General features: G+C 53.1%; 195 protein-coding genes, 4 tRNA genes, 2 rRNA genes, 1 other RNA gene, 1 pseudogene and 1 riboswitch. Of the genes and pseudogenes, 97 read left to right on the top strand and 106 right to left on the bottom strand.

Going from position 1 to position 207588, the window contains the following annotated elements; translation table 11 throughout:
* Positions 1-169 precede the first annotated feature (169 nt).
* Positions 170-823: a 3,4-dihydroxy-2-butanone-4-phosphate synthase gene (gene ribB / locus HV477_RS16150; protein WP_001076978.1), complete on the bottom strand. Its 654-nt coding sequence runs from the start codon at positions 821-823 to the stop codon at positions 170-172.
* Between the two features lie 105 nt (positions 824-928).
* Positions 929-1127, bottom strand: a riboswitch (FMN riboswitch).
* 132 nt (positions 1128-1259) lie between these two features.
* Here ribB and ubiK point away from each other — a divergent pair.
* Positions 1260-1559 (top strand): ubiquinone biosynthesis accessory factor UbiK, encoded by a 300-nt coding sequence (gene ubiK / locus HV477_RS16145; protein ID WP_000566825.1) that lies wholly within the window; start codon positions 1260-1262, stop codon positions 1557-1559.
* Between the two features lie 73 nt (positions 1560-1632).
* On the opposite strand, the gene glgS is transcribed toward ubiK, so the two are convergent.
* A complete protein-coding gene (gene glgS / locus HV477_RS16140; RefSeq protein ID WP_000928927.1) occupies positions 1633-1842 on the bottom strand; it encodes a cell surface composition regulator GlgS in 210 nt (69 codons plus the stop codon).
* A 257-nt stretch (positions 1843-2099) separates the two neighbouring features.
* Between glgS and HV477_RS16135 the strand changes: the two genes are divergently transcribed.
* The 3 genes from HV477_RS16135 (at position 2100) to HV477_RS28230 (ending at position 4717) form a co-directional block, all read left to right on the top strand.
* On the top strand, positions 2100-2720 hold the full coding sequence (locus tag HV477_RS16135; RefSeq protein WP_000171739.1) for an OB-fold-containig protein: 621 nt from the start codon (positions 2100-2102) through the stop codon (positions 2718-2720).
* A gap of 18 nt (positions 2721-2738) precedes the next feature.
* Positions 2739-4418 (top strand): flotillin family protein, encoded by a 1680-nt coding sequence (locus HV477_RS16130; protein ID WP_000342878.1) that lies wholly within the window; start codon positions 2739-2741, stop codon positions 4416-4418.
* Between the two features lie 239 nt (positions 4419-4657).
* Positions 4658-4717, top strand: coding sequence for a type I toxin-antitoxin system Ibs family toxin (locus tag HV477_RS28230; RefSeq protein ID WP_001804776.1), 60 nt, complete (start codon positions 4658-4660; stop codon positions 4715-4717).
* Between the two features lie 159 nt (positions 4718-4876).
* Here HV477_RS28230 and hldE read toward each other — a convergent pair whose 3' ends face one another.
* The 3 genes from hldE to HV477_RS16110 all read right to left on the bottom strand — a co-directional run bounded on the left by hldE (position 4877) and on the right by HV477_RS16110 (position 10620).
* Complete coding sequence (gene hldE, locus HV477_RS16120) at positions 4877-6310, bottom strand: bifunctional D-glycero-beta-D-manno-heptose-7-phosphate kinase/D-glycero-beta-D-manno-heptose 1-phosphate adenylyltransferase HldE (RefSeq protein ID WP_000867682.1); 1434 nt, start codon at positions 6308-6310, stop codon at positions 4877-4879.
* 47 nt (positions 6311-6357) lie between these two features.
* On the bottom strand, positions 6358-9201 hold the full coding sequence (gene glnE / locus HV477_RS16115; RefSeq protein ID WP_023228390.1) for a bifunctional [glutamate--ammonia ligase]-adenylyl-L-tyrosine phosphorylase/[glutamate--ammonia-ligase] adenylyltransferase: 2844 nt from the start codon (positions 9199-9201) through the stop codon (positions 6358-6360).
* A gap of 117 nt (positions 9202-9318) precedes the next feature.
* Positions 9319-10620: an inorganic triphosphatase gene (locus tag HV477_RS16110; RefSeq protein WP_000046204.1), complete on the bottom strand. Its 1302-nt coding sequence runs from the start codon at positions 10618-10620 to the stop codon at positions 9319-9321.
* A 241-nt stretch (positions 10621-10861) separates the two neighbouring features.
* Between HV477_RS16110 and HV477_RS16105 the strand changes: the two genes are divergently transcribed.
* Both HV477_RS16105 and HV477_RS16100 read left to right on the top strand, forming a co-directional pair.
* Positions 10862-11476, top strand: a complete 615-nt coding sequence (locus tag HV477_RS16105) for a TIGR04211 family SH3 domain-containing protein (RefSeq protein WP_001125344.1) — start codon at positions 10862-10864, stop codon at positions 11474-11476.
* Positions 11477-11538: 62 nt separating this feature from the next.
* Positions 11539-12780 (top strand): multifunctional CCA addition/repair protein, encoded by a 1242-nt coding sequence (locus HV477_RS16100; protein WP_079899128.1) that lies wholly within the window; start codon positions 11539-11541, stop codon positions 12778-12780.
* Between the two features lie 104 nt (positions 12781-12884).
* Here the strand turns inward: HV477_RS16100 and bacA are convergent, their stop codons facing one another.
* Positions 12885-13706, bottom strand: coding sequence for an undecaprenyl-diphosphate phosphatase (bacA, locus tag HV477_RS16095; RefSeq protein ID WP_001281933.1), 822 nt, complete (start codon positions 13704-13706; stop codon positions 12885-12887).
* Positions 13707-13803: 97 nt separating this feature from the next.
* Positions 13804-14163 carry a bifunctional dihydroneopterin aldolase/7,8-dihydroneopterin epimerase gene (gene folB, locus HV477_RS16090; RefSeq protein ID WP_000355776.1) on the bottom strand — a complete coding sequence of 120 codons (360 nt, stop codon included), beginning with the start codon at positions 14161-14163 and terminating at the stop codon, positions 13804-13806.
* 106 nt (positions 14164-14269) lie between these two features.
* Here folB and plsY point away from each other — a divergent pair, with 106 nt between their 5' ends.
* Positions 14270-14881 (top strand): glycerol-3-phosphate 1-O-acyltransferase PlsY, encoded by a 612-nt coding sequence (gene plsY, locus HV477_RS16085; RefSeq protein ID WP_001272784.1) that lies wholly within the window; start codon positions 14270-14272, stop codon positions 14879-14881.
* A pseudogene (locus tag HV477_RS16080) lies at positions 14865-15008 on the top strand (fumarate hydratase); the annotation flags it as partial. The gene plsY and the pseudogene HV477_RS16080, both read left to right, overlap by 17 nt.
* Positions 15009-15130: 122 nt before the next feature.
* Here HV477_RS16080 and tsaD read toward each other — a convergent pair.
* The gene (gene tsaD, locus HV477_RS16070; protein WP_001264390.1) at positions 15131-16144 is read right to left on the bottom strand and encodes a tRNA (adenosine(37)-N6)-threonylcarbamoyltransferase complex transferase subunit TsaD; all 1014 of its coding nucleotides are present in this window, start codon (positions 16142-16144) and stop codon (positions 15131-15133) included.
* A 227-nt stretch (positions 16145-16371) separates the two neighbouring features.
* Between tsaD and rpsU the strand changes: the two genes are divergently transcribed.
* The 3 genes from rpsU to rpoD all read left to right on the top strand — a co-directional run bounded on the left by rpsU (position 16372) and on the right by rpoD (position 20565).
* Complete coding sequence (gene rpsU / locus HV477_RS16065; RefSeq protein WP_001144069.1) at positions 16372-16587, top strand: 30S ribosomal protein S21; 216 nt, start codon at positions 16372-16374, stop codon at positions 16585-16587.
* Between the two features lie 235 nt (positions 16588-16822).
* The gene (dnaG, locus tag HV477_RS16060) at positions 16823-18568 is read left to right on the top strand and encodes a DNA primase (RefSeq protein WP_000918865.1); all 1746 of its coding nucleotides are present in this window, start codon (positions 16823-16825) and stop codon (positions 18566-18568) included.
* 14 nt (positions 18569-18582) lie between these two features.
* Positions 18583-20565 (top strand): RNA polymerase sigma factor RpoD, encoded by a 1983-nt coding sequence (gene rpoD, locus HV477_RS16055; protein ID WP_001120159.1) that lies wholly within the window; start codon positions 18583-18585, stop codon positions 20563-20565.
* Positions 20566-20688: 123 nt separating this feature from the next.
* On the opposite strand, the gene mug is transcribed toward rpoD, so the two are convergent.
* Complete coding sequence (gene mug / locus HV477_RS16050) at positions 20689-21195, bottom strand: G/U mismatch-specific DNA glycosylase (protein ID WP_000237776.1); 507 nt, start codon at positions 21193-21195, stop codon at positions 20689-20691.
* Between the two features lie 125 nt (positions 21196-21320).
* Between mug and HV477_RS16045 the strand changes: the two genes are divergently transcribed.
* Positions 21321-21396: transfer RNA gene (locus tag HV477_RS16045), tRNA-Ile, on the top strand.
* 79 nt (positions 21397-21475) lie between these two features.
* Here HV477_RS16045 and HV477_RS16040 read toward each other — a convergent pair.
* Positions 21476-22243, bottom strand: a complete 768-nt coding sequence (locus HV477_RS16040; RefSeq protein WP_001620121.1) for a siderophore-interacting protein — start codon at positions 22241-22243, stop codon at positions 21476-21478.
* A 231-nt stretch (positions 22244-22474) separates the two neighbouring features.
* Here HV477_RS16040 and HV477_RS16035 point away from each other — a divergent pair, with 231 nt between their 5' ends.
* The gene (locus HV477_RS16035; RefSeq protein WP_000983434.1) at positions 22475-23122 is read left to right on the top strand and encodes a PadR family transcriptional regulator; all 648 of its coding nucleotides are present in this window, start codon (positions 22475-22477) and stop codon (positions 23120-23122) included.
* Here the strand turns inward: HV477_RS16035 and HV477_RS16030 are convergent.
* Together HV477_RS16030 and HV477_RS16025 are read right to left on the bottom strand one after the other, a co-directional pair.
* On the bottom strand, positions 23119-24684 hold the full coding sequence (locus HV477_RS16030; RefSeq protein ID WP_079899126.1) for a methyl-accepting chemotaxis protein: 1566 nt from the start codon (positions 24682-24684) through the stop codon (positions 23119-23121). The two genes, HV477_RS16035 and HV477_RS16030, sit on opposite strands and share 4 nt — an antisense overlap.
* Positions 24685-25071: 387 nt before the next feature.
* The gene (locus HV477_RS16025) at positions 25072-26592 is read right to left on the bottom strand and encodes a PAS domain-containing methyl-accepting chemotaxis protein (RefSeq protein ID WP_079899125.1); all 1521 of its coding nucleotides are present in this window, start codon (positions 26590-26592) and stop codon (positions 25072-25074) included.
* 429 nt (positions 26593-27021) lie between these two features.
* Between HV477_RS16025 and ygjG the strand changes: the two genes are divergently transcribed.
* Both ygjG and HV477_RS16015 read left to right on the top strand, forming a co-directional pair.
* Positions 27022-28401 (top strand): putrescine aminotransferase, encoded by a 1380-nt coding sequence (ygjG, locus tag HV477_RS16020; RefSeq protein WP_001520281.1) that lies wholly within the window; start codon positions 27022-27024, stop codon positions 28399-28401.
* A gap of 170 nt (positions 28402-28571) precedes the next feature.
* Positions 28572-30590 (top strand): NADPH-dependent 2,4-dienoyl-CoA reductase, encoded by a 2019-nt coding sequence (locus HV477_RS16015; RefSeq protein ID WP_000121533.1) that lies wholly within the window; start codon positions 28572-28574, stop codon positions 30588-30590.
* A gap of 80 nt (positions 30591-30670) precedes the next feature.
* Here the strand turns inward: HV477_RS16015 and rlmG are convergent, their stop codons facing one another.
* Positions 30671-31807 carry a 23S rRNA (guanine(1835)-N(2))-methyltransferase RlmG gene (rlmG, locus tag HV477_RS16010; protein ID WP_000019989.1) on the bottom strand — a complete coding sequence of 379 codons (1137 nt, stop codon included), beginning with the start codon at positions 31805-31807 and terminating at the stop codon, positions 30671-30673.
* A gap of 85 nt (positions 31808-31892) precedes the next feature.
* Here rlmG and HV477_RS16005 point away from each other — a divergent pair, with 85 nt between their 5' ends.
* The 14 genes from HV477_RS16005 (at position 31893) to HV477_RS15940 (ending at position 42298) form a co-directional block, all read left to right on the top strand.
* A complete protein-coding gene (locus HV477_RS16005; protein WP_000202966.1) occupies positions 31893-32390 on the top strand; it encodes a M48 family metallopeptidase in 498 nt (165 codons plus the stop codon).
* A gap of 151 nt (positions 32391-32541) precedes the next feature.
* On the top strand, positions 32542-33234 hold the full coding sequence (locus HV477_RS16000) for a vancomycin high temperature exclusion protein (RefSeq protein ID WP_000951045.1): 693 nt from the start codon (positions 32542-32544) through the stop codon (positions 33232-33234).
* Between the two features lie 88 nt (positions 33235-33322).
* Positions 33323-34321: a Gfo/Idh/MocA family protein gene (locus HV477_RS15995; RefSeq protein WP_023233465.1), complete on the top strand. Its 999-nt coding sequence runs from the start codon at positions 33323-33325 to the stop codon at positions 34319-34321.
* Between the two features lie 270 nt (positions 34322-34591).
* A complete protein-coding gene (locus HV477_RS15990; RefSeq protein ID WP_001098833.1) occupies positions 34592-35560 on the top strand; it encodes a TerC family protein in 969 nt (322 codons plus the stop codon).
* A gap of 254 nt (positions 35561-35814) precedes the next feature.
* Complete coding sequence (gene sstT / locus HV477_RS15985; protein WP_000235363.1) at positions 35815-37059, top strand: serine/threonine transporter SstT; 1245 nt, start codon at positions 35815-35817, stop codon at positions 37057-37059.
* Between the two features lie 449 nt (positions 37060-37508).
* A complete protein-coding gene (yqjA, locus tag HV477_RS15980; RefSeq protein WP_000422143.1) occupies positions 37509-38171 on the top strand; it encodes a DedA family general envelope maintenance protein YqjA in 663 nt (220 codons plus the stop codon).
* Between the two features lie 3 nt (positions 38172-38174).
* On the top strand, positions 38175-38558 hold the full coding sequence (gene mzrA, locus HV477_RS15975; protein WP_000917516.1) for an EnvZ/OmpR regulon moderator MzrA: 384 nt from the start codon (positions 38175-38177) through the stop codon (positions 38556-38558).
* 144 nt (positions 38559-38702) lie between these two features.
* Complete coding sequence (locus HV477_RS15970; RefSeq protein WP_000877297.1) at positions 38703-39071, top strand: DUF1090 domain-containing protein; 369 nt, start codon at positions 38703-38705, stop codon at positions 39069-39071.
* 41 nt (positions 39072-39112) lie between these two features.
* Positions 39113-39418, top strand: coding sequence for a YqjD family protein (locus HV477_RS15965; protein WP_000031219.1), 306 nt, complete (start codon positions 39113-39115; stop codon positions 39416-39418).
* A gap of 2 nt (positions 39419-39420) precedes the next feature.
* Entirely contained in the window at positions 39421-39819 is a 399-nt protein-coding gene (locus HV477_RS15960) for a phage holin family protein (protein ID WP_000785626.1), read from the top strand.
* Positions 39816-40115, top strand: coding sequence for a YqjK-like family protein (locus tag HV477_RS15955; protein WP_000095496.1), 300 nt, complete (start codon positions 39816-39818; stop codon positions 40113-40115). Before HV477_RS15960 ends, HV477_RS15955 begins: the two co-directional genes overlap by 4 nt.
* A gap of 247 nt (positions 40116-40362) precedes the next feature.
* Entirely contained in the window at positions 40363-40755 is a 393-nt protein-coding gene (locus HV477_RS15950) for a DoxX family protein (RefSeq protein ID WP_001592732.1), read from the top strand.
* Positions 40756-40822: 67 nt separating this feature from the next.
* Positions 40823-41809: a glutathione S-transferase family protein gene (locus HV477_RS15945; protein ID WP_021000797.1), complete on the top strand. Its 987-nt coding sequence runs from the start codon at positions 40823-40825 to the stop codon at positions 41807-41809.
* Positions 41810-41932: 123 nt separating this feature from the next.
* Entirely contained in the window at positions 41933-42298 is a 366-nt protein-coding gene (locus HV477_RS15940; protein WP_000384139.1) for a DUF805 domain-containing protein, read from the top strand.
* Positions 42299-42336: 38 nt separating this feature from the next.
* Here HV477_RS15940 and yhaJ read toward each other — a convergent pair whose 3' ends face one another.
* Positions 42337-43233, bottom strand: a complete 897-nt coding sequence (gene yhaJ, locus HV477_RS15935) for a DNA-binding transcriptional regulator YhaJ (RefSeq protein ID WP_001041026.1) — start codon at positions 43231-43233, stop codon at positions 42337-42339.
* 104 nt (positions 43234-43337) lie between these two features.
* On the opposite strand from yhaJ, the gene HV477_RS15930 reads away from it, so the two are divergent.
* Complete coding sequence (locus HV477_RS15930) at positions 43338-44039, top strand: pirin family protein (protein WP_001620145.1); 702 nt, start codon at positions 43338-43340, stop codon at positions 44037-44039.
* 23 nt (positions 44040-44062) lie between these two features.
* Entirely contained in the window at positions 44063-44227 is a 165-nt protein-coding gene (locus HV477_RS15925; RefSeq protein WP_000039326.1) for a hypothetical protein, read from the top strand.
* A gap of 112 nt (positions 44228-44339) precedes the next feature.
* Here the strand turns inward: HV477_RS15925 and HV477_RS15920 are convergent, their stop codons facing one another.
* The 12 genes from HV477_RS15920 to garL all read right to left on the bottom strand — a co-directional run bounded on the left by HV477_RS15920 (position 44340) and on the right by garL (position 60124).
* On the bottom strand, positions 44340-45650 hold the full coding sequence (locus tag HV477_RS15920) for a serine dehydratase subunit alpha family protein (RefSeq protein WP_000463070.1): 1311 nt from the start codon (positions 45648-45650) through the stop codon (positions 44340-44342).
* Between the two features lie 25 nt (positions 45651-45675).
* Complete coding sequence (locus HV477_RS15915) at positions 45676-47007, bottom strand: amino acid permease (RefSeq protein WP_000443189.1); 1332 nt, start codon at positions 47005-47007, stop codon at positions 45676-45678.
* Between the two features lie 314 nt (positions 47008-47321).
* Positions 47322-48686: an L-serine ammonia-lyase gene (gene tdcG / locus HV477_RS15910; RefSeq protein ID WP_000622075.1), complete on the bottom strand. Its 1365-nt coding sequence runs from the start codon at positions 48684-48686 to the stop codon at positions 47322-47324.
* 69 nt (positions 48687-48755) lie between these two features.
* Positions 48756-51050 carry a formate C-acetyltransferase gene (pflB, locus tag HV477_RS15905; protein ID WP_001528020.1) on the bottom strand — a complete coding sequence of 765 codons (2295 nt, stop codon included), beginning with the start codon at positions 51048-51050 and terminating at the stop codon, positions 48756-48758.
* Positions 51051-51083: 33 nt separating this feature from the next.
* On the bottom strand, positions 51084-52292 hold the full coding sequence (gene tdcD, locus HV477_RS15900; protein ID WP_079899124.1) for a propionate kinase: 1209 nt from the start codon (positions 52290-52292) through the stop codon (positions 51084-51086).
* Between the two features lie 66 nt (positions 52293-52358).
* Positions 52359-53690, bottom strand: a complete 1332-nt coding sequence (gene tdcC, locus HV477_RS15895; RefSeq protein WP_000108129.1) for a threonine/serine transporter TdcC — start codon at positions 53688-53690, stop codon at positions 52359-52361.
* A 20-nt stretch (positions 53691-53710) separates the two neighbouring features.
* Entirely contained in the window at positions 53711-54700 is a 990-nt protein-coding gene (gene tdcB, locus HV477_RS15890) for a bifunctional threonine ammonia-lyase/L-serine ammonia-lyase TdcB (protein WP_175065156.1), read from the bottom strand.
* 97 nt (positions 54701-54797) lie between these two features.
* Positions 54798-55736: a transcriptional regulator TdcA gene (gene tdcA / locus HV477_RS15885; RefSeq protein WP_001094907.1), complete on the bottom strand. Its 939-nt coding sequence runs from the start codon at positions 55734-55736 to the stop codon at positions 54798-54800.
* Positions 55737-56787: 1051 nt separating this feature from the next.
* Positions 56788-57162, bottom strand: an RNA gene (rnpB, locus tag HV477_RS15880) — RNase P RNA component class A.
* Between the two features lie 32 nt (positions 57163-57194).
* Positions 57195-58340 (bottom strand): glycerate 2-kinase, encoded by a 1146-nt coding sequence (garK, locus tag HV477_RS15875; RefSeq protein WP_000706458.1) that lies wholly within the window; start codon positions 58338-58340, stop codon positions 57195-57197.
* Positions 58341-58437: 97 nt separating this feature from the next.
* Complete coding sequence (gene garR / locus HV477_RS15870) at positions 58438-59328, bottom strand: 2-hydroxy-3-oxopropionate reductase (protein WP_000178106.1); 891 nt, start codon at positions 59326-59328, stop codon at positions 58438-58440.
* A 25-nt stretch (positions 59329-59353) separates the two neighbouring features.
* A complete protein-coding gene (gene garL, locus HV477_RS15865; protein ID WP_001057715.1) occupies positions 59354-60124 on the bottom strand; it encodes a 2-dehydro-3-deoxyglucarate aldolase in 771 nt (256 codons plus the stop codon).
* Positions 60125-60653: 529 nt separating this feature from the next.
* Between garL and garD the strand changes: the two genes are divergently transcribed.
* Entirely contained in the window at positions 60654-62225 is a 1572-nt protein-coding gene (gene garD, locus HV477_RS15860) for a galactarate dehydratase (protein ID WP_079899123.1), read from the top strand.
* Positions 62226-62464: 239 nt separating this feature from the next.
* Here garD and HV477_RS15855 read toward each other — a convergent pair whose 3' ends face one another.
* Both HV477_RS15855 and HV477_RS15850 read right to left on the bottom strand, forming a co-directional pair.
* Complete coding sequence (locus HV477_RS15855) at positions 62465-63412, bottom strand: sugar kinase (protein ID WP_001027807.1); 948 nt, start codon at positions 63410-63412, stop codon at positions 62465-62467.
* A 10-nt stretch (positions 63413-63422) separates the two neighbouring features.
* Positions 63423-64256, bottom strand: a complete 834-nt coding sequence (locus HV477_RS15850) for a DeoR/GlpR family DNA-binding transcription regulator (RefSeq protein ID WP_001118363.1) — start codon at positions 64254-64256, stop codon at positions 63423-63425.
* A gap of 333 nt (positions 64257-64589) precedes the next feature.
* Between HV477_RS15850 and HV477_RS15845 the strand changes: the two genes are divergently transcribed.
* The 10 genes from HV477_RS15845 (at position 64590) to HV477_RS15800 (ending at position 74227) form a co-directional block, all read left to right on the top strand.
* A complete protein-coding gene (locus tag HV477_RS15845; protein ID WP_000469985.1) occupies positions 64590-65444 on the top strand; it encodes a tagatose bisphosphate family class II aldolase in 855 nt (284 codons plus the stop codon).
* A 10-nt stretch (positions 65445-65454) separates the two neighbouring features.
* The gene (gene pfkB, locus HV477_RS15840) at positions 65455-66369 is read left to right on the top strand and encodes a 1-phosphofructokinase (RefSeq protein WP_079899130.1); all 915 of its coding nucleotides are present in this window, start codon (positions 65455-65457) and stop codon (positions 66367-66369) included.
* Between the two features lie 26 nt (positions 66370-66395).
* Positions 66396-67823, top strand: a complete 1428-nt coding sequence (locus tag HV477_RS15835; protein WP_000719916.1) for a PTS fructose transporter subunit IIC — start codon at positions 66396-66398, stop codon at positions 67821-67823.
* The gene (locus HV477_RS15830; protein ID WP_001175243.1) at positions 67810-68616 is read left to right on the top strand and encodes an HPr family phosphocarrier protein; all 807 of its coding nucleotides are present in this window, start codon (positions 67810-67812) and stop codon (positions 68614-68616) included. The genes HV477_RS15835 and HV477_RS15830 overlap by 14 nt, the downstream gene beginning before the upstream one ends.
* A gap of 197 nt (positions 68617-68813) precedes the next feature.
* A complete protein-coding gene (gene gatZ, locus HV477_RS15825) occupies positions 68814-70085 on the top strand; it encodes a tagatose-bisphosphate aldolase subunit GatZ (protein ID WP_052932765.1) in 1272 nt (423 codons plus the stop codon).
* A 14-nt stretch (positions 70086-70099) separates the two neighbouring features.
* Positions 70100-70564 (top strand): PTS galactitol transporter subunit IIA, encoded by a 465-nt coding sequence (gene gatA, locus HV477_RS15820; protein ID WP_000080445.1) that lies wholly within the window; start codon positions 70100-70102, stop codon positions 70562-70564.
* A 30-nt stretch (positions 70565-70594) separates the two neighbouring features.
* On the top strand, positions 70595-70879 hold the full coding sequence (gatB, locus tag HV477_RS15815) for a PTS galactitol transporter subunit IIB (protein WP_000824293.1): 285 nt from the start codon (positions 70595-70597) through the stop codon (positions 70877-70879).
* 3 nt (positions 70880-70882) lie between these two features.
* Positions 70883-72256, top strand: a complete 1374-nt coding sequence (locus HV477_RS15810) for a galactitol-specific PTS transporter subunit IIC (protein WP_079899122.1) — start codon at positions 70883-70885, stop codon at positions 72254-72256.
* 43 nt (positions 72257-72299) lie between these two features.
* Complete coding sequence (gene gatD, locus HV477_RS15805; protein WP_000844173.1) at positions 72300-73343, top strand: galactitol-1-phosphate 5-dehydrogenase; 1044 nt, start codon at positions 72300-72302, stop codon at positions 73341-73343.
* 110 nt (positions 73344-73453) lie between these two features.
* Entirely contained in the window at positions 73454-74227 is a 774-nt protein-coding gene (locus HV477_RS15800) for a DeoR/GlpR family DNA-binding transcription regulator (RefSeq protein WP_001083899.1), read from the top strand.
* 157 nt (positions 74228-74384) lie between these two features.
* On the opposite strand, the gene rsmI is transcribed toward HV477_RS15800, so the two are convergent.
* Positions 74385-75248 (bottom strand): 16S rRNA (cytidine(1402)-2'-O)-methyltransferase, encoded by an 864-nt coding sequence (gene rsmI, locus HV477_RS15795; protein ID WP_000812295.1) that lies wholly within the window; start codon positions 75246-75248, stop codon positions 74385-74387.
* Between the two features lie 63 nt (positions 75249-75311).
* Between rsmI and HV477_RS15790 the strand changes: the two genes are divergently transcribed.
* Genes HV477_RS15790 through dolP form a run of 4 tightly spaced genes read left to right on the top strand, consistent with a single transcriptional unit; the run spans position 75312 to position 78904 of the window.
* Complete coding sequence (locus tag HV477_RS15790; RefSeq protein ID WP_079899121.1) at positions 75312-77354, top strand: penicillin-binding protein activator; 2043 nt, start codon at positions 75312-75314, stop codon at positions 77352-77354.
* Positions 77312-77707 (top strand): YraN family protein, encoded by a 396-nt coding sequence (locus HV477_RS15785; protein ID WP_000057285.1) that lies wholly within the window; start codon positions 77312-77314, stop codon positions 77705-77707. The genes HV477_RS15790 and HV477_RS15785 overlap by 43 nt, the downstream gene beginning before the upstream one ends.
* Before the next feature lie 21 nt (positions 77708-77728).
* A complete protein-coding gene (gene diaA, locus HV477_RS15780; protein WP_000893481.1) occupies positions 77729-78319 on the top strand; it encodes a DnaA initiator-associating protein DiaA in 591 nt (196 codons plus the stop codon).
* Positions 78320-78328: 9 nt separating this feature from the next.
* Positions 78329-78904, top strand: a complete 576-nt coding sequence (gene dolP, locus HV477_RS15775) for a division/outer membrane stress-associated lipid-binding lipoprotein (protein WP_000643280.1) — start codon at positions 78329-78331, stop codon at positions 78902-78904.
* Between the two features lie 66 nt (positions 78905-78970).
* On the opposite strand, the gene HV477_RS15770 is transcribed toward dolP, so the two are convergent.
* Positions 78971-79606, bottom strand: a complete 636-nt coding sequence (locus tag HV477_RS15770) for an NAD(P)H-binding protein (RefSeq protein WP_001521094.1) — start codon at positions 79604-79606, stop codon at positions 78971-78973.
* A 130-nt stretch (positions 79607-79736) separates the two neighbouring features.
* Here HV477_RS15770 and yhbO point away from each other — a divergent pair, with 130 nt between their 5' ends.
* Positions 79737-80255 (top strand): protein/nucleic acid deglycase, encoded by a 519-nt coding sequence (gene yhbO / locus HV477_RS15765; protein ID WP_000037599.1) that lies wholly within the window; start codon positions 79737-79739, stop codon positions 80253-80255.
* Here the strand turns inward: yhbO and HV477_RS15760 are convergent.
* Entirely contained in the window at positions 80235-80678 is a 444-nt protein-coding gene (locus tag HV477_RS15760; RefSeq protein WP_000380404.1) for a YhbP family protein, read from the bottom strand. The genes yhbO and HV477_RS15760 overlap by 21 nt on opposite strands.
* A 37-nt stretch (positions 80679-80715) precedes the next feature.
* Here HV477_RS15760 and HV477_RS15755 point away from each other — a divergent pair, with 37 nt between their 5' ends.
* On the top strand, positions 80716-81033 hold the full coding sequence (locus HV477_RS15755; protein ID WP_000928379.1) for a GIY-YIG nuclease family protein: 318 nt from the start codon (positions 80716-80718) through the stop codon (positions 81031-81033).
* Here HV477_RS15755 and HV477_RS15750 read toward each other — a convergent pair.
* Both HV477_RS15750 and HV477_RS15745 read right to left on the bottom strand, forming a co-directional pair.
* Positions 81020-81523 (bottom strand): GNAT family N-acetyltransferase, encoded by a 504-nt coding sequence (locus HV477_RS15750; protein ID WP_000908562.1) that lies wholly within the window; start codon positions 81521-81523, stop codon positions 81020-81022. The genes HV477_RS15755 and HV477_RS15750 overlap by 14 nt on opposite strands.
* The gene (locus HV477_RS15745; RefSeq protein WP_000884721.1) at positions 81517-82041 is read right to left on the bottom strand and encodes an SCP2 domain-containing protein; all 525 of its coding nucleotides are present in this window, start codon (positions 82039-82041) and stop codon (positions 81517-81519) included. The genes HV477_RS15750 and HV477_RS15745 overlap by 7 nt, the downstream gene beginning before the upstream one ends.
* A 216-nt stretch (positions 82042-82257) precedes the next feature.
* Between HV477_RS15745 and HV477_RS15740 the strand changes: the two genes are divergently transcribed.
* From HV477_RS15740 to HV477_RS15730, 3 genes are all read left to right on the top strand, one after another.
* Complete coding sequence (locus tag HV477_RS15740) at positions 82258-83253, top strand: peptidase U32 family protein (protein WP_000421309.1); 996 nt, start codon at positions 82258-82260, stop codon at positions 83251-83253.
* Positions 83244-84140 (top strand): U32 family peptidase, encoded by an 897-nt coding sequence (locus HV477_RS15735; protein WP_077248493.1) that lies wholly within the window; start codon positions 83244-83246, stop codon positions 84138-84140. Before HV477_RS15740 ends, HV477_RS15735 begins: the two co-directional genes overlap by 10 nt.
* A 177-nt stretch (positions 84141-84317) precedes the next feature.
* Positions 84318-85325 (top strand): LLM class flavin-dependent oxidoreductase, encoded by a 1008-nt coding sequence (locus HV477_RS15730; protein ID WP_023243847.1) that lies wholly within the window; start codon positions 84318-84320, stop codon positions 85323-85325.
* Positions 85326-85415: 90 nt separating this feature from the next.
* On the opposite strand, the gene mtr is transcribed toward HV477_RS15730, so the two are convergent.
* The 12 genes from mtr to HV477_RS15670 form a co-directional block, all read right to left on the bottom strand.
* Positions 85416-86660, bottom strand: a complete 1245-nt coding sequence (mtr, locus tag HV477_RS15725; RefSeq protein WP_000224387.1) for a tryptophan permease — start codon at positions 86658-86660, stop codon at positions 85416-85418.
* Positions 86661-86811: 151 nt separating this feature from the next.
* The gene (gene deaD, locus HV477_RS15720; RefSeq protein ID WP_061375832.1) at positions 86812-88701 is read right to left on the bottom strand and encodes an ATP-dependent RNA helicase DeaD; all 1890 of its coding nucleotides are present in this window, start codon (positions 88699-88701) and stop codon (positions 86812-86814) included.
* Positions 88694-88774: a protein YrbN gene (gene yrbN / locus HV477_RS15715; RefSeq protein WP_010723222.1), complete on the bottom strand. Its 81-nt coding sequence runs from the start codon at positions 88772-88774 to the stop codon at positions 88694-88696. Before yrbN ends, deaD begins: the two co-directional genes overlap by 8 nt.
* Before the next feature lie 105 nt (positions 88775-88879).
* Positions 88880-89764, bottom strand: a complete 885-nt coding sequence (nlpI, locus tag HV477_RS15710) for a lipoprotein NlpI (protein ID WP_000802069.1) — start codon at positions 89762-89764, stop codon at positions 88880-88882.
* Positions 89765-89873: 109 nt separating this feature from the next.
* Positions 89874-92009, bottom strand: coding sequence for a polyribonucleotide nucleotidyltransferase (pnp, locus tag HV477_RS15705; protein WP_001670767.1), 2136 nt, complete (start codon positions 92007-92009; stop codon positions 89874-89876).
* A 241-nt stretch (positions 92010-92250) separates the two neighbouring features.
* Positions 92251-92520 carry a 30S ribosomal protein S15 gene (gene rpsO, locus HV477_RS15700; RefSeq protein ID WP_000059465.1) on the bottom strand — a complete coding sequence of 90 codons (270 nt, stop codon included), beginning with the start codon at positions 92518-92520 and terminating at the stop codon, positions 92251-92253.
* Between the two features lie 150 nt (positions 92521-92670).
* The gene (gene truB / locus HV477_RS15695; RefSeq protein ID WP_000089672.1) at positions 92671-93615 is read right to left on the bottom strand and encodes a tRNA pseudouridine(55) synthase TruB; all 945 of its coding nucleotides are present in this window, start codon (positions 93613-93615) and stop codon (positions 92671-92673) included.
* On the bottom strand, positions 93615-94016 hold the full coding sequence (rbfA, locus tag HV477_RS15690; RefSeq protein WP_001040200.1) for a 30S ribosome-binding factor RbfA: 402 nt from the start codon (positions 94014-94016) through the stop codon (positions 93615-93617). Before rbfA ends, truB begins: the two co-directional genes overlap by 1 nt.
* 220 nt (positions 94017-94236) lie before the next feature.
* Positions 94237-96915 (bottom strand): translation initiation factor IF-2, encoded by a 2679-nt coding sequence (infB, locus tag HV477_RS15685; RefSeq protein WP_000133064.1) that lies wholly within the window; start codon positions 96913-96915, stop codon positions 94237-94239.
* Between the two features lie 24 nt (positions 96916-96939).
* A complete protein-coding gene (gene nusA, locus HV477_RS15680; protein ID WP_001031038.1) occupies positions 96940-98442 on the bottom strand; it encodes a transcription termination factor NusA in 1503 nt (500 codons plus the stop codon).
* Positions 98443-98469: 27 nt separating this feature from the next.
* A complete protein-coding gene (gene rimP, locus HV477_RS15675) occupies positions 98470-98922 on the bottom strand; it encodes a ribosome maturation factor RimP (protein WP_000105461.1) in 453 nt (150 codons plus the stop codon).
* Positions 98923-99129: 207 nt separating this feature from the next.
* Positions 99130-99206 (bottom strand) — tRNA-Met (locus HV477_RS15670).
* Positions 99207-99549: 343 nt separating this feature from the next.
* On the opposite strand from HV477_RS15670, the gene argG reads away from it, so the two are divergent.
* Positions 99550-100893, top strand: a complete 1344-nt coding sequence (gene argG, locus HV477_RS15665; protein WP_114063930.1) for an argininosuccinate synthase — start codon at positions 99550-99552, stop codon at positions 100891-100893.
* An 85-nt stretch (positions 100894-100978) separates the two neighbouring features.
* On the opposite strand, the gene HV477_RS15660 is transcribed toward argG, so the two are convergent.
* The 7 genes from HV477_RS15660 to rlmE form a co-directional block, all read right to left on the bottom strand.
* On the bottom strand, positions 100979-102043 hold the full coding sequence (locus HV477_RS15660; RefSeq protein ID WP_052932760.1) for a DUF1963 domain-containing protein: 1065 nt from the start codon (positions 102041-102043) through the stop codon (positions 100979-100981).
* Positions 102044-102378: 335 nt separating this feature from the next.
* Positions 102379-102465 (bottom strand) — tRNA-Leu (locus HV477_RS15655).
* A 13-nt stretch (positions 102466-102478) separates the two neighbouring features.
* Positions 102479-102811, bottom strand: coding sequence for a preprotein translocase subunit SecG (gene secG, locus HV477_RS15650; protein ID WP_000272680.1), 333 nt, complete (start codon positions 102809-102811; stop codon positions 102479-102481).
* A 222-nt stretch (positions 102812-103033) separates the two neighbouring features.
* Positions 103034-104371 carry a phosphoglucosamine mutase gene (gene glmM / locus HV477_RS15645; RefSeq protein ID WP_000071169.1) on the bottom strand — a complete coding sequence of 446 codons (1338 nt, stop codon included), beginning with the start codon at positions 104369-104371 and terminating at the stop codon, positions 103034-103036.
* Positions 104364-105212 (bottom strand): dihydropteroate synthase, encoded by an 849-nt coding sequence (gene folP / locus HV477_RS15640; RefSeq protein ID WP_000764711.1) that lies wholly within the window; start codon positions 105210-105212, stop codon positions 104364-104366. The genes glmM and folP overlap by 8 nt, the downstream gene beginning before the upstream one ends.
* A gap of 104 nt (positions 105213-105316) precedes the next feature.
* A complete protein-coding gene (gene ftsH, locus HV477_RS15635) occupies positions 105317-107251 on the bottom strand; it encodes an ATP-dependent zinc metalloprotease FtsH (RefSeq protein ID WP_001107481.1) in 1935 nt (644 codons plus the stop codon).
* Between the two features lie 103 nt (positions 107252-107354).
* On the bottom strand, positions 107355-107981 hold the full coding sequence (gene rlmE / locus HV477_RS15630) for a 23S rRNA (uridine(2552)-2'-O)-methyltransferase RlmE (protein WP_000145974.1): 627 nt from the start codon (positions 107979-107981) through the stop codon (positions 107355-107357).
* A 126-nt stretch (positions 107982-108107) separates the two neighbouring features.
* Between rlmE and yhbY the strand changes: the two genes are divergently transcribed.
* On the top strand, positions 108108-108401 hold the full coding sequence (gene yhbY / locus HV477_RS15625; protein WP_001592995.1) for a ribosome assembly RNA-binding protein YhbY: 294 nt from the start codon (positions 108108-108110) through the stop codon (positions 108399-108401).
* A 155-nt stretch (positions 108402-108556) separates the two neighbouring features.
* Here the strand turns inward: yhbY and greA are convergent, their stop codons facing one another.
* The gene (gene greA / locus HV477_RS15620; RefSeq protein ID WP_001148008.1) at positions 108557-109033 is read right to left on the bottom strand and encodes a transcription elongation factor GreA; all 477 of its coding nucleotides are present in this window, start codon (positions 109031-109033) and stop codon (positions 108557-108559) included.
* Positions 109034-109279: 246 nt separating this feature from the next.
* Here greA and dacB point away from each other — a divergent pair, with 246 nt between their 5' ends.
* Positions 109280-110713: a serine-type D-Ala-D-Ala carboxypeptidase gene (gene dacB / locus HV477_RS15615; RefSeq protein WP_079899119.1), complete on the top strand. Its 1434-nt coding sequence runs from the start codon at positions 109280-109282 to the stop codon at positions 110711-110713.
* 130 nt (positions 110714-110843) lie between these two features.
* Here dacB and cgtA read toward each other — a convergent pair whose 3' ends face one another.
* The 4 genes from cgtA to rplU all read right to left on the bottom strand — a co-directional run bounded on the left by cgtA (position 110844) and on the right by rplU (position 113715).
* Positions 110844-112016, bottom strand: coding sequence for an Obg family GTPase CgtA (gene cgtA / locus HV477_RS15610; protein ID WP_000673556.1), 1173 nt, complete (start codon positions 112014-112016; stop codon positions 110844-110846).
* Between the two features lie 15 nt (positions 112017-112031).
* On the bottom strand, positions 112032-112997 hold the full coding sequence (locus HV477_RS15605; RefSeq protein WP_000813052.1) for a DMT family transporter: 966 nt from the start codon (positions 112995-112997) through the stop codon (positions 112032-112034).
* 129 nt (positions 112998-113126) lie between these two features.
* Entirely contained in the window at positions 113127-113384 is a 258-nt protein-coding gene (gene rpmA / locus HV477_RS15600) for a 50S ribosomal protein L27 (RefSeq protein ID WP_000940593.1), read from the bottom strand.
* Between the two features lie 19 nt (positions 113385-113403).
* Positions 113404-113715, bottom strand: coding sequence for a 50S ribosomal protein L21 (gene rplU, locus HV477_RS15595; RefSeq protein ID WP_000271396.1), 312 nt, complete (start codon positions 113713-113715; stop codon positions 113404-113406).
* Between the two features lie 257 nt (positions 113716-113972).
* Between rplU and ispB the strand changes: the two genes are divergently transcribed.
* Positions 113973-114944 (top strand): octaprenyl diphosphate synthase, encoded by a 972-nt coding sequence (ispB, locus tag HV477_RS15590; RefSeq protein ID WP_001047354.1) that lies wholly within the window; start codon positions 113973-113975, stop codon positions 114942-114944.
* Between the two features lie 231 nt (positions 114945-115175).
* Entirely contained in the window at positions 115176-115463 is a 288-nt protein-coding gene (sfsB, locus tag HV477_RS15585; protein ID WP_000444167.1) for a DNA-binding transcriptional regulator SfsB, read from the top strand.
* Between the two features lie 58 nt (positions 115464-115521).
* On the opposite strand, the gene murA is transcribed toward sfsB, so the two are convergent.
* The 7 genes from murA to mlaF all read right to left on the bottom strand — a co-directional run bounded on the left by murA (position 115522) and on the right by mlaF (position 120385).
* The gene (gene murA, locus HV477_RS15580; protein WP_000357288.1) at positions 115522-116781 is read right to left on the bottom strand and encodes a UDP-N-acetylglucosamine 1-carboxyvinyltransferase; all 1260 of its coding nucleotides are present in this window, start codon (positions 116779-116781) and stop codon (positions 115522-115524) included.
* A gap of 53 nt (positions 116782-116834) precedes the next feature.
* On the bottom strand, positions 116835-117089 hold the full coding sequence (gene ibaG / locus HV477_RS15575) for a BolA family iron metabolism protein IbaG (RefSeq protein WP_001518349.1): 255 nt from the start codon (positions 117087-117089) through the stop codon (positions 116835-116837).
* 187 nt (positions 117090-117276) lie between these two features.
* Positions 117277-117573, bottom strand: coding sequence for a lipid asymmetry maintenance protein MlaB (mlaB, locus tag HV477_RS15570; protein WP_061375827.1), 297 nt, complete (start codon positions 117571-117573; stop codon positions 117277-117279).
* A complete protein-coding gene (gene mlaC / locus HV477_RS15565; protein WP_000476475.1) occupies positions 117573-118208 on the bottom strand; it encodes a phospholipid-binding protein MlaC in 636 nt (211 codons plus the stop codon). Before mlaC ends, mlaB begins: the two co-directional genes overlap by 1 nt.
* 18 nt (positions 118209-118226) lie before the next feature.
* A complete protein-coding gene (gene mlaD, locus HV477_RS15560; protein ID WP_079899117.1) occupies positions 118227-118778 on the bottom strand; it encodes an outer membrane lipid asymmetry maintenance protein MlaD in 552 nt (183 codons plus the stop codon).
* A gap of 4 nt (positions 118779-118782) precedes the next feature.
* Complete coding sequence (mlaE, locus tag HV477_RS15555) at positions 118783-119565, bottom strand: lipid asymmetry maintenance ABC transporter permease subunit MlaE (protein ID WP_000925786.1); 783 nt, start codon at positions 119563-119565, stop codon at positions 118783-118785.
* A 7-nt stretch (positions 119566-119572) separates the two neighbouring features.
* Positions 119573-120385, bottom strand: a complete 813-nt coding sequence (gene mlaF / locus HV477_RS15550; protein WP_000531566.1) for a phospholipid ABC transporter ATP-binding protein MlaF — start codon at positions 120383-120385, stop codon at positions 119573-119575.
* 212 nt (positions 120386-120597) lie between these two features.
* On the opposite strand from mlaF, the gene HV477_RS15545 reads away from it, so the two are divergent.
* The 12 genes from HV477_RS15545 to yrbL all read left to right on the top strand — a co-directional run bounded on the left by HV477_RS15545 (position 120598) and on the right by yrbL (position 129439).
* Entirely contained in the window at positions 120598-121575 is a 978-nt protein-coding gene (locus HV477_RS15545) for a calcium/sodium antiporter (RefSeq protein WP_000922736.1), read from the top strand.
* A gap of 13 nt (positions 121576-121588) precedes the next feature.
* Positions 121589-122575: an arabinose-5-phosphate isomerase KdsD gene (gene kdsD, locus HV477_RS15540; RefSeq protein WP_079899116.1), complete on the top strand. Its 987-nt coding sequence runs from the start codon at positions 121589-121591 to the stop codon at positions 122573-122575.
* 20 nt (positions 122576-122595) lie between these two features.
* Positions 122596-123162 carry a 3-deoxy-manno-octulosonate-8-phosphatase KdsC gene (gene kdsC, locus HV477_RS15535; protein ID WP_000030029.1) on the top strand — a complete coding sequence of 189 codons (567 nt, stop codon included), beginning with the start codon at positions 122596-122598 and terminating at the stop codon, positions 123160-123162.
* Positions 123159-123734 (top strand): LPS export ABC transporter periplasmic protein LptC, encoded by a 576-nt coding sequence (gene lptC, locus HV477_RS15530; protein ID WP_000047845.1) that lies wholly within the window; start codon positions 123159-123161, stop codon positions 123732-123734. The genes kdsC and lptC overlap by 4 nt, the downstream gene beginning before the upstream one ends.
* Positions 123703-124257 carry a lipopolysaccharide ABC transporter substrate-binding protein LptA gene (gene lptA, locus HV477_RS15525; protein ID WP_000669770.1) on the top strand — a complete coding sequence of 185 codons (555 nt, stop codon included), beginning with the start codon at positions 123703-123705 and terminating at the stop codon, positions 124255-124257. Before lptC ends, lptA begins: the two co-directional genes overlap by 32 nt.
* 6 nt (positions 124258-124263) lie before the next feature.
* Positions 124264-124989: an LPS export ABC transporter ATP-binding protein gene (gene lptB / locus HV477_RS15520; protein ID WP_000224104.1), complete on the top strand. Its 726-nt coding sequence runs from the start codon at positions 124264-124266 to the stop codon at positions 124987-124989.
* A gap of 47 nt (positions 124990-125036) precedes the next feature.
* The gene (gene rpoN / locus HV477_RS15515; protein WP_000809020.1) at positions 125037-126470 is read left to right on the top strand and encodes an RNA polymerase factor sigma-54; all 1434 of its coding nucleotides are present in this window, start codon (positions 125037-125039) and stop codon (positions 126468-126470) included.
* A 22-nt stretch (positions 126471-126492) separates the two neighbouring features.
* The gene (gene hpf / locus HV477_RS15510) at positions 126493-126780 is read left to right on the top strand and encodes a ribosome hibernation promoting factor (RefSeq protein WP_001176589.1); all 288 of its coding nucleotides are present in this window, start codon (positions 126493-126495) and stop codon (positions 126778-126780) included.
* Positions 126781-126897: 117 nt separating this feature from the next.
* On the top strand, positions 126898-127389 hold the full coding sequence (gene ptsN / locus HV477_RS15505; protein WP_000609332.1) for a PTS IIA-like nitrogen regulatory protein PtsN: 492 nt from the start codon (positions 126898-126900) through the stop codon (positions 127387-127389).
* Between the two features lie 45 nt (positions 127390-127434).
* On the top strand, positions 127435-128289 hold the full coding sequence (gene rapZ / locus HV477_RS15500) for an RNase adapter RapZ (RefSeq protein WP_000243749.1): 855 nt from the start codon (positions 127435-127437) through the stop codon (positions 128287-128289).
* On the top strand, positions 128286-128558 hold the full coding sequence (gene npr, locus HV477_RS15495; protein ID WP_000216797.1) for a PTS phosphocarrier protein NPr: 273 nt from the start codon (positions 128286-128288) through the stop codon (positions 128556-128558). The genes rapZ and npr overlap by 4 nt, the downstream gene beginning before the upstream one ends.
* Before the next feature lie 248 nt (positions 128559-128806).
* Positions 128807-129439: a PhoP regulatory network protein YrbL gene (yrbL, locus tag HV477_RS15490; RefSeq protein WP_079899115.1), complete on the top strand. Its 633-nt coding sequence runs from the start codon at positions 128807-128809 to the stop codon at positions 129437-129439.
* Between the two features lie 74 nt (positions 129440-129513).
* On the opposite strand, the gene mtgA is transcribed toward yrbL, so the two are convergent.
* From mtgA to HV477_RS15470, 4 genes are all read right to left on the bottom strand, one after another.
* Positions 129514-130242, bottom strand: a complete 729-nt coding sequence (mtgA, locus tag HV477_RS15485) for a monofunctional biosynthetic peptidoglycan transglycosylase (RefSeq protein ID WP_079899114.1) — start codon at positions 130240-130242, stop codon at positions 129514-129516.
* Positions 130239-130892, bottom strand: coding sequence for an isoprenoid biosynthesis glyoxalase ElbB (elbB, locus tag HV477_RS15480; protein ID WP_000719811.1), 654 nt, complete (start codon positions 130890-130892; stop codon positions 130239-130241). Before elbB ends, mtgA begins: the two co-directional genes overlap by 4 nt.
* Positions 130893-131118: 226 nt before the next feature.
* Complete coding sequence (gene arcB / locus HV477_RS15475; RefSeq protein ID WP_000809820.1) at positions 131119-133455, bottom strand: aerobic respiration two-component sensor histidine kinase ArcB; 2337 nt, start codon at positions 133453-133455, stop codon at positions 131119-131121.
* 93 nt (positions 133456-133548) lie between these two features.
* Positions 133549-134478 (bottom strand): TIGR01212 family radical SAM protein, encoded by a 930-nt coding sequence (locus HV477_RS15470; protein ID WP_001176876.1) that lies wholly within the window; start codon positions 134476-134478, stop codon positions 133549-133551.
* A 671-nt stretch (positions 134479-135149) separates the two neighbouring features.
* On the opposite strand from HV477_RS15470, the gene gltB reads away from it, so the two are divergent.
* The 5 genes from gltB (at position 135150) to HV477_RS15445 (ending at position 144984) form a co-directional block, all read left to right on the top strand.
* Complete coding sequence (gltB, locus tag HV477_RS15465) at positions 135150-139610, top strand: glutamate synthase large subunit (RefSeq protein ID WP_023165834.1); 4461 nt, start codon at positions 135150-135152, stop codon at positions 139608-139610.
* A 9-nt stretch (positions 139611-139619) separates the two neighbouring features.
* Positions 139620-141038 (top strand): glutamate synthase subunit GltD, encoded by a 1419-nt coding sequence (gene gltD, locus HV477_RS15460; protein WP_079899113.1) that lies wholly within the window; start codon positions 139620-139622, stop codon positions 141036-141038.
* 206 nt (positions 141039-141244) lie between these two features.
* Positions 141245-142348, top strand: coding sequence for a YhcG family protein (locus HV477_RS15455; protein ID WP_079899112.1), 1104 nt, complete (start codon positions 141245-141247; stop codon positions 142346-142348).
* 115 nt (positions 142349-142463) lie between these two features.
* Positions 142464-143717 carry a cytosine permease gene (codB, locus tag HV477_RS15450; RefSeq protein ID WP_024156719.1) on the top strand — a complete coding sequence of 418 codons (1254 nt, stop codon included), beginning with the start codon at positions 142464-142466 and terminating at the stop codon, positions 143715-143717.
* Positions 143704-144984 carry a cytosine deaminase gene (locus tag HV477_RS15445; protein ID WP_001180687.1) on the top strand — a complete coding sequence of 427 codons (1281 nt, stop codon included), beginning with the start codon at positions 143704-143706 and terminating at the stop codon, positions 144982-144984. The genes codB and HV477_RS15445 overlap by 14 nt, the downstream gene beginning before the upstream one ends.
* Positions 144985-145066: 82 nt before the next feature.
* Here HV477_RS15445 and nanQ read toward each other — a convergent pair whose 3' ends face one another.
* From nanQ to zapE, 12 genes are all read right to left on the bottom strand, one after another.
* Positions 145067-145534, bottom strand: coding sequence for an N-acetylneuraminate anomerase (gene nanQ / locus HV477_RS15440; protein ID WP_079899111.1), 468 nt, complete (start codon positions 145532-145534; stop codon positions 145067-145069).
* The gene (nanK, locus tag HV477_RS15435) at positions 145531-146406 is read right to left on the bottom strand and encodes an N-acetylmannosamine kinase (RefSeq protein ID WP_175065155.1); all 876 of its coding nucleotides are present in this window, start codon (positions 146404-146406) and stop codon (positions 145531-145533) included. The genes nanQ and nanK overlap by 4 nt, the downstream gene beginning before the upstream one ends.
* Positions 146403-147092, bottom strand: a complete 690-nt coding sequence (locus HV477_RS15430; RefSeq protein WP_079899109.1) for an N-acetylmannosamine-6-phosphate 2-epimerase — start codon at positions 147090-147092, stop codon at positions 146403-146405. Before HV477_RS15430 ends, nanK begins: the two co-directional genes overlap by 4 nt.
* A 46-nt stretch (positions 147093-147138) precedes the next feature.
* Complete coding sequence (nanT, locus tag HV477_RS15425; protein WP_000108071.1) at positions 147139-148629, bottom strand: sialic acid transporter NanT; 1491 nt, start codon at positions 148627-148629, stop codon at positions 147139-147141.
* A gap of 115 nt (positions 148630-148744) precedes the next feature.
* Entirely contained in the window at positions 148745-149638 is an 894-nt protein-coding gene (gene nanA / locus HV477_RS15420) for an N-acetylneuraminate lyase (RefSeq protein WP_001029667.1), read from the bottom strand.
* A 134-nt stretch (positions 149639-149772) separates the two neighbouring features.
* Positions 149773-150564: a transcriptional regulator NanR gene (nanR, locus tag HV477_RS15415; RefSeq protein ID WP_000382926.1), complete on the bottom strand. Its 792-nt coding sequence runs from the start codon at positions 150562-150564 to the stop codon at positions 149773-149775.
* Between the two features lie 108 nt (positions 150565-150672).
* Complete coding sequence (gene sspB / locus HV477_RS15410; protein ID WP_000366112.1) at positions 150673-151173, bottom strand: ClpXP protease specificity-enhancing factor; 501 nt, start codon at positions 151171-151173, stop codon at positions 150673-150675.
* 5 nt (positions 151174-151178) lie between these two features.
* Positions 151179-151817 carry a stringent starvation protein SspA gene (gene sspA, locus HV477_RS15405; RefSeq protein WP_000257298.1) on the bottom strand — a complete coding sequence of 213 codons (639 nt, stop codon included), beginning with the start codon at positions 151815-151817 and terminating at the stop codon, positions 151179-151181.
* Positions 151818-152079: 262 nt separating this feature from the next.
* Entirely contained in the window at positions 152080-152832 is a 753-nt protein-coding gene (locus tag HV477_RS15400) for a DUF695 domain-containing protein (protein WP_000950539.1), read from the bottom strand.
* Between the two features lie 199 nt (positions 152833-153031).
* Positions 153032-153424: a 30S ribosomal protein S9 gene (rpsI, locus tag HV477_RS15395; RefSeq protein ID WP_000829815.1), complete on the bottom strand. Its 393-nt coding sequence runs from the start codon at positions 153422-153424 to the stop codon at positions 153032-153034.
* Between the two features lie 15 nt (positions 153425-153439).
* A complete protein-coding gene (rplM, locus tag HV477_RS15390) occupies positions 153440-153868 on the bottom strand; it encodes a 50S ribosomal protein L13 (protein WP_000847559.1) in 429 nt (142 codons plus the stop codon).
* A 301-nt stretch (positions 153869-154169) separates the two neighbouring features.
* A complete protein-coding gene (zapE, locus tag HV477_RS15385) occupies positions 154170-155294 on the bottom strand; it encodes a cell division protein ZapE (RefSeq protein ID WP_079899108.1) in 1125 nt (374 codons plus the stop codon).
* A 192-nt stretch (positions 155295-155486) separates the two neighbouring features.
* On the opposite strand from zapE, the gene zapG reads away from it, so the two are divergent.
* From zapG to degS, 3 genes are all read left to right on the top strand, one after another.
* Positions 155487-155885, top strand: coding sequence for a Z-ring associated protein ZapG (zapG, locus tag HV477_RS15380; protein ID WP_001519074.1), 399 nt, complete (start codon positions 155487-155489; stop codon positions 155883-155885).
* Positions 155886-156041: 156 nt separating this feature from the next.
* Positions 156042-157409, top strand: coding sequence for a serine endoprotease DegQ (gene degQ / locus HV477_RS15375; protein WP_000716690.1), 1368 nt, complete (start codon positions 156042-156044; stop codon positions 157407-157409).
* Between the two features lie 92 nt (positions 157410-157501).
* Positions 157502-158572: an outer membrane-stress sensor serine endopeptidase DegS gene (gene degS, locus HV477_RS15370; protein WP_000497705.1), complete on the top strand. Its 1071-nt coding sequence runs from the start codon at positions 157502-157504 to the stop codon at positions 158570-158572.
* 33 nt (positions 158573-158605) lie between these two features.
* Here degS and HV477_RS15365 read toward each other — a convergent pair whose 3' ends face one another.
* The 10 genes from HV477_RS15365 to mdh form a co-directional block, all read right to left on the bottom strand.
* Positions 158606-159337 carry a triphosphoribosyl-dephospho-CoA synthase gene (locus HV477_RS15365; RefSeq protein ID WP_162785466.1) on the bottom strand — a complete coding sequence of 244 codons (732 nt, stop codon included), beginning with the start codon at positions 159335-159337 and terminating at the stop codon, positions 158606-158608.
* 19 nt (positions 159338-159356) lie between these two features.
* Complete coding sequence (locus HV477_RS15360) at positions 159357-160658, bottom strand: oxalacetate decarboxylase subunit beta (RefSeq protein ID WP_114063931.1); 1302 nt, start codon at positions 160656-160658, stop codon at positions 159357-159359.
* Positions 160659-160673: 15 nt separating this feature from the next.
* On the bottom strand, positions 160674-162443 hold the full coding sequence (gene oadA, locus HV477_RS15355) for a sodium-extruding oxaloacetate decarboxylase subunit alpha (protein ID WP_114063932.1): 1770 nt from the start codon (positions 162441-162443) through the stop codon (positions 160674-160676).
* Positions 162444-162458: 15 nt separating this feature from the next.
* Positions 162459-162704, bottom strand: coding sequence for an oxaloacetate decarboxylase subunit gamma (locus HV477_RS15350; protein WP_079899348.1), 246 nt, complete (start codon positions 162702-162704; stop codon positions 162459-162461).
* A gap of 155 nt (positions 162705-162859) precedes the next feature.
* Positions 162860-163477, bottom strand: coding sequence for a L(+)-tartrate dehydratase subunit beta (ttdB, locus tag HV477_RS15345; protein ID WP_000162405.1), 618 nt, complete (start codon positions 163475-163477; stop codon positions 162860-162862).
* A complete protein-coding gene (gene ttdA / locus HV477_RS15340) occupies positions 163477-164376 on the bottom strand; it encodes a L(+)-tartrate dehydratase subunit alpha (protein WP_079899347.1) in 900 nt (299 codons plus the stop codon). The genes ttdB and ttdA overlap by 1 nt, the downstream gene beginning before the upstream one ends.
* Positions 164377-164408: 32 nt before the next feature.
* On the bottom strand, positions 164409-165677 hold the full coding sequence (locus HV477_RS15335) for an SLC13 family permease (protein ID WP_000433390.1): 1269 nt from the start codon (positions 165675-165677) through the stop codon (positions 164409-164411).
* A gap of 210 nt (positions 165678-165887) precedes the next feature.
* A complete protein-coding gene (locus tag HV477_RS15330) occupies positions 165888-166553 on the bottom strand; it encodes a GntR family transcriptional regulator (RefSeq protein WP_001171585.1) in 666 nt (221 codons plus the stop codon).
* Entirely contained in the window at positions 166540-167169 is a 630-nt protein-coding gene (locus HV477_RS15325; protein ID WP_000723776.1) for a GntR family transcriptional regulator, read from the bottom strand. Before HV477_RS15325 ends, HV477_RS15330 begins: the two co-directional genes overlap by 14 nt.
* 119 nt (positions 167170-167288) lie before the next feature.
* Positions 167289-168227 carry a malate dehydrogenase gene (gene mdh, locus HV477_RS15320; protein ID WP_000861586.1) on the bottom strand — a complete coding sequence of 313 codons (939 nt, stop codon included), beginning with the start codon at positions 168225-168227 and terminating at the stop codon, positions 167289-167291.
* A 414-nt stretch (positions 168228-168641) separates the two neighbouring features.
* Here mdh and argR point away from each other — a divergent pair, with 414 nt between their 5' ends.
* From argR to yhcN-B, 3 genes are all read left to right on the top strand, one after another.
* Positions 168642-169112 carry a transcriptional regulator ArgR gene (gene argR, locus HV477_RS15315; protein ID WP_001257852.1) on the top strand — a complete coding sequence of 157 codons (471 nt, stop codon included), beginning with the start codon at positions 168642-168644 and terminating at the stop codon, positions 169110-169112.
* A 364-nt stretch (positions 169113-169476) separates the two neighbouring features.
* Complete coding sequence (gene yhcN / locus HV477_RS15310) at positions 169477-169740, top strand: peroxide/acid stress response protein YhcN (protein WP_000695693.1); 264 nt, start codon at positions 169477-169479, stop codon at positions 169738-169740.
* 103 nt (positions 169741-169843) lie between these two features.
* Positions 169844-170110: a DUF1471 family stress response protein YhcN-B gene (gene yhcN-B, locus HV477_RS15305; RefSeq protein WP_000853277.1), complete on the top strand. Its 267-nt coding sequence runs from the start codon at positions 169844-169846 to the stop codon at positions 170108-170110.
* Between the two features lie 59 nt (positions 170111-170169).
* Here yhcN-B and HV477_RS15300 read toward each other — a convergent pair whose 3' ends face one another.
* From HV477_RS15300 to aaeX, 4 genes are all read right to left on the bottom strand, one after another.
* The gene (locus HV477_RS15300; protein ID WP_001103887.1) at positions 170170-170442 is read right to left on the bottom strand and encodes a hypothetical protein; all 273 of its coding nucleotides are present in this window, start codon (positions 170440-170442) and stop codon (positions 170170-170172) included.
* Positions 170443-170613: 171 nt separating this feature from the next.
* Entirely contained in the window at positions 170614-172581 is a 1968-nt protein-coding gene (aaeB, locus tag HV477_RS15295) for a p-hydroxybenzoic acid efflux pump subunit AaeB (protein ID WP_000510913.1), read from the bottom strand.
* Between the two features lie 5 nt (positions 172582-172586).
* Positions 172587-173519, bottom strand: a complete 933-nt coding sequence (gene aaeA / locus HV477_RS15290) for a p-hydroxybenzoic acid efflux pump subunit AaeA (protein ID WP_000855134.1) — start codon at positions 173517-173519, stop codon at positions 172587-172589.
* Positions 173520-173526: 7 nt separating this feature from the next.
* Positions 173527-173730: a p-hydroxybenzoic acid efflux pump operon protein AaeX gene (gene aaeX / locus HV477_RS15285; RefSeq protein ID WP_000051840.1), complete on the bottom strand. Its 204-nt coding sequence runs from the start codon at positions 173728-173730 to the stop codon at positions 173527-173529.
* A gap of 181 nt (positions 173731-173911) precedes the next feature.
* Here aaeX and aaeR point away from each other — a divergent pair, with 181 nt between their 5' ends.
* Positions 173912-174841: an HTH-type transcriptional activator AaeR gene (aaeR, locus tag HV477_RS15280; protein WP_000440300.1), complete on the top strand. Its 930-nt coding sequence runs from the start codon at positions 173912-173914 to the stop codon at positions 174839-174841.
* Positions 174842-174962: 121 nt separating this feature from the next.
* Here aaeR and tldD read toward each other — a convergent pair whose 3' ends face one another.
* The 8 genes from tldD to csrD all read right to left on the bottom strand — a co-directional run bounded on the left by tldD (position 174963) and on the right by csrD (position 187424).
* A complete protein-coding gene (tldD, locus tag HV477_RS15275; protein ID WP_079899346.1) occupies positions 174963-176408 on the bottom strand; it encodes a metalloprotease TldD in 1446 nt (481 codons plus the stop codon).
* Positions 176409-176552: 144 nt separating this feature from the next.
* Positions 176553-180353 (bottom strand): AsmA2 domain-containing protein YhdP, encoded by a 3801-nt coding sequence (yhdP, locus tag HV477_RS15270; protein WP_079899345.1) that lies wholly within the window; start codon positions 180351-180353, stop codon positions 176553-176555.
* 110 nt (positions 180354-180463) lie between these two features.
* On the bottom strand, positions 180464-181933 hold the full coding sequence (gene rng, locus HV477_RS15265) for a ribonuclease G (protein ID WP_000123188.1): 1470 nt from the start codon (positions 181931-181933) through the stop codon (positions 180464-180466).
* Complete coding sequence (locus HV477_RS15260; RefSeq protein ID WP_000210308.1) at positions 181923-182516, bottom strand: nucleoside triphosphate pyrophosphatase; 594 nt, start codon at positions 182514-182516, stop codon at positions 181923-181925. Before HV477_RS15260 ends, rng begins: the two co-directional genes overlap by 11 nt.
* Before the next feature lie 8 nt (positions 182517-182524).
* On the bottom strand, positions 182525-183013 hold the full coding sequence (gene mreD / locus HV477_RS15255; RefSeq protein WP_000179403.1) for a rod shape-determining protein MreD: 489 nt from the start codon (positions 183011-183013) through the stop codon (positions 182525-182527).
* Between the two features lie 2 nt (positions 183014-183015).
* A complete protein-coding gene (gene mreC, locus HV477_RS15250; protein WP_000802538.1) occupies positions 183016-184068 on the bottom strand; it encodes a rod shape-determining protein MreC in 1053 nt (350 codons plus the stop codon).
* Positions 184069-184132: 64 nt separating this feature from the next.
* Positions 184133-185176, bottom strand: coding sequence for a rod shape-determining protein MreB (gene mreB, locus HV477_RS15245; protein WP_000913396.1), 1044 nt, complete (start codon positions 185174-185176; stop codon positions 184133-184135).
* Positions 185177-185483: 307 nt separating this feature from the next.
* Positions 185484-187424, bottom strand: a complete 1941-nt coding sequence (csrD, locus tag HV477_RS15240) for an RNase E specificity factor CsrD (protein WP_001241377.1) — start codon at positions 187422-187424, stop codon at positions 185484-185486.
* 203 nt (positions 187425-187627) lie between these two features.
* Here csrD and HV477_RS15235 point away from each other — a divergent pair, with 203 nt between their 5' ends.
* From HV477_RS15235 to HV477_RS15170, 14 genes are all read left to right on the top strand, one after another.
* Positions 187628-188602 carry an MDR family oxidoreductase gene (locus HV477_RS15235; protein WP_001148246.1) on the top strand — a complete coding sequence of 325 codons (975 nt, stop codon included), beginning with the start codon at positions 187628-187630 and terminating at the stop codon, positions 188600-188602.
* 117 nt (positions 188603-188719) lie between these two features.
* Positions 188720-189724: a protein-methionine-sulfoxide reductase catalytic subunit MsrP gene (gene msrP / locus HV477_RS15230; protein WP_000723876.1), complete on the top strand. Its 1005-nt coding sequence runs from the start codon at positions 188720-188722 to the stop codon at positions 189722-189724.
* Entirely contained in the window at positions 189725-190324 is a 600-nt protein-coding gene (msrQ, locus tag HV477_RS15225) for a protein-methionine-sulfoxide reductase heme-binding subunit MsrQ (protein ID WP_023204194.1), read from the top strand. It abuts the gene before it with no gap.
* A gap of 392 nt (positions 190325-190716) precedes the next feature.
* The gene (gene accB / locus HV477_RS15220) at positions 190717-191187 is read left to right on the top strand and encodes an acetyl-CoA carboxylase biotin carboxyl carrier protein (RefSeq protein ID WP_000354626.1); all 471 of its coding nucleotides are present in this window, start codon (positions 190717-190719) and stop codon (positions 191185-191187) included.
* 10 nt (positions 191188-191197) lie between these two features.
* Positions 191198-192547, top strand: a complete 1350-nt coding sequence (accC, locus tag HV477_RS15215) for an acetyl-CoA carboxylase biotin carboxylase subunit (RefSeq protein WP_000884627.1) — start codon at positions 191198-191200, stop codon at positions 192545-192547.
* Between the two features lie 108 nt (positions 192548-192655).
* On the top strand, positions 192656-192898 hold the full coding sequence (locus tag HV477_RS15210) for a YhdT family protein (RefSeq protein WP_000340016.1): 243 nt from the start codon (positions 192656-192658) through the stop codon (positions 192896-192898).
* Positions 192888-194339 carry a sodium/pantothenate symporter gene (gene panF / locus HV477_RS15205; RefSeq protein WP_001175739.1) on the top strand — a complete coding sequence of 484 codons (1452 nt, stop codon included), beginning with the start codon at positions 192888-192890 and terminating at the stop codon, positions 194337-194339. The genes HV477_RS15210 and panF overlap by 11 nt, the downstream gene beginning before the upstream one ends.
* 11 nt (positions 194340-194350) lie before the next feature.
* On the top strand, positions 194351-195232 hold the full coding sequence (gene prmA, locus HV477_RS15200) for a 50S ribosomal protein L11 methyltransferase (protein ID WP_001145849.1): 882 nt from the start codon (positions 194351-194353) through the stop codon (positions 195230-195232).
* Positions 195233-195351: 119 nt separating this feature from the next.
* A complete protein-coding gene (locus HV477_RS15195; protein WP_306292755.1) occupies positions 195352-195627 on the top strand; it encodes a carbonic anhydrase family protein in 276 nt (91 codons plus the stop codon).
* Between the two features lie 266 nt (positions 195628-195893).
* Positions 195894-196859, top strand: coding sequence for a tRNA dihydrouridine synthase DusB (gene dusB, locus HV477_RS15190; protein WP_079798596.1), 966 nt, complete (start codon positions 195894-195896; stop codon positions 196857-196859).
* Between the two features lie 25 nt (positions 196860-196884).
* Positions 196885-197181 (top strand): DNA-binding transcriptional regulator Fis, encoded by a 297-nt coding sequence (gene fis / locus HV477_RS15185; protein ID WP_000462905.1) that lies wholly within the window; start codon positions 196885-196887, stop codon positions 197179-197181.
* Between the two features lie 85 nt (positions 197182-197266).
* Positions 197267-198151 (top strand): adenine-specific DNA-methyltransferase, encoded by an 885-nt coding sequence (gene yhdJ / locus HV477_RS15180; RefSeq protein ID WP_000642611.1) that lies wholly within the window; start codon positions 197267-197269, stop codon positions 198149-198151.
* A gap of 82 nt (positions 198152-198233) precedes the next feature.
* Positions 198234-198398 (top strand): DUF2556 family protein, encoded by a 165-nt coding sequence (locus HV477_RS15175; RefSeq protein ID WP_000620015.1) that lies wholly within the window; start codon positions 198234-198236, stop codon positions 198396-198398.
* A 150-nt stretch (positions 198399-198548) separates the two neighbouring features.
* Entirely contained in the window at positions 198549-200648 is a 2100-nt protein-coding gene (locus HV477_RS15170; RefSeq protein ID WP_079899344.1) for a bifunctional diguanylate cyclase/phosphodiesterase, read from the top strand.
* A 2-nt stretch (positions 200649-200650) separates the two neighbouring features.
* On the opposite strand, the gene envR is transcribed toward HV477_RS15170, so the two are convergent.
* Positions 200651-201313, bottom strand: coding sequence for an acrEF/envCD operon transcriptional regulator (gene envR / locus HV477_RS15165; RefSeq protein ID WP_001085725.1), 663 nt, complete (start codon positions 201311-201313; stop codon positions 200651-200653).
* A 403-nt stretch (positions 201314-201716) separates the two neighbouring features.
* On the opposite strand from envR, the gene HV477_RS15160 reads away from it, so the two are divergent.
* The 3 genes from HV477_RS15160 to HV477_RS15150 all read left to right on the top strand — a co-directional run bounded on the left by HV477_RS15160 (position 201717) and on the right by HV477_RS15150 (position 206457).
* Positions 201717-202874 carry an efflux RND transporter periplasmic adaptor subunit gene (locus tag HV477_RS15160; RefSeq protein WP_000160383.1) on the top strand — a complete coding sequence of 386 codons (1158 nt, stop codon included), beginning with the start codon at positions 201717-201719 and terminating at the stop codon, positions 202872-202874.
* A gap of 11 nt (positions 202875-202885) precedes the next feature.
* Entirely contained in the window at positions 202886-205999 is a 3114-nt protein-coding gene (locus tag HV477_RS15155) for an efflux RND transporter permease subunit (protein ID WP_001273283.1), read from the top strand.
* A 236-nt stretch (positions 206000-206235) separates the two neighbouring features.
* Positions 206236-206457: a membrane protein gene (locus HV477_RS15150; protein WP_000825645.1), complete on the top strand. Its 222-nt coding sequence runs from the start codon at positions 206236-206238 to the stop codon at positions 206455-206457.
* A gap of 783 nt (positions 206458-207240) precedes the next feature.
* Here HV477_RS15150 and rrf (HV477_RS15145) read toward each other — a convergent pair.
* The 3 genes from rrf (HV477_RS15145) to rrf (HV477_RS15135) form a co-directional block, all read right to left on the bottom strand.
* A 5S ribosomal RNA gene (gene rrf, locus HV477_RS15145) occupies positions 207241-207356 on the bottom strand.
* A 39-nt stretch (positions 207357-207395) separates the two neighbouring features.
* Positions 207396-207471 (bottom strand) — tRNA-Thr (locus HV477_RS15140).
* Between the two features lie 14 nt (positions 207472-207485).
* Positions 207486-207588, bottom strand: a 5S ribosomal RNA gene (gene rrf, locus HV477_RS15135); the annotation flags it as partial.

Below are 207588 nucleotides of genomic sequence, written 5' to 3'. Positions count from 1 at the left end.
CGGCTATTTTAAAGGATAGAGGATAATCGCGTTGGGTGCGTTTGAACTCAGTCATCATCACGTTCTCCGGATTTAAGTCTGGAACGTGTCAACGCTATTCAGGACGGGTCAAGGAATACAAAAAAGCCGATGACATCTCATCGGCTTTTTTCAACCATGATCCGTTCGATCAGCTGGCTTTGCGCTCATGCGCCTGGCGGTAAGCCACCAGATCTTCAATCGTGACCACCGCCATATTATGCTGGCCTGCAAACGCGATACACTCCGGCGCGCGCGCCATCGTCCCATCGTCGTTAGTCAACTCGCACAGTACACCTGCAGGTTTAAAACCGGCCAGCGTCATCAGATCGATGGTCGCCTCCGTATGACCGCCGCGCGTCAGCACGCCGCCCGCCTGAGCGCGCAGTGGGAAAACGTGCCCCGGACGGTTAAGATCGGACGGTTTTGCGCCATCCTTAATTGCCGCACGCACCGTAGTGACACGGTCAGCGGCGGAAACGCCGGTGGTCACGCCTTCTGCGGCTTCAATGGTCACGGTAAAACCGGTGCCGTAGGCGCTGGTGTTGTTTTCCACCATCATTGGCAAGTCGAGCTGCTTACGACGGTCTTCAGTAATACACAGGCAAACAATACCGCTACCGTGACGAATGGTTAACGCCATCTGTTCTACGGTCATCGTCTCTGCGGGGAAAATCATATCGCCTTCGTTTTCACGATCTTCATCATCAAGCACCATCACGCCGCGTCCTTCACGCAGCGCATCCAGTGCAAGTTCAACACGTTCAAAAGGCGTACCAAAAGAGGAAAGTAGCGTCTGATTCATGGTAAAAAAACCTCATTAACATTATGGTTACCAGAATCAGGGCAGTCTTAGGAGTGCCGACAAGCGGCAAAAAAATAACGTGAGCGGGTCCATGCCCGACTGGATCGTTACCCTCTCCCATCCGGACTTTAACCGTCGGCCCCGGAATTACACCGGATCTGCTGACCTTTTCGCTATGGCAAAAAGCGCTCGCGGGCTTTCAACCTGCTCTCCGCGTTCCGTCACGGCGCGCCGTGATGAGAAATGCGTTAAACATCGCTGATTTACCGCCGGTGGGGAATTTCGCCCCGCCCTGAGAATAAGCGGGTTAACTATAACGCTATTGATTACCTTCATCAACGCCTTTACTCCGTATGACGTCACACAATTCTGGTTTATGGCGTCCACATATCGCACTACAATAAGAGCTAACACTTACCAGTTCAGGGAAACCACAATGATTGACCCGAAAAAAATTGAGCAAATCGCACGCCAGGTTCATGAGTCAATGCCGAAAGGTATTCGCGAGTTCGGGGAAGATATCGAGAAAAAAATCCGTCAAACGCTGCAATCTCAGCTGACGCGTCTCGATCTGGTGAGCCGCGAAGAGTTTGATGTCCAGACTCAGGTCTTGCTGCGCACCCGGGAAAAACTGGCGCTGCTGGAGCAACGCCTCAGCGAACTGGAAGCTCGCGACAAGCCTGAAGAAGTAAAACCTGCGCCCGCCATCCCGCCAGTCGATCCACAACAAGAGTAAAAACGTGAACGGGCCTGACGGCCCGCTCATATAAGATCTGAATAATGCCCTGCGCCTGTAAAGGGAGCCTGCATTAGTGTTCTAATTCTAACCTTTTCGCCTGAGTCGCCTGCTGGCAGTAAAGCGCGTAACGCTTGCAAAACCAGTCGCGGTGCTCCTCGTCCATATTGCCGGTTACCGCCTGGATATCAACAGGACGCCCCTCCGCCTGCATTCTGGCAAAACTGCGCGCCAGAAAATCGAAATTATTTAGTGAATAGACGTTATTGTTGTTCATCAGCATACCCTCCAGTTATTGAATTCTGTTAAGGCTATATGCTTTTTCTGATTTCAGTATTTCCCTATATGTACGGCGGTTTTATACATAACGTGCGCAAATTTAATGCGCAAAATCACAATATTCACCAAAGATAACGACGGATAAATCGCTTTTCGGACTTAAGGAGATATGGGTCACATGATATTGTAACGCAGTGAAATAACAAGCATGAAAATTATCACGCGAACACCCTTCTGAAGGCGGCGACAAGGATAGAAAATATGACCTTATTTGCGGAGTATAACAGCCCCTATCTGTTTGCCATCGCGTTCGTTTTCTTTATCGGCGTGCTGGAGATGATTTCTCTGATTTTTGGCCACTTTCTTTCAGGCGCGCTCGACGCCCATCTCGATCATTATGACGCCCTGTCATCCGGCCCTGCGGGCCAGGCGCTTCATTATCTGAATATTGGACGCGTTCCCGCCCTGGTCGTCCTCTGTCTATTGGCCGGTTATTTCGGCCTCTTCGGTATCCTCATCCAGCATGGCGGGATCATGCTCTGGCAAGCGCCGCTCAGCAATCTGCTGCTGGTCCCGTTGAGCATTGTCCTGTCGGTCTTTGCCGTGCATTACAGCGGAAAAATCCTCGCGCCCTGGCTACCCAGAGATGAAAGCTCCGCCCTCCGGGAAGAGGAATTTATCGGCGGCATGGCGATTATTACCGGCCACGCCGCCGTCGCCGGAACACCTTGCGAAGGAAAATTTACCGATAAGTTCGGCCAGATTCACTATTTACTGCTGGAACCCGAAAAGGGAAAAGAATTTAAAAAAGGAGACAAGGTGCTGATTGTCTGCCGACTTTCCGCAACGCGTTATTTGGCTGAGCGTACCTTCTATGTTTAATTGAGAGGAACTTACATAATGGATGATGTTTTTGGCATATTGCCATCATGGATGTTTACCGCCATCGTGGCGGTTATCGTCTTACTAATTATCGGGATCATTTTTGCTCGCCTTTATCGCCGCGCATCTGCGGAACAGGCGTTTGTCCGTACCGGGCTTGGCGGGCAAAAAGTGGTGATGAGCGGCGGCGCTATTGTGATGCCAATCTTTCACGAAATTATTCCGATCAATATGAATACCCTAAAACTTGAAGTCAGCCGTGCTACCGTCGACAGCCTGATCACCAAAGATCGTATGCGCGTTGACGTGGTCGTCGCTTTCTTCGTACGTGTAAAACCCTCTGTTGAAGGTATTGCCACCGCCGCACAAACGCTTGGCCAGCGAACGCTGTCGCCGGAAGATCTGCGTATGCTGGTTGAGGATAAATTCGTTGACGCCTTACGCGCTACCGCGGCCCAGATGACGATGCATGAGCTACAGGATACGCGTGAAAACTTCGTTCAGGGCGTACAAAACACCGTTGCGGAAGATTTGTCGAAAAACGGCCTGGAACTGGAAAGCGTCTCATTAACCAACTTTAACCAAACGTCCAAAGAGCATTTCAACCCAAACAACGCCTTTGATGCCGAAGGTCTGACGAAACTGACGCAGGAAACCGAACGCCGCCGTCGTGAACGTAATGAAGTGGAACAGGATGTGGAAGTGGCGGTGCGCGAAAAGAACCGCGACGCGCTTGAACGCAAGCTGGAAATCGAGCAGCAAGAAGCCTTTATGACTCTGGAGCAGGAGCAACAGGTTAAAACCCGCACCGCCGAACAAAACGCCAAAATTGCCGCTTTTGAGGCCGAGCGCCATCGTGAAGCAGAACAGACGCGCATTCTTGCTGAGCGGCAGATCCAGGAGACGGAGATCGAACGTGAGCAAGCAGTACGGTCCAGGAAAGTTGAGGCCGAGCGTGAAGTACGTATTAAAGAGATAGAACAGCAACAGGTGACAGAAATCGCCAACCAGACGAAATCTATCGCCATTGCCGCCAAATCCGAGCAGCAATCGCAAGCGGAAGCGCGCGCCAACGACGCGCTGGCCGATGCGGTTCGCGCCCAGCAAAACGTAGAAACCACCCGCCAGACCGCCGAAGCGGATCGCGCCAAGCAGGTCGCTCTGATCGCCGCGGCGCAGGATGCGGAAACCAAAGCGGTCGAACTGACCGTTCGGGCAAAAGCAGAGAAAGAAGCGGCAGAATTGCAAGCCGCCGCCATCATCGAACTGGCGGAAGCAACGCGTAAAAAAGGTCTGGCGGAAGCCGAAGCGCAACGGGCGCTGAATGACGCTATCAACGTACTATCTGACGAACAAACCAGCCTCAAATTTAAACTAGCGCTCTTACAATCGTTGCCTGCTGTTATTGAGAAGTCTGTTGAACCGATGAAATCCATCGACGGCATTAAGATTATTCAGGTCGATGGCCTCAATCGCGGCGCGACGGCGGGCGACGTCGCCGCTGGCGGCGCTAACGGGGGAAACCTGGCGGAACAAGCGTTATCTGCCGCGCTCACCTATCGTACCCAGGCACCGCTGATCGATTCGCTGTTAAACGAGATTGGCATCGCTGGCGGCTCGCTAAAGGCGCTGACCACGCCGTTGGTTTCATCGGCAACGGATGAGATTAATCGCGAAGCAACGATAAAAGAGCAATAACCCCCCGCCATATCTCCTGTCCCTGGTCATAAGACCGGGGATTTTTTTATCTTTTTTCCACCTTGTCTGTACAAAGCGTTATGACCAGCAGGCCATTTTGCGTGGGCGATCCAGTAACGCAAAATCGGCGGGAGAAAGCCCTTGCGCCAGACAGGCCACTCACCAACAATCGCGATGTCAGCAAGGGGCTGAAACGGGAAAGCCCCTCCCGAGGAAGGGGCTTTAATAAGGAAAGGGTTATGATGCACCAGGTCATCATACTGATTGTTCTGTTACTGATAAGTTTCGCAGCTTACTAACAGACAATCAGAGGGGGGAGAGATCCCCTCTCACCCTTATTCCTTTACTTTAGGTCGAAAAAAAAGCAGCGTCAACCGCGAGATACGCGTCGAAACAAAATGTCCGACGCGCCTTCAAAATCAGCGCCCGCCGCGTCTGTAACGCCTGATGACGCGGTTTTACTTCTCGCTCTCGGTCTGGATCTTTTTGATGATATTGGTCGTGGAACAACCATCTTCGAAGTTCAGCACCATGACTTCACCGCCGTTGGCCCAGACCTCTTCGCTGCCCGCGATCTCTTCCGGCTTATAGTCGCCGCCTTTTACCAGCAGATCCGGCAGAATACCGGCAATCAGTCGTTGCGGCGTATCCTCTTCAAAAGAGACAACCCAGTCGACCGACTCCAGCGCGCCTAGCACGATCATACGCTGTTCGAGCGGATTAACCGGACGGCTTTCGCCCTTCAGGCGTTTAGTCGAGGCGTCACTATTGACCGCAACAATCAGGCGGTCGCCCAGTTTGCGCGCGTTCGCCAGATAAGAGACATGGCCCGCGTGCAGAATATCGAAAACGCCGTTGGTCATGACCACTTTCTCGCCACGCTTACGCGCGCTGGCGACGGCCTGTCTCAACTCCTCTTCGGTCATAACGCCGAAGCCGGTATCCGCGCGTCCGCGCACTGCGTTTTCCAGCTCAATAGGGGAAACCGTTGACGTCCCGAGTTTACCTACCACTACGCCCGCCGCCGCATTGGCGAAATAACACGCCTCTTCCAGGGTATTTCCCGCCGCCAGCGTCGCCGCCAGCACGCCGATCACCGTATCGCCCGCACCGGTAACATCATAAACTTCCTGCGCCTGCGTCGGCATATGTAGCGGCGCTTTATTCGGTTGCAGCAGCGTCATTCCCTGTTCGGAACGCGTGACCAACAGCGCGGAAAGGTCGTAATCAGCAATGAGTTTCATGCCGCGTTCAACCAGTTCGTCTTCGCTTTTACATTTCCCCGCGACCGCCTCAAATTCAGAAAGGTTTGGCGTCAGCAGCGTGGCGCCGCGGTAACGTTCAAAATCCGTTCCTTTCGGATCGATGAGCACCGGCACGCCCGCCTGGCGCGCCAGGGAAATCATAGTCTGCACGCTAGTCAGAGCGCCTTTGGCATAATCGGACAATACCAGCGCGCCGATCGATCCCAGCGCCTGGTTGATACGCTCATGCAACGGCTGCGGGTCCACCCCCTCAAAGCCCTCTTCAAAATCAAGACGAATGAGCTGCTGATTACGTGATAGTACGCGCAGTTTGGTAATCGTCGGATGCGTCGGCACCGAGACGAAGTCGCACTTCACATTGACCTCCGCCAGCGTTTTGCTCAGCGCGCGCGCGGCGTCATCAATACCCGTCAGGCCGACCAGACGGGCGTTCGCTCCCAGAGACGCAATGTTCATCGCCACGTTCGCCGCGCCGCCCGGGCGTTCCTCAACGGTATTTACCTTAACCACGGGCACCGGCGCTTCCGGTGAAATACGGCAAGTGGGGCCATACCAATAGCGATCCAGCATTACATCACCCACAACCATGACGCCTGCACGTTCAAACGCTGGCAGATTTACTTTCATTCCTGTCTCCTGAGAGATTCAAAATTTGCGCGCGATAATAGCATAATTCAAACGGCTACCAGCCACTTCCGCCAGCTTGCCTGCACCAGCGCGCGCTCTTTGCTAAAACACGTCTGCGCCACATGACCGGGAAGCTCCTGCAACGCCAGGTGGTGCAGTTCATCACGCAGTGTGGTGTAGGCTACCGTCAGCGCCTGCGCCTCGTGTTCATCCATAATGCCGTTTTGCGCCAGAAGCTCCAGGATGCGCACGTTATCAGACCAGCGCGTTAATTTAGGTTTTTCATGAGCGTAGCGCAGTACCAGATATTGCGCGATAAACTCAATATCCGTAATACCGCCTTCATCAGCTTTAATATCAAAACGATCACGATGCTTATTGCCGAGATGCGCCCGCATTTTCTCGCGCATTTCACGCACTTCAGTCTGCAATGTCTTGCCGTCGCGCGCCGTCGTCATGATAGTGCGGCGTACCGCATCAAACTGTGAGGTAAGCTGCGGGTCGCCATATACCACGCGAGCGCGTACCAACGCCTGATGTTCCCAGGTCCAGGCTTCATGCTGCTGATAATCGGCAAACGCGTCCGCTGAAGTCACCAGCATTCCCGCCGCGCCAGAGGGGCGTAGACGCGCATCCACCTCATACAAAATGCCGGAGGAGGTGCGCGTACTGAACAGATGCATAATGCGCTGCGCCAGGCGCAGATAAAACTGCCGCCCGTCGATTTCGCGTTCGCCGTTGGTCATGACGTCCATCGGACAGTCATGCAGGAAGATGAGATCCAGATCGGAACTGTAGCCCAGCTCCCATCCGCCCAACTTGCCATAACCGACAACCGCAAACCCCCGCCCCTGGCGCTCGTCCAGATGCGCTGGCTGACCATAACGCGCAACCATTTGCGTCCACGCCTGCTGCACCACAGCATCAATCATCGCCTCCGCCAGCCATGTGAGGTGATCGCTCACTTTCATCACCGGCAGCGTACCGGCAATATCCGCCGCCGCAATCCGCAAAAGCTGTGCCTGTTTAAACTGGCGTAATGCCTCCAGTTGTTGCTCTTCGTCTTCTTCCGGCACGCGCAGTAAATATTGGCGTAATTCGTCGCGGTAAGCGTCGGTAGCCGTCGGCTGATAAAGCGTGCCGGGGTCGAGCAGTTCATCAAGCAACAACGGATAACGCGCCAGTTGGCTCGCAATCATTGGCGAAGCGGCGCAGAGCATAATCAGGTGTTTCAGCGCGCCAGGAAATTCGCTCAGCAGCTCCAGATAGGTGGTGCGAGTGACAATCCCCGCCAGCAACGGCGTTATCCGCGATAGCGTAACAGCGGCGTCTTCGCGAGAGCAGACATCAGCAAGCAGGTGCGGCATCAGTTGGTCCAGCACTTGCCGCCCGCGCGGGCCGATAGGGCGTTTATCCAGTTCCTTACGGAAGTCAGCGATGAGGGTCAGAACTTGTCGCCGATCCTCATCGGCTAAATGCGCCAGCACTGGCGTCGAATCATCCTCCTGTAGCGCATCCTGCCATACTTCACGCCACGGCTCTGAACGTTCTTCCTCCTGCGGGGTATCGGCTTCATCATCGCCAATTAATTCGTTGAATACGCGGCGTACATTAGCCATATGATCCGTCAGTTCGCCAACAAGCTGCGGCCAGTTCTCCGCCTTCATTCCCCAGGCCAGCCGCGCCCGATTCAGATCGTCGGCAGGCAACGTTTGCGTCTGTTCGTCATTGATGCTTTGCAGCAAATTCTCCAGACGACGTAGAAAAAGATAGGCCACGCGCAGTTGCGCCACGTCATTCTCAGGCAGCAAATGCAGCGCAGCGATAGCATCCAGCGTTGGCAGTAACGAACGCGACTGTAGCGACGGCTCGCGCCCGCCGCGGATGAGCTGGAATACCTGCACGATAAACTCAATTTCCCGAATACCGCCCGCGCCAAGTTTAATGTTGTCTTTCAAACCGCGGCGTCGCACTTCGCGGGCGATCATCCCTTTCATATTACGTAGCGACTGGATGACACTGAAATCGATATAGCGGCGGAAAACGAAAGGCCGCAGCATGGCGCGTAATTCACGAGACCAGGCGTCGTCGTTATCGCCCATTAGCCGCGCTTTCACCATAGCGTAGCGTTCCCAGTCGCGTCCTTGCTCCTGATAGTAATCCTCCAGCGCGGCAAAACTCAGTACCAGCGGGCCGCTGTCGCCAAACGGTCGCAGGCGCATGTCCACCCGATAGACAAAACCATCCATTGTGGGCTGATCCAGCGCTTTGATCAGCCGCTGCCCGAGACGCGTAAAAAACTGGGCGTTATCGAGTTCACGACGCCCGCCCCGGGTCTCGCCATGTTCCGGCCAGGCGAAAATCAGATCGATATCAGACGAAAAATTCAGTTCGCCGCCGCCCAGCTTGCCCATGCCTAAAATCAACAGCGGCTGCGGAACGCCCTGCGGGTTACAGGGGGTTCCCCATTCGCGGCAACAGGCGGCATACAGCCAGTCGCGCGCCCCCACAATGAGCGTCTCCGCCAGATGGCTCAACTGTTGTAAAATAGTCTCATCGTCCACCAGCGACAGCGTCTGCGCCCAGGCGATGCGTACCATGATGCGACGACGAAAAAACCTCAGTTCACGCATCAGCGAGGCGTCGTCACAGACACCTGCCAACGCCTCCTGTAACCAGCCAGCATAATGTCGCCATTCATCAGCCTGCGGCGATGCGGATTCCAGTTCGGCAAGCCACTCCGGATGCGCTATCACGCTATCCAGCGCAAAATCGCTAAATGTAAGTACTGACTTCGCCTGCGCGCTAAGCGATGTCTCAGTAAATCCTTCTGGTAGGCGCTCAACAACGGTCTGCCAGTACTGCGATAAGGGTGAAGAGAGCGGCGTCATTTAGGGGATATCCTTTAAATAATGCCGGATGGCGGCGTTTCGCCTGATCCGGCCTACAAGTCCGCATACCGTAAGCCTGATAAGCGCAGCGTCATCAGGCGCTTTCTACGGTTCTGATTATCGTTTTCCGCTGTGCAACCAGAACGGCTGCTGGTTAATGGCCTCATTACGGAAATGTTCAATTTCAATACGTTGTCCGGTAAGAATGGCGTGACGCAATCCCTGCCAGTTTTCCAGCCATGCCTGCGCGACCATCGCATCATAATACCCGGCCAGCAGTAAAACGCTGTCGATATCGCGAGTCAAACGCGGCAACTGGTCGCGATACTTATCACCCAGCGGTTGTCCAAAAACTTTTTTTAATTCAGCAGCATGACGAGAAAGATGAATGTCGGCGAAACGCTTAAAAGAATCGGCCATTTTGGCCTGCGCCTTCGCGTCCAGAAATGGCTGCCAGGCTTTCGTCACCAGCCATTCCGTCAATGCCAGTTTCGCCATCGCCGTTTGCGTACTATAAACGGCTGTGACGGCGGACACCGCGGATGTCATCGTCGCTTCCGCCTGGGTAAGTAGATCACGTAAGTGAGCGCTCGCTTTACGTGGAACAATGCCACCAAAAAGCATTAAGGCATGGCGCACTAATCCCATAGCATCCAGCACGTGTTCTTTCGCCGACTCGTCGCCGCGCAGCCAGAGCTCTTCATGGTACTGCCACTGTGACAACGCCAGATCCAGCGAGGCCTCCAGCCCTTGCTCTACCGTGGCTTTCGCGGCAGTCCGCAGAATTGCCGTTGGTGTATTCTCTCGCGGCGCATTCCCCTGCGCCAGGTGATAACCTCGCGCCGCCTTACTCAGACTGCCCTGACGCAAACCGGTTTGCGACAGCAGTTGCTTCGCCAGTTTTAACACGGCGCGCGTATCGCCGCGAAGCAACTCAAGCTCCAGCTCACAAATCGGTTCGGCAAACTCGCCCGCTTTTACGTCGCCAAGATCGAGCGCAATTTCAATCCTGCTGCCGTCAACGTCCAGACACCATTTTTCCCGGTAAAAATCGGTACTGAACAGCGGCTGTACGTTTGATGCCAGGCCAGCGGGCAGGTTGCCATCAGGCCAGACCTCCGCCGGAAGTTGCGTCAGATCCAGCACGGGTTCGCTTAGCGCGACATTGTATTCGGGTCGCTGGTGCAGCCCGCCCGTTACCCGGCCGGCAATTTTCATGGTCATTTCATAGCACCCATTTTCACCACGAATACGCAGCCCCATATCATGGCGGCGTAGCCAGTTATCAGGCGTTTCGAAGTAGATATTCAGCAACTGGCTGGGCGCATGATGCTCGCCGCCGAGCGTATGAAGATGATTTCGCAGCGCATCTACGGCGTCGTGATTGACGATAAACTTTAATTCGATTTCCTGAGCCATGGCCTTGTACTTATGGGTTATGTCACATCTGGGAAGATTCTTGGCGAACTTACCCGCATTATTTTTGTCAGTAGATAGTATTTTGCGCCAAATTGCCATGCAACGAGCAATTTGACGGGCGTAAAAGTTTGACGTAGCGGCAAAGGCGACACAGATGATTCCGATTGATGTCGACTACTTTGCGTAGCGACACTGATGCCGTTACTATCGTTCCACTTTCTCTGACAATAACGACAGCCTGATGCCAAAATTACGCCTGATTGGACTAACTTTACTTGCGCTTAGCGCCACCGCCGTCTCTCATGCTGAAGAGACGCGTTACGTTTCTGATGAACTGAATACCTGGGTCCGCAGCGGTCCGGGAGATAATTATCGCCTTGTGGGTACCGTCAACGCCGGCGAGGAAGTCACGCTCTTACAGAGCGATGCCAACTATGGTCAAATTAAAGACAGTTCTGGTCGTACTGCCTGGATACCGTTAAAAGAACTGAATACCACGCCAAGCCTGCGTACCCGCGTGCCGGATCTGGAAAATCAGGTCAAAACGTTGACCGATAAACTCAACAATATTGATACCACGTGGAATCAGCGCACCGCCGATATGCAGCAGAAAGTGGCGCAAAGCGACAGCGTCATCAACGGGCTAAAAGAAGAGAACCAGAAGCTGAAAAACGAGCTGATTGTCGCGCAGAAAAAAGTTAGCGCCGCGAATCTGCAACTGGATGACAAACAGCGCACCATTATTATGCAGTGGTTTATGTATGGCGGCGGCGTATTGGGTATTGGCTTGCTGTTAGGGCTGGTGCTGCCGCATATGATCCCAAGCCGTAAACGCAAAGACCGCTGGATGAACTAAATCGCCTTCTCTGCGGCACTGTCTTATCATTAGAGGATGATCGTTTTTAAAAGGAAAGTGGCGTGAAGATTTATCTGGTCGGTGGTGCGGTTCGGGATGCGTTGTTAGGGCTACCGGTTAAAGATAAAGATTGGGTCGTTGTCGGCGCCACGCCGCAGGAGATGCTTGATGCGGGCTACCAGCAGGTAGGCCGTGATTTTCCTGTGTTTCTCCACCCGCAAACTCACGAAGAATACGCGCTGGCGCGTACTGAGCGTAAATCCGGTTCCGGCTACACGGGCTTCACCTGTTATGCCGCGCCGGACGTTACCCTGGAAGCCGATCTCCAGCGTCGCGATCTGACCATTAATGCTCTGGCGCGCGACGATGACGACCAGATTATCGACCCTTACCACGGGCGCCGGGATCTGGAGGCGCGTCTACTGCGACATGTCTCTCCCGCGTTTGGCGAAGATCCCTTGCGCGTATTGCGCGTGGCGCGTTTTGCCGCCCGTTACGCTCATCTTAGTTTCCGTATCGCCGATGAAACACTGGCGCTAATGCGCGAAATGACCGCGGCAGGCGAGCTGGAACATCTGACGCCGGAACGGGTATGGAAAGAGACGGAAAATGCGCTTACCACCCGCAATCCGCAGGTTTACTTCCAGGTATTGCGCGACTGCGGCGCCCTGCGCGTCCTGTTTCCGGAAATCGACGCCCTGTTTGGCGTACCCGCGCCGGCAAAGTGGCATCCGGAAATTGATACCGGAGTTCATACGTTGATGACGCTGTCGATGGCCGCCATGCTCAGTCCGCAGCTTGATGTTCGTTTCGCCACGCTTTGTCATGATGTGGGCAAAGGCTTAACGCCGAAAAACCTCTGGCCGCGCCATCATGGCCACGGCCCGGCGGGCGTGAAACTGGTCGAACAGCTATGCCAGCGTTTGCGCGTCCCCAATGACCTGCGTGATTTAGCTAAACTGGTCGCCGAGTACCATGATCTGATCCACACCTTTCCGATACTCCAGCCGAAAACGATCGTTAAGCTGTTTGACGCCATTGATGCATGGCGTAAACCGCAGCGCGTCGAGCAGATTGCGCTGACCAGCGAAGCCGATGTCCGTGGACGTACCGGATTTGAAGCGTCGGATTACCCGCAGGGGCGCTGGCTGCGCGAAGCCTGGCAGGTGGCGCAGGCGGTACCGACGAAAGAGGTGGTGGAGGCCGGATTTAAGGGCATTGAGATTCGCGAGGAGCTGACGAAGCGACGAATTGCAGCGGTCGCCAACTGGAAAGAGAAGCGCTGCCCGCCCCCCGCCAGCTAAACGCCATCCGGCACGATAAATTGCCTGATGGCGCTGCGCTTATCAGACCGACAAAACAGTTAGGCCGGACAAGGCGGTACGCCGCCATCCGGCACGGTCAATCATCAGAAGAAGACGACGTAAACGGCAGCCGCCACCACAAAGCGGTAAATCGCAAACGGAATAAACGAGATACGCTTAATCAGTTGCAGGAAGGTCTTGATGGCGATCAGCGCCACCACAAACGCCGTCACAAAGCCCACCGCGAACATTGGAATATCCGCTGCGGTCAGGAATGACCAACTTTTGTAGAGATCCAGAACCGTTGCGCCCATCATCATCGGCACAGCCAGTAAGAACGAGAACTCAGAGGCGGCGTAACGGCTGACGCCCATCAGCATCCCACCGGAAATGGTCGCTCCGGAACGCGAGAAGCCCGGCCACAGCGCCAGACACTGGAAACAACCAATCATAAACGCCTGACGATACGTCATATCATCCAGCCCCGGCGCGCGCGGTTCTTTCGGCTTCAGGCACTCGGCGGCAATCAGCAACAAACCGCCTACCACCAGCGCGTACATCACGTTAATTGGGTTAAATAGCGACTTGATCGTGTCATGAAAGACTAACCCCAGCACCACCGCCGGAATCATGCCCAGCAGGATGTGAATCAACGTTAATCGACCTTTACTTTCACCTTCACGCTGTAGCGGGCGGCCAAAGTGAATACCGATGAGGCCAAACAACCGCCGCCAGAACATCACCACGACCGCCAGAATAGATCCAAGTTGAATCACCACTTCGAATGTCTTGGCCGTATCGCCTTCAAACCCCAGCAGATGACCCACAATAATCATATGGCCCGTGCTGGATACCGGCAAAAACTCCGTCAATCCTTCGACCACACCCAAAATTGCCGCTATCAGCAGCGAGTGCATATCGCTCATCAATAAACCCCTAAAATGAAAAACACTGCAAAAATGGATCTCGCGTTAAGACCCCATATATAACCGTTTGGTTTAAAAAATATAAAATTATTTATTTTTATTTCAGATTATTGCCACGCTCAATAATTACCCCTACGTTCGCCGCGCGCGCGACGGCGCCAGGCTTGCTCAGTTTGATGCGAACCCACGGAGAATTGAATCGGCTAAGCAGCAGATCCGCCACCTCTTCCGCCACGCGCTCGACCAGAGCAAAACGCCCGCCTTCGACATGATTTATCACCGTGTCGGCGATATCCGCATAACTTAGACAATCTGCGACATCATCGCTTTTCGCCGACTTGCGGTTATCCCATGCCATTTCGATATCGAACACCAGTTTTTGCTCGATAGTCTGTTCCCAGTCGTAAACACCGATAGTGGTGATTACCGAAAGTTGCTCTATAAATACAATATCCATCACGACCTGCCTGCTTTTTGGCTAACCCGGATACCACTTCCGGCGAAATGTGCGTATTATCCACAGAAATAGTAAATAAAACGACACTTTCAATACGGAACAGCTTATGAGTGCAATCGCGCCTGGAATGATCCTCTTCGCGTACCTCTGCGGCTCAATTTCCAGTGCCATTCTGGTTTGCCGCATCGCCGGGCTGCCCGATCCGCGAGAAAGCGGCTCCGGCAACCCGGGCGCGACGAACGTATTACGAATCGGTGGCAAGGGAGCGGCTGTCGCGGTACTTATTTTTGACATCCTTAAAGGCATGTTGCCCGTCTGGGGCGCGTATGCGTTAGGCGTTACCCCTTTCTGGCTGGGGCTTATCGCTATCGCCGCCTGTCTGGGGCATATCTGGCCGGTCTTTTTTGGCTTTAAAGGTGGGAAAGGCGTAGCAACCGCGTTTGGCGCCATTGCGCCCATCGGCTGGGATTTAACCGGCGTCATGGCAGGCACCTGGCTGCTGACGGTCCTGTTAAGCGGTTATTCATCGTTAGGGGCGATTGTCAGCGCCTTGATTGCGCCGTTTTACGTCTGGTGGTTTAAACCGCAGTTCACCTTCCCGGTGTCGATGCTGTCATGTCTCATTTTGCTGCGCCATCATGACAACATCCAGCGTCTGTGGCGTCGCCAGGAGACGAAAATCTGGACGAAGCTGAAAAAGAAACGCCAGAAAGATTGAGCTGGAACTGCGTCTGGAAGAGGGCCTCAACCGTCTGGGGATCGGCTCACAAGGGTTGACCGGCAATAGCTCGGTGATAGGCGTACATATCGAATCCGCCGCGCGTCACCCTTCCACCATTGGCGTGGTTAGGCGCGATTTTCGGCCTGATCTTCCTGGTGCTGCTGATCGTCTCCAGGCTGTTGTGGATGCCCGTCGTTTTGCTATAAACCCGTTGGGGCGGCATGATGTCGCCCCCTTTTTCCGCTTTTACGCCGCCGGCAGCTCGGCCAGCGGCCAGCGCGGACGTACCGTTACGCCAAGATCCGCCGTAACGCCCGCCTTAAACCGCACCATTCCGGCATAGGCGATCATCGCCCCGTTGTCAGTACAAAACTCCGGGCGCGCATAGAACACTTCGCCGCGGCGTTTTTGCATCATTTCGGCAAGCTTCGCGCGCAGCGTGCGGTTAGCGCTGACGCCGCCCGCCATGACCAGACGCTTAAAACCGGTGCTTTCCAGCGCGCGCTTGCACTTGATCATCAGCGTATCCACGACCGCATCTTCAAAAGCGCGCGCGATATCAGCGCGAGTTTGTTCGTCGCCGCCATTACTACGAATGGTGTTAGCGGCAAAGGTTTTCAGACCGGAAAAACTAAAATCCAGCCCCGGACGATCGGTCATCGGGCGCGGAAAGACAAAACGTCCCGCCGTCCCCTGCGACGCCATTTTCGACAGCATCGGGCCACCAGGATAATCCAGCCCCAACAATTTGGCAGTTTTATCAAACGCTTCGCCGGCGGCATCGTCAATCGACTCGCCCAGCAGTTCGTACTGACCAATTCCGGTCACGCTAATGAGCTGCGTATGTCCGCCGGAGACCAGCAGCGCCACAAACGGGAAATCCGGGGGATTATCTTCCAGCATCGGCGCCAGCAGATGCCCTTCCATATGGTGTACAGGAATGGCCGGCACATTCCAGGCAAATGCCAGCGAACGCCCGACGGTTGCGCCGACCAGCAGCGCGCCGACCAGGCCCGGGCCTGCGGTATAGGCCACCGCGTCGATATCGCTCGCCGTCAAACCGGCTTCTTTTAATGCCGCCTGAATCAGCGGCACGGTTTTACGCACATGATCGCGGGAAGCCAGTTCAGGCACTACGCCGCCGTAGTCAGCATGTAATTTCACCTGACTATACAATTGGTTGGCTAACAGACCTTTTTTGTCGTCGTAAATAGCGATGCCGGTTTCATCGCAGGATGTTTCAATACCCAGTACACGCATGACTTGTTTTACCTCGCTCTAATACCGCGCAGTGTAGGTCGAATGCGGGTGGATGTATACCCTCAGTCCCGACTTCGTGTATACTCCCTCCCCTTATAAAAGTCCCTTTCAAAAAAGGCCGCGGTGCTTTACAAAGCAGCAGCAATTGCAGTAAAATTCCGCACCATTTTGAAATAAGCTGGCGTTGATGCCAGCGGCAAACCGAATTAATCAAAGGTGAGAGGCACATGCCGGTAATTAAAGTACGTGAAAACGAGCCGTTCGACGTAGCTCTGCGTCGCTTCAAGCGTTCCTGCGAAAAAGCAGGTGTTCTGGCGGAAGTTCGTCGTCGTGAGTTCTATGAAAAACCGACGACCGAACGTAAGCGCGCTAAAGCTTCTGCAGTGAAACGTCACGCGAAGAAACTGGCTCGCGAAAACGCACGCCGTACTCGTCTGTACTAATCTTTTGAGAGCGGGCTGCTCTCAATTCAGATCGAGTTGTAGTTGTAAGGCCGTGCTTCCGAAAGGAATGCGCGGCTTGTTTTCGTTTATGCATTAGCATATACACAAAATCATTCATGCTGCGTCCAGGCGGCAAGAGAGTAAATCCCCGGCGCTTACGCAAGTCAGCGACAGGGGTGAGCGAACGTAGTCAACACTACGGCAGCCTGAAGAATGACGTGTATAAAAGGGGCATATGGCTGGACGAATCCCACGCGTATTTATTAATGACCTGCTGGCGAGAACCGATATCGTCGATCTGATCGACGTGCGCGTAAAACTCAAGAAACAGGGCAAGAACTATCACGCGTGTTGTCCATTCCATAATGAGAAAACCCCTTCTTTCACCGTAAACGGTGAAAAACAGTTTTATCACTGCTTTGGATGCGGCGCGCATGGCAATGCGATCGACTTTTTGATGAATTACGACAAGCTCGAATTTGTCGAAACCGTCGAAGAATTAGCGGCCATGCATAACCTGGAAATTCCCTATGAAGCAGGCACCGGGCTTAGCCAGATAGAGCGCCATCAACGGCAAAACCTCTATCAGTTGATGAATGGTCTGAATGACTTTTATCAGCAGTCGCTAACCCATCCTGCGGCAAAACCTGCGCGTGACTATCTGCAAAAGCGCGGTCTGAGCGCTGAAATTATTCAGCGTTTCGCCATTGGCTTCGCGCCGCCTGGTTGGGATAACGCGTTAAAGCGCTTCGGTAATAACAGCGATAACAAGGCATTGTTGCTGGATGCCGGAATGCTGGTCAATAACGAGCAGGGCAGCACTTACGATCGTTTCCGTAATCGGGTCATGTTCCCTATTCGGGACAAACGCGGCAGGGTGATTGGTTTTGGTGGTCGAGTTCTGGGGAACGACACGCCGAAATACCTTAACTCTCCGGAAACGGACATTTTCCATAAAGGCCGCCAGCTATATGGTCTTTATGAGGCTCAGCAATATAGTGCTGAACCGCAACGCTTGCTTGTGGTCGAAGGTTATATGGATGTCGTCGCACTAGCGCAATACGACATTAACTATGCGGTCGCCTCGCTGGGTACCTCAACCACGGCAGACCATATGCATATGTTATTCCGGGCGACGAACAACGTAATTTGCTGTTACGACGGCGACCGGGCTGGCCGTGATGCCGCCTGGAGAGCGCTGGAAACAGCAATGCCTTATATGACCGACGGCCGGCAGGTACGCTTTATGTTTTTACCTGACGGCGAAGACCCGGATACGCTGGTGCGTAAAGAAGGCAAGGCGGCTTTTGAAGCGCGGATGGAGCAGGCGCAGCCGCTCTCTACGTTTCTGTTTAATAGCCTCCTGCCGCAGGTGGATTTAAGCTCGCCGGATGGCAGCACGCAGTTAGCCGCACTGGCGCTGCCGCTCATTAATCAGGTGCCTGGCGACGCACACCGTATTCAGTTGCGCCAGACGTTGGGGCTGAAGTTAGGCATTTTCGATGATAGTCAGCTTGATCGTTTAGTGCCAAAACAGGCGGAAAGCGGCGTTTCCCGCCCGGCTCCGCAGCTAAAACGCACGACCATGCGTATACTGATAGGATTACTGGTGCAAAATCCGGATCTCGCGCCGTTAGTGCCGCCCTTAGACGCGCTGGATCAGAATAAGCTGCCTGGACTTGGCTTATTTAAAGAATTGGTCAAAACTTGTTTGGCTCAGCCAGGTCTTACTACCGGACAACTTCTGGAACTCTACCGTGGCACAAATGATGCTGCGACCCTTGAAAAATTATCGATGTGGGACGATATAGCAGATAAGGCGATTGCCGAAAAGACCTTTACCGACTCACTCAACCATATGTTTGATTCGCTGCTGCAACTGCGACAAGAAGAGCTGATCGCTCGCGATCGCACTCACGGTTTAAGCAGCGAAGAACGCCGAGAGCTCTGGACGTTAAACCAGGAGCTGGCCAGAAAATGAATTTAACGGCTTAAATGCCGCATATCGATCGGGAAGCCCCCGACAGCCGCAGTGAGAGGCAGCGGCCAAAATATAAGTATGCCCTCGCTTTAAATGTCGACAGCTATACCGTCGACACCAATCAAACGAATAAGTGTGGATACCGTCTTATGGAGCAAAACCCGCAGTCACAGCTGAAACTTCTTGTCACCCGTGGTAAGGAGCAAGGCTATCTGACCTATGCTGAGGTCAATGACCATCTGCCGGAAGATATCGTCGATTCAGATCAAATTGAAGATATCATCCAAATGATCAACGACATGGGTATTCAGGTAATGGAAGAAGCGCCTGATGCCGATGATCTGCTGCTGGCTGAAAATACCACCAGCACCGATGAAGATGCGGAAGAAGCTGCTGCACAAGTTCTGTCCAGTGTTGAGTCTGAAATCGGTCGTACGACTGACCCGGTACGCATGTATATGCGTGAAATGGGCACTGTTGAACTATTGACCCGGGAAGGCGAAATCGACATCGCTAAACGTATCGAAGACGGGATCAACCAGGTTCAATGCTCCGTTGCCGAATACCCGGAAGCCATTACCTATCTGCTGGAACAGTACGATCGCGTTGAGGCTGAAGAGGCTCGTTTGTCCGATCTTATCACCGGCTTTGTCGATCCGAACGCGGAAGAAGAGATGGCGCCGACCGCAACTCACGTCGGTTCTGAACTCTCCCAGGAAGACCTGGATGATGACGAAGACGAAGATGAAGAAGACGGCGACGATGACGCCGCCGATGACGACAACAGCATTGACCCTGAACTGGCACGCGAAAAATTCGCTGAGCTGCGCGCGCAATACGTCGTTACGCGCGACACCATCAAAGCGAAAGGCCGCAGCCATGCTGCCGCGCAGGAAGAGATTCTGAAGCTGTCTGAAGTGTTCAAACAGTTCCGTCTGGTACCGAAGCAATTCGACTATCTGGTCAACAGTATGCGCGTGATGATGGATCGCGTGCGTACCCAGGAACGTCTGATCATGAAGCTCTGCGTCGAGCAGTGCAAAATGCCGAAGAAGAACTTTATCACGCTGTTTACCGGTAACGAAACCAGCGAAACCTGGTTCAATGCCGCTATCGCGATGAACAAACCGTGGTCGGAAAAACTGCACGATGTCGCGGAAGAAGTGCAACGCTGCCTGCAAAAACTGCGGCAGATTGAAGAAGAGACCGGTCTGACCATCGAACAGGTGAAAGACATCAACCGTCGCATGTCTATCGGGGAAGCGAAAGCCCGCCGTGCGAAGAAAGAGATGGTTGAAGCGAACTTACGTCTGGTTATTTCTATCGCTAAGAAATACACCAACCGTGGCTTGCAGTTCCTTGACCTGATTCAGGAAGGCAACATCGGCCTGATGAAAGCGGTAGATAAGTTCGAATACCGTCGTGGTTACAAGTTCTCCACCTACGCTACCTGGTGGATTCGTCAGGCGATCACCCGCTCTATCGCGGATCAGGCGCGCACCATCCGTATTCCGGTGCATATGATTGAGACCATCAACAAGCTCAACCGTATTTCTCGCCAGATGCTGCAAGAGATGGGCCGCGAGCCAACGCCGGAAGAGCTGGCCGAGCGCATGCTGATGCCAGAAGATAAGATCCGCAAGGTGCTGAAAATCGCTAAAGAGCCTATCTCCATGGAAACGCCGATCGGCGACGATGAAGATTCGCATCTGGGTGATTTCATCGAGGATACCACCCTCGAGCTGCCGCTGGACTCTGCCACTACCGAGAGCCTGCGCGCCGCCACTCACGATGTTTTGGCTGGCCTGACCGCTCGTGAAGCGAAAGTGCTGCGTATGCGTTTCGGTATCGATATGAACACCGACCACACGCTGGAAGAAGTGGGTAAACAGTTCGACGTTACCCGCGAACGTATCCGTCAGATCGAAGCGAAGGCGCTGCGTAAACTGCGCCACCCGAGCCGTTCTGAAGTGCTGCGCAGCTTCCTCGACGATTAATTCGCCGCACACGTATAAACGCCGCCGCAAGGCGGCGTTTTTTTATCAGGCCATACGCGAGCGCCCTATTTGGCCTGCAGAATTTCTACACAGCGCGAGTATTCGCGCCCTCATTCCCCATTGCTATAGCCCACGCATAATGAGCGCTTGATCCAGTTCGCGATAGGCCTCGACCAGTTTTTCCGTTTTAATTCGGTTTAAGCCGCTGGGATTCGGCAACACCCACACCATCGTCGCGCCAATGGCGATCTTTTGTTTACCCCAGGCGATACCGCGCTGGCTGAATCCCTGTTCAAAAGCCTGTTTACCAAGCACCGCCAGCGCCGCGGGCTGGTAGTCCTCTATTTTTTCAATCAGGTTGCGTCCGCCGCTACGTAATTCATGCAACTTCACCTCAGTCGCTTGTACCGTCGGTCGGTCGACGAGTTTCGTTACCCCGCAGCGAAAATCCAGTAATTTTTCCGCCTCTTCCGGTTTCAACTGTCGATCGGTGAAACCGGCCAAATGAATAACTTTCCAAAAACGATTCGCGGGATGTGCAAACGGAAAGCCGGTATTCGCCGAGGAGAGTCCCGGATTGATGCCGCAAAAAACCACCCGTAGCCCTGGCGCCAGTATGTCCTTAACCATTATTACTCCTGAGCAATACAACGTTCTTTAAGTATAACGGGTTGAAAACACATTGTTTATAAAAACAGCACCCGCACGGTTACGGCTGGATTACAGCGTAAAGTTACATTATAATCCACCGCCACGGCCCCTTAGCTCAGTGGTTAGAGCAGGCGACTCATAATCGCTTGGTCGCTGGTTCAAGTCCAGCAGGGGCCACCAAATTTTAGCTTTAAAATCATATAATTAAGCCACTCTAAAGAGTGGCTTTTTTGTTTCTGACAGAGCTCGCCCCATACCGCTATTTACGATGCCAATAGGCTGCCGCACGTACCAGGTGTGGATCAAATCCCTTTTCAAAGCACTGACTTAAACGTTTTACCGTTTTGCCTTCGCCAGTAATCCAGATGAAATAGTCTGATTCTGGTATTGTCAGCTGCGACAGGCGCGTTTGCATTGCCTGTTCATCGCCGCCAACAACATATTCCACAGTAATATCCGTCAAATGGGCGAGATAATCACGGTATGCCGCATCCTGAATGCTCACCAGCGCGGTTACCGCAGGGCGCGCAGGCAGACGGCTAAGCGATTCCAGACGACGACGTAGCGCAGGCATACCGGACTCATCGCAGACATAAACCTGACAGGCATACTCTTCCGGCACCACCAGCGAACCGCGCGGCCCGCCAATCGTCAGTGTATCGCCTTCACGGGCTTCCATTGCCCAACGGCTGGCTACGCCGCCATCGTGGATAAAGAAATCCAGCGCCAGCTCGCGACGCGCCTCGTCATACAGCGGCGTGTAATCCCTGGAGACCGGACGAACGCCCTCCCCCCAGATAATGCCTTCCTCAGTGACTGTCGGGGGCGTAAAGCGACAGCCTGGCTCAGGGAAAAAAACTTTCGTGTGATCGTCAAAGCCCAGGGAGGTGAAACCGTCCAGCGCCTCGCCGCCAAGTACGATCCGCTGAAATCCTGCGCTAATACGTTCTACCCGCAGAACGGTTAGCTCGCGAAAACGCAGTTCGTTACGAACACGCTGTGGATAGCGTGCGGATGATGTCGTCATTTTTTGCCTTCGTGAAGTAATACGATATATCTAAATTAAAGTTTTAAATGATAATGATTGTTAATCAGTAAAAATGCAACTGTTTTTTGATAGTATTCTGGCAACGCGTCGCTAACTATAACCTTAGAATAAAACGTTATAAATTAATATATTATAGCAACAATGGCTTTTACCCTTGCTAAAACCCATAATTTAGATATAAATTAGATATATCTAAATAAACAGGAGGCAATGATGCAAAATCAACATGAAGGGTGTTGCAAAAATCGGGATCATAAGCACGACGGCTGCTGTAAAGATCGAGAACATCAGCATGAAGGCTGCCATAGCGCGCATCAGCATGAGAACGCCAGTTGCGGCGGCGAACACCGTCACGGACACGGCTGTGGTCGTCATGGACAGGGCGGTGGTCGACGCCAGCGATTTTTTGGCCACGGGGAACTTCGGCTGGTCATTCTTGATATCCTGACCCGGGACGCCAGCCACGGCTATGAACTGATTAAAGCGATAGAAAACCTGACGGGGGGCGGCTATACGCCAAGCGCTGGTGTGATCTACCCTACGCTGGATTTTTTACAGGATCAGCAATTTATCACGATTAGCGACGAAGAAGGCGGGCGGAAAAAAATCGCGATTACCGCGAACGGCGCGCAATGGCTTGATGAAAATCGCGAACATCTGACGCATATTCAGGCGCGGCTAAAAGCCCGTTGTGTGGGCATGGAGTTACGTAAAAATCCGCAGATGAAGCGGGCGCTGGATAACTTTAAGGCCGTGCTGGATCTGCGGATAAACCACAGCGATATCAACGACGCGCAAATCAAACGCATTATCGGCGTGATTGATCGCGCGGCGCTGGAAATCGCCGAACTGGATTAAGCGGGCTGCGTGTCCTCTTCGCGGACACGGAACACGTTAACCAGCTCTTTTAAATGTAACGCCTGTTCGTTCAGCGACGCTGCGGCGGCAACAGACTCTTCCACAAGGCAGGAGTTTTGTTGCGTGGCGGCGTCAATCAGGCCAATCGCGCTATTAATCTGCGAAATACCGTCAGTTTGCTCGCGGCTGGCCTGCCCAATCTCACGTAATATCACATCCATCTCTTCGACGTTATCCACCATGCCATTAATCAGGGCGCTGGCTTTCTCCACCAGGTGCATCCCTTCCTGAGTCTGACTGGTTGAATCTTCAATCAAATTACGGATTTCACTGGCTGACGAGGCGCTCTTTTGCGCCAACTGGCGAACCTCTCCGGCGACAACGGCAAAACCACGTCCATGTTCGCCCGCGCGCGCCGCTTCAACCGCCGCGTTCAGCGCCAGAATATTGGTCTGAAAGGCAATGGAATCAATGATATTGATGATATCCGACATACGATTTGCCGTATCGTTAATGACGCGCATTTTCTGCGTCACTTGATTCATCATCTCCCCATTGTTTTTCACTACGCTGGCGGCGCCGGCAGAGAGTTTGGTCGCTTCACTGGTATGGTCAGCCGTATTTTTAACCGTGGCGGTAATCTGTTCCATCGACGCCGCCGTTTCTTCAACCGAGCTGGCCTGCTCTTCCGTACGCGCCGCCAAATCCTGGTTACCGGCGACAATTTGCGCCGCCGCCGTGGAGATACTCTCCGAACCGTTTTGCACTTCCTGTACGATATCCAGCAGACGCGTTTTCATCGCCATTAATGCTTGCAGTAGTACGCCTGTTTCATCTTTATAGTCGGTGATGATATGGCGAGTCAGATCGCCATCGGCAATCGCCTCGGCAAAGCGTACTGCGTCATCAAGCGGTCGGGTAATGGAACGTACGATATACCATCCCATTACGCATCCGGCAGCGATGCTTATCAGCGCCAGGGTAATTAACAGCGTCCGGTTAGTTTTAAAATCTCCTTCGACCTGCACGCCCGCGTTGTGCATCTGCGCATCCTGAACGGCGATAAGTTCCTGAACTTTGTCCTTATAGACCTTTTGCACTTGCACCGTTCTGGTCATCATCTCCTGAATGGCCGCCTGACGATTATGGCTTTGAATATCTTGCAAAATACGGAATCTGGACTCCAGGTATTGCTGGCGCGCTTCACGGATCTCGGTAATGATTTTCTGCGAAGCCGCATCGTGACGATTGCTGGAAAGCTCATCCAGTAACGCCGTAATACGCTGGCTTATTTCATCCAGCTCTTTCTGCGAACTCTGGCTCCAGCGCCCCTCTTCATCCAGTAACATGAGCTGCTGCGCGATGATGAAATCATTAAAATTATCGATTAACAGATTGGCTTTTACCGTGGTGGGATAATCATTGGTAATAATGTTCTGCATACCCGTATTAGCCCGATCAAGGCTAAACAAAGACAGAGCGGAACTCACCACCATGAGAACAATGAATAAGCCAAAGGCCATAAATAATTTTGAACGTATTTTAATGTTATGCAAAAACATATTTTCTCCCTGGGATTGCATATCCTCATACAGGAAGATTTATCGGCAATAATGTTACTAACTTTATGATATTGATCGCTTTTTATTTCGGAACATTATTAGTAAGTAATATTTATTGTTCACAGAAAGATGAACCAAAAGTGACATAAATTGGCACTAATAATGAAAGAAATACGCTAAAAGGTTAACCATTTCTTATTTATTAACTGAGTTTATACCTATTAATAGGTAGGCAAGGGAGAAGGAATAAATATCACATTATTTTTAACATCACAGGCCACTGGTACTCTCTATGATGGCAGGCACCGCCTTCTATCAGAGCGCATCCGCCCGGTAAGCTTGTTGCTACCGGGCGGATGTCATTACCGTTGCGACCTACAAATAAACTTAATGCAGTACCGTGACCGCATCCTCCAGCCGGCTGGCACGGTGTTTTACCATCGCGGAGACTTGTGCGCTCTCTTCCACCAGCGCCGCATTCTTCTGGGTTATGCGGTTCAACTCGTCCACGGCGCGAGTCAGGCTGGAAAGCCCATCTGTCTGTTCCTGCGTCGACTGGCTGATCCGTGCGATAAGCAGGGTGACATTTTGCACCTGGGCTACAATGTCATCCATGGTACGGCCTGCGGCGTGAACCTGCTCGGAGCCTGACTGCACCTTTGTTGCGCTGGCGTCAATTAATTTACGAATATCGTTCGCCGCGTTAGCGCTGCGGCTGGCAAGATGGCGTACCTCACCAGCAACCACGGCAAACCCTTTCCCCTGCTCGCCCGCTCTCGCCGCTTCTACCGCCGCATTCAGCGCCAGGATATTCGTCTGAAAAGCGATATCGTTAATTAGCGTGGTGATCGTCCCGATACGTTGCGTACTGTGAGCGATATCATCCATCGTTTTAATCACCGTATCCATCGCCTCACCTCCCTGAGTCGCCGCGCTACTGGCCGCCATGGAAAGCTTATCCGCAGCGGAAGCCGTCTCGGAATTGAGCTTCACAGACTCCGCCATCTGGTTCATGGTCGTTACCGTTTCCTGAACATTCTCCACGGTCTGACGGGTGTGTTCGTTCAGATCATTGTTACCCTTCGCCAGCCTTTCACTGCCGTTTCTGACGCTGGAAACCTGACTTGATACGTCATTGATCAGCCAGCGGCACATCAAGCCAAGCTGCCCCACGGCCCTCAGCGTCAGCCCCAACTCATCGCTACGATTAAGGTGTTGTACGCTGTTGCGTTCGCCGGTCGCCACTTTCAGCGCCTGCGTCGCCACATTTTCAATGGGACGCACAATTTGCCATTCCAATAGCGCCGTACCTGCCAGCATCGCCAACGCGCCCAACAGCAACGCCTGCCATGAGGCATCCGTACCGAACAACGCCAACGCCAGCATTACGGCCATTAGCCCCATAATGCTACGCACTCGCCAGCGAACAGGCATAGCGGGCAGTTTGCCCAGCAAACCCTGACGAACCACCAGGCCTTTATGAATTCGTTTACTACACTGCCCTTCATTTAGCGCCTGATATAAAGGCTCGACGGCGGCAATCTCATCATCCGTGGCGCGGGTACGGATCGACATATATCCCGTCACACGCCCTTCACGTATCATCGGTACCGCGTTGGCCCTCACCCAATAATGGTCGCCGTTTTTACGCCGGTTTTTCACAATGCCGCTCCACGGTTCGCCCTGTTTTAGGGTGTACCACATATCTGCGAAGGCAGCTTTCGGCATATCCGGATGACGCACCAGATTATGTGGCTGCGCCAGTAACTCGTTTAACTGATAGCCGCTCACCTGGACAAAAGTGTCATTGGCGTGAGTGATATAGCTTTCCAGGTCGGTCGTAGACATCAGAGTGGTATCATCATCCAGCGGGGTATTTAGCTGGCTGACGTAGGGATGAGAAGACATGATAGCGTCCTGTGCAGGTTATCTGGATGTTAATTTTTCGCTCAGATGTTATTTCGGCGCTAATCTATTTATCTTTAGTTGTTAAAATTGCTCTGGATCGCAATTTGCGATTAATCCTTAATATTTGTACGATTTTCACCTCATCCCGGGCCTTATTTTCATTATGAAATTGTTTAGCGTGGACAACCTTTTTCTTTAAAATCTGCCCTGGCTCACCTTTTTCTCACGCCGCTGCTACCGCAACACACCGTAAACCATAAAACAAGATCTGCTCAAAATGCATCCAATTGTTAACGCATGATATTAAATGTTGTGTAAATGTGATTATTCCTGGTGTTTATCCCGATTTTCACTATGGGCTTAGACCCCCGCTAATCCCTGCAATACTTAATTCAGTATCATGTGATACACGGCCCTCTGGAGCTCATTTTGAACAGGTTACCTTCCAGCGCATCGGCTTTGGCCTGTAGCGCGCACGCACTGAATCTCATCGAGAAGCGAACACTAAACCATGAGGAAATGAAAGCACTAAACCGAGAGGTCATTGACTACTTTAAAGAGCATGTAAATCCAGGATTTCTGGAATACCGGAAATCTGTTACCGCCGGCGGGGATTACGGAGCCGTAGAGTGGCAAGCGGGCAGTTTGAATACGCTTGTCGACACCCAGGGGCAGGAGTTTATCGACTGTCTTGGGGGGTTTGGCATCTTTAACGTGGGGCACCGTAATCCTGTTGTGGTATCCGCCGTCCAGAATCAACTCGCAAAACAACCTCTCCACAGCCAGGAGTTACTTGATCCCTTGCGGGCGATGCTGGCAAAAACGCTGGCGGCGCTGACACCGGGGAAACTCAAGTACAGCTTTTTCTGTAACAGCGGCACCGAATCCGTCGAAGCGGCGCTAAAACTGGCAAAAGCGTATCAGTCGCCGCGCGGCAAGTTTACCTTTATCGCCACCAGCGGCGCATTTCATGGCAAATCATTGGGCGCGCTCTCCGCCACGGCCAAATCCACCTTCCGCAGACCCTTTATGCCTTTACTGCCGGGCTTCCGCCATGTGCCGTTTGGCAATATCGACGCGATGAGCATGGCATTTAGCGAAGGCAAAAAAACGGGCGACGAGATAGCAGCCGTGATTCTGGAGCCTATTCAGGGTGAAGGCGGCGTGATCCTGCCGCCGCAGGGATACCTGACAGAGGTACGTAAGCTCTGTGACGAATTCGGCGCGCTGATGATTCTGGATGAAGTACAAACCGGCATGGGGCGTACCGGCAAGATGTTTGCCTGTGAGCACGAAAATGTGCAGCCTGATATTCTGTGTCTGGCGAAAGCCCTGGGCGGCGGCGTGATGCCGATTGGCGCCACCATCGCGACTGAAGAGGTGTTTTCGGTTCTGTTCGACAACCCCTTCCTGCATACCACCACTTTTGGCGGTAATCCGCTGGCTTGTGCTGCCGCGCTGGCGACCATTAACGTCCTGCTGGAACAAAATCTCCCGGCCCAGGCGGAACAAAAAGGCGATACGCTCCTGGATGGTTTTCGACAACTTGCGCGTGAGTATCCCAATCTGGTACACGATGCGCGCGGCAAAGGTATGTTGATGGCCATTGAATTTGTCGATAACGAAACGGGCTACCGTTTTGCCAGTGAGATGTTCCGTCAACGCGTGCTGGTCGCTGGTACGCTGAATAATGCGAAAACAATTCGTATTGAGCCACCGCTCACGCTAACCATTGAACTGTGCGAACAGGTATTGAAATCAGCGCGTAATGCGCTGGCGGCGATGCAGGTGAGCGTTGAAGAGGTTTAAAAACGATGCCGGATGGCGCTGTGCTTATCCGGCCTGTTTTCCCCGGGTCGCGGCCTCTTTTTTGAATCCCATCACAATCACCACATTCCCCTTTTCCCTTTTACCTCGCGACGGCTACAGTAGTAACTCATCCGACCACATAACAATAATTTTACATACTGGATACGCTTATGAGCTACCCGTCGCTGTTCGCCCCGCTCGATCTGGGCTTTACTACTCTCAGAAACCGCGTGCTGATGGGATCGATGCACACGGGTCTGGAAGAACATCCTGATGGCGCCGAGCGCCTGGCGGCATTTTATGCCGAGCGCGCGCGACACGGCGTAGCGTTAATCGTCACCGGCGGTATTGCGCCCGTTCCCTCCGGGGTCGTGATGACCGGCGGCGCGATGCTGAACGACGCCAGCCAATTAACGCCTCACCGCGTGGTGACCGATGCCGTACATGCGCAAGGCGGTAAAATCGCGCTGCAAATTCTGCACACCGGGCGTTACAGCTATCAGCCGCACCTGGTCGCGCCGTCGGCAATTCAGGCGCCAATCAACCGCTTTATGCCGCATGAACTGACGCATGATGAAATCTTGCAGTTAATCGACGACTTCGCGCATTGCGCGCAGCTGGCGCGGGAAGCAGGCTACGACGGCGTAGAGGTGATGGGATCAGAGGGCTATCTGATTAATGAATTTCTCACGCGGCGAACTAACCATCGCGATGACGAATGGGGCGGCGACTATACCAGCCGTATGCGCTTCGCGGTTGAGGTAGTACGCGCGGTACGCCAGCGGGTAGGGAACGACTTTATTATTATCTATCGCCTGTCGATGCTCGATCTGGTGGAAAATGGCGGCACGTTCGACGAAACGGTACAACTGGCGCAAGCCATTGAAGCCGCAGGCGCAAGCCTAATTAATACCGGCATTGGCTGGCATGAGGCGCGAATCCCGACCATCGCCACGCCAGTACCGCGTGGCGCCTTTAGCTGGGTGACACGGAAACTCAAAGGTCATGTGTCGGTTCCGCTGATCGCGACCAATCGCATTAACGATCCGCAGGTCGCCGAGACGATCCTGACGCGCGGCGATGCCGATATGGTGTCGATGGCGCGTCCCTTCCTTGCCGATGCTGAATTCCTGACTAAAGCGCAATCCGGACGCGCAGATGAGATCAATACCTGTATCGGCTGTAATCAGGCCTGTCTGGATCGGATCTTCATCGGCAAAGTGACCTCCTGTCTGGTGAACCCGCGCGCCTGTCACGAAACCCACATGCCGATAACGCCGGCCATACGCAAAAAGAACCTGGCCGTTGTCGGCGCAGGCCCGGCGGGGCTGGCTTTCGCGATTAACGCCGCGTCGCGCGGCCATCATGTCACGCTGTTTGACGCCCAGAGTGAAATTGGCGGTCAGTTTACTATCGCCAGGCAGATCCCGGGTAAAGAGGAGTTTTACGAAACGCTGCGCTACTACCGTCGAATGATCGATGTTACTGGCGTTACGCTGAAACTGAACCAACGGGTGAACGCAGAGGATCTTCAGCCGTTTGACGAAGCGATCCTCGCCTGCGGAATAGTACCGCGCCGCCCGCCGATAGACGGTATCGATCATCCAAAAGTATTGACCTACCTGGAGGTATTGCGCGATAAAGCGCCGGTTGGTAAGCGAGTGGCGATCATTGGCTGCGGCGGGATCGGTTTTGACACGGCCATGTATCTGAGCCAGCACGGCGAATCCACCAGCCAAAATATTGCTGAATTTTGTACGGAATGGGGAATTGATACCAGCCTGCAACAGGCAGGCGGTCTGCGCCCGGAAGGCCCGCGCCTGGCACGTAGTCCACGGCAAATCGTCATGCTGCAACGCAAAGCCAGCAAGCCGGGCGAAGGGTTAGGTAAAACCACCGGCTGGATCCATCGCGCGACGTTACTGGCGCGCGGCGTGAAGATGATCCCGGCGGTCAGTTACCAGAAGATCGACGACGACGGATTACATCTCTTGATCGGCGGCGAACCGCAGTTGCTGGAAGTGGATCATGTGGTGATCTGCGCCGGACAGGAACCTCGCCGCGAGCTGGCGGACCCGTTACGCGCCGCAGGTAAAACGGTACATCTTATCGGCGGATGCGATGTCGCGATGGAGCTGGATGCCCGACGGGCGATTGCCCAGGGCACCCGACTGGCGCTGGAGATTTAACGACTTTACCTGATGGCGCTGCGCTTATCGGGCTTACGTCGTCATACCGGTTTTATAGGCCGGTATGACGCTTGAGCGCCTTATCGACGGCGTCCCTGCTTCACCGCTTTCAAAATAACAAACTTATTGTTGGTTGCTATCGTCGCGCAATTACCGAAAATCTTCTTCAGCTTGTGGAAATAGTCCAGATGGCGGTTCGCCACAATATACAGTTCGCCGTTGATTTTCAGGCAGCGGCGGGCGTGATGGAACATCTCCCAGGCGATATTGTCCGTCAGCGCATGTTTCTGGTGGAACGGCGGGTTGCAGAACACAGCGTTAAAACGGAACGGCTCCACGCCGGAGAGCGCGTTGTTGATCATAAATTCGCAGCGTTCGAATGCTTCCGGCAGGTTCGTTTCTACATTCAAACGGCTGGAATCTACCGCCATCGGCGATTCATCGACAAATACCACGTTCGCCTGCGGATTTTTCGCCAGTAAGCTCAGGCCAATCACCCCATTGCCGCAGCCGAGATCGACAATCTCCCCGTCGAGGTTTTCCGGCAAATGCTGCATAAAGAAGCGCGCGCCGATATCCAATCCGGTACGAGAAAACACATTCGCGTGGTTGTGAATCGTCCAGCCTGTATCTTCCAGTTTCCAGCTTAGCGTTTGCGGCGCGTCGGCCAGTTGCGGATGACTGAAGGTACAGTTAATCAGGCGCGCTTTCTTCCACGCCAGCGTCGTCGTGGTTGGGCCCAGCACTTTTTCAAACAGTTCCAGCGTAGAGGTATGAATATCACGCGCTTTCGCGCCGGCGATAATACGCGTTTGCGCCGTAACGACCTTACGCAAAGCGCGTAACTGCTGTTCCAGCAATGCCAGTGTTTTCGGTACTTTAATCAATACCACGCCCGGCGCCTGCGGGTAGTCAGCGGTACTGTCGAGAAACGTTACGCTGGACTCCGCGATGCCGTTATGGCGTAAATTCTCTCGCGTACCCAGTTCGCTTAAATACGAATCGCCAATACTGTATGGCGAATGCTCCGCCAGCGCACAGCTTAGCGCGCCAAACGTATCATTCAGGATCAGCACCGGGCCGCGAATTTCCGTCTCATCCAACTGCTGCAGCAGATACTCATCGGCCGCCTCCCACGCCAGAAGCGGGTTAACATCATCCGTTTGCGGAAAACGTTTCAGCGTCAGTGAACGGAAACCGTCGTCTACGTGGCTCATTAGGCCTCCTGAATGGTAAAATTGCGGCGTTATCCCTGAAAAGGGTGCGTGAGTATACACTTTTTATCAGCAACATGGAGCTTTGATGACCTCACTAACTTACCTTCAGGGGTATCCGGAACATCTCCTTGCCCAGGTGCGCGCCTTAATCGCCGAGCAGCGCCTGGGGGCGGTGCTGGAAAAACGTTATCCCGGCGCGCATGATTACGCCACTGACAAAGCGCTATATCACTATACTCAGGAACTGAAAAGTCAGTTTCTGCGCAATGCGCCGCCCATTAATAAAGTGATGTATGACAGCAAGATCCATGTGCTGAAAAATGCGCTGGGACTGCATACCGCTGTCTCGCGCGTTCAGGGCGGCAAGCTCAAGGCAAAGGCGGAGATCCGCGTCGCCACCGTGTTTCGCAACGCCCCGGAGCCATTCTTACGGATGATTGTGGTTCACGAACTGGCACACCTGAAAGAGAAAGATCATAACAAAGCGTTTTATCAGCTCTGTTGCCATATGGAGCCGCAGTACCATCAACTGGAGTTTGATACGCGCCTGTGGCTGACGCATCAGGCGCTGTCGGCACAATAAATTCTGAAAATGCCCCTTCCCCCGTATCTTTTTAACGGCGTGGGCATAAAATCGACGCGTTCACATTTCGCTCATTGCCTGCCGCCACGTCAAGGATGACGATCTGTAGAGGGTATTTTTTATCCACCGCCAACGGAACCGCGCAACAACCATGCTCTCACAATGTGCCCGTTTTATCCGCCGCCTCTGTTTTACACGCCGGGCGTTAACAGTGGCGTGTTTTCTGCTTGTCGCAGCAGGCGTCGCGCTTTTCTATTCCAACTGGCTTATCGTCAACGCCTCGCAGCATCTGACATGGAATGATATTCAGACCGTTCCCGCCCGCAACGTCGGGCTGGTGTTAGGCGCTAAACCCGGCAATCGGTATTTTACCCGGCGGATTAATACTGCCGCCGCGTTGTATCACGCCGGTAAAGTGAAGTGGCTGTTAGTCAGCGGCGATAACGGCAAAAAAGAGTACGATGAACCTTCGGCGATGCAGCAGGCGCTGATAGCGAAAGGTGTGCCGGAAGCGGCCATTTTTTGTGATTATGCCGGATTCTCCACGCTGGACTCCGTGGTTCGCGCCCGGAAAGTGTTTGGCGAAAGCCGCATTACGATTATCTCGCAAGCATTTCATAATCAACGGGCGATCTGGCTGGCGCAACAATATGGCATAGACGCTATCGGCGTTAACGCGCCGGATCTGAATAAAAGGCACGGAACCTACACACGACTTCGGGAAAAGCTGGCGCGGGTTAGCGCGGTGCTGGATGCCAAAATTTTGCACCGTCAGCCTAAATATCTGGGCGCTGGCGTCACTATTGGGGCTGATAGCGCACACGGGTGCCCTTCTCGCCAGTAAAATGCCAGAGTGCGTCGCAGCGCACTGGCAAGGGCGGAAAGGCGTGCTACATTGACGAAAAATCCCTTTCTGGAGTCCGCTGACGTTTATGATACGTTTCGCTGTAATTGGGACTAACTGGATCACGCGCCAGTTTGTCGACGCCGCCCATGAAACCGGCAAATTCAGGCTCGCCGCCGTTTACTCCCGTAGTCTTGAACAGGCGCAGTCTTTCGCAAATGATTATCCCGTCGAGCATCTGTTTACCTCGCTGGAAGCGATGGCGCAAAGCGACGCGATCGAGGCGGTTTATATCGCCAGCCCGAATTCCCTGCATTTCTCCCAGACGCAGCGCTTTTTGCAGCATAAAAAACATGTCATGTGCGAAAAGCCGCTGGCTTCTAACCTGGCGGAGGTTGATGCCGCTATCGCCTGCGCGCGCGATAATCAGCGGGTACTGTTTGAAGCCTTTAAAACCGCCTGCCTGCCCAATTTCCTGCTGCTGCGGGAATCGTTGCCGAAAATCGGCAGAATGCATAAAGCATTACTAAATTACTGCCAGTACTCTTCACGTTATCAGCGCTATCTGAACGGTGAAAATCCGAATACGTTTAATCCGGCCTTCTCCAATGGTTCGATTATGGATATCGGGTATTACTGTCTGGCGTCGGCGATCGCGCTATGGGGCGAGCCGCGCAGCGTTCAGGCGTCGGCGAATTTATTGGAAAGCGGAGTAGATGCGCACGGCGTCGTGGTTATGGATTACGGCGATTTTAGCGTCACGCTACAGCATTCCAAAGTCAGCGACTCGGTACTGGCCAGTGAAATTCAGGGCGAGAGGGGATCGCTGGTCATTGAAAAGCTGTCGGAATGCCAGAAAGTGTGTTTGGCGCCGCGCGGCGCGCTGATGCAGGATCTGACCCAGCCTCAGCATATTAATACCATGCTGTATGAAGCCGGGGCGTTTGCCCAGCTTATTGAAAACCATGCCGTGGAACATCCGGGGTTGTCGCTAAGTCGCGCCACGGCAAAATGGCTTACAGAAATACGCCGTCAAACCGGGGTCATCTTCCCGGCGGACGATCTGACTCATCCCCTTACTGCGTAAAATTATGTAAATCACATGTTACAGGCCATTGACTCTACGCGTGGCCTGTCATACTTTGTTACGCGCAAAGGGGAGTAACTTCATTGCCGGTCGATCGTCATTACGATGTGTGCAAAACCACATCCGGTCACCGGGCAGCCATAAAGGAATGCGTCAGCGTATTCCTTTATTGTTGTAAGTGAGACCTTGCCGAATGGCAAGGTCTATGCATAAAAGCAACGGCTAATGCCATTCGGCGTTAGCCGTTTTTTTTTTGCATAGGGAGAAATAATGAATACTGTTGGTACGCCATTATTATGGGGTGGATTCGCGGTTGTTGTGGTGATAATGCTATCCATCGACCTGTTGTTACAGGGACGCCGTGGCGCACATGCTATGTCGATGAAACAAGCGGCAGGATGGTCAATCCTGTGGGTAACGCTCTCGCTACTGTTTAACGCCGCTTTCTGGTGGTATCTGGCTGAAACGCAAGGGCGCGAAGTTGCTGACCCGCAGGCATTAGCGTTCCTTACTGGCTATCTGATTGAAAAGTCGCTGGCCGTAGATAACGTCTTTGTCTGGCTGATGCTGTTTAGCTATTTCTCCGTCCCTCCGGCTCTGCAACGCCGGGTGCTGGTGTATGGTGTTCTTGGTGCGATCGTGTTGCGTACTATCATGATTTTCGCCGGTACCTGGCTTATCACTCAGTTCGAATGGCTGCTGTATGTGTTCGGTGCCTTCCTGCTGTTTACCGGCGTAAAAATGGCGCTGGCGAAGGAAGACGAATCCGGCATTGGCGAAAAACCGATGGTGCGTTGGCTGCGCGGGCATCTGCGCATGACCGATACGATCGAGAACGAGCACTTTTTCGTACGTAAAAACGGCCTGCTGTATGCCACGCCGCTGCTGCTGGTGCTGATTATGGTTGAGTTCAGCGATGTGATCTTCGCCGTTGACAGTATTCCGGCGATCTTTGCGGTCACCACCGACCCGTTCATCGTACTGACCTCTAACCTGTTTGCCATCTTAGGACTGCGCGCGATGTACTTCCTGCTGTCCGGCGTGGCGGAACGCTTCTCGATGCTGAAATATGGTCTGGCGGTCATTCTGGTCTTTATCGGCATTAAGATGCTGATCGTCGACTTCTACCATATTCCTATCGCGATTTCGCTGGGCGTAGTGTTTGGCATTCTGACCATTACGCTGGTGATTAACGCCTGGGTTAACCATCAGCGCGATAAGAAACTACGAGCGCAATAATCTTTTATCGGGGTAAACCTGCCCCGTCAAAAACGCCCGGCAGCGCACACCTGTCGGGCGTTTTTGTTTAACATGTCACAATACTGTTAATATAAAGTTATAAAACATGATCACAGCAAAAAATCCAGGATATTTCGCTTCCCGAACCTTCAACTTTCCTTATACTCAACCAGGCAAACACTTTGTTACATCCTGAAAGATGCGCCGTAAGAGCGTGCAGGGGATGACCAGCAACACAATACAAGGAACATGAAATGGCTACGCAACGAGCATCAGGGCTACTGCAGCGTTTAGCGCAAGGCAGTCTGGTTAAACAAATTTTAGTGGGTCTGGTACTGGGGATTTTACTGGCATGGATTTCTAAGCCTGCGGCGGAAGCGGTTGGCTTGCTTGGCACCCTGTTCGTCGGCGCCTTAAAAGCGGTCGCCCCCGTTCTGGTGCTGATGCTGGTAATGGCCTCGATCGCCAACCACCAGCACGGTCAAAAAACCAATATTCGCCCTATTCTCTTTCTTTACCTGCTAGGCACCTTTTCAGCCGCGCTGGCGGCCGTTGTGTTCAGCTTCGCCTTCCCTTCAACGCTGCATCTGTCCAGTAGCGCCCAGGATATCGTGCCGCCGTCCGGCATTGTAGAAGTCCTGCGCGGTCTGTTGATGAGCATGGTGTCGAACCCCATCGACGCGCTGCTGAACGCTAACTATATCGGGATTCTGGTGTGGGCCGTCGGTCTGGGATTTGCCCTGCGTCATGGCAATGAAACCACCAAAAACCTCGTGAACGATATGTCTAACGCCGTGACCTTTATGGTGAAACTGGTGATCCGTTTCGCGCCAGTCGGTATTTTTGGTCTGGTTTCATCAACGCTTGCAACCACCGGCTTCTCCACCCTGTGGGGTTATGCGCACCTGCTGGTCGTCTTGATTGGCTGTATGCTGCTGGTCGCGCTGGTGGTCAACCCGCTGTTGGTATTCTGGAAAATTCGTCGCAACCCTTATCCGCTGGTGTTCGCCTGCCTGCGTGAAAGCGGCGTTTATGCCTTCTTTACCCGCAGCTCTGCCGCCAATATTCCAGTGAATATGGCGCTGTGCGAAAAGCTGAATCTGGACAGGGATACTTACTCCGTTTCCATTCCGCTGGGCGCCACTATCAATATGGCCGGCGCGGCAATTACCATTACGGTTCTGACGTTGGCGGCAGTCCATACGTTAGGCGTCCCGGTGGATCTGCCTACAGCGTTGCTGCTGAGCGTGGTGGCCTCGCTGTGTGCTTGCGGCGCCTCCGGCGTGGCAGGCGGTTCATTGCTGCTGATCCCGCTGGCGTGCAACATGTTTGGCATCCCGAACGATATCGCGATGCAGGTAGTAGCGGTCGGCTTTATTATCGGCGTATTGCAGGATTCGTGTGAAACGGCGCTGAACTCATCTACCGATGTTCTGTTCACTGCGGCAGCCTGCCAGGCAGAGGACGAACGTCTGGCGAATAACGCCTTGCGTAGCTAAGTGATTATTGATGCCGGATGGCGTATGCCATCCGGCGTAACGATAGATCTGAATCTCCCAATCCATAGGCTGTGACGGAAAGCGAATTGATGTTCACGCGCGACATCCTCGCGTAACGTTATATGTAGATGGCGTCTGCCGCGGCGCTCGGTCAGCGTACAGTATAAAGTGTCAGCCTGTGTAAATCCTCTCGCCACCCTCCTTTGCGATAAGCAAAATCAAAGCTCAACGACGCGTAATTTCTATAACGGACTTCGTTGACCTTTGTTACAATTAGATGCATTTTGAATTTTTGTGTGTTAGTGCTTGCTTACTTCACAACTTAACAAGGAATAGTTCAGGCCGCGAATTTGCCGTTTCCGCAACGCTGATAAAAACTCCAACTCTGTTGCGGCAGTGCAAACCTCAGATCACCGGCGTGACGTTAACCGATTCTCCAGGAATACTGAATGGAACTACTGACTCAATTGCTGAATGCCCTGTGGGCTCAGGACTTTGAAACACTGGCCAATCCTTCCATGATTGGCATGTTATATTTTGTGTTATTTATGATTTTGTTTCTGGAAAATGGGCTGCTCCCTGCCGCCTTTTTGCCTGGCGACAGCCTGTTGATCCTGGTCGGCGTGCTGATCGCCAAAGGCGCGATGGGTTATCCACAAACCATTTTGCTGCTTACCGTCGCGGCCAGCCTGGGTTGCTGGGTCAGCTATATTCAGGGCCGCTGGCTGGGGAATACCCGCACCGTGCAAAACTGGCTCTCTCATCTCCCCGCACATTATCATCAACGCGCCCATCACCTTTTCCATAAACACGGCCTGTCGGCACTATTGATAGGCCGTTTTATCGCGTTTGTCAGAACGCTGCTGCCCACCATTGCCGGCATATCCGGTCTGAATAACGCGCGCTTTCAGTTCTTCAACTGGATGAGCGGCTTGTTGTGGGTGCTTATCCTGACGTCGCTGGGCTATCTGCTGGGCAAAACGCCCGTCTTTATGAAGTATGAAGATCAGTTAATGTCATGCCTGATGCTGCTGCCCGTGGTGCTGCTCTTTTTTGGCCTGGCGGGTTCACTGGTCATGCTGTGGAAAAAGAAGTATGGGAGCCGGGGATAACTTATGCTTAAACCACGCATAACTGCCCGACAACTCATTTGGATCAGCGCTTTTCTACTGATGCTGACCATACTCATGATGACGTGGTCAACGCTGCGTCAGCAAGAGTCGACGCTGGCCATTCGCGCGGTTAACCAGGGCGCCAGTATGCCAGACGGCTTCTCAGTTCTGCATCATCTGGATGCGAACGGCATTCATTTTAAAAGCATTACGCCTAAAAATGACATGTTGCTCATTACCTTCGATTCCCCTGCGCAAAGCGCCGCAGCAAAAACAGTGCTTGATCAAACGTTACCACACGGTTATGTCGTCGCTCAGCAGGACGATGACAACGAAACGGTACAGTGGCTGTCCCGCTTACGGGAAAGCTCACACCGCTTTGGCTAACCTCCAGGAATCCGAATCATATCACTCACTTTGGTGATTTCATTGTTTAATGACTATGATTAATAAAGCGGTGCTTAACCCACCGCGTTATTATCGGGATCACCGCCCCGGACAACGGGTCCGAACATAAGGGAAAGTTCAGGAATGAAATACCGCATCGCTTTGGCTATCACGCTTTTTACGCTTAGCGCCGGCAGCTACGCTAATTCGCTTTGTCAGGAAAAAGAGCAGGATATACAAAAGGAAATTAGCTACGCTGAAAAGCACAACAATCAGCGCCGTATTGAGGGTCTGAACAAGGCGCTCAGCGAAGTACGCGCCAATTGTACTGACAGCAAGCTGCGCGCCGAGCATCAGAAAAAGATCGCCGAGCAAAAAGAAGAGGTAGCCGAACGCCAACGTGATTTAGCCGAGGCAAAAGCAAAAGGCGATGCGGATAAAATAGACAAACGTGAACGTAAGCTGGCCGAGGCTCAGGATGAGCTAAAAAAACTTGAGGCCAGAGACTACTAAATTAACGCCGAATGTAAATACTCACTCACCTGGAGAAAACTATGTCGAAAGATAACACTACGGAACATCTGCGCGCTGAGTTGAAATCCCTGACCGATACGCTTGAAGAAGTGCTGAGCTCTTCGGGCGAAAAGTCGAAAGAAGAGTTGAGTAAGATTCGTAGCAAAGCCGAGCGCGCGCTGAAAGAGAGCCGTTACCGCCTGGGCGAAACGGGTGATGTGATTGCCAAACAGACTCGCGTCGCCGCCGCCCGCGCCGATGATTATGTGCGCGAAAATCCCTGGACAGGCGTAGGCATTGGCGCCGCTGTCGGTCTGGTGTTGGGCGTACTGCTGACGCGTCGTTAATTATGGCGGACTCTCGACAGGCACAAGGACCAGGCAAAAGCGTACTGGGTATCGGGCAGCGGATTGTCACCATTATCGTTGAGATGGTGGAAACCCGGCTGCGACTGGCGGTAGTAGAACTGGAAGAAGAGAAAGCGAACCTCTTTCAGCTTTTGCTGATGGTAGGTCTTACCATGCTCTTCGCGGCGTTTGGCTTAATGAGCCTGATGGTTCTGGTCATCTGGGCTATCGATCCTCAGTACCGTTTGAACGCGATGATCGCTACCACAGTTGTGCTGTTAGTGCTTGCGCTAATCGGCGGCATCTGGACTTTGCGCAAAGCGCGTCAGTCCACGCTATTGCGCCATACGCGGCACGAACTGGCTAACGATCGGCAAATTCTGGAGGACGATCAGTCGTGAGTAGCAAAGGCGAACGCGAAAAACGTAAAGCGCTGCTTCTCAGTCAGATCCAGCAGCAACGGCTGGATCTGTCCGCCAGCCGTCGCGACTGGCTGGAGACCACCGGCGCGTACGATCGCGGCTGGAATACGGTGTTAAGCCTGCGCTCCTGGGCGCTGGTCGGTAGCAGCGTAATGGCCATCTGGACCATCCGTCATCCTAATATGTTGGTACGCTGGGCGAAACGCGGCCTGGGTATCTGGAGCGCCTGGCGCCTGGTAAAAACTACCCTCCGTCAACAACAGCTCCGCGGTTAATATCTTTTCTTTTATAGCATCGTGCCATCAGGTTATCGCCCGATTACACCTGGTGGCGCGATACTTTTATGCATATCGTCTCTTTATCAATCACTCAAATTTTTTGAAAAAATTTGGCAATTTTCCTTGCTAACAATTCCTGTACGCCACGTTTATGATTCTCTCCAGCGATAACAATGACGCGCTAAACCGCGTCATTGCTCATGAAAATAGCAGCAGCCGCCGAATCGGCCTCCTGGAGAATAAAATGAAAAAATTAGAAGATGTTGGTGTACTGATAGCGCGTATTTTAATGCCAGTTCTGTTTATTACCGCAGGATGGGGAAAAATTAGCGGCTATGCGGGCACACAGCAGTATATGGAAGCGATGGGCGTACCAGGATTCCTGCTGCCGCTCACCATACTGCTTGAGTTCGGCGGCGGTCTGGCGATTCTGCTGGGGTTCCTCACCCGCACCACTGCGCTTTTCACCGCAGGTTTTACGTTGCTGACGGCATTGATCTTCCATAGCAATTTTGCAGAAGGTGTAAACTCGCTGATGTTTATGAAAAACCTGACCATTGCCGGCGGATTCTTATTACTGGCGTTAACCGGGCCTGGCGCGTTCAGCCTTGACCGTCTGCTGAATAAAAAGTGGTAAGCAATCTATACTCAATTAAAAAAGCGAGGGAATAGCGCCTCGCTTTTGTCATCTGAAGGAGAGAGACATGGGACAACTGATCGATGGCGTCTGGCACGACACCTGGTATGACACCAAATCTTCCGGGGGGAAATTTCAGCGTTCAGCGTCGGCTTTCCGCAACTGGCTTACCGCTGACGGCGCGCCCGGACCTTCCGGCGAAGGCGGATTCGCCGCAGAAAAAGATCGTTACCATCTGTACGTTTCCCTTGCCTGCCCCTGGGCGCATCGCACGCTCATTTTCCGTAAACTGAAAGGTCTGGAGCCGTTTATTCCGGTTTCCGTCGTGAATCCATTGATGCTGGAAAACGGCTGGACGTTTGATGATACTTTTCCGGCGGCCACCGGCGATACCCTCTATCAGCATGAATTTCTCTACCAGTTGTATCTGCACGCCGATCCACACTACAGCGGCCGCGTCACCGTACCGGTCTTATGGGATAAAAAAAATCATACTATCGTCAGCAACGAGTCCGCCGAAATCATTCGTATGTTTAACTCCGCCTTCGATGGGCTGGGCGCTAAAGCCGGGGATTACTATCCCCCCGCGCTGCAAAGCAAAATTGACGAGTTAAACGGCTGGATTTATGACAACGTTAATAACGGCGTTTATAAAGCAGGCTTCGCCACCAGCCAGCAAGCGTATGATGAAGCGGTAGACAAGGTATTTACTGCGCTGGCGCGCCTGGAACAGATTCTCGGACAGCACCGCTATCTGACGGGCGACCAGTTGACCGAGGCGGATATCCGCTTATGGACGACCCTGGTACGCTTTGATCCGGTTTACGTGACTCATTTCAAATGCGACAAATACCGAATCAGCGACTACCTGAATCTGTACGGTTTCCTGCGCGATATCTATCAAATACCGGGCATTGCTGAAACTGTTAATATGGACCATATTCGTCACCACTATTTCCGTAGCCATAAAACGATTAACCCCACGGGTATCATTTCTGTCGGACCGTGGCAGGATCTGCTCGAACCTCACGGGCGCGACGTGCGCTTTGGCTAATTTCAGGCGTCCTCCGGGATGCCTTATTAATAAATACCACAAATATTTACCAACATTTCATTCGCGGCTATTCTTAGTTTGATTACTTTAAAAACAAGTGATTGAACCATTATTGAGGCGAAAATGGATTGGTATTTAAAGGTTTTAAAAAATTATCTGGGATTTGGCGGCCGCGCACGACGCAAAGAGTACTGGATGTTTATTCTGGTCAATATCATCTTTACCTTTGTGTTGGGCCTGCTGGACGCCATGCTTGGCTGGCAACGCGCCGGGGGTGAAGGCGTTCTGACCACCATTTACGGCGTTCTGATCTTTTTACCGTGGTGGGCCGTGCAGTTCCGTCGTCTGCATGACACTGACCGCTCCGCATGGTGGCTACTGTTGCTACTTATCCCCATTATCGGCTGGCTTATCATCATCGCGTTCAACTGCCAGAATGGTACGCCGGGCGACAACCGCTTCGGCCCCGATCCGAAACGTTTTTCCTGATGGCGGCGCGGCGCCGCTTTTAAAGCGCCGCGCGCTATTTATTTTCCGGCGAATAGCTTAGGTATTTCCCGCAGGCACCAGGCTTTTGCCTCCCCCATACTGTCGCGCCGCCAGGCCATAATAATATCGATTTCGCTGGTCGATTCCGGGCTGACCACGCGTAGCCGCCCTTCGGCAATATCCTGTTCCACCATCGAATATGGCATGGTCGCGACGCCAAGCCCGGCCAGCAGCGCCTGACGTTTATCTTCAATCGTGCTTACCGTCAGACGTGGCTGCTTATCCAGCAGTTGCACCGTTAATACCGGCCGCTCGCGCGCGGTATCCGCTACCGCTACGCCGCGGTATTTAACCCGCGTCACTTCCGAAAGCGGCTCCGGCTCCTGATGAATAGGGTGGTCAGGCGCGGCGACATACACATTCATTAACGTATACAACTTACGGGAGTTAATTTCCGACGACGATCGAAAATGCATATCCGGAGCGATGACGATATCCGCCCGTCCCTGCTCAAGCCGCTCCCATGCGCCAGCCAGTACTTCGGTAATCAATGAAAGCTGCGTATTGGCTTTAGCGGCCAGCCGGTCGATCAGCGGAAAAAAAGCAGGCGTCGGTACCAGAGCTTCAGTGACCAGCGTCAGATGCGTTTCCCAACCGCGGGCCAACGCTTCAGCATCCGTCGTTAACTTGTCTGCCGCTTCCAGCAATACCCGCCCGCGTTCCAGCAGCATACGTCCGACGTTGGTGAATTTTGTACGATGGCCGGAGCGATCGAACAGTACAACGTCCAACTCTTCTTCCAGCTTCTGCATGGTGTAACTCAGCGCGGAGGGCACCCGCCCCAACTCATCAGCCGCTGCGGCAAAACTGCCCCGGCGGTCAATGGCGTCCATCACACGCAATGCTTCAAGCGTCAGCGCTCTCTCTTTAGCCATAACGTTCTCATTCAGGAAATTTGAACATACCGGGCAGAATATCTGGCTAACAATGCAGCGTCCAGCCCCTTAACATAAAAGGAAGTAAAGAGAGGTTAATAACGATGATTACGACCCGAACCGCCAAACAATGTGGACAGGCAGACTACGGATGGCTACAGGCCCGCTATACCTTCTCCTTTGGACACTATTTCGACCCTACACTGCTGGGCTACGCGTCGTTGCGCGTACTGAACCAGGAAGTGCTGGCGCCGGGCGCCTCTTTTCAGCCTCGAACTTATCCAAAGGTGGATATTTTAAACCTGATTCTGGACGGCGAAGCGGAATACCGCGACAGCGACGGCAACCATGTACAGGCTAAAGCGGGCGAAGCGCTACTGCTCGCCGCGCAGCCGGGCATTAGCTACAGCGAACATAATCTCAGCAAAGTTAAGTCGTTAACCCGAATGCAACTGTGGCTTGACGCCTGTCCTGAACGGGAAAACACGCTGGTACAAAAAATCCCACTCCTGGCGGCGCAACAACAGCTTCTTGCCTCGCCCGACGGTGAGCAAAACAGCTTACAACTGCGCCAACAGGTCTGGGTACATCATATTACGCTGGAGAAAGGCGAATCGCTTAATTTCCAGCTTCACGGGCCGCGCGCCTATTTGCAGTCGATTCACGGTACGTTCCACGCGATGACGCACAACGAAGAACGCGAGGCGTTAACCTGCGGAGATGGCGCATTTATTCGTGATGAACCTAACATTACGCTGGTTGCCGATACGCCGCTGCGCGCATTACTGGTAGATTTACCGGTGTAGCCAGCCAGAAAAGGAGTCGCAAGATGAGTAAAAAATCGGCGAAGAAACGTCAGCCCGTGGTAAAACCTGCCGTACAGGAGGCGATGAGCGCCACTGTGCCGCTGGGCTATGAAGAGATGCTAACCGAACTGGAAGCCATCGTGGCGGACGCCGAAGCCCGGCTGGCAGAAGAAGAGGCCGCAGCCTGAAATCATGCCGGATGGCGGCGCAAGCGCCCGATCCGACTGATAACGGGTAGACCCGATAAGCGCAGCGCCATCGGGCAACACGCTGCCCCGACGTCATGCCGGGGCGTTATTATTAATGCGCTTTACTGGCCATAATCTCGATGATCTGCTTGTCTGTCTGCTGCATTGAGCGACACGCCAGCGAACACAAATTCGCAATAGATTGTTCGACATTGTGCGCCACAATCCCTTCGTTTCCGGTCACCGCCGTATCATCCAACGCCATCAGTACGGCTTTCCACGCCGCCGACGCGCTGGTAGAGACTTTCATCGCGCAGCTATTCGACGCGCCATCGCAAATCATCCCGCTGACATCGCCGATCATACTGCTGATAGCCATTGCGATAGTGTCGTAACGACCATCTATCAGCCACGCCATACCCGCCGCCGCGCCCATCGCCGCCGTGGTTGCCGCGCACAGCGCCGACAAACGCGGAAGCTGATGGTGAATATAGATAGCGCTCAAATGCGATAACATTAGCGCGCGCGCCAGGCGCTCGTCATCGGCGCCGACATGTTCAGCAACCACCATGACTGGCACCGTGGCGGTAATCCCCTGGTTGCCGGAGCCGGAGTTGCTCATCGCGGGCAACGTGGCGCCGCCCATTCTGGCGTCTGACGCTGCGCTGGTACGGATCAAAATCGCCGTGGAGAGATCTTTCGCCAGCAGACCGCGATCGCACTGTTTGGCCAGCGTCGAACCAATATGCAGCCCCCAGGAACCACGCAGTCCCTCCTGCGACAACGCGCCGTTTAGCCTGGCCGCATCGAGAATAAAGCGGATAGCGTCAAAGGGCACCGCATTCACAAACGCCAGGATCTCTTCCAGCGAGGTATGAGACAGCACTCCCAGTGGCGAGGTTTTTTCTTCTTCCTGCGCATTATCGGCCTGGGTAAATACCACGCCCTTGTCGGTTTCTATCCGCACAATGTTTGTATGATCGCCGACGATCGTGACACATGCCCAGCTATCGCCGCTATACACTTTCGCCCGTGAAAACAGGATATCGTTACATGGCTCCTGCAACATCACTGCGACATGTCCGGCGGCCAGCATCGCTTTTGCATCGGCAACGGCTTTAGCGGAAGCGTCTTTTAACACCTCCAACCCGGCTTTCGCATCACCGCCCAACGCGCCAAGCGCCGCGGCGATCGGTAGCCCTACCATTCCCGTTCCTGGAACGGTAACGCCCATACCATTTTTCATCAGATTGGGCGAAACCCATGCGTCAATGCGTTCAACAGTGCCGTCAAGTTCAGCCGCCGCCGCCGCTGCCGCCAGCGCCAGTGAAATTGGCTCAGTACACCCCAGCGCCGGTTTTACTTCTTCCTGTACGGCCAGGATAAAACTTTGCCACAATGGATTTATTTTAGATTCAAACATAACAACAACCTTAATCTCAGGTATATCAAGAGAATGCCAGGAACGGAGAAACGCATAGCAGCAGACCGGTAATAATAATCAGGTACAACGAAGCGCCTTTATATTTGTGCAATGCGGGAACCTTGTAGACCAACCATGCCGGAATTAAACAGCCCACCATACCGAAGATAGGGCTACAAATAGAGGTGAAGCTCAGTACCGGCGCGTTGAGCACAATGGCGCTCCAGGCCAGCAAAATAGCGAAAATCATAATGCCGCGCTGTACCAGATTTTCCTTAATCTTCTCGGCGGGCATTTTGCGGCGCAGGATATTCATCACAATGCCTTGCGTCGCTTCGCGGAATCCTAAATAAACGCCAAAGAAGGCGGTCATGACGGCAAAGATGTTCAGAATTACGCTAACCACTTTGACCCAGCCAGCGCCATCGCCGCTAATAAATTGCGCGGCGATCGCCAGGGCGGAAATATTCTGCTCGTAGGCTTTCACCGCTTCGTCATGCCCCATCGCCAGGGTGAAGGAAACCGCATAGAAAAAGACGGTAACGAACAGGACGCCAAACGCGATATTCATGGCGCGCAGCGCTTTATGGCGTGCGACCTCAATAGATTTTTCGCGTGAACGGTAAGAGATCACCATTGGGCTTAACGTCTGGATAAATAAAATCGAGGTCAGCGTAAATGGCAGGGTAATAATGGCGTTTTTAATCAGCAGGGCCATCGGCGGCAGCGCGCCAATGTTATACAGATGCCACATACCCACCATAGAGACGCCCAGCGCCGCCACTACCAGTAGCTTGGTCAGCACCATGCCGGTGGAGATTTTGAACAGTAATTTTTCACCGCGTGAGGAAATCGCCACCAGGATGCAGATCAGCACCAGACCATAAAATGGACTATCGGAAAGCAATCCTTCCGTTACGCCGAAAGTATGCAGATAAGAGGCGCTGTCGTTAGTAATCGCCGTAGAATAGACGAACATCCAGATGACGAGCATTACAAAGTACAGCGCGCCTAATAAAATACCCCAGTTTTTGCCCAGATAGCCGCTGATCACGCTGGGGTAGTCTTTACATTCCGGGGATTCCGCCAGCGTATTAATAAACAGCCGCTGGAACAGGTACATGGCCGGATAACCAATAATAGAAGAGAGTAAAAAGACCCAAAGTCCCATCAGGCCAACCTGGACAGGAAGAAAAACGATCCCTGCGCCTATCGCCATCCCGATACTCATAATGACCCAGCCGGTGTCGGTACTATCAAATTTGATGGCTTCACGCCATTCGCTTTCTGTCATCCCTGCCCGACGCGCCGGGGCTGATGCGTCGAGGATTACGCTGGTATTACTAGCCGATTCCATAAAATTCTCGCTCAATGTGTAGGTAGAGGTTTTTTTATTTTTCGTGCCGCAGCAAGGCGATATGCAGAACGTGAGGTGCAGGTACTTTCTTGTAATAAGAAAATCATACGCGCACGATAAGAGAAAAACTTACCAATAAAACACCTGCATTTCTTGTGGGTTAAGAATTATTTTCTATTTACTATTTATTTAATATTGTTATTTTCTCTATTTGACGCGTATCACAACAAAAAAGGGCGCACTTTGGTGCGCCCTTTTCTCAGCTTCTGTCTTCTGCGTTATCCCATAGCCTGCTCACTCTGCGCCTGTCGGGCCTATCCACAAACGACTTTAATCGCCAGACCGCCGCGCGACGTCTCGCGATATTTGTCGTTCATGTCTTTACCCGTTTCGTACATGGTTTCGATCACTTTATCGAGCGAAACCCGCGGCTCAGAGGTACGGCGTAGCGCCATTCGCGCCGCATTTACCGCTTTAACGGCGTTAATCGCATTACGTTCAATACAAGGGATTTGCACCTGACCCGCCACCGGGTCACAGGTGAGGCCAAGGTTATGCTCCATCGCAATTTCCGCCGCAATACAGACCTGCGCCGGGCTACCGCCCAGCAGTTCTGTCAGCCCTGCCGCCGCCATCGAACACGCGACGCCAACCTCGCCCTGACACCCCACTTCCGCGCCGGATATCGAGGCGTTCATCTTGTACAGCATGCCAATTGCCCCCGCCGACAACAGATAACGGGCGATAGAGTTGGCATTGACCGGACGACGGAATTTGTCGTAATAGGCCAGCACCGCGGGAATAATGCCGCACGCGCCGTTGGTCGGCGCGGTGACCACTCGCCCACCCGCCGCGTTCTCTTCACTCACGGCCAGGGCGAACATGTTAATCCAGTCGATGACGTTCATCGGATCGCGGGAGAGATTATCGCTGGAGACCAGCAGACGCCGTAACGCTACCGCGCGGCGTGGAACGTTCAGCGGCCCCGGCAGCACGCCCTCAGTATTCATGCCACGTTCAATTCCGGTCGCCATCACCTGCCAGATGCGGGCAAAGCCAGCGTCAATCTGCTCTTTGCTCCGCAACGCCAGTTCATTTTGCATCATCAGGCCGGAAACCGAGAGCCCCTGTCTTTCACACAGCGTCAACAGTTCGCTGGCGGAATGAAAATCATACGGCACCGATTTTTCTACGTCGTGCGACTGACCAAAACGCTCCTCTTCGACAATAAAGCCGCCGCCAATAGAGTAATACGTTTTGTGTAAAAGCGGCGCTTGTCCGTTCCAGGCGGTAATACGCATACCGTTTTCATGGCGCGCCAGGGTTTCAGCGTGAAAGAGAATACTGTCGGCGACGGGAAAATCCACCACATGCGCGCCACCCGCCACCGATAAACGGCTGCTGCGGGCAACCTCCTGGATAAACGCCGGAATGCTATCAATATTGACATCCTGCGGCGTATTGCCCGCCAGGCCCATAATGATGGCGGTATCGGTCGCGTGGCCTTTGCCCGTCAGCGATAGCGATCCGTAAAGATCAACCGTGATGCGCGTCGTTCGCGGCAGGTCGCCGCTGTCGATCAGCCGATCGATAAAACATTTTCCTGCATTCATTGGCCCAACGGTATGGGAGCTTGAAGGTCCAATGCCAATCTTAAAAATATCAAATGCGCTAATCATATCTCCCCCTAAGATTACCGTTCAGCGAAGATCCGTTGCGGGGCGATCCACACGATCGCCCCGTTCACGTTACATCGCCTGAGTAAAGGTGCGCGAAATAACGTCCTGTTGCTGTTCACGCGTCAGCGCATTGAAGCGCACGGCATAGCCGGAAACGCGGATCGTCAGGTTCGGGTAGTTTTCCGGATGTTCAATCGCATCCAGCAACATTTCACGGTTCATGACATTGACGTTCAGATGCTGCCCACCTTCCACCTGTGCTTCATGATGGAAATAGCCGTCCAGCAAGCCGACCAGATTGGTTTTCCGCACCGCATCTTCTTTCCCGAGCGCCGCAGGCACAATCGAGAAGGTGTACGAAATACCGTCTTTGGCGTAGGTAAACGGCAGTTTCGCCACCGACGTCAGCGAGGCCACCGCCCCTTTGCGGTCACGACCATGCATCGGGTTCGCCCCCGGCGCGAACGGCGTTCCGGCGCGACGTCCATCCGGCGTATTGCCGGTCTTCTGCCCGTACACGACGTTCGAGGTGATGGTCAAAATGGACTGCGTCGGCACCGCATTGCGATACGTTGGCAACACGCTAATTTTTTGCATAAAGCGTTTCACCAGGTCGCAGGCGATGCTGTCCACGCGCTCATCGTTGTTGCCGTACTGCGGATACTCGCCTTCAATAGCAAAGTCGATGGCAAGGCCGTTTTCGTCGCGGATCGGCTTCACCTGAGCGTACCTGATGGCGGACAGGGAATCCGCCGCCACCGACAGTCCGGCGATGCCGCACGCCATCGTCCGATACACATCACGGTCGTGCAGCGCCATCAGCGAAGCTTCATAGCTGTACTTATCGTGCATGTAGTGAATGATGTTCAGCGCGCTAATGTACTGCACCGCCAGCCAGTCCATAAAGTGGTCGAGGCTCTCCATTACCGCGTCGTAATCCAGCACCTCATCCATTAACGGCGCGGTTTTCGGCCCAACCTGGATTTTCAGTTTCTCATCAACGCCGCCATTGATAGCGTACAGCAACGTTTTGGCAAGGTTGGCGCGCGCGCCGAAGAACTGCATCTGCTTACCGATGACCATCGGGCTGACGCAACAAGCGATGGCGTAATCGTCGCTGTTAAAGTCGGTACGCATTAAATCGTCGTTTTCATACTGCAAAGATGAGGTCACGATGGAGACCTGCGCAGCATATTTCTTGAATGCCACCGGCAACGCTTCTGACCACAGTATGGTCAGGTTCGGCTCCGGCGCTGGCCCCATCGTGTGCAGGGTATGCAGATAACGGAAGGAGTTCTTCGTCACCAGCGTGCGGCCATCAAGCCCCATCCCGCCAATAACTTCGGTGGCCCAGATCGGATCGCCGGAAAAGAGCGAATCAAATTCCGGCGTGCGCAGGAAACGCACCATGCGGATCTTCATGATGAAATGGTCGATCAGTTCCTGCGCCTGCTGCTCTGTCAGAAGGCCCGCGTTGAAATCGCGCTCAATGTAGATATCAAGGAACGAGGCGGTTCTTCCCAGCGACATTGCACCACCATTTTGCGATTTTACCGCCGCCAGATAAGCGAAGTAGAGCCACTGTACCGCTTCCTGCGCGTTCCGCGCCGGGCGGGAGATATCGTAGCCGTATTTCGCCGCCATCTCCTGCATTTGCAGCAGCGCGCGACGATGCTCCGCCAACTCCTCACGCAGGCGAATCGTCGCCTCAAGATTCTGTCCCCGCTCCAGATTCGACTGCAGGTCGGCGAATTGCAGCTCGCGTTCGCGCACCAGATAACGGATACCATACAGCGCGACGCGGCGATAATCGCCAATAATGCGCCCGCGACCATAACCATCCGGCAAACCGGTTAATACGCCGGATTTACGGCAGCGCAGCATATCCGGCGAGTAAACATCGAATACGCCCTGATTATGGGTTTTCCGCAGGTCGGTAAAGGTATATTCAAAATCGGCGTCCATTTCGCGGCCATAAGCGTGGAATGAACTTTTGATCATGTTAACGCCGCCAAACGGATGCAAAGCGCGTTTAAGCGGCTTATCCGTTTGTAAACCGACGATTTTTTCCAGATCTTTTTCAATATACCCCGCATCGTGCGCGGTAATCGTCGTCGCGATGTTGGTATCGAAATCCACCGGCGCATGGGTCGCGTTCTCGATACGTATTCCCGCCATCACCTTTTCCCACAACGCCGTGGTCGCTGGCGTCGCGTCGGCGAGAAAAGATTCATCCCCCTCATAGGGCGTATAGTTATGCTGAATAAAATCACGGACATTAATTTCTTCTTTCCAGTCCGTACCTTTAAAATCACGCCATGCTTCGGCATACAGCATATCGCTGGTATCGATATTTACCTTCATGAAAAATAATCTCTCTACAGAACAGCCGTTAAGTTATGCAAATTCCACTGGTGCTTTCACGTTGCCTAAATGAATGGCATCAAGGGCAATCATTTTCTCTTCATTCGTGGGAATAACAGCGCAAATAACCTGAGAAGGGTTAGCGGAAATAATGCGCTCGCCGTGAGAATTCGGCTGCTTATTCATTTCAACGTCTAACGTAAGCCCCAGCACGCCCAGATGTTCAATGACCAACTGGCGAATTAATACTGAATTTTCACCAATACCGCCGGTAAAAATAATGCCATCCAGCCGATGTAACGATGCCGCGTGTCCGGCAATGTGACGGGCGATACGGTGGACAAACGTTTTTATCGCTAACCGGGCGCGCTCATGTCCTTCGTGCCAGGCTTTTTCCAGGACTCTAAGGTCGGATGACAACCCGGAGATGCCGAGCAAACCGGACTCTTTATTCACCACTCGCTCCAGATCGCTCAACGTCTGCCCGGTTTCTTTGGCTATCCACGCCATCGCGCCGAAATCAACGTCGCCGCTGCGAGTCCCCATCATCAGCCCCTCAAGCGGCGTCATCCCCATTGAGGTATCCACGCTCTGACCATTGCGTACCGCGCAGATAGACGCCCCATTGCCCAGATGCGCGATAATCAGACCCGAGTTTTTTTCATCGAGGTCAAGCAGTTCATACGCGCGCCGCGAAACATAGCGATGCGACGTACCGTGAAAGCCGTAGCGACGCACACCCAGGCTGGAAAAATACTCCCACGGCAATCCGTACAAATAGGCTTCCGGCGCCAGCGTCTGGTGGAAACTGGTATCAAATACCGCCACCTGACGCACGGCCGGGAAAAGGTGCCGCGCCGCGTCAATGCCGCTTAAATTAGCGTAATTATGCAGCGGCGCTAAAGGTGATACCCGACGAATATTATCGATAATCTCATCGGTAATAATGACGGACTGCGTAAATAGCTCTCCACCGTGCGCGATACGGTGACCAATTAATGCCACGCTATCCGTTAAATCACGTTTTTCCAGCTCAAAGGCAATGGCTTTTAACGCGTCCTCATAATTAGAGTGCGCGAGGTTTATCGGCTTATCGCCATTAATAGATAAAAAGGCGTTTTCAGTATTCATCCCATCTGCTATTCCCGCCATTAAAACATCACAGGTAGCGACATCCAGTACAGAGAATTTGATAGAAGATGATCCGCAATTAATGACCAGAACGACCGGAAATTCATTCATGTAGTGCCTCCGTCGATGTCAGCCTGCGTCCACGCCCTGGGGCGGAACGCAGGCTAAACGTGAGGATTAGAACAATTTGTAGACAATATTCAGGATGGTCAGCAGACCAATCAGGGTGACGAACACGTTATCCAGACGACCACGGTACTTCGCCAGCGACGGCGCTTTACGAATGGCGTACATCGGCAGCAGGCATAACAGCGAGGCGATAATCGGCGCGCCCATCGCTTCAATCAGGTCCAGAATGTTCGGGTTTGCGTAAGCTACGACCCAGGTAGACCCCATAATGAAGATCATGCTGATGGTGTTAAGCTTGCCCATAGAGACTTTGGTTTTATCGCCTTTATAACCGAATTTCAGCACCAGGCCGTTCAGCCCTTCCAGCGTCCCCAGGTAGTGACCGAAGAAAGATTTGAAAATAGCAACCAGCGCGATGATAGACGCGCCATACTCCAGCACCGTTGCAAAAGTAGATTTTGTCCCCGACAAAGAGGCGAAATGGTTGGCCAGGTAGGAAAGTACCGGAATGTTCTGCGCTTTCGCATCCGCCATGTTCTGTGGAGAGAGCGTAAACAGGCAGCTAAAGGCGAAGAACATCACCACGGCGACCATCAGCATACTGGCGCGCGAGATGATCTGTGAACATTTACGCTCGGTAAATTCGCGGCCAAACTCTTTCTCATACTCTTCCCGCTTAGACACCACGAAGGAAGAGACGATGGGCGAAAAGTTAAAGGAGAACACCATGATAGAGATGCCCAGCCACACCGTAACCAGTATGCCATCGTGCCCGGTCAGCGCGATATTACTGAGATCAACCTGATCGATAACCGCCGAGTTCCAGTAAGGAATCAGCGATAATGAGATTAGCACCAGGCTGGCGATAAACGGCCATACCAGGTAACTCATCACCTTAACCATCAGATCTTTACCAAACCAGATCACAAAGGCCATCAGCAGCAGCAAGAACAGCGCCACGAAACCGCGATTCAACGCTGGCATCTGCAACTGGTTTTCCCAAAACGTCATGAACGTGTTAGTGATGGTGACGCCATAAATCCACAGCAGCGGACAAATCGCAAAGAAGTAAAGGAACGTGATAACTACCCCGCCCGTTTTACCAAAGTGCTCTTCGACCGTTTCCGTAATATTGCCGGACGGATTAGATCCGGATAAACACAGACGCGCCAGCGCCCGGTGACAATAGAACGCAATGGGGTAAGCTAAAACCAGCATCAGCAGAATGGGGATAAGCCCGCCAAACCCGGCGCGGATAGGGAAAAACAGCACCCCGGCGCCAATGGCGGTACCAAATAAACCCAGCGTCCACGTCGTGTCCGATTTACGCCATGACGACTGTTTTGCCTGGCTGGATACAATGCTATCAGTAGTACTCATATCCTATCCTCACGAAAAGATTAAGCGTCAACTAAACCCGTAATTTGTGATACACAAGAAAGATCGATATTGCCGCCAGAAATAATACTGACCGTTTTTCTGTTCTGAATATGGCTATCTAATTTCCCGCTTAATAGTGCGGCGCAGGCCAGAGCGCCAGCGCCTTCAGTAATAACCTTATTGCGCTGAATTAAAGCGATCATGCTGTTACGAATTTCATCTTCGCTAACCAGAACAATGTCATCGACTAATTCACGAACAATTTCATAGGTTAAATTACCCGGGCGGGAGACATCACAACCATCCGCCAGGGTGCCGGTCGTTCGGTGCGTGGTTATTTCGCCAGCGTAATAAGACGCCGCCATACCGTGAACATTTTCGGCCTGTACGCCGATAACTTTAATGGTCGGGTTAATCGATTTAATCGCAATGGCAATACCTGCAATTAAACCACCGCCGCCAATAGGCACGATGACATTATCGACATCGTACAGATCTTCCATAATTTCCAGACCAATAGTGCCCTGCCCGGCAATGACTTTTGGATCGTCGTAAGGCGGAATAAAAATGCGGCCTTCGGTTTCGACAATTTCACTCACCTTAGCGATGGTGTCATTGAAGTTGTCACCGTGGAGCACCACTTCCGCCGAATAATCACAGGTGGCCGCCACTTTTGACTTTGGCGCGCCCTTCGGCATCACGACTTTGCCGTCAATACCCAGCATTGCGCAAGAAAGAGAAACGCCCTGTGCATGATTACCTGCGGAACAGGCCACGACGCCTTTACGTTTTTCCGCCTCCGTTAACGAGCTAAGTTTGTTAAAAGCGCCACGAATTTTAAATGAACCCGTACGCTGCATATTTTCAAACTTGAGAAATATTTCGCCTTTGCAACGTTCACTAAAATAGTTAGAGCGAGGCATTCCCGTTTTATATATCTTCCCCGCCAGTCTTTTTTTCGCTTCGAGGATATCTTCAATTGCAACCGGGAGATCGTATGTAATGTGCATTATAACCTCTTAACCTGGGTATTAAAAATAAGTTACCGTTGCCCACTGTTCAAAAGAAACAGGTGACGTCAATTTCGCTAAATATGTTTATTCCATATCATTCAATTTCTATTAACTGCCTGCGTCTGCATCCATTATATGATGAATATTGCTTAGCCAATTCTACTAATACTGAAGCGGCTTTTTTGATACGATAATTTTTAGACCATACCGCCGCATAACGTGCGACGGGTAATGTGTCTTTGATTGGTATCGTGATAAATTGATTAGAGCCAAAAGGCGTGGTCATATCGCAGGGAATAACAGTTAAGAAATCAGCATTGAGAACAAGATTATATATTGTGACAACGGAATCTGTTTTAACAATGTTTTCGATGCTGATGCCATTTCGTTGTAGAGTGGTGAGTAATTCGCTGTAGTAGCCCATATTCGTTTGCGGCAACACCCACTGTTCGTCCTTTAACGATTCCAGTGTGATGGTGCCGGTGCATGTTCGGGACTTGCTGGCTACCAGGACAAACTCTGATTCAAACAGCGGCTCGACATGCAGATCCTGTAGCTGCATTTCATTACTGAGCGTACCGATAGCAAAGTCCAGCCGCCCGTCGCGCAGGGCCGGCAGGAATGAAGAGAGCTGGGCTTCGTACATGGATACCTGCGCTTTTGGAAATACCTCTTTGAACTTATGAATCATATCGGACATGAAGGTAAAGCCAATCAGCGAAGGAAAACCAAACGAGACGTCGACAACGGTATTGCACGTCATACTGTTCATCTCGTTGATCATGTTTTTCATTTCGCGGGTGATAGATTCAGACCAGGAAAGCAGTACCTGTCCCGCTTCGGTCAACGTAACGCCGGTATTTTTACGTACAATTAGCTCAACGCCAAAATAGGCCTCAACATCGCTAATGATTTTACTGACGGCGGGCTGGGTTAACCCTAACGATTTTGCGGCAGAACCGATAGAACCACTTCTAATGACTTCCTGAAAGACCACCAAATGCTGTGTTTTAGGGAGAACAAGAGTATTCATATCTACCGCTCTGAAATAACATTGTGAACGGCAGGAAGTGTAGCAAATTAAATCTTAAAGGTTATGTGCGACCACTCACAAATTAACTTGCCGCAATTTTTACATGGTCTTTATTAAATAAAGAAAACCTATTACTTCAATGAGTTACAAAAATAAGACAGTAACTTAGCCTGATTTCAATCAAAAAATAGGGTCGGGATAACGATATATTATGGCGATAACCAGCCTATTTTATCTCCTATTTTCGACATCCCATGAAGACGATATTTCAATCAATTACGGGACATTTTATCGACAATTCCAGCATTAAATTTAAAACGTAATTTCTCAAATTTAAGTATAAACCGAAGGTAAATGCGCTTAAAAACCGTTACGCGTCACATTTTTTTACCTTATTTGTTTGTAAAGAAACATTTAATAAAATTTTAACCAAAATATTTCATACATTTAATTTTCATTTACAACAAATAATTTACACCGCTTTCTTGCTGTTTTTCAGGATGTAATTTTGTGAAAGAAATCGATTGCTTTTCACTTCAACTAAAAAGAGCGCAATCCATAGCGTTTTGTGTTTCTCATCACAAAAACGAATAATATTATGTCACCACGGCTGTCAATTAATTGCCGGATAGTGACGCTGGCGTCTTCTGCAACCTCTATACCCTTCACCGGCCTGATAAGCAAAAACCCGCCGAAGCGGGTTTTATGAAGAGATGAAACTGACCGATAAGCCGCTTTCTTTTGGGTATAGCGTCGTGGACAGTCATTCATCCTGCCGCCCTGTAAAAGCAAAACCCCGCCAGCTTACACTGACGGGTTTTATGAAGAGGTGAAACTGACCGATAAGCCGCTTTCTTTTGGGTATAGTGTCGTGGACAGTCATTCATCCTGCCGCCCTGTAAAAGCAAAAACCCGCCAGCTTACACTGACGGGTTTTATGAAGAGGTGAAACTGACCGATAAGCCGCTTTCTTTCGGGTATAGCGTCGTGGACAGTCATTCATCCTGCCGCCCTGTAAAAGCAAAAACCCGCCGAAGCGGGTTTTATGAAGAGGTGAAACTGACCGATAAGCCGGGTTCTGTCGTGGACAGTCATTCATCTAGGCCAGCAATCGCTCACTGGCTCAAGCAGCCTACCCGGGTTCAGTACGGGCCGTACCTTATGAACCCCTATTTGGCCTTGCTCCGGGTGGAGTTTACCGTGCCACGGACTGTTACCAGCCGCGCGGTGCGCTCTTACCGCACCCTTTCACCCTTACCTGATCCCACTTACGTGGGCCATCGGCGGTTTGCTCTCTGTTGCACTGGTCGTGGGTTTCCCCCCCAGGCGTTACCTGGCACCCTGCCCTATGGAGCCCGGACTTTCCTCCCCTCCGCCCGTCTCCCCGAAAGGACGACGACGAAGCGGCGACTGTCTGGTCAGCTTCGGCGCGAAGTATAGTGGGTTCGCGCGACTTTGTCACCCTGCGCTGCGCATTCCTATCGCCAGAGCGGCAGCAACATTTCTGGATGCCCGATAAATATTGTCAAAAGCGCCCCGAAAAGCCTCCTCCAGCGTCACGATGCGCGTGAGTACGCTAAAGACAGCGTCGATGCCATAATGATGCACTATCCCTACATCGTGCGTCAGGCTGCCGGCAATGCCAATCACTGGCTTATGATATTTTTTCGCCACATTCGCGACGCCAATCGGCACTTTACCGCGAATACTTTGGCTATCAATCCGCCCTTCTCCCGTCACCACCAGCGTACAGTCGTGGATATGCTCCTCCAGGTTCAGTGCCGCCGTGACAATTTCGATCCCGCTGCGTAATTCCGCACCGAGAAAAGCCATTAACGCCGCCCCCATACCGCCTGCCGCGCCTGCGCCGGGCGCCGCCTTTACGTCGACATTCAGCGATTTTTTTATGATGTCGGCATAGTGAGCAAGATTTCTGTCCAGCTCAACAATGTTCTCTTCGGTCGCGCCTTTCTGCGGCCCAAAAATTCGTGATGCGCCGTTGTCGCCGATCAGAGGATTAGAGACATCGCAAGCGACACGAATCGCGCAGAGTTTTAAACGGGGATCGAGCTCTGAAATATCAATGTCGCTTAGACAATGAAGGCTTCCGCCACCGTAACCGATATCCGCGCCGTTTGCATCGCGCAGTTTTGCGCCTAACGCCTGCATCATCCCTGCGCCGCCGTCATTTGTCGCGCTGCCGCCAATGCCGATAATGATATTGCTTGCGCCGCTTTCCAGCGCCTGCAATATCAGCTCCCCCGTTCCCCGCGAGGTAGTAATCAAAGGGTTGCGTTTTTCTGGTGGAACCAGCGCCAGTCCGCTGGCCGCCGCCATTTCAATAAACGCGGTTTTACCATCCCCGGACATTCCCCAGCAGGCTTTCACTTTTTCACCCAACGGCCCGGTCACCCATGCGGCGCGTTCAACGCCCTGCGTCGCGGCAATCATGGCTTCGACCGTTCCTTCGCCGCCATCGGCAACCGGAACAGAGACATATTGCGCATCGGGGAAAATTTCCCGAAATCCTTTTTCTATCGCCTGCGCTACCTCGGCGGCAGAAAGGCTTTCTTTATAGGAGTCGGGGGCAATTACGATTTTCATAGTGGTAGCCTGTTACTGCACAACGCCGGATGGCGTTTCACTTATCCAGCCTGAAATTCAGGCCCGGATCGCTACACGCCATCCGGGCACAACGTCGTTAGCGAGTGACTTCCACTTTCGCCAGTTTTTCGTAGTAGCACGCCAGCGCGCTATGGTCGTCATTACCGTGTCCATCCGCGCGTAACGCCTGCATCATTTCCATAACGGCGGCGGTCAGCGGGAGCTGCGCGCCAACGCCGTGGGAGGTATCCAGCGCATTCGCCAGATCTTTAATGTGCAGATCGATACGGAAACCTGGCTTAAAGTTTCGGTCCATGACCATCGGCGCTTTCGCATCCAGTACCGTGCTGCCAGCCAGACCGCCGCGAATCGCCTGATAGACCAGATCCGGGTTGACGCCCGCTTTAGTCGCCAGCGTCAGCGCTTCAGACATGGCGGCGATATTCAACGCCACGATCACCTGGTTAGCCAGTTTTGTGACGTTGCCTGCGCCGATATCGCCGGTATGCACCACGGAACCCGCCATCGCTTTCATCAGGTCGTAGTACTTGTCGAAAATGGCTTTATCGCCCCCCACCATCACCGACAGCGTGCCATCAATCGCCTTCGGCTCGCCGCCGCTGACCGGCGCATCCAACATCTCAACGCCCTTCGCCTTCAGCGCATCGCTGATTTCACGGCTTGCCAGCGGCGCGATAGAACTCATATCAATCAATACGGTTCCCGGCTTCGCGCCTTCGATGATACCGTTCTCGCCCAGCGCAACCTCTTTCACATGCGGAGAGTTAGGCAGCATCGTGATGATGACGTCACACTGTTCAGCGATCGCCTTCGCCGTAGAGGCCGTTTCCGCGCCTGCGGCAATGACGTCGGCAATCGCTTCAGGATTACGATCGGACACCACCAGCGAATACCCTGCTTTCAGTAAGTTTTTGCTCATGGGCTTACCCATGATGCCTAAGCCAATAAAGCCAACTTTCATCGTCATAGCGTTCTCTCTTTCCATACCAGGATTATTTTTTAAAGGTGTCGGCAAGCTTCTGCGTGCTGGCGCGGAATGCGCCTAAATCGCTGCCAACGGCGACAAAGGTCGCGCCCCATTCCAGATAACGGCGGGCATCCGCCTCTACCGGCGCCAGAATGCCGCACGGTTTACCGTGCGCTTTAGCGCGGGCGAAAATATGTTGAATCGTCTGCTGCACGTCAGGGTGAGAAGCATTGCCGAGATGACCCAGCGCGGCGGCCAGATCGCTTGGGCCGACAAAAATGCCATCAACGCCTTCCGTTGCGGCGATGGCATCAACATTGTCGACACCCAACTGGCTTTCGATTTGAACAATAATGGTGATGTTTTTGTTCGACTGCGCAAAGTAATCAGGCACCGTGCCGAACATATTCGCGCGGTGAGAAACGGAAACGCCGCGAATGCCTTCCGGCGGGTAACGCGTCGAGGCGACGGCGCGAGCCGCTTCCTCTTGCGTTTCAACAAAGGGGATCAGGAAGTTATAAAACCCAATATCCAGCATCCGTTTGATAATGACCGGTTCATTGGTTGGCACACGTACCACAGGCGCGCTGGCGCTGCCTTTCAATGCCATTAACTGCGGAATTAAGGTGGTCACATCGTTCGGCGCATGTTCGCCATCCAGCACCAGCCAGTCAAATCCCGCCAGACCAAGAACTTCGGTGGTGATTGGGCTTGCCAGTGCAGACCAGCAGCCAATCTGCACCTGTTGCGCCGCCAGCGCCGCTTTAAACTTATTCGGGAAAATAGCGTTATTCATCGCTTATACCTTCGCTTATTTCTTTAATTCTCTACATGTGATGCCGCCACCATAACTTATAGCAACGACAATAAAATGCTTATCTGAAATCAGAATGGGTCTCCGCATTCTATTTCTAATGTGGTACACATCCTGTAGCACAATATACCGTTCTGATATCTTTATCGTCTTTTATTATTATCATGATATTTTCAAATAACTCGTCAGATACACTGAATTCGCCATTCAGTATAAACAGCCTATGGCGGATAATCATTGTGCAAACGCTCATTAAAAAGGGATTATTTAACGCTTATTTTTGAGCATGCGCCCATGATACTGGGCGCTAATGCACACATTTACGCTTTACCCGGCCTACATAAAAAATTTCATAATTTGCGGTGATCTGGATCACATTCTTATATTTATACTCCTGTCATTCTTATTTCATTATGCATGAACTTTATTTCTTATATTGAGATTTAACGATTTAACCATAACCAAAATAGATAATCCTATTTCTATCATCCAGGCTGGAGAATGTTGAACAATGGCCAATATCGAAATTCGCCAGGAATCGCCATCGGCGTTTTATATAAAAGTACATGAAACCGATAATGTCGCAATTATTGTTAATGACCACGGTCTTAAAGCCGGAACACGTTTTCCGGATGGCCTGGAACTGACTGAACATATTCCGCAAGGCCATAAAGTTGCTCTGACGGATATCCCCGCTCACGGCGAAATCATCCGTTATGGCGAAGTCATCGGTTATGCGGTACGCGACATCCCGCGCGGAAGCTGGATCGACGAGTCGCTGGTTGAACTGCCAAAAGCGCCGCCGCTGAATACGCTACCGCTGGCGACCAAAGTACCGGAACCGCTGCCGCCGCTGGAAGGCTATACGTTTGAGGGCTATCGTAACGCCGATGGCAGCGTCGGCACCAAAAATCTGCTTGGCATTACCACCAGCGTGCACTGTGTGGCGGGCGTGGTCGATTATGTGGTGAAAGTGATTGAGCGCGATCTCCTGCCCAAATACCCGAATGTCGATGGCGTTGTAGGGCTAAACCATCTGTACGGCTGCGGCGTGGCAATCAACGCGCCGGCGGCGGTCGTGCCGATTCGCACGATTCATAATATCGCGCTCAACCCCAATTTTGGCGGCGAAGTGATGGTGATTGGCCTCGGTTGCGAAAAACTGCAGCCGGAACGGCTGCTGGAAGGCACCGAGGATGTTCCCGCCATCGCCGTTGAAAGCGCCAGTATTGTGCGTTTACAGGACGAGCAGCATGTCGGCTTTAAATCAATGGTCGACGATATTTTGCGGGTCGCCGAACGCCATCTGACGAAACTGAACCAGCGCCAGCGCGAAACCTGCCCGGCCTCCGAGCTGGTCGTCGGGATGCAATGCGGCGGCAGCGATGCGTTTTCTGGCGTCACGGCAAACCCGGCGGTGGGTTATGCTTCCGATCTGCTGGTACGCTGCGGCGCGACCGTCATGTTCTCGGAGGTCACCGAAGTGCGCGATGCCATTCATCTTCTGACGCCGCGCGCCATCAACGAAGCCGTGGGTAAACGCCTGATGGATGAAATGGCCTGGTACGATAACTACCTTGATATGGGGAAAACCGATCGCAGCGCTAACCCGTCCCCCGGCAACAAAAAAGGCGGCCTGGCGAACGTCGTGGAAAAAGCGCTGGGCTCTATCGCTAAATCGGGTAAGAGCGCCATTGTCGAAGTATTGTCGCCGGGCCAGCGCCCCACCAAACGCGGCCTGATTTACGCCGCGACGCCCGCCAGCGATTTCGTCTGCGGCACGCAGCAGGTCGCTTCCGGCATTACCGTACAGGTCTTTACCACCGGACGCGGCACGCCGTACGGGCTGATGGCGGTGCCGGTCATTAAAATGGCGACGCGTACCGAGCTGGCGAACCGCTGGTATGACTTAATGGATATCAATGCAGGCACCATCGCCACGGGTGAAGAGACAATCGAAGATGTGGGCTGGAAGCTATTTCACTTTATTCTCGATGTCGCCAGCGGCCGGAAAAAGACTTTCTCAGATCAATGGGGATTGCATAACCAGCTGGCAGTGTTTAACCCCGCACCTGTGACCTGATCTATTCTGGAAAGCGCCTCGCAAAACATGGCTTAAGGGCCATGTTTTCATATGTTTGATAAACTGCGCCATGTTCATACCGGATATGGCAAAAACACCTAACCCACCATAAAACCATTAAAATTCAATAAATTGAAATTCTATGCCAGGCACAACCTTACGTTTCTCACTAATTTGAGTCGCAGCACATGCAATTTGAGGTATGTCGAATATAACGACAGCCTATTAATCACCTTTACTTAATTCTGCTGCCTCATCAATTCTTTAATTTGTGCCAGCGTGGACGTGCCTTCCATCGGCCCACGCGCAGAGATAGCCAGCGATCCTGCGGCATTAGCATGGGCTAAAGCATCGGGTACGGAATATCCCGCAAGAAACAGGCTGACAAAGGTTGCGCCAAAGCAATCGCCAGCGCCTGTAGGATCAACCACCTTCACCGGATACCCAGCCACATGATGTTGTTCGTCTTTTGAATAGTAACTGGCTCCACGGGCGCCACGTTTAATGATGACATGGGCAATTCCACGCTTGTGAAGCCTTGCGACAATTTTCTCTTCATCGCGGGATTTGCTCAGGCCGAAATAATCCAGTTCGCCATCGCTTGGCAGGAAGAAATCCGTGTAATCAAGAATATATTCAAAGGCCTGCGACATTTCGCGGATCTTTAGCATCTCTTTACGGATATTAGGATCGAAAGAAATTGTGCCACCATTTTCTTTTACAATGCTAATCGCCTTGCGTACGGCATCGATCAAACGAAAGGAAAATAATGACGATCCCATAATATGAAAGTGGCGATATTGCCTAAGTAATGTTTCATCAAGGTGGTCGGCACTCAGCAAACCGCACGCACTGTCCGGCATGTTGAAAATAAAATCTCGCTGGGCCTGGCTTCGGTAGCTGACAAAAGCACTACCTGTTGTGGCGTTCGGCAGTACGGAAATTCCCTGTACATTTACGCCATCGCGCGACAATCGGGTAATATTCATAACGCCAAAGGCATCGTTGCCAACACAGCTAAACAACAATGAACGAAAACCAAGTTTAGCAACCTGATCGGCAAATATGGCAGGCGCCCCACTGGGATACGGCCCCCAAAATTCCCCCGGTGAGGAAAATCCCTGGTTCTCTTTTTTTGCCAGAAACTCGACGAGCAATTCACCCAATGTTGCGATTGTTATGTTCATGCGTTGTCCTTCATCTTGCCTGATGCAGGGTCGGGTTTATCCAGGTCAGACATTCGTTATTGGTATAGCTGTTGGTTAAGCCGTCGGCCAGAAACCGTGAGTGGTACTCAGCGGCGACAATCTGTGGCGTAATAATCGCGCTCAGCGTATTCAGTTTTCCTACCGGATAACGCGCCACATCATGAATCGGACGCTGCGCCACCACGGCAATACTCTGTCCACTAAGGCGCAGGCATTCACTTAGCAAAGCAGCTGCACTTTCGTTTTTCACGTTGAGCGTGCCATCCTCGCTGATATGGTCCACCATCACCAGACAACATGACGGTTGAAATTGTTGCAAAGATTGGATGGCGATTTCGCCCCCCAACGCCTGACCACTATGCCCCAGTACACCGCCCAACAACACAATTTCACCATCGATATAATCACGGGCCGGTGCAACATGGCTAAGATCGTTGATGATAAGGCACAGATCCCGATAATCGCCCAGGAAAGGAAGCGCTTTACGCAACACCTCTCCGGCCCCCAGAAACACGGTATCGTCGTCGCAGACCAGACGGGCAACTTGCTTAGCCAGTTCAAGCTCGACGCTATGCTCTAACGCCTGCGACTGCACCACTTCATGGCTTACCGCTGCTCTGACGGGTTGGGCCGTGTAAATCGCTCCGCCAAAGGAGCGTTTCAGATAGCCTTGCTGCTCCAGGTAATTGAGATCATTACGGATCGTTACCCCTGAAACCGATAACATTTCAGCCAAATCGTCTACTTTTATTTCGCCGTTTTTACGGACGATTTCGGCAATGTCCAGACGCCTTTTCAACAGGCTGGTAGATGGTTTTGCCACAACATACCCTTTTTTTCCGCTTCGTCGGGAAGTTATCCCGTGCTTTAACTTTCATTTTTAAACTTCTGACAGGGGATGTCAATTTTGCACCACGTCACCGAATGCTCAATGGGAAACATAACAATAAAATCAATAAATTATAGAATTTTCACATCCCCTATTTACTTACAAAACAAAATTTAAATCCACATATTTGCTTTCATTTAAGAAAAATTATCCTGCTTTTGTGTTGATGATCACAATCATGTGTGGCAATGATCGTTACATTACTTTCAAAACGAAGGTTATTTTTATTTTGGACTTTAATTTCGAAAGTTATAAACGGAGACCACTATGTTCATTATTTCCAGTAAAAATATGCTCCAGAAGGCCCAGCATGCAGGCTATGCCGTGCCAGCCTTTAACATCCATAACCTGGAAACCTTGCAGGTGGTGGTAGAAACCGCCGCAGAAATGCGCTCACCGCTGATCGTTGCCGGAACACCAGGCACGTTTAGCTATGCCGGAATGGGTAACATTGTGGCGATCGCGGGCGATCTGGCTCGTGAATACAATCTGCCACTGGCCATTCATCTGGATCATCATGAATCGTTAGCCGATATTGAAAGCAAAGTTATGGCAGGGATCCGTTCAGTCATGATCGATGGTTCCCACTTTCCCTTTGAAGAGAATGTGGCGCTGGTGAAAAGCGTGGTCGATTTTTGCCATCGCTACGACACCAGCGTGGAGGCAGAACTGGGCCGCCTTGGTGGGATCGAAGATGATTTAGTGGTAGACAGCAAAGATGCCCTTTACACCAATCCACAGCAAGCACGTGAGTTTGTGGCGCGCACCGGCATTGATTCGCTGGCGGTTGCTATCGGCACGGCACACGGCATGTATGCCGCTGAACCTAAACTTGATTTTGAGCGACTGGCAGAAATACGCGCTCTGGTGGATATCCCTCTGGTATTGCATGGGGCATCTGGTTTGCCGGAAAGCGATATTCGCCAGGCCATCAGCCTTGGGGTATGCAAAGTCAATGTCGCCACCGAACTGAAAATCGCCTTCTCCGATGCCTTAAAAGAGTATTTCCTGCAAAACCCGAAAGCCAATGATCCCCGCCACTATATGCAACCAGCAAAACAGGCGATGAAAGAGGTGGTACGCAAAGTAATTCATGTTTGCGGCTGTGAAGGGCAACTGTGAGGAATCGCCTGTGATCTACACGCTAACACTTAATAGCGCGATTGATATGAATATATTTAGCGATCCTTTACAGCCAAATATTGTCAATCGCACTCACCACACCGAGTTTTGCCCAAATGGTAAAGGAGTAAATGTTGCGCTGGTTCTGGATCACTTTCAAATACCTGCGCATATATTAGGCATTTTTGGTGGTTTCACCGGGCATTATATTGTAGAAAGCCTGCGTACCAGAAAAATGCCAGTCACACCAGCATGGGTAGAAGAACCCACGCGGATTAATATTTTCATTCATGACGGGCAGCAGGAATATAAACTGGTCAACCCTGGCTCATATATTCCAGATGAATGTAAACAACAAATTATCACGATTATTTCGCAACTGCCCGATGCAGACTATCTGGTGATAAGCGGCAGCCTGCCACAAGGTATTGAAAGCCGCTTTTACGCAGAAATTATGCATATTTGTCAGCAAAAAAATATCGGCGTAATTTTAGATATTAGTCATCCGTCATTACGTCAGTTACTGGAGTTCAAACCGTTATTAATTAAACCAAATGATGAAGAGGTTAAAGCAATATTCGGTTTAACTGTCTCTGACGACAATGATGCGAAAAATACTCTAACCACTTTACATGCACTTGGTGCACAAAATGTTCTGCTAACCCTTGGCGCTAAAGGAATGTATTTCTCCAATGGGATTGATTACTGGTTTTGTAGCGCGCCAACGGTTGATTTGGTGAGCTCCGCCTGTGCAGGCGATGCTGCACTGGCCGCCTTTCTCAGCCAGTGGTTATCTACAGGAGAAGTGGAATATGCCTTATCTCTTGCCAGTGCAACAGGAGCTGATGTCGCAAGTTCTGCCGGACTAGGCCAACTTGCGGCAATAGAAACCTTACTTTCGCAAATCCACGTCAGAAAGCTGTAGGTTAAATTACAATATAAGGTCTGCTTATGAAAAAGATCATTGCAGTGACCGGCTGCCCTACCGGTATTGCGCATACATTTATGGCTGAAGAAGCCTTAAAAAATGCCGCGAAAAAATTATCTGTTGAAATAAAAGTTGAAACCAATGGTGCCAGTGGCGTTGAAAATGCTATTCAACCTGCTGATCTGGTAGATATTGCCGGAGTCATTATTGCGGCGGATAAAGATGTCTTACCTGATCGCTTTAATGGTTTACCGGTTATTGAAGTACCGGTAAAAGAAGCAATCCATCATCCTGCGGAGCTGATTAACAAAGTTATTAATGGTGAAGCCCCAATACGTAAAGGCGAATCAACCACCAGCACGGAAATTATCGAAAAAGAATCACTGGGGCGACAAATTTATAAGCACCTGATGAGTGGTGTTTCAAATATGCTACCTTTTGTAGTTGCCGGAGGCATATTAATTGCGGTGTCGTTTTTATGGGGGATTTATTCCGCTGATCCTAATTCAGCTGAATACAATGCAACCGCCGCTATGCTAATGAAAATCGGTCAGCAAGCCTTTTCGATTATGGTTCCGGTCTTTACCGCTTATATTGCATTCTCTATTTCTGGCAGACCAGGGATGGTGGCTGGATTTGTCGGCGGCTTACTGGCAAATGCTACCGGCGCAGGATTTCTCGGTGGGATAATTGCCGGATTCGCCGCCGGTTACCTGATGTTATGGGTAAAGAATCGACTCGAAGGCTTACCGCGTCAGTATGAAGGCCTGAAATCGATTTTTATTATGCCGCTCATTGGCGTACTGGTTATTGGCGTGTTGATGTCGCTGCTTGGGCAACCTGTCGCAGCTATCAATAATAGCATGATGAACTGGCTGGCATCGCTACAGGAAGCGAATCCAATATTGCTGGGTATTGTGGTGGGTGCAATGTGCTCCTTTGACTTTGGCGGCCCGGTAAACAAAGCCGCTTATGTCACCGGCACGCTTTTACTGGGCCAGGGCAACTTCTACTTTATGGCTGGTGTGTCTGCCGCATGTATTACTCCACCACTGGTAATTGCTCTGGCGACCACCTTCTTTCCAAAAGGTTTTAGCGAGGAAGAACGTGCCGCAGGCATGGTTAACTATATCCTCGGTTGTACACACATCACTGAAGGCGCGATTCCTTTCGCAGCGAAAGATCCTTTGCGTGTCATCCCGATGATGATGATTGCTTCCAGCATTTCCGCAGTACTTAGCTACAGCTTGCGTATTCAGGTTCCGGCTCCTCACGGCGGCTTCTTAATTTTACCTTTGGTGAGTCAGCCGCTGGCCTGGGTGTTATGTATCCTTGCGGGCTCTGCATGTGGTGCGGTGATGCTTGGCCTATGGAGATTGTGGGCTGTGCGCAAAAATTCAGTCAACACAACTCCTGTAGCAAAGGCTGGAGGTCAGAATGCAGCTCTGTGAACACGATATTTTTATCAGCGATGAGCGCCTCGATAAAGTCACCGCTCTGCACCGTGTGGTGGAAAAGTTATCTGCGGCTGGCAATACCACGACTGACTATTTACGCGGCATGTTGGATCGCGAAGCACAGATCTCCACTTATCTGGGAAATGGAATCGCGATCCCACACGGTACGCCAGAGTCTCGCGATGCAGTATTACAAACCGGTGTAAAGGTAATCGTTTTTCGCCACGGCGTTGACTGGGGTGACGGCAATACCGCGTATCTGGTCACCGGAATTGCCGCGCGCTCCAATGAACATCTTGAGATTTTGCGCCAACTGACTCGCGTGCTCAGCGATGACGCTATTCTGCAAGCACTGGCTAAAGCCGAATCCCCCAGTCAGGTTTTAGCGCTACTGACTGGATCGACGACCAATACGCCAGCAGCCGTGGAGTTGCAGGAGGGTGAGCAGGCAACGTTTGTCATCCATAATCCGCATGGTTTACATGCCAGACCCAGTGCGGTACTGGTGAAGTTTATCAAACAGTTTCAAAGCCACATTACGGTAGAAAATCTGGATAGCGCCTCCGGCCCGGTGGACGGGAAAAACCTGATGCGAGTGGTGTCGCTCGGCGCGAAAAAGGGGCATCGCTTGTTGTTCCGGGCGCAGGGCGAAGATGCACAGCAGGCACTACGTGAAATCGGGGAGCTTATCGCCTCTGGTGCAGGCGAGATGATCACCGTTCCCGTTACCCCACCACCAGAAGTCATGCAGCCAAAGCGCAGTTGGCTATCTCGATTGTTTAATTAGCCTTCATTTGTTCCTCCGTGCCCGCTCCGGCGGGTACGGTTTTTCATGACAAAGTGAAGTTACAGACATTACACACCATTTCGTTACCTTACATTTCCTTTCGCAACTTTCATTTATCAGATCAAAATCACAAAACAACATTACGAAAGCCTATAAATTCTTTCGAAGAAGAAAAACGAAAGAACTCGGAGATAAAAGTGAAAGAAATAATTGCTCGTCATAAAGCAGGAGAACATCTGGGCATCTGTTCAGTTTGTTCTGCTCATCCCCTGGTTATCGAATCAGCTCTGCTTTTCGATCTCAATACTGACAACAAGGTATTGATTGAAGCCACATCCAATCAGGTGAATCAGTTTGGCGGTTATACCGGAATGAAACCGGCTGATTTTCGTGATTTTGTTTATGGCATTGCTCAGGAAGTGGGATTTCCACGTGAGCGGTTGATTCTTGGTGGCGATCATTTAGGACCTAACTGCTGGCAAAACGAACCTGCAGATACGGCGATGGAAAAATCCGTCGAACTCATTAAGGCTTATGTCGCTGCCGGGTTTAGCAAAATCCATCTTGATGCCTCTATGTCCTGCGCTGACGACCCGACGCCGCTGGACCCAATGGTTGTCGCTAAACGCGCCGCCCTGCTTTGCCAGGCAGCGGAAACGACGGCGACCGACGAACAAAAACGCCATTTAACCTATGTTATCGGCACTGAAGTTCCGGTTCCTGGCGGGGAAGCCAGCGCCATTAACGCCGTGCATGTTACCCGCGAACAGGATGCGGCCCGCACGCTGCAAACGCATCAGGCTGCTTTTCGCGCCCTGGGGCTGGATGAGGCATTAAACCGGGTTATCGCGATTGTCGTACAGCCGGGCGTAGAATTCGACCATACCCAGATTATCCACTATCAACCACAGGCCGCTAAAGCGCTTTCCGACTGGATAAAAGAGACGCCGATGGTCTATGAAGCGCATTCGACTGATTACCAAACTCGCCAGGCCTACCGCGCCCTCGTTCGCGATCATTACGCCATTCTGAAAGTGGGCCCTGCGCTCACTTTCGCGCTGCGCGAAGCCATTTTCGCACTTGCGCAAATGGAAAACGAGCTGATCTCCCCGGAACAACGTAGCCGCGTGATGGAAGTTATCGATGAAGTGATGCTAAACGAACCGGGCTACTGGAAAAAATACTACCGTCCAACCTGGAGCCAGGCGATGGTCGACATCCACTTTAGTTTGTCTGACCGTATTCGCTATTACTGGCCGCACCCGCGTATTCGTCAAAGCGTAGAAAAGTTAATCGCCAATCTGAACAACGTCACATTGCCGCTGGGATTAATTAGCCAGTTTATGCCCGTACAGTTTGAACGCCTGTCTGAGGGCGTGCTCACCCCCACGCCGCATAACCTGATTATTGACAAAATTCAGGATGTTCTGCGCGCTTATCGCTTCGGTTGCACGCCGGATGTCGCCTGAATAATGGAGAATTTATGAGCCAACTATTTGTCCGAACCGGAATCACATTCGACTCGAGCCAACAGGCGCTGGCGCACATTGGCAAAGAGATGCTGGCGAAAGGCGTGGTACATGATAGTTATCCGCAGGCACTGGTGGAACGTGAAGCGTCTTTTCCTACCGGCATTGCGCTGGAGCGTCACGCCGTCGCTATCCCTCATTGCGAGGCGGTTCATGCGAAATCACCCGCTATCTATCTGATTCGTCCAGATAAGCCGGTCATGTTTCAACAGGCGGATGATGACGAAGAGATTGCCGTTTCGTTAATCATCGCCTTAATCGTTGAAAACCCGGCGGCACAGCTAAAACTTCTGCGCCGCCTGTTTAGTGAGCTACAGAACCCAAGCACCCTCGATGCCCTGTTAAGCGCGCCGGATGCCGAACTGGCGATACGCTTTCAGGAAACCATCCTTGAGCCTGAGCAGTGCGTCCAGGTTTGATAATAAATTGATAATAATGAGGAATACCCTATGAAACGTAAAGTAATTGTGGCCTGTGGCGGTGCGGTTGCAACCTCAACGATGGCTGCGGAAGAAATTAAAGAGCTATGTGATGCCAACCATATTGAGCTCGACTTAGTGCAATGCCGGGTCACCGAAATCGAAACCTATATGGACGGCGCCGATCTTATCTGTACCACTGCCAGGGTCGATCGCGCCTTTGGCGATATTCCCGTCGTTCACGGTATGCCTTTTGTTTCCGGCGTGGGTATTGAAGCATTACAGCAAAAAATTCTGTCCATTCTCATGGGGTAACGTATGTTTAGCGAAATAATGCGTTATATCCTCGACTTAGGCCCAACGGTGATGTTGCCTCTGGTGATCATCGTGTTCTCTAAACTGCTGGGAATGAAGCTTGGGGATTGTTTTAAATCGGGTTTGCATATTGGTATCGGCTTCGTGGGTATTGGTCTGGTCATCGGCCTGATGCTGGATTCTATCGGCCCCGCGGCGAAAGCCATGGCGGAACATTTCCAAATCAATCTCCACGTTATTGACGTCGGCTGGCCAGGTTCATCGCCCATGACCTGGGCGTCACAAATCGCGCTGGTCGCGATCCCTGTCGCCATCGGGGTTAACGTCCTGATGCTGGTGACCTGCATGACCCGCGTGGTGAATGTCGATATCTGGAATATCTGGCACATGACCTTCACGGGCGCCATGCTGCATCTGGCGACCGGTTCATACTGGCTGGGGATTCTGGGCGTTGTGGTTCATGCCGCCTTTGTCTACAAACTGGGGGACTGGTTTGCCAAAGATACCCGCGACTATTTTGGCCTCGAGGGGATTGCAATCCCACACGGCTCATCCGCGTACCTGGGCCCCGTGGCGGTGCTCGTTGATACCATTATCGAAAAAATTCCGGGTCTCAATCGTATTCACTTTAGCGCAGACGATGTCCAGAAACGCTTCGGACCGTTTGGCGAGCCGGTGACTGTCGGCTTCGTGATGGGGCTGGTGATTGGTGTACTGGCAGGCTACGACGCCAAAGCCGTTCTGCAACTGGCGGTCAAAACCGCAGCGGTGATGCTGCTTATGCCACGCGTCATTAAACCTATTATGGATGGCCTAACGCCTATCGCCAAACATGCGCGTAAACGTCTACAGGCCAAATTTGGCGGGCAGGAGTTCCTGATAGGCCTTGATCCAGCGCTACTGCTCGGTCATACCTCTGTTGTCTCCGCGAGCCTGATATTCATTCCGCTGACCATCCTGATTGCCGTCTTAGTACCGGGGAACCAGGTGCTGCCGTTCGGCGACCTCGCCACCATCGGTTTCTTTATTGCGATGGCGGTTGCGGTACACCAGGGCAACCTGTTCCGCACGCTGATTTCAGGTGTCATTATCATGGGCATCACCCTGTGGATAGCCACCCAGACGATTGGCCTGCATACCCAACTGGCTGCCAATGCCGGAGCGCTAAAAGCTGGCGGACAAGTCGCCTCGCTGGATCAGGGCGGTTCCCCCATCACCTGGCTGCTGATTCAACTTTTTACCTGGCAGAATATCGTCGGCTTCGCCGTCATTGCCATTATCTATCTGGCTGGCGTACTGCTGACCTGGCGTCGCGCCCGACAGTTTGTCGCGGCTGAGAAAGCCACGGCGCTACAGCAAAGTCAAATCGCCTCTTAATTTTAGGGGAGCAATCGCTCCCCTCACCTTCCTGGAGAATGTTATGAAATCAGTGGTTATTCACGCTGAGGGAGACGTGCGCGTTGAAGAACGCCCCTTACCACAACTGCAAGCCGAGGACGATGTGTTGGTCAAGGTCGTTAGCTCAGGGCTTTGCGGGTCGGATATCCCGCGTATTTTCGCGCAGGGCGCCCATTATTATCCTATTACGTTAGGTCATGAATTCAGCGGCTACGTTGAATCCTACGGCACAGGCGTAACGGATATGCAGCCCGGCGATGCCGTCGCTTGTGTCCCGCTTCTTCCCTGCTTTCACTGTCCGCAATGCGAACGCGGTTACTTTTCTTTATGCAAACAGTATCAGTTTGTAGGATCGCGCAGCGAAGGCGGTAATGCGGAATATGTGGTGGTCAAACGGGCCAATCTTTTCCGCTTGCCGTCTGATATGCCAATTGAAGATGGCGCGTTTATCGAACCGATTACCGTGGGCTTACACGCCTTTCATCTGGCGCAGGGCTGCGAGGGGAAAAACGTAATTATCGTCGGGGCCGGGACAATTGGCCTGCTGGCCTTACAGTGCGCGCGGGAACTGGGCGCGCGAAGCGTAACGGCGATTGATATCAATCCGCAGAAACTGGAACTTGCGAAAGCGCTCGGCGCAACGCATACCTGTAATAGCCGGGAAATGACCGCCGACGACATCCAGACCGCGTTGTCCGACATTCAGTTTGATCAACTGGTTCTCGAAACGGCAGGAACTCCCCAGACCGTCTCGCTGGCTATCGATATCGCCGGGCCGCGCGCGCAACTGGCGCTGGTGGGGACGTTACATCACGATCTCACCCTGACAACGCGTACATTCGGGTTAATTTTGCGTAAAGAGCTCACGCTCCTCGGCAGTTGGATGAACTACTCCGCGCCATGGCCAGGAGAGGAATGGGAAACCGCAGCGCGCCTGTTGGCTGAAAAACGTCTTCAACTGGCCCCTCTCATTGCCCATCGCGGCGATGCGGAAAGCTTTGCAGAAGCAGTCAAAGCGCTTAATGGCGCGCCCATGCAGGGCAAAATTTTACTTCAACTTTCCTGATGGTACGAGCCAGCAACCTGCGCTGGCTCACATTTCCTTTCGAAATTTAGCGTTCACCTTTCGCAATCCTTCGATTAAACTAGTTACAGTTAATTATCAGGCAAATCAATATGAACTCATTTGAGCGAAGAAATAAAATTGTCGACCTGATTAATACGCAAGGCAGCGTGCTAGTGATGGACCTTTCAAATACCTTTGGTATTTCTGAAGTGACTATCCGTGCTGACCTGCGTCTGCTGGAAGAGAAAGGCCTTGTCACCCGTTTTCATGGCGGCGCGGCAAAACCGGGAAGTCATCTGGCGGAAGGCGACAATCAGGAAGTCATTCTGGAAGATCGGTATCAACTCGCCAGCGATCCGAAAAAGCGGATTGCCCAGGCGGCTGCGGCAATGGTTGAAGAAGGAATGACCATCATTCTGGATAGCGGGAGCACAACATTACTGATTGCGGAAGCGCTCGCGCGAAAAAGCAATATTACGGTGATCACTAACAGCTTGCCTGCCGCTTTTACGCTATCAGAAAATAAAGATCTCACGCTGGTGGTCTGCGGCGGTACGGTACGGCATAAAACCCACTCAATGCACGGCACGATTGCGGAACGCTCGCTACACGGCATCAGCGCCGATGTCATGTTTGTCGGGGCGGATGGCATTGATGCGACAAACGGTATTACCACGTTTAACGAAGGTTATTCCATTAGCGGCGTCATGGCGGCGGCGGCACACAAAGTTATCGCGGTACTGGACGCGACCAAATTTAACCGTCGCGGCTTTAACCAGGTATTGCCGATGGACAAGATCGACTGTGTGATAACCGATGACACCATCAGCAAACAGGATAAAGCGGCATTAGCGAAAACAGGCGTGGAACTAATGATCGTCTAAAAAGGAGTCGGTTATGCGTTGCTGATCGCGAGAGTAAGCCCGAAGGAAAGGTCCAGTCCGCTATCACCGCCCAATGCCCCCATCACTTTACCCACATCAATCACCTGATTGAGTATTAACGCGATGGCGATAAAAGGCGGTTCCCGGGCGCTCGCTTTTATTCTTCCTGCTGCTCCAGCGCATACTTATACAGCGCATTTTTCTTCACGCCGTGAATTTCTGCTGCCAGCGCCGCCGCTTTTTTCAGCGGCAGTTCTGCCTGTAGCAGCGCCAGCGTGCGCAGCGCGTCGGCGGGCAGGTCGTCTTCTTGCGCTTTATGGCCTTCGACAATCAGCACCATTTCGCCTTTGCGACGGTTTTCATCTTCTTTGACCCACGCCAGCAGCTCGCCAACCGGCGCGCCGTGAATGGTTTCCCAGGTTTTGGTCAGCTCACGCGCCAGCACCACATAACGGGATTCTCCCAATACCGCGACGATATCTTCCAGGCTATCTAACAGGCGGTGGGTTGACTCATAAAAAATCAGCGTTCGCGGTTCCGTTTCAATGGCTTTTAGCGCATCACGGCGGCCTTTGGATTTCGCCGGTAAAAAGCCTTCATAGCAGAAACGGTCAGATGGCAGGCCAGCGGCGCTCAGGGCGGTAATCGCCGCACATGGCCCCGGTAGCGGCACCACGCGAATCCCCGCTTCACGGCAGGTACGCACCAGGTGGTAGCCCGGATCGTTAATCAGCGGCGTACCGGCGTCGGAAACCAGCGCAATGTTCTGCCCTTCTTTTAGCTTCGCGACCAGCGTTTCCGCTTTTTGTTGTTCGTTATGGTCGTGCAGCGCGAACAATCGGGCATTAATCCCAAAATGTTGCAGCAATAAACCGGTGTGACGAGTATCCTCGGCGGCAATCAGATCTACAGCCTGTAACACCTCCAACGCACGCTGGGTAATATCCGCCAGATTACCGATAGGAGTAGGTACAATAAAGAGTTGGCCCTGAGAATTATCCGCCGATTCGTTTTGTTTCATTGTGTCGTCCGTATTGCCGATTTAATATTGAGCATTGCGTAAAAAAATATCACTGGATACAGTATGGTACCCTCAACATTTTCTCGTTTGAACGCCGCACGCGCGCTGCCTGTCGTCCTGGCTGCGCTACTTTTCGCCGGGTGCGGCACCCAGGCGCCAGATCAAAGCGCAGCCTATATGCAGGGTTCAGCGCAAGCTGACTCCGCCTTTTACCTGCATCAGATGCAGCAAAGCGCAGATGATAGCAAGACCAACTGGCAATTACTCGCCATTCATGCACTGCTGAAAGAAGGAAAAAGCCAGCAGGCCGTCGACCTGTTCAACCAACTCCCGCAAAATCTGAACGATACCCAGCGTCGCGAACAGTCTTTATTAGCGGTAGAAATCAAACTGGCGCAAAAAGATGTCGCAGGCGCGCAGGCCTTGCTGGATAAACTAAAACCCGCCGACTTTGCGCCACATCAGCAAGCGCGTTACTGGCAGGCGCAGATCGTTGCCAGCCAGGGACGCCCGTCGCTTACCCTGTTGCGGGCGTTAATCGCCCAGGAACCGCTACTGGCGGCGAAAGATAAACAAAAAAATATCGACGCCACCTGGCAGGCGCTCTCCGCCATGACGCCGGATCAGGCCAGGACGCTGGTTATCAACGCCGATGAAAATGTGCTTCAGGGCTGGCTGGATCTGCAACGCGTCTGGTTTGACAACCGCAACGATCCGGACATGCTGAAAGCCGGGATCGCCGACTGGCAAAAACGCTACCCGCAAAATCCGGGGGCGAAAATGCTGCCGACGCAGCTCGTCAATGTACAACGTTTTAAACCAGCTTCCACCAGCAAAATCGCTCTGCTGCTGCCGCTGAACGGTCAGGCTGCCGTGTTTGGCCGTACCATCCAGCAAGGTTTCGAAGCCGCGAAAAACCTCGGCACCCAGGCGGTGGAAATGCAGCCTGCCGCCGCGCCTGACGCGCCGGTAGAACCTGGCGTGGAGGAGACGCAGCCACAAATGACCAACGGCGTCGCCAGTCCGTCGCAGGCCTCGGTGAGCGATCTGACCGATGACGCTCCAGCCCAGTCCGCTACGCCAGTCAGCGCGCCACAAACTCCCCCTGCTACAACAAGCGCGCCGGCGGATCCCTCCGCTGAATTAAAAATCTACGATACCTCTTCCCAGCCGTTGGATCAGGTGCTTGCTCAGGTTCAGCAAGACGGCGCCAGTATCGTGGTCGGGCCGCTGTTGAAAAACAATGTGGAAGCGCTGATGAAAAGCAACACGCCGCTCAACGTGCTGGCGCTCAACCAGCCGGAAACGGTACGTAGCTTCCCTAATATCTGCTATTTCGCGCTCTCTCCGGAAGATGAAGCCCGTGACGCGGCGCATCATATTTATGACCAGGGCAAGCAGTCGCCGCTGCTGTTGATCCCACGCAGCGCGCTTGGCGATCGCGTGGCGAACGCCTTCACCCAGGAGTGGCAAAAATTGGGCGGCGGCATCGTGTTACAGCAAAAATTCGGCTCCGTAGCCGAGCTGAAAATGGGCGTGAACGGCGGCGCGGGTATCGCGTTGACGGGCAGCCCGGTCGCCGCCAGCGTGCCTGCGCAGCCTGGCGTCACCATTGGCGGTCTGACCATCCCTGCGCCGCCGACCGACGCGCAAATCACCAGCGGCGGACGCGTAGACGCGGTCTATATTCTGGCTACGCCGGAAGAGATTGGCTTTATCAAACCGATGATCGCCATGCGTAACGGCACCCAGAGCGGCGCGACGCTGTATGCCAGCTCTCGCAGCGCGCAAGGCACCTCCGGCCCCGACTTCCGTCTGGAAATGGAGGGTTTGCAATACAGTGAAATTCCTATGCTGGCAGGCGGTAATATGCCGTTGATGCAGCAGGCGCTGAGCGCTGTACATAACGACTATTCTCTGGCGCGGATGTACGCCATGGGCGTGGATGCCTGGACGCTGGCGAACCACTTTTCGCAGATGCGTCAGGTGCAGGGATTTGAGATCAATGGTAATACCGGCGCATTAACCGCCAGCCCGGATTGTGTGATTAACAGGAAGTTATCATGGCTCAAATACCAGCAAGGGGAGATTGTTCCCGCCAGCTAACGCGTAAACAGGCTGGCGACGCGTGGGAAGCTGCCGCGCGTCGCTGGCTGGAAAGCAAAGGACTGCGGTTTATCGCCGCCAACGTGCGCGAGCGCGGCGGCGAAATCGATCTGATCATGCGCGACGGAAAAACGACGGTTTTTGTTGAGGTCCGCTATCGGCGCTCCGGGCTTTATGGCGGCGCGGCGGCTAGTGTGACCCGCAGCAAGCAACACAAATTATTACATACTGCCCGCTTGTGGCTCGCCCGCCAGAATGGGAGTTTTGATACTGTGGATTGTCGGTTCGATGTGTTAGCCTTCACCGGAAATGAGATTGAGTGGTTTCGGGATGCGTTTAACGACCACTCATAATTGAAGATTTTAAGGATTAGCGTGCTCGAAAGAATCAAAGTTTGCTTTACAGAAAGCATTCAAACTCAAATTGCTGCGGCGGAAGCGCTTCCGGATGCCATTTCCCGCGCCGCCATGACGCTGGTTCATTCCCTGCTTAACGGCAACAAAATCCTCTGTTGTGGAAACGGGACGTCCGCGGCCAACGCACAGCATTTTGCTGCCAGCATGATTAACCGCTTTGAAACGGAGCGACCCAGTTTACCCGCCATTGCACTAAATACCGATAATGTGGTCTTAACTGCGATCGCTAACGATCGCCTGCACGATGAAGTTTATGCAAAACAAGTCCGGGCGCTGGGACATGCAGGCGATGTTTTATTGGCGATCTCTACGCGTGGTAATAGTCGCGATATCGTAAAAGCCGTTGAAGCAGCCGTCACACGTGACATGACCATTGTGGCGCTAACCGGGTATGACGGGGGTGAGCTGGCCGGACTATTAGGGCCGCAGGATGTTGAAATTCGTATCCCTTCACACCACAGCGCGCGCATTCAGGAAATGCATATGCTGACGGTAAACTGCCTGTGCGATTTGATCGATAACACGCTTTTTCCTCACCAGGATGATTAAGGAGTACACATGAAGGCATTTTCGCCGCTCGCAGTCCTTATTTCTGCGTTGCTATTGCAAGGTTGCGTCGCCGCCGCGGTAGTGGGTACGGCAGCCGTCGGCACCAAAGCCGCAACCGACCCGCGTAGCGTGGGCACCCAGGTGGATGACGGAACGCTGGAACTGCGTGTCAGCAGCGCGCTGTCGAAAGATGAGCAAATCAAAAAAGAGACGCGCATCAATGTCACGGCTTATCAGGGCAAAGTTTTGTTAGTGGGCCAGTCGCCAAACAGCGAACTCTCCGCACGCGCGAAACAGATAGCGATGGGCGTTGAAGGCACCACCGAGGTCTATAACGAGATTCGCCAGGGTCAGCCTATCGGCCTGGGGACCGCCTCTAACGATACCTGGATCACCACGAAAGTTCGCTCACAGCTACTGACCAGCGATCAGGTAAAATCGTCAAATGTGAAAGTCACCACCGAAAATGGCGAAGTGTTCCTGCTGGGCCTGGTGACTGAACGTGAAGGTAAAGCGGCAGCGGACATCGCCAGCCGGGTGAGCGGCGTGAAACGCGTGACCACCGCCTTTACGTATATTAAGTAACCGGTGTGCCGGGTGGCGATAAGAATGTGTAAACCGCGTCGCCATCCGGTAAATCATCCGGCTTCGCTACTCCGCTTTTTCCCGCAGTTGCGATGAGGTCAGAATCGTCACGCCTTCTTGTGCTGGCGCCAGCGCTTCCGCCAGCATGGCCCGCGCCACATCCCGCGCATCGATCGATTTCCAGTTTCCTGGCAACAGCCGGAATAGCGGAGCGAAAAGCGTTTCATTCACCCGCCGCGTTGTTCTGTCGCCGAGCAGCATAGAAGGTCGGGCAATCGTCAAACGAGGCCAATTTTGCGCGATTAACGCCTCCTCCATTTCTCCTTTCACCCGATTGTAGAAAAACGGAGAGTGCGCGTTTGCTCCCATTGCGCTGACCACCACCATGTGCTGCGCGCCCAGTCGACGCCCGGTCAGCGCGGTATCAACCACCAGCGTATAATCCGCATGAATAAACGCCGCTTTACTTCCCGCTTCACGCCGGGTCGTGCCCAGGCAGCAAAAAACAATATCCACCGGGTCGGTCACCTGAGCTAACGCGTCGGTAAGCTGCGGATCGTGAGGGTTATAAACGCCGACAATATCCGTCAGCGGGCGACGCGTCGGCGCGGCGATAGCGCTCACCTGCGGCGTGTTGATTAACATTCTCAGCAGATGTCCGCCGACCAGTCCGGTCGCGCCGGTAATCAGTACCTGACTCATCCTCGCTCCTTTACAGATTTGTCCACCTTGCACTCTCGGCCCTATCGACCAGGCTTAATAGTCTACGAGGTAAGTATCCATCATTGTGGAAAATTTGCCTTACCCGACGCCACCACTGCGGAGGAAACGCATGAGTAAGAAAATTGCCGTTTTGATTACCGATGAATTTGAAGATTCAGAATTTACCTCGCCGGCTGCAGAATTCCGTCAGGCCGGCCATGAGGTCATCACCATCGAAAAAGAGGCGGGTAAAACGGTGAAAGGAAAAAAAGGCGAGGCCAGCGTCACCATTGATAAGGCTATTGATGACGTTCGTCCCGACGAGTTCGACGCCTTGCTATTGCCGGGAGGTCATTCGCCGGACTACCTGCGCGGCGACAGCCGTTTCGTGGATTTTACCCGCGATTTCGTTAACAGCGGTAAACCGGTTTTTGCCATTTGCCACGGCCCACAGTTGTTGATCAGCGCCGATGTCATTCGTGGCCGCAAACTCACGGCGGTGAAACCGATTATTATCGATGTGAAGAATGCGGGCGCGGAATTTTACGATCAGGAAGTCGTCGTCGATAAAGATCAGCTGGTGACCAGCCGCACGCCTGACGACCTGCCGGCATTTAACCGCGAGGCGCTACGCCTGCTGGGCGCGTGAGTCGCGTAACCAGTGCAGTTTTTTACCAAACCCCAGCGTGTTGTCGGTGAATTTAATTTCATCCAGCCGGATTTCCCATACCGGCGCTGGCAGCACCCTGGCGACCGGGAAGCGACGAAGGTAAGCTTTACGCGCGGCGTCGCTCTCCTGCCCCTCCAGACGGCGAATTTCCCCTTTAAACTGTACGCCGCGAATGCGCGCCACCGTTTTCGGCTGACCATTGACCGTTCCCGCAACTGGCGCGCACGCGCCAGACATTTGCGCATGGCGGGTTTTATCATCCGTTAACAGATACAGCGCGACGTTTTGCGCATCAAACAAATAAAACGCATTGGCGCACCACAGCTCTCCCTCATGGTGTACGCACCAGGTCACCACGTGTTGTTTCGCCAGCCAACGGCCAATAGCGGTAAGTGTGTCCATCTTTATTCTCGCTTATACTGGGAACCTGAAAATTATCATGCTGATGGCGACAATGACACCCTGGTATCTGTATCTGATTCGTACTGCAGACAATGCGCTTTACACCGGAATAACCACCGATGTGGCGCGTCGTTACAGGCAGCATCAAACGGGAAAAGGCGCAAAAGCATTACGGGGAAAAGGCGAGTTAACGCTGGCGTTTGCGGCGCAGGTCGGCGATCGCTCGCTGGCCCTGCGCATAGAGTATCGCATCAAACAGCTCACAAAGCGCCAGAAAGAGCGCCTTGTGACGGAACGCGAAGCGTTTGAGGCGCTGCTGTCCAGCCTGCAAACGCCGGTGCTTAAAAACGATTGAAGTGGTCGTGATACTCCACCAGCCCCGTCACGCCCTCCAGCGCATCCTCAGCCAAACGGTGTACCTGGAAAGCGCTTTCCGTACCGGGCCAACGGCAGTGAAGATCGTAATGCGCGGCCAGCTCAAAACCGAAGCGGCTATATAACGCCGGATCGCCCAGCGTCACGACCGCCGCGTAGCCGAACTCGTTGAGCGAATCCAGCCCTTCATACACTAACTGGCGCGCCAACCCTTGCCCGCGATACTTTTCATCGACCGCCAGCGGCGCCATGCCGACCCACTGTAAATCTTCGCCCTGCACATCAACCGGACTAAAGGCGACATAGCCCACCACCTGACCTTCATCATCCGTGGCCACCAGTCCGAGCGTCAGAAAACCATCTTCACGCAAATCGTGAACCAGCTTCGCTTCCGCATCGCTTTCGAATGAACGGCGTAACAGCGCATCAATACCAGGCGCATCAATAGGAATTTCTACTCGAATTAGCATGGTTCACCTACCGAGGTCTGTTTGGTTTCCGGCGAGTTTTTCATTCCCGCCTCAACAAAATCCGCCAGTTGCAGCAGCATAACGCGTAACGCTTTCGGCATCTGCTCCAGTTCGATGGCGTCCATCAGATTCTTCACATACAACCCTAACTCAGTATCGCCTTCAATGACCAGTCGACGCTGGAAAAAGAGCGTATCCGGGTCCTGTTTACGGGCAGCTATCATTAGCAGATCGCTGGCGTCGGCGCTAAAACTGACGTCAGCATCCGCCTGCTGGCTAACGATCAGCTTTTCATTTTCAACCGTGGTATACCATTTTAAGTCGATGTCACGAACATGAATGCTTAACCAACGACCTTCGAGGAATTCCAGCTCTCCATCGGCCAGCGCCTGACGAAACTGCCAGCTCAGAACCTGTTCCAGAACCTGGCGCTTTAGCGCAAAGGGCGTCAGTTTAACCGGTACACTCATCAGAGACGGGCCAGCATGGACTAAGCGTGAACGCAGTTTATCTAACACGAGCTTTACTCCCTGTTTCAATAGTCCTGTTATTTTGCCATATCCAATAAATCACATGGCGGCGTAAATCAACAATTGGGTCTGATTTTCTACCCCATTATTGGTGTTACCAATACGCCTTTAACTGCCTTAAATCAAAAATTGTCGCAGCAAGGTTAACTAAAATCCCTGTTCGTTAACAATTTTGCGTCTCAGACGTAACCCTCAGGATAAATTATGGAGCTGCTCTGCCCTGCCGGAAATCTCCCGGCGCTGAAGGCGGCCATCGAAAACGGCGCTGACGCCGTTTATATCGGGTTAAAAGACGATACCAATGCCCGTCATTTTGCCGGCCTTAACTTTACCGAAAAAAAATTGCAGGAAGCGGTGAGTTTTGTTCACCAGCATCGCCGCAAATTACACATCGCCATTAATACTTTTGCGCATCCGGACGGCTATGCCCGCTGGCAGCGCGCCGTGGATATGGCGGCGCAGCTTGGCGCCGACGCGCTGATTCTTGCCGACCTCGCTATGCTGGAATATGCCGCAGAGCGTTACCCGCATATTGAGCGCCATGTTTCCGTTCAGGCCTCGGCAACCAACGAAGAGGCGATTCGCTTTTATCACCGCAACTTTGATGTCCACCGTGTAGTACTGCCGCGTGTACTGTCGATTCACCAGGTAAAACAACTGGCCCGCGTCACGCCGGTGCCGCTGGAGGTATTCGCGTTTGGCAGCCTGTGCATTATGGCGGAAGGTCGCTGCTATCTTTCTTCCTACCTGACGGGGGAGTCGCCCAATACCGTCGGCGCCTGCTCTCCCGCCCGCTTTGTCCGTTGGCAGCAAACGCCGCAGGGGCTGGAATCGCGCCTGAATGATGTCCTGATTGACCGTTACCAGGATGGCGAAAACGCAGGCTACCCAACGCTGTGTAAAGGCCGCTATTTAGTGGACGGCGAGCGCTATCACGCGCTGGAGGAGCCAACCAGCCTGAACACGCTGGAACTGCTGCCGGAGCTCATGGCGGCGAACATCGCTTCGGTGAAGATCGAAGGCCGCCAGCGCAGCCCGGCCTACGTCAGCCAGGTGGCGAAAGTGTGGCGCCAGGCGATCGATCGCTGCAAAGCCGCCCCGCAAAACTTCGTTCCACAGCGCGACTGGATGGAGACGCTCGGCGCGATGTCCGAAGGCACCCAAACCACGCTTGGCGCATATCACCGTAAATGGCAGTGAGAGGAGCTATGAAATATTCCTTAGGACCGGTGCTTTATTACTGGCCGAAAGAGACGCTGGAAGATTTTTATCAGCAGGCCGCAAAAAGCAGCGCTGATGTCATTTATCTGGGCGAAGCGGTGTGCAGCAAGCGTCGCGCAACCAAAGTCGGCGACTGGCTGGAAATGGCGAAATCCCTCGCCGCCAGCGGTAAGCAGGTGGTGCTCTCCACCCTGGCGCTGGTACAGGCGTCATCTGAATTAAGCGAGCTGAAACGCTATGTGGACAACGGCGATTTTCTGCTGGAAGCCAGCGATCTTGGCGTGGTGAATCTGTGCGCCGAGCGCAAACTGCCGTTTGTCGCCGGCCATGCGCTGAACTGCTACAACGCGGTCACGCTGCGCCGGTTGCTGAAAGAAGGCATGGTACGCTGGTGTATGCCGGTGGAGCTGTCTCGCGACTGGCTGGTGAATTTGCTTAATCAGTGCGATGAACTGGGCATCCGCAATCAGTTTGAAGTGGAAGTGTTGAGCTACGGGCATCTGCCGCTGGCCTACTCCGCTCGCTGCTTTACCGCCCGTTCGGAAGACCGCCCGAAAGATGAGTGCGAAACCTGCTGTATCAAGTATCCAAACGGTCGTGACGTGCTCTCGCAAGAGAATCAGCAGGTGTTTGTGCTTAACGGTATTCAGACCATGAGCGGCTATGTCTATAACCTTGGCAACGAACTGACGTCGATGCAGGGATTGGTCGATATCGTGCGGCTGTCGCCGTTGGGGACGGAGACATTTGCCATGCTTGATGCCTTTCGCGCTAACGAAAACGGCGGCGCGCCATTAGCGCTTGCCGCGCATAGCGACTGCAACGGCTACTGGAAGCGGCTGGCCGGGCTGGAGCTACAGGCCTAGCCGGATGGCGGCATAAATACCTTATCCGGCCTACAAATAGCGATCCCGTAGGCCCGATAAGCGCAGCGCCATCGGGCATTGTTTTTGCCGTCAGTCTCATAAAGCTCACTTTGTTAACAACATTCGCTAATCTTTAATGCAGTATTAAAAGATTAACCGGTAACAAAGTGAGCCGTTATGACTGACAAAACTATTCCGTTCTCGGTGCTGGATCTGGCGCCGATCCCTGAAGGATCTTCGGCAAAAGAAGCCTTCACGCACTCGCTGGATCTCGCACGGCTGGCTGAAAAGCGCGGTTATCACCGCTACTGGCTGGCGGAACATCACAACATGACCGGTATCGCCAGCGCGGCGACCTCGGTATTGATTGGTTATCTGGCGGCCAATACCACAACATTACATCTTGGCTCCGGCGGCGTGATGCTGCCTAACCATTCACCGCTGGTGATTGCCGAGCAGTTCGGCACGCTGAATACGCTCTACCCGGGACGTATCGACTTAGGATTGGGACGCGCGCCGGGTAGCGATCAGCCGACGATGCGCGCGCTACGTCGCCATATGAGCGGCGATATCGATAACTTTCCACGCGATGTCGCAGAGCTGGTGGACTGGTTCGACGCTCGCGACCCTAATCCGCATGTGCGCCCGGTGCCCGGCTACGGCGAGCAGGTCCCGGTCTGGCTGCTGGGCTCCAGCTTGTATAGCGCACAGTTGGCGGCCCAGCTTGGCCTGCCGTTCGCCTTTGCTTCGCATTTCGCGCCGGATATGTTGTTCCAGGCGCTGCATCTGTACCGTACCCAGTTCAAACCTTCAGCGCGGCTGGAAAAACCGTACGCGATGGTGTGTATCAATATTATCGCCGCCGACAGCAACCGCGACGCCGAATTCCTGTTTACCTCCATGCAGCAGGCTTTCGTGAAGCTACGCCGTGGGGAAACCGGCCAACTGCCGCCGCCGATTGAGAATATGGAGACCTTCTGGTCGCCATCCGAGCAGTATGGCGTGCAGCAGGCGCTGAGTATGTCGCTGGTCGGTGATAAAGCGAAAGTCCGCCACGGGCTGGTGTCCATTCTGCGGGAAACCCAGGCGGATGAAATTATGGTAAACGGGCAGATTTTCGACCACCAGGCACGCCTGCATTCGTTTGATTTAGCGATGGATGTGAAGCAGGAATTGTTGGGGTAGCGCATTGTTTTGCCCGGTGGCGCTTCGCTTACCGGGCCTACAGCATCAAGTAGGCCGGATAAGATGCAACCGCCATCCGGCACAATAACGTTACTGGTACACCGGCAGCAAATTAAAGCTCGACAGAATATGGATAACCGCGTTGCCGACACCGAAGACCAGAATCAGGGCAATCATCGGTTTACCGCCCCAGACGCGGAATTTCGGGCTGCCGAAACGTTCGCGAGATTTACGCGCCAACAGCGCAGGCACAATGGCCGCCCAGATAGTTGCAGCTAAACCTGCATAGCCAATGGCGTACAGGAAGCCGTTCGGCCACAGCAGGCCACCGACAATTGGCGGCACAAACGTCAGCAGCGCCGTTTTAAAACGCCCCATTGCCGAGTCGTCAAAACCAAACAGATCCGCCAGATAGTCAAACAGCCCCAGCGTCACGCCAAGGAAGGAACTGGCGACAGCAAAGTTAGAGAACACCACCAGCAGCAGATCCAGGCTGCGGCTGTTCAGCACGCCGCTCAACGCCTGTACCAGCACATCAATATTGCCGCCTTTCTGCGCAATGCCGATAAATTCCGGACGCGGGATGTTGCCCATCGTCCCCAGCAGCCAGACGGAATAGAGCGCCAGCGCCAGTAACGTCCCATAAATCAGGCATTTGACGATGGTACGCGGATCTTTGCCGTAATATTTCATCAGGCTCGGTACGTTACCGTGATAACCAAAAGAGGCCAGACAAAATGGCAGCGTCATCAGCAGGTACGGCGTATATGACGCGTGGCTTTCAGCCACGTTAAACAACGTGGCAGGCTGAACGTGCCCCAACAGGCTGCCGAAGGTCAGGAAGAAAGTAATCACTTTCGCGCCCAGTACAATCGCCGTCATCCGACTGACCGCCTTCGTACTCAGCCACACGACAAACGCCACCAGCAGCGCAAAGGCAAAACCTGCAGCTCGCGCCGGAACGTTCAGCGACATCTCAGCAAAGGTATGATGCAGAATTGAGCCGCTCGCCGAGATATAGGCGTAAGTCAGGATGTAGAGCACAAAGGCAATAGAAATGCCGTTGACCACGTTCCAGCCTTTCCCCAACAGATCTTTGGTGATGGTGTCGAAACTCGAACCTATGCGGTAGTTAAGGTTGGCTTCGAGAATCATCAGCCCGGAGTGCAGCATACAAAACCAGGTAAAGACCAGCGCCGCCATCGACCAGAAGAACCACGCCCCGGACATGACCACCGGCAGGGAGAACATCCCCGCGCCAATGATGGTGCCGCCGATAATCACCACGCCGCCAAGCAGCGAAGGTGACGTTTGGGTGGTGGTAAGTGTTGCCATTCAGCTCTCTCCAGTCATTTATAATGTGACTATCTCTCAATACGTTGCACTGTACCAGTACACGAGTACAAAAGAAATAAAAAAAGCCCCGATTGTGACGATCGGGGCTGTATATTTTACTTTACGCTGTGAATGCGCAGGTCAGCGTGAGTTACGCATCGCTGCCGAAACGACGGCGACCGGTAGAGTCATCACGACGCGGACCACGGCTTTCACGACGCTCGCCGCTGAAGCGACGACCATCACCACGACCGCCTTCACGACGTTCGCCGCTGAAATTACGACCGCCTTCACGACGTTCGCCACTGAAGCTACGACCACCGCCGCGACGTTCGCCGCCCGCGTGCGGAACCGCATCACCCAACAGCTGCATATTCATCGGCTTGTTCAGAATGCGAGTACGCGTGAAGTGCTGGAGCACTTCGCCCGGCATACCTTTCGGCAGCTCGATGGTGGAGTGAGACGCGAACAGCTTAATGTTACCAATGTAACGGCTGCTGATGTCGCCTTCGTTAGCGATAGCGCCCACGATATGACGAACTTCAACGCCGTCATCACGGCCCACTTCAATGCGGTATAACTGCATATCGCCAACGTCACGACGTTCACGACGCGGACGTTCTTCACGGTCGCCACGCGGGCCACGGTCATTACGATCGCGCGGACCACGGTCGTCACGGTCACGGAATTCACGCTTAGGACGCATCGGCGCATCCGGCGGCAGAATCAGCGGACGCTCGCCCTGCGCCATTTTCAGCAGTGCGGCAGCCAGCGTTTCGAGATCCAGCTCTTCACCTTCAGCAGACGGCTGGATTTTCGCCAGCAGCGCACGGTACTGATCCAGATCGCTGCTTTCCAGTTGCTGCTGAACTTTCGCGGCGAATTTTTCCAGACGGCGTTTACCCAGCAGTTCTGCGTTCGGCAGTTCCACTTCCGGAATGGTCAGCTTCATGGTGCGTTCGATGTTGCGCAGCAGACGACGCTCGCGGTTCTCAACGAACAGCAGCGCGCGACCGGCGCGACCCGCACGGCCGGTACGACCGATACGGTGAACGTAGGACTCGGAATCCATCGGGATATCGTAGTTCACCACCAGGCTGATACGTTCAACGTCCAGACCACGTGCCGCAACGTCGGTAGCGATCAGGATGTCCAGACGACCATCTTTCAGGCGTTCCAGAGTCTGCTCACGCAGCGCCTGGTTCATATCGCCATTCAACGCGGCGCTGTTGTAGCCGCTACGTTCCAGCGCTTCTGCTACTTCCAGGGTCGCGTTTTTGGTACGCACGAAGATAATCGCCGCATCAAAGTCTTCCGCTTCCAGGAAACGCACCAGCGCTTCGTTTTTACGCATACCCCAGACAGTCCAGTAGCTCTGGCTGATGTCAGGACGGGTAGTCACGCTGGACTGAATGCGCACTTCCTGCGGCTCTTTCATAAAGCGGCGGGTAATGCGACGAATCGCTTCCGGCATGGTGGCGGAGAACAGAGCGGTCTGATGACCTTCCGGGATCTGCGCCATAATAGTTTCAACGTCTTCGATGAAGCCCATACGCAGCATTTCGTCGGCTTCATCCAGCACCAGACCACTCAGTTTAGAGAGGTCGAGGGTGCCGCGTTTTAAGTGATCAAGCAGACGTCCCGGCGTACCGACAACGATCTGCGGCCCCTGACGCAGGGCGCGTAACTGCACGTCATAACGCTGACCGCCGTACAGGGCAACCACGTTTACGCCGCGCATGTGTTTAGAGAAATCCGTCATGGCTTCGGCAACCTGTACCGCCAGTTCGCGGGTTGGCGCCAGCACCAGAATCTGAGGTGCCTTCAGCTCAGGATCAAGATTGTTGAGCAGCGGTAAAGAGAACGCTGCGGTTTTGCCGCTACCGGTCTGGGCCATGCCCAGCACGTCGCGACCGCCCAGCAGATGCGGAATGCACTCTGCCTGGATTGGAGATGGTTTTTCGTAACCCAGATCGGTAAGGGCTTCAAGGATAGGAGCCTTCAGCCCCAGATCTGCAAAAGTGGTTTCGAATTCAGCCATGTAGTACGTGTGCCTCAAAATTAATGGCGGCCAGTCTACATAACTCATCATGAAATTGATCTGCAATTTTCATTGAAAAGTGTGAACCGGCTCAAAGTAGGTGTATTAACGAACAACAACGCCCTCACCCGCGAAGGTGATGGCAATCAAAAAGATTACGGGCTGATATGTTCGTCAGCTATTGCTGGTCCGATTCTGCCAGGTCATCTTGGTCCTGGCCCAGGAGCGATAATTCCAACAATGCGTATCGGTGCTCAACAAAGTTATGAACGTTGTTGGCCACCGCCAGTTTGAACAGAGCCGTGGCGCTGTCCAAATCCCCCAGACTTAGGTAATACTTACCTAAATAGAAGTTGGTTTCACTGAGATGCTCAGCGAGCGAGGTGTTATCCGTTGCGTCCGCCTTGAGCCTTTCCATCAGCGTTGCTTCGCTAATGTCGCCCAGGTAGAACTCGACAATGTTCCATCCCCATTGCTCTTTATCCGATTTTTCGAAGCGTGCTTTTAACGCTTCTTTCGCCTGCTTCTCATTAAGCTTCTGCTCAACAAGATACAGCCACAGGCTGCGGTAAGGATCATTGGGATCGTCTTGATAAAACGCCAGCAGATCATCTTGCGCTAACTTATCACGGCCGCCGTAATACAATGCGATACCGCGGTTTAAGTGCGCGTAGTTGTAAGTTGGATCAAGCTCTAGTACAGAATCAAACGCTTCATAGGCAGCATCAAAATTGCCTGCCTGCGTTAAATAAATGCCTAAGTAATTGAATACTTCAGGCATATCCGGTCTGATTGCCAGCGCTTGTGAAAAATCATTTCGCGCTAATGCCCTCAAACCAAGACTATCATACAACACTCCGCGCTCATATAAAAGCTGTGCGCGTTCGTCATCGGTTAAAGCCCGACTGGCAAGAATCTGTTCCATACGCGCCAGAATCACTTCCTGCTGTAAAGTCGGTTGCAATGGTACTGCGAGGACTTCACTTTTACGCCAGGCGGAATTACTGCATCCTGCAAGCGTAAGTGCTGTCGCAACGAAACACCAGCGCAAAAAAGGCTTCATTTCCCACTCCCGAAGACAACGATTGAATGAACGTCCTGTTCCCCGGTGGCTCAACAAGGCGTCCAGCCAGGTCTAAAGCCCTCCGCACTGCGGAGGGCAAAAGGCTACCTTACTCGGCCTGTTCGCTCGCCGGAGCTTCCGGCGCAGCCGCAGGTTGAGACTGCTCGGTTGCTTCTTTAATGCTCAGACGTACACGGCCCTGGCGGTCAACTTCCAGAACCTTAACCGGGACTTCCTGACCCATCTGCAGATAATCGGTCACTTTCTCTACACGCTTATCCGCGATTTGAGAGATGTGAACCAGACCTTCTTTACCGCCGCCGATGGCAACAAACGCGCCAAAGTCAACGATACGGGTCACTTTACCATTGTAGATACGGCCGACTTCGATCTCTGCGGTGATCTCTTCGATACGACGGATAGCGTATTTCGCTTTTTCACCGTCGGTCGCCGCGATCTTCACAGTACCGTCATCTTCAATTTCGATGGTGGTGCCGGTCTCTTCAGTCAGCGCGCGGATCACAGAACCGCCTTTACCGATCACGTCTTTGATCTTGTCCGTGCTGATCTTGATGGTATGGATACGCGGCGCAAATTCAGAGATATCGCCGCGCGGCGCGTTGATCGCCTGTTCCATCACGCCCAGGATGTGCAGACGCGCGCCTTTAGCCTGGTTCAACGCAACCTGCATGATCTCTTTGGTGATACCTTCAATTTTGATATCCATCTGCAGCGCAGAGATACCGTCGCGGGAACCCGCCACTTTGAAGTCCATATCGCCCAGGTGATCTTCGTCGCCCAGAATGTCAGACAGTACAACGTAGTTGTCGCCTTCTTTCACCAGACCCATAGCGATACCTGCTACGGCGGCTTTAATTGGTACGCCAGCGTCCATCAGCGCCAGAGAAGCGCCGCACACGGAAGCCATAGAAGAAGAACCGTTGGATTCGGTGATTTCAGACACCACGCGAACGGTGTACGGGAATTTATCCATGTCCGGCATCACTGCCAGCACGCCGCGCTTCGCCAGACGACCGTGACCAATTTCACGACGCTTCGGAGAACCGACCATGCCGGTTTCGCCTACGGAGTACGGAGGGAAGTTGTAGTGGAACAGGAAGCTGTCAGTGCGCTCGCCCATCAGTTCATCAAGCACCTGCGCGTCACGGGCAGTACCCAGAGTCGCGGTAACCAGCGCCTGCGTTTCACCACGGGTAAACAGAGCGGAACCGTGAGTTCGCGGCAGTACGCCAGTACGCACGTCCAGACCACGGATCATGTCTTTTTCACGGCCATCAATACGCGGCTCGCCTGCCAGTACGCGGCTACGCACCACGTTTTTCTCGATAGCGTGCAGGATTTCGCCCAGCTCGTTAGCATCCAGAGTTTCATCTTCTGCAATAAGCTGCTCGATGGTTTCGGATTTGATTACGTCAACCTGAGCATAGCGCTCTTGTTTATCGGTGATGCGGTACGCGTCGCTCAGACGAGATTCAGCCAGCGCAGCAACACGCGCGTTCAACGCGTCGTTGACGGCTTCCGGCTGCCAGTCCCAACGCGGTTTACCGGCTTCTTTCACCAGATCGTTGATCGCCTGGATAACAACCTGCTGCTGCTCGTGACCGAATACCACCGCGCCCAGCATAGTGTCTTCGCTCAGCAGTTCAGCTTCGGATTCCACCATCAGCACAGCCGCTTCGGTACCGGCAACCACCAGGTCCAGCTTGCTTTCTTTCAGCTCGTCCTGGGTCGGGTTCAGCACGTACTGGTCATTGATGTAACCTACGCGCGCCGCGCCGATTGGGCCGTTGAACGGAATGCCTGACAGCGACAGCGCAGCGGATGCGCCGATCATCGCCACGATATCCGGGTTAACCTGCGGGTTAACGGAAACGACGGTCGCAATAACCTGCACTTCGTTAACGAAACCTTCCGGGAACAGCGGACGAACCGGGCGGTCAATCAGACGCGCGATCAGGGTTTCGCCTTCGCTTGGACGGCCTTCACGACGGAAGAAGCTGCCCGGGATACGACCAGCAGCGTAGGTACGCTCCTGATAGTTAACGGTCAGTGGGAAGAAGTCCTGGCCTGGCTTGGCTTTTTTCTGGCCGACAACGGTAACGAATACGGCGGTGTCATCCATGCTTACCATAACAGCGGCAGTGGCCTGACGCGCCATCATGCCAGTTTCCAGCGTAACGGTATGCTGACCGTACTGGAATTTACGAACGATCGGATTAAGCAAAATAATATCCTTTCCAATTTTTGACGGCATAATACGCGCCGTCGTTAATACCCGATCTTCTGCGCATCCTCGCGACTAATGACAACCCTAACCCTGATATGGGTAAAGCCTCTCATTAGCCGCGCGAACCTCTGCAACGGAAGATCATTCATAGCAACAATACATTAGTTTCCAGCGAATTGCTGCCATCTGCTGGAAAAAAGGGGCCATGAAGGCCCCCTCTTTCTGAAACTCGAAAGAATTAGCGACGCAGACCCAGACGCTCAATCAGCGCGGTGTAGCGTGCAACATCTTTACGTTTCAGGTAGTCGAGCAGTTTACGACGCTGAGAAACCATACGCAGCAGACCACGACGGCTGTGGTGATCTTTTTTATGCTCTGCAAAGTGACCCTGCAGGTGGTTAATCTGTGCAGTCAACAGAGCAACCTGAACATCGGTAGAACCGGTGTCGTTTGCGTCACGACCGAACTCAGAAACGATTTTAGCTGTAGCTTCAGTACTTAGAGACATTTTAAAACTCCAAAGTATTTAAGAATGAGAGGACGCCGATCTCTAATTCAGCGATCCCAGTGTACGCCGCGTAAACTGTTAAATAATTTACGCGACGTTAAGCGGCGGTATTCTACTCGCAGCGCTCTCTTATCGCAAGACGAAGCGACATTACGCTGGGTACTCTACTACCAGCCGACGAGGCGCGACACGGCCTTCGTCGTCAATTTCGCCCATACCGATAAATTTATCGTCTTCACCTTCCGTCACACGAACCAGTCCCTTCAACGGCGCGCCCGCGGTACGAACCGGGTTGCCATTTTTGAAGTATACCGAAGATGTTAACGGTAGATTAACAACAGGATAGTCCGAAGCTGGACTGTCCATTGGCATCAATAATGGATCGAGCAACTGCGCCGCCGGAACGCCCTGCTGTTCCGCCTGTGCTACCAGCGTCTGCAAATGCTCCAGCGTCACCATACGATCCACCGGATACTTGCTGACCGTCAGACGACGCAGGTACGTTACGTGCGCGCCACAGCCCAGTTTCTCACCTAAATCATCAATAATGGTACGAATATAGGTGCCTTTGGAGCAATGAACTTCCAGCTCCAGCTCGTTACCTTCATGGCGAATAAACAGCAGTTCGTAGACGGTAATCGGGCGGGCTTCGCGCGGCACTTCAATGCCCTGACGCGCATATTCGTACAGTTTCTTACCCTGATACTTCAGCGCCGAATACATTGACGGAATCTGCTCAATATCGCCGCGGAAAGTCTCCAGCGCGCTCGCAAGTTGCTCTGCGCTGAAGGTTACCGGACGTTCCTGCACGATTTGACCATCGGCGTCAGAGGTATCCGTGCGCTGCCCCAGACGGGCAATAACACGATAGCGTTTGTCAGAATCCAGCAGGTACTGCGAAAATTTTGTCGCTTCGCCGAGGCAAATCGGCAACATGCCGGTCGCCAGCGGGTCCAGCGCGCCGGTATGCCCGGCGCGGTTGGCATTGTAGATGCGCTTAACTTTTTGCAGCACGTCATTGCTGGACATACCCTGCGGCTTATCCAGCAGCAGAACGCCGTGAATGTCGCGGCCACGACGACGAGGACGACTCATCAGTCCTCCTTGCTGTCGTCCGGGTTCACACGACGTTCTTCGTCATGTTTCACCACGTTAGTCACCAGGTTGGACATACGCATCCCTTCCACCAGCGAGTTGTCGTAGAAGAAGGTCAGTTCCGGTACGATGCGCAGACGCATCGCTTTACCCAGCAAGCTGCGGATGAAACCAGACGCTTCCTGCAGGGCCTTAATGCCGTTTTTCACAGCCGCTTCGTCCTGATCGTTGAGGAACGTCACGAATACTTTGGCGTATGCCAGATCGCGGGACATTTCGACACCGGAGACGGTAGTCATCATGCCCAGGCGCGGGTCTTTAATTTCGCGCTGCAGGATGATTGCGATCTCTTTTTGCATCTCTTGCGCTACGCGCTGAGGGCGACCAAATTCTTTCGCCATAATAAATTCTCCAGAATAAAGACAAAAAAGGGGCCATAAGCCCCTTTTTAAATTTCTTGCCGGGTGGCGCTTCGCTTACCCGGCCTACGCCTAATCATCTTCTAAGGATTTTGGATTGCAACAAGGCGGCAAGCTCGTAAATCCCCGGGAGCATAGATAACTATGTGACCGGGGTGAGCGAGCGCAGCCAACGCCGTTGCGGCCCAAAAGACGACGAAGATTAAGCGATGGTACGTTGGATCTCGATAATTTCGAATACTTCAATCATATCGCCAACGCGAACGTCGTTGTAGTTCTTCACGCCGATACCACATTCCATGCCGTTACGGACTTCGTTAACGTCATCTTTGAAGCGGCGCAGGGATTCCAGCTCGCCTTCATAGATAACCACGTTGTCGCGCAGTACGCGGATTGGGTTATGGCGTTTAATCGTACCTTCGGTAACCATACAGCCCGCGATCGCGCCGAATTTCGGCGATTTGAACACATCGCGCACTTCAGCCAGACCGATAATCTGCTGTTTCAGTTCCGGAGACAGCATACCGCTCATCGCCGCTTTCACTTCGTCGATCAGGTTATAGATGACGGAGTAGTAACGCAGATCCAGGCTTTCAGATTCGATCACTTTACGCGCAGAGGCATCGGCACGAACGTTGAAGCCCACCAGAATGGCGTTGGACGCCGCCGCCAGGGTCGCGTCGGTTTCGGTGATACCACCTACGCCAGAACCGATGATCTTCACTTTCACTTCGTCGGTAGACAGTTTCAGCAAGGAGTCGGAGATCGCTTCCACAGAACCCTGTACGTCGGCCTTCAGCACGATGTTCACTTCGTGAACTTCGCCTTCGGTCATGTTGGCGAACATGTTCTCGAGTTTAGATTTCTGCTGACGAGCCAGTTTAACTTCACGGAATTTACCCTGACGATACAGAGCAACTTCACGCGCTTTCTTCTCGTCACGAACGACGGTCACTTCGTCACCGGCAGCCGGAACGCCGGACAGGCCGAGGATTTCCACCGGAATGGACGGACCCGCTTCCAGCACTTCCTGACCCAGTTCGTTACGCATCGCACGCACGCGACCGTATTCGAAGCCACACAGCACGATATCGCCCTTATGCAGCGTACCTTCACGAACCAGCACGGTAGCCACCGGACCACGACCTTTATCCAGGAAGGATTCGATCACCGCACCGCTCGCCATACCTTTACGAACGGCTTTCAGTTCCAGAACTTCGGCCTGCAGCAAGATAGCATCAAGCAGTTCGTCAATACCGGTGCCCGCTTTCGCAGACACGTGAACGAACTGGCTCTCGCCGCCCCACTCTTCCGGCAGAATGCCGTACTGGGACAGTTCGTTCTTAACGCGATCCGGATCGGCTTCCGGCTTATCGATTTTGTTCACCGCAACCACGACCGGCACACCTGCCGCTTTCGCGTGCTGGATAGCTTCGATAGTCTGCGGCATCACGCCGTCGTCTGCCGCTACCACCAGAACCACGATATCCGTTGCCTGGGCGCCGCGAGCACGCATAGAAGTAAATGCGGCGTGGCCCGGGGTGTCCAGGAAGGTGATCATCCCGTTGTCAGTTTCAACGTGGTAAGCACCGATGTGCTGGGTAATGCCGCCCGCTTCGCCAGAGGCTACTTTCGTGGAACGAATGTAGTCCAGCAGCGAGGTTTTACCGTGGTCAACGTGACCCATGATGGTCACAACCGGAGCGCGCGGTTCAGCCGCAGCGCCGGTATCACGGTCGCTCATTACCGCTTCTTCCAGTTCGTTTTCACGACGCAGGATAACTTTGTGGCCCATCTCTTCGGCAACCAGTTGTGCGGTTTCCTGGTCGATGACCTGGTTGATGGTGGCCATGGCGCCCAGCTTCATCATCGCTTTGATGACCTGAGAACCTTTCACCGCCATCTTGTTCGCCAGTTCGCCAACGGTGATGGTTTCACCGATCACCACGTCACGGTTAACGGCCTGAGCGGGCTTCTGGAAGCCTTGCTGTAAAGAAGACCCTTTACGCTTGCCGCCTTTACCGCCGCGAACCGCAGCACGCGCTTCTTCGCGATCGGCTTTGGATTCGGCATGTTTGCCTTTTTTCGCCGGACGCGCCGCTTTTGCATTACGGCCACGACCACGACCGCCTTCTACTTCACGATCGTTTTCGTCTTCGGCCTGGCGCGCGTGCTGAGAAGTGGTGACATGATAGTCACTGGTGTCTTCTACTGGCTCAGGCGTTGCGGTCCATTTGTTTTCTTCCGCCATGCGGCGAGCTTCTTCTGCTACACGACGCGCTTCTTCTTCGAGTTTGCGACGTGCTTCTTCTTCCGCTTTACGCTTCAGCTCTGCAGCTTCATTCTCACGGCGGGCTTTTTCGGCCTGGGCGGTTTTGGTCATATCGTCAGTCTGTTGATTGCTCACTTTGTCTTTTTCCGCAGCTTCACGTTTCGCTTTTTCAGCGGCTTCACGCTTAGCTTGTTCTGCGGCCTCGCGTTCAGCTTTTTGTTGCGCCTCGCGTTTGGCCTGTTCTTCTGCCTCACGACGGGCTTGCTCTTCCGCTTCACGCTGCGCCTGCTCTTCCGCGGCCAGGCGTTCAGCCTCTTGCGGATCGCGTTTCACAAAGGTGCGCTTCTTGCGGACTTCGATTTGTACCGATTTACTTTTTCCACCGGTACCTGGAATATTCAGGGTGCTGCGCGTTTTACGCTGCAGCGTCAGTTTATCGGGACCAGAAACCGCTTCGCGGTTCAGGTGCGCCAGTAAAGTCTGTTTTTCTTGTGCGGACACAGAGTCGTCAGCAGATTTCCGGATACCTGCATCAGCAAACTGCTGTACCAGGCGATCCACGGAAACCTGTCTCTCTGCGGCCAGCGCTTTTAGGGTTACATCTGTCATGCTGTTCCTTCCTGCTACAGTTTATTACGCTTCGTCGCCGAACCAGCAAATATTACGGGCAGCCATAATCAGCTCACCGGCTTTTTCGTCGGTCAACCCTTCGATATCAGCCAGATCATCAATGCCCTGGTCGGCGAGATCTTCCAGCGTACAAACACCACGAGCCGCCAGTTTGAAAGCCATATCGCGATCTAATCCTTCCAGATTCAGCAGATCGTCAGCCGGTTTGTTATCACCGAGGCTTGCTTCCTGGTCCTGCGCCAGAGTGGCCAGTGCGTTTTTAGCACGCTCGCGCAGTGCTTCAACGGTCGGCTCATCAAGGCCGTCAATTTCCAGCAGTTCTTTCATTGGCACATAGGCCAGTTCTTCGAGCGTGGAGAAACCTTCTTCTACCAGAACGGTCGCGAACTCTTCATCAATATCAAGATATTTAGTAAAGATCTCGATAGCGGCATGTGCTTCAGCCTGATGTTTAGCCTGCAAGTCATCAACGGTCATTACGTTGAGTTCCCAGCCGCTCAATTGCGAAGCCAGGCGGACGTTCTGACCATTACGTCCGATCGCCTGCGCCAGATTACCGGCTTCAACGGCGATATCCATGGTATGTTTATCTTCGTCCACCACGATAGACGCGACGTCTGCCGGCGCCATCGCATTAATGACGAACTGCGCCGGGTTATCATCCCACAGCACGATATCGATACGCTCACCGCCCAGTTCGGTAGAGACCGCCTGAACGCGCGCGCCGCGCATCCCCACGCAAGCGCCGACCGGATCGATACGTTTATCGTTGGTTTTCACTGCGATTTTCGCACGAGAACCCGGATCGCGAGCCGCCGCTTTAATTTCAATCACTTCTTCGCCGATTTCCGGCACTTCGATACGGAACAGTTCGATCAGCATTTCCGGCTTGGAACGGGTGACGAACAGCTGCGCGCCACGCGCTTCCGGGCGAACAGCATACAGCACGCCGCGGATGCGGTCGCCCGGACGGAAGTTTTCACGCGGCAGCATATCTTCACGCAGAATCACCGCTTCAGCGTTACCGGCCATCCCTTCGGATTTAATTTCCAGAGAGATATTGTCGCGGTTCACTTTCTTCACCACGCCAGTGACAATTTCGCCTTCCTGGTCGCGGAACTGATCGACAACCATCGCGCGTTCAGCTTCACGGACCTTCTGTACGATAACCTGTTTCGCAGTCTGCGTGGTGATACGGTCAAAGGTGACAGATTCAATCTGATCTTCAACATAGTCGCCGACATTCAGGCTTTCGTCTTCAAAACGCGCCGCTTCCAGCGTAATTTCCTTCGTCGGCATGGTCACTTCTTCAACGATCAACCAACGGCGGAAAGTATCAAAATCACCGCTTTTACGATCGATTTCTACACGAACATCGATCTCCTGCTCATATTTTTTCTTTGTTGCTGTCGCCAGCGCACTTTCCAGCGCTTCAAAAATTTTTTCGCGTGGCAGCGCTTTTTCGTTGGAGACGGCTTCAACAACAGCCAAAATTTCTTTGTTCATCGCGGGCTTTTCACCTCATCCAGACTGTTAAAAGTGGGGAACCAGGTTCGCCTTCTGGATATTACTCAGCGCGAACACTTCATCTTTGCCTTCGACTGTGACGGTAATCATTTCACCGTCCACCGCTTTGATAATGCCCTGCCACTTGCGACGGTTCTGTACCGCCATGCGAAGAACCAGCGCGACTTCTTCACCCTGGAAACGCGCATAATGATCGGCAGTGAACATAGGACGGTCGAGACCCGGTGACGAGACTTCAAGGTTGTAAGCCACGGAGATAGGATCTTCAACGTCCAGCACCGCGCTTACCTGGTGGCTCACATCAGCACAATCATCAACATTGATGCCATCTTCACTATCAATATAGATGCGCAGTGTGGATGTGCGACCGCGAATAAATTCGATGCCGACCAGCTCGTAGCCTAAGGCTTCAACTGGCGCTGTAATCATCTCTGTTAATTTTTGCTCTAATGTGGACAAGCCCACCCCCAAGACATAAAAAAAGGGCCTAAAGCCCAGTTATTCTGTAGTCAGATAACAAAAAACCCCGATAAATCGGGGCTTTAGATAACTGAACCCTATAACCGCAACGGCGGTCTGGTGTACCTTCCGAAAGAATTTTTTTCAAATCCAGCTACGAAGGACATAATCTTCACAGTATATTTGAAAAAGAACTCTAAGGGAAAGTGGTTGCGGGGGCCGGATTTGAACCGACGACCTTCGGGTTATGAGCCCGACGAGCTACCAGGCTGCTCCACCCCGCGCCTGAAACGTGGCAAATTCTACTCGTTTTGGGCAAAATTTGCAAATACTGCTGGGATTTGGTACCGAGGACGGGACGTAAAATCTGCGCACAGTATAGTGACCAGGCATGAGTTATGTCAACCCTATTCCCAATATGCAGATGAATGAATATCACTCTTCGTTATACTCATCCCACCTCTCCGGCTTATACACGCATTTCACAACGTTATTTCAGTAAACCTTCACTAAATGCTTCCTGTCTCTGCTAAAAGATGATTAAATGAAAACTCATTTATTTTGCATAAAAATGCACTAAAGCAGAAACCGATCTCATTATCAGTCAATCAAGCAGGGTTCTATTCTATGACGACGATTCTTAAGCATCTTCCAGCAGGTCAACGTATTGGTATCGCTTTTTCCGGCGGTCTGGACACCAGCGCCGCGCTGCTGTGGATGCGACAAAAAGGAGCTGTCCCATATGCCTATACTGCGAATCTGGGACAACCGGATGAGGATGACTATGACGCCATTCCTCGTCGCGCAATGGAGTATGGCGCAGAGAATGCTCGCCTGATTGATTGCCGCAAGCAGTTGGTTGCAGAAGGGATCGCAGCGATTCAGTGCGGCGCTTTCCATAATACGACTGGCGGACTGACCTATTTCAATACCACGCCGCTGGGCCGTGCCGTGACCGGCACGATGCTGGTCGCCGCGATGAAAGAAGATGGCGTAAATATCTGGGGCGACGGCAGCACCTATAAAGGCAACGATATTGAACGTTTCTATCGTTACGGCTTGCTGACCAACGCCGAGCTGCAGATTTACAAACCGTGGCTGGATACCGACTTTATCGATGAGCTGGGTGGTCGCCATGAGATGTCTGAATTTATGATTGCCTGCGGCTTCGACTACAAAATGTCCGTCGAAAAAGCCTACTCCACCGACTCCAACATGTTGGGCGCGACGCACGAAGCGAAAGACCTCGAGTTCCTGAACTCCAGCGTCAAGATCGTCAACCCGATTATGGGCGTGAAGTTCTGGGACGAGAGCGTGAAGATCCCGGCAGAAGAGGTGAACGTCCGCTTCGAGCAGGGCCACCCTGTTGCCCTGAACGGTAAAACCTTCAGCGATGATGTTGAGATGATGCTGGAAGCGAACCGCATCGGCGGCCGTCACGGCCTGGGCATGAGCGACCAAATTGAAAACCGCATCATTGAAGCAAAAAGCCGCGGTATTTATGAAGCCCCTGGGATGGCGCTGCTGCACATCGCTTACGAGCGTCTGTTGACCGGTATTCACAACGAAGACACCATTGAACAGTATCATTCTCATGGTCGTCAGCTGGGTAAACTGCTGTATCAGGGCCGCTGGTTCGACTCGCAGGCGTTGATGCTGCGTGACGGCCTGCAACGTTGGGTCGCCAGCCAGATTACCGGTGAAGTGACGCTGGAACTGCGTCGCGGCAACGACTACTCCATCCTGAACACCGTGTCAGACAACCTGACCTATAAGGCTGAGCGTCTGACCATGGAGAAAGGCGAGTCCGTATTCTCACCGGACGATCGTATTGGCCAGTTGACCATGCGTAATCTGGACATTACCGATACCCGCGAGAAACTGTTCGGCTACGCGAAAGCGGGTCTGTTAACCGCCTCTTCCGCGACCGGTCTGCCGCAGGTTGAGAATCTGGAAAACAAAGGCAAATAAGCCCGCGTCGTTGATGCAACAGGCCGCGAAAGCGGCCTTTTTTGTGAATATCACCCCAGGTTGATGCAAATGGCTGATTTGCCGGTTAATCTAACTGGACAACATTTCGCACCCTGTCAAAGCATTGTGCAGCCATGTCTTTTTCAGTCATCATTATATAGTCAATACCCCCGCCAAAATCCGGCCCAGCGACAGCCAGTAATGCTGTTGTAGAATGAATTTCTTCATCCCAGCTAAAAAGCTGTCGCCACCTTGTATCATTTTGATTCAGTTCATCTTCCACACTACGTTGGAGAGGAATTGTCCACCCTCCCAGAAGATCGCCGGAATAGCAGGCATCAACTCGATACGGGTTGTCCTGTTCGTAATCACTTAACGCGTCATACCATGATTCATACGCTTTCTGCTGCGTAACGCTTAACCCCTCGCAGACTGACGAAACACTGATAACGGAAAGAGGTTCCAGGCACTCAACCTGTGTACACAATTGCCATGGTTCACGAAATTCAATCTTATTGTAAAAAGCCAGCAAGTCATCTGGCACAGCTAGCGTGCTTAATGTATCTACCTCAACATCGTGCCAGAAAACAAAGGGCTGCCGATCTTCCCAGGTAACATCGACAAAGAAGCTCAATAACCCCCGCCTGGGAAGCAGTGGATCAAACCCCGGGAGTAACGCCAGGTCACTCAAGTTTAGTTGGGCAACGAAAGCAAGCGGAAAATCAACCAACTGATTCTCTATGCGGATGTCAATTTCGGTTAATAACCGCTGCTGCACTAACCGATACTTTTCCTCGTCAAAATCTTCCGCTGGCTGCCCAAGCAGCTTACGCCCTTCATTGAACAGCTCATAACTCATTTTCATTTCATGAACAAACCTGGCATTTCGCGTTTTTTCAGCTTTCAGCTTTAGTACGCGAGATGTGGCATTAACCGATTTTTTTCGTATAGGCCAGCTTTGTCCTAATGGCCAGTCGGGTAGACCGCCCAACCGCGATGCCCCCACCTTTACTGTTTCCATATCCCGCAGACAACGTTTAAATGCAATAGCAGCACGTGCCTGTTGCACGACTTTCTCCTGAATAGCAGAGCTCAAATTGGATGTGCGCAATTCAGCAATCAATCCAGCACGATCGAAAAATAAACTCATTAATCTCTTCCTTAGATATTCGGCTCAGTGCAAAGGAAGATTAGATAAAACTACTTGAGCAAAAGATATGGAGGGGGATAACAGATACAAGCATTTCAGATTATAGCTGAGCAACTACTGGCTTCAATGAACGAAGATGATCTCGTAATCGGTGGAGTGAACCTGACGCAGGGAGATCACCAGAGAGGACATACATGAGTATGTATGTAGGGCTATCTCAACGTATTGACGGGGCCATGCCAGGGACGCGTGTAAGCGTACTTCAACCTCCTCTCTGAGAGCAGTTTCAACAGACGAAAAAAAAGACGCTTTTCAGCGTCTTTCTTTCGGAATATTGGTACCGAGGACGGGACTTGAACCCGTAAGCCCTATTGGGCACTACCACCTCAAGGTAGCGTGTCTACCAATTCCACCACCTCGGCACGGATACTGCTATTAGCGCGGGATATCGCTGGTCGGCTGGGCCGGTGCAGCAGGTTGAGTCTGCTCGGTCTTCGCCGGCGCGCTCAGATTTTCCCACTCGCTTCCTTTATTGGTTTTGTTGCTATTGATATTACCCAACACCAGACTGATGATGAAGAACAGCGTCGCCAATACCGCCGTCATTCGGGTCATGAAGTTACCAGAACCACTTGAACCAAATAGCGTAGCGGAAGCGCCTGCTCCGAAGGAGGCTCCCATATCAGCGCCTTTACCTTGCTGCAGCATGATCAGACCTACAAGGCCAATTGCCACAATAAGGAAAACAACTAAAAGAGCTTCGTACATAATCAACCTGTTCCTTGCGGAGTTGCCGCGTACCAATGCTTCTATCAATAAAGCGGGATTTTTACTGTTTCCCACTGAAGCGGGTGTGAATACTAACCAAAGCGAATGACCTTCGCAAGGGCAATTTAAGCGCATTGTATCAACTGCGGAAAAAAACAGCAAAAGCGTTGTTTTTTGCGGGCCGTAAGGCGGCAACCGCCGCCTTTTTAGTCACTTAAACGCTTAAACGGCTTTTACCGCATCCGCGATACGATGGGCGAATGCCGTAACCTGCGCTTCATCCTCGCCTTCCACCATCACGCGAATCAGCGGTTCGGTACCGGATTTACGTAGCAGTACCCGCCCACGATTGCCGAGTGTGGCTTCTACGTCCGCCGTTACCGCTTTCACCGCTTCATTTTCCAGCGGATCGCCGCTACCGGCGGTGTAACGCACGTTAACCAGAATCTGCGGGAACATTTTCATACCGCTGCACAGATCGTGCAGACTCATATGATTACGCACCATCGCCGCCAGAACTTGTAGCCCCGCTACAATACCGTCGCCAGTGGTCGTTTTATCCAGCAGAATAACGTGACCAGAGTTTTCCGCGCCGATGCGCCAGCCTTTTTCCTGCAATTTTTCCAGCACATAGCGGTCGCCCACTTTCGCCCGGGCAAACGGAATGCCAAGCTGCTTGAGCGCCAGCTCCAGCCCCATATTGCTCATCAGCGTCCCCACCGCGCCGCCGCGCAGTTGCCCCTGCCGCAGCCCTTCGCGCGCGATGATATACATGATCTGATCGCCATCGACTTTATTGCCTTCATGGTCAACCATGATGACCCGGTCGCCGTCGCCGTCAAGCGCGATGCCGAGGTCCGCCTTCTCCGCCAACACGCGCGCCTGCAACGCGCGCACGTCGGTCGCGCCCACTTCTTCGTTAATGTTGACGCCGTTTGGCTCACAGCCGATGGCGATAACGGTCGCGCCCAGCTCGCGCAGCACATTCGGCGCGATATGGTAGGTAGCGCCGTTGGCGCAATCCACAACCACTTTCAGGCCGTTGAGGCTCAGTTCGTTCGGGAAGGTGCCTTTACAGAACTCAATATAGCGTCCGGCGGCGTCGACGATGCGGCTGGCTTTACCCAGCTCGGCGGAGTCTACGCAGGTGATCTCTTTTTCCATTTCGGCTTCGATGGCTTCTTCCACATCGTCAGGCAGTTTCGTACCGTCGATAGAGAAGAATTTAATGCCGTTATCATAGAACGGGTTATGCGAAGCCGAGATAACGATACCCGCCTCCGCGCGGAAAGTCCGCGTCAGATAGGCGACGGCTGGCGTTGGCATAGGTCCGGTAAACGAGGCCGACAGTCCCGCAGCGGCAAGGCCCGCCTCCAGCGCGGACTCCAGCATATAGCCGGAAATACGCGTATCTTTACCGATAATGATTTTACGCGAACCATGACGCGCCAGCACTTTTCCGGCAGCCCAACCCAGTTTAAGCACGAAATCAGGTGTAATGGGGGCATTGCCTACACGTCCGCGAATCCCATCGGTACCGAAATATTTACGATTACTCATAGCGTTTGTTTCCCTTTGCAGACAGAGTGGCTTCCACCACCCGCATCGCCTCTACGGTTTCTTTGACGTCATGGACGCGAATGATCTGCGCGCCCTGCATCGCGGCAATTACCGCGCACGCAAGGCTGCCGTTCAGACGGTCTGATGGTCCCACGTTAAGTAACTGACCAACCATCGTTTTACGTGACATGCCCACCAGCAGCGGCAGGTTAAAATGATGAAACTCACCCAGTCGCGCCAGTAAGGTATAATTGTGAGAGAGATTTTTACCGAAACCGAATCCTGGGTCGAGCAACAATTTCTCTTTTGCGATGCCGGCCTTCTCACAACGTGCTATTTGCTCAATAAAGTAGCGATTCACCTCGGCAAAGACATCGTCATATTTCGGCGCCTCCTGCATGGTTTTGGGGTTGCCCTGCATGTGCATAAGACTGACCGGCAAGCCGGTTTCCGCTGCCGCTTCCAACGCGCCGGGTTCGGAGAGTGAACGGACATCATTGATAATATGCGCGCCCGCCCTTGCCGCTTCACGGATCACCTCGGGTTTAGAGGTATCCACAGAAATCCACACTTCAAAACGTTGCGCGATTGCTTCCAGTACCGGAATAACGCGATCCAGCTCTTCTTCCACGCTCACTTCTGCCGCGCCTGGTCGCGTTGATTCCCCCCCCACATCAATAATTGTCGCCCCGGCATTCACCATTAAATTCGCATGTTTCACCGCCTCAATCAGCGTGTTATGCGCGCCGCCGTCGGAGAACGAATCCGGCGTTACGTTCAGGATACCCATAACATGCGGATGAGTGAGATCGAGCGTGGCGCCCTGAGCGAAGAGTTTCATGGTCAAAATCCCTGTTTTATTTGTGGTGAGTTAAAAAAAGAAAAACCCCGGGGCAAGCCCCAGGGTTTCGGTGAGCGCTAAACATAATGTTGTACAACAAACGTTTATTTGTCGCCCAGCTGCTCTGACATCGTGTTGCCCGGGTTCGGCGTGCGTGGTTCATCAACCGGACGCGGCGCCTGAGGCGTACCATTGCTGTCAGAGTTATTGGTGCCGTTTGGATCTTCCCAGCCCGCAGGCGGACGCACTTCACGACGCGCCATCAGGTCATCAATCTGCGGCGCATCGATGGTTTCATATTTCATCAACGCATCTTTCATCGCGTGCAGAATATCCATATTGTCAGTCAGGATCTGACGAGCGCGATTGTAGTTACGTTCAATCAGCGCTTTCACTTCCTGGTCGATGATACGCGCAGTTTCATCAGACATATGTTTCGCTTTTGCGACGCTACGGCCGAGGAATACTTCGCCCTCTTCTTCCGCATACAGCAACGGACCGAGTTTCTCCGAGAAGCCCCACTGGGTGACCATGTTACGCGCCAGGTTAGTCGCGACTTTAATGTCGTTCGACGCGCCGGTAGAAACATGCTCAACGCCGTAGATAATCTCTTCCGCCAGACGACCGCCGTACAGCGTGCTGATTTGGCTTTCCAGCTTCTGACGGCTGGCGCTGATCGCGTCGCCTTCAGGCAGGAAGAAGGTCACGCCCAGCGCACGACCGCGCGGGATAATCGTCACTTTGTGCACCGGATCGTGTTCCGGCACCAGGCGACCGATAATCGCGTGGCCCGCTTCGTGGTACGCGGTCGACTCTTTCTGCGCTTCCGTCATCACCATGGAGCGACGTTCGGCGCCCATCATGATTTTGTCTTTCGCTTTCTCGAACTCAACCATCGACACAACGCGTTTGTTGCCGCGTGCGGCAAACAGCGCCGCTTCGTTGACCAGGTTCGCCAGGTCCGCACCGGAGAAGCCCGGCGTACCGCGCGCAATGATCGCCGCATCAATATCCGTCGCTAACGGTACGCGACGCATATGCACCTTCAGAATCTGCTCACGACCGCGCACATCCGGCAGGCCTACCACCACCTGACGGTCAAAACGACCTGGACGCAGCAGCGCCGGGTCCAGAACGTCCGGACGGTTGGTTGCCGCGATAACGATGATACCTTCGTTACCTTCGAAGCCGTCCATCTCAACCAGCATCTGGTTCAACGTCTGCTCACGTTCATCGTGACCACCGCCCAGACCTGCGCCACGCTGGCGGCCTACGGCGTCGATTTCATCGATGAAGATAATGCACGGCGCCGCTTTCTTGGCCTGTTCGAACATGTCACGCACTCGAGACGCGCCGACACCGACGAACATTTCCACAAAGTCAGAACCGGAAATCGTAAAGAATGGCACCTTCGCTTCACCCGCAATGGCTTTTGCCAGCAGGGTTTTACCGGTACCCGGCGGGCCGACCATCAGGACGCCTTTCGGAATTTTACCGCCCAGCTTCTGGAAACGGCTCGGTTCACGCAGGTATTCAACCAGTTCCGCCACTTCTTCTTTCGCTTCGTCACAACCCGCGACGTCAGCAAACGTGGTTTTGATCTGATCTTCCGTCAGCATACGCGCCTTGCTCTTACCGAACGACATGGCGCCTTTGCCACCGCCGCCCTGCATCTGACGCATGAAGAAGATCCAGACGCCGATCAGCAACAGCATCGGGAACCAGGAAATGAAGATAGAAGCCAGCAGGCTTGGCTCTTCAGGTGGTTCGCCAACAACCTTGACGTTTTTAGTCAGCAGGTTATCAAGCAGCTTCGGATCATTAATCGGAATGTAAGTCGTGTAACGGTTACTATCTTTCTTGGTAACGTTGATCTCACGTCCGTTGATACGCGCTTCGCGAACCTGGTCCTGATTGACCTCTTGCAGGAAGGTAGAGTAATCCACCTTACGGCCATTAGACTCGCTGGGCCCAAAGCTCTGGAATACTGACATCAGCACAACGGCAATGACCAGCCAGAGTATTAGGTTTTTCGCCATGTCACTCAAGGGATTAACCTCTTATTACAACTGTGTTAAAAACAGCGTCAGGATACTCTATATCCAGTTTCTTTCAAACCTTACGTCTGAAATCTGCCGGTTATCACTTTCGCCCGGTCGCTACAATGTACACTTCACGCGAACGCGCACGCGAAGAGTCCGGCTTACGAACTTTAACCTTCGTAAACAGGGAGCGAATTTCCCTTAGATACTCATCGAAACCTTCGCCCTGGAACACCTTCACTACAAAACTTCCGCCTGGCGCCAGCACATCGCGGCACATCTCTAACGCCAGCTCCACCAGATACATGGCGCGGGGGATATCCACCGCCGGTGTTCCGCTCATGTTTGGTGCCATATCCGACATGACAACTTGTACTTTACTGTCACCCACGCGTTCCAGTAACGCTTTCATGACAAGTTCATCACGAAAATCGCCCTGAAGAAAGTCCACACCAACGATAGGATCCATAGGTAAAAGATCACAAGCGATGATGCGGCCTTTGCCGCCAATCTGCGTGACCACATACTGTGACCAGCCTCCTGGCGCAGCGCCGAGATCGACTACCGTCATTCCCGGCTTAAAAAGTTTGTCACTTTGCTGTATTTCATCAAGTTTAAACCAGGCACGGGAGCGTAGCCCCTTTTTCTGCGCCTGTTGAACATATTTATCGCTAAAGTGTTCCTGAAGCCAGCGGCTTGAGCTGGCAGAACGCTTTTTACCTGTCATTTAACTTTCCCGTCGGGGCAGTTCATCGTAGCCAATGGCGTAAATTTCTACACGCCTATTTGGCGATATAAGGGAGATGGCGGTAGAATGACCCGTTTTCAATCCCAACGTAAGCAAAAATATACGATGAATCTGAGTACTAAACAAAAACAGCACCTAAAAGGTCTGGCACATCCGCTCAAGCCTGTTGTTATGCTTGGCAATAATGGTTTGACCGAAGGGGTACTGGCCGAGATTGAACAAGCGTTAGAGCACCATGAACTTATCAAGGTGAAAATCGCCTCGGAAGATCGCGAAACAAAAACCTTGATCGTGGACGCTATCGTGCGCGAAACCGGCGCCTGTAACGTACAGGTCATCGGTAAAACGCTGGTGCTGTATCGCCCAACTAAAGAGCGTAAAATCTCGCTGCCGCGTTAAGGATATCCTAAAGTCGAACACAAAATCTGTGTAAAACGAGGGGTTTTCCACGAGCAGGAGAGCAAAATGCCACGCTCTCTCCGTTGATAAAAGGCCGCTATGCGGCCTTTTTCCTTTCTTTACAATACACCAACAATTTGCGTATTGAGTACTACTTAAAGGTATTCCACTTTAAGCACTTCGTATTCCACATCGCCGCCAGGCGTTTTGATCACCACGACGTCATCCTGCTCTTTGCCGATCAGGCCGCGAGCGATTGGCGAGTTTACCGAAATGAGATTTTGCTTAAAATCCGCCTCATCGTCGCCAACAATGCGGTAGGTCTGCTCTTCGTCGGTGTCCAGGTTCAGCACCGTGACGGTAGCGCCGAAAATCACGCGACCATTGTTCGGCATTTTAGTGACATCAATCACCTGCGCATTCGACAGTTTTGCTTCGATATCTTTAATGCGCCCTTCGCAGAAACCCTGCTGTTCGCGTGCAGCATGATACTCCGCGTTTTCTTTTAAATCGCCATGTTCGCGCGCTTCGGCGATAGCGGCGATGATTTCAGGACGGCGCACAGATTTCAGAAAATCCAGCTCTTCGCGCAGTTTTTCGGCTCCGCGTAAGGTCATCGGAATAGCTTGCATTTGTTATACCTCTTGAACATTCCTGTAGGGGGCAATGAACTCTACCCCGGCTGCTAAGCCAGCCCCGGCATATGCCATACCAGGGTCAGAAGCAAAAAACACCAACCCGGGCGCGCAGTCCCAGGTCAGCTACAATTTCCTCTTTGATAACCATTTTACCCTGGAGTTCCCTATGGGTCATCGTTTACTTTTTAGGGCGTTGCGCCGTAGTATGACGGCTTGTTTCCAGGGTGTTAGCGCGAGATTATGCGATTTTCCAGATTTATCATCGGATTGACCACCAGTATAGCGTTCAGCGTTCAGGCCGCGAATATTGACGAATACATCAAACAGCTTCCGGCCGGCGCCAACCTCGCGCTGATGGTGCAAAAGATTGGCGCGCCCGCGCCGGCTATTGATTATCATAGTCAGCAGATGGCGCTTCCCGCCAGTACCCAAAAGGTGATTACCGCGCTGGCGGCGCTGATTCAACTCGGCCCGGATTTCCGTTTTACGACCACGCTGGAGACTAAAGGCAACGTCGATAACGGCATCCTGAAAGGTGACGTAATTGCGCGCTTCGGTGGCGATCCAACGCTAAAACGTCAGGATATTCGCAATATGGTCGCGACGCTGAAAAAGTCCGGCGTCACGCAAATCGACGGTAATGTGCTTATCGACACGTCGATTTTCGCCAGCCACGATAAAGCGCCAGGCTGGCCGTGGAACGACCTGACGCAGTGTTTCAGCGCGCCTCCCGCCGCCGCCATTGTTGACCGCAACTGTTTTTCTGTGTCGCTTTATAGCGCGCAAAAACCAAACGATTTAGCCTTTATTCGCGTGGCCTCTTATTATCCGGTAACAATGTTCAGCCAGGTACGGACTCTGCCGCGCGGTTCGGCAGAAGCGCAGTATTGCGAGTTGGATGTGGTGCCTGGCGATTTGAACCGTTATACACTTACCGGCTGTTTACCACAGCGCGCCGACCCGCTGCCGCTGGCCTTTGCTATTCAGGACGGCGCCAGCTACGCGGGCGCGATCCTCAAGCAGGAACTGAAAGAGGCCGGGATAACTTACCGCGGCACGCTGCTGCGCCAGACGCAGGTTAACGAGCCCGGAACGATCGTCGCCAGTAAACAGTCGGCGCCACTGCACGATCTGCTTAAGATTATGCTGAAAAAGTCAGACAACATGATCGCCGATACTGTTTTTCGGATGATTGGTCATGTCAGGTTTAACGTGCCTGGCACCTGGCGGGCGGGATCGGATGCCGTTCGCCAGATTCTGCGCCAACAGGCGGGAATTGATATCGGCAATACCATTATTGCCGACGGTTCCGGTCTTTCTCGCCATAATCTGATCGCTCCCGCCACGATGATGCAGGTGCTGCAATATATCGCCCAACATGATAACGAGCTGAACTTTATCTCTATGCTGCCGCTGGCGGGCTATGATGGTTCATTACAATACCGCGCCGGGCTACATCAGGCGGGCGTAGACGGTAAGGTTTCGGCGAAAACCGGGTCACTGCAGGGCGTGTATAATCTGGCGGGCTTTATTACCACCGCAAGCGGGCAACGGATGGCATTTGTACAGTATTTGTCCGGCTACGCGGTTCCACCTACCGATCAGCGTAATCGCCGAATCCCGCTGGTACGCTTCGAGAGTCGGTTGTATAAGGATATTTATCAGACTAACTGAGTGCATTATTGCCGGATGGCGGCGCTAACGCGTCTTATCCGGCCTACAACGAACATAATAAAACGGGCCGCAAATGCGGCCCGTTGGCTTTTATAGGCCGGATAAGCGTTAGCGCCATCCGGCTACGAGATTAACGTTTGTAGATGAACTCGACGCCTTCTTCGTCGTCTTCATCCCAGTCGTCATCCCAGTCATCGTCTGCGTCTTCTTCCACTTCAGCCAACTGCTGGCGATGATAATCGTCCCACATGAACTCGACTTTTTCCGGCTGTTTTGCTTCTTCAGCCTGCGCGATCGGATTCTCGATGATAAAGGTCATCACATCCCAGCAGAGATCTTTCACCCCTAGCTGACTGGCGGCGGAAATCAGATAGTATTTCCCTTCCCAGCCCAACGCTTCGGCGATCGCTTTCGCTTTCTCTTCCGCTTCGGTTTTATCCATCAGATCGATCTTGTTGAACACTAACCAGCGCGGTTTAGCCGCCAGATCCTGGCTGTATTTTTCCAGTTCGCCAATAATGATACGGGCGTTTTCCACCGGATCGGAACCGTCGATCGGATCGATATCAATGAGGTGCAGCAGTACGCGGCAACGTTCGAGGTGCTTCAGGAAGCGAATCCCCAGGCCCGCGCCTTCCGCCGCGCCTTCGATCAACCCCGGAATGTCGGCCACCACAAAACTCTTTTCGCTGTCCATACGTACCACGCCCAGGCTCGGCACCAGCGTGGTAAACGGATAGTCCGCGACTTTCGGTTTTGCTGCCGATACCGCGCGAATGAACGTTGATTTACCGGCGTTTGGCATCCCCAGCATCCCGACATCCGCCAGCAGCATCAGTTCCAGCAGCAGGTCGCGCTTATCGCCCGGCGTACCATTGGTTTTCTGGCGCGGCGTACGGTTAACCGAGGATTTAAAACGGGTATTGCCTAGCCCATGCCAGCCGCCCTTCGCGACCAACAGACGCTGACCGTGTTTGGTCATGTCGCCCATCGTTTCACCGGTTCCCTGGTCGATAACGCGCGTACCGACCGGCACTTTGATGGTCACGTCTTTACCGCGTTTACCGGTACAGTCGCGGCTCGCGCCATTCTGACCACGTTCAGCGCGGAACGATTTTTCAAAGCGGTAATCGATCAGAGTATTCAGGTTTTCATCGGCTTCCATCCAGACGTCGCCGCCGTCGCCGCCATCACCGCCGTCCGGGCCGCCTTTCGGGATATATTTTTCGCGGCGGAAGCTCACACAGCCATTACCGCCATCACCTGCAACGACCAGAATCGATGCTTCATCAACAAACTTCATTTTATTCTCCGTAAATCATTCGCCTGAGCGGGGTTGCGAAACCACCGTTTCATGCTTGCGTAAACCGCCCCAAATACGATGACCAATGGCGGAATACATCGCGCCCGCAACCACGACAAACGCACCGAGATAACCTAAAAGGTTTAACATCGGTCTGGCGAAGAAATCGGGCCAGGCCATAGATAAAAGATCTGAAAACAGCAGGGTAAATAGCGGTGTAAGCGTGATTATCGCGCTCACCTGCGCCGCCTGCCAACGCGCCATCGCTTCCGCCAGGGCGCCATATCCTACCAGCGTATTTAGCCCGCAGAAAATCAAACAGGCGAGCTGCCAGTCGCTCAGTTGCGCTATCACCATCGGTTTTGCCAACGGCAAAAGCGCTATCGTACATAAAGTGTACAGTAAAAACAGGATCTGCTGCGAGGCCAGACGTCGCAATAATACTTTTTGCGCCACGCCATAGCTCACCCACACCATCGCCGCGCCTACGCCAAAAATAACGCCCCAGGTGTAGTCGGTCAGTCGGGTAAAAATCTCGATCAGACTGGTGTTAAAAAACATCACCAGCCCGCTCAATAACATCAGCGCGCCAATCACCTGCGTACCGCGCATCTTTTCTTTCAGAATAAAGACGCTGGCGACCATCATGCCAACCGGCGAGAGCTGGCCGATAACCTGCGACGCGGTTGGGCTTAAATATTGCAGGGAAGAACTGAACAAAATGAAATTACCGAACAGTCCGCAGGTCGCTATCGCCAATAACACCAACCAGCGCGGCTTACGAAAAATACGCAGCGGCGGCAGCTTTCTTTTTACTGCCAGTATCGCCCCGAGGCCAATACTGGCCATTAAGAAGCGGTAGAAGACAATGGTTGAAGGCTCCATCACCTCCAGCACTTGCTTCATTGCTATTGGCAACGCTCCCCAGCACATCGCGGTAGTGAGCGCTAAAAGAATGCCAATGCCTGCCTGCTGCTTCATGCCGTGTTCCCTGCAAAGACCCGTTAACGGCATTCGCACAGCCACACGGGTATATTTTAGTCGGCCATCGAATGTAAAAAGCCCCGCAACAGGTGCGGGGCTTTCATCCGTTACCGGACCACAAAAAACTTACTCAGCAACGATGCTGATGTATTTACGGTTTTTCGGGCCTTTAACTTCGAATTTCACTTTACCGTCTGCTTTAGCAAACAGAGTGTGGTCACGACCGCAACCAACGTTGGTGCCAGCGTGGAATTTAGTACCACGTTGACGAACGATGATGCTGCCTGCCAGAACTGCTTCACCGCCAAAGCGTTTTACGCCCAGACGTTTAGCTTCAGAATCGCGACCGTTACGAGTCGAGCCGCCAGCCTTTTTATGTGCCATTTAATCTGCTCCCCTAATCTTAAGCGCTGATGCCGGTAATTTTCACATCAGTGAACCACTGACGATGGCCCTGCTGCTTACGGTAGTGTTTACGGCGACGAAACTTAACGATTTTAACTTTCTCGCCACGACCGTGGGCAACAACTTCAGCTTTGATTACGCCGCCATCAACGAAAGGAACGCCGATTTTGACTTCTTCACCGTTTGCGATCATCAGAACTTCAGCGAACTCGATAGTTTCGCCAGTTGCGATGTCCAGCTTTTCCAGGCGAACGGTCTGACCTTCGCTTACTCGGTGTTGTTTACCACCACTTTGGAAAACCGCGTACATAAAAAACTCCGCTTCCGCGCACACCTTTCAATGATTCAGAGCGCGCTATAAATATTCACAATAGGGCGCGAATATTACGCAAATTGCACGGCTTTGACAAGTGCTACCATCAATACATGAAGAAAAAAAACACAACGCATACGGTAACGTTTATCTGCGGCGTTTTTTCAGTACAATCAGGGTATATTTCTAACCATAAACCCTACGTTACCTCATTCAGACATGGGATAATCGGGGCGATAAGCCCGGCTTTTGCGATGAATTTAGAAAAAATCAACGAGTTAACCGCGCAAGATATGGCGGGTGTCAATGCGACAATCCTTGAACAGCTTAATTCCGACGTTCAACTGATTAATCAGCTAGGATATTACATTATTAGCGGCGGCGGAAAACGCATTCGTCCGATGATTGCCGTTCTTGCCGCGCGCGCGGTGGGTTATCAGGGTAACGCGCACGTGACTATCGCCGCTCTGATCGAGTTTATCCACACGGCGACGCTGCTACATGATGATGTGGTGGATGAATCTGATATGCGTCGCGGCAAAGCGACGGCAAATGCCGCCTTCGGTAATGCCGCCAGCGTATTGGTCGGCGACTTTATCTATACCCGTGCCTTCCAGATGATGACCAGCCTCGGCTCGTTAAAAGTGCTGGAAGTGATGTCGGAAGCGGTCAACGTGATTGCAGAAGGTGAAGTGCTGCAATTGATGAACGTGAATGACCCGGACATTACCGAAGAAAATTACATGCGGGTGATTTACAGTAAAACGGCCCGTCTGTTCGAAGCCGCCGCCCAGTGCTCCGGTATTCTTGCCGGTTGTACGCCTGAGCAAGAGAAAGGGTTGCAGGACTATGGCCGCTACCTTGGTACGGCTTTCCAGCTCATTGACGATCTGCTGGATTACAGTGCCGACGGCGAGCATCTCGGTAAAAATGTGGGTGATGACCTCAATGAGGGCAAACCTACCTTACCGTTGCTTCACGCCATGCGCCACGGTACGCCAGAACAGTCAGCGATGATCCGTACCGCTATTGAACAAGGTAATGGCCGTCATCTTCTGGAACCGGTTCTGGAAGCGATGACCACCTGCGGCTCGCTGGAATGGACGCGTCAGCGAGCGGAAGAAGAAGCCGACAAAGCGATATCCGCGTTGCAGATATTGCCGGATACCCCATGGCGTGAGGCGCTAATCGGTCTCGCACACATCGCGGTGCAGCGCGATCGTTAATGCCGTTCTCTTATCCCGCGTACTGCGCGGGATATCCCATTAAGTTCTAATAAACTCCAGATACCCTATCGCCTGTTTTTCACATACTCATCCAGGATTTCCCCTGGCATATTCTGAATATTGCCGCCACTTACATGAACTTTTTAGAACATTCCTTCACGAAGCGTTATAGTATCGAACGTCGTCGGGTTGTTAAAACCGTAAGTGATTAACCTAAGGAGTGATGGATGTATGGAAAGCAAGCTTATTGACTGGCATCCGGCCGATATCATTGCCGGACTACGTAAAAAAGGGACTTCAATGGCCGCTGAGTCACGCCGGAATGGATTGAGTTCATCCACGCTGGCCAATGCATTAACGCGCCCGTGGCCGAAAGGAGAGTTGATTATTGCGAAAGCATTGGGAACGGAACCCTGGGTTATTTGGCCATCGCGTTATCACGATCCGCGCACGCATGAGTTTATCGACAGAACGCGGCTTATGAGAGCGCGTAATAAAGACAAACAGAATGTAGAGTAAGTGTCTGTAAAACAACCCCCGCAATCGCGTTCGCGGGGGTTATTCAGCGTACAGAAGGTTATTCGCCTTTCACGCGTTCAATATTCGCGCCTAGCGCGCGCAGTTTGTCTTCGATGCGCTCATAACCGCGATCGATGTGATAAATGCGATCCACAATCGTCGTGCCTTCCGCAATACAGCCCGCCAGCACCAGGCTCGCAGATGCCCGCAGATCTGTCGCCATGACCTGGGCGCCAGAGAGCGTTTCTACGCCATGACATATGACGGTATTGCTTTCAATTTCCGCACGCGCGCCCATGCGACTGAGTTCAGGCACGTGCATAAAACGGTTTTCAAAGACGGTTTCAGTGATAAAGCCCGTCCCTTCCGCCACCAGGTTCAGCAACGTGAACTGCGCCTGCATATCGGTCGGGAATGCCGGGTGCGGCGCGGTACGGACATTGACCGCCTTCGGTCGTTTGCCGTGCATGTCCAGACTAATCCAGTCCTCGCCCACTTCGATATCCGCGCCAGCATCGCGCAGTTTCGCCAGTACCGCGTCCAGAGTGTCCGGTTGCGCGTTACGGCAGAGGATTTTGCCGCGAGAGATCGCTGCCGCCACCAGGAAAGTCCCCGTTTCGATGCGATCCGGCAGCACACGATAAACGCCGCCGCCCAGACGCTCTACGCCCTCGATCGTAATACGATCGGTGCCCTGCCCAGCGATCTTCGCCCCCAGCGTAACCAGGAAGTTAGCGGTGTCGACAATTTCCGGCTCGCGCGCGGCGTTTTCAATGATGGTCGTCCCTTCCGCCAGCGTGGCGGCACACATAATGGTGACGGTCGCGCCGACGCTGACCTTATCCATCACGATATGCGCCCCTTTAAGACGTCCTTCGACGGAGGCCTTTACGTAGCCCTCTTCCAGCTTGATGGTCGCACCCAGTTGTTCCAGACCGGTAATATGCAGATCAACCGGACGCGCGCCGATAGTACAGCCCCCCGGCAGAGAGACTTGTCCCTGACCAAAACGGGCAACCAGCGGCCCCAGCGCCCATATCGAGGCGCGCATGGTCTTAACCAGATCATAAGGCGCGCAGAACACGTTCACCTGGCTGGCGTCAATGTGTACCGATCCATTGCGTTCCACTTTCGCGCCTAATTGGCTCAGGAGCTTCATCGACGTATCCACGTCTTTCAGTTTTGGAACGTTTTGGATCTCTACCGGTTCTTCTGCCAGCAGAGCGGCGAACAGGATCGGCAGCGCGGCGTTTTTGGCGCCGGAAATTGTGACTTCGCCCTGGAGCGTCGTTGGCCCCTGTACACGAAATTTATCCATTATTGTATTCTCAGTTAAGCATTCATCTCCGCTACCGGCAGGTTACCCGTAGCTTAAAATCCGTTAAGTTTACGATCGCGCGCCCATTCCGCCGGGGTATACGCTTTGATCGATACGGCATGGATACGGTTGTCCGCAATGTACTCCATTAGCGGCCCATAGACCGTTTGCTGTTTCTTGACCCGGCTCATGCCGTCAAACATCTCGCCCACGGCAATAACCTGAAAGTGACTGCCATCGCCGGAGACGTGGACTTCCTGGAGGGAGAGGGCATTCATCAGCACACTCTGAATTTCATGATTTTCCATGGGTTCTTTATTCGTCAAATAGTGAAAACAGCCCAACATCTTAGAGCAAAGTCGCGCCGTCTTAAATAAGCAAAAGATTACGCTGATAAATCAGCGCGGTAAAAGTGCCGGATGGTGCTGCTAACGCAACTTATCCGGCCTACGGGGATCATGCGAAGTGTAGGCCGGATAAACCATCCGGCATTCATTACATACGGGGAAGTACGTCTTCGGGCAAGTTATATAATTGCGCCAGCGCGTAAACCTTGTCGTTAACGCCAGACAGCGATACGGCATTGCCCTGCTTTTTTGCCTGGTTCACAAGGTGCGCCAGCAGCGCCAGTCCCCCCGTATCCACCCTGGAGATCTGGCTCAGGTCGATACGGGTAACGCCAGTCATCGCTTCTACGCGCGCGTCCCATAGCGGCGCCAACACGTCCTGATCCAGCTCTCCCGCCAGCATCAGCGTGCCCGCCTCACGCGTCCAGGTGAGTTGCGGCGTCATTACTGTTTCTCGTCCAAAGTAATTTTCTGTTGAGAGATAGATTTCAGTTGTGCGGTCAGGCCGTCGATGCCTTTAGTACGCAGCAGGTCGCTCCACTCATTTTGCTTGGTGGTGATCATGCTGACGCCTTCCGCAATCATGTCATACGCCTGCCAGTTGCCGGTCTGGGTGTTTTTGCGCCACTGGAAATCCAGGCGTACCGGCGGACGACCGTTGGGATCGATAATCGTTACACGGATAGGCACAATGGTCGCATCGCCCAGCGGTTGCTCAGGCGCTATCTGGTAAGTCTGACCGTGGTACATCGCCAGCGCCTGACCGTATGCCTGTTTCAGGTATTCGCGAAACGCGGCAAAATAGGCTTCACGCTGCGCCGGGGTCGCCTCTTTGTAGTAGCGGCCCAACACCAGCGCGCCGGCATATTTTACCTGCACGTACGGCAGAAGTTCCTGATCAACAACGTCTCGCAGGTAATCCGGATTGGCACGAATTTTCGGCTGTTCGTTTTTCAGGCGATCAAAAGTTTTCTGCGCCGCCTCGTTCATCAGTTTATAAGGATTGCTCTGATCCGCTGCCGTTGCTGCGCTTAATGGCGCAATGACCAGCAGGGCCACCATCATCAGTCGTTTAAACATGCCTCAATTCTCCTGAGATTATTTCGTTTCGCCCGCGGGCGTTGTGGCTTCAGTATGGTCTTCCGTTGCGGCTGGCGCATCGCCAGAATTCTTATTGTCGTCGCCTTTGCTGTTATAGAGGAACTGACCAATCATATCTTCCAGCACCATTGCAGACTTGGTGTCCTGAATCGTACTCCCATCTTTGAGGATAGACGTTCCCAGCTCAGGATCTTCAAAACCGACGTTTAATGCCAGATATTGCTCCCCCAGCAGCCCGGAAGTACGAATACTCAACGAGCTGGTATCGGGAATATGGTTATAACGCTCTTCGATGTCGAGCGTTACGCGCGGCAGGTATGTTTTCGGATCAAGCGAGATATCTTCAACCCGCCCGACAACCACCCCGCCGATGCGTACCGGGGAACGCACTTTCAGACCGCCGATGTTATCGAAGGTCGCATAAACCTTATAGGTCGGCTCCGTGCGCATAGAGGTCACATTTGCCGCCTTCAGGCAAACAAACAGCGCCGCCAGCAACGCTACCAGCAAAAAAACGCCTACCCAAATTTCATTTTTTTTCGTTTGCATGAACTCAATTCCCAAACATCAGTGCGGTCAGCACAAAATCCAGCCCCAGAACGGCCAACGATGCGTGAACCACGGTACGCGTCGTTGCCCGGCTAATCCCGGCAGAAGTCGGTATTGCGTCATAACCGTTGAATAACGCAATCCATGTTACCGTAATGGCGAACACCACGCTCTTTATCAGACAGTTCACCAGGTCCATACGCCAGTCGACGGCATTCTGCATCGCGGACCAGAAGAACCCGGCGTCGATTCCTTTCCAGCTTACGCCGACCAGCGAGCCGCCCCAGATACCGACCGCCACAAAGATAATGGTCAGTAGCGGCAACGAAATCACGCCCGCCCAAAAGCGCGGCGAAATCACCCGGCGCAATGGATCGACCGCCATCATCTCCATACTGGAGAGCTGCTCCGTCGCCCGCATCAGGCCGATTTCCGCCGTCAACGCCGACCCGGCCCGCCCGGCAAACAGCAACGCCGCGACCACCGGCCCCAGCTCGCGCAGCAGCGAAAGCGCCACTAACATGCCAAGACTGGTCTCCGCGCTGTAAGTGGTCAGAACCAGATAGCCTTGCAGCCCCAGCACCATACCGATGAATACGCCGGAGACAATAATGATAAGCATCGACAAGACGCCCACATTATAAAGCTGGCGCACCAGCAGCGGCGCATGTTTGCGAAACTCCGGCTTACCGATAATCGCATTGAATAACATTAACCCGGCGCGCCCGAACGTCCTGACGGTTTTGATCCCGCTGTGTCCGAGTGCTGCCAGCGCATTTAACAGCATGAGTGGCTTAACTCCCTGTTTCGAGTAAATCAAGGTGATAGTCGCCCGCCGGATAGCGGAACGGAACCGGCCCGTCGGCAATGCCGTCAAGGAACTGACGCACGCGCGGGTCCGTATTCTCCTGCAACGCCTGAGCGCTACCGTGAGCGACGATTTTTTTGTCCGCCATGATCCAGGCGTGATCCGCAATACTGAGCACCTCTGGCACATCATGCGAGACCACCACGCAGGTCACGCCCAGCGCGCTGTTCAATTCTGAAATCAGCTTCACCAGAACGCCCATGGTAATCGGGTCCTGGCCGACAAACGGCTCATCGAACATGATGAGATCCGGTTCCAGAGCGATGGCGCGCGCCAACGCGGCGCGGCGCGCCATCCCACCGGAGAGCTCGGAAGGCATCAGTTTTGCCGCGCCGCGTAGCCCGACAGCTTCCAGTTTCATCATCACAACGCTTTTTAGCAGCGGCGCGGGTAAATTGGTGTGCTCCCGTAGCGGATAGGCCACATTGTCAAACACGTTCATGTCGGTAAACAGCGCTCCCGACTGAAACAGCATACTCATACGTTTGCGGACGGTGTAGAGCCGCGAACGGGACATGGCCGGCACATTCTCGCCATCAAATAAGATCTCGCCCTTATCCGGCGGGATCTGTCCGCCAATCAGGCGCAACAGCGTGGTTTTACCGATGCCCGACGGCCCCATGATCGCCGTGATCTTCCCGCGCGGCACCGTCAGGGAAATATTATCGAAAATGCAGCGTTCGCCACGGGAAAAGCTGACGTCGCGCATATCGACTAAATTGGCCGCAGACTGACCCATTGATTCATCCTTCGTATTGCCTTGTTGAGGTAACCATGGCGCTGAATTTAACCATGGGTTCGACATAATTACAGAATATTAACTGACAGGGTTAGCGAAAGCTGGCATTCGTTTTACTTTTTAGCCGCATAAAGTCAAAATTAGGACTTCGTTACGGCTTCCAGATATCCCTTCCAGGGGACCGGCGAGTATACCTGAAGAAAGGACTTTAGATGCTTTTAGCGATGGCGCTACTCATAATTGGTTTGCTTCTGGTGGCCTACGGCGCCGATCGTCTGGTGTTTGCGGCCTCTATTTTATGCCGTACATTCGGTATTCCCCCGCTGATCATCGGGATGACGGTCGTGAGTATCGGCACCTCGCTGCCGGAAATTATTGTGTCGGCCGCCGCATCGCTACACGGTCAGCTCGATTTGGCCGTCGGCGCGGCGCTCGGTTCTAACATCACCAATATTTTGCTGATCTTAGGGCTGGCGGCGCTGGTTCGTCCATTTACCGTGCATTCCGATGTTCTACGTCGCGAATTGCCATTAATGTTATTTGTTAGCGTGGTAGCCGGTTCCGTACTGCATGACGGACAGTTAAGTCGCAGTGATGGTATCTTTCTCCTGCTTCTGGCTGTGCTATGGCTGTTATTCATTGTTAAAATCGCGCGTCTGGCCGAACGCCAGGGGAATGACAGCCTCACCCGCGAACAACTGGCGGAGCTACCGCGCGAAGGCGGGCTCCCCGTCGCGTTCTTATGGCTGGGCATTGCGCTGGTCATCATGCCGATGGCGACGCGCATGGTAATCGATAACGCTACGGTGCTGGCGAACTATTTCGCCATGAGTGAATTAACGCTCGGTCTGACAGTCATCGCTGTCGGCACCAGTCTGCCAGAGCTGGCGACGGCGATTGCCGGCGTGCGAAAAGGCGAAAATGATATTGCCGTTGGTAATCTCATTGGCGCCAATATTTTTAATCTCGCCATCGTGCTGGGACTGCCTGCGCTGATCGCGCCGGGGGAGATCAACCCGCTGGCGTTTGGGCGTGATTATAGCGTGATGTTGCTGGTTAGCGTGGTTTTCGCTTTACTTTGCTGGCGGCATCCGCGCCAGATTGGCCGGGGCGCAGGTATACTGCTGACCGGCGGGTTTATCGTATGGCTGGCGATGCTCTATTGGCTATCGCCACTTCTTGTTGGATAACTGGAAACGGATTATGTCGCATTTAGCGTTGCAACCGGGGTTTGACTTTCAGCAGGCAGGCAAAGAGGTCCTGGAAATTGAACGTGAAGGCCTGGCGGAGCTTGATCAATATATCAACCAGCATTTCACGCTGGCCTGTGAAAAAATGTTCAACTGCACCGGAAAAGTGGTGGTCATGGGGATGGGGAAATCCGGCCATATCGGACGGAAAATGGCCGCCACGTTCGCCAGTACCGGCACCTCTTCCTTTTTTGTACATCCAGGCGAAGCCGCGCACGGCGATTTGGGGATGGTTACGCCGCAGGATGTGGTTATCGCTATCTCCAACTCCGGCGAATCCAGCGAGATCGCGGCGCTAATACCGGTGCTTAAACGTCTGCACGTACCGTTAATTTGCATTACCGGGCGACCGGAAAGCAGCATGGCGCGTGCGGCAGATGTGCATCTGTGTGTTAAAGTGCCCAAAGAAGCGTGTCCGTTAGGCCTGGCGCCTACCAGTAGTACCACCGCAACGCTGGTGATGGGCGACGCGCTCGCCGTGGCGTTGTTAAAAGCGCGCGGCTTTACCGCCGAGGATTTCGCTCTGTCGCATCCTGGCGGCGCGCTGGGACGTAAGCTACTGCTGCGCGTAAGCGATATTATGCATACTGGCGATGAGATCCCGCATGTTAATAAATATGCCACCCTGCGTGATGCGCTGTTAGAAATTACGCGTAAAAATCTCGGTATGACCGTCATTTGCGATGAATCCATGAAGATCGACGGTATCTTCACCGACGGCGATTTACGTCGCGTGTTCGATATGGGCGGCGATATGCGCCAGTTGGGGATCGCCGAGGTGATGACGCCAGGGGGCATTCGCGTGCGTCCCGGTATTCTCGCTGTCGATGCGCTGAATTTAATGCAGTCCCGCCATATCACCTCCGTACTGGTTGCTGATGGCGACCAGTTACTCGGTGTGTTACATATGCATGATCTCCTGCGTGCAGGCGTCGTGTAGAAACTCAAGGATAATTAACGATGAGTAAAGCAGGTGCGTCGCTTGCGACCTGTTATGGCCCCGTCAGCACCCATGTCATGACCAAAGCGGAGAATATCCGCCTGCTCATCCTGGACGTGGATGGCGTATTGTCTGACGGCCTGATTTATATGGGCAATAACGGCGAAGAGCTGAAGGCTTTCAACGTTCGTGACGGCTATGGTATTCGCTGTGCTTTGACCTCCAATATCGAGGTTGCCATTATTACCGGACGAAAGGCTAAACTTGTAGAAGATCGCTGCGCCACGCTGGGGATTGTCCATCTTTATCAGGGACAGTCGAATAAGCTGATCGCCTTTAGCGATCTGCTGGAAAAACTGGCCATTGCGCCGGAAAATGTTGCCTATGTCGGCGATGATCTGATTGACTGGCCAGTGATGGAAAAAGTGGGGTTAAGCGTTGCCGTTGCGGATGCGCATCCGCTGCTGATCCCCCGCGCTGACTATGTGACGCACATTGCCGGCGGGCGCGGCGCGGTACGTGAGGTGTGCGACTTGTTGCTGCTGGCGCAGGGCAAGCTGGATGAGGCCAAAGGGCAATCGATATGAGTAAAACCAGACGTTGGGTTATCATTCTACTGTCGCTGGCCATTCTGGTACTGATTGGTATCAATCTGGCGGATAAAGACGATCCTGCTGCCGTGATGGTCAACAGCAACGATCCCACGTATAAAAGCGAGCATACGGATACCGTCGTGTACAGTCCGGAAGGCGCGTTGAGCTATCGTCTGATTGCGCAGCACGTTGAATATTTTTCCGATCAGGCGGTCTCATGGTTTACGCAACCGGTATTAACCACCTTTGATAAGGATAAAGTGCCGACATGGTCGATCAAGGCCGATAAAGCCAAATTGACTAACGATCGGATGCTCTATCTGTATGGCCATGTTGAAGTCAACGCCCTGGTGCCTGACGCTCAATTACGCAGAATTACCACCGATAACGCGCAGATTAATCTGGTGACGCAGGATGTTACCTCGAACGATCTGGTGACGTTATACGGCACAACATTTAACTCCAGCGGACTGAAAATGCGCGGTAACTTACGCAGCAAGAACGCCGAGCTGATTGAAAAGGTTAGAACCTCTTATGAAATTCAAAACAAACAAACTCAGCCTTAATCTTATGCTTGCCGGCTCGCTGCTGGCCGCCAGCATTCCGGCCTTCGCCGTCACGGGCGATACCGAACAGCCTATTCATATTGACTCGGATCAACAGTCGCTGGATATGCAAGGCAACGTCGTGACCTTTACGGGCAACGTGGTGATGACCCAGGGCACGATTAAGATCAACGCCGATAAAGTCGTGGTTACCCGCCCTGGCGGCGAACAGGGGAAAGAGGTGATCGACGGTTACGGCAATCCGGCCACCTTCTACCAGATGCAGGACAACGGTAAGCCGGTGAAAGGCCACGCTTCCCATATGCATTACGAGCTGGCGAAAGATTTTGTGGTGCTGACCGGCAACGCTTATCTGGAGCAGCTTGACAGCAACATTACCGGCGACAAAATCACCTACCTGGTGAAAGAGCAGAAAATGCAGGCCTTCAGCGAGAAAGGTAAACGCGTCACCACCGTTCTGGTGCCGTCGCAGTTGCAAGACAAAAACAAAGGCCAGACTCCGGCGCAAAAGAAGAGTAACTAATTCGTTATGGCAACATTAACTGCAAAGAATCTGGCGAAGGCCTATAAAGGCCGTCGCGTAGTGGAAGATGTCAGTCTGACCGTTAACTCCGGGGAGATTGTCGGGCTGCTCGGTCCAAACGGCGCGGGTAAAACCACCACCTTTTATATGGTCGTCGGTATCGTGCCGCGTGACGCAGGCAATATCATCATCGATGATGAAGATATCAGTCTGCTGCCGCTGCACGCGCGCGCGCGCCGCGGTATCGGCTATTTGCCGCAGGAAGCCTCTATTTTCCGCCGTCTCAGCGTATTTGATAACCTGATGGCGGTACTGCAAATTCGTGACGATTTGACCGCAGAACAGCGAGAAGACCGCGCCAACGAGCTGATGGAAGAGTTTCATATTGAGCATCTGCGCGACAGCATGGGACAGGCGCTGTCCGGTGGTGAACGCCGTCGTGTAGAAATAGCCCGCGCGTTGGCCGCTAATCCCAAATTTATCCTGCTGGATGAACCCTTTGCCGGCGTTGACCCGATTTCCGTTATCGACATCAAACGCATTATCGAGCATCTGCGCGATAGCGGGCTCGGCGTGCTGATCACCGACCATAACGTCCGTGAGACGCTGGCAGTCTGTGAACGCGCCTATATCGTGAGCCAGGGCCACCTTATTGCCCACGGTACGCCGACAGAAATCCTGCAAGACGAACACGTTAAGCGTGTATATCTTGGGGAAGACTTCAGACTCTGATAGGGTAGAGGGCTATGCTGCTCTAGCGGGAGAAAACGACTCTGAATATGAAGCAAGGTTTGCAACTCAGGCTTAGCCAACAACTGGCGATGACGCCTCAGCTACAACAGGCCATCCGTCTGTTGCAGTTGTCTACGCTGGAACTTCAGCAGGAACTCCAGCAAGCGCTGGAAAATAACCCGCTGCTTGAGCAAACCGATCTTCATGACGAAATCGACACTCAGCAACCTCAGGATAACGATCCTCTCGATACCGCCGACGCGCTCGAACAAAAAGAGATGCCGGAAGAGCTGCCGCTTGACGCCAGTTGGGATGAAATTTACACCGCCGGGACGCCGTCCGGCCCCAGCGGCGATTATATCGACGATGAGCTGCCCGTCTATCAGGGCGAAACGACGCAGTCGTTGCAGGATTATCTGATGTGGCAGGTTGAGCTAACGCCCTTCTCGGATACCGATCGCGCTATTGCGACATCCATTGTCGATGCGGTAGATGATACCGGTTATCTCACCGTATCCCTGGACGAAATTCGCGAAAGCATGGGCGATGTAGAGGTGGATCTCGATGAGGTCGAAGCCGTCCTGAAGCGTATTCAGCGTTTTGATCCGGTGGGCGTCGCGGCAAAAGATCTTCGCGACTGTCTGCTGATCCAGCTTTCACAATTCGACAAATCCACGCCGTGGCTGGAAGAGGCGCGGCTTATTATCTGCGATCACCTTGATCTGCTGGCCAACCACGATTTCCGCACGTTGATGCGCGTTACCCGACTGAAAGAAGAGGTGCTGAAAGAGGCGGTAAACCTGATTCAGTCGCTCGATCCCAGACCCGGTCAATCGATCCAGACCGGCGAGCCGGAGTACGTTATCCCGGATGTGCTGGTACGCAAGCATAACGGTCGCTGGACGGTGGAGCTTAATAGCGACAGTATTCCCCGTTTACAGATTAACCAGCACTATGCCGCCATGTGTAACAGCGCGCGCAACGATGCCGACAGCCAGTTCATCCGCAGTAATTTACAGGATGCGAAGTGGCTGATAAAAAGCCTTGAAAGCCGCAACGACACGCTGCTGCGCGTCAGTCGCTGCATCGTCGAGCAACAGCAAGCCTTTTTTGAACAGGGCGAAGAATATATGAAACCGATGGTACTGGCGGATATCGCCCAGGCCGTCGAGATGCACGAATCCACTATATCCCGCGTGACCACGCAGAAGTATTTGCACAGCCCGCGCGGTATTTTTGAACTCAAATATTTCTTTTCCAGCCACGTCAATACCGAAGGCGGAGGCGAAGCCTCTTCCACCGCGATTCGCGCGCTGGTGAAGAAGTTAATTGCGGCGGAAAACCCCGCGAAACCACTGAGCGACAGCAAGTTAACCTCTCTGCTGTCAGAACAAGGTATCATGGTGGCGCGCCGCACTGTTGCGAAGTACCGAGAGTCTTTATCCATTCCGCCGTCAAACCAACGCAAACAGCTGGTTTGACCCAACCGATAAGGAAGACACTATGCAGCTCAATATCACCGGACATAATGTCGAAATTACTGAAGCCCTGCGTGAATTTGTGACGACAAAATTCGCCAAACTTGAACAGTATTTTGAGCGGATTAATCAGGTATACGTGGTGTTGAAAGTGGAGAAGGTCACGCACATCTCGGATGCGACGCTACACGTTAATGGCGGCGAAATTCACGCCAGCGCGGAAGGCCAGGATATGTATGCCGCCATTGACGGCTTGATTGATAAACTGGCAAGGCAGTTAACCAGGCATAAAGATAAACTGAAACAACACTAATTGTCCGGGCAGTTAGCCAGTGCAGGACGGCCTGTTGTGTGACGCAACGGGCCATTTGTACAGTTAGCGCTCCGAACCTGGCCATCAACCTGACAGGACAGGTTCTTAGGTGAAATTATGATAAATAACGATACGACTCTACAACTGAGCAGTGTACTTAACCAGGAGTGTACGCGTAGCGGCGTTCATTGTCAGAGTAAGAAACGCGCGCTGGAAATCATCAGCGAACTGGCGGCAAAACAGCTCAGTTTACCTCCTCAGGTCGTGTTTGAAGCCATTCTGACACGCGAAAAAATGGGCAGTACCGGTATTGGTAATGGTATCGCCATCCCGCACGGGAAACTGGAAGAAGATACCTTACGCGCCGTCGGCGTGTTCGTTCAGCTCGAAACGCCGATCGCGTTCGACGCCATCGATAACCAGCCGGTCGATCTCCTCTTCGCTCTGCTGGTGCCCGCCGATCAAACTAAAACGCATCTGCACACGCTGTCGCTGGTGGCGAAACGTCTGGCGGATAAAACGATCTGCCGCCGCCTGCGCGCGGCGCTGAATGATGAAGAGCTGTATCAAATCATTACTGACACCGAAGGTGAGCAGAATGAGGCATAACAACTCAATGGCATTTATTTCTGTCGTTGTGAGGAGAAACGGTACATGGTACTGATGATCGTCAGCGGGCGTTCCGGATCAGGTAAATCTGTCGCTCTGCGCGCGCTGGAAGATATGGGATTTTACTGCGTGGATAACCTCCCCGTCGTGCTGTTGCCCGATCTGGCGCGAACGCTGGCCGATCGCCAGATTTCCGCCGCCGTTAGCATTGATGTGCGCAATATGCCTGAATCACCTGAGATTTTTGAACAGGCGATGAATAATCTGCCTGGCGCTTTCTCGCCGCAATTGCTGTTTCTTGATGCCGACCGCAATACCTTAATTCGCCGCTACAGCGACACGCGCCGTTTGCATCCGCTTTCCAGCAAAAATCTTTCTTTAGAGAGTGCGATCGATAAAGAGAGTGACTTGCTGGAGCCGTTACGCTCACGTGCGGATCTGATCGTCGACACTTCAGAAATGTCCGTCCATGAGCTGGCGGAGATGCTGCGTACCCGGCTGTTGGGCAAACGCGAGCGCGAACTGACGATGGTATTTGAGTCCTTCGGCTTTAAACATGGTATCCCGATTGATGCGGACTATGTGTTCGATGTCCGCTTTCTGCCCAACCCGCACTGGGACCCAAAACTGCGCCCCATGACCGGGCTTGATAAGCCGGTAGCCGCGTTTCTTGACCGACACACAGAAGTTCACAATTTTATCTATCAGACTCGCAGCTATCTTGAGCTATGGTTACCAATGCTGGAGACCAACAACCGCAGCTACCTTACCGTCGCTATCGGTTGTACCGGCGGGAAACACCGTTCGGTGTATATTGCAGAACAGCTGGCAGACTACTTCCGCTCGCGCGGTAAAAATGTCCAGTCTCGCCATCGCACGCTGGAAAAACGCAAAACATGACCGTAAAGCAAACTGTTGAAGTCACCAATAAGCTGGGCATGCATGCCCGGCCTGCCATGAAGCTTTTCGAACTGATGCAGGGTTTTGACGCCGAGGTGCTATTACGCAATGACGAAGGCACCGAAGCGGAAGCAAATAGCGTCATCGCTCTGTTAATGCTCGACTCCGCCAAAGGGCGTCAGATCGAAATTGAAGCCACCGGCCCGCAAGAAGTTGAAGCGCTGGCGGCGGTTATCGCGCTGTTCAATTCCGGCTTTGACGAAGACTAAACCTCCCCCTCTATACCCTATTTACCCCAACGCCGTCCCGGTATTTGATGACAGTCACCCCAAAACCGGGCGTGTTACGCCTGCCTGCCTCTTGTCCCGCAGCCCCACCCTTTCGTAAGATTTGTACATTTCGTGCGCTTTACCTATGCATAAAAACATTAAGAAAACCTTAAAAAATTTCGTTTAGGTTTTGTTTAAGTTCTTTGTCCATACTAAATTTATGTGAATAAATTTTTCCAGGACTTGCCATGATCCTCTTATCGAAACAGACTCCGCTGGGCGCTGGTCGACATCGTAAATGCTATACGCATCCGGATAATGCCCGGCGTTGCATAAAAGTCATTTACAACCGTGACCACGGCGGTGATAAAGAGATTCGGCGTGAACTGAGCTACTATGCGCATCTGTCCCGCTACCTGACGGACTGGAGCGCTATCCCCCGTTATTACGGCACGGTAGAAACCGATTGCGGCACCGGCTATGTCTACGACATGATTACCGATTTCAACGGCGCGCCCTCTATTACCCTGACCGAGTTCGCCGCGCAATGTCGTTATGAAGAGGATGTCGCTGTCCTGCGGCAGCTACTGAAAAAACTGAAACGTTACCTGCTGGACAACCATATTGTGACGATGTCGCTGAAGCCGCAAAACATCCTGTGCCAGCGTATCAGCGAGTCAGAAGTGATTCCGGTGGTTTGCGACAATCTGGGTGAAAGTACCTTTATCCCGCTGGCGACCTGGTCAACATGGTGCTGTGAACGCAAACTGGAGAGAGTGTGGCAGCGGTTTATCGCCCAGCCTGCGCTGGCCGTTGCCCTGGAGAGGGACGCGCAGCCAAAAGACAAGAAACGGCTGGCGCTTACTTCTCACGAAGCTTAATGGCCTGTGCTTATCAGGCCTGGACGACACAGATCGCAGGCCGGATAAGGCGTTCGCGCCGCCAATCGGCAAAATTAATTAAGCTGGTTGCGCGTCATAAAAGATTCCCCGCCCAGTTGGCGCATCTGGCGCATAATCCACGCCTGCCGGCTACGCACATAGCCGGAAGGCGCATTCGCCTTATAGCGTAACGGATTTGGCAATACCGCCGCCAGCAACGCGGCTTCAGACATACTCAAGCGACTGGCAGGTTTATGAAAATACCGTTGCGCCGCAGCCTCCACGCCGAAAATACCATCGCCAAACTCCGCGATATTCAGATAAACCGTGAGAATGCGCTTTTTGCTCCAGACAGTTTCAATACCCAGCGTTAGCCCGGCCTCCAGACCTTTGCGCAGCCAACTGCGTCCATCCCATAAAAAGAGATTTTTCGCCGTTTGCTGCGAAAGCGTAGAGGCGCCGCGAATACGGCTCTCATTCCGCTCATTATGCGCCAGCGCTTTTTCAATCGCCAGAACATCAAAGCCCCAGTGCTCAGGGAACTTCTGGTCTTCCGCCGCAATTACCGCCAGCCCCATCCACGGCGAGATATCCGCCATACTGACCCAGTCAGAATGCGCCACATAACCAAATTCTCCACTTAGCCAGGCGCTAATCTGCCGTTCCGCCATCACCGCCGAAAAAGGCACCGGAACCACGCTAAACAGCGCAATGCCGCCGCCCCAAAAGACGGCGAGCGCAGCAAGGATACGTAAAAGTAGACGGCGCAAAAACGTTAACGGCGCGATGCGTCGTTTGCTCATTCCGCCAGAACCAGCACGCGCGACACTAATTTATCAATGCCGCTTGCCGCCTGAGCGATATCCTGCGCCAGCATATAGGCAGGGGTGGTCACGACCTTGTTATCCTCGTCCACAACGATATCATCAACCGGGCAAGGTACGTGTTCGGCGCCCATCTCTTCAAGTACTTCAGCGGTATCAATATCCGTCCCTATTGTCAGACGTAGCGGGAAGTCAAAGATTTTCGGCAACATTGCGGGCGCGATACAGATGAATCCCAGCGGCTTGCCGGACTGGTGCATGGCCTTCGCCAGCGCGACGACATCGCTATCCACCCGGCATTCGCTCCCCTGGCTGGCGAAATTACTCAGGTTCTTCGCCGCGCCGAAACCACCGGGCACAATGAGCGCATCCAGTTCCTCTGGCTGCGCCTGGGACAGGGGACGAATATCGCCCCGCGTAATACGCGCCGCCTCAATCAGAACGTTACGCGTTTCCGCCATCGCTTCGCCGGTCAGGTGATTAATAACATCCGCTTGTGGTTTATCCGGCGCGAAGCAGACAGCCTGTGCGCCGCTGCGGGCAATGGCCAACAGCGTCAGAACGGCCTCATGAATTTCGGCGCCGTCATAGACGCCGCATCCGCTGAGCACTACGCCAATTTTTTTCATGGTGAACATCCTCCTGCAACCGACTCAAGCCCATTAATAATTTTGATTAAAATGCTACGCTTCACACATTTAAATGATTCATGTAACAAATCATTTAGGATTTGCTATCTTAACTGCGTGCGGCCTGAAAACAGGACTGCGCCTTTGACATCATCATAATAAGCACGGCGCAGCCACGATTTCCCTGGTGTTGGCGCAGTATTCGCGCACCCCGGTCAAACCGGGGTCATTTTTTTTCCGCGTTTGCCACCCAGGCTTTCAGCACCGCGACATCGTGCTGCCACTCCTGCTTCATCTCTTCAATCCATTCCGCGACATTATCTTCCCAGGCGGGAAGATCCGGCGACTGGATTTGCTGGCCAAGTTGTTGCAGATGACGCAGCCCTACCGAACCGGCGGCGCCTTTAATCTTATGCCCTTCCTCAACGACGCCTTTTTTGTCACGCGCCGTCAGATTGGACTCCAGCACGCTTAAATAGCCAGGCATCATTTTTTCAAACACCGCGAGACCGTCGGTGATCAATTTAGGCCCAACCAACTCGATGTATTGTTCCAGCATCGGGATATCCAGCAGCGCTTGCGCTTTATCGCTCTCTTCAGGCGTCACGGTACTCTCCTCTTTATCGGTGGCATCCCAGAATTTTTTAATCATCGCGGTTAAGGCCGGCACCGACAGCGGCTTACTCAGCACATCGTCCATACCAGCGTCCAGATACTCTTTTTTATCTTTCAGAACGTTAGCCGTAAGCGCTACCAGCGGCGGTAAATCTTCCCGCGTGTGGCGACGGGTCAGTTCTCTGGCAATATCCAGCCCCGTCATATCCGGTAGCTGAATATCCAGTAAGACCAGGTCGTATTCGCCCGGCGCGAACATCTCCAGCGCCGCCTTGCCGGTCATCGCGACATCCACGCTGTTCCCCAGTTTTTCCAGTACCGAACGCGCCACAATCACGTTCAGTTCAATATCTTCGACCAGCAGAACATGCAGCGCGGGCAGCGGCATGTCGTCTTCATCAAAGGCGTCCTCCACCTCTTCCGCCACCGCTGGCGCATGAACCGTTAGCGTAAAGGTCGATCCTTTGCCCGGCAGACTGGAAACGGTAATATCGCCGCCCATATTTTTCGCCAGCCGACGGGAGACCGCCAGCCCGATACCGGTACCCGTTGCCGGTTTGCCGCCGTTACTGTCTTTCACCTGATAATACATGGCGAAAATTTTATCCTGCTCATCCTGCGGAATGCCGATCCCGGAATCTTCCACTTCAAAGTGCAGCATGTCGCCTTCATCATAGCGCGCCCGTACCGTCACCTGGCCCTGCTGAGTAAACTTCACCGCATTGCTGATCAAATTCCACAAAATCTGGCGCAGACGCGTTCCGTCGGTAATGACTTTGTGCGGCAACGGCAGCGTCGGCTCAAGCACAAAACGTAGCCCTTTTTGCTGCGCCTGCAAACCGGAAAGGTTTTCCAGATCGGCCATAAAGCTGGTGAAATCAACCGGCTGGTTATCAAGCTGAACCTTACGCCGCTCCATCTTATCCATGTCAATGATATCATTGAAAATATTGCCTAACGTCACGGCGGAGACATGGATTGTCTTAAGGTATTTTTCCTGTTCGGCGGTGAGATCGGTATCCAGCAGGATGCGGCTTAAACCGACGATGCCGTTAAGCGGGGTGCGCAGCTCATGACTGATGGTAGAGATAAACGTGGTCTTGTCGCGGCTGGCGCGCTCCAGCGCGTCCTGATAACGCTTACGTTCGGTAATATCACGACCAAATCCCATCAGGCCATGACGTTTACCGACACGGTCATAATAAGGCACTTTACGAATTTCAAAGCAGGCCTTTCGTCCGTCCGGATAATCCAGCCACTGTTCGTAGGTCAGGGAGACGTTATGGCGGAATACTTTTTCATCGGTTTCAATGACTTTCTCCGCCGCTTCAGGAGAGTACACATCTTCCGGCTTCAAATGCACCAGCTGTTTTTCGCTCTTGCCGGTTAGCAATTCCATTGCGCGGTTACAGCCGGAAAACTCTTTATCCTCATTACGATAAAAAACCAAATCCGGCGAGGCGTCCAGAAAGGAGCGCAGAAAAGAGGATTGCTGTTCTAGCTGGATTTGCGCTTCTTCACGCTCTTTAATTTCTACTTTTAGCTGTTCAAATGTCTCTTGCAGCTCCGCTTCCGCTTTTTCGCGATCGGCAATTTCCTGATTAAGCTGGGCAATATTGTCCTTCAACTGTACGTTAAGCTTGAGATCGCGCTCGCGCATCTCCTCCAGCTTTTGCACCAGACGCGACAGTCGCTGCCTTGACTCTTCCAGTTGTTCAACAACAACGGATAAGAAATAGACCGCCCAGGGCGTAATTAACAGGCCAAAAAAGATGGAACGAATAACGTCGATACTTTCAACCTGACCATGCAGCACCATGGTCACCGCCATCTGCACGACAATCGCCAGCACCACCAATGCCAACGCCAGGAGCATGGAAAAGCGCACCAGACCCAATTTCATCATCAGGTCGACATAGTATTGCGCCAGCATACGAATTTGCTTCATAGAGGATTCCTTCACCACAACTTCGCACATAATACCCAATTATGGGAACCGCGTTGAATATTGTGCGAAATATGCGTAGCGCCCCTCATCACGCTACGCTACAGGTGGTATCCAGGGACGGGCCAGCGCAGAGCCCTGTACGCCATGCTCATTCAGGTATTTGTCCAGCTCAACCATCCCCGTCCAGCGATTCTCGCACCACAGCGGGGCAAGCAGCGTCGGACGGCGAGCGCTGGCTGAAATTCGGTGATAAATTACCTCCGGCGGCGTATGACGAATCATCTCACCTGCCGTTAGCGTGTAGTCGTCCAGTTCGATGCCGTTCAGCCGCCCCGCTTCCCAGGCTTTGGCCATCGTACTGCCTTTCACAATATGCAGCGGATGCAGTTTAATACCGTCAACGCCCGTCTCCACCACACGCTCCATGGTTTGCAGGCATTCACTCTGGCCTTCGCCCGGCAGCCCCACAATCAGATGCGCGCACACTTTCAGCCCGCGCTCCCGGGCAATCCGGGTGGTACGCTGATAGCAGGCGAAGTCATGCCCGCGGTTAATTCGGTGCAGGGTTTCATCGTGCGCGGTTTGCAATCCCAGTTCCAGCCATACCTCGTAGCCTTGATCTTTATATTCACACAGTAAATCTACTACTGCCTGCGGGACACAATCCGGACGCGTACCGACGCATAACCCGACGATACTGGCCTGGCTGACCGCCTGTTGATACATGGAACGCAGCACCTGCACTTCCGCAAAGGTGCTGGTGTAGGCCTGGAAATAGGCCAGATAACGTTTAGCGCGGTTCACCAGATGCGCCTGATGCGCAAGCTGCTCGGCAATCGAATGATGCTGCTGCGCCTCATCGGCAAAAGAGGCGACATTACAGAAGGTGCAACCGCCACGCCCGATGGTGCCGTCGCGGTTAGGGCAGCTAAAACCGCCATGAAGCGTCAGCTTATGAACCTTTTGCCCATACCGACGTAAAAGATCCCCACCAAACATATTGACTAATTTCTGTAACTGCATAATCTGATAGACCGCCTCTTAAAAAGAGGCCAAAGCCTGCCATTTTTAGTCTCCTTTGGCGATGACCTGGATCAATCGTCCCGGAAGGCTTTTATCCATTGCATAATCAAGCAAAATAAACGATATTTCATTCATAATCCCGCTGATGATTTTTCCTGATATTCCCCTCTTTTTTCAGCGTTTGCTGGGTCATCGATAAAAACAGTAGCATTCAATACTGCTCACGCTTAAAACAGCATAAAATGCCAATATTTTTGAAAAAGCAAGGTCAGATAATGCCTGGCGAGCGGCTCTTATAGTGAGACAGATCACAGGCTTTCTGCCGCTCCGTATTAGCAGCCCTTCTATAAAAAACCTTTTAATTTCAACAGATTCAAAAAGTTATCTGTGCTACAGCACACTTTTGCATAAATCAGTTTGCCATTTGACCTGGGTGTGGATTCCCGATAAGTTGGGGATCCGCTGGAAGCTTTCTGGATGAGCCGTCTGCTCATCATATTTATGCAGTAATTGAGATTCCCTCTTAACCGTATTTACCAATGCGCAAAGGACACAAAGAGGGCGAATGCGAGGTAAGCGTATGATGCGCCAGCCCCGTCGCCATGCTCTTGCTGTGCCCGCGCGCCGTCGGTTGGGAGAGCGTCCCGTAGAGCCTGGGGAGGTTCACTGATATGTTGTACGATAAATCCCTTGAGAAGGATAACTGTGGTTTCGGCCTGATCGCCCACATAGAAGGCGAACCTAGCCACAAGGTAGTGCGTACCGCCATACACGCGCTGGCCCGGATGCAGCACCGTGGCGCGATCCTTGCCGACGGTAAAACCGGCGACGGTTGCGGCTTGCTGTTACAAAAACCTGACCGTTTCTTTCGCATCGTGGCCGAAGAGCGCGGCTGGCGCTTAGCCAAAAACTACGCCGTCGGGATGATCTTTTTGAATAAAGATCCTGAACTGGCCGCCGCGTCACGCCATATTGTCGAAGAAGAATTACAGCAGGAAACCCTGTCGATTGTCGGCTGGCGCGATGTGCCAACCAATGAAGGCGTGCTCGGTGAAATCGCCCTCTCCTCCCTGCCGCGTATTGAGCAGATTTTTGTCAACGCTCCGGCGGGCTGGCGTCCGCGCGATATGGAACGCCGCCTGTTTATCGCCCGCCGACGCATTGAAAAACGCCTGCAGAACGACAAAGATTTCTACGTATGCAGCCTGTCGAACCTGGTCAACATTTATAAAGGTCTGTGTATGCCGGCGGATCTGCCGCGCTTCTACCTGGATCTTGCGGATCTGCGTCTGGAATCGGCCATCTGCCTGTTCCACCAGCGCTTTTCCACTAACACCGTGCCACGTTGGCCGCTGGCGCAGCCGTTCCGCTACCTGGCGCATAACGGCGAGATTAACACCATCACCGGCAACCGCCAGTGGGCGCGCGCCCGTACCTATAAATTCCAGACGCCGCTGATCCCGGACTTACAGTCCGCTGCGCCGTTTGTTAACGAAACCGGTTCGGATTCCAGCTCGCTGGACAATATGCTGGAACTGCTGCTGGCAGGCGGGATGGACATCATCCGCGCCATGCGCCTGTTGGTGCCGCCCGCCTGGCAGAACAACCCCGATATGGACCAGGATCTGCGCGCCTTCTTTGACTTTAACTCCATGCATATGGAGCCGTGGGACGGTCCGGCAGGCATCGTGATGTCCGACGGGCGCTTCGCCGCCTGTAACCTTGACCGTAACGGCCTGCGCCCGGCACGCTATGTCATTACCAAAGATAAGCTGATCACCTGCGCCTCCGAAGTCGGTATCTGGGACTATCAGCCGGATGAAGTGGTCGAGAAAGGCCGCGTCGGCCCAGGCGAGCTGATGGTGATCGACACCCGCGGCGGACGTATTCTGCATTCCGCGGAAACCGATGACGATCTGAAAAGCCGCCATCCGTATAAAGCGTGGATGGAAAAGAATGTCCGCCGTCTGGTGCCGTTTGAAGAGTTGCCAGATGAAGAAGTCGGTAGCCGCGAACTGGACGATGACCTGCTCGCCAGCTATCAAAAACAGTTTAACTACAGCGCCGAAGAGCTGGACTCGGTTATCCGCGTGTTGGGCGAAAACGGCCAGGAAGCCGTCGGTTCAATGGGCGACGATACCCCCTTTGCCGTGCTCTCCAGCCAGCCGCGTATTATTTACGACTACTTCCGCCAGCAGTTCGCGCAGGTCACTAACCCGCCTATCGACCCGCTGCGTGAAGCGCACGTCATGTCGCTCGCCACCAGCATCGGTCGCGAAATGAACGTCTTCTGCGAAGCGGAAGGTCAGGCCCATCGCCTGAGTTTTAAATCGCCAATTCTGCTGTACTCCGATTTCAAACAGCTCACTACCATGAGCGAGCATCACTACCGCGCCGACTGGCTTGACATTACCTTTGATGTCACCGAAACCACACTGGACGCGACGGTTAAAGCGCTGTGCGATAAAGCGGAACAGATGGTGCGTAACGGCACCGTGCTGCTGGTCCTCTCGGATCGCAATATCGGTAAGAATCGCCTGCCGGTCCCCGCGCCGATGGCGGTGGGCGCGGTGCAGACTCGTCTGGTAGAACAAAGCCTGCGCTGCGACGCCAACATCATCGTAGAAACCGGAAGCGCCCGCGATCCGCATCACTTTGCGGTACTGCTCGGCTTTGGCGCAACGGCTATCTATCCGTACCTGGCCTACGAAACGCTGGGGCGTCTGATTGATACCCAGGCCATCGCCAAAAACTACCGTACCGTGATGCAGAACTACCGTAACGGCATCAACAAGGGGCTGTACAAGATTATGTCCAAAATGGGCATTTCGACCATTGCCTCTTACCGCTGCTCCAAACTGTTTGAAGCGGTCGGACTGCACGATGATGTGGTAAACCTGTGCTTCCAGGGCGTGGTCAGCCGTATCGGCGGCGCGAGCTTTGATGACTTCCAGCAGGATCTGCTGAATCTCTCCAAACGCGCCTGGCTGGCGCGCAAACCCATTAGCCCGGGCGGCCTGCTGAAGTACGTCCACGGCGGCGAATATCACGCCTATAACCCGGATGTCGTGCGTACCCTGCAACAGGCGGTACAGAGCGGCGAGTACAGCGATTATCAGGAATACGCCAAACTGGTCAATGAGCGTCCGGCGGCAACGCTGCGCGATCTGCTGGCGATACATCCAGACGGCGAGGCGGTGACTATCGACGAGGTTGAGCCCGCCAGTGAGCTGTTTAAACGCTTTGATACCGCAGCCATGTCTATCGGCGCATTAAGTCCGGAAGCGCACGAAGCGCTGGCGGAAGCGATGAACAGCCTCGGCGGCAACTCCAACTCCGGCGAAGGCGGCGAAGACCCGGCGCGCTACGGCACCAATAAAGTGTCGCGTATCAAGCAGGTGGCCTCCGGTCGCTTTGGCGTGACGCCGGCCTACCTGGTCAATGCCGATGTGATTCAGATTAAAGTCGCGCAGGGCGCGAAACCGGGCGAAGGCGGTCAGTTGCCGGGGGATAAAGTCACTCCGTATATCGCTAAACTGCGCTATTCAGTGCCGGGCGTGACGCTGATCTCCCCGCCGCCGCACCACGATATCTACTCTATCGAGGACTTAGCGCAGCTCATTTTCGATCTCAAGCAGGTCAACCCTAAGGCGATGATCTCCGTGAAGCTGGTGTCCGAACCGGGCGTCGGCACCATCGCGACCGGCGTGGCGAAAGCCTATGCGGATCTGATCACCATCGCTGGCTACGACGGCGGTACCGGCGCCAGCCCGCTCTCTTCGGTGAAATATGCGGGCTGTCCGTGGGAACTCGGACTTGTTGAAACCCAGCAGGCGCTGGTCGCCAACGGTCTGCGTCACAAGATTCGTCTGCAGGTGGACGGCGGTCTGAAAACCGGCGTCGACATCATTAAAGCGGCGATTCTCGGTGCGGAAAGTTTCGGCTTCGGCACCGGTCCGATGGTGGCGCTGGGCTGTAAATACCTGCGCATCTGCCATCTGAACAACTGTGCAACCGGCGTAGCGACGCAGGATGAAAAACTGCGTAAGAACCACTATCACGGCCTGCCGTTCAAAGTAACCAACTACTTTGAATTTATCGCCCGCGAAGTGCGCGAGCTGATGGCTTCGCTTGGCGTGACCCGCCTGGTGGATTTGATTGGCCGCACCGACCTGCTGAAAGAGCTGGAGGGCTTCACCGCTAAACAGCAGAAGCTGGCGCTGTCTCGTCTACTGGAAACCGCTGAACCTCATCCGGGTAAAGCGCTGTACTGCACCGAGAATAACCCGCCGTTTGATAACGGCGTGCTGAATGCGCAACTGTTGCAGCAGGCGAAACCGTTTGTCGATGCGCGCCAGAGCAAAACCTTCTGGTTCGACATCCGCAACACCGATCGTTCCGTCGGCGCGTCGCTTTCCGGCTACATCGCACAGACCCACGGCGATCAGGGGCTGGCTTCCGATCCGATTAAAGCGCACTTCAGCGGTACCGCAGGCCAGAGCTTTGGCGTGTGGAACGCGGGCGGCGTAGAGTTATATCTGACTGGCGATGCCAACGACTATGTCGGTAAAGGTATGGCAGGCGGTTTGATCGCCATCAGACCACCGGTAGGTTCCGCCTTCCTCAGTCATAAAGCCAGCATCATCGGCAACACCTGCCTGTATGGAGCGACCGGTGGCCGTCTGTACGCGGCGGGGCGCGCGGGCGAACGTTTCGGCGTGCGTAACTCCGGGGCGATTACCGTAGTAGAGGGCATCGGAGACAACGGCTGTGAATACATGACCGGCGGCATCGTCTGCGTGTTGGGTAAAACCGGCGTTAACTTCGGCGCGGGGATGACCGGCGGCTTCGCCTATGTGCTGGACGAAGATGGCGAATTCCGTAAACGCGTGAACCCGGAACTGGTAGAAGTACTGGACGTTGATTCGCTGGCTATCCACGAAGAGCATCTGCGCGGCCTGATCACCGAGCACGTGCAGCATACTGGTTCGCAACGCGGCGAAGAGATCCTGTCCAGGTGGTCAAGCTTCTCAACCCAATTCGCGTTAGTTAAGCCCAAGTCCAGCGATGTCAAAGCCCTGTTGGGCCACCGTAGTCGTAGTGCGGCAGAATTGCGCGTGCAGGCGCAGTAAGGAATTGAAATGAGCCAGAATGTTTATCAATTTATCGACCTGCAGCGCGTTGATCCGCCGAAGAAACCGCTGAAGATCCGTAAGATCGAGTTTATTGAAATCTACGAACCGTTTTCTGAAGGTCAGGCGAAAGCCCAGGCGGATCGCTGTTTGTCCTGCGGGAATCCCTACTGCGAGTGGAAATGTCCGGTACATAACTACATCCCGAACTGGCTGAAACTGGCTAACGAAGGGCGTATTTTTGAGGCGGCTGAGCTATCGCACCAGACCAACACCCTGCCGGAAGTGTGTGGCCGCGTCTGCCCGCAGGACCGCCTGTGCGAAGGCTCCTGTACGCTGCACGATGAGTTCGGCGCAGTGACCATCGGTAACATTGAGCGCTATATCAACGATAAAGCGTTTGAGATGGGCTGGCGCCCGGATATGACCGGCGTACGCCAGACGGACAAACGGGTAGCGATAATCGGCGCAGGTCCGGCAGGGCTGGCGTGCGCCGACGTGCTGACCCGCAACGGCGTGAAGGCGGTGGTCTTTGATCGCCATCCGGAAATCGGTGGTCTGCTGACCTTCGGTATCCCGGCCTTCAAGCTGGAGAAAGAAGTCATGACCCGCCGCCGTGAGATCTTCACCGGCATGGGTATTGAGTTCAAACTTAATACCGAAGTGGGTCGCGACGTCGAACTTGACGAGCTGTTGAAAGAGTACGACGCGGTGTTCCTTGGCGTCGGCACCTATCAGTCAATGCGCGGCGGGCTGGAAAATGAAAATGCGGACGGCGTATTCGACGCTCTGCCGTTCCTGATCGCCAATACGAAGCAGATCATGGGGTTTGGCGAAACCAGCGACGAACCATATGTCAGCATGGAAGGAAAGCGCGTGGTGGTGCTGGGCGGCGGCGATACCGCAATGGACTGCGTACGTACCTCCATTCGTCAGGGTGCAACGCACGTAACCTGTGCTTATCGTCGTGATGAAGAGAACATGCCGGGCTCCAGACGCGAAGTGAAGAACGCGCGCGAGGAAGGTGTCGAGTTTCAGTTTAACGTTCAACCGCTGGGCATTGAAGTCAATGCCAACGGCAAAGTGAGCGGCGTAAAAATGGTGCGCACTGAAATGGGCGAACCGGATGCCAAAGGCCGTCGGCGGGCAGAGATCGTCGCCGGTTCCGAGCATGTGGTTCCGGCTGATGCGGTGGTGATGGCGTTTGGTTTTCGTCCACACAGCATGGAATGGCTGGCGAAACACAGCGTGGAACTGGACTCGCAGGGACGAATTATCGCGCCGGAACGCAGCGATAATGCTTTCCAGACCAGCAACCCGAAAATCTTCGCCGGTGGCGACATCGTGCGCGGTTCCGATCTGGTGGTGACGGCGATTGCGGAAGGCCGTAAAGCGGCTGACGGGATTATGAACTACCTCGAAGTATAACCCTTCCGGCTCCCCGCTTACTGCCTTGGCTGATGGCTGGGGAGCCGATATTCCTCTCCTCAATATCTCTCCTGCCGATTCTGGAAACCCGCTCGTAAATCGAGATGTAATGCCATGTAAAATCCGTTCATAGATTGATCCGTTTACGCCTGAAGCGTATTGATAGCGTTCTAATTTCACAATGAAACTATCACGTAAGGGACGACATGACGAATCCAACTTTAGCGCCACAGTCTGATGAATATCAGCAAATCCATGACGGTATTATTCGTCTGGTCGATACGGCACGTACCGAGACCGTGCGCAGCATCAATGCCATTATGACTGCCACCTACTGGGAAATTGGCCGACGCATTGTCGAATTTGAACAGGGAGGAGAAGCGCGAGCGGCCTATGGTACTCAGCTTATCGAACGATTATCGGTAGATTTAAGTCAGCGCTATAAGCGCGGTTTTTCCACCAGAAACCTATGGCAAATTCGTACATTTTATCTTTGTTTTCAACATATTGAAATTCCGCAGACACTGTCTGCGGAATTTTCAAATCTCATACCGCTCGCCAAAACATTCCCTCTTCCCTGGTCAGCGTATGTCCGCCTCTTGTCGGTAAAAAATCCCGATGCCCGCACTTTTTACGAGAAAGAGACGCTACGTAACGGCTGGTCAGTTAGGCAGCTCGATCGGCAAATCGCCACTCAGTTTTACGAACGAACGCTACTGTCCCACGACAAATCCGCCATGTTGCAGCAGCCCGCACCCGCCGAGCCAAACGTTTTGCCGGAGCAAGCCATACGCGACCCGTTCATTCTGGAATTTCTTAACCTGAAGGACGAGTATTCCGAATCAGATCTCGAAGACGCGCTGCTCAGCCACCTGATGGACTTTATGCTGGAGCTCGGTGACGATTTTGCTTTTGTTGGCCGCCAACGCCGACTACGCATAGACGATAGCTGGTTCCGCGTCGATCTGCTGTTCTTCCATCGTCGCTTGCGCTGCCTGTTGCTCGTTGACCTGAAGGTAGGCAAATTCGGTTATGCGGATGCCGGGCAGATGAATATGTACCTGAACTATGCCAAAGAGCACTGGACAATGCCCGGGGAAAACCCGCCAGTCGGCCTGGTTTTGTGCGCAGGGAAAGGCGCGGGGGAAGCGCATTACGCGCTGACTGGCCTGCCAAACACCATCATGGCGAGCAAATACAAAGTGCAGTTGCCCGACGAAAAATTACTCACAGACGAACTTATTCGTTCGCAAACCATGCTGGAAACTCAACTCACACGCGGTGGTTCACTGACAACGGAGAAAAACTAGCGAACCATTAATTCCATGAATAATTATCAAAAAAATATCATACGAAAACGTTTGCTTTATTCTGAGAACTGTATATTATGCGGCGGATTTTTTGGGCAAAATTCATGGAGGCGTTGTGTCGCAGGACAACAATTATAGCCAGGGCCCCGTCCCTCTGGCGGCGCGGAAGGGCGTGATTCCACTGACGTTTGTCATGTTGGGTTTAACGTTTTTTTCCGCCAGTATGTGGACCGGAGGGACACTCGGCACCGGTCTTTCTTATAATGATTTCTTCCTCGCAGTTTTCTTCGGTAATCTCCTCCTCGGTATCTACACTGCATTTCTTGGCTACATCGGCGCAAAAACCGGACTCTCCACCCACCTCCTTGCACGTTACTCCTTTGGCGTTAAAGGCTCATGGCTTCCCTCCTTGCTGCTTGGCGGCACACAGGTAGGCTGGTTTGGCGTTGGCGTAGCGATGTTCGCTATTCCGGTCAGTAAAGCGACGGGCATTGATGCCAATATCCTGATTGCCGTTTCGGGTCTGCTGATGACCCTGACCATTTTTTTCGGCATCTCGGCGTTGACCATTTTGTCTATCATTGCCGTACCCGCGATCGTTATTCTGGGCAGCTACTCCGTCTGGCTGGCGGTCAGCGGCGTGGGTGGGCTGGAGCATTTAAAAACGATAGCGCCGCAGACGCCGCTGGATTTTTCCAGCGCGCTGGCGCTGGTGGTGGGCTCGTTTGTCAGCGCCGGTACATTGACCGCCGACTTCGTCCGCTTCGGGCGTCATGCCAAAAGCGCCGTACTGATTGCGATGGTCGCTTTTTTCCTCGGCAACTCGCTGATGTTTATCTTTGGCGCGGCAGGCGCTGCCGCCGTCGGTCAGGCGGATATCTCTGACGTGATGATAGCGCAGGGGCTGCTGCTGCCCGCGATTGTGGTGCTTGGCCTGAATATCTGGACCACCAACGATAACGCGCTGTACGCATCGGGTCTGGGCTTCGCCAATATTACCGGTCTTTCCAGCCGTACGCTGTCGGTGGTGAACGGGATTATCGGTACCGTGTGCGCGCTGTGGCTTTACAATAATTTTGTCGGCTGGCTGACGTTCCTGTCATCTGCCATCCCACCGATTGGCGGAGTGATTATTGCCGACTATCTGTTGAACCGTCGCCGCTATGCCGACTTCAACACCGTGCGCTTTATTCCCGTTAACTGGATTGCTATTCTTTCCGTCGCGCTGGGCATCGCCGCCGGACATTATGTTCCTGGTATTGTGCCCGTCAACGCCGTACTCGGCGGCGTCTTCAGCTATATCCTGCTGAATCCACTTTTCAACCGCAGCCTTGCTAAATCACCAGAGGTCAGCCATGCAGAACAATAACATCACTATTCGTCAGACGCGTCTGCAGGGACACGAAGGATTATGGCAGATTACGATTGAAAACGGGCGCTTTAGCCGGATTGAGCCTCAGGAAGCCGCATCGTTACCGCAGGGCGAAGTGCTTGATGCCGAAGGCGGCCTGGCTATTCCACCGTTTGTTGAGCCACATATCCACCTGGATACCACGCAAACGGCGGGTGAACCGAGCTGGAACCAGTCCGGCACACTGTTTGAAGGGATTGAGCGCTGGGCAGAACGTAAAGCAATGCTCACGCATGAAGATGTGAAAGCGCGCGCGATGCAGACCCTGAAATGGCAGATGGCTAACGGCATCCAGTACGTTCGTACTCACGTTGACGTTTCAGATCCTACGCTCACCGCGCTGAAAGCCATGCTGGAAGTGAAGCAAGAGGTTGCGCCGTGGGTAGACCTGCAAATTGTCGCCTTTCCGCAAGAAGGTATTCTGTCTTATCCTAACGGTGAAGCGCTGTTAGAGGAAGCCGTGCGTTTGGGCGCTGACGTTATTGGCGCCATTCCGCACTTTGAGTTCACGCGGGAATATGGCGTTGAATCGCTGCACAAAACCTTCGCCCTGGCGCAGAAATACGATCGCTTGATCGATGTGCACTGCGACGAAATTGATGACGAGCAGTCTCGCTTTGTCGAAACGGTCGCGGCGCTGGCGCATCGTGATGGCATGGGGGCGCGCGTGACCGCCAGCCATACCACGGCTATGCACTCGTACAACGGCGCGTATGCGTCACGCTTGTTCCGCCTGTTGAAAATGTCGGGGATTAACTTCGTCGCCAACCCGCTGGTGAATATTCATCTGCAAGGACGGTTTGACACTTACCCGAAACGTCGTGGCGTCACGCGAGTGAAAGAGATGCTGGAAGCGGGGATCAACGTCTGCTTTGGCCATGATGACGTCTTCGATCCGTGGTATCCATTAGGCACGGCAAATATGCTGCAGGTGCTGCATATGGGGTTACACGTTTGCCAGTTGATGGGGTATGGGCAAATCAACGACGGGTTAAATCTGATCACTACCCACAGCGCAAAAACTTTGCACCTGCAGGACTACGGTCTGAGCGTCGGCAATGCCGCGAATCTGGTTATCTTACCCGCTGAGAATGGATTCGATGCGGTACGTCGCCAGACGCCTGCCCGTTACTCGATTCGCCACGGGCGGGTAATTGCCGAGACGGTGCCGAGCCAGACGACGCTGCACCTGACCCAGCCGGAAGCCGTGACGTTTAAGCGTTAACCCGTCATACCCGCGCTCTCCGGCACATTCACCACGCAGCCCCGTAAGGGGCTGCGTTCGGAAGACTGCTCCGGCAAGAGATTCAGGCCGCCAGCAGACTGGCGCGTACTTTCACTACCACTTTCTTGATGTCATCCGGCTCACCCACTGCACATCCCGGTTTATGCGGTTCTCCCGGCATAAACACAGCAAACATCCCCGCTTGCAGCGTAATAGTCTGCTCGTCGACAATTTGACTACAAAGCTGGTAATCCTCTTCAACGTGCATCTCCTCGCACTGGCGAGCGGCACCGGACATCCCAAACGCAATACGCTCGACGCCGGTTAGTAGTAGCTGAATATCAATGTATTGTTCATGCAATTCCGCTTTCTTCTCGGCCGGCATTTGCGTCGTTAACTGCATTACATTCATAAAGACATTGTCGCCGTGCAATTCATAGCGCCCCGGCGCTTTCTCCTGCGGCCTTGCCGCCAGCGCGAGAGTCAAGGCATCCAACAATCGCGGATGCAACCCGCAAGAAGGCAACGACTGTACTTCCCCCATCATCATAATGTGTCTCCTTGAGCTAACAACGCAGCGCCTAATAATCCTGCGTCATGCCGATAGCGAGCGGCGCTCAGCGCCACGTGATAAGGCGCAGGCTCTTGCATCAAAAACGCGCGAACCTGCTCCAGGTATCCCTCAGCTAACCCTACGCTGCCGCCAATGACCACACACTGGCAGTCGGTAGTCGTTTTCACATCGGCGATCATTCGCGCTATTACCTGCGCGGATTGGCTTACCAGATGTCGCGCCTGCTGATGACCTTCGCCAGCGCGAATAAATAGGGTTTTGGCATCGCATCCCGCCAGATCGTCCCGCGCCGCCGCGGCCATCCCTCGTCCAGAGGCGATGGCCTCTACGCAGCCAACGCGTCCACAGCCGCATACGGGCCCGTGTGGGTCCGCCAGGGTGTGTCCCAGGTGCCCAGCCAGACCGCCTTTTCCGGTAAGGAGCTTGCCGTCGCAGACAACGCCGCCGCCAACGCCGGTTGAAACGGTGATAAATACCATATCGCGGATATCATCAGGGAGCGCGTGATACTCCGCCCAGGCCGCCGCCTGCGCGTCGTTCACCGCCAGCGTCGGCAGGCCAGCGATCGTTTCCAGTGTTTGTACTAACGGAAAGTGTAGCAAGCCGCCCAGATTATGGGGGTTTAGCGCCAGCAGCATCCCTTCCTGAATGATCCCGGTAGAAGCTATCGCTACCTGACGCGCCTCTGCCCGTAGCGGTTCAACCAGCGCTTTTAATGCTTCACGTAACGCATCCGCCGTTTTGCTCGCGGGGGTCGGCAGCTCGCGACGCTGGCTAATGCGCAAGTTGTTGTCGATGAGCGCGGCGGCAAGTTTAGTACCGCCAATATCGATTGCTAACGTAGTCATGACGCCGCCTTTTTTAATGCGTCGTTATACCATCCACAGATATGTTCCAGACGGGTAATGGCGGACCCCACCGTCACCGCCCATGCGCCATAGCGGATCGCCTCCGCCGCCAGTGCTGGCGAGTTATAGCGCCCTTCGGCTATCACCCGGCATCCGGCGTCATGCAACGCTTTGACTAAGGGCAGATCGGGTTCCTCCGGCGTATCGGGGGTGGTATAGCCAGACATTGTCGTGCCGATAATGTCCGCGCCCAACCGTTGGCAGGCGAGACCATCGTCCACGGATGAGCAGTCGGCCATCGCCAGTAGATGGTGGTGATGAATGCGCGCCAACAACGCCTCAACGGCTACCGGCCGTTGCCGAGCGGTTCCATCAACGGCGATAATAGCTGCGCCGGCCTGCGCCAGCGCATCTACATCGTCGAGAAAAGGGGTAATGCGCACTGGAGAGTCGTCCAGATCGCGTTTGATAATGCCGATAATGGGTACCGAAACGAGCAAGCGGGTCACACGCAGGTTGTCTATGCCTTCAATACGCACCGCAACCGCGCCCGCCTGTTCCGCCGCCAACGCCATTGCCGCTACAATCTCCGGCTTATCCAGCGGACTGCCCGGAACGGGCTGGCAGGAGACAATCAAGCCGCCAGAAGCGGCAATATTTTTATCCAGTTGTTCAAGTAACGACATACTACTCCCTTACAAATATTGCCCGGTTGAAAACCGGGCAAGCGGATTAACTTTTCGTTTTTACAAAGGCACCTTTACCACTGCCAAGCGGTACGGCTCCGCTGAACGGTTTGTCGTCGATAGCATCGTGGGTACGTAACGCTTCCGGACGTAGCCAACGCTGTACGCGAGACGGCATATCAAGCCCAATAAGCAGGATCACGACAAATGTCAGGCTGAAAGAGAGCGATGCCAGCGCAGTGCCCAGATCCAGACGTTGAGCGATCAGCGCTCCCAGGATCGGCGCCAACGCGCCGCCGAGCGCGCCGACGTTATAAGTAAAGCCCAGCCCCGCCGCGCGCTGATCGGTATCGAAGTAACCGCCGATCAGTTTCGGCAGAATCCCGGCAATCCCCTGCCCCAACATCTGTTGGAAAAACAGTAGCAGACCCAGAACCCAGACGTTTGTGCCGCCAATCGCAAAGACCGGAATAATGAGGATTTGCGAGGCCAGCAGGCTACAGACATATGCTTTACGCGTTCCCAGCCAGTCGCCAAGAAAACCGCCTACGCAGCAACCAACCGCCGCGCCAAATCCGCTAAAGAACAGGACATTCGCCACCGTATGCGGATCGTAGGCCAGCTCGGTTTTCAGATAAGTGGGTAATAGCGCCTGAATCGGCCAGGAATAGAGGAAAGCAAACAGTACCACCAGCATCAGCATGACGCCAGTGGGCCAGCGTTTACCGCTGCTCTGCACCATAAAGCTGATAAAGATAACCGCGCACAGTAGTCCCAGCCCCGCCACAATCGCAGCATTTTGTAGGTTACCGGCAAAACAGAACCACAGCGCAGCGGCGGCGGCGAAAGTCATTAAAATGTTGATGATGCGATGTTCGCCCCGATAAAGAATGTCGACCATCGTGCGTACCGGCGCTTTACCCGCGTGTTTTTCTTTCCAGTCTTCCGCTTCCGGAATGTTTTTCCGCAGCCAGAGGGCGAAGATAATTGGCAAAATGCCAATGAAAAACAGCGCGCGCCAGCCCCAGACAGGCACCACCAGGCTGTACACCTGCGCGGCAACGACCGCGCCGACGGAGAAGCCGGAAATCAGAAAACCGCTGGCTTTATTGCGTAAATGTTTTGGCCAGCTTTCAATCACATAGGTCGCGCTGGAACCATATTCGCCCGCCATGCCCATACCAATCACCAGTCGGGCGATGAACATGGTGGTGTAACCGGGCGCAAACCCGCATGCCAGGGTTCCCACCGAAAACAGAATGATGCTGCTGACCATCGCCAGACGACGCCCATAGCGATCGCCCATCGCGCCCAGTAATAACCCGCCGAACCAGCGAGAGATAAAAGCCGCAGAAATCAGGCTTGCCGCCTGTACCGTCGTCAGCCCAAATTCGCTTTGTACCTCAGTCAGTACAAGAGCAATCAACACAAAATCAAAACCATCAAGCAGATATCCCAGCCAGGCAGCGGAAAATGCCCGCCACTGCGCCCGGTTGAGATGGCGATACCACGGGATGTTTTGGGTAGAAGTACTCATTTTACTCTCCCGACGATTTTTGTTGTCGTTATGCCGAATGGCGGCTCCGCCTTATCCGGCCTACCGCTCACACTGTTGTAGGCCGGGCAAGCGTAGCGCCCCCGGCATTATGCTGTTACGCCTTTTCTTCCATCAGTTGTTGAGCCAGCGCCTTGAGCGCCGGCAGGTATTTTTCATCAACAGGCGCGAACGGTTTACGACACAGCGGCACCGATACCACGTCCATATAATGCAGGACCGTTTTCAGGCCGCGGAATACGCCGGTTTTAATCAGTAAATCAATAACCTTATTGCACTCGGTTTGCAGACGCTGCGCTTTCGCCACATCGCCCTCACGCAATGCCTGAACAATCCCCTGATAACGCCAGCCCATAATGTTGTATGTGCTGCCGATACCGCCGTCCGCGCCCGCCAGCAGACCGGAAGCGAAGATTTCGTCATAACCGTTGTACAGCACCAGATCCGGATGCGCGCGGCGGATCTGCTCCATCTGGAAGAGATCGCCGGAGGTTTGCTTCAGCGCGCTCACGCCCGGTAATGTCACCAGCGTATTGATCTGATCGAGGGTAAGTTTTACGCCGCTTAACGCCGGAATGTTGTATACCACCATCGGCAATCCATCTGCGGAATCAATGATTGCCCGATAATGGTCACAGTGCTCTTCAAAACTGAAAGGGTAATAAAAAGGCGTCACCGCAGAGACCGCATCAAAACCGTAACGCTTTGCGGCGCTGGCAAGCTGCTGGCTTTCTGCGGTGCTTACTGTCCCGACATGGGCGATCAACGTGATTTTTCCCTTCGCCTCTTCGGCGACAATCTCCAGTACCTGCTCTCTTTCAGCAAGGCTCTGTACGAATGCTTCCCCGGTGGAACCGCCAACGTACAGCCCGTCGATACCCTGCCCGATGTTAAAACGCACCAGACGGCGCAGGCTTTCGCTATCCAGTTGCTGCTGATGATCAAATGGGGTCAACAACGCCGCCATTACGCCTTGCAATGCTTTTGCCATACCTACCTCTACGGATGATGAATATATTAACTACCTACCTTTATACCTGTTATACCAGATCAAATAAGCAGCAAATAATACAGAACGCTTATAGTGCGATCTGCTTCACTAAACCGGGATCGGAGGTGCGATCGCTACCGCATTTTTTGACTTTTTTTACCGAGCGCGTGCCAGGTAGCGGAAACGCTATTGAGGTGGGTTTGCAGAGCGCGATCCGCTTTATCGGGATCTCGCTGGCGAATGGCATCAACAATCACAATATGTTGTTGATAACTCACGTTATTATGTTCATGCAGCTCACGATCGGGAACGCTTGGGCGAGCGGCGATTAGCCAGTCCAGCAGAGCAACATGAATAGCCATAAAGATCGGATTGCCGGGAATTTCAGCCAGCACCCGGTGAAACTCGACATCTGAACGAATAAACAGCGCGTTGTCATCCAGCGACTGGCTATTAATTTCCAGCGCTTTCGTTAACAACGCGATCTGCTCGTCGGTAGCATGTTCCGCCGCATAGCGTACCAGGCTGGATTCAAAGAAAAGCCGTAGCTGTTCAAAGTGAGCGATGCCGCCAGGATGAGTAAGAAAATCTTTCGCCATACCCGACAGTTCACTGATGATGGTATCAGCAGAGGGGCGCGAGACGCGGGCGCGTTCGCCGTTATTGATTTGCACCAGACCTTTACGCTTCAGCGCAGCTAACGCTTCACGCACGGAGGGACGTCCCACATTGAAGAAGGCCATTAATTCACGTTCAGACGGTAGCTGTTCTCCCTCGCCAAACTCATGACGGCGGATCATCTGCTCCAGCTCTTCCTCAACCATTTCAGACAGTTTTTTACGCGCCAGCGGGCGGCGGCGCAAACTACGCCCGAGGGATGTCGGTGAATCTTCTGCTTGCGAATCAAATGCGTTCATAACGTCCATTCATGAGTGGTCGGTGGCAAATAATAGCAAGCTTATCGTAACACAGCTTCAAAAGCAGGGTGAACCCGCGAGGAGGCCAAACAAAACAGGCCCTTCAGGGCCTGTTGATTATTTTACTACGCGTAGCGCCGGACGTCCGCCACGCGGCGGAGGCGGCTCGTCATCAGGACTACTGTCGTCATCGTGGTCGGGCTTATCGCCATCAATGACGGACATCACGGTCTCGCTTTCCGCGCCTGCGGTATTGTCATCATCATTTAAGCTGACAACGTCTTCATCATAGGCGGCTTCAGGCTCAAACATAGTGCCTGCGCCGTTTTCACGGGCGTAAATCGCCAGCACCGCAGCCAAAGGCACAGAAACCTGACGGGGAACGCCGCCGAAGCGCGCATTAAAACGCACTTCATCATTAGACAGCTCCAGATTACCTACCGCTCGCGGCGCAATATTGAGGACGATTTGCCCATCGCGCGCATATTCCATAGGGACATGCACGCCTGGCAGCATCACATCCACCACCAGATGCGGGGTCAACTGGTTATCCAGCAACCACTCGTAGAAAGCACGCAACAGATAGGGACGACGCGGCGTCAACTGTGACAAATCCATACAGGTTAACCCCGACCGAGGCGCATTTCACGTTCAGCTTCGGTTAAAGAAGCCAGGAAAGAATCACGTTCAAAGACGCGGGTCATATAGCCTTTCAGCTCTTTCGCCCCTGCGCCGCTGAATTCAATACCCAACTGCGGTAAACGCCACAGGAGAGGCGCCAGGTAGCAATCAACCAGGCTGAATTCGTCGCTCAGGAAATACGGTTTCTGACCAAATACCGGCGCAATCGCCAGCAGCTCTTCACGCAGTTGTTTACGCGCAGAGTCGGCCTCGGAAGCAGACCCGTTTACGATGACGTTCATCAGCGTATACCAGTCTTTTTCAATACGGTGCATGTACAGACGGCTTTCACCGCGCGCGACCGGATAAACCGGCATCAGCGGCGGATGAGGGAAACGCTCATCCAGATATTCCATAATGATGCGAGATTCCCACAGGGTCAGCTCACGATCCACCAGTGTCGGAACGCTTTGATTCGGGTTGAGGTCAATCAGATCCTGAGGTGGATTGTCCTTTTCCACATGTTCGATCTCAAAACTAACACCCTTTTCAGCCAACACAATGCGGACCTGATGGCTATAGATGTCAGTAGGACCAGAAAACAGCGTCATTACCGAACGTTTGTTGGCAGCGACAGCCATGAAAACCTCCAGGTATATTCAGAATTTTTACTGCTACCAGCCACAATGTGACCAGCCAGATGTTATGTCACCCAGGGCGAAAAAAGCCATCATTGCTCAGAAACGAGACAAAAAATGAACATTCCCCGCTATTTGGGCAGAAAATTGGATGATAGTTTACCAGATTTTGTGACCTTTGTGGTGAGTCGATTCTGGAAATGAGGAAAAAGAGATATTCCTGGTCTGAAATGCTCGCCCCACCTGAGATATTGTCTTTCGCCTGTTATGCCTGTACTACCGGTGCGCCCCAGCCATCAAAACTGCCGCCATGTTTTTCAGCCAGATCGGTAAGCTGGCAAGTGATTTCTGTCATATGCCATTGTTGCGGAGCATCGGTGCTGATAAAAGACGCCATAAACCCCTGTTGCGGGTCATTCATTCGAATACTGACCAGCGTTATGCCATACGGTAATGCAGCAATATCTTGCGCCAGGTCGCGCGCTGCGACCTCTGTAGGCAATGTCGCATAATAATCAATAGCGCGCGGAAGCGTCAGATCATCACCTTGTTCCTGTAATCCCCGGCACACACGGGAATCGTGTATCCAGTTCCAGTCGTATCGGGTTGGATACAAGAACTGGCGGTAAAAGTTTCCTTTATCATTGTGACTCTCTCTATAACTAAAAGAGATTTCCGGGCCACCAGCGAGCAATTTATCCAGCGTCTTTTCCCAGTTAAGATCCTCTTCCGACATGAACACAAAATCGCGCCAGCCTTGTTGGGTAACCACACCCACCAGCCAGATCGGAAACGTCTTCCCCTTTTCATCAAGCCAGTCCTCTATACGATTTAAACGCTGTGTTTCATCGGGCTGCGGTAAACCATTTTCATAACAGTTGGTGTAATGAACACGTAAGAACCCGGTATGGATAAGGCGATCAAATTTTTCATCCTGAATGGCGCCGATATCCACACGTATACCCGTAACATGGTCATCCACCGTTGTTATAAAGAATTCCCATTTATTCGACAGCATTAACGACTCTTTCTTAGTAAACAATGCGTTAAAAAATCCCACTGCGACTTCCTTTTCTCTGAGCGTGCATGAAAGATGAATAAGATGAGAATAATGCTAAAGATAGGGAGGAAAAGAGACTGGATTCGGACTTTAGCCATAAAAAAACCCGCCGAAGCGGGTTTTTTCGCTAACAGTTGTCTGCCGAAGCAGAACCCCATTAACGTTTGGAGAACTGCGGACGACGACGTGCTTTACGCAGGCCGACTTTCTTACGTTCAACCTGACGAGCGTCACGAGTAACGAAGCCAGCTTTACGCAGTTCGCCACGCAGGGACTCGTCGTACTCCATCAGAGCGCGGGTGATACCGTGACGGATCGCACCAGCCTGACCAGAGATACCACCACCTTTAACAGTGATGTACAGATCCAGTTTCTCAACCATGTCGACCAGTTCCAGCGGCTGACGAACTACCATGCGGGCAGTTTCACGACCGAAGTACTGTTCCAGAGAACGTTGGTTGATAACGATTTTACCGTTGCCCGGTTTGATGAACACGCGAGCTGCGGAACTTTTGCGGCGACCAGTGCCGTAGTATTGATTTTCAGCCATTGCCTATAATCCCGATTAGATGTCAAGAACTTGCGGTTGCTGTGCCGCGTGGTTGTGCTCGTTGCCCGCGTAAACTTTCAGTTTACGGAACATAGCACGACCCAGCGGGCCTTTTGGCAGCATGCCTTTAACCGCGATTTCAATCACACGCTCAGGACGGCGGGCAATCATCTCTTCAAAGGTCGCTTGTTTGATACCACCGATGTGGCCGGTGTGGTGATAGTACACTTTGTCAGTACGCTTGTTGCCGGTTACAGCAACTTTGTCAGCGTTCAGAACGATGATGTAATCACCAGTATCTACGTGCGGAGTGTATTCCGCTTTGTGCTTACCGCGCAGGCGACGAGCCAGTTCAGTAGCCAGACGGCCCAGAGTTTTACCGGTCGCGTCAACAACATACCAGTCGCGTTTTACGGTTTCTGGTTTAGCTGTAAAAGTTTTCATTAAAAGCTTACCCAAATAAATAAGTTACACGTTGGTGAACACCCAAACGTTTTAAATAGTTGAGGTTCACACGACAAAGTCCGGTAAACCTACCCCCTCGGATATGTTTGGCCGGCACAGAGAAAGTTTGGGAAAAAACTCTCTTGTAACGTGGGGTCGCAGGATTATAGAGAAGTCCAGGTCAAAGATCGACCCCTTTTTGCGATTTGCCGCGGGTTTTGTTCAGGCCTGGTTCACCCTCGGTCGGGGAGGTTGCACAGATATAATACCGCATAATGCCGGGGCGCTGCGCTTGTCCGGCTTACGGCATATGCTCCCGCTTGAGGTACTCCGCACTCTGCATCTCTTGCAGGCGTGACAGACAGCGCTGAAATTCAAACTTGAGCCGTTCCCCCTGATAAATTTCATATAACGGTGCGGCGGCGCTGACCACCAGCTTAACGTGGCGCTCGTAAAACTCATCCACCAGCGCAATAAAGCGGCGCGCTTCGTTTTCCATCAGCGGCGTCATGACCGGCACGTCAAACAGCAAAACCGTGTGAAATAACCTTGAGAGCGCAATGTAATCATGCTGGCTGCGGGCCTCGACGCACAGCGTAGCGAAAGAGACCGCTAACGTTTGGTTTTCAACGCCCAGGGTGGATAAAGAGCGATGATTGATTTCCAGCGTCGGAGCGTGCTGGCGCGCGGCCCCCGCTAACGCCAGCCACAGTTTATCCATTTGCCGCCGGGTTTCATCATTAAGCGGCGTTAGCCATAAATGGGCCTGCGTCAGCGTCCGCAGCCGGTAATCGACGCCGGCGTCCACATTCATAATGTCGCAGTGCTGTTTAATGGCATCGATAGCCGGCAGGAAGCGGGCGCGTTGCAAACCGTTGCGGTAGAGTTCATCCGGCGGAATATTGGAGGTCGCGACCAGCGTAATGCCGCGTGCAAAAAGCGCTTTCATTAAACCGCCCAGCAGCATGGCGTCGGTAATATCGGTGACGAAAAACTCATCGAAACACAGTACGTCCGTCTCGGTTTTAAACCGATCGGCAATAATGTCTAACGGATCGATCTGTCCCTGTAACGCGGTAAGCTCTTCATGCACGCGCAGCATAAACCGATGAAAATGCAGGCGTAGTTTTCGCTCGCCCGGCAAGCTGTGGTAGAAGAGATCCATGAGCCAGGTTTTGCCGCGACCCACGCCCCCCCACATATACAGCCCGCGAACCGGTATTTGCGCGTCCGGTTCGTTTTTGCCTAATAATTTCCCCAGTCGCGCTATCAGACCGCCGGGTGGCGTAGCCGACGATTTTTTCGCGGTGAGCGCCTGATAAAGGGTTTCCAGACGGTCGACCGCCTCTTTCTGTACGTCGTCAGGCTGATGGGTGCCTTCGTTGAGTGCCTGGAGATAACGCGATGTAGGGGAAAGGCTTTGCATAATGTTATTGTTATTCCTTGAAAATCGATGTGCCGTCGTTCACGGCTGACGAAAAAAAGGCCGTTCTACACTACGCGATATGCTGTCGGGATTCCACTTCTACGGAATTAGCGGTTATAGTGGCATAATCAGGCGCGGGCATGGAGCCTGGAGCCAACACCCTACGGAAACATAAGACAACGGGAGATGTTCATGACCTGGGAATATGCGCTAATTGGATTAGTCGTCGGTATCATCATTGGTGCCGTGGCCATGCGTTTTGGTAATCGTAAGTTACGTCAACAGCAGGCATTGCAGTACGAACTGGAAAAAAACAAAGCTGAGCTGGAAGAGTACCGTGAAGAGCTGGTTAGCCACTTTGCTCGCAGCGCGGAACTGCTGGATACCATGGCGCATGATTATCGCCAGCTATATCAGCATATGGCGAAAAGCTCCAGCAGCCTGCTGCCGGAAATGTCTGCGGAGTCGAATCCGTTCCGTAACCGTCTGGCGGAGTCTGAGGCGAGCAACGATCAGGCGCCGGTACAAATGCCACGTGATTATTCTGAAGGCGCGTCTGGCCTGTTACGTAGCGGCGCAAAGCGCGATTAATCGCACGCCGTTAAGAAATTTATCGGGCGCATCGCTTGCGCCCTCTCTCTATCTTTCCTGTCCCAGCTATTATCATTGTTACCAGGCTGAAAATTCAATAACATCAATCTGTTTTGAATTGTCTATCCGTTCATTCAAGGTACGAGAGCAGCATCCATGAAAAAACACACCCAGCTGTTAAGTGCATTAGCGTTAAGTGTCGGATTAACTCTTTCGGCACCGTTTCCAGCCCTTGCATCGATACCAGGCCAGGTGCCAGGCCAGGCGACGCTGCCAAGCCTTGCCCCTATGCTGGAGAAAGTGCTGCCTGCTGTCGTCAGCGTAAAAGTCGAGGGAACCGCCGCCCAGAGCCAAAAAGTGCCGGAGGAGTTTAAAAAATTCTTTGGCGAGGATCTGCCAGACCAGCCGTCCCAGCCGTTTGAAGGACTCGGTTCGGGGGTGATTATCGATGCCGCGAAAGGCTATGTATTAACCAATAATCATGTGATTAATCAGGCACAGAAGATCAGTATTCAACTGAATGACGGACGCGAATTCGACGCGAAGCTGATCGGCGGCGACGACCAGAGCGATATCGCTCTGTTACAAATTCAGAATCCCAGCAAGTTAACGCAAATTGCCATCGCCGATTCCGACAAACTCCGCGTCGGCGATTTCGCCGTGGCGGTCGGTAATCCGTTTGGTCTTGGACAAACCGCCACCTCCGGGATTATTTCAGCGCTGGGACGCAGCGGGCTTAATCTGGAAGGGCTTGAGAACTTTATTCAAACCGATGCCTCTATTAACCGCGGCAACTCCGGCGGCGCGCTGCTTAACCTGAACGGCGAGCTGATCGGGATTAATACCGCGATCCTCGCGCCAGGGGGCGGGAGCATCGGCATTGGCTTTGCTATTCCTTCCAATATGGCGCAGACGTTGGCTCAGCAGTTGATTCAGTTCGGCGAAATCAAACGCGGATTGCTGGGAATTAAAGGCACTGAAATGACCGCTGATATCGCTAAGGCATTCAAACTGAACGTTCAGCGTGGCGCTTTTGTCAGCGAGGTTTTACCCAATTCAGGTTCGGCGAAGGCCGGGGTGAAATCCGGAGACGTGATTATCAGTCTTAACGGTAAGCCGCTGAATAGCTTTGCCGAACTGCGTTCACGTATCGCCACCACCGAACCGGGCACGAAAGTGAAGCTGGGCCTGCTGCGCGATGGTAAGCCGCTGGAGGTGGAAGTCACGCTGGATTCCAATACCTCTTCTTCCGCCAGCGCCGAAATGATCGCCCCGGCGTTGCAAGGCGCGACGTTGAGCGACGGCCAGCTGAAAGACGGGACGAAAGGCGTTAAGGTTGATAGCGTCGAAAAAAGCAGTCCTGCCGCGCAGGCCGGTTTGCAAAAAGATGATGTTATCATCGGCGTTAATCGCGATCGCATCAGTTCTATCGCCGAAATGCGCAAAGTGATGGCGGCAAAACCGTCCATCATTGCTCTTCAGGTAGTACGCGGCAACGAGAACATTTATCTATTGCTGCGCTAATCCTGTCTTAAACCGGGCATCAGCCTGCGATGTGATGTCCGGTTAACTCATGGTATGCTGCTGCCGTTCCCTTTTTTAACGACGCCTCCATCATGTTTGTGAAGCTCTTACGTTCGGTCGCAATAGGTTTAATTGTCGGCGCTATTCTGTTGGCCGTCATGCCTTCTTTGCGCAAAATTAATCCTATCGCCGTCCCGCAATTCGACAGTACCGATGAGACGCCAGCCAGTTATAATTTTGCGGTTCGCCGCGCCGCGCCTGCCGTCGTCAACGTCTATAACCGCAGTATGAACAGTACCGCGCATAATCAACTGGAGATCCGCACGCTGGGTTCCGGCGTGATCATGGATCAACGCGGTTATATTATTACCAACAAGCACGTGATTAACGATGCCGATCAGATTATCGTCGCGCTACAGGATGGCCGCGTCTTTGAAGCGCTACTGGTTGGCTCCGATTCGCTTACCGATCTGGCGGTGCTGAAGATCAACGCCACTGGCGGGCTGCCTACCATCCCGATTAATACAAAGCGTACACCGCATATTGGCGACGTCGTACTGGCTATCGGCAACCCATATAATCTGGGACAGACCATCACCCAGGGAATCATCAGCGCAACGGGTCGTATCGGCCTGAACCCGACGGGGCGACAGAATTTTCTCCAGACCGACGCCTCGATTAACCACGGTAATTCCGGCGGCGCGCTGGTCAACTCGTTAGGCGAACTGATGGGGATCAACACCCTCTCTTTTGATAAGAGTAACGATGGCGAAACGCCGGAAGGCCTTGGTTTTGCGATTCCCTTCCAGCTAGCCACGAAAATTATGGATAAGCTTATCCGCGACGGTCGCGTGATTCGCGGCTATATCGGTATTGGCGGACGAGAAATCGCGCCGCTGCACGCGCAGCAGGGTAGCGGCATGGACCCGATTCAGGGCATTGTCGTTAATGAAGTGACGCCAAACGGCCCCGCCGCGCTTGCCGGTATTCAGGTTAATGATTTGATTATTTCGGTCAATAATAAACCCGCCGTGTCCGCGCTGGAGACGATGGATCAGGTGGCGGAAATTCGCCCGGGCTCCGTCATTCCGGTCGTGGTAATGCGGGATGATAAGCAGCTCACATTCCAGGTGACGGTGCAGGAATACCCGGCGTCGAACTAAAACGACGCGGCTTTTGCCCGCGTCGTTCGACGACTAGTCAATAAAGACTGGCCCTGCCGGAAAATGCGCCAGGAAACTCGTGAAGATCAGCAGAGCGGGGAGACTTTTCTCCCCGACGGCCTCTTCACGCAGCGCCTTATCGAGTGCCAATAAGCCAGACTCGCCCCCTTCCCCCAGAATGCCGCCCATCCAGAGCAGTCGTTGCGCCTGTTGACGCGCATACTGCGATGCGCTTTTCCAGGCGACCAGATGCAGCAACGTTTGTAACAGCAGGACCCGAGACGCGTGACCATCGCGTTGTAATCGCCTGAATACGGGTAATGCAATACTACGTACCGTCGAGAAACCGCTCGCCGCCTCCTCCTCAATCGGCGATAAACCAACAGCCGCCTGTTTGACGAAATCGCATAACTGATTGTGTGTTAATGGCCGCTCGCCTGCGCTCATATACCCTGCGGCAAAACAGAGTAACCCGATACCCTGAGCCCAATCGGTTGATGGCAGAATCCCCTGCGGAACATTCGGTGCCGACGTCTGTGCGGCACAAAGCCCCTCGTCGTAACACTGTGCAAAACGTTGCTCATATATTGCTGAGTTGACGCCAGACCACGGCAGTAAATGCAGCGCTGGCTCAAGCTCAGTTATCTGATTCACCGTCTCAACAACATAATGCAAGATGGTTTCTCTGGATGGCATGGATGTACCTTGCCGAAACGCAACCATTTCACTCATTACTGTGTCCTCATTTTGCGGGAACAGAATCACTGCTCCCGATTAGATTGGATTACATCGCCAGCACGTATTTCAGCATCACGCCCGCCGCAATGGCCGAACCGATAACCCCCGCCACGTTCGGGCCCATCGCGTGCATCAGCAGGAAGTTCTGCGGGTCTGATTCCAGGCCCACCTTGTTCGATACGCGGGCCGCCATCGGCACCGCCGACACCCCCGCCGAACCGATAAGCGGGTTGATTTTGTTCTTACTGCACAGGTTCAGCAGCTTCGCCATCAGCACCCCGGCGGCAGTCCCGATACCAAAGGCAATCACCCCCAGCAGCAGAATGCCCAGCGTCTGCGGTTGCAGGAACTTATCCGCCACCAGCTTGGCGCCCACCGACAGCCCGAGGAAAATGGTCACGATATTAATCAGCCCGTTCTGCACCGTGTCGCTCAGACGCTCCACCACGCCGCTTTCACGCATCAGATTGCCAAAGCAGAACATCCCCAGCAGCGGCGCGGCGTCCGGCAGCAGCAGCGCCACCAGCAGTAACAGCACCACCGGGAACAGAATCTTCTCCCGCTTACTCACCGTGCGCAGCTGCACCATGCGGATTTTGCGCTCCGTCTCCGTGGTCAGCGCGCGCATAATCGGCGGCTGGATTAACGGCACCAGCGCCATATACGAGTACGCCGCCACCGCGATGGCCCCCAGCAGCTCCGGCGCCAGCTTGCCCGACAGGTAAATCGCCGTCGGGCCGTCCGCCCCGCCGATGATGCCTATCGCCGCCGCCTGCGGCAGGGTGAAGGCAATCAGGCCGAAGTAGTTCAGCGTCAGCGCCCCCAGCACGGTGGCGAAGATGCCGAACTGCGCCGCCGCCCCCAGCAGCAGGGTGCGCGGGTTGGCCAGCAGCGGGCCGAAGTCGGTCATCGCCCCCACGCCCATGAAGATGACCAGCGGCGCGACGCCGGAGCCAATCGCCACTTTGTAAAACAGCGCCAGCACCCCCGGCGTGTAGCCCATGTCCACCGCCAGGTTCTCCATCTGGCTCTGCACCGACGGCAGCGCCAGCGCTAATGCCTCTTTAATGGCGTGCACGTCCGGCGCGCAGTTAAGCTTCGCGGCAATCACCGCCAGCTGCCCGGCGTCGTGATGGGCCAGCAGGCTTTCCAGCGCGGTCAGCGCCATACCCGCTTCCGGGATGTTGGAGAGCAGCCCGCCGAAGCCAATCGGCAGCAGCAGCAGCGGCTCGAACTTCTTCGCAATCGCCAGCCACAGCAGCAGCAGGCTGACCAGCAGCATGATGGCCTGGCCTGCGCCAAGGTGCATCAGCCCCATGCCCTGAAGCAGGGCGTTCAGACTTTCCATTTCTGCTCCTCGTCCTTACGCCAGCGTCATCAGGGTGTCACCGACGGAGACCGCATCGCCGGACTTCACCGCGATACCGCGCACGGTTCCAGCCTGCGCGGCGCGGATTTCGGTTTCCATCTTCATGGCTTCCAGAATCAGCAGCACGTCGCCTTCGGCCACGCTCTGGCCTTCGGTGGCAATCACCTTCCAGATGTTGCCCGCCAGCGGGGCGGTGACCGGGGTGCCGGCGCCTGCCGGGGCCGTCGCCGGAGCAGAAGAGGCAGCAGGAACGGCTGCCGTCAGCTGGCTGATATCGCCGCCGTCGCTGACCTTCACCACAAAGGCTTTGCCTTCCACTTCCACGGTGTAGATACCGGAGGCGGCAGGCTTCTCTGCTTTTGCCACCGGCTGCGCGGCTTCCGCCTGCGGTACCGGCTCAAACGCCGCCGGGTTGTGGCGGTTTTCGAGGAATTTGAGGCCGATTTGCGGGAACAGCGCCACGGTGAGCACGTCGTCGATGGCGTTTCCCGCAAGCTGAATGCCCTTCTCCTGCGCCTGACGCCTGACGTCCGCTTCCAGTTCAGCCAGTTCCGGCTTCAGCAGGTCCGCCGGACGGCAGGTCACCGGAGCGCCCCCTTCCAGCACGCGGGCCTGTAACCCGGCGTTCACCGGCACCGGCGTGTGGCCGTATTCGCCCTTCAGTATCCCGGCGGTTTCTTTGGCGATGGTTTTGTAGCGCTCGCCGGTCAGGACGTTGAGCACCGCCTGGGTGCCGACAATCTGCGAGGTCGGGGTCACCAGCGGGATGAAGCCGAGGTCCTCGCGCACGCGGGGGATTTCCGCCAGCACCTGGTCGAGTTTGTCCGCCGCGTTCTGCTGCTTCAGCTGGCTTTCGAGGTTGGTCAGCATTCCGCCCGGTACCTGGGCCACCAGAATACGGCTGTCATAGCCTTTCAGCTGGCCTTCAAAGGCGTGATACTTTTTGCGCACCTCGCGGAAATACGCGGCGATGTTTTCCAGCTTCAGGATATCCAGCCCGGTGTCGTGCTCAGTACCTGCCAACGTCGCCACCAGCGCTTCGGTGGCCGGGTGGCCGTAGGTGGCGCTCATGGAGGAAATCGCCGTGTCGACGCCGTCGACGCCCGCTTCGATGGCTTTCAGCAGGGCCATCTCCGCCATCCCGGTGGTGGCATGACAGTGCAGGTGCAGGCGCACCTCAAAACGTTTTTTGATTTCGCTGACCAGCTCATACGCCGCCATCGGCGTGAGAATGCCGGACATATCCTTGATGGCAATCGAGTCGACGCCGGTCTCTAACAACTGTTCGGTCAGGTCCAGCCAGGTCTGCAGGGTGTGCGCCGGGCTGGTGGTGTACGAGAGCGTGCCCTGGGCGTGCGCGCCGTGGCTGCGCACCGCCTGCAGGGCGGCTTTCATATTACGCGGGTCGTTCATGGCATCGAAGACGCGGAACACGTCCATGCCGTTTTTCACCGCGCGTTCGACGAAGCGTTCCACCACATCATCGGCGTAATGGCGGTAGCCGAGCAGGTTCTGGCCGCGCAGCAGCATCTGCAACGGGGTTTTGGGCATGGCTTTTTTGAGTTCGCGCAGGCGAACCCACGGGTCTTCGCCGAGGAAGCGGATGCAGGCGTCAAAGGTGGCGCCGCCCCAGCACTCCAGCGAGCCGTAGCCCACGTCGTCGAGCTGAGCGGCAATCGGCAGCATATCGTCAAGGCGCAGGCGGGTGGCGAACAGGGACTGGTGGGCGTCGCGCAGGACGACATCGGTAATGGCAACGGTCATGGATTCCTCCGGGAATTAAGCGTTAAGGCGGTGATGGTGAATGGCGGCGGCAATCACCGGCTTTAAGCGGGCGAAGTCGTCCGCGGGCGCGGCGGCAGGTGCCGCCTTCGGTACCGGGACCGGTTCAGGGAAGAAGCGGTTGACGGCGGCGGACATGCCGCGGATGGCGAAAATCAGCAGGAACAGAAACGCCAGCACGAACCCCATGCCGAGGAACATCAGGGTGAAGCCTTCACCTAATAGCAGAGCTGCATTAGTCATAAAATAGCCTTCAGGCAGGAGGCACGATAATGGGGCTATTTATGACGATGAAATAATAAGGGTGGATTTCCCTGAGCCGCCCCGGCCAGAGCCCTTGGTTATTATTATCGTCATAACGTATTACCACCATTATCGTGCAATTTACGTAATCAGGTTTATTTGATGAAACTTACGTTCTGGCATATTTCATCAGCGACGATCTCTTTACGCTGATTAAAAATAATTTTGTTCTGTTCAAACAGATTATTCCCATGGGTATCAATAGAAACAATCAGCGGGCCAAACTCTTTAACCCGACAGACCCACAGCGTTTCCGGCATCCCCAGATCGCGCCATTGAGCATCTTCAATTTCTTCCACGCACACGGCGGCTACAACCGCACAACCGGCAGGGAATACGCAGTGCAGCGCTTTGTGTTCAGCACAGCCCTCTTCGGTACCTTTACCCATACCGCCTTTACCCACAATTAATTTCACGCCAGTCTGCGCAATAAATTCTTTTTCGAATTTCTCCATACGCATGCTGGTGGTTGGTCCCACGGAGACCATTTCAAACTTATCGTCTTCGCCTTTAATTGGGCGGACAATGGGGCCAGCGTGTAAAATAGCGCCGCCGCGAACATCTACCGGAAGTTCGCGACCACCTTCAATTAAACGGCGATGGGCTACGTCACGGCAGGTAACAATATGACCGTTAAGATAAATAATATCGCCAGCCTTAATATCCGCTAAATCTTCATCTTTAATTGGCGTAGTCAGGATTTTTTTAGTCATCAGAAATTCACTCCGCTGTGAGACGTAATGGTGTAATTCAAATCTTTATCGAAAACGATGTGCCCTTTACGGTGCGACCAGCAGCCGACGTTTACCGCTACGCCGATGGTAGAAGGATGACGCGCGGTGTTTTCAATGTTCACGCCCATAACGGAGGTATTACCGGACATCCCCTGCGGCCCCAGGCCAATTTTGTTAATGCCGTCTTCCAGCATTTTTTCCAGCGAGGCTGCACGCTCATTCTCGTTATGCGAACCGATCGGACGCATCAGCGCTTTTTTCGATAGCAGTGCCGCCGTTTCAACAGAGGTCGCTACGCCCACGCCAACCAGCAGCGGCGGACACGCGTTGAGGCCGTAGCTGGTCATCACATCCAGTACAAAGCGGGTCACACCTTCATAGCCTGCACCCGGCATCAGCACCATCGCTTTCCCCGGCAGAGAACAACCACCGCCCGCCATATAGGTATAAATGCTGCACTGATCGGAATTGGGAACGATCTCCCAGAAGACCGTCGGCGTACCTTTACCCACGTTTTTACCGGTGTTGTATTCATCAAAAGTTTCTACGCTGTTGTGGCGCAGCGGAGAATCTACAGTTGCTTTGATCACCGCCTCACGCAACAACGCTTCCAGCTCGCCAATCAGCGGAAAGTTCGTCCCGCACTCCACCAGAAACTGAATGACACCGGTGTCCTGGCAGGAAGGTCGATCCAGCTCTTTCGCCAGACGCTGGTTCTCAATCATGGTAGTAAAGATGACGTCGGCCAGTTTACTGGTCTCTTTCTTATGCAAATCTTCCAGTTTTACAGTGACATCATCAGGCAAAACTTTGCCGGTATATCCCACAAACTTGGCCATAACGTCGGTCATATGGGATATCTGTTCACTTTTGCTCATAAATGCTCCTTAGTCAGAACAGCTTCCGTTAATTACGGATGAAAAGGGAAAAGGATTGGCAGCAGGATCAAGCTGACAATGGTTGAAACGATAATCAGGGGGATACCGGCCTTAGCGTAGTCGACAAATTTATAGCCACCCGCGGAGAGCACCATCATGTTGGCAGGCATACCGATAGGGGTTGCGTAGGCGCAGGAACCGCCAATGACCGTCGCCATCAGAACCGCACGCGGGTCGGCCCCCATGCCTGCGGCAATGGACAAACTCACCGGCACCAATAGCGCTGTCGTTGCGGTATTGGACATAAAGTTGGTCATCACAACGGATAAGGCGAAAACGGCGATCAGCAACATGAACGGTGAGGAGTTTTGCCCCAGCATGCCGATTACATAGTCCGCAACCAGCTTGCCTGCCCCGGTCATTTCCAGCGCTTTTGCCAGCGCCAGTGTGCCGCCAAAGATAAAAATAGTCTGTGAATCAATGGCTTTATAGGCCTGTTTTTCCGTGAGTACGCCGCTTACTACCAGCACAAGAGCGCCAATACAACCGGTCACGGCCAGGCTGACACCGATCTTCTTCTCAAAGATCATGCCGAGGATCGTTGCGATCAACACCACGAGTGAGAGCCGTTGTTTCCACTGTGGAACATGGCTGTAGTCACGTTGCTCCCCGACGCTCCCCACCTCACCGCCGGTCGCATTATTCGGCAGAAAGCGATAGCCAATAGTCAGGAAGTAGAGAATGCCGCAGATGAGCATCGGGAGACCGATTTTTGCGTATTCAAAAAAGCCAAAGCCGCCGCCAATATTCTGTAGCGCAGACTGCGCGATAAGATTTCCCGGCGCGCCAATTAACGACAGGTTACCGCCCAACGCAGCGGCGAAAACCAGCGGCATCAGTAGACGAGAACGCGAGAAGCCCGATTTTGCCGCCACGCCGATCACCACCGGAATCAAAACCGCAGCGGTACCGGTGTTAGAGAGGACGCCAGACATCAAACCCACCACCACCATAATGGTGAAGATCAGCTGTTTTTCTGTTTTCGCGAAGCGCGTGATGACGCCGCCCACTTTGTTTGCCATACCGGTCTCGAACAACGCGCCCCCCACGATGAACATCGCGACAAAGAGGATGACGTTAGTGTCGATAAAGCCAGCAAAGGCCTGTTTGATATTCAGAACGCCGGTGATAACTAAGGCCACGCAGACAATCATGGAAGTGACGGCCAGTGGCACTTTTTCCCATACAAACATGACGATAGCGAACACCAATAAACATAAGGTAAGGGTAATGGGTTCCATATTTATAATTATCCAATCAATGATATATGATATTGTATCCAATGTTGACAGGGAGAAATTATTCCCATACAAAAACTAAGTCAAATCGTTTCTCAGGAAAGATGCAGGAGTGGGATCTACATCAAGATCGTGGTTAGATCGTTACTGGACGTGATTAATAGAATTGAAGAATTGGTTGAAGCGCCTGCGATGCTCACGCAGGCGAAAAGATCAGGCAGAAGGGTCACCAACATAGCGGGTCAGCATATTCTCCATTGAGCGAATAATGTGTTCGCGCATGCGCTGGCGTGCCAATGTTTCATCATGAAGTTCAAGAGCTTGCAGAATACTTTTATGTTCCTGAATAGAAATCACGGCATACTCTTCTTCGGTGACCTTATGGCCCATCGACAGGCCGTTCCACATATTACAGAGCAACATTTTCATTTTTTCGTTGCCAGCAACATTCCATATTTCCATATGAAATGCCTGATTCAGGTCGGAGTATTCCGCCGAGTTATTTTCCGCGAGAGCCTTTTCAGCGGCATAATGCACCTGGGCTATCCGCGAGATATCGGTGCCAGGACGAGAAGCTTTAGCCACCGCCTCACTTTCTAACAGCGCGCGAATTTCATAGTGTTCACGGATCGTTTGTTCATTGATGCCCAACACCACCGCCCCTTTATTAGGGCGCACTTTTATCAGCCCATCCGCCGCCAGAATCTGAAACGCCTCGCGCACTGGCATACTGGACACGCCGACCATTCTGGCAATGCCTTCTAACGTAATCTCCTGCCCTTCCACTAACTCCCTCGAAAGAATCGCTTTACGCAGCACTGCCGCGACCTGTTCTTTCGCTGAAAGAAGCTTAATCTTCCCTAACTTAGGCTTCTGCACTTTCCCAATCCTTCATATGTTGACGCATTATTTCTGCTAAAGAGAGGAAATAACGCTGCATAACTTGCCCAATCTCATCACGCCGCCCCTGGCGTATGACGTCAGCCAGTTCAGCGAAAAGCTGCGCCGACTCCTGATTATCTTTTTTCAGATGCAAAATAACATAAGAGACATAACCGTCCAGGAACTGCTGATACACCTTTTCCAGATAGCGGTTATTCACATAAGAAATCAGCATCGCATGACACTCCAGTTCGCAGGATTTGTCTTCTGCGACAGCCAGCGCTTGCGCACGTATCAGGAGGGCATCGCCTACTTCGCTGGGTATCAGCGAAAACATTTCGGCGGCCATCGCGGCAATCACGCGAAAAATATGACTCACGCGATCGGCCTCAAGATGCGCGACCTGCATGTGCCTGTTGGGCAGTCGGATTAAAAAACCTTCCTGTTCGAGTGACTGTAGCGCTTCTCGAACCGGCATTCGTGAAAGACCAAGCTGCTCCGCAATACTTTCCTGCGCGAGTTCTTCTCCCGCTTTTATATTGCCGGAAAGAATTTCATAGCGAAGCATTTGCGTAATGTGATCGCGGGTTTGCGTTCTTTGGATCTTTTTCACGACGTTCTCGTTAATAACCGATAAGACGTGAGGAGTTTAGCAGATTTAGTACTTGATTTCGTGGCTTGTTTACAGTCAAAGAAGCCGGAGCAAAAGCCCCGGCATCGGGCAGGAACAGCTTATTTATTAATAAAATCTTCACCCAACTGAATATCTTTTTTCAGCGTATCCAGCATAGCGTCCAGCGAATGTTGCTCGAAAGCGCTCAGTGTGCCGATGGATTTACGCTCTTCTACACCGTTTTTACCCAGCAGCAGCGGCTGAGAGAAGAAACGGGCATACTGACCGTCGCCTTCCACATAGGCGCATTCCACCACGCCTTTTTCGCCCTGCAGAGCGCGAACCAAAGAAAGACCGAAACGCGCGGCAGCCTGACCCATAGAGAGGGTTGCCGATCCGCCGCCGGCTTTCGCCTCGACGACTTCGGTACCGGCGTTCTGAATACGTTTAGTCAGCTCGGCCGCTTCTTGTTCGGTAAAACTTACGCCTGGAATCTGCGACAGCAGCGGCAGAATCGTCACGCCGGAGTGTCCGCCAATCACCGGAACTTCAACTTCCGTTGGCAGCTTACCTTTCAGCTCTGCGACAAAGGTATTAGAGCGGATGATATCCAGCGTGGTAACGCCAAACAGTTTGTTTTTGTCGTATACGCCTGCTTTTTTCAGCACTTCCGCCGCAATCGCAACGGTGGTGTTCACCGGGTTGGTGATAATGCCCACGCACGCTTTCGGGCAGGTTTTAGCGATCTGCTGCACCAGGTTTTTCACGATGCCGGCGTTAACGTTAAACAGGTCGGAACGGTCCATACCCGGCTTACGCGCCACACCCGCAGAAATCAGTACTACGTCAGCGCCTTCAAGCGCCGGGGTTGCGTCTTCACCGGAGAAACCTTTGATTTTTACAGCGGTGGGGATGTGGCTCAAATCAACGGCCACACCGGGAGTCACTGGAGCGATGTCGTACAGGGAGAGTTCTGAACCTGAAGGCAGTTGGTTTTTTAAAAGTAATGCCAGCGCCTGACCGATACCACCAGCAGCGCCGAGGACTGCGACTTTCATCCTAAACTCCTTATTATATGATTAGCTAAGTGTCTATTGCTCCGCGGCGGCGACCTTAATTCACAAATTCAATGATTACAATCCTCACTCATCAAGAATGCGGAGTCGCGCAATTTTGGCTTTTATGCATTTAATTTGCGTAATCCGGATCGACTGCAACCAGAGAGCAACGTTCCTACAGGTGGTGACAATATACCCTACTATCCTCTCAAAACAACATCATTTTGATAACAATTAATTTACTTTTAATCTTATTTGCGAGGCGTGACACAGGCATGTTTCTTGATAACGAAATTTGATAAAATTCCGCTCTTTCATAACATTATTTCAGCCTTAAACAAGGCAGACTGTTTGCATAAAAATTCATCTGTATGCACAATAATGTTGTTTCTACCGCCATATTACGGGTGACTTATGCGAAGCTCGGCTAAACAAGAAGAACTAGTAAGAGCGTTTAAAGCGCTCCTCAAAGAAGAAAAATTCAGCTCACAGGGCGAAATCGTCCTCGCGTTGCAGGATCAGGGCTTTGAAAATATCAATCAGTCCAAGGTCTCGCGCATGTTGACTAAGTTCGGCGCAGTGCGTACACGTAACGCAAAAATGGAAATGGTGTACTGTCTTCCGGCTGAACTGGGCGTCCCAACAACATCCAGTCCGTTGAAAAATCTGGTGCTGGATATCGACTATAACGACGCTGTCGTGGTGATTCATACCAGCCCCGGCGCGGCACAACTCATCGCGCGCCTGCTGGATTCACTGGGGAAAGCAGAAGGTATTCTCGGCACGATTGCCGGCGACGATACTATCTTCACTACGCCTGCCAGCGGCTTTTCCGTAAGAGATCTGTACGAAGCCATTCTGGAACTTTTTGAACAAGAGCTTTAGTCCCACTTCCTCCGTCGTCGTACGGCGGAGGCACCTTTTTGTCCTCTCCCCTCGCCGCTTTCCTGTACGGCTATCATTTGGCAAATCATGCCCTTAAACATTCACCACATGAATGACAAATCAAAAAAACGCACAAAATGTCAAATTTTTTAACCGATTGATTTTCTTTTATTTTTTAAACAGTAGCGGCGAAAAACAGCAATTTTAATTCCATAACGTTATAAAAAATAAAATTTTTAATGTCTTTAAAAAGCAGAAACAATTAGCGTGGTATTAATTAATCGCGTGATTAGTGTATACTTAATTTTGTGATGAGGGTCACGAAACAAAGACCCCAGTAAAGGAATTCGACGAGGTAAAAATCATGAAAATCAAAACCACTGTTGCAACATTAAGTATTCTGTCCGTTCTCTCTTTTGGCGCTTTCGCCGCAGAACCTATCAGCGCAGAGCAAGCGCAAAATCGTGAAGCAATCGGATCGGTTTCAGTCAGCGCTATCGGCTCATCGCCTATGGATATGAATGCCATGCTGAGCAAAAAAGCGGATGAACAAGGCGCTACGGCCTACCACATTACCGAAGCGCGTAGCGGCAGCAACTGGCACGCCACTGCCGAACTGTACAAATAAAATTCACCTGCCATCGCATATAACGTGTCATTGCTTCGCGGAGATATCGCATAAGAAAAGCCCATTAATCCGCGAGGTTGACCCTATAAAGGAATAAAAGACCATGAAAACGAAATACATTATCGCATCACTCGGCCTGGCCACTCTGCTCTCTTTCGGCGCAAATGCCGCAGTACATCAGGTCAACGCGGAACAGGCGCAGAATCTGCAACCGATGGGCACCATTTCCGTCTCGCAGATTGGCAGTACGCCAATGGATATGCGCCAGGAGATCGTCGCTAAAGCTGAAAAAGCAGGCGCTAATAGCTATCGCATCATCGAATTAAAAGAAGGTGATAACTGGCACGCCACCGCCGAGTTGTATAAGTAAACCCTCGTCGTCTAACCCGACGACTTGCCCCCGCCTGCCGGGGGCTTTTTTATGCTTTTTCAATGCCGGACATTAAACCGTAGCCGCCCCTCCAGCTCTTCTTCCGCTTCATCAAAGAGTAAAATCAGCGCCCCGTAGCGCCTGCGCAGTTTATCAGGCAGGTGAACGAACTCAATCTCTAGCGGTAGGGGTAAGATATCGCTCATTACCGCATCCCATAATGTATCAAGATCGCTTACTTTCTCACTGGCAAGACCAAACGTCTGCGTAAACTCGCGATAAAAATCGCTTTGGTTTTTAATATCATTAAAATCAAAAGTATAGACATTCATAGCCAGCCACCATCCCCGACAGACAATTGTCTGTTTTACTACTAAGCATCATTATGCAGAGGTTTCACTTCCAGAAACGCTTTTAGCCCCGGAGCACTCTTGCGCTGTTTTTGTATCTCAAATAAGTATAGTCATAAAAAAACCGACGCTTTTGGCATCGGTTCTTGTGGGTTAGCTATCGGTAAGCGCGTTCTGGTATTTATGTAACATGCCCGTCAGGCGTTTAACCGGTTCCGTCACCTGCGGCGGCGCCTCCCAGATACGTAATTTCTCCTGATAGATATCCAGCTCATCCAGCAACTGACCAAAGTAGCGTCGCCGTTTATCATCGCTTCCGGCGGAAATAACATGGTCTGCGGTACGACGAAGCTGGCGGTGGAACACTGACAGGTCTTCATTAACCGGTATCGGCGCGTCGCGCAGACGTTGATGAGCAATGATCATCGTTAGCGCCAGGCGAAACTTCGGCAAATCGCCAGGGAATTTATTCATCAGCAAAAAGAGTTGCTGATATAACGCAGGCAGACGGTTTTCTTTACGACGTACCACGTTGGTCGTCATTGCCGAGACCGCAGCGGAAACAAACTGATTAAGCAGCACGCGACCGGTTCGATCTTTGGATTTATCACGCACCAGCAGGATGACGATAAACGCCAGCATACAGCCGACAATTTGCCCCAACGCGCTGTCGAGGAACTGGCTGAAATGGAACGTCATCGGATTATCCAACACAATAATGTTAATCGTACTGGCCAGCGCCCCCATCGACCCCAGACGCCGTTTCTGGACCTCAATGCCGATAAAGAACCCCAATACCGCCAGGCTCAAACATAACAACAGCATACTTTGCTGCGTATTGGGAATAATCACCAGGAAATAGAGCAATCCCAGCGGCAACGCCGCCAGAGTGCCATAAATAAAATCAATGCAGACCATGCGCGGATTGGGTAAACGCATCGCCAGCGAGGTCACCACGGCAATCATCACCATCGCGCCATTACCCGATGTCCAGCCGGTCCATAGCCAGAATAATGTCCCCAGTATGCAGGAAAGCGTGGTGCGCCAGAAGTTCACCATCGCATGGTGACGTTCAGCGGATTCCACTTTAACTACGGGCTCGCCTTGCAGGATCTCTTCTTCCGTCGCGCTGATTTTGGTGTTGCTGATCACGCCGCGTTTAAGCAGCAGATAGCGCGTCGCTGCGCCTACCCAGCTATAAAGCGTGACGGGCGTTTCGCGCTCGCCGGTCCAGACAATGACACGCCGCATCCGTTTTAACTGCCTGTGAACGTCCTGTACCGTTTCAACCGGCGTCTCGAACAGTTCCCGGAAGGTATCGGTAATCAGTTCCGGCCGCGTGTTTTGAATAAGATAAGTTTCACAGGATTGCGTAATCAGCGTGAGCGAAAGCGTATTCAACGCTTTCAGGCGGCGGTTAGCGCGTACCCAGCGCGAAGATTCCATATTCAGATTACTTCGCATTCCCTCCAGCGCCGCCGTGCGTCGCACCAGATCGCCCCAGGCGTTGTCGACTTCTTCGCTGTCGCCATGCTTAATACAAAGTTGCATTAGCTGATATTGCGCTACCAGTAAACTGTCCAGTTCGCGATCAACCTCCTGCTTTATCGATCGCGGCGAGAAAAGCAGATCCGCTAAAATAGCGCAGCCAATGCCGATGACGATTTCGCTACAGCGCTCAAGCGCAAATTGCGGCGTGAGCAGCGGCTCCGTCTGAATGGTAATCACAATGATCAGCGCAGTATAACCTGACAGTCCCCACGCATAAGAGTTTTCGATCCGTACTAAAGAGGAGATCCAGGTACAAAAACCGGCCCAGACACAGCACACCAGAATCATCAATAGCGGCGCGCGGATCATAGAGATAATAATGATAAGCGCGGCGATACAGCCAATAAACGTCCCGATAATACGCAACATTCCGCGATAACGGATAGCGCCGGAATAGGGTTCCCCGCCGGCGGCAAATGCCGGGCCTGCCGCCACGATCGCGGCGGTCAGCACCGCCCAACGCGGCGTCTCCAGTTGAAAATGGAAGCCGATAAATAATGCCAGCACAATGGCGCACGCCAGCTTTACCGCAAAACGAATGTGCTGGTTGGCAATGGAGAAAATGCCCATGACGATTAACCGAATTCGCGCAGCCGGTGCGCCAGTTTACGGAAGAAGGAGTCCTGGCTTGCGTCACGATCCTGCTTACCGGTGATCACGACGGTTGCCGTCGTACCGGCAGGCCACAAATTCCCCTGCTGCTCGTCGAGCCGGATACGCACCGGGACACGCTGGGCCAGACGCACCCATTCGAGGTTAGAGTCTATCGTCGCCATCCCTTTCGCATCGCTGGTACTGCTGGCATTCGTTACCCCTGCCGCCACGCTATCGACGGTACCTTTTAATACCCGGTTGCTGCCAAGCGGCGTGATTTCGGCACGATATCCCGGACGCACGCCTTCCAGCTTGGTCTCTTCCATATAGGCCTGCACGTAAAAAGAGTTCTTTTTCACCAGGGCGACGGCTGTGGAACCGCGGGTAATAAATTCACCGGCATAAACATTAAGGTTAGTCACCCAGCCGTCGGCAGGCGCGCGAATGACGGTGCGTTCCAGATCGAGTTTAGCCAGATCGCGCGTCGCCTGGGCTTTAGCCAGTTGATGCAGTACCGTCTGCAAGACGTTGTTCGCCTGATCGATCTCTTCCCGGGACATCGCCTGTACGCCGAGGCGATTACGGCGACCGGCTTCCTGGCGTTTTTCCTGCGCCAGTACCTGATAATAGGCTACATCAGCTTCCGCTTCCGCCAGCGCTTTTTGATAGCGTGGCTGATCGATGGTAAACAGGACCTGATCCTTTTTCACCAGTTGGTTATCATGCACGTTTACATGGGTAATCAGGCCCGCGACATCCGGGGCAATAGCGACGACATCGGCGCTAAAACGCGCGTCTCGCGTCCAGGGAGATTCGGTGTAATACACCCAGGCGCGGAAAATGGCGATAAAGGCCAGAATAACCAGTACGAGGGTAATGGCCGTACGGGAGAGTTTTCTTGTTAGTGTTTTCACTTCAACCTCAAACGAACAGGCGCGATATTAAATAAAACAGACAACAATACAGCGCGGTATTGAACAGAGCCGGATGCCAGACAAAATCATAGATGCCCGTCGGCACAAGCATCCGACGCACCAGCCAAAAAATAGCCAGTGACAAAAGCAATTCGAAAAATATCGGTGGGAAGGAAAGACCAAACACCACGATAACGGGAAACAGACTCATGTTGACCTTGATTTCTGAGAGAGAGCAGGCGATAGATTGTTAAGCTACATCGCCGCAGAGAAGGGCAAGAGACGCCAGGCGAGAGCGACATAGCTCTTATTCGAATAATAGTATATTAACGTAATTGTTATGCTGTTATCTATATTATGTGATCTAAATCACTTTTAAGCCAGAGTGAATAATGGAACGATTAAAACGAATGTCGGTATTCGCCAAAGTTGTTGAGTTTGGCTCTTTTACCGCCGCAGCCAGACAGCTGCAAATGAGCGTATCGTCCATCAGCCAGACTGTGGCGAAACTGGAAGATGAGCTTCAGGTTAAATTGCTCAACCGCAGCACACGCAGCATTGGGCTCACCGAAGCTGGAAAAATCTATTATCAGGGCTGTCGTCGTATGCTGCATGAAGTGCAGGATGTTCACGAGCAGCTTTACGCTTTTAATAACACGCCTATCGGTACATTGCGTATCGGCTGTTCTTCAACCATGGCGCAAAATGTGCTGGCCGGGCTTACCGCAAAATTATTAAAAGAGTATCCCGGTCTGGCGGTCAATCTGGTGACAGGAATTCCGGCCCCGGATTTAATTGCCGACGGGCTGGACGTGGTGATCCGCGTGGGCGCGCTGCAAGACTCCAGCCTGTTTTCCCGTCGACTCGGCGCGATGCCGATGGTTGTGTGCGCCGCCAAGCCGTACCTCGCTCAGTACGGCGTCCCGGAAAAACCCGCCGATCTCAGTAGCCATTCCTGGCTGGAATATAGCGTGCGCCCGGATAATGAGTTTGAACTTATCGCGCCGGAAGGAATTTCTACCCGACTGATTCCACAGGGGCGGTTCGTCACTAACGATCCGATGACGCTGGTACGCTGGCTGACCGCCGGAACTGGAATCGCCTATGTGCCGCTGATGTGGGTGATCGATGAGATCAATCGTGGCGATCTGGAGATCCTGCTGCCTCGCTATCAGTCCGATCCCCGTCCGGTGTACGCGCTGTACACCGAAAAAGATAAGCTGCCGCTTAAAGTGCAGGTAGTGATTAACGCGTTAACTGACTATTTTGTCGATGTCGCACACCTGTTTCAGGGGATGCACGGGAGAGGGAAAGAAAAATAAAAACACCGGGTAATTGCTGAAGACGATTGTAGGCCAGATGCCACCCGACGCAGACATTGCCTGATGGCGCTGCGCTTATCAGGCCTGGGGGCACATACCACAGGCCTGATAAGGCGGACAGTTATGCGGTGCCGCCAACCGTCAGGTTATCGACTTTCAGCGTCGGCTGGCCTACGCCTACCGGCAGACTTTGACCCTCTTTACCGCAAACCCCCACCCCGTTATCCAGCTTAAGGTCGTTGCCGACCATGGAGATCTGTTGCATCGTTTCAATGCCTGATCCAATCAACGTCGCGCCCTTCACCGGCGTCGTGACTTTGCCGTTTTCAATCAGATACGCTTCCGAGGTAGAGAACACAAACTTGCCGGAGGTGATATCCACCTGACCGCCGCCAAAGTTAGGCGCATAGATGCCGTACTCAACGGATTCGATAATTTCCTGCGGCGTTGACTGCCCCGCCAACATATAGGTATTCGTCATACGCGGCATCGGCAGATGCGCATAAGATTCGCGACGCCCGTTACCGGTCGGCGTAGCGCCCATCAGGCGCGCGTTCAGCTTGTCCTGCATGTATCCTTTCAGCACGCCATTTTCAATCAATACGTTGTACTGGCCTGGCGTACCTTCATCATCGATAGCAACGGAGCCACGACGGTTCATCATTGTGCCGTCATCCACTACGGTGCAAAGCGCGGAGGCAACCTGCTCGCCGATCTGACCGCTAAACACAGACGTCCCACGACGGTTGAAATCACCTTCCAGCCCGTGACCGACCGCTTCGTGCAGCAATACGCCCGGCCACCCGGCGCCCAGAACCACCGGTAACGTCCCCGCTGGCGCAGCGACCGCGGAGAGATTAACCAGCGCCATGCGTACCGCTTCTTTCGCCCACGCGTCGGCGCGAACCTCGCCGTCGAGATCGGCAAGAAAATACTCATAACCAAAGCGACCGCCGCCGCCGCTGGCGCCGCGCTCGCGTTTACCGTCTTCTTCCACCTGCACGCTAACGGACAAACGCACCAGTGGACGGACATCCGCCGCCAGCGTCCCGTCGGTCGCCGCCACGAGGATTAATTCATATACGCCGGTCAGGCTGGCGTTAACTTCCTGTACGCGTTTATCGGCTTCTCGCGCCGCTTTATCAACGCGTCTGAGGATATCCAGCTTCTCTTCGCGGCTCATACTTTGCAGCGGATCAAGGGTGGTGTAGAGCGGCTGATGCGCTACGGCGGCGAGCGTTTTTACCTTGCCTTCGCCGTTATCGCGTACAATGGTTCGCGCTGCCTGCGCACTCTGCTCCAGCGCGAGGAGGCTTATCTGGTCAGCATAAGCAAAACCGGTTTTTTCGCCGCTAATGGCGCGAACGCCAACGCCCTGGTCGATATTATATGAACCATCTTTAATGATGCGGTCTTCTAAAACCCAGGATTCGTGATAGCTCGACTGAAAATAGAGGTCGCCATAATCAAGACGGCGTTCGGCCAGTTGGCCCAAAATAGCGAACAGATCCTGATGGTTCAGGCCATTCGCCGCTAGCAATTGTTCACTTACCAGGTTCAGACTCATCGTTTTTGCTACTCGTTGATTTCTGCCGGATGGCGGTTCACGCCTTATCCGGACTACGTTGTTAGATTGTGCAAACCGGATAAACGCAGCGCCGTCCGGCATGACTATTTACTGAGAGTGGGGCAATTCCTCGCCCCCGTCAAATCATTGCTGGCTTTCTTTTCTCGGTTGGCGCAGAACTTCGTTGATCTGCGGCGCATCGACCGGACCGGTAATGCGATAACGCAAAATGGAGACCTTGCTCCATAGCGGCCCCAACACTTTACTGGCGGCAAATACCGCCGCGCCGACAATCGGGTTAACGGCAAACGCGGCGGCGACGCCCACGGTGGCGGAAATTTCCGGCGCGACAACGGCCTCCATATCAAGACGACGACGCACCAGATCAACAGAACCTTTCATTGCAATATCCGCTTCCAGCCCATCCACCAGCGTATCGTCAGTATGCAGGACGCCATCTTTAATCCACGCGGTACTATGAATAGAGTCGAAATAGAAGCCCTCGCTAAAGGTATCTCTGAAGTCAAACCGCAGCTTACGCAGCAACGCGTCAAAACTGAGCAGCCGCAGTAGCTGTCCGGCATGACCGCTACTGAGATCAGTAAACTCGCCTTTGCCCAGACGCGTACGTAAAATCCCGTTGAGCGTGGCTTCCTCAGGTTGCCAGGGCGGGTTTCGCCAGTGCAGATCGTAATCTACGTTAAAAGACGCGTTCTGGATTGGCGTCGAGATGCCGAAGAACCCGGCAGCCGTGTCGAGGTTACTACCATGCAGACTACCTTTCAGCGAGGTTCGTTCATTATCCAGCGCATTCACCCACTCGCCGTTCGCTTTCAAACGGGCGAATCCGGTATCGATCAGGCCATTCGCCAGAGTCAGCGTATTGCCTTTGATGGCGAAATCGCCATCAATACGCCCATATTTTTGCCCCCACAGCCAGCACTCTTCGCAGCGAAGCTGTAAGTCCGGCCAGCCACGGAAGCTAATCGTGTTCGCCGAAGCCAACGGCGATGTCGGCGTTGGTGACGAGGCGTGCGTTTTTGCGACGCCAGGGTTGTAGTACAGGTACTTAATGTTCGCCAGCCACGGCGCATGGTTGCGCATGAGCAGCGTGGCGTTCACCTCACGGCCCTGCGCTTCAATTTTTGTTCCGTTCAGCGAGGGGGCTGAAACAACGCTCAAATTGTTCCACTGCTGGCCGCCCAGCGATAGCGCGGGAGTACGCAACGTGACGCGTTGAGGAAACTCGGCCGAACTGCTCACGTTATCCGCCGCGCCTTTCTGGAATAACGCCAGCCACTGCGCGCCATCCAGCGCCGGCAGATTGAGCTCAACGCCTTGTTGAGCAGGTAATGGCGGAATCGTCCGGCTGTCCGTCGTCCAGATAGCCCGATCCAACGTCAGCTTCTGATTTAATAACCAGCGGCTGTTAAAGTGATTTTTACTCCCTGCGCTCCCCGTTAGCGCAAAACTTTTCAGGTTGCCGTCAGCCTGAATGTTCACCGGAATGGCTTCGCCTGCGGGTTTATTTAGCGGAGAAGGTAAGTGACTACTCACATTTCTCAGATCGCCGTTCAGCTCGATGTGATAAGTGGTGTCAGCGTGATACGGAAGATCGATGCCGACTTTACCATTCCACGTCACGCTGCCGCTCAGGGCGTCATTCAGTTGCGGCGGTAAGACGCCCATACGCGTTGGCTGCCAGTTACCGTTCAGGTTGACGGCGACCTGATAGGCTTTTGCCCCTTCCGTCGTACTGAAATCCAGGTTCAGCGGCTGATTAAACCAGTTTGCCGTCAGCGGCCCGCTTTTTAGCGCGCCATTCACAAAGCTGAATTTACCGTTCAGATTTTTGAGCGTGCTGTTTAGCGGCTTAATAAACAGACTGTTATTACGCAACGAGACATCACCCTCAGCGGTAACCTGTTCTCCGTCCAGCGGAATATCAAGATGTAAGCGAGCATTCACATCGCCATCTAACTGGAGCTCCGCCAGCGTCGAGCCAAGCGAGTCTTTTAGCGGCGTCTCGTCAAAATAAGGCCCAACGGCTTTTCCCGGCCCGTTAATATCGGCATCAATGAGCAGTTTCTCTTTGGAATAATCCGGAATCGCCGCTGCGAGTTTGCTGGCCTTCACCCCGCCCAAATCGACGCTATCCGAACGCATCCACAGACCGTCGTTCAGGAAATCCAGTTCAATGTTGAGATTTTTTAGCGCCGGCCAGTCGGGTTGAAAAGCAAACGTCGCATTGCGTAGCGGCACCAGCACTTCAAACTGACCTTCGTTATGCTTATAGGGAAAGAGGTGCGGGTTACCACCGTAAACCAACGTGGCGTTATCCGCCTCGCCGCCCTGAATCGCGCCGCTAAGGTAATCGACTAGCGCTTTGCCCATCAGGTTTTCCGGAAAATAGCGCCACGCCTGAGATCCATCGTCGGTACTGATTCCGGCCAGAATGCCCAGCCACGGTTCGTCGCCCGTCGGTTGCAGATAGCGGAACCCGCCGCGCGCATGTACCGCCTTTGCTTTGACGTCAATGTCGCGGCCATCAAGCTGAAAGCCGTTCTCATTTTTCAACCAGCTAAGCGTCGCGACGCCGTTTTCAATTTCCAGCGGCGCGCGAAAAACGGTTTCATAGGGCATTTTAGCCTGCTGCATCGCAACCTTCATCTGCCCGTCTTCTACGCTTCCCGCCAGCGTACCGGAAAAATGTTCCGCGCCGGGCAACAGCTTCCACTGTTTCCAGGCAAGATTTTCCCACGATGCCTGAAAACGCGTTTTTTCGGTCGCCTGTAGCGGAATATCCAGCGCCAGTGTGGCGATCTTTCCGCTCGGCTGCGTAGCCTGCCATATTTCGCCCAGCACAGGCGACAGTTTAGCCGCCAGCGGACGTAATGCTTCCAGCCCCGCCAGTTCAAGATTACTGGCGCGAATGCGTAGTTCATCGCTACGTGTGTGATTCTCGCCGCCGACGTCCTGCTGCGGGAGCCAGGCCACGGTTAAGGCTCCGCTCGGCCAGGGTTTACCATCAAGCGTAATCCGTGTGTCCGGAATATAAAACTGCCAGCCCGGCTGCTCGCGGCTAATCTGCGCCGTCAGGTTATCGACAGACAGCGTGTGCGTCGTGTTATCGCCCAGCCAGCTTGCGCCGCCCTGTTTCAGCCAGACGTCCCCTCCGGCGATTTCGCCTTTACTGAGCGTCATCCAGCCTTCCAGACTGAAACGCGCCGTCTGGAGCGCCACATTATCCTGCATCCATTTGCCCAGCCACGGCTTGACGTCAATATCGTCGGCCTGTAACCAGACTCTGCCGTTATTCAGCAAACCGTCGTCATCGCGTAAATCCATCCGCACCTGCATCACGCCGTGCTGCCCGGTCAGGCTGGAGAGGCTGACCTCGCCTTCGGCGCGGTGCCGCTCTTTGCCGTTTAGCCAGGTAAGCTGTGGGATCGCCAGCTCCGCGCGTTGTCCGGAAAGCGTCAGAAAACTGATTTGGCTATCGCGCAGATCGAAATGATCGAACTGCCGCAGGAAAAGATCGCTTAAACGGCTGGTTTCGATGCCTTCGCCGTCGCTGCTTTGAAGAGGCGTGTTGGTGCGGAAATTGAGTTGCCAGAAGGTCAGGTCGCGAAACTGCCAGCGCATATGCAACAGGCTTTGCCAGACGTCCAGCGCCAGCGTAACGCGTTTTATCGACAGTTCGCCGCCATCTTTCAGGGCGGCATGAATATTATGCGCTTCCAGCGTAGGGCCAAAATTTTGCCAGCTTGCGGAGAGTTGGCTGGCGGCCAACGGCACGCCGGTCACAGACTCAATTTTATTCAGGATAGCTGGACGCCAGGCGTCAAGATGAGGCAACGCCAGGCGCAGCCCGCTAACCAGCAGCGCTGCAATGACGATGAGCGCGGCTCCAGTGAGCAATAAAATCCCCGGCAATCGCCTCACGCGTCTCTCCTTGTCTGCCAAAAAATACGACTCACACCCCTTGAAGGTATATTGCCGGATGGCGGCGCTTGCGCCTTATCCGGCCTACATGCGCTGGTGCTACTACTCAATTACATCATTACGACGTCAAACTGCTCCTGGTTATAAAGCGGTTCGACCTGAACTTTAACCTGTTTGCCGACAAAGATTTCGACTTCCGCCAGCGCGTGTGATTCTTCGCCTTTCAGCGCTTCCGCCACCGCAGGAGAAGCATAAACCAGGAAGCGATCGGAGTCATAAGCGTGATGAACACGTACAATTTCACGCATGATCTCATAGCAGACGGTTTCCACCGTTTTTACCGTCCCGCGGCCATGACAGGTTGGACATTCGTTACAAAGCACATGTTCCACGCTTTCACGAGTCCGTTTACGGGTCATTTCCACCAGCCCCAGCGGCGAAAAGCCGTTAATACTGGTTTTCACGCGATCCTTACTTAACGCCTGTTCCAGCGAATGCAGCACCCGGCGGCGATGATCTTCATTATTCATGTCGATAAAATCGATAATGATAATGCCGCCCAGATTACGCAGGCGTAACTGGCGGGCAATGGCCTGCGTCGCTTCAATATTGGTATTAAAAATGGTGTCGTCGAGATTACGGTGTCCGACAAACGCGCCGGTATTGATATCTACCGTCGTCATCGCTTCGGTTTGGTCGATAATCAGATAACCGCCGGACTTGAGTTCAACCTTACGCTCCAGCGCGCGCTGGATCTCATTTTCCACGTCATAAAGATCGAAGATCGGCTGATGGCCACTGTAATGCTCCAGCTTACTGGTCATTTCCGGGATGTATTCTGCGGTAAACTCCAGCAGCGACTCATAGGTCAGACGTGAGTCGACGCGAATTCGGTCCAACTGCGCATCGGCGAAATCGCGCAGCACGCGCTGCGCCAGCGCCAGTTCGCCATACATCTGGTAGCGCGTTTGCGGACGCTTTTTGCGCTCCATGACTTTCGTCCAGACGCGCTTGAGATAGGCGGCGTCAGACGCGAGATCCTCTTCACACACGCCTTCCGCCGCGGTGCGGATAATAAACCCGCCCTGTTCGTCGCAGTATTCCGCCACCACCTTTTTCAGGCGCTCGCGTTCACTTTCGCTTTCGATGCGCTGGGAAACGCCAACGTGTGACGCGCCGGGCATAAAAACAAGGTAACGGGAGGGCAACGTGATGTCCGTGGTCAAACGCGCGCCTTTCGTGCCGAGCGGATCTTTCACTACCTGCACCATCAGATCCTGTCCCTGACGCACCAGTTCGGAGATATCGCGCACGGTAAACTGTTTTTGCTCGTCGCCCGCCACGCATTCGGTATGCGGCATAATGTCGGAAGCATGAAGAAATGCGGCTTTATCCAGCCCAATATCTACAAAAGCCGCCTGCATACCTGGAAGTACACGACTTACACGACCTTTGTAGATATTGCCTACGATTCCGCGTCGCGCTTCGCGCTCAATATGGATTTCCTGAAGAATACCGCCATCAATGTACGCCACGCGCGTTTCCGATGGCGTTACGTTTACCAACAATTCAGCCGTCATGTTTATCCCTTTTATCACGCAGTGCGTTAAAATGACTCAACAACTCATACGTTTCAACCAGCGGTAAGCCGACCACGGCGTGATAGCTGCCATTTATCTTCCTGACAAAACAGCCACCCCGCCCCTGAATACCGTATGCACCTGCTTTATCTAAAGGCTCGCCGCTGGCGACATAGCCAGTAATATCCTGCGCAGAAAGCGTGCGGAAAGTCACCTCCGTTACCACCACACAATCCAGCGTCTGCTGCGAGTCCGCAAGCGCAACAGCAGTCATCACCTGATGCGTATTTCCGGAAAGCAAACGCAGCATTTCTGCGGCATGAGCGGCGTCGCGCGGCTTTTCCAGCACCTCGCCGTTTAACACGACTATCGTATCCGCGCCCAACACCGGCAGATCACGGGGAACCAGCGCCACGCCAGCCTGCGCCTTTTCGCGTGCCAGCCGAACAACATACTGCTGCGCGCTTTCCTGAGCACGCCGTTGCTCTTCAATACCAGGCACGACCTGCTCGAATGAAAATCCAAGTTGAGTCAATAATTCCTGGCGACGCGGGGAACCGGAAGCAAGATACAGAGTTGTCATATCGACCTTTATTGCACAGCAAACTGCTGGCGTACTTTACGCATCAGCAAAAAGAGCCAGGGCCACAGCACGCCATTGACTACACTACTCCAGAACACTTCCGGTCTGAAAGAGACGTTGATCACTAAAAACTCGGCCCAGAAAACAATAATGTCCACGGCCAGTGAAAGCAACATTACCACCAGCGCCTGCTGCCAGAGCGCCAGGTTACGGAAGAGCTGGAATTTCAGAGCGACCAGATAGGCGACAATACTCATCGACAGAGCGCGCACGCCAAGTGTGGAACCGCTGATGAGATCAAGTATGGCACCCATCACAAATCCCGTCCCCACATTTACGCGGTGCGGCAGGGCCAGAATCCAGTACAGTAAGATGAGCAAAACCCAGTTTGGCCGGAAAACAATGATGTCGTCCGGCCAGGGCATGATTTGCAGCAACAGCGCAATAAGAAACGAGAGCCAGATAACCCAGCGCCCCTGGCTACGATAGCTCGCCACCATTACCCTCCCGGCGCACGCGCAGGCGGCGTGGTCGCGCCCGAAGGCGATGGTTGCGTTGATACCGGCGCAGTCTGGCCCGCAGATGGCTGAGTAATCCCCGTCGCCGGGTCCGGCACTGGCGCCGGCGGCCCCATCGCATCCGGAGAAGGCAACACCTGCGGCATCATCTGCATCAGGCGCTCATTGGCGACGCGGTGAACCTCTTCCGGCGTCATCGGATTGGCGCCGTTACGATCGGCTCCCCACAACAGCAGCAGATAGCGTAAACGCTGCAAACCCGCGGTTGGACGTGCCTGAATGACGGTATAGGCGCGCTGAGTGTCCAGCTTGACGGAGGAGACCACCGCCACCGGATACCCTTCCGGGAAACGCCCACCAAGTCCGGACGTTACCAGCACATCGCCGACGCGAATATCGGTATTGGCGGGCAGATGTTCAAGCTGAAGATCGTCAGTACAGCCGTTACCGGCGGCAATCACGCGGATGTCATTGCGCAGTACCTGAATCGGCAGCGCATGAGTCGCATCGCAAATCAGCAGTACGCGGCTGGTCAGTTTCGCCACGGCGACAACCTGCCCTACGACGCCTTTGTCGCTAATGACCGGTTGACCTTCATATACGCCATTAACGCTGCCTTTATCGATAACGACCTGATCGCTGTAAGGATCGTTAACCGTTGAAATAACCTGCGTCACCATTTTCTGCTCGTCCTGACGCAGCGGCGACCCCAGCAGCTCGCGCAACCGCGCGTTCTCCTGTTTGTACTGCCCCAGCATCAGCAGGTCGCTGTTTTTTAGCAGTAATTCCTGGCGCAGCGCCCGGTTTTCCAGCTCAAGCTGGTCGCGAGAAGCCAGCGTTTGTGACACGCTGTCGAGCAGTTCACGAGGGCCGTTTGAAATAAAATAGAAAGGACTGACGGCAGTGTCCATGTACGTTCGGATTTGACTGAACGTCCCCAGGCGGCTGTCGGCAATGATAACGCCGAGCGCCACCAGCACCGCCAGAATAAGGCGAATCTGTAGCGACGGGCCACGGCTAAAAATTGGCTTCATAGGCTATGCGTATTCTCGCGTCGGAGAGGCAGGACAATCCAGGGATAATCCTGCCCGTATCCAACTACTCTTCGCTGAACAGGTCGCCGCCGTGCATATCGATCATTTCCAGCGCCTTGCCGCCGCCGCGCGCCACACAGGTCAGCGGATCTTCAGCAACCACGACAGGAATGCCCGTCTCTTCCATTAACAGACGGTCAAGGTTACGCAGCAGCGCGCCGCCGCCGGTGAGCACCATACCGCGCTCGGAGATGTCTGACGCCAGCTCCGGCGGACACTGTTCCAGCGCCACCATTACCGCGCTGACGATACCGGTCAACGGTTCCTGCAACGCTTCCAGAATCTCGTTTGAGTTCAGGGTAAAGCCGCGTGGAACGCCTTCCGCCAGGTTACGGCCACGCACTTCGATCTCGCGGACTTCGTCGCCCGGATAAGCGGAACCGATTTCGTGTTTAATACGTTCTGCGGTGGCTTCACCAATCAGAGAACCGTAGTTACGACGAACGTAATTAATGATGGCTTCGTCGAAGCGGTCACCACCAATACGGACAGAAGAAGAGTAAACCACGCCGTTCAGGGAGATCACGGCAACTTCAGTGGTACCACCACCGATATCCACAACCATTGAACCGGTTGCTTCAGAAACTGGCAGACCTGCGCCGATCGCGGCCGCCATCGGCTCTTCGATCAAAAAGACTTCACGGGCGCCTGCGCCCTGAGCGGATTCACGAATTGCGCGGCGTTCTACCTGCGTCGCGCCGACCGGCACGCATACCAGTACGCGCGGGCTTGGGCGCATAAAGCTGTTGCTGTGCACTTGTTTAATAAAGTGCTGGAGCATTTTTTCGGTCACAAAGAAGTCAGCGATAACGCCGTCTTTCATCGGACGGATCGCAGCGATATTGCCCGGCGTACGGCCCAGCATCTGCTTCGCATCATGACCGACTGCAGCCACGCTTTTCGGCGAACCGGCACGATCCTGACGAATGGCCACAACGGAAGGCTCATTCAATACGATGCCTTGTCCTTTTACATAAATGAGGGTATTCGCGGTACCCAGGTCAATGGACAGGTCATTGGAAAACATGCCACGAAATTTTTTCAACATACTAAGGGATAATCCTGAAAGCTGGGGCGGAAAACAAAATCCGCTTACTTTACCAACCACACGCAGCAGCGACAAGGCGCAAAAATCATCTGCTACGGTGAAAATTAGTGCAGTTCGTTTCCTTTGTTACAAATCTCGGCCTGAGTCCCTCAGGGCTGAAAAAATCAGCAGCAATCCTCGCCTTCGTTTGCAACCTGTCAAAGGTCATTCACCTGCATATTTGCTGCAACAATCTGGCGAGCAGACAAGCACACCCCCATGAGGCGCAGCGCGCGTTATTCTACGTGAAAACAAATTAAACGGCAGGTTAAACCGAGTATCTTTGCGAATATTTTTTCACGTTTGTGTCAAGTAGTTGGGAGGAGGCAAAAAAATCACCCTGCCCGCCAGCCACGCCGCGTTTTGTCAGCGTCTGCCACTCGCCGCGCGAACGGACGCCTGTCGCGTAAACCTGCGTAGGCGTGCCCGCGCAGGCCTCTACCAGACTTTGAACCAGAAGCTGGTTTTCCGTTCGCTTCTCAATGTTTCTGACCAGACTCGGATGCAGCTTGAGTAATTCCACATTGAGCGCTTTAATCCAGCTCGTGCTAACCAGCGTCAAACCCGCCTGTGTCACCGCCACCCGAACGCCAAGCGCATTGACTAAGCGAAGGATGGGTTGTAACCGACTGATGTGTTGACAAACATCTGCCTCCGCAAGTTCAATAATTATGCGATTTCGCTGTGATTTTTCACACTGCATTAACGTATCGCGCAACCAGCGCTGAAAACGCGGACGAATCAGCGACTCAACCGTCAACTGCATTGCCAGATTTTCATCCGGCCAGTAGCCCAGCAACGTAATCAGGCGGCTAATTTGTAATCTGTCATACTCTTCCGATAAACCAAATTGCAGCACCATCGGCATATACTCCGCCGAGCTCACCTCTTCTTTACCGTCATAGATGCGACACATCAATTCCCGATGATGTACGCGACCTTCTCGCGTGACCGCTGGTTTTTGATAAAGTCGCGGTCCACCCCGGTTCAGCATCTGCTCAATCAATGTGCGCCAGCGCACATTGCCGCGCCCTTTTTCCGGCAGAGTGTCGTCGTAGATAGCCCAGCTATTTCCCCCCTGCAGGGCGGCATTCCGCGCCGCGGCTTCAGCATGTTCCATCACCTGCTCGGTGGACTGTCCGCTGCGCCAGGCGCAAATGCCGATATGTACCATATCGTCACGATCGAGCATTTTGTTAGCCGGTAGCGCATCGACAGCTTTTAAAAGTTGTCCGGCAATACTTTCCGCTTCTTTCAACGTTCGATGCGGTAGCAGCACGGCAAAGTCGCTGCGGTGATAACGCGCCAGCAGCGAGCCAGGGTAACGCATAATAAATGTCGATAGCAGATTGATAAGCATAAACATCTGCTCTTCCGCCTGATTGCCTCCCAGGCTGTCGCGCAGAAGATTGAAGTCTGGCAAGCGGATCATCATCACCACGCCATGCACTCCCACTTTTTCCTGATCTTCCAGCAGCGTCGCCAGTTGGTTATCAAAGAACAGACGGTTACCGAGTCCGGTTTTGGTGTCCTGCGCGGCGTAGGAGCGAATGAGGGTGTCCAGGCGGCTACGCTGTTCGTGAGCAAACTGAATTTCGGAAAGCAATACATCAAGCGCGCTACTGGTGCGCGCTGGCCATTCGTAAACAGAACCGCGGACATTCGCCCCGCGTTCGCCGTTCAGAATACGCGTTGAGCGAATTTCCAGAAGCTCTTGCCCGGAAAGCTGCCGCTGCAGCCAGCGCACCGATAAAAACAAAATCAGAACGATAAAACCGATCGCCAGCGTTAGCGGCGCCGTGGTGATCAGTGAGTGAAAATAGTTACCCATCGGGTCCTGATAAGCCAGACGTAGCGACATTCCTGGATGTTTTATCAGCGGTACGACCAGCTCGCGATACATGTCGCTGGTGCCGGCTGGCCGATAACCTCTGGCACGAGAATGGCTGTAGACGCTGCGCTCCCCCTGCAACAGATCGACACGCACAATATCGGAAGCGATCATGAGTTCGTCGATTTGCGGCGTCAGCGAGACAATATCATGGGTCACCAGGTGCGTATCAATGGCTGTCGCCGTCGCCTGCACACGGCTGACATACTTATACTGTACGGCGTTATAAAAGCTTAGCGAGCAACCTATCAGAGTCACGAAGATCGTTAACCCCGTGAGCAGCGTGATAAAAGCTGAGAATTTCGTCGTTAATCGCATCCTTGAGTTAACTCCGACGGTTATAAACAGTATGAAAAAGCGAATCTGAAGGCGGAATTCGCCACGGCGCGCAATGAAGCAGGCATACTACCAAAATGGATCTATCTGGCAATTTATTGCGTTGCATCGGCATCACGTTTTAATTAGCGAGTATAGTCTTCGTAGCTATTTTTCCAATCTACCATGTAAAGTGAGGACAGGTTATGCAGGCGTTGATCTTAGAACAGCAGGACGGTAAAACCCTCGCATCCGTGCAACATCTCGAAGAGAGTCAACTGCCGGCAGGTGATGTGACGGTGGATGTCCACTGGTCCAGCCTGAATTATAAAGATGCTCTGGCTATCACCGGAAAAGGGAAAATTATCCGTCATTTTCCGATGATTCCTGGTATTGATTTCGCCGGCACCGTTCACGCAAGCGAAGATCCTCGCTTTCATGCAGGCCAGGAAGTACTACTGACTGGCTGGGGCGTGGGCGAAAACCACTGGGGCGGCCTGGCCGAACGCGCACGCGTTAAAGGCGACTGGCTGGTCGCGCTGCCTGCGGGACTGAGCAGCCGTAACGCCATGATCATCGGCACCGCCGGTTTTACCGCCATGCTGTGCGTCATGGCGCTTGAAGATGCAGGTATTCGCCCGCAAGACGGTGAGGTTGTCGTCACCGGTGCCAGCGGCGGCGTGGGCAGCACTGCCGTTGCATTACTGCATAAGCTGGGCTATCAGGTTGCAGCAGTATCAGGACGTGAAAGCACCCACGGCTATCTTAAGAGCCTGGGAGCTAACCGTATTCTCAGCCGCGATGAGTTTGCTGAATCTCGCCCGTTGGAAAAACAGCTATGGGCCGGTGCAATTGATACCGTTGGCGATAAAGTGCTGGCGAAAGTGCTGGCACAGATGAACTATGGCGGTTGCGTGGCCGCCTGCGGCCTGGCGGGCGGCTTCGCGCTGCCGACCACCGTTATGCCATTCATTCTGCGTAATGTGCGTTTGCAAGGGGTAGACTCGGTGATGACCCCACCGGCACGTCGCGCAGAAGCCTGGGCGCGTTTGGTTAAGGATCTGCCGGAATCGTTCTATGCTCAGGCCGCCACAGAGATTACGCTGGCGGATGCGCCGAAGTTCGCCGATGCCATCATCAATAATCAGGTTCAGGGCCGTACGCTGGTGAAGATAAAATAACGTCACGTATAAAAAAATTTACACTTAATTAACTATTTATTTTTACACATTGACACACTCCCTGTCATATTCACTACACGCTATGTTGTGTTGTGGTGGGTAGACCGGGAGTCTGTGATGAAAAAGATACGTCCATTAACAGAAGCCGATGTGACTGCGGAATCGGCTTTTTTTATGCAGCGCCGACAGGTGCTAAAAGCATTAGGCATCAGCGCGGCCGCCTTATCCTTACCCTCAACGGCGCAGGCCGATCTCTTCAGTTGGTTTAAAGGCAACGATCGTCCGAAAGCGCCTGCCGGTAAACCGCTTGAGTTTAGTCAGCCTGCCGCCTGGCGAAGCGATTTAGCGTTAACGCCGGAAGATAAGGTGACGGGCTACAACAATTTCTATGAGTTTGGCCTTGATAAAGCCGACCCGGCGGCCAATGCCGGAAGTCTGAAAACCGAACCGTGGACGTTGAAAATCAGCGGGGAAGTCGCGAAGCCATTTACGCTGGATTACGACGATTTAACACATCGTTTCCCATTAGAAGAGCGTATCTATCGAATGCGCTGCGTCGAAGCGTGGTCCATGGTCGTGCCGTGGATTGGTTTCCCTTTATATAAGCTACTCGCGCAGGCACAGCCCACCAGCCACGCTAAATATGTGGCATTCGAAACGCTATACGCGCCGGATGATATGCCAGGACAGAAAGATCGCTTTATTGGCGGCGGACTGAAATACCCTTATGTCGAAGGGCTACGTCTGGATGAAGCCATGCATCCGCTGACTCTGATGACCGTTGGCGTCTATGGTAAGGCGTTACCCCCGCAAAACGGCGCGCCCATTCGACTCATCGTTCCATGGAAGTATGGTTTTAAAGGTATTAAATCTATTGTCAGCATTAAACTCACCCGCGAACGTCCGCCAACCACCTGGAATTTGTCGGCTCCCAACGAATATGGTTTTTACGCCAATGTGAACCCGCATGTGGATCATCCACGCTGGTCTCAGGCTACCGAACGCTTTATTGGTTCAGGCGGTATCCTTGATGTGCAAAGGCAGCCGACGCTGCTGTTTAACGGCTACGCCAATGAAGTCGCTTCGCTGTATCGCGGTCTCAATTTGCGGGAGAATTTTTAAGTGCGTCTGACAGTAAAACAGATAACCTGGCTAAAAGTTTGTCTGCATCTTGCCGGTTTTTTGCCGCTTCTGTGGCTCTTTTGGGCGATAAATCACGGTGGACTCAGCGCAGACCCGGTAAAGGATATCCAACACTTTACCGGCAGAACCGCGCTCAAATTTTTGCTCGCCACCTTGCTGGTTTCACCGCTGGCGCGCTACGCTAAACAGCCATTATTGATACGCACACGCCGCCTGTTAGGATTATGGTGTTTCGTTTGGGCTACGCTGCATTTAACCAGCTATGCCTTACTGGAACTGGGGATACATAACCTGGCGTTGTTAGGAAGCGAGTTGATTTCACGCCCTTATTTGACGCTTGGGATCATTAGCTGGCTGGTGTTATTGGCGCTGACGTTGACCTCAACGCAATTTGCGCAGCGTAAATTGGGCAAACGCTGGCAAACATTGCATAACGTCGTCTATCTTATCGCGATCCTGGCTCCCATACATTACCTGTGGTCGGTAAAGATTTTATCACCGCAACCGGTCATCTACGCGGCATTAGCGTTAGCCCTTTTAGCGTTGCGTTACCGGAAGTTTCGCCAGTGGTGGCGCTAGTTTGGTGAACTGTGCGGTCGATTGCAAAACGCAAAACAGGTAATGTCCTTTTTATGTTTCGGGTTGATTATCTTCCCTGATAAGACCAGTATTTAGCTGCCAATTGCGACGAAATAGTTATAATGTGCGACTTTACATTGCCCAACGGCGATTTTCGTTCGCAGAAAGGGTGACAATCGAGCAATGAAGGTATATTTTGTTTTTTGCCCGAAAATGGCAGAAGATAGCCACACAATGACTGGCAAATCATGAATTTCACCTTCGGGTGCTACGGCATAACAGGCAAATCAAAGATGCGCGGTATTTTACCCGCGGCAGTCATTCACATGCTTTACAGACGGCGCTAAAACGCCTGTCACAATCACACTAAACAAAGAGTACGGAACCCACTCATGGATATTCGTAAGATTAAAAAACTGATCGAGCTGGTTGAAGAATCAGGTATCTCCGAACTGGAAATTTCTGAAGGCGAAGAATCTGTTCGCATCAGCCGCACAACGGCAAACGCCGGTTTTCCGGTGATGCAGCAGGCTTATGCGGCGCCGATGATGCAGCAACCCGCTCTGTCTAACGCTGTCGCGCCAGCGGCTACTCCAGCAATGGAAGCGCCTGCCGCAGCGGAAATCAGTGGTCACATCGTACGCTCCCCAATGGTTGGTACTTTCTACCGCACCCCAAGCCCGGACGCGAAAGCGTTCATCGAAGTGGGCCAGAAAGTGAACGTGGGCGATACCCTGTGCATCGTTGAAGCCATGAAAATGATGAACCAGATCGAAGCTGACAAAGCAGGTACTGTGAAAGCGATTCTGGTCGAAAGTGGTCAACCGGTAGAATTTGACGAGCCACTGGTCGTCATCGAGTAACGAGGCGAACATGTTGGATAAAATTGTCATCGCCAACCGCGGCGAGATCGCACTACGTATTCTTCGAGCCTGTAAAGAACTCGGCATCAAGACCGTCGCTGTGCACTCAAGCGCGGATCGCGATTTAAAACACGTATTGCTGGCGGATGAGACGGTCTGTATTGGCCCGGCACCGTCCGTAAAAAGTTATCTGAACATCCCGGCTATCATCAGCGCCGCTGAAATCACCGGCGCGGTGGCAATCCACCCGGGTTACGGCTTCCTTTCTGAGAACGCCAATTTTGCCGAGCAGGTTGAACGCTCCGGCTTTATCTTTATCGGCCCGAAAGCGGACACCATCCGCCTGATGGGCGATAAAGTGTCCGCGATTACCGCGATGAAAAAAGCGGGCGTGCCGACCGTACCAGGATCTGACGGCCCGCTGGGCGACGATATGAATGCGAACCGCGCTCATGCCAAACGTATTGGCTATCCGGTGATCATCAAAGCGTCCGGCGGCGGCGGCGGCCGCGGTATGCGCGTGGTTCGTAGCGATGCTGAACTGGCGCAGTCCATCTCCATGACCAAAGCGGAAGCGAAAGCGGCTTTCAGCAACGACATGGTATACATGGAAAAATACCTGGAAAATCCACGCCACATCGAAATTCAGGTGCTGGCGGACGGCCAGGGCAACGCTATCTATCTGGCGGAACGCGACTGTTCCATGCAGCGTCGCCACCAGAAAGTGGTTGAAGAAGCCCCGGCGCCAGGCATTACGCCGGAACTGCGTCGCTATATCGGCGAACGCTGCGCGAAAGCGTGCGTAGACATCGGCTATCGCGGCGCAGGGACGTTCGAATTCCTGTTCGAAAACGGCGAGTTCTATTTCATCGAAATGAACACCCGTATTCAGGTTGAACACCCGGTGACTGAAATGATTACCGGCGTCGATTTGATCAAAGAGCAGTTGCGCATCGCGGCGGGTCAGCCGCTGTCGATCACACAGGACGAAGTTGTCGTTCGAGGCCATGCGGTAGAATGCCGTATCAATGCCGAAGATCCGAACACCTTCCTGCCAAGCCCAGGCAAAATCACGCGCTTCCATGCGCCTGGCGGCTTTGGCGTTCGTTGGGAATCCCATATCTACGCGGGCTACACGGTGCCGCCGTACTATGATTCCATGATCGGCAAACTCATCTGCTACGGTGAAAACCGCGACGTGGCGATTGCCCGTATGAAAAATGCCCTGCAGGAACTGATTATCGATGGTATCAAAACCAATATCGATCTGCAGACCCGCATCATGAATGACGAGCACTTCCAGCACGGTGGAACCAACATCCACTATCTGGAGAAAAAACTCGGTCTTCAGGAAAAGTAATCGCACGTTAATCTCAAAAGGCCGGTGAATCCGGCCTTTTTTATTTCTGGGGATAGCGATGCCCCATCATGTACAATTCCCGCTTTCTTCACCCATAAGGGACAAAAAATGGACGCTCGTTTTGTTCAGGCCCATAAAGAGGCGCGCTGGGCGCTGTGGCTGACCCTTTGCTATCTGGCGGCATGGTTAGTGGCTGCTTACTTACCTGGAGACTCTCCGGGAATTACCGGTCTGCCGCACTGGTTCGAGATGGCCTGCTTATTGACGCCGCTGGTCTTTATTTTGCTGTGCTGGGCGATGGTGAAATTCATTTATCGCGATATTCCGCTGGAGGATGACGATGCAGCTTGAGGTCATTCTACCGCTGGTAGCCTATCTGGTCGTGGTCTTCGGGGTCTCGATTTACGCTATGCGCAAGCGTACCGCCGGCACCTTTTTAAACGAATATTTTCTTGGCAGCCGTTCGATGGGCGGGATCGTGCTCGCGATGACGCTTACCGCCACCTATATTAGCGCCAGTTCATTTATCGGCGGTCCCGGCGCGGCTTATAAATACGGTCTGGGCTGGGTCTTGCTGGCGATGATCCAGCTTCCCGCCGTCTGGCTTTCACTGGGTATTCTGGGTAAAAAATTCGCTATCCTGGCGCGTCGCTATAATGCCGTCACGCTTAACGATATGCTATTCGCTCGTTACCAAAGCCGCCTGCTGGTGTGGTTGGCAAGCCTGAGTTTATTGGTCGCGTTTATTGGCGCAATGACCGTACAATTTATCGGCGGCGCGCGACTGCTGGAAACCGCGGCGGGGATTCCCTACGAAACCGGCCTGCTAATATTTGGCGTCAGTATCGCACTCTATACGGCGTTTGGCGGCTTTCGCGCCAGCGTACTTAACGATACGCTACAGGGCCTGGTGATGCTGGTCGGCACGATAGTGCTGCTGGTGGGCGTGATCCATGCGGCGGGCGGTCTAAATCAGGCCGTTGACACGCTGCACGCTCTCGACCCCAAACTGGTAACGCCGCAGGGCGCCGATGACATACTTTCTCCCGCCTTTATGACCTCTTTTTGGGTACTGGTCTGTTTTGGTGTGATTGGCCTGCCGCATACGGCGGTGCGCTGCATCTCCTATAAAGACAGTAAAGCGGTACACCGGGGCATTATTATCGGTACGATTGTCGTGGCGATTTTAATGTTCGGGATGCACCTTGCCGGCGCGCTGGGTCGCGCGGTGCTTCCGGATCTGACGGTGCCGGATCTGGTGATCCCAACGCTAATGGTGAAAGTTTTGCCGCCGTTTGCCGCCGGGATCTTCCTCGCTGCGCCAATGGCGGCGATCATGTCAACAATTAACGCCCAACTGCTGCAAAGTTCCGCGACGATCATTAAAGATCTCTATCTCAACCTGCGCCCCGATCAGATGCAAAATGAGATCCGGCTGAAGCGTATGTCGGCAGCGATTACATTACTGCTAGGCGCGCTGTTGCTGCTGGCCGCGTGGAAACCGCCAGAGATGATCATTTGGCTCAACCTGCTGGCGTTTGGCGGCCTGGAAGCGGTGTTCTTATGGCCGCTGGTACTGGGCCTTTACTGGGAGCGGGCAAACGCGGCAGGCGCATTAAGCGCCATGATCGTGGGCGGCGTGCTATATGCCCTGCTTGCCACATTTAATATTCAGTACCTGGGCTTTCATCCGATTGTGCCCGCGTTACTGTTAAGTTTATTGGCTTTTTTGATCGGAAACCGATTCGGCTCTTCCGCTTCGCAAGCCACCGTATTGTCTACTGATAAATAAAGAGTTTTGCCATGCCATGGATCCAATTGAAACTGAATACCACCGGCGCGAATGCTGAAGAGCTGAGTGATGCGCTGATGGAAGCGGGCGCCGTTTCCATTACCTTTCAGGATACGCACGATACGCCGGTTTTTGAGCCGTTGCCGGGCGAAACCCGTCTGTGGGGCGATACCGATGTGATCGGTCTGTTCGACGCCGAAACCGACATGAAAGACGTTGTCGCGATTCTGGAGCAACATCCGCTGCTGGGTGCCGGATTTGCCCATAAAATCGAACAACTGGAAGATAAAGACTGGGAACGCGAATGGATGGATAATTTCCATCCGATGCGTTTTGGCGAGCGTCTGTGGATTTGTCCCAGCTGGCGTGACATTCCGGACGAGAATGCCGTCAACGTGATGCTCGACCCGGGACTGGCGTTCGGTACGGGTACGCACCCCACCACCTCTTTATGTCTGCAATGGCTGGACGGGCTCGATCTCAACGGCAAAACCGTGATCGACTTTGGCTGCGGTTCAGGCATTCTGGCGATTGCCGCGCTGAAGCTGGGAGCGGCAAAGGCGATTGGTATTGATATCGATCCGCAAGCTATTCAGGCCAGTCGCGATAATGCCGAACGCAACGGCGTTTCTGACCGGCTGGAGCTGTACCTGCCGAAAGACCAGCCAGAAGCCATGAAAGCCGACGTGGTCGTCGCTAACATCCTGGCAGGCCCATTACGCGAACTGGCCCCGTTAATCAGCGTACTGCCCGTTGAGGGCGGTCTGCTGGGGCTTTCAGGTATTCTCGCCAGCCAGGCGGAAAGCGTCTGCGATGCTTACGCCGAGCTTTTCACTCTCGACCCGGTCGTCGAAAAAGAAGAATGGTGCCGCATTACTGGCCGTAAAAAATAATTCTTGTCAGCGTGGTCGCCCGGCCACGCTTTTCTCCACACAACTGCCTTAACACCTTTCTGTCACCGAGACATCATTAAATTCATCAAATGAATGCCTGAAATAACTTCTTTGTCACTATCCGTCTGGATAAACAGCTGCTACCAGCGGACAAAAGGTACTGGCGTTTTAACGGATCGCAGCCATCGTCCTCGTGCTTAGTAAATGCTGTCCGGGTTGTTCTGCAGCATCCGCTAACCCTCTCTTCAACGCAGCTGGAAAAATTTATCCGTGCCATTCATGAACACAAAAGCGCATCTGCGCGCCCCCTTCCGACTGGCAACGGAGAAAAGTCACGCGCAGCGGGAAGTGATCTTGTCCTGAAACGAGACGGCGATCCCATTCATTTGGGGTAATTAGCTTATAAAAAAAGCAGATTATTCCGCTTATCTTGTTTCTGGTCGAAGAAATAGAGAGAAGTTACGGGAATTTGTAAGCGCGTACAAAACCGCCGACAACAAATAACCCTATGATTTTACTGAATTATAAATTTATTTTGCTGTTTTTAAGCACGATTCATTGATCTACAACAGTGGATTGTTCAAAGTTTGGCCTTTCATCTCGTGCAAAAAATGCGTAATATACGCCGCCTTGCAGTCACAGTATGGTCATTTCTTAACTCATGCGCATCGGACAATATCAGCTCAGAAATCGCCTGATCGCAGCGCCCATGGCTGGCATTACTGACAGACCTTTCCGGACGCTGTGCTATGAGATGGGAGCAGGATTGACAGTATCCGAGATGATGTCTTCTAACCCGCAAGTGTGGGAAAGCGATAAATCTCGTTTACGGATGGTGCACGTTGATGAGCCAGGAATTCGCACGGTGCAAATTGCCGGTAGCGATCCTGTTGAGATGGCCGATGCCGCACGTATTAACGTGGAAAGCGGCGCCCAGATTATTGATATCAATATGGGGTGCCCGGCGAAGAAAGTGAATCGTAAGCTGGCAGGTTCAGCCCTCTTGCAGTACCCGGATTTAGTGAAGTCTATACTCATCGGGGTCGTAAACGCAGTGGACGTTCCTGTGACTCTCAAGATTCGCACCGGCTGGGCGCCGGAACACCGTAACTGCGTAGAGATTGCCCAACTGGCTGAAGATTGTGGTATTCAGGCTCTGAGCATCCATGGCCGCACCCGCGCCTGTTTGTTCAACGGAGAAGCTGAATACGACAGTATTCGGGCAGTTAAGCAGAAAGTTTCCATTCCGATTATCGCGAATGGCGACATTACTAACCCGCATAAAGCCAGAGCTGTTCTCGACTATACAGGGGCGGATGCCCTGATGATAGGCCGCGCAGCTCAGGGAAGACCCTGGATCTTTCGGGAAATCCAGCATTATCTGGACACTGGGGAGCTGCTTCCGCCGCTGCCGTTGGCAGAGGTAAAGCGCTTGCTTTGCACGCATGTTCGGGAACTGCATGACTTTTACGGTCAGGCAAAAGGGTACCGAATCGCGCGTAAACACGTCTCCTGGTATCTCCAGGAGCACGCTCCAGACGACCAGTTTCGGCGCACATTCAACGCTATTGAGGACGCCAGCGAACAGCTGGAGGCGTTGGAGGCATACTTCGAAAATTTTGCGTAAACAGAAATAAAGAGCTGACAGAACTATGTTCGAACAACGCGTAAATTCTGACGTACTGACCGTTTCTACCGTTAACTCTCAGGATCAGGTAACCCAAAAACCCCTGCGTGACTCGGTTAAACAGGCACTGAAGAACTATTTTGCTCAACTGAATGGTCAGGACGTTAATGACCTGTATGAGCTGGTACTGGCTGAAGTAGAACAGCCCCTGTTGGACATGGTGATGCAATACACCCGTGGTAACCAGACCCGTGCTGCTCTGATGATGGGCATCAACCGTGGTACGCTGCGTAAAAAATTAAAAAAATACGGCATGAACTAATTTCGATTAGCTAACTGCTTGTTTAAAAAGGCGCTACTCGGCATGGGGAAGCGCCTTTTTTATACGCATCACATGGAATTTGGTCATGAAAGCGGAATGTGAACCTCAGTACTTTGGCGATGAATCGAAGAAGATTATTCACGGTGACGCGCTAACAGAACTTAAAAAACTGCCTTCTGAAAGCATTGACTTAATTTTTGCCGATCCGCCTTACAATATCGGAAAAGATTTCGACGGTATGGTGGAATCCTGGGACGAAGCGTCTTTTCTGGCCTGGCTGTATGAATGCATTGATGAGTGCCACCGCGTACTGAAGAAACACGGCACCATGTACATCATGAATAGCACAGAAAATATGCCGTATATCGATCTCAAATGCCGAACGCTTTTTACCATCAAAAGCCGTATCGTCTGGTCCTATGATAGTTCCGGGGTGCAGGCGAAAAAATACTTTGGTTCTATGTATGAACCGATCCTGATGATGGTAAAAAACCCGAAAAGCTATACCTTTAACCGTGACGCGATTCTGGTCGAAACCACTACGGGCGCTAAGCGCGCGCTAATCGATTATCGAAAAAACCCGCCCCAACCATACAATCAGAAAAAAGTGCCGGGCAACGTCTGGTCATTTCCTCGCGTACGTTATCTGATGGATGAATATGAAAACCATCCTACGCAAAAGCCCAGCGCGCTGTTAAAACGGATCATACTGGCCTCTTCTAACCCGAGCGATACCGTATTGGACCCTTTCGCGGGCAGTTTCACCACAGGCGCTGTCGCAGCGGCGTCAGGTCGTAAGTTTATCGGTATTGAACTCAATAATGAGTACGTAAAAATGGGGCTCAGAAGATTGAGCGTCACTTCGCATTATTCAGAAAATGAACTTGCAAAAGTCAAAAAGAGAAAAACACAAAACCTGTCCAAAAAGCAGCGAAATGTCGGGATAAACGCGCTATCTTCAGAGAAGTAAAAGCATTGTAAGTCCGCTTTTCAGCGTCAAAATTTCATGTATATTCCCAGCACGCATGGGCATGAATACACAGGATTTGACGATGATACGTAAGTATTGGTGGCTGGTTGTTTTTGCCGTCTCCGTTTTTCTTTTTGATGCGCTTTTGATGCAATGGATCGAATTGATGGCAACTGAACAGGATAAGTGCCGAAACATGGATTCGGTTAACCCTCTCAAATTGATCAATTGTACCGATCTGGAGTAGCGAACCGGGCGATTTAACCTATGATTATTTATCACCCGGATTTCTTTTATCCCTTATAAAAAAAGGGAATTAAAACACGTTGAGGATAAAAGAAGGGGTGATACTGTCTCGTCCTGTTCTTTTCCTGCATAACCAATGAGCTAATGATACATGCCGGTTAGTGAGTACAACCACATCCTTGTGGCGGTTTCATTTGCTGTCGCTATTTTTGCGTCCTATACCGCATTAAATATGGCCGGACGCGTAGCCGGAAGCGCCCGATCAAACGCCAGAATATGGCTAATGGGCGGCGGCTTCGCGCTGGGCGTCGGTATTTGGGCGATGCATTTTGTCGGGATGCTGGCGATGGATCACGCGATGAACATGCGCTTCGATCCGTTCCTCACCGGCCTCTCCATGCTGATCGCGATCGGCTCCTCCCTGTTTGCGCTATGGCTGGTTAGCGCTGAAAAACTACGCCTGCGCCGTTTACTGCCGGGCGCGCTGGTGATGGGGCTGGGCATCAGCGCAATGCATTATACCGGGATGGCGGCGCTGCCATTTGCTTCCATTATCGTCTGGAATAGCGCGTGGGTTGCCCTCTCTATCATTATCGCGCTACTGGCGTCCTGCGGCGCGCTGTGGCTCACGTTCCGCCTGCGTCATGAGGGAACAGATGTCGCCCTGAGGCGAGCAGGCGCCGCGGTATTAATGGGGATAGCTATCGCCGGCATGCATTACGCCGGCATGAAGGCCGCACACTTTCCCCAAAACTGGCCGATGGAGCATCGTGGCGTCGATAGCAACTGGCTGGCTGTTCTTGTCAGCGTGGTCGCGCTGACTATCCTGGGCATTACTCTGCTGGTTTCTTTATTTGACGCCCGGCTTCAGGCCCGTACCACACTACTTGCCTCTTCGCTGGCGCAGGCGAACCAGGAACTGGCGCAGCTGGCGCTGCATGATACGCTCACCCGTTTACCAAACCGGGTACTCCTTGAGGATCGTCTGGAACAGGCCATCAGCAAAGCGAATCGGGAAAACACGTCTTTCGCGCTACTGTTTATGGATCTGGATGGCTTTAAAACCGTTAATGACGCTTATGGTCATGATATCGGCGATAAGCTACTGGTGGCGGTCACGCATCGTCTGAACCAACCGCTGAGCGGTCAGTTTACCCTGGCGCGGATTGGCGGCGACGAATTTGTGCTGCTTGCAGAAGTCAGCGCGCCTGACGAAGCGGCTTCCCTTGCCAGCGCGCTGGTACATTCGATAGATGCGCCCTTTACAATAGATCTGTACGAACTGGTCGTCACACTTAGCGTGGGAATAGCGCTCTATCCGCTGGACGGAAAAAACGAACGGGAACTGATGTTCAACGCCGATGCCGCAATGTACCACACGAAACATACGGGGCGTAACGGATACCATTTCTTTCAGCCATCAATGAATATGCTGGCGCAAACCCAACTTCAGCTAATGAATGACCTGTGGCTGGCGCTGGAAAGACAAGAGCTCAGGCTGGTGTATCAGCCTAAATTTCAGGCCCCTGCCGGCCCCATTGTAGGATTTGAGGCCCTGTTGCGCTGGTATCATCCAAAACAAGGCGTACTGAATCCTGACCAGTTTTTACCGCTGGCGGAAAAAACGGGTCTTATCGTCACTATCGGTAGCTGGGTGATAGACGAGGCGTGTCGACAGCTCCGCGAGTGGCACTTACAGGGATACGCCTTATGGTCAGTGGCGGTAAATCTGTCCGCCTTACAATTTGAGCAGCCCGGGCTTGTGGACACCATTACGCGGAGCCTGGCCCGACACAGTATCCGTCCCGATTTATTGATTCTGGAAATCACCGAAACCACGGCGATGAACAAGCCAGAGCAAAGCGTCGCTATACTCACCAGATTAACGGAAATGGGGGTTAAGGCCTCTATTGACGACTTTGGCACCGGTTATTCCAGCCTTCTCTATCTGAAACGTCTTCCGGCGTGCGAACTAAAAATTGATCGCGCTTTCGTACATGAACTCAGCGAGGCAGGCGACGGCGCGACCATTGTTGCGGCTATTGTCGCGCTGGCGAAAGCGTTAAATCTGCAAATTGTGGCAGAAGGGGTAGAAAATGAAACGCAGCAACAATTTTTGACCCAGTTAGGATGCCATACGCTTCAGGGGTTCCTGCTTGGCAAGCCGCGTACGGCAGAGGAAATTGCTCGCGATATTCGGGACTCTGCCAATATATTCACAAGGTCAATATATAATATCAACTCAAAATAATCTCAGGCTTCTTCCGCCTGTTGTTCATTTGGCATTAATTGCCTCACACTGCCATCCGGACTTAGCATTTTTAATACATTATCGACTAATGCAGGCGCCTGCTTATAAAGATCATAACTTGTGGGATTCATTAACCAGTTCTTTACTATTCCGCTAAAACTACCATGCAGAATAATTAATATGACATCCAGATCAAGACTGCCTGAGATCAGCTTTTTATCCATACATCGCTGTAATACTTCAAGCAGCGACTGATGATGGAAACCCATCTTCTCCCGAATGGCCTGTTCCGATATCATACCATTATGGAATTCACATTTATGATATAAAATCTGCATTAATGCCTGCTGACGAGGCACTGCCGCAATATATTGTAAGGCTGCAATAAATTTCTCTCGTAGATCCTGTAAAGGATTATCATTCCAGCATCCCGTAAGCCTATCCTGAATAAGTTCGCGTAAAGGTGGTTGCTGTAACCAAACCTCATTAAACAACTGCGTTTTATTCTCAAAGTGCCAGTAGATGGCGCCCCGCGTGACATCAGCGGCATCAGCGATATCATTCAACGTCGTGTTGGCAACGCCGCGCAAAGCGAACTGCGCAATAGCGGTTTCAATCAAATGTTGCCGCGTTTTAAGCGCATCCGCCTTCGTTTTCTTCGCCATAATTAAGATATCCTGGACCATAAAAACGATAAATACGCTGATAAAATACTCAGCACAAAAAACAACTTTACCATGTCCTTTTTAGTCAGACGAGAGACAGCTATTTTTATTTCGCACAATATCGCCAAATCAATAATAAAAACAAATAAATTAATAAAACATATTCATATAAAATATATATTTCTAATTATGTTATTCAACATCATGATTTTACTAATCGGGACATTATGAAACGACAGGGAATAGTTCTTTTTTTTTGCTTTTATGTGCCGTGAACCCCATCCCAAAATAAGTATTGCTTACATCACAAGCTAATAATTTGTAGGATACCCCACTGCTATTCTATTTTTCGCGCGTTAACGCCTTACCGTTATCCGGTCTTTCGGTTTTTTAAGGAACAGTAATGACGAAACATGCCAGGTTTTCACTCCTGCCCTCATTCATCATATTCTCTGCTGCGCTGCTGGCCGGTTGTAATGACCAGGGAGATACCCAGGCTCATGCCGGCGAGCCGCAAGTCACCGTCCACGTGGTCGAAACAGCGCCGCTAGCCGTAACGACCGAACTTCCCGGACGTACGTCCGCATTTCGCATTGCGGAGGTTCGCCCCCAGGTGAGCGGGATCGTGCTTAAAAGAAACTTCACCGAAGGTAGCGATGTAGAGGCCGGGCAGTCGCTTTATCAGATCGATCCTGCCACCTATCAGGCCGATTATGACAGCGCTAAAGGCGAACTTGCTAAAAGCGAAGCGGCTGCGGCTATCGCGCACCTGACGGTCAAACGCTATGTTCCACTGGTCGGCACAAAATATATCAGCCAACAGGAATATGATCAGGCGATTGCCGACGCCCGCCAGGCCGATGCCGCCGTTGTGGCGGCAAAAGCCGCTGTTGAAAGCGCGCGTATTAACCTTGCGTATACCAAAGTCACCTCACCCATCAGCGGGCGTATAGGAAAATCTAATGTGACTGAAGGCGCGCTGGTGACTAATGGTCAGTCAACTGAACTGGCTACCGTGCAACAACTCGATCCGATTTATGTCGACGTGACGCAATCAAGCAACGACTTTATGCGACTCAAGCAATCCGTCGAACAAGGTAACCTGCATAAAGACAGCGCCAGTAGCACGGTTCAACTGGTAATGGAAAATGGTCAGGTCTACCCGATTAAAGGCACGCTGCAATTTTCCGACGTTACCGTAGATGAAAGCACCGGCTCTATCACGCTCAGGGCGGTGTTCCCTAACCCGCAACACAGTCTGCTTCCCGGTATGTTTGTTCGCGCCCGCATTGATGAAGGCGTCCAGCCCAATGCCATCCTTGTCCCCCAGCAGGGCGTGACCCGCACGCCGCGCGGCGACGCAATGGTGATGGTGGTTAACGATAAAAGCCAGGTCGAAGCCCGCAATGTCGTGGCGGCGCAGGCTATTGGCGATAAATGGCTCATCAGCGAAGGGTTAAAACCGGGCGATAAGGTCATCGTCAGCGGCTTACAAAAAGCGCGACCGGGCGTCCAGGTGAAAGCCACTACCGATGCTCCTGCAGCGAAAACGGCGCAATAAGGTAACCGTACATGGCAAACTTTTTTATTAGACGTCCTATTTTCGCCTGGGTTCTGGCCATTATCCTGATGATGGCTGGCGCACTGGCAATAATGCAACTTCCCGTTGCGCAGTATCCAACCATTGCGCCGCCAGCGGTTTCTATTTCTGCAACCTATCCTGGCGCGGATGCGCAGACGGTACAGGATACGGTTACTCAGGTTATCGAACAAAATATGAACGGTATCGATAACCTGATGTATATGTCCTCTACCAGCGACTCTGCTGGTAGCGTGACCATCACCCTGACCTTCCAGTCCGGAACCGATCCGGATATCGCGCAGGTTCAGGTGCAAAATAAATTGCAGCTCGCCACGCCTTTACTGCCGCAAGAAGTCCAGCAGCAGGGGATTAGCGTTGAAAAGTCCAGCAGCAGCTTTTTGATGGTCGCCGGGTTCGTCTCGGATAATCCGAACACTACCCAGGACGACATCTCTGACTATGTCGCCTCTAACATTAAGGATTCTATCAGCCGTCTTAATGGTGTGGGCGACGTTCAGCTATTTGGCGCACAGTACGCCATGCGTATCTGGCTGGATGCGAATCTGCTAAATAAATACCAGCTCACGCCAGTTGACGTCATCAACCAGTTAAAAGTACAGAACGACCAGATTGCGGCAGGCCAACTGGGCGGCACGCCAGCATTACCGGGCCAGCAGCTTAACGCCTCAATCATCGCCCAAACGCGTCTGAAAGATCCGGAAGAGTTCGGCAAAGTTACGTTGCGCGTCAATACCGACGGTTCTGTCGTCCATCTCAAAGATGTCGCGCGTATTGAGCTTGGCGGTGAAAACTATAATGTTGTAGCGCGCATTAACGGTAAACCGGCCTCCGGTCTCGGTATTAAACTGGCGACCGGCGCTAACGCGCTGGATACCGCAACCGCAATCAAAGCGAAACTGGCGGAGCTGCAGCCTTTCTTCCCTCAGGGAATGAAGGTGGTTTATCCTTATGACACAACGCCCTTCGTAAAAATATCTATCCACGAAGTGGTAAAAACGCTGTTTGAAGCAATTATTCTGGTGTTCCTGGTAATGTATCTGTTCTTACAGAATATCCGGGCAACCCTGATTCCTACCATCGCTGTTCCTGTCGTGTTGCTAGGCACTTTTGCGGTACTCGCCGCCTTTGGCTATTCCATCAATACTCTGACGATGTTTGGTATGGTACTGGCGATAGGGCTGTTGGTTGACGATGCGATAGTGGTCGTAGAAAACGTTGAACGTGTAATGATGGAGGATAACCTTTCTCCCCGAGAGGCGACGGAAAAATCCATGTCGCAGATTCAGGGAGCGCTGGTTGGTATCGCGATGGTACTGTCTGCGGTATTTATCCCGATGGCCTTTTTTGGCGGCTCGACCGGGGCAATTTATCGCCAGTTCTCTATTACTATTGTTTCAGCAATGGCGCTATCCGTTCTGGTTGCGTTGATTCTGACGCCAGCGCTGTGCGCTACGCTGCTTAAACCCGTATCTGCTGAACATCACGAGAAAAAAAGCGGCTTCTTTGGCTGGTTCAATACCAGGTTTGACCACAGCGTTAACCACTATACTAACAGCGTAAGCGGCATCGTGCGTAATACGGGTCGCTATCTCATTATCTATCTACTTATTGTAGTCGGAATGGCGGTTCTGTTTTTACGCCTCCCGACATCCTTCCTGCCGGAAGAAGATCAGGGGGTATTCCTGACCATGATTCAGCTCCCCTCTGGCGCTACGCAAGAACGTACGCAGAAAGTGCTGGATCAAGTCACTCATTACTACCTGAATAATGAAAAAGCGAACGTCGAAAGCGTGTTTACCGTAAACGGCTTTAGCTTTAGCGGTCAGGGACAAAACTCAGGGATGGCATTTGTCAGCCTTAAACCCTGGGAAGAGCGTAACGGTGAAGAAAATAGCGTCGAAGCCGTTATCGCCAGAGCGACACGCGCCTTTAGCCAGATTCGCGACGGGTTGGTGTTCCCCTTCAACATGCCGGCAATTGTCGAGTTAGGTACCGCGACAGGTTTCGACTTTGAACTGATTGATCAGGGAGGACTCGGTCACGATGCGTTAACAAAAGCGCGTAATCAACTCTTGGGTATGGTCGCGAAGCATCCTGATCTATTAGTGCGCGTACGCCCGAACGGGCTGGAAGACACGCCACAGTTCAAGCTGGATGTCGATCAAGAAAAAGCGCAGGCGCTCGGCGTTTCGCTGTCTGATATCAACGAAACCATCTCCGCGGCGTTGGGCGGCTATTACGTTAACGACTTTATCGATCGCGGACGAGTGAAAAAAGTATACGTTCAGGCTGACGCTCAGTTCCGTATGCTGCCGGGAGATATCAACAATCTTTATGTTCGCAGCGCTAATGGCGAGATGGTGCCCTTCTCTACCTTTAGCTCAGCACGGTGGATTTATGGTTCGCCACGCCTGGAACGCTATAACGGGATGCCGTCAATGGAACTGCTCGGTGAAGCAGCGCCCGGACGAAGTACCGGTGAAGCCATGTCGTTAATGGAAAACCTGGCTTCACAGCTGCCAAACGGTATTGGCTATGACTGGACAGGTATGTCGTATCAGGAACGGTTGTCAGGTAACCAGGCGCCGGCGCTGTACGCAATCTCACTCATTGTCGTTTTCCTCTGCCTTGCCGCTCTGTATGAAAGCTGGTCAATTCCGTTCTCGGTAATGCTGGTCGTACCGCTCGGCGTGGTTGGCGCTCTGCTTGCAGCGTCATTGCGCGGTCTGAACAATGACGTTTACTTCCAGGTTGGCTTGTTAACCACTATTGGCCTTTCTGCTAAAAACGCCATCCTGATTGTTGAGTTCGCCAAAGATCTCATGGAAAAAGAAGGACGTGGATTGATTGAAGCGACGCTGGAAGCATCCCGTATGCGTTTACGTCCTATTCTAATGACCTCGCTGGCCTTTATTCTCGGGGTAATGCCGTTAGTTATCAGTCGTGGCGCAGGTAGTGGGGCACAGAACGCAGTAGGCACAGGGGTTATGGGGGGAATGTTAACCGCAACCTTATTAGCTATCTTCTTCGTGCCAGTATTCTTCGTTGTTGTAAAACGCCGATTTAATCGCCATCATGATTAACCGGTAAACAGAGGCGTCTTCGGACGCCTTTTTAAACGGTACGTTTTTATCTCCGCTATTCCCCCTCTCCGCTTACCTCTGCATTCTCCATAGTTTTTACAATTCACATGAATTGAGATGATTCCTCATGTCAGCCATTTTTTCTGTGGTGGTAAAATAACTCTCGTTTTCGCAGCGGTTAGAGCCAGCATTTACGTTGCTGTACTTTGCGAAACGCTGATTAATGAGGTAACACCATGAAAAGACTAATTCCAGTTGCATTGCTTACCACCTTATTGGCAGGTTGTGCACATGATTCTCCCTGCGTACCGGTTTATGACGATCAAGGGCGGCTGGTTCATACCAATACATGTATGAAAGGTACTACGCAGGATAACTGGGAGACAGCAGGCGCTATTGCTGGCGGCGCTGCGGCGGTAGCAGGGTTGACGATGGGTATCATTGCGCTTTCTAAATGATACATGCAGGCGCGGCAATGCCGCGCTTTCAGTAATAATATAAAGGTCGTAAGGATACTCAGCGACGTAATCTGTTCAGCCTGTCCCCCGAAAGTTAACACGATAAAACGCTCTCTTTTCTTACTCGCCCATCCCGATGGTATTTATTCTATTCCTTGTCCGATGCAGACAAAATTGTAGCTTGATAGCATCGTAAGCCGCATTACAAACACGCTTTATACAGTAAGACTTAGAGCGTGGTCATTAGGCGTAATTATCGCAGACAGTCTGGATAAAAACCGGAGCATACACGTAATACATGAGGATTTTGAGCACTGTCCCAGGGCCAAACTGGCAAATAAAATAGCCTAATGGGCCAGATTCTTAGTCCTCAGCGAATATCTCTATTGCTTATTAGAGGCGTAAGTAAAAGCCGTTTGTACATCCACTTCAGCACGGTTCACATTCTATGGTTCAGGCGGATATATGGCGGGAAATCACGTTGACTAAAACGGTTTTTATCCACTCTACGAAGATGTTTAAAACGCGTCGGCGCCATTAACCGATAACTTTTTCCATAGAGAGATAAATGCAAAAAGGCCCAGTCTTTCGATTGGGCCCTTTGCTTTATTTGATGTCTGGCAGTTTATGGCGGGCGTCCTGCCCGCCACCCTACGGGCCGTTGCTGCGCAACGTTCAAATCCGCTCCCGGCGGATTTGTCCTCCTCAGGAGACTACTCACCGACAAACAACAGATAAAACAAAAGGCCCAGTCTTTCGACTGAGCCTTTTGTTTTATTTGATGTCTGGCAGTTCCCTACTCTCGCATGGGGAGACCCCACACTACCATCGGCGCTACGGCGTTTCACTTCTGAGTTCGGCATGGGGTCAGGTGGGACCACCGCGCTACTGCCGCCAGACAAATTCTTTTTCAAATACCGAACTTTAACCGTATTAAGTGGTGCTGATACCCAGAGTCGAACTGGGGACCTCACCCTTACCAAGGGTGCGCTCTACCAACTGAGCCATATCAGCACACTAAATTTGATGCCTGGCAGTTCCCTACTCTCGCATGGGGAGACCCCACACTACCATCGGCGCTACGGCGTTTCACTTCTGAGTTCGGCATGGGGTCAGGTGGGACCACCGCGC

It is taken from the genome of Salmonella sp. SG203, from assembly GCF_013350575.1.
In the GTDB taxonomy this organism is placed as follows: Bacteria; Pseudomonadota; Gammaproteobacteria; order Enterobacterales; family Enterobacteriaceae; genus Salmonella; species Salmonella enterica.
The sequence above is the reverse complement of the archived record's forward strand: the minus strand, read 5'-3'. Positions and strand labels throughout refer to the sequence as shown.

Excerpts from the sequence above, each read along its gene's own strand:
- tdcC (WP_000108129.1), bottom strand. The coding sequence starts at position 53,690 with ATGAGTACTACTGATAGCATTGTATCCAGCCAGGCAAAACAGTCGTCA.
- secG (WP_000272680.1), bottom strand. The coding sequence starts at position 102,811 with ATGTACGAAGCTCTTTTAGTTGTTTTCCTTATTGTGGCAATTGGCCTT.
- HV477_RS15175 (WP_000620015.1), top strand. The coding sequence starts at position 198,234 with ATGATACGTAAGTATTGGTGGCTGGTTGTTTTTGCCGTCTCCGTTTTT.
- kdsC (WP_000030029.1), top strand. The coding sequence starts at position 122,596 with ATGAGTAAAGCAGGTGCGTCGCTTGCGACCTGTTATGGCCCCGTCAGC.
- aaeX (WP_000051840.1), bottom strand. The coding sequence starts at position 173,730 with ATGAGTCTGTTTCCCGTTATCGTGGTGTTTGGTCTTTCCTTCCCACCG.
- HV477_RS15730 (WP_023243847.1), top strand. The coding sequence starts at position 84,318 with ATGACTGACAAAACTATTCCGTTCTCGGTGCTGGATCTGGCGCCGATC.
- msrP (WP_000723876.1), top strand. The coding sequence starts at position 188,720 with ATGAAAAAGATACGTCCATTAACAGAAGCCGATGTGACTGCGGAATCG.
- HV477_RS16035 (WP_000983434.1), top strand. The coding sequence starts at position 22,475 with ATGATGCAAAATCAACATGAAGGGTGTTGCAAAAATCGGGATCATAAG.
- gltB (WP_023165834.1), top strand. The coding sequence starts at position 135,150 with ATGTTGTACGATAAATCCCTTGAGAAGGATAACTGTGGTTTCGGCCTG.
- oadA (WP_114063932.1), bottom strand. The coding sequence starts at position 162,443 with ATGACCGTTGCCATTACCGATGTCGTCCTGCGCGACGCCCACCAGTCC.
- HV477_RS16030 (WP_079899126.1), bottom strand. The coding sequence starts at position 24,684 with ATGTTTTTGCATAACATTAAAATACGTTCAAAATTATTTATGGCCTTT.
- npr (WP_000216797.1), top strand. The coding sequence starts at position 128,286 with ATGACCGTAAAGCAAACTGTTGAAGTCACCAATAAGCTGGGCATGCAT.
- aaeR (WP_000440300.1), top strand. The coding sequence starts at position 173,912 with ATGGAACGATTAAAACGAATGTCGGTATTCGCCAAAGTTGTTGAGTTT.
- HV477_RS15950 (WP_001592732.1), top strand. The coding sequence starts at position 40,363 with ATGAAAAAATTAGAAGATGTTGGTGTACTGATAGCGCGTATTTTAATG.
- gatB (WP_000824293.1), top strand. The coding sequence starts at position 70,595 with ATGAAACGTAAAGTAATTGTGGCCTGTGGCGGTGCGGTTGCAACCTCA.
- HV477_RS15430 (WP_079899109.1), bottom strand. The coding sequence starts at position 147,092 with ATGTCGTTACTTGAACAACTGGATAAAAATATTGCCGCTTCTGGCGGC.
- HV477_RS16110 (WP_000046204.1), bottom strand. The coding sequence starts at position 10,620 with ATGGCTCAGGAAATCGAATTAAAGTTTATCGTCAATCACGACGCCGTA.
- infB (WP_000133064.1), bottom strand. The coding sequence starts at position 96,915 with ATGACAGATGTAACCCTAAAAGCGCTGGCCGCAGAGAGACAGGTTTCC.
- plsY (WP_001272784.1), top strand. The coding sequence starts at position 14,270 with ATGAGTGCAATCGCGCCTGGAATGATCCTCTTCGCGTACCTCTGCGGC.
- yrbL (WP_079899115.1), top strand. The coding sequence starts at position 128,807 with ATGATCCTCTTATCGAAACAGACTCCGCTGGGCGCTGGTCGACATCGT.
- mtr (WP_000224387.1), bottom strand. The coding sequence starts at position 86,660 with ATGGCAACACTTACCACCACCCAAACGTCACCTTCGCTGCTTGGCGGC.
- HV477_RS16130 (WP_000342878.1), top strand. The coding sequence starts at position 2,739 with ATGGATGATGTTTTTGGCATATTGCCATCATGGATGTTTACCGCCATC.
- rpoN (WP_000809020.1), top strand. The coding sequence starts at position 125,037 with ATGAAGCAAGGTTTGCAACTCAGGCTTAGCCAACAACTGGCGATGACG.
- rbfA (WP_001040200.1), bottom strand. The coding sequence starts at position 94,016 with ATGGCGAAAGAATTTGGTCGCCCTCAGCGCGTAGCGCAAGAGATGCAA.
- ibaG (WP_001518349.1), bottom strand. The coding sequence starts at position 117,089 with ATGGAAAATCATGAAATTCAGAGTGTGCTGATGAATGCCCTCTCCCTC.
- HV477_RS15965 (WP_000031219.1), top strand. The coding sequence starts at position 39,113 with ATGTCGAAAGATAACACTACGGAACATCTGCGCGCTGAGTTGAAATCC.
- garD (WP_079899123.1), top strand. The coding sequence starts at position 60,654 with ATGGCCAATATCGAAATTCGCCAGGAATCGCCATCGGCGTTTTATATA.
- mlaD (WP_079899117.1), bottom strand. The coding sequence starts at position 118,778 with ATGCAAACGAAAAAAAATGAAATTTGGGTAGGCGTTTTTTTGCTGGTA.
- ftsH (WP_001107481.1), bottom strand. The coding sequence starts at position 107,251 with ATGGCGAAAAACCTAATACTCTGGCTGGTCATTGCCGTTGTGCTGATG.
- rpsO (WP_000059465.1), bottom strand. The coding sequence starts at position 92,520 with ATGTCTCTAAGTACTGAAGCTACAGCTAAAATCGTTTCTGAGTTCGGT.
- rpmA (WP_000940593.1), bottom strand. The coding sequence starts at position 113,384 with ATGGCACATAAAAAGGCTGGCGGCTCGACTCGTAACGGTCGCGATTCT.
- dusB (WP_079798596.1), top strand. The coding sequence starts at position 195,894 with ATGCGCATCGGACAATATCAGCTCAGAAATCGCCTGATCGCAGCGCCC.
- zapE (WP_079899108.1), bottom strand. The coding sequence starts at position 155,294 with ATGCAAAGCCTTTCCCCTACATCGCGTTATCTCCAGGCACTCAACGAA.
- HV477_RS15470 (WP_001176876.1), bottom strand. The coding sequence starts at position 134,478 with ATGCAGTTACAGAAATTAGTCAATATGTTTGGTGGGGATCTTTTACGT.
- ttdA (WP_079899347.1), bottom strand. The coding sequence starts at position 164,376 with ATGAGCAAAAGTGAACAGATATCCCATATGACCGACGTTATGGCCAAG.
- tdcA (WP_001094907.1), bottom strand. The coding sequence starts at position 55,736 with ATGAATACTCTTGTTCTCCCTAAAACACAGCATTTGGTGGTCTTTCAG.
- nanQ (WP_079899111.1), bottom strand. The coding sequence starts at position 145,534 with ATGATGATGGGGGAAGTACAGTCGTTGCCTTCTTGCGGGTTGCATCCG.
- panF (WP_001175739.1), top strand. The coding sequence starts at position 192,888 with ATGCAGCTTGAGGTCATTCTACCGCTGGTAGCCTATCTGGTCGTGGTC.
- HV477_RS16000 (WP_000951045.1), top strand. The coding sequence starts at position 32,542 with ATGCTCTCACAATGTGCCCGTTTTATCCGCCGCCTCTGTTTTACACGC.
- HV477_RS15360 (WP_114063931.1), bottom strand. The coding sequence starts at position 160,658 with ATGGAAAGTCTGAACGCCCTGCTTCAGGGCATGGGGCTGATGCACCTT.
- tldD (WP_079899346.1), bottom strand. The coding sequence starts at position 176,408 with ATGAGTCTGAACCTGGTAAGTGAACAATTGCTAGCGGCGAATGGCCTG.
- HV477_RS16005 (WP_000202966.1), top strand. The coding sequence starts at position 31,893 with ATGACCTCACTAACTTACCTTCAGGGGTATCCGGAACATCTCCTTGCC.
- sstT (WP_000235363.1), top strand. The coding sequence starts at position 35,815 with ATGGCTACGCAACGAGCATCAGGGCTACTGCAGCGTTTAGCGCAAGGC.
- garK (WP_000706458.1), bottom strand. The coding sequence starts at position 58,340 with ATGAAAATCGTAATTGCCCCCGACTCCTATAAAGAAAGCCTTTCTGCC.
- nlpI (WP_000802069.1), bottom strand. The coding sequence starts at position 89,764 with ATGAAGCCTTTTTTGCGCTGGTGTTTCGTTGCGACAGCACTTACGCTT.
- yhcN-B (WP_000853277.1), top strand. The coding sequence starts at position 169,844 with ATGAAAACGAAATACATTATCGCATCACTCGGCCTGGCCACTCTGCTC.
- yhbY (WP_001592995.1), top strand. The coding sequence starts at position 108,108 with ATGAATCTGAGTACTAAACAAAAACAGCACCTAAAAGGTCTGGCACAT.
- zapG (WP_001519074.1), top strand. The coding sequence starts at position 155,487 with ATGACCTGGGAATATGCGCTAATTGGATTAGTCGTCGGTATCATCATT.
- HV477_RS15790 (WP_079899121.1), top strand. The coding sequence starts at position 75,312 with ATGGTACCCTCAACATTTTCTCGTTTGAACGCCGCACGCGCGCTGCCT.
- glnE (WP_023228390.1), bottom strand. The coding sequence starts at position 9,201 with ATGACGCCGCTCTCTTCACCCTTATCGCAGTACTGGCAGACCGTTGTT.
- mtgA (WP_079899114.1), bottom strand. The coding sequence starts at position 130,242 with ATGAGCAAACGACGCATCGCGCCGTTAACGTTTTTGCGCCGTCTACTT.
- HV477_RS15920 (WP_000463070.1), bottom strand. The coding sequence starts at position 45,650 with ATGTTTGAATCTAAAATAAATCCATTGTGGCAAAGTTTTATCCTGGCC.
- HV477_RS15660 (WP_052932760.1), bottom strand. The coding sequence starts at position 102,043 with ATGAGTTTATTTTTCGATCGTGCTGGATTGATTGCTGAATTGCGCACA.
- dacB (WP_079899119.1), top strand. The coding sequence starts at position 109,280 with ATGCGATTTTCCAGATTTATCATCGGATTGACCACCAGTATAGCGTTC.
- rlmG (WP_000019989.1), bottom strand. The coding sequence starts at position 31,807 with ATGAGCCACGTAGACGACGGTTTCCGTTCACTGACGCTGAAACGTTTT.
- HV477_RS15810 (WP_079899122.1), top strand. The coding sequence starts at position 70,883 with ATGTTTAGCGAAATAATGCGTTATATCCTCGACTTAGGCCCAACGGTG.
- ribB (WP_001076978.1), bottom strand. The coding sequence starts at position 823 with ATGAATCAGACGCTACTTTCCTCTTTTGGTACGCCTTTTGAACGTGTT.
- mdh (WP_000861586.1), bottom strand. The coding sequence starts at position 168,227 with ATGAAAGTCGCAGTCCTCGGCGCTGCTGGTGGTATCGGTCAGGCGCTG.
- HV477_RS15785 (WP_000057285.1), top strand. The coding sequence starts at position 77,312 with ATGGCTCAAATACCAGCAAGGGGAGATTGTTCCCGCCAGCTAACGCGT.
- sspB (WP_000366112.1), bottom strand. The coding sequence starts at position 151,173 with ATGGATTTGTCACAGTTGACGCCGCGTCGTCCCTATCTGTTGCGTGCT.
- rpsI (WP_000829815.1), bottom strand. The coding sequence starts at position 153,424 with ATGGCTGAAAATCAATACTACGGCACTGGTCGCCGCAAAAGTTCCGCA.
- HV477_RS15150 (WP_000825645.1), top strand. The coding sequence starts at position 206,236 with ATGAAAAGACTAATTCCAGTTGCATTGCTTACCACCTTATTGGCAGGT.
- sfsB (WP_000444167.1), top strand. The coding sequence starts at position 115,176 with ATGGAAAGCAAGCTTATTGACTGGCATCCGGCCGATATCATTGCCGGA.
- HV477_RS15735 (WP_077248493.1), top strand. The coding sequence starts at position 83,244 with ATGGCAGTGAGAGGAGCTATGAAATATTCCTTAGGACCGGTGCTTTAT.
- cgtA (WP_000673556.1), bottom strand. The coding sequence starts at position 112,016 with ATGAAGTTTGTTGATGAAGCATCGATTCTGGTCGTTGCAGGTGATGGC.
- mlaE (WP_000925786.1), bottom strand. The coding sequence starts at position 119,565 with ATGCTGTTAAATGCGCTGGCAGCACTCGGACACAGCGGGATCAAAACC.
- murA (WP_000357288.1), bottom strand. The coding sequence starts at position 116,781 with ATGGATAAATTTCGTGTACAGGGGCCAACGACGCTCCAGGGCGAAGTC.
- HV477_RS15300 (WP_001103887.1), bottom strand. The coding sequence starts at position 170,442 with ATGAATGTCTATACTTTTGATTTTAATGATATTAAAAACCAAAGCGAT.
- greA (WP_001148008.1), bottom strand. The coding sequence starts at position 109,033 with ATGCAAGCTATTCCGATGACCTTACGCGGAGCCGAAAAACTGCGCGAA.
- HV477_RS16015 (WP_000121533.1), top strand. The coding sequence starts at position 28,572 with ATGAGCTACCCGTCGCTGTTCGCCCCGCTCGATCTGGGCTTTACTACT.
- yhbO (WP_000037599.1), top strand. The coding sequence starts at position 79,737 with ATGAGTAAGAAAATTGCCGTTTTGATTACCGATGAATTTGAAGATTCA.
- HV477_RS15260 (WP_000210308.1), bottom strand. The coding sequence starts at position 182,516 with ATGACAACTCTGTATCTTGCTTCCGGTTCCCCGCGTCGCCAGGAATTA.
- nanA (WP_001029667.1), bottom strand. The coding sequence starts at position 149,638 with ATGGCAAAAGCATTGCAAGGCGTAATGGCGGCGTTGTTGACCCCATTT.
- mlaB (WP_061375827.1), bottom strand. The coding sequence starts at position 117,573 with ATGACGCCGCAACTCACCTGGACGCGTGAGGCGGGCACGCTGATGCTG.
- garL (WP_001057715.1), bottom strand. The coding sequence starts at position 60,124 with ATGAATAACGCTATTTTCCCGAATAAGTTTAAAGCGGCGCTGGCGGCG.
- HV477_RS16135 (WP_000171739.1), top strand. The coding sequence starts at position 2,100 with ATGACCTTATTTGCGGAGTATAACAGCCCCTATCTGTTTGCCATCGCG.
- kdsD (WP_079899116.1), top strand. The coding sequence starts at position 121,589 with ATGTCGCATTTAGCGTTGCAACCGGGGTTTGACTTTCAGCAGGCAGGC.
- ispB (WP_001047354.1), top strand. The coding sequence starts at position 113,973 with ATGAATTTAGAAAAAATCAACGAGTTAACCGCGCAAGATATGGCGGGT.
- HV477_RS15855 (WP_001027807.1), bottom strand. The coding sequence starts at position 63,412 with ATGAACATAACAATCGCAACATTGGGTGAATTGCTCGTCGAGTTTCTG.
- glgS (WP_000928927.1), bottom strand. The coding sequence starts at position 1,842 with ATGCTGATGAACAACAATAACGTCTATTCACTAAATAATTTCGATTTT.
- folB (WP_000355776.1), bottom strand. The coding sequence starts at position 14,163 with ATGGATATTGTATTTATAGAGCAACTTTCGGTAATCACCACTATCGGT.
- accB (WP_000354626.1), top strand. The coding sequence starts at position 190,717 with ATGGATATTCGTAAGATTAAAAAACTGATCGAGCTGGTTGAAGAATCA.
- HV477_RS15210 (WP_000340016.1), top strand. The coding sequence starts at position 192,656 with ATGGACGCTCGTTTTGTTCAGGCCCATAAAGAGGCGCGCTGGGCGCTG.
- nanK (WP_175065155.1), bottom strand. The coding sequence starts at position 146,406 with ATGACTACGTTAGCAATCGATATTGGCGGTACTAAACTTGCCGCCGCG.
- aaeB (WP_000510913.1), bottom strand. The coding sequence starts at position 172,581 with ATGGGCATTTTCTCCATTGCCAACCAGCACATTCGTTTTGCGGTAAAG.
- HV477_RS15160 (WP_000160383.1), top strand. The coding sequence starts at position 201,717 with ATGACGAAACATGCCAGGTTTTCACTCCTGCCCTCATTCATCATATTC.
- rapZ (WP_000243749.1), top strand. The coding sequence starts at position 127,435 with ATGGTACTGATGATCGTCAGCGGGCGTTCCGGATCAGGTAAATCTGTC.
- hpf (WP_001176589.1), top strand. The coding sequence starts at position 126,493 with ATGCAGCTCAATATCACCGGACATAATGTCGAAATTACTGAAGCCCTG.
- HV477_RS16040 (WP_001620121.1), bottom strand. The coding sequence starts at position 22,243 with ATGACGACATCATCCGCACGCTATCCACAGCGTGTTCGTAACGAACTG.
- pflB (WP_001528020.1), bottom strand. The coding sequence starts at position 51,050 with ATGAAGGTAAATATCGATACCAGCGATATGCTGTATGCCGAAGCATGG.
- envR (WP_001085725.1), bottom strand. The coding sequence starts at position 201,313 with ATGGCGAAGAAAACGAAGGCGGATGCGCTTAAAACGCGGCAACATTTG.
- ptsN (WP_000609332.1), top strand. The coding sequence starts at position 126,898 with ATGATAAATAACGATACGACTCTACAACTGAGCAGTGTACTTAACCAG.
- HV477_RS15445 (WP_001180687.1), top strand. The coding sequence starts at position 143,704 with ATGCAGAACAATAACATCACTATTCGTCAGACGCGTCTGCAGGGACAC.
- rplU (WP_000271396.1), bottom strand. The coding sequence starts at position 113,715 with ATGTACGCGGTTTTCCAAAGTGGTGGTAAACAACACCGAGTAAGCGAA.
- deaD (WP_061375832.1), bottom strand. The coding sequence starts at position 88,701 with ATGGCTGAATTCGAAACCACTTTTGCAGATCTGGGGCTGAAGGCTCCT.
- HV477_RS15155 (WP_001273283.1), top strand. The coding sequence starts at position 202,886 with ATGGCAAACTTTTTTATTAGACGTCCTATTTTCGCCTGGGTTCTGGCC.
- rng (WP_000123188.1), bottom strand. The coding sequence starts at position 181,933 with ATGACGGCTGAATTGTTGGTAAACGTAACGCCATCGGAAACGCGCGTG.
- rpsU (WP_001144069.1), top strand. The coding sequence starts at position 16,372 with ATGCCGGTAATTAAAGTACGTGAAAACGAGCCGTTCGACGTAGCTCTG.
- HV477_RS15750 (WP_000908562.1), bottom strand. The coding sequence starts at position 81,523 with ATGCTAATTCGAGTAGAAATTCCTATTGATGCGCCTGGTATTGATGCG.
- csrD (WP_001241377.1), bottom strand. The coding sequence starts at position 187,424 with ATGCGATTAACGACGAAATTCTCAGCTTTTATCACGCTGCTCACGGGG.
- tdcG (WP_000622075.1), bottom strand. The coding sequence starts at position 48,686 with ATGATTAGCGCATTTGATATTTTTAAGATTGGCATTGGACCTTCAAGC.
- yhcN (WP_000695693.1), top strand. The coding sequence starts at position 169,477 with ATGAAAATCAAAACCACTGTTGCAACATTAAGTATTCTGTCCGTTCTC.
- HV477_RS15995 (WP_023233465.1), top strand. The coding sequence starts at position 33,323 with ATGATACGTTTCGCTGTAATTGGGACTAACTGGATCACGCGCCAGTTT.
- HV477_RS15915 (WP_000443189.1), bottom strand. The coding sequence starts at position 47,007 with ATGGAATCGGCTAGTAATACCAGCGTAATCCTCGACGCATCAGCCCCG.
- HV477_RS15605 (WP_000813052.1), bottom strand. The coding sequence starts at position 112,997 with ATGAAGCAGCAGGCAGGCATTGGCATTCTTTTAGCGCTCACTACCGCG.
- argR (WP_001257852.1), top strand. The coding sequence starts at position 168,642 with ATGCGAAGCTCGGCTAAACAAGAAGAACTAGTAAGAGCGTTTAAAGCG.
- ubiK (WP_000566825.1), top strand. The coding sequence starts at position 1,260 with ATGATTGACCCGAAAAAAATTGAGCAAATCGCACGCCAGGTTCATGAG.
- rlmE (WP_000145974.1), bottom strand. The coding sequence starts at position 107,981 with ATGACAGGTAAAAAGCGTTCTGCCAGCTCAAGCCGCTGGCTTCAGGAA.
- rplM (WP_000847559.1), bottom strand. The coding sequence starts at position 153,868 with ATGAAAACTTTTACAGCTAAACCAGAAACCGTAAAACGCGACTGGTAT.
- argG (WP_114063930.1), top strand. The coding sequence starts at position 99,550 with ATGACGACGATTCTTAAGCATCTTCCAGCAGGTCAACGTATTGGTATC.
- nusA (WP_001031038.1), bottom strand. The coding sequence starts at position 98,442 with ATGAACAAAGAAATTTTGGCTGTTGTTGAAGCCGTCTCCAACGAAAAA.
- hldE (WP_000867682.1), bottom strand. The coding sequence starts at position 6,310 with ATGAAAGTAAATCTGCCAGCGTTTGAACGTGCAGGCGTCATGGTTGTG.
- yhdJ (WP_000642611.1), top strand. The coding sequence starts at position 197,267 with ATGAAAGCGGAATGTGAACCTCAGTACTTTGGCGATGAATCGAAGAAG.
- bacA (WP_001281933.1), bottom strand. The coding sequence starts at position 13,706 with ATGAGCGATATGCACTCGCTGCTGATAGCGGCAATTTTGGGTGTGGTC.
- HV477_RS15545 (WP_000922736.1), top strand. The coding sequence starts at position 120,598 with ATGCTTTTAGCGATGGCGCTACTCATAATTGGTTTGCTTCTGGTGGCC.
- HV477_RS15945 (WP_021000797.1), top strand. The coding sequence starts at position 40,823 with ATGGGACAACTGATCGATGGCGTCTGGCACGACACCTGGTATGACACC.
- accC (WP_000884627.1), top strand. The coding sequence starts at position 191,198 with ATGTTGGATAAAATTGTCATCGCCAACCGCGGCGAGATCGCACTACGT.
- HV477_RS15335 (WP_000433390.1), bottom strand. The coding sequence starts at position 165,677 with ATGGAACCCATTACCCTTACCTTATGTTTATTGGTGTTCGCTATCGTC.
- HV477_RS15990 (WP_001098833.1), top strand. The coding sequence starts at position 34,592 with ATGAATACTGTTGGTACGCCATTATTATGGGGTGGATTCGCGGTTGTT.
- dolP (WP_000643280.1), top strand. The coding sequence starts at position 78,329 with ATGAAGGCATTTTCGCCGCTCGCAGTCCTTATTTCTGCGTTGCTATTG.
- HV477_RS15845 (WP_000469985.1), top strand. The coding sequence starts at position 64,590 with ATGTTCATTATTTCCAGTAAAAATATGCTCCAGAAGGCCCAGCATGCA.
- nanR (WP_000382926.1), bottom strand. The coding sequence starts at position 150,564 with ATGGACGTTATGAACGCATTTGATTCGCAAGCAGAAGATTCACCGACA.
- mreC (WP_000802538.1), bottom strand. The coding sequence starts at position 184,068 with ATGAAGCCAATTTTTAGCCGTGGCCCGTCGCTACAGATTCGCCTTATT.
- tsaD (WP_001264390.1), bottom strand. The coding sequence starts at position 16,144 with ATGCGTGTACTGGGTATTGAAACATCCTGCGATGAAACCGGCATCGCT.
- nanT (WP_000108071.1), bottom strand. The coding sequence starts at position 148,629 with ATGAGTACTTCTACCCAAAACATCCCGTGGTATCGCCATCTCAACCGG.
- gltD (WP_079899113.1), top strand. The coding sequence starts at position 139,620 with ATGAGCCAGAATGTTTATCAATTTATCGACCTGCAGCGCGTTGATCCG.
- HV477_RS16025 (WP_079899125.1), bottom strand. The coding sequence starts at position 26,592 with ATGTCTTCTCATCCCTACGTCAGCCAGCTAAATACCCCGCTGGATGAT.
- arcB (WP_000809820.1), bottom strand. The coding sequence starts at position 133,455 with ATGAAGCAAATTCGTATGCTGGCGCAATACTATGTCGACCTGATGATG.
- HV477_RS15770 (WP_001521094.1), bottom strand. The coding sequence starts at position 79,606 with ATGAGTCAGGTACTGATTACCGGCGCGACCGGACTGGTCGGCGGACAT.
- HV477_RS15940 (WP_000384139.1), top strand. The coding sequence starts at position 41,933 with ATGGATTGGTATTTAAAGGTTTTAAAAAATTATCTGGGATTTGGCGGC.
- sspA (WP_000257298.1), bottom strand. The coding sequence starts at position 151,817 with ATGGCTGTCGCTGCCAACAAACGTTCGGTAATGACGCTGTTTTCTGGT.
- HV477_RS15170 (WP_079899344.1), top strand. The coding sequence starts at position 198,549 with ATGCCGGTTAGTGAGTACAACCACATCCTTGTGGCGGTTTCATTTGCT.
- HV477_RS15455 (WP_079899112.1), top strand. The coding sequence starts at position 141,245 with ATGACGAATCCAACTTTAGCGCCACAGTCTGATGAATATCAGCAAATC.
- HV477_RS15830 (WP_001175243.1), top strand. The coding sequence starts at position 67,810 with ATGCAGCTCTGTGAACACGATATTTTTATCAGCGATGAGCGCCTCGAT.
- mlaF (WP_000531566.1), bottom strand. The coding sequence starts at position 120,385 with ATGGGTCAGTCTGCGGCCAATTTAGTCGATATGCGCGACGTCAGCTTT.
- prmA (WP_001145849.1), top strand. The coding sequence starts at position 194,351 with ATGCCATGGATCCAATTGAAACTGAATACCACCGGCGCGAATGCTGAA.
- yqjA (WP_000422143.1), top strand. The coding sequence starts at position 37,509 with ATGGAACTACTGACTCAATTGCTGAATGCCCTGTGGGCTCAGGACTTT.
- mreB (WP_000913396.1), bottom strand. The coding sequence starts at position 185,176 with ATGTTGAAAAAATTTCGTGGCATGTTTTCCAATGACCTGTCCATTGAC.
- yhaJ (WP_001041026.1), bottom strand. The coding sequence starts at position 43,233 with ATGGCTAAAGAGAGAGCGCTGACGCTTGAAGCATTGCGTGTGATGGAC.
- tdcD (WP_079899124.1), bottom strand. The coding sequence starts at position 52,292 with ATGAATGAATTTCCGGTCGTTCTGGTCATTAATTGCGGATCATCTTCT.
- gatA (WP_000080445.1), top strand. The coding sequence starts at position 70,100 with ATGAGCCAACTATTTGTCCGAACCGGAATCACATTCGACTCGAGCCAA.
- mlaC (WP_000476475.1), bottom strand. The coding sequence starts at position 118,208 with ATGTTTAAACGACTGATGATGGTGGCCCTGCTGGTCATTGCGCCATTA.
- HV477_RS15350 (WP_079899348.1), bottom strand. The coding sequence starts at position 162,704 with ATGACTAATGCAGCTCTGCTATTAGGTGAAGGCTTCACCCTGATGTTC.
- HV477_RS15400 (WP_000950539.1), bottom strand. The coding sequence starts at position 152,832 with ATGCTGTCGAATAAATGGGAATTCTTTATAACAACGGTGGATGACCAT.
- dnaG (WP_000918865.1), top strand. The coding sequence starts at position 16,823 with ATGGCTGGACGAATCCCACGCGTATTTATTAATGACCTGCTGGCGAGA.
- HV477_RS15760 (WP_000380404.1), bottom strand. The coding sequence starts at position 80,678 with ATGGACACACTTACCGCTATTGGCCGTTGGCTGGCGAAACAACACGTG.
- tdcB (WP_175065156.1), bottom strand. The coding sequence starts at position 54,700 with ATGCACATTACATACGATCTCCCGGTTGCAATTGAAGATATCCTCGAA.
- fis (WP_000462905.1), top strand. The coding sequence starts at position 196,885 with ATGTTCGAACAACGCGTAAATTCTGACGTACTGACCGTTTCTACCGTT.
- HV477_RS15960 (WP_000785626.1), top strand. The coding sequence starts at position 39,421 with ATGGCGGACTCTCGACAGGCACAAGGACCAGGCAAAAGCGTACTGGGT.
- mzrA (WP_000917516.1), top strand. The coding sequence starts at position 38,175 with ATGCTTAAACCACGCATAACTGCCCGACAACTCATTTGGATCAGCGCT.
- HV477_RS15835 (WP_000719916.1), top strand. The coding sequence starts at position 66,396 with ATGAAAAAGATCATTGCAGTGACCGGCTGCCCTACCGGTATTGCGCAT.
- glmM (WP_000071169.1), bottom strand. The coding sequence starts at position 104,371 with ATGAGTAATCGTAAATATTTCGGTACCGATGGGATTCGCGGACGTGTA.
- HV477_RS15235 (WP_001148246.1), top strand. The coding sequence starts at position 187,628 with ATGCAGGCGTTGATCTTAGAACAGCAGGACGGTAAAACCCTCGCATCC.
- HV477_RS15970 (WP_000877297.1), top strand. The coding sequence starts at position 38,703 with ATGAAATACCGCATCGCTTTGGCTATCACGCTTTTTACGCTTAGCGCC.
- lptA (WP_000669770.1), top strand. The coding sequence starts at position 123,703 with ATGAAATTCAAAACAAACAAACTCAGCCTTAATCTTATGCTTGCCGGC.
- HV477_RS15800 (WP_001083899.1), top strand. The coding sequence starts at position 73,454 with ATGAACTCATTTGAGCGAAGAAATAAAATTGTCGACCTGATTAATACG.
- ttdB (WP_000162405.1), bottom strand. The coding sequence starts at position 163,477 with ATGACTAAAAAAATCCTGACTACGCCAATTAAAGATGAAGATTTAGCG.
- HV477_RS15740 (WP_000421309.1), top strand. The coding sequence starts at position 82,258 with ATGGAGCTGCTCTGCCCTGCCGGAAATCTCCCGGCGCTGAAGGCGGCC.
- degS (WP_000497705.1), top strand. The coding sequence starts at position 157,502 with ATGTTTGTGAAGCTCTTACGTTCGGTCGCAATAGGTTTAATTGTCGGC.
- degQ (WP_000716690.1), top strand. The coding sequence starts at position 156,042 with ATGAAAAAACACACCCAGCTGTTAAGTGCATTAGCGTTAAGTGTCGGA.
- truB (WP_000089672.1), bottom strand. The coding sequence starts at position 93,615 with ATGAGTCGTCCTCGTCGTCGTGGCCGCGACATTCACGGCGTTCTGCTG.
- folP (WP_000764711.1), bottom strand. The coding sequence starts at position 105,212 with ATGAAACTCTTCGCTCAGGGCGCCACGCTCGATCTCACTCATCCGCAT.
- elbB (WP_000719811.1), bottom strand. The coding sequence starts at position 130,892 with ATGAAAAAAATTGGCGTAGTGCTCAGCGGATGCGGCGTCTATGACGGC.
- mug (WP_000237776.1), bottom strand. The coding sequence starts at position 21,195 with ATGGTTAAGGACATACTGGCGCCAGGGCTACGGGTGGTTTTTTGCGGC.
- yrbN (WP_010723222.1), bottom strand. The coding sequence starts at position 88,774 with ATGAAAATTGCAGATCAATTTCATGATGAGTTATGTAGACTGGCCGCC.
- rsmI (WP_000812295.1), bottom strand. The coding sequence starts at position 75,248 with ATGAAACAAAACGAATCGGCGGATAATTCTCAGGGCCAACTCTTTATT.
- rpoD (WP_001120159.1), top strand. The coding sequence starts at position 18,583 with ATGCCGCATATCGATCGGGAAGCCCCCGACAGCCGCAGTGAGAGGCAG.
- HV477_RS15925 (WP_000039326.1), top strand. The coding sequence starts at position 44,063 with ATGAGTAAAAAATCGGCGAAGAAACGTCAGCCCGTGGTAAAACCTGCC.
- garR (WP_000178106.1), bottom strand. The coding sequence starts at position 59,328 with ATGACGATGAAAGTTGGCTTTATTGGCTTAGGCATCATGGGTAAGCCC.
- HV477_RS15755 (WP_000928379.1), top strand. The coding sequence starts at position 80,716 with ATGCTGATGGCGACAATGACACCCTGGTATCTGTATCTGATTCGTACT.
- lptB (WP_000224104.1), top strand. The coding sequence starts at position 124,264 with ATGGCAACATTAACTGCAAAGAATCTGGCGAAGGCCTATAAAGGCCGT.
- HV477_RS15930 (WP_001620145.1), top strand. The coding sequence starts at position 43,338 with ATGATTACGACCCGAACCGCCAAACAATGTGGACAGGCAGACTACGGA.
- gatD (WP_000844173.1), top strand. The coding sequence starts at position 72,300 with ATGAAATCAGTGGTTATTCACGCTGAGGGAGACGTGCGCGTTGAAGAA.
- lptC (WP_000047845.1), top strand. The coding sequence starts at position 123,159 with ATGAGTAAAACCAGACGTTGGGTTATCATTCTACTGTCGCTGGCCATT.
- HV477_RS16105 (WP_001125344.1), top strand. The coding sequence starts at position 10,862 with ATGCCAAAATTACGCCTGATTGGACTAACTTTACTTGCGCTTAGCGCC.